We start from the raw sequence: 229,486 nt of genomic DNA, 5'->3' as shown, positions 1-229,486 counted from the left end.
TTGAGTTCAGCGTACGGGGCTATCTCTTTTCTGGAAACTGAATAATATTAAGCAATACATTCACGATTGGAGAATGACTTGGACCTGGTGCAGCTGGAAATCTTCAAGGCCGTTGCCGAGCAAGGCAGCATCAGCGCCGCCGCGCAGTTGATTCATCGGGTGCCGTCGAACCTGACCACGCGCATCAAGCAACTGGAGCAGGACCTGGGCGTGGAATTGTTTATCCGCGAGAAGAGCCGCCTGCGGCTGTCACCGGCGGGGTGGAATTTCCTCGGCTATGCGCGGCGTATTCTTGATTTGGTGCAGGAAGCGCGCGCTACAGTGGCGGGGGAGGAACCTCAGGGCGCCTTTGCCCTGGGCTCGCTGGAAAGCACAGCGGCGGTGCGCATTCCGTCGTTGCTGGCGGCGTATAACCAGAAGCACGCCAAGGTCGAGCTGGACCTGAGCACCGGGCCGTCGGGCACGATGATCGAGGGCGTACTCTCCGGGCGGCTGGCGGCGGCGTTTGTCGATGGGCCGGTGCTGCATGCCACGCTGGAAGGGGTGGCGGTGTTTGAGGAGGAAATGGTGGTGATCGCGCCGCTGCACCACGCGCCGATCACGCGCGGCCAGGATGTGGCGGGGGAGAGCATCTATACCTTTCGCTCGAACTGCTCGTATCGGCATCACTTTGAGCGCTGGTTCTCACAGGATGGCGCGGTGCCGGGGAAGATCTTCGAGATCGAGTCCTACCACGGCATGCTCGCCTGCGTCAGCGCCGGGGCGGGCCTGGCGCTGATGCCGCGCAGCATGCTGGAAAGCATGCCGGGGTTTGCGGCGGTGAGCGTGTGGCCGTTGGCGGACAACTTTCGCATCCTGCACACGTGGCTGATCTGGCGGCGGGGGACGGTGTCGCAGAGTTTGAACAGTTTTGTGAAGTTGCTGGAGGAACGCGGATTAGTAGCTGCCTAGGTCCAGTGTGGGAGCGGGCTTGCTCGCGAATGCGGTATATCCGACACAGATATTGTGGCTGACCCACAGCATTCGCGAGCAAGCCCGCTCCCACATTTTTGATTTTTATCAGCCGCCAAACTGGAGTGTGCCCATCGCCAGTTTGGCCATTATTGCCGTCGCGCCCAGTTGCACCAACCACAACGCCAAACCGCCAAGAAACACACCCAGTGCCACTTGCAGCACCAGGCTTTTCTGGCGCTTGGCTTGCGGGGCGCGCGGGGTGAAGTCATGCAGTTCGTCGCGGTCGGCGCGCAGGTCCAGGTCGTCGTTTCTCATAAGGCTCTCACAGCAAAGGGGCAATCGGGGTCAGTCTAGTGGGTTCGCCAACAAAAAGGGGAAGCCATTGGCTTCCCCTTTTCACAACCGCAAAGGCTTACAGCACCTTGACAATCGCCTCGGTCACAGCGCCGATGTTCGACTGGTTCAACGCCGCCACACAGATACGCCCGGTGTCCAGTGCGTAGATGCCGAACTCGGTGCGCAGGCGGGTGACTTGCTCCACGGTCAGGCCGGAGTAGGAGAACATCCCGCGCTGGCGGCCGACGAAGCTGAAGTCGTGGCCCGGAGCAGCCTTGGCCAGCGTGGCGACCATCTGCTCGCGCATGCCGCGGATGCGCAGGCGCATTTCAGCCAGTTCGGCTTCCCACTGGGCGCGCAGCTCAGGGCTGTTCAGCACGGCAGCCACGATCGCCGCGCCGTGGGTCGGCGGGTTGGAGTAGTTGGTGCGGATCACGCGCTTGACCTGGGACAGGATGCGCGCGCTTTCTTCCTTGGATTCGCCAACGATGGACAGTGCGCCCACACGTTCGCCGTACAGCGAGAACGACTTGGAGAACGAGCTGGACACAAAGAAGGTCAGGCCCGACTCAGCAAACAGGCGCACGGCGGCGGCGTCTTCGTGGATGCCGTCGCCAAAGCCCTGGTAGGCCATGTCGAGGAACGGCACCAGGTTTTTCGCCTTGACCACGTCCAGCACGTTTTGCCAATCGGCCGGGCTCAGGTCGACGCCGGTCGGGTTGTGGCAGCAGGCGTGCAGCACCACGATCGACTGCGGCGGCAGGGCGTTGAGGTCTTCGAGCAGGCCGGCACGGTTTACGTCGTGGGTGGCGGCGTCGTAGTAGCGGTAGTTCTGCACCGGGAAACCGGCGGTTTCGAACAGCGCGCGATGGTTTTCCCAGCTTGGGTCGCTGATGGCAACGACGGCGTCCGGCAGCAGTTGCTTGAGGAAGTCAGCGCCGATTTTCAGTGCGCCGGTGCCGCCAACCGCCTGTACGGTGGTGACGCGGCCAGCCGCCAGCAGCGGCGATTCAGTGCCGAACAGCAGGGTTTGCACGGCTTTGTCGTAGGCTGCGATACCGTCGATCGGCAAGTAGCCACGGGCGGCGTGTTGCGCCACGCGAATGGCTTCCGCTTCGGCAACGGCACGCAAGAGTGGAATCTTCCCCTCCTCGTTGCAATAAACGCCCACGCCAAGGTTGACCTTGGTGGTTCGTGTGTCGGCGTTGAATGCTTCGTTGAGGCCCAGGATTGGATCGCGTGGTGCCATTTCGACAGCGGAGAACAGGCTCATTTTGCGGCAGCTCTATGGGGGGAGTGGAGGGACGTGTCGCGCTCCAGCCGAATGCACTAGAGCGGTGCACAAACGGGGAGCTAGTATAGAGGCCATCAACGCTTGAGGCGACAACCGAAACGGCTTTTCGGCCAAGTTTTTCGGTTTATTTGCCGACCGTTAGTCTTATTGCAACATTGATCGCGGACGGCAGGTAGGACGATGGCCTTGAAACCCGCCACATTCGGCACCACTTCTACAGCTATCATGGTTTTTTCCTGCAACCTGCGATGACAAATCGCGGGTCGCTGAGCTTTTTTCGTCCTGGTGCGGTTCAATCCGGGGTGACTTGAAAGAGGTACGTAATGTCGGATTTCCAGCTCGTCACCCGCTTTGAACCCGCCGGCGATCAACCCGAAGCCATTCGCTTGCTGGTCGAAGGCATCGATGCCGGCCTCGCGCACCAGACGCTGCTTGGGGTGACCGGTTCAGGCAAGACCTTCAGCATCGCCAACGTAATTGCGCAGACCAACCGCCCGACCCTGGTGCTGGCGCCGAACAAGACCCTGGCCGCGCAACTCTATGGCGAGTTCAAGGCGTTTTTCCCGAACAACGCGGTGGAGTACTTCGTTTCCTACTACGACTACTACCAGCCCGAGGCCTATGTGCCGTCCTCCGATACCTTTATCGAGAAGGATGCGTCGATCAACGACCACATCGAGCAGATGCGCTTGTCGGCGACCAAGGCGTTGCTGGAGCGCAAGGATGCGATCATCGTCACCACCGTGTCGTGCATCTACGGCCTGGGCAGCCCGGAAGCCTATTTGAAGATGGTGCTGCACGTTGACCGCGGCGACAAACTCGACCAGCGCGAACTGCTGCGCCGCCTGACGAGCCTGCAATACACCCGTAACGACATGGATTTTGCCCGCGCCACCTTCCGCGTGCGCGGCGACGTGATCGACATCTACCCGGCCGAATCCGACCTGGAGGCCATCCGCATCGAGCTGTTCGACGATGAAGTCGAGAGCCTGTCGGCCTTCGACCCGTTGACCGGTGAGGTGATCCGCAAGCTGCCACGGTTCACCTTCTATCCGAAAAGCCACTACGTAACCCCGCGCGAAACCCTGATGGGTGCCATCGAGGGCATCAAGGGCGAATTGGTGGAGCGCCTGGAATACCTGCGCTCCAACAATAAATTGGTCGAAGCCCAGCGCCTGGAGCAGCGCACGCGCTTCGACCTGGAGATGATTCTGGAGCTGGGTTACTGCAACGGCATCGAAAACTACTCGCGCTACCTGTCGGGCCGTGAGTCCGGGCAGGCGCCGCCTACGCTGTTTGATTACTTGCCGGACGATGCCTTGCTGGTGATCGACGAGTCCCACGTCAGCGTGCCGCAGGTCGGTGCGATGTACAAAGGTGACCGTTCGCGTAAAGAGACCCTGGTGGAATACGGTTTCCGCCTGCCGTCGGCGCTGGATAACCGGCCGATGCGTTTTGACGAGTTCGAGGGGATCAGCCCGCAGACTATTTTTGTCTCGGCCACGCCGGGTAACTATGAAGCTGAGCATGCAGGTCGCGTGGTTGAGCAAGTGGTGCGCCCGACCGGCCTGGTGGACCCGCAGATCGAAATTCGCCCGGCGCTGACCCAGGTCGATGATTTGCTCTCGGAAATCAACAAACGCGTGGCCCTGGAAGAGCGCGTGCTGGTGACCACGCTGACCAAACGCATGTCCGAAGACTTGACCGATTACCTGGCGGACCACGGCGTGCGTGTGCGTTACCTGCACTCGGACATCGACACCGTAGAGCGCGTGGAAATTATCCGCGACCTGCGTCTGGGCACCTTTGATGTGCTGGTGGGGATTAACCTGCTGCGTGAAGGTTTGGACATGCCGGAAGTGTCGCTGGTGGCGATTCTGGATGCTGACAAGGAGGGCTTTTTGCGCTCCGAGCGCTCGTTGATTCAGACCATCGGCCGGGCTGCACGTAACCTCAATGGCCGCGCGATTCTCTATGCGGACCGCATCACCGGCTCCATGGAGCGGGCGATCGGCGAGACCGAGCGTCGTCGCGACAAACAGATTGCCTTCAACCTGGCCAACGGTATTACGCCCAAAGGCGTGTTCAAGGACGTTGCCGACATCATGGAAGGCGCCACTGTGCCCGGCTCGCGGAGCAAGAAGCGCAAGGGCATGGCGAAGGCGGCCGAGGAAAGCGCCAAGTACGAGAACGAATTGCGCTCGCCGAGTGAGATCACCAAGCGCATTCGCCAACTGGAAGAGAAGATGTACCAGCTGGCGCGGGATCTGGAGTTTGAAGCGGCGGCGCAGACGCGTGATGAGATTGGCAAGTTGCGCGAGCGTCTTTTGGCTGTTTGATCTGTAGTGATTGGACTGGCCTCATCGCAGGCAAGCCAGCTCCCACCTTGAACTGTGAACGCAGTCAAAATGTGGGAGCTGGCTTGCCTGCGATGGCAGCGCCTCGGTCCCCCTGAATCACCCAAGCTGGAGCCCAACCACCTGTGGCTGTTACCATTCGCCCCTTGTTTCAATTTTCAGCTCTATCGCCCATTCGAGACCTGCCATGACCACCGTCCGCACGCGCATTGCGCCATCGCCTACTGGGGATCCCCACGTCGGCACTGCCTACATCGCCTTGTTCAACTACTGCTTTGCCAAGCAGCACGGCGGTGAATTCATCCTGCGGATCGAAGACACCGACCAGGTGCGCTCCACCCGTGAGTCGGAACAGCAGATTTTCGACGCCTTGCGCTGGTTGGGCATCACCTGGGCTGAAGGCCCGGACGTGGGTGGCCCGCACGGCCCTTATCGCCAGAGCGAGCGCAGCAACATCTACAAGCAGTACACCCAGCAACTGGTGGACATGGGCCATGCGTTCCCGTGCTTCTGCACCGCGGAAGAACTCGACCAGATGCGCGCCGAGCAACAGGCTCGTGGCGAAACCCCACGCTACGACGGCCGCGCACTGCTGCTGTCGAAAGAAGAAGTGGCTCAGCGCCTGGCGGCCGGCGAACCGCATGTGATCCGCATGAAAGTGCCGAGTGAAGGCGTGTGCGTGGTGCCGGACATGCTGCGCGGCGACGTCGAGATTCCGTGGGACCGCATGGACATGCAGGTGCTGATGAAGACCGACGGCTTGCCGACGTACTTCCTGGCCAACGTGGTCGACGACCATCTGATGGGCATCACCCATGTGTTGCGCGGCGAAGAATGGCTGCCGTCGGCGCCGAAACTGATCCTGCTGTACGAATACTTCGGCTGGGAACAGCCGCAGCTGTGCTATATGCCGCTGCTGCGTAACCCGGACAAGAGCAAACTGTCCAAGCGCAAGAACCCGACGTCGGTGACCTTCTACGAGCGCATGGGCTTCATGCCTGAGGCGATGCTCAACTACCTGGGCCGCATGGGCTGGTCGATGCCGGACGAGCGCGAGAAGTTCTCGCTGCAGGAAATGGTCGACAACTTCGACTTGTCGCGCGTTTCGCTGGGCGGGCCGATCTTCGACATCGAGAAACTGTCGTGGCTCAACGGCCAGTGGCTGCGTGACTTGCCGGTGGAAGAGTTCGCCAGCCGCGTGCAGCAGTGGGCGCTGAACCCTGAATACATGATGAAAATCGCGCCGCTGGTGCAGGGCAGGGTGGAGACGTTCAGCCAGGTTGCGCCGTTGGCCAGCTTCTTCTTTGCCGGTGGCGTGAACCCGGATGCCAAGCTGTTTGAGTCCAAGAAGCTCTCGGGCGATCAGGTTCGCCAGTTGATGCAGTTGATCCTGTGGAAGCTCGAAAGCCTGCGTCAGTGGGAGAAGGACGCGATTACTGCGACGATTCAGGCGGTGGTTGAGTCGCTGGAATTGAAATTGCGCGATGCCATGCCGCTGATGTTTGCCGCGATCACCGGCCAGGCCAGTTCGGTGTCGGTGCTCGATGCGATGGAAATTCTCGGCCCGGACCTCACGCGTTTCCGTCTGCGCCAAGCCCTTGATTTGCTTGGGGGTGTGTCGAAGAAAGAAAACAAAGAGTGGGAAAAGCTGCTGGGCGCGATTGCCTGAGCAAGCCGTTGAAACGGCGAAACCCCGGTTTTCCGGGGTTTCGCTGGTAAGTGATTGTTATCCCGGCAAAAAACTTTGGAAATTGTTGAAAATAAATTTGACACACTTCCAAACCGCCATTAAGATTCGCCCCGTCCTCACCGATGAGGGGCTATAGCTCAGCTGGGAGAGCGCTTGCATGGCATGCAAGAGGTCAACGGTTCGATCCCGTTTAGCTCCACCAATTTACAGGTTCAAGGTCTGGCCACACCGTCCTTGAATTGATCAGAACTCAGCTCTGATCTGTTGTACAGAAGGTTTTGTCCCCTTCGTCTAGTGGCCTAGGACACCGCCCTTTCACGGCGGTAACAGGGGTTCGAGTCCCCTAGGGGACGCCAGTTTCAACAAGCAGCTCGAAAGGTCTGCTGCGTCGCGAGACGAAAAATCCGGGGCTATAGCTCAGCTGGGAGAGCGCTTGCATGGCATGCAAGAGGTCAACGGTTCGATCCCGTTTAGCTCCACCAATTTACAGGTTCAAGGTCTGGCCACACCGTCCTTGAATCGATCAGTTCTCAGCGCTGATCTGTTGTACAGAAGGTTTGTGTCCCCTTCGTCTAGTGGCCTAGGACACCGCCCTTTCACGGCGGTAACAGGGGTTCGAGTCCCCTAGGGGACGCCACGATTACCCGCTCTGCGGGATTTTTAAGGGTCATTCAATTATTGAATGGCCCTTTTGTTTGTCTGGCGTTTGGCCAATCCTCTCCTCATTTGCTGTTTTTGCTCTGACCAGCGGTCATGCCTGTCGCTTGCTAAATATTATTATGGTAATAATATTCAACCCATGAGAACCGGAGGCTGTGATGAGCGATAAAAAAGCGCAAACCCGCGAACGCATTCTGCAGGCTGCCAGTGCGGCGTTGGTCCAGCGCGGCCCGGCCGAGCCCAGCGTCGGTGAAGTCATGGGCGCCGCGGGGCTGACCGTCGGTGGCTTTTACGCGCACTTTGAAAGCAAGGACGCGCTGATGCTGGAGGCCTTCACTCAGTTACTGGCCCGGCGTCGCGCGTCGATTGACGACATGGACGCGCAACTCACCGGTGAAGAGCGCAGGGGGCTGGTGGCGGCGTTTTACCTGTCACGCAAACACCGCGACTCCACCGCACAGGCCTGCCCGATCCCGGCGACTGTCGGTGAGATGAGCCGCCTGCCGGACGTGTTTCGCGACGCGTTGAACGAACACGTCGAACTCATGGCCGCGCAACTGGCGGCGAGCCCGGAAGACACCGACAAGGCCCTGGCAGACATGGCGTTGATGATCGGCGGCCTGGCCCTGGCCCGCGCGCTGGGCCCGGGCGAGTTGTCTGACCGCGTGTTACGCGCCGCCAAGTCGGCAGTGCGCTGAAAAGGAGCCGCATGATGGGCGCATTAACCTGGGTTCGTGGCTTCAATAACACCGTCGGCCGTCTCGCGCCGCACACGGTGGCGAGCAAGTTGCGTCGTACCTTCATGACGCCGCGCAACCTGCCGCCACGCGATTGGGAACTGCCTTTGCTGGCCCAATCCGAGCGCATTACCCTGCGCTTCGGTCTGTCGGCCTTGCGCTGGGGCCAGGGGCCTGCAGTGTTGCTGATGCACGGCTGGGAAGGGCGGCCAACGCAGTTCGCCAGTTTGATCAGCGCATTGGTGGGTGCCGGTTATTCAGTGATCGCGCTGGATGGCCCGGCGCATGGCCGTTCACCGGGGCGCGAGGCCCATGTGTTGCTCTTCGCGCGCGCCATGCTTGAGGCCGCCAATGAGTTGCCGCCGTTGCACGCCGTGGTCGGCCACTCGATGGGTGGCGCCAGTGCGATGCTGGCGGTGCAATTGGGGCTGCGTACCGAAACCCTGGTGAGCATAGCCGCGCCCTCACGCTTTCTGGATGTGCTGCGGGGTTTTACGCGCATGGTTGGCCTGCCGCCGCGTGCGCGCTCGGCGTTCATTCAGGAGGTTGAATTGACCTTTGGCATGCCGCTCAAGCATCTGGATGTCGCGCACTATCAGATGAATATCCCGGGCCTGATCGTACACGCCGAGGACGATACATTCGTGCCGGTCAAAGCCGCCCAAGCGATTCACGAAGCGTGGTTCGACAGCCGCCTGCTGCGCCTGGAGCAGGGCGGCCATCAGAAAGTGCTGGCCGATCCGCGGGTGATCGATGCTGTGCTGGCCCTGCTCGCCGGCCGTCGTTTACAGGAGCGGCAAACCGCCTGATACACTGCCCCGCCGACATTAATCGACTGGAGCAAGGCATGGGCTGGGATTTGGCAACGCCGTTTATCATCGACCTGCAGGTCGCCGCCGACGATATCGACGGCCTGGGGCACGCCAATAACGCGGTGTACGTGGCCTGGCTGGAGCGCTGTGCCTGGCGCCATTCCCAGCGCCTGGGGCTGGACCTCACCGAATACCGTCGGCTGGACCGCGCCATGGCGGTGGTGCGTCACGAGATCGATTACCTGGCTGCCGGTTATGAGGGCGATGAACTGCAACTGGCCACCTGGATCGTCGATTGGGACCAGCGCCTGAAAATGACCCGGCGTTTCCAGCTGTTTCGTCCCCGCGATGGCGCGACCTTGCTGCGCGCGCAAACCACATTCGTCTGCATCGAACTGTCCAGCGGCAAGCCCAAGCGCATGCCTGCCGAGTTTCTCGACGGTTACGGCCCTGCACTGACGGGGGGTTAACGGTTGCTGCAGGAAACCCAGTAAACTGCGCCACGATTTTTGTTGAGTGTTTTCCATGCAAATTGCTTTGGCGCCCATGGAGGGGTTGGTCGACAACATCCTGCGGGACGTGTTGACCCGCGTGGGCGGTATTGACTGGTGCGTGACCGAATTCATCCGCGTCAACGACCGGCTGCTCACCCCCGCTTATTTCCACAAGCTCGCCCCGGAACTGCTGCACGGTGCCCACACCGCTGCGGGCGTGCCGTTGCGTGTGCAACTGCTGGGTTCGGACCCGGTGTGCCTGGCGGAAAACGCCGCACTGGCCTGCGAGTTGGGTTCAGAGGTGATTGACCTCAACTTCGGTTGCCCGGCCAAGACCGTCAACAAGTCCCGAGGCGGCGCGGTGTTGCTCAAAGAGCCGGAGCTGCTCAACAGGATCGTCGAGCATGTACGCCGCGCAGTCCCTGCGCATATCCCGGTGACCGCCAAAATGCGCCTGGGCTTTGACAGCCCGGACGGCGCGCTGGTGTGCGCCACGGCCCTGGCCGAAGGCGGCGCGGCGCACATTGTGGTGCACGCGCGGACTAAAACCGATGGCTACAAGCCGCCGGCGCACTGGGAGTGGATCCCGCGCGTGCAGGATGTGGTCAACGTGCCGGTATTCGCCAATGGCGATATCTGGAGCGTTGAAGACTGGCGACGTTGCCGCGAAATCAGTGGCGCAGAAGACATCATGCTCGGTCGCGGCCTGGTCGCACGGCCTGATCTGGCGCGACAGATTGCTGCGGCAAAGGCGGGTGAAGAGGTGGTGCCGATGACGTGGGCACAGATGCAGCCCATGCTTCAGGAGTTCTGGATTCAGTCGGTGGCACAGCTCACCGAGCGCCAGGCGCCAGGGCGCTTGAAGCAGTGGCTGGCGATGCTGACCCGCAACTACCCTGAGGCGGTTGAGCTGTTTACAGCGATGCGTCGGGAAACCGATCTACAGCAGGTCAGCCGTTTGCTGGGGATGCCTCACCCGACGAATGCTGCAGCGTAAAATATCGGGTTTATATTTATAAAAGTTTCATTCAACTCATAGAGGGCGCCATCGGCGCCTTTTTTATTGGCGCCCTAGCATAGTCGTTAACTTTAGCCGTTGCGTAATGATGTCTGTAAGTTGCGCGTGTCGCGGTTTATTAGCGTGTGTGTCAGGTTTATCGTTTGCGAAGCGCGTGTGCCATGGACTTTTACTCAAGTGGCTGTCAGGAAAAGTCTTAAGATTGAATTTGGTTTCCTTATATGAAGCGCGATTTCTGGAACTCGCTGGACTAAAACTCCACGAACCTAGGGACTGGAACGCGACGCTGATTGCTTCCATGTTTTCAAAGACTCTCTTTGTCGGCTCGTTAATAGAGTCGCGTCTTACTGCCTAAGGAATTCTGTGATGTCTCTATCGATAAACAAACCCGCGTTCGTTAACGTCGACAACGGTCACCTTGATCAAACTTCGCAAATGCCTGCAAAACTTAACGTGCCCTTGCTTGCCAATACGCCTTCGCAGCCTGTTTTCAATTCGCCAAAGGGTGATGTAACGGTTGACGCCGGTACCCTTAACAAGTTGTTTGATATGTTGGAACTTGTGTTCAAGGCGCTGCGCGAAATGTTTGCCGGTAAGCAATCGAAGTCCGGCGTGTTGCCCGACCAGGCGGACTTGCCTGCCGCAAAACCAGAAGCGCTCAAGCCGCAATCGGCACCGGTTACCTCAGTGCTGAACAAGCCTGCGGCCACCGGCACCTCCGATGCCAAGGCAGGCGATATACCTGCACTGGTGCGCGAGGCACTCAAGCAGCAGCCGGGATCGAATGCGCCGCGTGACGCCAAGTCCGACACCGCTGATAACCATGAAGACAAGGCCGCCGATCTGCCCGTGACCACGCGGGGCGCGCTCAGGCCGCAATTGGGCTCGCTGTTGCCACAGGCGCTCAAGCCAGAGGTCAGCGTGACGAATGAAGCAAAGGCCAACGTGCATGTGAATGTAAACATTGACCACTGTTACTGCCCTGATACGTCGCTGGACGGTGGCAGGAGGCCAAAGGTTAACGTTATAGCGACCATTCCTGGTACGCAGACCCCTTCTGAAGCGACATCACTCAAGAAGCCGGACGTTAAGCATCACCTGGAGTCCGGGATAATCCTGGATCCTGAAGTTACAACCACGACACCAGAAAACCAGGAAGTGACGCAGCACTTGGAGTCTGGGGTGAAACTGAACCCTGCACTGACCACGACTTCACCTGACGAAACTGAAAGTACTTTAACAGCTGAGCATGCGGCGACATCAAATCGCCCGCTTGAAAAGGTGTCGGGTTCCGAGCAAAAAATTGTTCCGGGTTCTGCAGTGGAAGGCGGGCAAGATGAGGTTGAGAGCACTAAAGATATAGTTGAAAGCGGTGAAGAAAAAGTAGAAGACAGTAAAGTTGAAGTGGCAGGCAATAAGGATGAAGTGGGAATTGACAATAATGAAGTCGAGGGTGATCAGAAAGTAGATATAACCAGCCCAGGGCCTGCTGCCGACGCCTCTGAGTTTCGTGGATGGAACGTCAGTCAGAGGTCGAACTTCGGCGCCTGACAAAACAACCCTCTTCAATCTGTTTAAGTAGTGCAGAGGCTTCCCCGCTTTAGTCAAGTCGGGGAAGTGTCTGTTCAGGGAGAAGCTATGCGTTGTTACTCTTCAAATCATAATGCTGCGGTGGGCGCTTATCGAGCGGCCTCTGTACCTGATGTGCGCGAGCGAAGTTCAGCACCGTTACCAAGCACTGTTGCAGGTGGCCGCACTGTCGAAAAGTACTTTCAAACTGCCGCCGCGACAGGAAGCCCGCTCAGGCCGGCGACTGGGCCCGGTATGTTTCCCGGCATGCAAGCATTGTTCACGTCCCTGTTTGAGACGTTTGCGAGCCTGTTGGGAAGTCGGCCCATTCGAGAGACAGCACCTGTACCCACGCAGTCTGAATCGGGTCGCCAGGTCATGCCGACGTTGCAACCGGTCGCCCCGAAAGCAGGGCTTGCCGGTTCCATGCCGGGCCTTTCGATGAAGCGCAACGGAGCCAAGCCGGATGATATCTGGCGCGGATTTCGCCAGGGGCCGAGCGGAAACTGCGTGACAGTGTCCGCCATCAAGGCGGCCATGCACCGGTTTGGGCAAAGCCCTACGGATATCTACAAGGCGGTCACAAAAACTGCCGACTGCTTTCGGGTGGTCATGCGCGATGACTTTGTGCTGTCACTGACTGAGCGTGAGCTGAGGCAAGCCGCGTGGGGCTCAAATTTTGTCGGCCGTGATGGAGAACTCCTCAAGGACGCGCACTTTCTGTACGCCGCCAGCGTCAAGCGCGCGCAAATGGAAAACAACGACGGAACGGCTGGCAGGAGTTTTCACGCCGCGATGCGCAGTTTGAACGATAAGGAAGATGAGTTCGGCCCCGGGGAGGGCCTGGAGCGCCTGGGCCTGCGCAAGCATATGCGCACTGTAAAGGCTCGCAAGCTCGGCGACGGCCTGGTCGGTATCTGCAATCGGCGGGGCCATTCGGTGGCTGTCATCGATGGCCTCGAAGAGATGTGGGGGCGCAAGGGGCGGGCGCCTGTACATGGCGACGCAATTGCCCTGGTGTGACACCGCAATTGCAGTTTTCTTATGGCTTAGGATTAACGGTATGCATCTCTTCCCGCTCCATCAACTCAGTGCAGCGCCGGCCCGCACTGCCGGGTTTCCATCGCACGCTGAACCTCAAGAAACGGCGCCGCGCATTCCGGCATTCGAGGTCAGCGAACGGCGTTTTGGCGAAAACTTCGACGGCAGCACCCATGCGGCTGTGATCAAAATGATGATGATGACGTTCGGCGGCTCGCCGACGGATGTGTTCAATGAAGTTCGACCCGTCGCTGGAGGATACGCGGTGACGATGAAGGACGAGTTCAAGATTGACCTGGCCTTTGATGAACTCCAGCAGGCGTCGTCTGCTTCGAGGTTCACCGGGGCGGACAGCGCAGCCGTCAGGAACGCCAATTTCATGTTCGCAGCGTTCGTCAAGCGTAAGCAACTGACGGGCGATTATCCCGACTTTGCCGCTGCGCTGGCGAAAACGCTGGAGGGCGAGACCGCCCTCAGGTGTTTGCAGGGCATGGGGGTGTACGGGCTGGCCCAGTATGTGCCCGCCCAACAGATGGTCGGTGGGGGCGTGGTGGGGGTGCTGGAGACGCACCACCGAGGCAGTGCGCTGGTGCTTGACGGAATCAAGCATCACTACGCTGACAAGTACCGCGTGGATCGTGGTTATGGCTACCGCCTGCTGAACTTCGGCACGGATCGGCAGGCGCGTAACGCCGTTGCCGTCTCCGCCGTACCGGTTGGTGTGAAACCTGCGGATGTCTGGTCAGGGTTCTATCAGGGCGATCAGGGCAACTGTGTCACTGTGTCGGCGATCAAAGCGGCGATGATGCGGTTTGGGCAGAACCCGGCAGGCATCTATAAGCACATTGGCGCGACACCTTGGGGGTATAAGGTGAGTATGCGCGATAGCGTCACGGTTTCTTTGAGCCATGAGGAGCTGGAAGCAGCTCGGCGCGGTTCGAATTTGCGCGGCGATGATCAGGCGCAGCTGGACGACGCTAACTTCCTGTACGCGGTGAGCGTCAAGCGCGCTCAGCTTGAAAACAACGATTTTCGGGGTAATCAGAGTTTTGAGGTTGCGATGCAAACCTTGAATGACGGTGAGCACCCGGGGGAGGCGCTACGCAGGCTCGGGCTGTATGGCTACGTCCGTGACTCCAACGTCAGGGAGCTGGCCGCAGGCGCCATCGGCACCCTGGCCGATAACGACCATTCAATGGGCGTGATCAATGGGGTAATCGACTATTACGGCGGAAAATACCGGCTGAAGCCGTCGCAATGGGAGAACAGCGCCTACCAGGCGCTCAAGCTGGTTTGACCCGGCGCGCGCCTACTCCAGCAGCTGCCTGAACTCCTCAATCGGTAACGGCCTGCTGTGCAAATACCCCTGAAATACATGGCAGCCCAGCTGTTGCAGGAACGCCAGTTGCTCCGGGGTTTCCACGCCTTCGGCGATCACTTGCAGGTTCAGGCTGCGCGCCATCGCCACAATGGCACGGATGATTTCAGCATCGTTAGGGTCATGCGTGGCGTCACGCACGAAGGATTGGTCGATCTTCAGCGCATCTACCGGCAAACGCTTGAGGTAGGTCAGCGATGAGTAGCCGGTGCCGAAGTCGTCCATGGCGAAACTCACGCCGAGTTTTTTCAGGCGGCGCATCTTCAGCACGGTGTCGTCCAGATTCTGGATCACGATGCCCTCGGTGATTTCCAGCTTCAGCAGGCTGAAGGGCAAATGATGCGTCTTGAGGCTACGTTCAACCCGTTCCACAAAATCGTTCTGACGAAACTGCCGGGGGCTGATGTTCACGCACAGGCTGAAATTCAGCGGGTCCACCAGCCCTTCGGCAATCAACTGTGCGAAGGCGCCGCAGGCTTCGTCGAGGATCCAGGTGCCCACCTCGAGGATCAGGCCGCTGTCTTCGAGCACCTTGATAAATTCGGTGGGCGACTGCGCGCCCAACTGAGGGTGCTGCCAGCGCACCAACGCTTCGGCGCCGATGATCTTGTTGCCGCGTGCGTCGACCTGCGGTTGGTAATGCACGCTGAACTCGCCGCGCGACAGGGCCAGGCGCAAGTCGGTTTCCATGCGCAGCCGCTCACTGGCGGTTTTTTGCATGCTGTTGTGGAACATCTGCGTAGTGTTGCGCCCTGAATCCTTGGCCCGATAAAGGGCAATGTCGGCGCGCTTGAGCAGGTCGGCCGGGGTCGAGCCGTGATCGGGAATCAGCGCCACGCCAATACTCGGCGTGACCTGCAAGCGGTGGCCGTCGAGAAACATCGGCTCCGAGAGCAATTCACGCAGGGTGTCGGCCAGCTCCTGCACTTGGTGGCTGACTTGCGTGCGCGAGCCTTCCAACCCGCTGAGCAGCACCACAAATTCATCGCCGCCCAGCCGCGCCACTGTGTCTTCCATGCGCACGCTGGCCTCCAGGCGCGCAGTGACGATTTTCAGCACCGTGTCGCCCACCGGGTGACCGAGGGAATCGTTGATGTGTTTGAAGTGATCCAGGTCGAGAAACAGCAAAGCACCGCGCAGGTTATGGCGCTTGAGCAGGGCGATCTGCTGGCTCAGGCGGTCCATCAACAGTGCGCGGTTGGGCAGGTTGGTCAGCGGGTCGTGGTAGGCCAGGTGACGGATCTGCGCCTGGGCATTTTTCAACAAGCTCACGTCTCGCGCGGTCAGCAGCAGGCATGGGGTTTCATTCAGGGTGATGGGTTCTACCGAGACTTCCACCGCGAGTATTTCACCGCGTTTGTTGTGCCAAAGCATTTCCAGATGATGGATACGGCCCTTGATTTGCAGCTCGGCGAGCAGCGCGGCGCGCTGGTTTTCATCAGCCCAGATGCCGATCTGATACAGCGTCAGGCCGATGGCGTCTTCGGCGCGGTAACCGGTCAGGCGGCAGAAACCGTCGTTGACCTCCACATAGCGGCCCGTATCACGCTCGGTAATGGAAATCGCGTCGGGGCTGGAGTGAAAGGCCTTGGCAAATTTCTCTTCGCTGGCCTTGAGTGCGGCTTCCGAGCGTTGTTGCTGGGTGATATCGCGCAGCGTGGTGACGATGCACGGCTGGTCGCTGACCTTGATCAATCGGCTGGAAATCACGCAAGTCAGCATCTGGCCATTCTTGTGGTGCACCACAATGGCCACGTTGCTCAAGGACTGCTCGCGGATCACCCGTTCAATACGTTGCAGGCGCTTGCTCGAGTCGTCCCACAGGCCAATCTGCTCGGCGCTTTTGTCGATGACTTCGGCGGCGGTCCAGCCAAACGTCTGGGTAAACGCCGAGTTGATCTCGATAAAGGCGCCGCTGTCCAGGCGAGTCACGCAAATCGGGTCGGGGCTGGCCTGAAACAAACTGGCGAATTTTTCTTCGGAGGTGGTCAAGCGTTGCTCGCGCTCCACCTGGTCGGTGATGTCCAGCAAGGTCCCGGCCATACGCAGCGGCTTGCCAGCTTCATCGCGATACAGGCGCGCGCGGCTTTCGAGGAAGCGTGAACTGCCGTCCTCCATCTGCACGCGGTAGGTCAGTTGGTAGTTGCCGTCCGGGCCTTCGCGCAGGCTGCGATAGGCGTTGCGCATGCCTTCGCGTTCTTCATCCGACATGCCCTCGAAAAACGCATCGAAGGGTTCGTGAAAGGGCGCTGGCGGCAGGCCGTGCAATTGCGCCGCGCGCGCCGAGCCGTAGAGCATGCCGCTGGGAATGTGCCAGTCCCAGGTGCCAAGCTGCGCCGAATCCAGGGCCAGGTCGAGGCGTTCCTGGCTGTCCTTGAGGGCTTGCTCGGCGGTTTTGCGCTCGGTGGTGTCCAGAAACGTGCTGATCAGGTAAGCCTCGCCGTCCAGCTCGACCTTTTGCGCGCTGAGGGTGCCGTCGTGGATCTGGCCGTTGCTGGCGCAGAACTGCACTTCCATGCTGATCGGTTCGCCCTTGCGCTGGGTGGCCTTGACCAGCAGGGCGCGCTGCTCGGGGTGGCGCCATAAACCAAGGTCCAGGGTGGTGCGCCCGATGACATCCGCCAGCGGCCAGCCGAACAGCATCTCGAAATACTGGTTGGCTTCACTGATCAAACCGTCGGATTGGCGGGTCAGCAGGACCATGTTCGGGCACAGATGGAACAGCGTGGCGAAGCGTTTTTCAGAGCTGCTGAGGGCGCTTTCGCGGTCGCGCTGGTGGGTGATCTCGCGAATCACCCCGATCATTCGCCGTCGTCCGGTTTTGTCCGGCGTCAGGCTGCCGCTGATTTCCAGCCAGTGCAGGCTGCCATCGGGCCACTGGATACGGTGATGCATCGCCCGCTCGAAGGGTTCGCCCGCCAGTACCGCGTGAAAGCCCCGCACCACCCGGGCGCTGTCTTCGGGCGCCAGCAGGTCGAGGTAATCGAGGTCTTTGGGCAAGGGCTGCCTGGGGTCGAAGCCGAACAGCGCCTGAGTGCCCCGTGACCAGCTGATTTTCCCGGTGTCGATTTCCCAGCACCATGCACCCAGCCGCGCGGCATTCAGCGCTGCCAGCAGTTGCGGGGCACTGTCCCAGCTTTGCTCCGCCTCTTGGGGGTCAAGGGCGTAGATGCGGGGCAGGGGTGGCACGGAATCGACGGGGTTGCGCATTATCAAAGGGCCTTGGCTCAATGGGCGTTCGGCGCGGCTTTTTATACGGGCCTGAGGCCGCACAGCTTCATGCCGGTATCCCTGGCAGATCGACCTGTGCATCCAACAGGCTCATGAAAGCCCGCGCAGCGTTCGACAGCGTCCTTTCTGTGTGCACGATATAGCCTAGCTGGCGACTGAGCTGTATGCCCGGCAAAGCGATACTTGCTACCTGATCATCGAGCATGGTGCGCGGTAATACGCTCCACGCCAGGCCAATCGACACCATCATCTTGATAGTTTCCAGGTAGTTAGTGCTCATCGCGATGTTCGGCGTCAGGCCCTGGGCCTCGAACAGTTTGCTGACAATATGGTGGGTAAAGGTGTTGCCGCCGGGAAACACCGCCGGGTGGCCGGCGATGTCGGCCAGGTTGACCGTGCCGTTGCCGGTGAGGCTATGCTCCGGGGCCACCACGAAATCCAGCGGGTCGTCCCACACGGGTGTGGCGCGCACAAGATGATGAGGGTCGGGCGCTAGAGTGATCACGGCCACTTCTGCACGGCCATGGAGGATTTCTTCGTAGGCTACTTCTGAATCGAGGAACTGAATATCCAGCGCCACGTCTGGGTATTCGCGGGTAAAGGTACGCAGGATCGGTGGCAGGCGGTGCAGGCCGATATGGTGGCTGGTGGCCAATGTCAGCCGACCGCTGACTTCGCCGGTCAGGTTGGTCAGCGCGCGGCGGGTGTCGTCGAGCACGTTGAGAATCTGATAGGCGCGTGGCAACAAAGCGCGACCGGCCTCAGTCAGGCCGACTTCACGGCCCAGACGATCAAACAATCGCACCTTTAATTGCTGCTCCAGCCCGGCGATGCGTTTGCTGATGGCCGGTTGCGTGAGGTGCAGCCGTTCGCCTGCGCCGGAGAAACTGCCGGTCTCGGCGATGGCAATAAAAGCGTTGAGGTTAGCCAGATCCATCGTGGTATTCCAGTTGGTAATCCAAAGCATAAAAAATATGAATTTGAGTTATTTAATGTAGCGCCATACCATCAGCCTCACAAGCCAAAGGGTTATTGAATGTCTCAAGACCCGGGGCATAGAAACACCTGATGAGGACCGCGTGATGGCCGGCAAAACGCTTTACGACAAGCTTTGGGACTCCCATGAAGTGAAACGGCGCGACGATGGCTCGTCGCTGATCTATATCGACCGTCACATCATCCATGAAGTGACCTCGCCCCAAGCGTTCGAAGGCCTGCGACTGGCCGGGCGCAAGCCTTGGCGCGTCGATTCGATCATCGCCACGCCGGACCACAACGTACCGACCACCCCTGAGCGCAAGGGCGGCATCGACGCCATCGTCGACACCGTGTCGCGTTTGCAAGTGCAGACTCTCGACGACTATTGCGACGAATATGGCATCACCGAATTCAAGATGAATGATGTGCGTCAAGGCATCGTTCACGTGATCGGCCCGGAGCAGGGCGCCACTTTGCCGGGCATGACCGTGGTGTGCGGTGACTCCCATACCTCCACCCACGGTGCATTCGGCGCCCTGGCCCATGGCATCGGCACCTCGGAGGTGGAACATGTGTTCGCCACCCAGTGTCTGGTCGCCAAGAAAATGAAGAACATGCTGGTGTCGGTCGAAGGCAAATTGCCATTTGGCGTCACTGCCAAAGACATCGTGCTCGCCGTGATCGGCAAGATCGGCACCGCTGGCGGTAACGGCCATGCCATCGAGTTTGCCGGGAGCGCGATTCGCGACCTCTCCATAGAAGGCCGCATGACCATCTGCAACATGTCCATCGAAGCCGGTGCCCGCGTGGGCATGGTCGCGGCGGACGAAAAGACTGTTGAATACGTCAAGGGCCGTCCATTTGCTCCGGCTGGCGCCGATTGGGACGCCGCCGTAGAAGCCTGGAAAGACCTGGTCTCCGACGCTGATGCCGTGTTCGACACCGTGGTTGAACTCGACGCCGCCCAGATCAAGCCGCAAGTCAGCTGGGGCACTTCGCCGGAAATGGTCCTGGCTGTTGACCAGAACGTGCCGGACCCGGCCAAGGAAGCCGACCTGGTCAAACGCGGCTCCATCGAGCGCGCCTTGAAGTACATGGGTTTGAAAGCCAATCAGGCGATCACCGACATCCAGTTGGACCGCGTGTTTATCGGTTCCTGCACCAACTCGCGGATCGAAGACCTGCGCGCTGCGGCGGTGATCGCCAAGGGCCGCAAAGTCGCCTCGACCATCAAGCAAGCCATCGTGGTGCCGGGCTCGGGCCTGGTCAAAGCGCAAGCCGAAGCCGAAGGCCTGGACAAAATCTTCCTCGAAGCCGGTTTTGAATGGCGTGAGCCGGGCTGCTCGATGTGCCTGGCCATGAACCCGGACCGTTTGGAGTCGGGCGAGCATTGCGCGTCCACCTCCAACCGTAACTTCGAAGGGCGTCAGGGTGCCGGTGGGCGTACTCACCTGGTCAGCCCGGCCATGGCCGCTGCCGCTGCCGTCAACGGTCGTTTCATCGACGTTCGCGAATTGATCTGAGGAATACCCGATGCGTGCTTTTACCCAACACACCGGCCTTGTCGCCCCTTTGGATCGCGCCAACGTCGACACCGACCAGATCATCCCCAAGCAGTTCTTGAAATCGATCAAGCGCACCGGTTTCGGCCCGAACCTGTTCGACGAGTGGCGCTACCTGGACGTGGGCTACGCCTACCAGGACAACTCCAAGCGCCCGTTGAACAAGGACTTCGTGCTCAACGCCGAGCGTTACCAGGGCGCCAGCGTGCTGCTGGCCCGGGAAAACTTCGGTTGCGGCTCCAGCCGTGAACACGCGCCGTGGGCCCTGGAAGAATATGGCTTTCGCAGCATCATCGCGCCGAGCTACGCCGACATCTTCTTCAACAACAGCTTCAAGAACGGCTTGCTGCCGATCATCTTGAGCGATGCCGAAGTGGATGAGCTGTTCAAGCAAGTGGAAGCCGATGTGGGCTACCAACTGACCGTCGACCTGGCCGCGCAAACCGTGACCCGTCCGGATGGCAAGGTGTACCACTTTGAAGTGGATGCCTTCCGCAAGCACTGCCTGATCAATGGCCTGGACGACATCGGCCTGACGTTGCAGGACGGTGATGCGATTGCAGCGTTTGAGGCCAAGCACCGGGCGAGCCAGCCTTGGTTGTTTCGTGATGCCTGATTGGCGGTAGGCCGTGCGGGCCCCATCGCGGGCAAGCCCGGCTCCCACATTGGAATGCATTCCAACTGTGGGAGCTGGCTTGCCTGCGATAGCGGCAGTACAGCCACCCTAAAACCCAAGGAAAGCCACCATGACCAACACCGCCCACACCCAAGTCGTGCAAAAACAATTCGGCGAGCAAGCCTCTGCCTACCTGAGCAGTGCCGTGCACGCCCAAGGCACCGAATTCGCGCTGCTCCAGGCCGAACTGGCCGGGCAGGGCGCTGCACGACTGCTGGATTTGGGTTGCGGTGCCGGTCATGTCAGCTTCCACGTGGCGCCGCTGCTTAAAGAGGTGGTTGCTTACGATCTGTCCCAGCAGATGCTCGACGTCGTCGCGGCGGCTGCAACAGACCGTAACCTGAGCAACATCCGCACTGTCCACGGCGCCGCCGAGCGCCTGCCGTTCGCCGACGGCGAGTTCGACTTCGTGTTCAGCCGTTATTCGGCCCACCACTGGAGTGACCTCGGCGTGGCCCTGCGCGAAGTGCGCCGGGTACTGAAACCGGGTGGTGTGGCGGCCTTTGTTGACGTCTTGTCACCGGGCAGCCCGCTGTTGGACACTTACCTGCAAACCGTTGAAGTGTTGCGCGACACCAGCCACGTGCGCGATTACTCCGCTGGCGAGTGGATGCGTCAGCTCAGCGAAGCCGGTTTGCACGTACGCAACAGCAGCCGCCAGCGCCTGCGCCTGGAATACACCTCCTGGGTCGAGCGCATGCGCACGCCCGAGGTACTGCGCGCCGCCATCCTTGAGCTGCAACAGGCGATGGGCCAGGAAGTGCGTGATTATTACGAGATTCAAGCCGACGGCACCTTCAGCACCGACGTGCTGGTGGTCTTCGCCGAGCGCTGATTAATTTTCCCGACCTGCCCACGGGCGGGTCGCTTGATGAAATGAGGAACCCATGAGCAAGCAGATTCTGATTCTCCCTGGCGACGGTATTGGTCCGGAAATCATGGCCGAAGCGGTCAAAGTCCTCGAATTGGCCAACACCAAGTACAGCCTGGGCTTCGAACTGAACCACGACGTGATCGGCGGCGCAGCCATCGACAAGCACGGAGTGCCGCTGGCTGACGAAACCCTGGAGCGTGCCCGTGCGGCCGACGCCGTGCTGCTGGGCGCCGTGGGCGGCCCGAAATGGGACAAGATCGAGCGTGACATCCGCCCTGAGCGCGGCCTGCTGAAGATCCGCGCGCAACTGGGGCTGTTCGGCAACCTGCGTCCGGCCATCCTCTACCCGCAACTGGCCGATGCGTCGAGCCTGAAGCCGGAAGTGGTGGCGGGCCTGGATATCCTGATCGTGCGCGAGCTGACCGGTGGTATCTACTTCGGCTCGCCACGTGGCGTGCGCGAGTTGGAGAATGGCGAACGCCAGGCTTACGACACCCTGCCGTACAGCGAGAGTGAAATCCGCCGTATCGCCCGTGTCGGTTTCGACATGGCCCGCGTGCGTGGCAAGAAGGTCTGCTCGGTCGACAAGGCCAACGTACTGGCCTCCAGCCAGCTGTGGCGCGAAATCGTCGAAGAAGTCGCCAAGGACTACCCGGACGTTGAGCTGAGCCACATGTACGTCGACAACGCCGCCATGCAACTTGTGCGCGCGCCGAAGCAGTTTGACGTGATCGTTACCGACAACCTGTTCGGCGACATCCTGTCCGACCAGGCCTCGATGCTCACCGGTTCCATCGGCATGCTGCCGTCGGCGTCCCTGGACACCAATAACAAAGGCATGTACGAGCCGTGCCACGGTTCGGCGCCGGACATCGCGGGCCAGGGCATTGCCAACCCGCTGGCGACGATTTTGTCGGTTTCGATGATGCTGCGTTACAGCTTCAGCCTGAGCGACGCGGCAGACGCTATCGAGAAGGCTGTCAGCCTGGTTCTGGACCAGGGTTTGCGCACCGGTGACATTTGGTCACAGGGTTGCACCAAGGTTGGGACGCAAGAAATGGGCGACGCAGTAGTCGCCGCGCTGCGGAATCTGTAATCTCTCGGGCCCCCTTGCAGAAGTTTGCTGCAGGCGGCCCACTTTTTAACAAGGTGTAGTTGCGATGAAACGTGTAGGTCTGATCGGATGGCGCGGTATGGTCGGTTCCGTGCTCATGCAGCGGATGCTGGAAGAGCAGGATTTCGATCTTATTGAGCCGGTGTTTTTCACCACTTCGAACGTTGGTGGCCAAGGGCCGTCCGTGGGCAAGGATATCTCTGCGCTCAAGGATGCCTACAGCATTGAAGAGCTGAAAACCCTCGACGTGATTTTGACCTGCCAGGGTGGCGACTACACCAGCGAAGTCTTCCCCAAGCTGCGCGAAGCCGGCTGGCAGGGTTACTGGATCGACGCCGCTTCCAGCCTGCGCATGCAGGATGACGCGGTCATCGTTCTCGACCCGGTCAACCGCAAGGTCATCGACCAGCAGCTGGATGCCGGGACCAAGAACTACATCGGTGGCAACTGCACCGTCAGCCTGATGCTGATGGGCCTGGGCGGCCTGTTCGAAGCCGGCTTGGTCGAGTGGATGAGCGCCATGACCTATCAGGCCGCCTCCGGTGCCGGCGCGCAGAACATGCGCGAGCTGATCAAGCAAATGGGTGCGACCCACGCGGCCGTTGCCGATCAACTGGCTGACCCTGCCAGCGCGATCCTCGACATCGACCGCCGTGTGGCCGAAGCCATGCGCAGCGATGCGTACCCGACCGAGAACTTCGGCGTGCCATTGGCCGGCAGCCTGATCCCGTGGATCGACAAAGAACTGCCGAACGGCCAGAGCCGTGAAGAGTGGAAGGCCCAGGCCGAAACCAATAAGATCCTCGGTCGTTTCAAGAGCCCGATCCCGGTGGATGGCATCTGCGTGCGCATCGGCGCCATGCGCTGCCACAGCCAGGCGCTGACCATCAAGTTGAACAAAGATGTGCCGATCGCCGATATCGAAGGGTTGATCAGCCAGCACAACCCATGGGTCAAGCTGGTGCCGAACAACCGTGATATCAGCATGCAGGAGCTGAGCCCAACCAAGGTCACCGGCACCCTGAATGTGCCGGTTGGCCGCCTGCGCAAGCTGAACATGGGCACTCAATATCTGGGCGCGTTCACCGTTGGCGACCAGCTGCTGTGGGGCGCGGCCGAGCCGTTGCGTCGGATGCTGCGGATTTTGCTGGAGCGTTGATCGCTTAAGACTGTACGAAAAACCCGCGGCTGGTGACAGGCGCGGGTTTTTTATTGCCTTTGAGTCCCACATCGCAGGCAAGCCAGCTCCCACATTTTGAAGGGTGAACCCAGTCGAATGTGGGAGCTGGCTTGCCTGCGATAGGGCCATCCGCCACACCACAAAATCCTGGTTAATTGCCTCACCCCCGGCCACCCGGTAAAGTGCCGCTCCCCCCGCAATGTCCGAGGCAGCCACCATGACCCAGACTTTTGAAATCGCCGTGATCGGCGCTACCGGCACTGTCGGCGAAACCCTGGTGCAGATCCTCGAAGAACTGAATTTCCCGGTAGGCACCCTGTACCTGCTGGCGGGCAGTAATTCTGCCGGTGCATCGGTACCGTTTCGTGGCAAAAACGTGCGGGTCAAGGAAGTCGATGAGTTCGACTTCAAAAAAGCGCAGTTGGCTTTTTTCGCCGCCGGCCCTGCGGTAACCCTGAGCTTCGCGCCGCGTGCCATCGCCGCCGGCTGCTCAGTGATCGATCTGTCCGGCGCACTGCCAGCGGATCAGGCACCTCAAGTGGTCCCGGAAGCCAACGCGCACATTCTCAAAGGCCTGAAAGCCCCTTTCCAGCTCGGCAGCCCAAGCCCGTCCGCCACCAACCTGGCGGTGGTCCTGGCGCCATTGCGCGGTTTGCTGGATATCCAGCGCGTCAGCGTCACCGCGAACCTGGCTGTTTCTGCGCAGGGCCGTGAAGCCGTCAGCGAACTGGCCCGTCAGACTGCCGAGCTGTTGAATGTGCGTCCGCTGGAGCCCAAGTTCTTTGACCGGCAGATGGCCTTCAACCTGTTGGCACAAGTCGGCACGCCGGACGCGAAAGGTCATACAGCCCTGGAGAAACGTCTCGTACACGAATTGCGCGCGGTGCTGGAAACTCCTTTGCTGAAGATTTCCGCAACCTGCGTTCAAGCCCCGGTGTTTTTTGGCGATAGCCTGACTGTGTCGCTGCAATTGGGCGCACCGGTTGATCTGGCCGCCGTCAACCGCGCACTCGACGCAGCGCCAGGCATCGAGTGGGTGGAGGAGGGTGATTACCCTACCGCTGTGGGCGATGCAGTCGGTCAGGACGTGGTTTATGTAGGAAGAGTCCGCGCAGGGGTGGACGACCCGGCGGAACTAAATCTGTGGCTGACGTCAGATAACGTACGCAAAGGCGCCGCGTTGAACGCCGTTCAACTGGCTCAGTTGTTGATAAAAGGCCTTGTGTAAAAGATACTTGGCGGCAATTTGTAGATTGATTCTAACCAAGCGCTATGCTTGGCCCCAGCAGGAACAGTTGCGCGTCGGTGACCTATCGGCTCGCCATGCCTTATGGCAGCGATTACCAACCTTCTCGCAGGCCGGGGAGTGTTCAGACAAAGGATGAGGCTATGGTTCAAGTTCGCAAACTGGTGTTAGCAATAGCGGCCGCCTCGGCGCTGTCCTCCGGTATGGCGCAAGCGCTGCAGCTGGGGGAGATGACCCTCAAGTCGAAGTTGAATCAGCCCTTGTCGGTGGAAATCGAATTGCTCGATGTCGGTGGCCTCACCGCTTCCGAGATTACGCCTAGCCTGGCGTCCGACCAGGCGTTTGTGGATGCAGGCGTGGATCGCCAGGCGTTTCTCAATGACCTGACGTTCACTCCGGTGGTCAACCCCAGCGGTCGCAGCGTGGTGCGTGTCACCTCCAGCAAACCGCTGCCCGACTCCTACGTACGTTTCCTGTTGCAGGTGCAGTGGCCCAATGGTCGGCTGATGCGCGACTACAGCGTGTTGCTGGACCCGGCCAAGTTCGAGCAGGCAACGCCGACTGCCAACGCACCCGCCGCCGCGCCGCGTTTGAGTGCGCCGACTACTACAGCCCCGGCTGTCAGCAAGGCCGCCCAGCACACCACGACATCTCGCGATACCTTGTGGGAAATTGCCGAGAAGAATCGCCATGGTGCGTCGGTTCAGCAGACTATGCTGGCCATCCAGGCGCTCAACCCGGATGCCTTTGTCGACGGCAATATCAACCGTTTAAAAACCGGCCAGGTCCTGCGCCTGCCAGACCGTGTGCAGGCCACCAGCCTGCCGCAGCCGCAGGCGATTGCTGAAGTGACCGCGCAAAACGCCGCCTGGCGTGAAGGGCGTCGCACGGCCAGCAACCAAGCGCTGGGCAAGCCACAACTGGACGCTACCAAGCGCACCGAGGCGGGCGCTGCGCCGTCGACGACCAATGCCAAGGACAACCTGAGCCTGGTCTCGGCCGAGTCCGCCAAGAAAGGCGCGAAGGGCAAGGCGGGTGACAGCAGAGCGCTGAGCGACAAGCTGGCGATGACCCAGGAGCAACTGGACACCACGCGTCGCGACAACGAAGAGCTGAAAAGCCGTGCTGCGGACCTGCAAAGCCAGTTGGACAAACTGCAAAAGCTGATCCAGCTGAAAAACGATCAACTCGCTCGCCTGCAGGCTGAAAAGGGTGGCCCTGCAACGGCGGCAATGCCTGCTCAGTTGGCCGGTGAACCTGCCGCCACCCCCGCAGAGCCGGCGGTGACGCCAGCCGCCGCAACGCCAGCCGCCGCAACGCCAGCGCCCGAGCCGATCAAGCCGGACGCCGCGCCTGTCAGCACGGAAGGTAAATTCAACGACCTGCTGACCAGCCCGATTGTCCTCGGTGTTATCGGCGGTGCTGCGGGCCTGATTGTGCTGTTGCTCCTGCTGCTGTGGGCGCGCCATCGCAATGCCCGCCGTGAAGAGGAAAAACACCTGCGGATGGCGCGGGCCCTGGCTGAAGAGCCGGTATTCACCGCGAACGTTGATCACGATTTGCCACCCGATAGCTTCGAAGGCCTGGAAGTGCCGCCGCCGAACGTCAAGCTGGCTGCCGCGCCAGCCCCGGCGCCGGTTGTTGATCCAGTGGTGGCACCGACTGTGGCTTCGGTGCTTGCGCCTCTGGCCGTTGCCGTGGCCCCGCAAAATTCCAGTGATGCATTGGCCCAGGCCCAGTCCCACATCGACCGTGGTCATCTGAACCAGGCGGCCGATGTACTGGAGCAGGCGATCAAGCACGAACCCAAGCGCAGCGACCTGCGTTTGAAGTTGCTGGAAGTGTATGGCCTGCAAGGCGACAAGGACGGTTTCGTCACTCAGGAGCGTCAACTGGTGGCCAATGGTGAGAACCATGCCCAGGTTGAGCAGCTGAAGAGCCGTTTCCCGGCCATGGCTGTGCTGGCCGCGGGTGTCAGTGCCGCAGTTGCGGCGGCGGCCCTGGACGCTCAGTACGTGAAGGATCTGCTGGAGGACAAGCCGGCTGCCCCGGCGCCTGAGCCTGAGGCATTCGATTCTGACTTTGACCTGAGCCTGGACGATCTGGAGGCCGCGTCGCCTGCCGTCGTCAGTCCGGAAGACGAACTGAGCTTTGAGTCGGTGCTGCAACAGCAGACCGAAGCCAAGGCCAGCCCGGATGACCTGTCTGACTTCGACCTCGACTTGCAACTGCAAGCCCCGACTTCTCAGACCGATGACGACTTCCTCTCCGGCCTTGAAGAGCAGATGAAGGGTGCCCCGGCGGTCGAGCCGCCGACCCTCACGCCTGCCACGCCTGACGACTTTGACCTGCCGGAAGACTTCGACCTGTCGCTGGCCGACGAGCCTGCGGCTCCGGCCTCGGCCAAGCCGGACGCTTTTGCGTCGGAACTGGATGATGTCAATGCCGAGCTGGATCGTCTGTCACAGAGCCTGGAGCATCCACCGATCGAGCCGACGTTCACCGCTGAAGATGCGGCGTTGGGCGGTGATGAACCGGAGTTTGACTTCCTCTCCGGCGCCGATGAGGTCGCCACCAAGCTGGATCTGGCCCAGGCGTATATCGACATGGGTGATACCGACGGTGCGCGGGATATCCTTTCCGAAGTGCTGACCGAAGGCGATGACGGCCAGCGCAGTGAGGCCAAGGAGATGCTTGGCCGCTTGGCCTGACTGTTTTGCTTTTCTGTGGGAGCTGGCTTGCCTGCGATGCGGGCGACTCGGTCTTTCAGTAGAACCCGGGTGATGCCATCGCAGGCAAGCCAGCTCCCACACAGGCCAGTTCCCACAGAAGTGGGCTCCACAAAATGGCCCTGGTGCAGGTTTGCCGCCTATAATGGCCGCCTTTGCGCAACTCATCAGGCTCTCAGCTCTTGGCAAATATAGATAACGCGGCCGCCGAAATGGCGGCCGCAGGCTTTTACCGCATCGCCCTGGGCGTGGAATACAAAGGCTCGCGCTATCGCGGCTGGCAGCGCCAGGCCTCAGGCGTGCTGACAGTGCAGGAAACCCTCGAGAAGGCGCTGTCCAAAGTCGCCGCCTCGCCCGTCTCCTTGATGTGTGCCGGTCGCACCGATGCCGGTGTACACGCCTGCGGTCAGGTGGTGCATTTCGATACCCAGGCCGAACGCACCATGAAGGCGTGGGTGATGGGCGCCAATATCAATTTGCCCCATGACGTCAGCGTCAGTTGGGCCAAGGTCATGCCTGCGCATTTTCATGCGCGCTTCAAGGCCATCGCCCGGCGTTACCGCTATGTGATCTACAACGATCAGATTCGCCCGGCGCACCTCAACGAGGAAATCACCTGGAACCACCGTCCGCTGGATGCCGAGCGCATGGCCGAGGCCGCGCAGCATTTGGTCGGTGTGCATGACTTCAGCGCCTTTCGGGCTGGCCAGTGCCAGGCCAAGTCGCCGATCAAGGAAGTCCACCACCTGCGCGTGACCCGCCACGGCAAGATGATCGTGCTGGATATTCGCGCCGGGGCGTTCCTGCACCATATGGTGCGCAACATTGCGGGCGTGTTGATGACCATCGGCACCGGCGAGCGCCCGGTTGAGTGGGCGAAGGAAGTGCTGGAAAGCCGTATCCGGCGCACCGGCGGTGTCACGGCGCATCCGTTCGGCCTGTACCTGGTGGACGTGGAGTACCGCGACGAGTTCGAATTGCCACAACGTTTCATCGGGCCACACTTCCTCACAGGTTTCAGCGAACTTGGCGGCTGACGCCCGGAATAGCTTTTGTTACCATCCGGGACTTTCTCGGTCCAACCCTGAGGTTTTCACGACATGCCAGCCGTTCGCAGCAAGATTTGCGGGATTACCCGCATAGAAGACGCGCTGGCGGCAGTCGAGGCGGGGGCGGATGCCATTGGTTTCGTGTTTTACGCCAAGAGCCCGCGTGCGGTGAATGTGTTGCAGGCGCGCGCGATCATCGCCGCGCTGCCGCCGTTCGTTACCACTGTGGGCTTGTTCGTCAACGCCAGCCGCTGCGAACTGAACGAAACCCTGGATGCGGTCCCGTTGGACATGCTGCAGTTTCACGGCGACGAGAGCCCCGATGAGTGCGAAAGCTATCAGCGCCCGTATATCAAGGCGTTGCGCGTCAAGGCCGGGGATGACATCGCTGCCGCATGCGCCTCCTACACAGGCGCTCGCGGGATTCTGCTGGACACCTATGTTGAAGGCGTACCCGGCGGCACCGGCGAAGCATTCGACTGGTCGTTGATCCCCGAGGGCCTGAGCAAGCCGATCATCCTGGCGGGCGGGCTCAACCCTGCGAATGTCGGGGCGGCAATCGAGCAGGTCCGGCCGTACGCCGTGGATGTCAGCGGTGGTGTGGAGCAGGGCAAGGGCATCAAGGATCACAGCAAGATTCGCGCATTCATGAGGGCCGTGCGCAACAGCAGTGGCGGGATGTGACGGCTGGCAGTCTGCCGCCGTCCATAACTACCACTGTGTAAAACAGCCCGGCGCCGCTTGTGGGCGGGCCGGAAATGAAGTGGCAACCCTGCGCTGGCAGGTTGTCTGGAAGGCTGAGGATGCGCGCGGGAAATGGCAGGTCGAACGTCTGACCCCGTCCCGCATGCATCATCGCCACATATGAATTTAGCTCAAGGGCATACACGGGGCTGTGTTCAAGCCACCGGTACTGGAGAAAGAAAGCATGAGCAACTGGTTAGTAGACAAACTGATCCCTTCGATCATGCGTTCCGAGGTGAAAAAAAGCTCGGTTCCTGAAGGTCTGTGGCACAAGTGCCCTTCCTGCGACGCGGTGCTGTACCGCCCGGAGCTGGAAAAGACCCTGGACGTTTGCCCCAAGTGCAACCACCACATGCGTATCGGCGCCCGCGCGCGTATCGACATCTTCCTGGATGCCGACGGCCGTGCCGAGCTGGGTGCTGACCTGGAGCCGGTTGACCGTCTCAAGTTCCGCGATGGCAAGAAGTACAAGGACCGCCTGACCGCTGCACAGAAGCAGACCGGTGAGAAAGACGCGCTGATCTCCGTCAGCGGCAAGCTGCTGGGCATGCCGGTGGTGGTGTCGGCCTTCGAGTTCTCGTTCATGGGCGGCTCCATGGGCGCCATCGTCGGCGAGCGCTTTGTTCGCGCCGCCAACTACGCCCTGGAAAACCGTTGCCCGATGATCTGCTTCGCCGCTTCCGGTGGTGCGCGGATGCAGGAAGCGTTGATCTCCCTGATGCAAATGGCCAAGACCTCTGCGGTGCTGGCGCGTCTGCGTGAAGAAGGCATCCCGTTCATCTCCGTGCTGACCGACCCGGTCTACGGCGGCGTTTCCGCCAGCCTGGCGATGCTGGGTGACGTGATCGTTGGCGAGCCCAAGGCGCTGATCGGTTTCGCCGGCCCGCGCGTGATCGAGCAGACCGTTCGCGAAAAACTGCCGGAAGGCTTCCAGCGCAGCGAGTTCCTGCTGGAACACGGCGCGATCGACCTGATCATTCCGCGCGGTGAGTTGCGCCCACGTCTGGGTAATCTGCTGGCCCAAATGATGGGCCTGCCGACGCCTGTGTACGTCGCGCCTAAAATCGAACCGATCGTCGTTCCGCCGGTGCCTGCAAACCTATGACCCAACGTACCCTGGGCGAATGGCTCGCCTACCTTGAGCAGTTGCATCCGTCAGCCATCGACATGGGCCTGGAGCGCTCGCAACAGGTAGCGGCCCGCCTTGGGTTGGGCCGCCCGGCACCGCGTGTGATCACGGTGACCGGTACCAACGGCAAAGGCTCTACCTGCGCGTTTGTCGCGGCGCTGCTGCAAGCCCAAGGGCTTAAAGTGGGCGTGTACAACTCTCCGCACCTGCTGCGTTACAACGAGCGGGTGCAGCTCAATGGCGTTGAAGCCACCGATGAGCAACTCTGCGAAGCCTTCGCCGCACTCGATGCCGGGCGCGGCGAGATTTCCCTGACTTACTTCGAAATGGGCACCCTGGCGGCTTTCTGGCTGTTCGAGCGTGCGCAGTTGGATGTGGTCGTCCTGGAAGTCGGCTTGGGCGGGCGTCTGGACACGGTCAACGTGGTGGATGCTGACCTTGCGCTGATCACCAGCATTGGCGTGGATCATGCCGATTATCTGGGAGATACCCGCGAGTCCGTGGCGTATGAAAAGGCCGGGATTTTCCGCCAGGGCAAGCCTGCGCTGTGTGGTGACGTTGATCCGCCGCATACGCTGCTCGACAAGGTGCGCGAGTTGGACTGTCCGTTTTACTTGCGCGGCCACGAATTCAATCTGGAAATCGGCACAGAGTACTGGCAGTGGCGCGGGCGTGATGCGCGCGGGCAAGTGGTCGAGTTGCGTGATTTGCCATTGTTGAACCTGCCGATGGAAAACGCGGCGCTGGCGCTGCAGGCCTATCTGCTGCTGGATCTGCCGTGGAATGCCGAGCAGATTGCGGCGACGTTGTTGGCGACGCGTATTGTCGGGCGCCTGGATCGCCGTGCCTTCGAGTGGGAAGGCAAGCGCCTGAACCTGCTGCTGGATGTGGGCCACAACCCGCATGCTGCCGAGTACCTGGCGCAGCGTTTGTCGCGTACGCCGCCAGTCGGTCGCCGTCTGGCGGTGTTCGGGTTGCTGGCCGACAAGGACCTGGAAGGTGTGGTTGCGCCGTTGCTGGGCAATGTCCAGTCCTGGGCAGTGGCGCCGCTGGATACGCCGCGCAGTCGTCCGGCGGCTGAGCTGGAAGTGGCCTTGCAGAACCTTGGCGCGCCGGTGACGTCGTATGCAAGCGTTACCGCAGCGCTTGAAGCGCAATGTGCGGTAGCAGTGGCCGAGGACGAGATTCTGTTGTTCGGATCATTTTATTGTGTTGCCGAGGCGCTTGAGTGGTTGGCCCGGCGCTCCACGGAGGAAGCTGCACATGGCATTACTGGATAGCGCATACAAGCAGCGAATGGTCGGGGCTCTGGTGTTGGTAGCGTTGGCGGTGATTTTTCTGCCGATGCTGTTTTCCCGGCAGGATGAGCAGCGCCAGGTCGTGGTAGAGGCTCCGGCATCCCCTCAGGCGCCGGCAATGCCGCAAGTTCAAGTTGAGCCGGTGGTGGTGCCTGAGCCTCAGGCGTTGCCGGAAGAGCCGGTGCCGGCCGATGAAGAGGTCGCCCAACAACAGGCGCCTACGACGCCGGTGCAGCCGAGTGTGCCAGTGGTCAAGCCGGCGCCTGCGCCGGTTGTAGCCGCCAAGCCTGCAGCGCCCGCACCATCACCTGCGCCCAAGCCGGTAGCGCCACAGCCTGCAGCGCCAGGCAAGCCGGATGTGGGTCAAAGCCGTATCGATCCGAATGGTCTGCCGATCAGTTGGTCGATCCAGTTGGCCAGCCTCGCCAACCGCGAAAGCGCCGAGGCCTTGCAGAAAAAACTGCGTACTCAGGGTTATAACGCCTATATCCGCAGCGCCGACGGCAAGAATCGCGTGTTTATCGGGCCACTGATCGAGCGCGCCGAAGCGGATCGCCTGCGTGACCTGTTGGGTCGCCAGCAGAACCTGAATGGTTTTGTGGTGCGCTTCCAGCCTGAGCGCGGCTGAGTTATTGCAGGCTCTGGTGGGCAATACGGTCTAAATGTAGGAGCAGGCCTGTGTGGGAGCCGGGCTTGCCCGCGATGGAGGCGCCTCGGTGTGTCAGTCACCCCGTGGTGAGGCTATCGCAGGCAAGCCAGCTCCCACATTGGTTTTGTGAGGGTCTTGAGATAGACAACCCATTGATTTGCAAAGCACCCGCAATCACAGCTTACCGATAGCCCGGCGCTCTGCTAAAATGCGCCGCCTTATCCGTACGTAGGCTGCACTGTGCCATTTACCTGGGTTGATTGGGCGATCGTTGCCATCGTCGCCATCTCCGCTTTGATCAGTCTAAGCCGCGGCTTCGTAAAAGAAGCACTGTCGTTGCTGACCTGGATCATCGCAGGAGTCGTAGCCTGGATGTTCGGTGGTTCACTGTCGGTTTACCTGGCCGGGTACATCGAAACACCTTCGGCTCGCGTCATCGCGGGCTGCGCCATCATGTTCATCGCCACGCTGCTGGTGGGGGCAATGGTCAATTATCTTATCGGCGAGTTGATACGTGTCACCGGCCTCTCCGGGACCGATCGATTTCTCGGCATGGCCTTCGGCGCTGCGCGTGGCGCGTTGCTGGTGGTTGTGGCGGTCGGGCTGTTGAGCCTGGGGCCGGTACAGCAGGATTCATGGTGGCAGGAGTCGGTACTCGTGCCAAAATTTCTATTGGTTGCAGATTGGTCCAAAAACCTCATTTTGGGGTGGAGCAGTCAGTGGCTGGCCAGCGGAATCAGCGTACCCGCTGATCTTCCGTTCAAGGAACACCTCTTGCCGGCCAAAACGCCTCAGTAAGTTGTGTTCAGTCAAGATTCATTAAGTAGGGGTTGCGTCGCATGTGTGGCATCGTCGGTATCGTCGGTAAGTCGAACGTGAATCAGGCGCTGTATGACGCGCTAACCGTCCTCCAGCACCGCGGCCAGGATGCTGCCGGTATTGTGACCAGCCACGACGGCCGGTTATTCCTGCGCAAGGACAATGGCCTGGTGCGTGACGTGTTCCATCAGCGTCACATGCAGCGCCTCGTCGGGCACATGGGCATTGGCCATGTGCGTTACCCGACTGCCGGTAGCTCGACCTCGGCCGAAGCTCAGCCGTTTTACGTCAACTCGCCTTACGGCATCACCCTGGCGCACAACGGTAACCTGACCAACGTTGAACAGTTGGCCAAGGAGATTTACGAATCTGACCTGCGCCACGTCAATACCAACTCCGACTCGGAAGTGCTGCTCAACGTGTTCGCCCACGAGCTGGCCCAGCGCGGCAAGCTGCAGCCGACCGAAGAAGACGTGTTCGCCGCCGTCACTGACGTGCACAACCGTTGCGTCGGCGGTTACGCCGTGGTGGCGATGATCACCGGTTACGGCATCGTCGGTTTCCGCGACCCGCACGGCATCCGCCCGATCGTGTTCGGCCAGCGTCACACCGACGAAGGTGTCGAGTACATGATCGCGTCCGAAAGCGTGTCCCTGGACGTGCTGGGCTTCACTCTGATCCGCGACCTCGCGCCGGGCGAAGCGGTGTACATCACCGAAGATGGCAAATTGCACACCCGCCAGTGCGCTGTCGCGCCGAAACTCACTCCGTGCATCTTCGAACACGTGTATCTGGCGCGTCCGGATTCGATCATCGACGGCGTGTCGGTCTACAAGGCCCGTCTGCGCATGGGCGAGAAGCTGGCCGAGAAGATCCTGCGCGAGCGTCCTGAGCACGATATCGACGTGGTCATCCCGATTCCGGACACCAGCCGTACCGCTGCACTGGAACTGGCGAACCACCTGGGCGTCAAGTTCCGCGAAGGCTTCGTGAAAAACCGCTACATCGGTCGTACCTTCATCATGCCCGGCCAGGCCGCACGCAAGAAATCGGTACGCCAGAAGCTCAACGCCATCGAGCTGGAATTTCGCGGCAAGAACGTGATGCTGGTGGACGACTCCATCGTGCGTGGCACCACGTGCAAGCAGATCATCCAGATGGCCCGCGAAGCCGGTGCGAAGAACGTGTACTTCTGTTCTGCAGCGCCAGCCGTGCGTTACCCGAACGTGTACGGTATCGACATGCCGAGCGCGCACGAATTGATCGCCCATAACCGTTCGACCCAGGACGTGGCTGATCTGATCGGCGCTGACTGGCTGATTTATCAGGATCTGCCGGACCTGATCGAAGCGGTCGGCGGTGGCAAGATCAAGATCGACCAGTTTGACTGCGCCGTGTTTGATGGCAAGTACGTGACCGGTGATGTCGACGAGGCCTACCTGAACAAGATCGAGCAGGCGCGTAACGACTCCTCGAAGATCAAGACCCAGGCGGTCAGCGCGATCATTGATCTGTATAACAACTGAGTAACGACCGGCCCTGAGGGGCCGGTTTTGTATCTTAAATAAAGAATTGAGTAAGGAGTCGCAGCATGAGTCAGGAATGGGATGCCGGTCGTTTGGACAGCGACCTCGATGGCGTAGCTTTCGATACCCTGGCTGTGCGCGCCGGCCAGCACCGTACCCCGGAAGGGGAGCACGGTGACCCGATGTTCTTCACCTCCAGCTACGTGTTCCGCACCGCTGCTGACGCCGCTGCACGGTTTGCCGGTGAGGTGCCGGGCAATGTGTATTCGCGCTACACCAACCCGACTGTGCGCGCCTTCGAAGAGCGTATCGCGGCGCTGGAAGGTGCTGAGCAGGCGGTGGCGACGGCGACCGGCATGGCGGCGATCCTGGCGGTGGTGATGAGCCTGTGCAGCGCTGGCGACCATGTGTTGGTGTCGCGCAGCGTGTTCGGTTCGACCATCAGCCTGTTCGAGAAGTACTTCAAGCGCTTTGGCATTGAAGTGGACTACGTACCTTTGGCGGACCTGTCCGGCTGGGACGCGGCGATCAAGGCCAATACCAAACTGCTGTTCGTCGAGTCGCCCTCCAACCCGCTCGCTGAACTGGTGGATATCGCCGCACTGTCCGAAGTGGCGCACGCCAAGGGCACCATGCTGGTAGTGGATAACTGCTTCTGCACGCCTGCGTTGCAGCAGCCGTTGAAGCTGGGCGCGGACATCGTCGTGCACTCGGCCACCAAGTTCATCGACGGCCAGGGCCGTTGCATGGGCGGTGTGGTTGCCGGGCGCAGTGAGCAAATGAAAGAAATCGTCGGCTTCCTGCGCACCGCCGGGCCGACCCTGAGCCCGTTCAACGCCTGGATCTTCCTCAAAGGCCTGGAAACTCTCAGCCTGCGCATGAAGGCGCATTGCGCCAATGCCCAGGCCCTGGCCGAGTGGCTGGAGCAGCAGGACGGTATCGAGAAGGTGCACTACGCCGGCCTCAAGAGCCATCCGCAGCACGCATTGGCCCAGCGCCAGCAGCGTGGTTTCGGTGCGGTGGTGAGCTTTGAAGTGAAGGGTGGCAAAGAAGGGGCGTGGCGCTTTATCGATGCGACGCGCCTTATCTCCATCACTGCCAACCTGGGTGACAGCAAAACTACCATTACCCACCCAAGCACCACGTCCCACGGTCGTTTGGCGCCGCAAGAGCGTGAAGCCGCCGGTATTCGTGACAGCCTGATCCGCATCGCCGTAGGCCTGGAAGACGTGGCTGACTTGCAGGCTGACCTGGCTCGCGGGCTGGCAGCCTTGTGATCGAGTGGTCCATGGACGCTGCAACGGCCAGTAACGGACGTGTCGCGCTGGTGACCGGTGCGGCGCGCGGTATTGGTCTGGGGATTGCCGCGTGGCTGATCAGCGAAGGCTGGCAGGTTGTGTTGACTGACCTGGACCGCGAGCGCGGTTCCAAAGTGTCCAAGGTGCTGGGTGAAAATGCCTGGTTCATCACCATGGACGTGGCCGACGAGAAGCAGGTCGCCCAAGGTGTTGCCGAGGTGCTTGGGCAGTTCGGGCGCCTGGATGCATTGGTGTGCAATGCGGCAGTGGCCGACCCGCGCAATATCACGCTGGAAAGCCTCGATTTGGCCTACTGGAATCGTGTGTTGGCGGTGAACCTCACGGGGGCGATGTTGTTGGCCAAGCATTGCGCGCCGTATTTGCGTGCTCATGCGGGGGCGATCGTCAATCTGGCGTCAACCCGGGCGCGTCAGTCGGAACCGGACACCGAGGCCTACGCAGCGAGCAAGGGTGGCCTGTTGGCGCTGACACACGCTTTGGCGATGAGCCTTGGGCCGGAAGTGCGGGTCAATGCCGTCAGCCCTGGCTGGATCGATGCGCGTGACCCGGCAGCGCGTCGCGCAGAGCCGTTGACCGACGCCGATCATGCCCAGCATCCGGCGGGCAGGGTAGGCACGGTGGAGGATGTGGCGGCGATGGTGGCGTGGTTGCTGTCGCGCCAGGCCGGGTTTGTCACCGGGCAAGAGTTTGTCGTGGACGGTGGCATGAGCAAGAAGATGATTTACAGCGAGTAGGGCGGGTAGCTGTCTTGAAGTCATTTTGTCTTTTTCAGAAAAACTTCAAGCAGGCTATTGACTTAGGTCCGCTACCTGCGTAAATTTCGCGGCCTCAACGAAGCAAAGGGTGATTAGCTCAGCTGGGAGAGCATCTGCCTTACAAGCAGAGGGTCGGCGGTTCGATCCCGTCATCACCCACCACTTCTTGAGAGTTTTGCCTTCGGGCAAGACGCAACGTTAAAGGTTGCACCGACGCGCAGCGGTAGTTCAGTCGGTTAGAATACCGGCCTGTCACGCCGGGGGTCGCGGGTTCGAGTCCCGTCCGCTGCGCCATATTTTCCAGGTCTGATTTTTCGGGCTTGAGATTGAACAGCCAAGGCTGCTTGATCAGATGTTTAAAGACGGTTGAGGGTTTACGCTTAACTGGTCAAGCGATACGCAGCGGTAGTTCAGTCGGTTAGAATACCGGCCTGTCACGCCGGGGGTCGCGGGTTCGAGTCCCGTCCGCTGCGCCATATCTGCCTCAAGGCCCACTGAACGCCTTGAAGCACAAAGAACGCGTTAAGCCTCTTTGATCCGATAGCAAAGACCCTGGTCGAAAGACCGGGGTTTTTTGTGTCTGCGATTTGGCTTCGGGTCGCCTCGGTCAAATAATGTGGGAGCGGGCTTGCTCGCGAATGCGGTGTGTCAGCTACTGAATATGTGTCTGATACACCGCATTCGCGAGCAAGCCCGCTCCCACAGTTTGACCGGGTTAGAACCCCAACTTATCCCGTAGCCCGTAATACCAGGCCCCCAGCGCCGCAAACGGTGTGCGCAACAATTGCCCGCCCGGGAACGGATAGTGCGGCAGGTCGGCAAACGCATCAAAACGCTCCGCCTGGCCTCTCAGCGCTTCCGCCAGTACCTTGCCTGCCAGGTGCGTATACGTGACGCCGTGGCCGCTGCAACCTTGCGAGTAATAGATGTTGTCGCCCAGGCGACCCACTTGCGGTAGCCGCGACAGGGTCAGCAGGAAATTGCCGGTCCAGGCGTAGTCAATCTTCACATCCTTGAGTTGCGGGAAGGCCTTGATCATCTTCGGGCGGATGATCGCTTCGATGTTTGCCGGATCCCGCGCGCCATAGACCACGCCGCCGCCGAAGACCAGGCGCTTGTCGCCTGTGAGGCGGTAGTAGTCGAGCAAGTAGTTGCAGTCTTCGACGCAGTAATCCTGCGGCAGCAACGTCTTGGCCAACTCGTCTCCCAGTGGGGCAGTGGTGATGACTTGCGTCCCGCATGGCATCGATTTGGCTGCCAGCTCCGGCACCAGGTTCCCCAGGTAAGCGTTGCCTGCGACGATGATGAACTTGGCCCTGACCTTGCCTTCTGCGGTGTGCACCACCGGGTTGGCGCCGCGTTCGATGCGCACGGCCGCCGATTGCTCGTAGATCGTGCCGCCCAGTGATTCCACCGCCGCCGCTTCGCCCAACGCAAGGTTGAGCGGGTGAATATGCCCGCCACTCATGTCCAGCAAGCCGCCGACATAGTTGTCACAGGCTACCACTTCACGAATACGGCGCTCGTCAAGCAACTCCAGCTGCGTGTGGCCGTAGCGTTCCCACAGGCGCTTTTGCGACTCCAGGTGGCCCATGTGCTTGCTGTTAAGGGCGGCGAACACACCGCCGTCTTTCAGGTCGCACTGGATCTGATACTTGGCCACTCGCTCGCGGATGATCTTGCCGCCTTCGAACGCCATATTTCCCAGCAGCTGCGCCTGCTGTGGGCCGACGCTGCGCTCAATCACATCGATGTCGCGGCTGTAGCTGTTGACGATCTGCCCGCCATTGCGGCCCGAAGCGCCGAACCCGACCTTGGCGGCTTCCAGGACCGTCACGCGAAAACCGTGTTCCAGAAGAAACAGCGCACTGGAAAGGCCGGTGTAGCCGGCACCGATCACGCACACATCGGTTTCGACGTCGCCTTGCAGCGTCGGGCGAGGCGGGACTGCATTCGCGGACGCGGCGTAATACGACTGGGGGTAGGGGGTGTTCGCCATCCTGGAACCTCTGTTTTATATTTTTTACGAGTGCCGCGATCCTACCTCAGTTGAAAATTGCCTGCCAGCCACCCGAAATTCACGAGCGTGCCTGCCGCAAATAAATAATTCGCATATTCATAGGGTTAGCTGCAAAAAAGATGTTGACACCCCTCCGGAATTCCGTAGAATGCCGCCTCACAGCAGGCACGTAGCTCAGTTGGTTAGAGCACCACCTTGACATGGTGGGGGTCGTTGGTTCGAGTCCAATCGCGCCTACCAAATAAAATCCGCTCTGCTGGGCGGTCTAGAAGGGCTCACCGAAAGGTGGGCCCTTTTTTGTTGTCTGCGATTTGCAAAACTTTTGCGAAACTCCCATCTCAAAACGCCAGTTCGGCGCCAACCTCAAAGTACTCGATCTTCTTTTCGTTGTGCCCCTCTTGATAGTGCTTCGTCATCTTCTCGTCCGCATGACCCATTAGCGCCTGGATGTATTCCTGTGGGAATTTCTGCTGCTCATACAGCCAGGCACCCAAAGCGTGGGTCTCGTGAAAAGTGGGTCGTTCCTCGCCGGTCGGCAAATGGTGCGTAGGGCACGTTTGAGGTCCTGCCACTTTCTTCCCATATTCTGGCTAAAACAGCTCTTTCTGTGGATAATCGCAACGCGATCTTATCGACTGTGAGCCGCTTAAATGCCAGAAAAATCTATAAAAAAATATGACTACATTGATGCTGTTCGAGGATTGGCAATAATTTTAGTTATTCTTGTTCACTCCTCTCAGCACGTGAAGCCGGACACCTCATGGCTATCGGCAATAATGAATGAGGGGGCGAGCGGGGTTCAGTTTTTCTACATTGCCAGTGCCATAACACTGTGCATGTCTTGGGCTGCTCGGAAAAGTAACGAGTTGCACCAGGTTCGTAACTTCTACTTGAGGCGTGTTTTCAGAATCGCGCCGATGTTTTATTTGGCGATTGCTTTATTTCTCATCCTGAATGGCACGAAAGCATCGTATTTTTCGCCCAATGGGATTAGCTGGTGGTTTGTCCCTGCTACCGCATTGTTTCTGCATGGGTTCCATCCTGAGACTATAAACTCTGTAGTCCCGGGTGGCTGGTCTGTTGCCGTCGAGATGACGTTTTATCTGGTGTTTCCTTTTCTAATGTGTATTAAGAAATTTTACTATTTTCTGATACTCCTTATAATGTGTGTTTTCCTGCAGCAATATAATGCCCCGGTATCATCGTATATTTTTTCTTATAATGATAATCAAAAGTATCTTATCGATCGATTTGCGTTCTTTAATTTTTTTAGCCAGCTTCCAGTATTCATAATGGGTATTATGGCTTATATGTTTTTGGCTAAAAACAAGGCTGTCAATTTAAAGGTTGCACTACTGGGTGGGGTCACGTTTCTTGCTTTGTCAGTTGAGTTTTGGAATCCGCACCAGTCCTTTATATTGCATCATGTAATAGCGGGTGGCATGTTTGCCATATTTTCAATTTTTCTGGCCTACCATCCATGGAAGATATTCGTAAATCGTCTCACTGTTTTTCTTGGTAGGCTGAGTTTTAGTATGTACTTGGTGCATATTGCAGTTCTAACATTACTGGCTAATGAAAAGGTAGTCGCTTTTTTCGGTGATGGTGATTTGAATAGCCTCGCATTCTTTTTGCTTGTTGTATCTGTGACGGCCTGTATTTCATGGTTTACCTATAAGCACATTGAGAAGCCCGGCATCGCTGCGGGGCGCAAGCTAATAGATAGGCTGGAAGGTAGTCGCATGACAAAGTCTACGCCGGCAATACCCTCTGATCCTGCCAAATAAAGCGGTTGACGATAGAAAAGCTATGATTCTAAAAATAAACTTAAGGGTGCGGTATGTCACGTATGACTCTGGATCAATCGCAGCAGCTTGATTCCATTAGGGCGTTAGCAGCATTCGCTGTGCTATTTGGGCATACCTATCAGACGCTTCTTCTTCCTACACTTAATTCATGGTTTACCCTGATTGTACTGTTGTCGCAGTTTGCAGTGATGGCTTTTTTCGTGTTGAGCGGTTTTCTAATTGGTAAGTCCGTGTGCAACAACGTCTCAAGAAATTCTGTGTTTAATGTCGGAGAGTATGCGGTGGATCGAGCTCTGCGGCTGTATCCCCCTCTGATTGTCGCGTTAGTTTTAATGGTGCTTCTTGCGTTAATAGCACCGCACTTTTTTCCTTCAGGTACTGGGTCGCTGCTAATAATAGACAATGTGGATTTTGTACGCACTGAATTCGTTACGTCTTGGCGTGATGTATGGGGGGCCTTAACATTCCTTAACGGCTTAATAGTCGAAAATCCATTGGCAAATAGCCCCCTTTGGAGTCTGTCCCTTGAGGCGTGGTATTATGTAATGGCTGCTGGGTTTTTTTTGTGGCCTGGTCGAAAATTTTTGTCAGTTTTCTTGTTAGTGGTAACGGTTTATGTTACGCACAAAAGCAGTTTATTTTATCTGCTTGCTCCAGTCTGGTTTTCCGGGTTTGGTTTAGCCATGATCCACCAGCATAATCCTCGAATGAATAATAAAATATTTGGCTGGGCTTTTGCGGTGTTAAGCATTGCTGTTGCTGCATCTATTGTGTACTCGATGTTTAATCAGCCGTCAGGTAATGAAGTGATTTATGAGAGGATTAATATCTTCAGGCTGGCCTCGGGGTTGTGGTTTGCCTGCTTTCTTGCTCTGATTTTTGGGGGTGAAGTTCGGTTTACAAAGCGTTTGCACACGCACGCTAGTTACTCATATACCCTCTACGTCATTCACTTTCCTGTCATGTTGTTTGTTCTTGGTGTTTCTCAGGAATACATATATTCGTCTCTGTCGAGGTCGTTGGCTGTAAGTGCAGTAACCATCATGGTTTCTATAGTTATTTCTTGGTTGCTGAGTCGATGGGTTGAAAATAAAGTTGTTATGCAGGCTGGTTTGCAGTCTGTGATCAGGCTGGCGAAAAGAGGGGAGGCGGCCTAAATCATCAGCGCCGTATGATGGGCTTAATATCGCGCTTGGTTGTAGATCTGCTCGGGCCCACGCTTGCGACCAAGAACTGGTCGCCTGCCGTCATATCACCCACCTTGCATAGATAGGGTGCGGCTTTTAAAGCTCTTACGGCAGATTATTTAACGCACACCAGGGGTAGCAAGTTGAGAGCGATGTCGTCCGCCGCCTGCGCTCCAGCGGTTGATGTTGACGGGCAGGCGACGCGGATGCGTCAGCAGAACAGCGTAGCCACCGAGAGCAAACAGATGATTTGAACCACCATCTGGCAGCGTATTTCACCATTTGTTGTCGCCATGCCCATTTGTCCGGCGTACATAGTGGCTACCCTCTTTATCGGCAGAAGTGCCGTCAGCGCTGCGCGGGAACGCGCAGTGGCTGTCTTGAGTATAGATGTGGAACAGGATTCTTCACGGTCTCGCCTGTTTAGAGCGGTTGAGCACGCTTTCTCCGGCCCCGGCGGGAAGGCGGTACACGTCGAACAACCCTAAAATACCGAGCAGGGCAACGCCTACAAACGCCACCCGAAAATCCGCAGCACTCGCCTGCACGTCATGACCCTGCGCGGCCATGGAGGCCCGCAACAGCAGCGCCGCAATCGACACCCCCAGGCCCATGGCCAATTGGAATGCCATGCTGAACAACGCCGATGCCTCGCTCATTTGCGCTTTGGGCACATCCGCAAAGCCGATCGAGTTGTAGCAGGTGAACTGCATCGAGCGCGACAACCCTCCCACAAACAGCACTGCCGCAATCACCGTGAACGGCGTTTGGACGGTGAACAACGCGCAGGCCGCCACCAGTGCGATACCCAGTGCGCCATTCACCAGCAATACCGTTCGAAACCCGAAGCGCTGCATGATCGGCGTAGTAAATGGCTTCATCGCCAGGTTGCCGGCAAATACCGCCAGCACCAGTAACCCCGCATCTACCGGCGACAGGCCAAAGCCGACTTGAAACAACAAGGGCAGTAAAAACGGCAGGGCACTGATGGCCAGACGGAAAAGCGATCCGCCCAAAATACTTACCCGGAAGGTATTGATGGACAGCGTCTGAAGTGGCAGCAAGGGGTCGGGATGCCGTCTGCAATGATGCACGGCCCACACTGCCAGTAATGTGCCCGTTGCCACCAACGCAAACCCGGGGATCAGCGTTTCACTGGTCTGATTACCCAGCCACTCTAGCCCGCAGAGCAGGGCCACGCAGGCGCTCGCTAGCAGTACAAAGCCCTGGCCGTCGAATGTGCGCACGCTTGCCTCGCGCCCCTTGGGCACCAGCCACAGGGCGGCAATCAGTGCCAGCGCGCCCAAAGGGAGGTTGATGTAGAAGATCCATGGCCACGACGCATGGGTCACGATCAACCCACCGACCAAGGGCCCCAGAATCGGCGCGACCAGACCGGGCCAGGTGATCACGGCAATCATGTTGACCAGGTCTTTTTTCTCCGTATTACGCAGCACTGCCAGGCGCCCGACGGGCACCATCAGGGCGCCACCAATGCCTTGTAACACCCGGGCAATCACAAAGGTTTCAAGGCTTTGGCTCAGCCCGCAGAGCAACGAGGCCAGGGTGAAAACGCTGATCGCACCGGCAAACACAAGGCGTGCGCCAAAACGGTCGGCCACCCAACTGGACAACGGGATGAAAATCGCCACGGCCAGGATGTAGGCGGTGATGCCTATATTCATGTCGACCGGCGTGACCCCGAAGCCGGCTGCCATAGTCGGCAATGCGGTGGCGATCACTGTGGCGTCGAGGTTCTCCATGAAAAAGGTCACGGCGACCACCAGGGCGATCAAGCGGGTTTGCACTGCGGAATTGGTTGTAGCAAAAGAAGTCACCCGCGCCGCTCCTTGTCCAATAAATGTCGATCAAACTCGACGATACCGGGTCGGCCCTGGACTCGCACGCGCCAATCAGTGGGTCTGGGTCACCTTTTTCAAAAATCTCGGCTGATCCGGGTTACGTCCACGGTTGACGGCCAGTTGCGCTGCGTTCAAGTAGAACCCCTGAATCATGGTGAAAGGCTCCAGCAAGGGGTGTGCCGTCGGCGCGCTTGGCAGCAAGCCTTCGCACGCCGTGCCGCGAGGGGCCACCACCTGTACTCGCGCGCCTCGGGCGCGCATCTCTTCAGCGAAGGCCAGGGTGCCTGGCTGCTCCGGGCCGGAAGGCGCGAAGACCAGCACGGGGTAGCCGTCTTCGATGATTTCCATCGGGCCATGGCGCACTTCTGCGCTGGAAAACGCTTCGGCCTGAATACCGGAGGTTTCTTTTAGTTTCAGGGCCGCTTCCTGTGCAATGGGTAACGCTGCACCACGCCCGACGACGATCATCTTGTCGGCAGTCGCCAACAGGCTGAGCAGCGGCGACCAGTCTTCCGCCGCTGCCTGGTTCAATTGCTCCGGTAACGGCTGCAGGGCGGCGGTCAGTCCGTTATCGATACCGAAGGCTTCTGCCAGATGGGCGACAGCCTGGGCGCTGGCCATCAACATCGCGACATAGCTTTTGGTGGCCGCCACACTCTGCTCAAGGCCAGCGGGTAGCAGGATCTCATGATCACTGGCACCCGCCAGTGGCGAGTTAGGCGTGTTCACCAGCGCCACCGACCGGGCGCCGCGTTGCTGCAGATAGTGGACGCTGTCGATCAGGTCCGGGCTCTTGCCGGATTGGGAAAAGGCTGCGACCCAGGCGTTTTTCAAGCGCAGGGGCGGGTGCTGCAGGCTCACCAGCGACAAGGGGATCGACAGGCTCGGAATGCCGATCTGGCTCATCAGTGCGTAGCTGAACCAGGCAGCGGCATGGTCGGAGCTGCCGCGAGCCACGGTGATCAGCAGTTCGGGCAGTGTGCGCGCCCACTGCTGGCTCAGCCTGCGAACGGCGGTGTCGTCGTCAAGCATGCGTTGCACGATCGTGGGGATCGACAAGGTTTCACTCAGCATTAATGACATGGTTAATCTCCGCAGATGTCGATGCGTTGACCGGCTGCGATCAGTTGTCTGGCGATGGCATTCAGCCCGGCGGATTCCAGGGCCATGCTGAAGGCACCCCACAGCGGTGCGTCGTGGGTAAAGTGCGCGGTGGCGAGCGCGGGCGGGAAGGGCACCACGCGCTGAATCAATTGCTCGATCATCGGCGCCAGCAGGGCGGCCTGACGGTATAGACCGCCGCCCACCGTGATGCGCTCGACATCCAGCGCGACGGCGAGGTTGGCAATGTGCACGGCGCAGGCGGCGATGCGCAATTCAAGGGCCTTGCGCACGCCGGGATCAGTGCTGGCAAACAGGTCCAGCGGTGAGTGCCCATGCCCCAGCATTTCTTCTGCCAACTGGCTCAGGGCGTTCCCGGAGAACAGCTCCTCCAGCGGCGCGTGGCCGTTTTGGTAAGTTGCCCATCGATCAGGCTTCGCCGGGTCAAGGAAGGGCGACAACAGATAGCCGATTTCCATGGCTGCACCATTGTGCCCTCGCACCAGTTTGCCGTTGGCGATGGCTGCCGCCGACAGGCCGGTGCCCAGGTTCAGGTAGATCGCGTTGTCGACGCCTGCCAGCGAGCCCCAGCGCACCTCCGCGAGGGCGCCGGCTTTCACATCGTTATCCAGGCTGACGCTCACGTTGCCAAATGCCTGGGAGATCAGCGCCTGCAAGTCCAGCCCTTCAAACCCGGGCGTGTTCGGCGCCATCAGCAACGTCGGCCCGCGCACCACACCGGGGAACACCGCCGCCACGCTCAGCACTGGCGCGTTGTCGAATTCGGCGACGCAATCGCGCGCGGCATCCAGGATGCGTTGCAACGCCGGCACGCCGGACAATCCATCAGCATGGGTGGCGAGAGTTCGCGTGTTCATGCGCTGGCGAACGGTGTCGTAGCAGGCGACCTGAGTCTTGGTGCCGCCCACGTCAATTGCCAGCAGAAAGCCTTGTCGCGGCGCCGCAGCGCCGGTTGATGCCAGGGGTTCATGCATTGCGTTAATCACTTATTGAAAGGCCACAGCCGTTGAACCCGCGCCCAGAACAGATACGCCACACTGCCCGCCAGCACCCATACCAACGACCACTGGATCGGGTAGGCGCCGGGCGCGTTGTGGTTGGACGCCATATAGATATAGACCCAACCCAGCAGCGCAATGAATGCGGGCACCGGGTAGAGCCACATTTTGTAAGGCCGCGCGAGGTGCGGTTTGGTTTTGCGCAGCACCAGCAGCGAGACGATCTGCGCCACTGACTGCACCAGAATCATCACCGTGGTCAGCAACTGGATCAGCGTGTTCAGGTCAGTCAGCCGCCCGATCATAAAGCCGACCGAGGTCAGCAACCCCATGCTTACGATGCCCCAGGTCGGGAATTCATGCTTGGGGTGGGTTTTGCTGAAAGCGTTGAAGAATACCTTGTCCTTGGCCGCTTCGAAGGGCACACGGGAGCCACCCAGCAAACCGGCGAACACTGAAGCCACGGCGGTGATCAGGATCAGCACGGTGACGATCCCGGCGGCGGTGCTGCCCCAGGTTTCACTGAGTACCACCGACGCCACGGATTTATAGGCGGCAGATTCCGGGTCAAGCATGCGGTGCCAATCCACCACGCCCAACACGCCGACTTGCATCACCAGATAAATCACGAGGATGCCGACGATCGACAGGATGATCGACTTGGGAATCACCCGGCCCGGTTGTTCGACTTCACCCGCCAGGTAGGCCGAGGTGTTGTAACCCAGGTAGTCATAAATGCCGATGGTCAAGCCACCCGCCATGCCGAACCAGAAGCCGCTGTCGGTCAGGTTGAAGGCGCCTTCCGGGAAGGTGAACGCCAGGTCGGCGTGGAAATTGGAGAGTGCAGCCGCAATCAGTGCGCCGATGCTGACCAGCATGATCACCCACAGCACGATGCTCAATTTGGCGATGGATTCGATCTTGCGCCACAGCATGGCGATGATCAGCCAGATCACTACCAGGCCGACCAGGTTGCCGGCGGTCTGGCTCATGTCGGGCCAGAACCAGGTGAGGTACTGCACAAAGCCAATGATGCCGGTGGACATGATCAGCGGGATAAACAGCATCGCCGTCCACACGAACAAAAACGGTAGCAGCTTGCCGGTGCGTTTACCGAAAGCCTCGCGCAGGTACACATAAGTACCGCCGGCACCCGGTAGGGACGCGCCAAGTTCGGCCCAGACCAGCCCGTCACACAGGGCCAGCAGGGCGCCCAGTATCCAGCCCAGGTAAGCCTGAGGGCCCCCCATGATCACGATCATGGCCGGGATAGTGATAAACGGACCCACGCCGCACATCTGGCTCATGTTCAGGGTGATGGCGGGGAATAGGCCGATTTTGCGTTTGCCGTTTGGCAAATCCGGATCGACGGGAGTCAGCGTGCTCATGGGGACGACCTCTTGTTCGAGTGACAGACGCGTGAGGGCAGATTGCAAAAGGGCCTGCTTGCCATCGAGGGTTCTGTCGACCCGTCATTGTTTTTATGGGGCGTAATTGGCGTTCACACGGGGTGCGAGAGGCCGAGGCGCTTAGAAAACCACAGCAGGAGTATTAATTCAACTTGATTTAATTAATCGACGGCGTGGATCATCAGCCCATGAAAAATCCTCAAAACAAACGGTCCGTCACCACCGGCACCAATGCCGAGCACGCTCGCCTGCACAACCGTCGGGTGATTCTTGAAGCCATTCGCCAGAACGGGCGCCTGACGCGTGCCGACCTCACGCGTTTGACCTCGCTGACCGCACAGACCATTTCCAATATCGTCACCGAGTTGCAGGAAGAAGGCGCGCTGCTGGCCCATGCAGCGGAGAAGGGCGGGCGTGGCCAGCCGCCGGTGCCGCTGTCACTCAACCCTGACGGCGGCTATTCAATCGGCATTCATGTCGAGCAGCACCGCATCATCGGCGTGTTGCTCGACTTGCTGGGCCACACCGTGGCTCAGGTCACGTTGACGGTCAGTTACCCAACCTTCGAGCAAGCGCTGCCGTTGATTCTCGACACCGTGAGAAGCTTTCGTGAGCAGCGGCCAAAGGGGCGATTTTTGGGCGTGGGTATTGCGTTGCCCGGTCCATTCAGTGTCGAGGGCATGACCGCTGTTGGCCCTACGGCGATGTCCGGTTGGGACGCGGCGGATATTGCGCAGCGCTTGCAGCAGACGGTCGGCCTGCCGGTGTTGATTGAAAATGACGCCACCGCTGCGGCGATGGGCGAGCGCTTGTATGGCGTTGCGAGCGAGCTGAATAATTTCGTGCACCTGTTTATCGGCAGCGGTCTGGGCGCCGGTTTGTATCTGGACAATCGTCTGTATTCCGGGCACTGGCACAACGCCGGTGAAATCGGCCACATGACAGTGATTCCCGGTGGCAAAGCCTGTGATTGCGGTAATCAAGGCTGCCTGGAGCGCTACATTTCCATTGCCGCGCTGCTGGAACACCTGGGGTTGCCAGCCGAGCATGATCTCGGCGCGTGGGATGCAAACGATGAGGCCCTCAACACGCGCGTCGAGCTGTGGCTGGACGAAGCCGCGCCAGCGTTACGCCAGGCCATCAATATTCTGGAGTCGGTGCTCGACCCGCAAACCATTCTGATCAGCGGTTTTCTGCCCGAAACCTTGCTTGCGCGGCTGATGGCGCGGCTGGAGCCGTTGAGTCGCTCTATCAGTAGCCGTTCCGACCGCAAACATCCGCGGATACAAATGGGCACGGCGGGTCAGGACGCGGTGGCGCTGGGCGCGGCGGCTTTAATGATCCTGGCGGAGATCAGTCCGGATTATGAGGCGCTGCTCAAGCCGGAGTAAGGCGGGCATACTGGTTCGTGATTGAAATCAGACCCGGGAGAAAACAATGGAATTGGCGTTAGACGTGTCGTTCGACGTGACGGCGCAAGAGCGTGAGGCCATCCTCAAACCGCTGCGGGCTTACAACCTTAGCCACACCGGCCAGTTGCCCTTTGCAACTGTGGGTATTTTACTGCGCGACCCCGACAACCAAGAGGTGGTGGGTGGGCTTTTCGGGGAAATCAGCTACGGATGGCTGTTTATCGAGTTATTGAGCATTCCTGACTCTATGCGCAAGCAGGGCACCGGCACGCGCCTGATGCGCGCCGCTGAAAACGTGGCCCGGGAAAAAGGCTGTACGGGGATCTGGCTGGACACCTTCAGCTTTCAGGCGCCAGAGTTTTATCGCAAGCGGGGGTTCAGCGAGTTGGGCCATATCGCTGATTACCCACCGGGTCATCAACGCTATTTCTTTCAAAAGCGTTTGGTTTGAATCACCACGCGGCGCCGGAATATCCGGCGCCCACCCGCCACAAAATTTATTGGTCCGCAGCTACAATTTTTCTTGTTGGACACCCCCGCCCCCAGGCAGCAAAGTTGCCGCCACTGACGCTCGACCTTTCAGGTCAACAATAAAAAAACCGAGCCGACTGCACGCCACTTTCACGCTGTGAGCCCTTTGCTCACATCCTGCTGTAATGGCGCCGCAGCGCGCACTAAAGGACCTCACCGCCATGCAAACTGTTGTGAACCTATGGCCACTGATCGGTGTGCTTGTGATCGTGGTTGGCTTCGTATTGCGCTTCAACCCACTGTTGGTGGTGACCGCCGCCGCTATCGCTACTGGGCTTGCCGCCCACTTTCCGCTTGAAAAAATTCTCTCCAGCATGGGTGAAGGCTTCCTTCAGACCCGTGCGCTGCAACTGATCCTGTTATTGCCCCTGGCGGTCATTGGCTTGCTGGAGCGCCACGGCCTGCGCCTGCATGCGCAGAACTGGATTGCGCGTTTCGAGCGCGCGACAGTCGGGCGTTTGCTGATCATCTATCTGTTTGTACGCGAGTCCACCGCCGCCATGGGGCTGACCAGCCTGGGCGGGCACCCACAGATGGTGCGGCCGCTGCTGGCGCCCATGGCCGAAGGCGCGGCGGAAAAGCGCTACGGCAAGCTGCCGGACAAACTGCGCCACAAAGTGCTGGCCATGTGCGCGGCGACCGATAACGTCGGGCTGTTTTTCGGTGAGGACATCTTTGTGGCCTTTGGCGCGATTGCGTTGATGCACACTTTCCTGTTGGGCTCGGGGATTGATGTGGAGCCGTTGCACATTGCGGTATGGGGCATTCCCACGGCGATTTGCGCCTTTATCATCCACGCCATTCGCCTGCATCGATTTGATCGGCGCCTGACCCGCGAAATGGCAGCCGTTGCTCCGGTGGAGGCTGCGCAATGATCATCTCCATCCAATACCTGTACTGGCTGGCCGGTGTTTTGTTGCTGATTACGGCGGGCATGATCCTGATGGATCGCACTCACCCCAAGCGCTGGTCCACGGCGTTGTTCTGGTTGCTGTTCGCCATTCCGTTCCTGGCAGGCGAGCGTTTGCCCCCAGTGGTTATCGGCGCGGGTGTTGTGGTGATGGCGCTGATCGCCGGGTTTGGCGGTGTGGGCCGCGGTGCCCATGGCCAATTACATGACAAGGCTGCTCGCGCCAGCGCTGGACGGCTGGGCCACAAACTGTTTATTCCGGCGTTGGCAATTCCCCTGACCACGGTGATTGGCTCAGTCCTGCTCAAACACACAGAGATCGGCGGCGTGCCGTTGCTGGATCCGAAAAACACCACCTTTGTGTCCCTGGGCATTGGTTGCCTGATTGCCCTTGGCCTGGCGTGCTGGCTGACCCGCGACACGCCAGTGCAAGCCTTGCGCGAATCCCGACGCCTCACCGAAGCCCTGGGCTGGGCCATGGTCCTGCCGCAAATGCTGGCAATGCTCGGGCTGTTGTTCAATGAAGCTGGCGTCGGTACAGCGGTCGCCCATGTCACCACCACTTACATCAACCTGGATTTCAAGTTGGTGGCGGTGATGGTCTATGTATTGGGCATGGCGCTGTTCACGGTGATCATGGGCAATGGCTTCGCGGCGTTCCCGGTGATGACGGGTGGTGTCGGCGTGCCGGTACTGGTAGGGATCTATGGCGGTAACCCGGCGGTGATGGCGGCGATCGGCATGTTCTCCGGCTATTGCGGTACGCTGATGACGCCTATGGCCGCGAACTTCAATATCGTCCCGGCCGCGTTGCTGGAGTTGCCGGACAAAAACGCGGTGATCAAGGCTCAACTGCCGACCGCGCTGATGATGCTGGTGGTGAATATTGTCCTGCTTTACCTGTTGATGTGAGCCTGCGATGCATACCGTATTGCTGACGGGCTTCGAGCCCTTTGATAGAGACCCGGTCAACCCTTCCTGGGAGGCCGTGCGCCAACTGGACGGCGTGAGACTGGGCGAGGATCTACAGATAGTTGCGCGCCAGCTGCCTTGTGCATTTGCCACGGTGGGGGAGTGTCTGGCGCAGATGATTGTTGAATTGCGTCCGGCCATGGTGATCGCCACCGGCCTTGGGCCTGGGCGCAGCGACATCTGCGTCGAGCGGGTAGCGATCAATGTCAACGATGCACGCATCCCCGATAACCTGGGTGAACAGCCTGTCGACACAGCGGTTGTGGCCGGTGGGCCGGCTGCGTATTTCAGCACGTTGCCGATCAAGGCGATGGTCAAGGCGGTGCGTGAGGCGGGGATAGCCGCGTCGGTTTCACAGACAGCGGGTACATTCGTGTGCAATCAGGTGTTTTATCTGCTGCAACAGGCACTGGTGGGGACAGGCGTGCGCAGTGGTTTTATCCACGTACCGTACCTGCCGGAACAGGTGATTGATTCCGGGCTGCCGTCGATGGCGCTATTGACGATGGTGGAAGGGTTGCGCGTGGCGGTAAGCACTGCGTGGGAAACCCGGGTGGATGCCATTGAGGTGGGCGGGCAGGTCAGTTGACCTGCCGGTGTTGCCCTAACTGCTCAGCAACCGGGTCAGGCCGAAGGTGATGGCGCACGCCAGGCCTGTCATCGCGAACGCCGTGGCGACGTACCATTTGATGAGGTTCAGCTCGGTGGTCGCCAGGTCAGCCCGCGTGGCGAAATGTTTTTCATTGGAGTCTGTCCTGCTCGAAACGGTGAATAGCTTCTCTTTCATTTCAGCCAGCCCCTTTTCCAGTAAACCCAAACGTTTTTCCAGCCCGGAACCTCCGTCGTTGCCTCCACCGCCTCTGCCTTGAGCCGGGATGTTCAGCGCGTTTGCCCCGCTGATTCGATACTGTTTTTTCTCCAAAGCATGACACCTGTTTCAAACAATGTGCGAGAGCGCTTGGGAAGCAAGAATAGTAGGAGTCGGAGCTCTGTGGGACAGGCAAACCTTTGCAAAATAACACCGGGTTTCTGGCACGCGGTTTTCAGTCCTCCTGCCTGGGGAAAAACAACTCGAAACACGTTACGCCCTGTTCACTGGTGACGCTGTACCGACCGTTATGCAGCTGCATGATGGTCGCCACAATCGATAACCCCAGGCCATTGGACTGCGCCGAACGCTCACGGGATTCGTCGACGCGGTAAAACCGTTCGAACAGCCTTGGCAGATGCTGCGCGGGAATCGTCTCTCCGCTGTTACTGACCCTCAGGCTTATACCTTCAGGGCCTGGAGTTGCCTGAATCATCAGATCGGAACCCGGCGCACCATACTTGATGGCATTGGCGCACAGATTGGCCAGCGCCCGGCGTAGCAGCATTGGCTCGGCCCAGATCACGCCTTCACCCGAGGCGAGAATGTGCATCCCCACATCGCTCGCCAGCCCTTCGAAATAGTCAGCCATACGCTCCACCTCATCCGCCGCGCTGAGTGCCTGGCGTTGGCGCAGGGCACTGGCCGGGTCGGTGCGGGCAAGGAACAGCATGTTGTCGAGCATGCGCGCCAGGCGTTCGAGTTCTTCGACGTTGGACGCCAGCAGTTGCTGGTAGCTCTCTATGTTGCGGCTTTGCTGCAGGGCGACCTGGGTTTCCCCCAGCAGGTTGTTGATCGGCGTGCGCAGTTCGTGGGCCATGTCGGTGGACACCTGCCCCAGTTGCACAAAACCCTTGGCGAGGCGTTCGAGCATGGTGTTGAAGGAGTCGATCATCGGCAGCAGCTCTTTCGGCGCACCGTGACTGTCGAGGCGTTCGGCCAGGTTACCCACACCAATGCCCTGAGCGTGTTTGGCCAGGCGCCGTAAGGGCAGCAGCCCACGGTGCACCATGACATAACTCACCACGGCGAGGATGATCGCGGCAATGCTTGCCAGGATAAACACACTCAAGCGATAGCTGGCGAGCATGGCGGTGCGTTCCGTCATCAGGCGCCCGGTGGTCACTTGCAGGCTGCCCATGTCGCCGGAGTCTATGGACGCGGCGATGGTTGCGAAGGGCACACCATTGATACCGGGTAAATGGTGCACGTCAGAAAAACCCAGCTCCCGATTTTTGGGGACGGGCGTCACGGACGGCATTTCAATATTGCCCGGGTTGACCAGCAGCAACGGCTTTTGCCCTGGCGCCGCGATGCTCAGCACTGACTCGCTGTTGCCCAGCATGTTCTGGAAGAGCTCAGGCTTGGTCTTGATCAGGTCCAGGGTGTTGCTGTCGTTGAGCAGGTTGCGCAACTGGTCAGCGCGATAGATCAGCGCCGCATCGTCACGCTTGATCAGTTCGCGCTCCAGCTCGCGGTACAGCGCCACGCCCAGGGTGGCCAGTAGCGCAAAGGCAAGCAGGGCGAAGATCAAGGCCAGGCGCAGGGTCAGCGAGTAGTGGCGGTGATTGCTCATGGCTGCGTATCGAAGCGGTAACCGATACCGCGCACGCTGTGAATCAGCTTGAGCTGAAACGGGTCGTCGATTTTCAGACGCAGGCGTCGCACGGCCACGTCGACCACATTGGTGTCGCTGTCAAAATTCATGTCCCACACCCGCGAGGCAATCATCGAGCGTGACAGCACCTGGTCCTGATGGGTGGCGAACAGGTGCAGCAGTGCGAACTCTTTATTGGTCAGGGTAATGCGTGTGCCGGCGCGGGTGACACGGCGCTTGAGCACGTCGATTTGCAGGTCGGCGATCTGCAATTGTTCTTCTTCGCGGCTGGGGCCACGCCGAGTCAGGGTGCGCAAGCGCGCGACCAGCTCGGCGAAGGAGAACGGTTTGATCAGGTAATCATCGGCGCCCAGTTCCAGCCCCTTGATGCGGTCGGCAATGTCGTCACGTGCGGTGAGAAACAGCACCGGCGTATCAGCCTCTTTACGCAGCCGGCGCAGCACTTCCCAGCCGTCCATTTTCGGCATCATCACATCCAGGACGATGACGTCGAACGGCGTTTCCAGTGCCTGGTGCAAACCGTCCACGCCGTCGCGGGCGAGGCTCACGGAGTAGCCCAGTTCCTGCAGGCCATTGAGCAAGTAGTTGCCGGCCTTGGGTTCGTCTTCGACGACAAGAATGTTCATGGGAAGTGCCCTGATTCAGTACGTGGCGCAAGTGTAGCCCGATCAATTGTCACTGGCGCAACCGATACCCTGTACCTGGTAGTCCAGCACGTGCTCACGGCCCTGGTGGTCGAGGTAGTCGAGGCGGGCGGGCACGATACCGCATTGGCCGTAGGTGTCAGTGCTCGACAGCACTTTATCGACATCCAGGTGGACGAAGAAGCTGGCCTTGTCGTGGATCACGTCGTTGGCGGAGGCGGCATCAGCAGCAAACACGGAGCCGGTGGCAAGCAAAGCGGTAAAGCCGAGGATGAACAGTTTCATGGCGGTATCTCTCTTTAAGGGTTGGCTGCCAGGTCCTGGCAGTGAGTTCACGTTAACCAGTGGTCCCCAACAGCCAACCAACAGGATGATGACAAGTTCGTCATTCAGGGATTAAGGCTGGCGACCGGACGCTTCGAGGATCAGGTCGGTGATTTCCTTGGCGTGGGACACCAGCGACAAGTGGCTCGACGGCAGCTCGATCGTGGTGGCGTTCATGCGTTTGGCGAGAAAGCGTTCCAGGTCCGGGTTGATGGTCTGGTCATTGGTAGACACGGCGTACCAGGAGGGCTTGGTGTGCCAGGCGGCATTCACGGTGCGGCCGCTGAACAGGGTCTTGGTGATCGGTTGCTGCACGGCGTACAGCTCCAGGGCTTTGGCGCGGGGGACGTCGGCGGCGAAGTACTTCAGGAAAGCGTCCTGACTCAAGGTGAGGTAGCCGTCGTGATCTTCCACACCGCTGCGTACGGGCATGGTCGGGTACTTGGCGGAGAGGGCGACGAAGTCTTCGTTGGCATCCGGTGCGCGAGCGGCGACGTAAACCAGAGAGCTGACCTTGGGGTTGACGCCAGCGTCGCTGACCACGGTGCCAGCATAGGAATGGCCGACCAGCACGGTAGGACCGTCCTGTTGATCCAGCACACGGTTGGTCGCGGCGACATCATCGGCGACCGAAGTCAGCGGGTTCTGTACCGCGGTGACGTGCAGGCCGGCGGCCTGAAGGCGGGTGATCACCTCGGACCAGCTCGAACCGTCAGCCCAGGAACCGTGCACCAGCACCACGTTGTTGGCTTTGACCGGGGCGACAGTGCCGGCCATGGCGCTGCCAGTGCCCAGCATCAACAGGCTGGCGGCGATCAGGCAGAGTTTGCTTGCAGGTTTCATGGGGGACCCTTTTTCATCAGTAGGAAGTGGCGTCAACCGGTGTGGCTGACTGACGACTCCACTGTATGAAGTGAGGGTGCTGACAAGACTTACAGCTTCATTACAAGGTTGTAATGCAATGCCACGGGAATCCGCCCGCAGCGTTTACAAGTTGCCAAGTGATCCGTAGATTGCATCCGGGTCAGCCTTTGTTACCGACTAAAAGGAAAGCTTTGCAGTGTCCACCCAAGGCCCCGCCGTATTTACTCAGCGTTACCGCGCCTTTCTGTTCGACATGGACGGGACGTTGCTCAACTCGATTGCCGCCGCCGAGCGTGTATGGAGCCTTTGGGCTGAACGCCACGGCCTGGATGTGGCGGCATTTCTGAAGACTATCCATGGCGCCCGCGCGATCGACACGATCACTCGCCAGGCGCTACCCGGTGTCGACCCAGAGGTTGAAGCGCAGTGGATTACCGAGGCTGAGATCAATGACGTCGAGGGCATTGTGGCGATTCCCGGCGCCGTCGAATTTTTGAGCCATCTGCCCGGTGATCAATGGGCGCTGGTCACGTCCGCACCCAGGGAGCTGGCGTTGCGTCGTCTGCAAGCGGCGGGTATTGCTCCGCCAGCCGTGCTGGTAACGGCTGAGGATGTGGCCAAAGGCAAGCCCGACCCGGCCTGTTACCTGCTCGGCGCGCAGCGTTTGGGCGTGCCGGTGCAGGATTGCCTGGTATTTGAAGATGCAACGGTAGGGATTCAAGCGGGGGAGGCCGCGGGCGCGGACGTGATGGTTGTCACTTCAACGCATGTGCAGCCGATGGCGACAGTACATGCCTGTATTGAGGCCTATGACACGCTGCGGGTACTTCGCGACGGTGATGGCTTGTTGGAATTGAAGTCTTTGACTCGATGACGGGAAGCGGTCGAGGTTTTATTTGCAAGCGGCCGAGTCCGAGGAAACCTGCAACCGGCTGCTTTTCATGCCTTGGCGCGACAGCACCATTTCTCTGAGTATCTCGTTGGCAAGCCGAGCGATTGCCTCTGCACCGCGATAGTGCGCGCGAACAATGCCGGTGATTGCAAAATGATCGGTTTCCGGGCCACTGAGGACGGCAGACAGCGTGCCGTCGGCATGCAGCGTACAGGCGATACTGTAGCTGGGCAGACGGGAAGCCAAGGCAGATTCGATTTCGGATTTACTCAGGGTATCCATCTGCGCTGACGCCTTTCGCTGACCGTGCAAGCCCAAGCATAGGCCTTGCTACGCGACTGTACATACCGATGATCCGATTGCCGAAATATCGGTGTTATCGTGCGATTTTCTGGTGGCTACGGTGACTGGCGCGCTGACACAGTTTGCGCAAGACGGCTTTCTGGATGGGCTTGAGGCAGAACACAAACAGGTAGCCACTCAGAAACAGTGCCAGGTCCAGCCATGAGCGTTTGCTGGGATCACTGACACCTTCAATCTCGAATTTCAAACCATATCCCAGCACCACAAAGGCCAACCCGATCAGCAGGGCGATCAGCCAGGATCTGGACACAAGTGGTTGCCTTATCGCAGGCCTCATCGGCGTACTCCTGAATTCGCTCGGATGGCAGGGCAATAGTCTGATAATTTGGCTACAAATTGTGTAACAAGTTCCAGACATGAAAACAGTTTCATCTTCTGGCGATGCAAGAGGGTGCTGGGAGCGCTGATCACGCGCGGAACGCGGAGCAGGCCAAAAAAGGTTTTCGCCAGCCGTTACAGTGAACGAAAGGGCTGGCTACTGAGGGAGGACTTCAAGGTGTCTGATTTTTGTCCGGAGCAGTCAGGCCTGCCTGGATGCGCTGATAAATCTCCTCGCGATGCACGGCAACATCCTTGGGTGCATTGATGCCGATTCGTACTTGCTGGCCGCTGACGCCCAGGATGGTGATCGTGATGTCATCACCGATGTTTATGCTTTCACCGACTTTGCGGGTGAGTATAAGCATGGACTTCTCCTTGATTACTTTTAAGGACACATGTTTCAGACAGGGCAGATGTCAGATGTGTGTAGCTTACTGCTAAGCGCTTCCCTGTGACTGCCTCTTTTAGGACGCATAGAGGCGACATTAATTCCCATGGCGGCATCATACAGGTCTGCGATACATCATTCGCATTGTTTAAGCCAACGTTTATGACGGCCAGAATAGACAGTGAATGATAAAGTTGCCTCTTTTCCTTTAAGGAGCAGGGCAGTGCGTAAAGTAGCGATGGCAATTGCGGTGTTGGCATTGGCCGGTTGCGGTGAAGGTAAAAGTGTCTCTACCCCCAAGACCCAGCCTGTCGTGACCGAAAGCCAACCACAAACCGGAGCGATTGCCGCCCAGGAGTGGGACGTCTGGGTCGGTCCGCCGGGCCACAAGTTGCAAGCGATCACCGACCTGACTGCCTGGTTGCTGGAACACGGTTTCAATTTTTATATCGTGAAGGTCGACGGCAAGGATGAGGTCTTTTTGGGGCCGTTCGCCAGCAAGGCAGAGGCTGAGGCCAAGCAGGCACAGTTGAACGAGAAGATGGCTAGGGCCAAGAAAAATGACACCGAATCGGAGGTCGTCGAGCACAAAGCGGCGCAATAAGGGCCGAAGGGGCGGCCTTGCCGCCCGCTGTCAGCTGTCAGCTGCAGGCTTTCAGGTTCACCGGGCCGACAAACTCGTTGCCGCGCCCCATTACACAGGCCACGGTCTGGTTTCGCTGGCGCTCCCAGGCTTGCACCGGATAGGTCTTGTTCCAGGCTTCATACAATTGCCGGTCCTGTTTTGACAGGCGCAGACCGTATTGCTTGCTCATATAGAAATACGTGCGGGCGATCATTCCGCGAATTGACGGGCGGGGCATGACCTTCTTGGCTTTGAAGTCCACTTGAGTCAGGCATGAGCCATATTGCCCACGTTGCACCGGCAGCCAGCCAAAACTGAAGTTGTTACGGTCGCCGTTGACCTCGCCGATGCTGGGCACAAGGTTGTGCAAATCGGCCTCGGCACGCTTGAACACGTCATCCTTGCGTGTGCAGTTCTTGCGCCCGCCATCTTGCCAGCACTGGCGTTGATGCCCGATCTGCCAGGCTGGAACGATATGTTCCCATTCAACGCGCGCGGCGCGGCTGGCATTCTTTCGCGCAATGTAGCCGCAGGATTTGAGGTCCACACGGTTACCGGTGTACTTGCAGCCACAGTAAAACTCGGTGGATTGCGGGGCGTAGAGCTTCCAGGCGATTTTCTTGGCCTCGCTGAACGTGCGAGGTGCCTGGGCCTGGGCGGCGGCGGCAAAAAACAGACACAACACAGCAATAAAGCGGGCACTCATTGAATCAATCTTCCTTCGGCACAACCCAGAAAATCTGCACGCCACCATCGTCCCGGTAGGCGAGGGTCACGTTGTCATTCTCGGCAATTTCTTCCAGCAAGCGTGCCCATTCATCCTCCGGCTCATCCGGCAGACGGAAGATCAAAGCCGCCTTGGCTTTCTGGGCATTAGTGGAATTGATGATTTTCTGCACGCGAATGGCGAGACGTTCGTAGGCATCAGGTGCGGTGGTTGCTGCAGAAGAGGACTTTGCCACGGAGTATTCCTTGGTTTGCTGTACGTGCATACAGTATTTAACTGTGAGCCATTTCGCAACTGCTTAAACTTCAAGAAGTTCGTCTGACAGCATTTAAGGAGTATTTGTGTAGGACGGGGAGTTGAATCGTGGGGCGTCGGCGGGAAGTAGAGGCGGGCAGAACCCGCCTCTACAGAGGTGTCACCAGAAATCAGTATTCCCAGAACATCCGTTGCAGCTCTTTGCTGTCCTGGGTCTTGGTCAAGGCAACCATGGCCAGGATCCGCGCTTTCTGCGGGTTCAGGTCGTGTGCGACAACCCAGTCGTACTTGTCGTCAGGCTGCTCGGCATTGCGCAGAACGAAGCCACCGGCATTTACGTGGGAAGAGCGGATGATCTGCACGCCTTGCTTGCGCAGCTCTTGCAGTGCCGGGACCACCTTGGAAGACACCGAGCCATTGCCGGTACCCGCATGGATGATCGCTTTGGCGCCAGCCTGGGCCAGGGCTTTGACGGCCGTGTCGCTCACGTTGCCGTAGCCGTAGGCAATTTCCACGTCCGGCAGGCTCTTGATGGTCTTGATGTCGAATTCCGAGTCCATGGTGTGGCGTTTGGCAGGCAGGCGGAACCAATAGGATTTGCCTTCAACGACCATGCCCAATGGACCCCATGGGCTCTTGAACGCTTCGGTCTTGATGTTGATCATCTTGCTGACGTCGCGACCCGACTGGATCTCGTCGTTCATGGTGACCAGCACGCCCTTGCCGCGAGCATCTTTGCTGCCGGCGACGGCCACGGCGTTGTACAGGTTGAGCATGCCATCTGCCGACATCGCAGTACCCGGGCGCATCGAACCGACGACCACGATTGGCTTGTCGGTTTTTTCCACCAGGTTCAGGAAGTAGGCGGTTTCTTCCAGGGTGTCGGTACCGTGGGTGATCACGATGCCGTCCACGTCTTTGCTGTCGGCCAGTTCGGCCACACGGCGACCCAGTTGCAGCAGGTTTTCATTGTTGATGCTTTCGGATGCAATTTGCATCACTTGCTCGCCGCGCACATTGGCAATCTGGCTAAGCTCAGGAACACCGGCAATCAATTGCTCAATGCCAACCTTGGCCGCCTGGTATGTGGCGCTGTTGGCAGCACTGGCGCCTGCACCGGCAATGGTGCCGCCCGTGGCGAGAATCACCACGTTGGAGAGTTTGGGTTTTGTTTCAACTGCCGACGCCTGGGCGGCGACGGGGAACAGCAGCAGGAGGGCGAGGGCGCCCGGAACAAAGGACTTCAATGCAGATTTCATTATTTTTCTCTCTGGTTTTTGATGAGTGCGGTAGCAGGTTCATCTAGAACACCCGGGCGGTTTGAATGCCACGAGGTGCTGAGAAAGAGCAGGATTTGTACCAACCCCATCGTGGTCGACTATATAAATTAAGGTATTGATTTAAAACGACTTGTGTTGGGTTTATGGATTGGTTGGGCAGGCCGCTGTCCGGCTTTCCGAACGGTCGACAGCGTTGCGTTCGGTTGCCCGAAAACTATGATGGAATGTCGATGGGATGTGTATGACGCAGATGCCACAGCCTGTCGTTTTAGAGAACGATCAAGCGTGGGCAATGTTTAATCGTTTCAGCTGTATGGCCGTGGCGGCTGAAGTTGGAGGGGCTTGATGAAAGGTGTTTTTCTATCGTTGACAAATCCCCGCAAGGTTCTCATAGTTTGGCTAACGCAAACGTTTGCGAGTTGTTTCACGAAACGCTCCTGGCGCTTCGTGAATGCTCGTATCAGCCACCCGGGTGGGAAGGCTGCCGAAGCGTTCTTCGGTGCAAGCGTTGCTCACAATAATCATAAGATCGGAGTGAACCCATGAAGCTGCCATTTGCCGGACGTCTTCTTGCTGTCGCTGTGCTTGCTGCCGCATCCGCTGCCCTGCCTCTCTCCTCTGCATTTGCCGATGACGCTGCCGCCAAACCCAAGGTCGGCCTGGTCATGAAATCCCTCGCCAACGAATTTTTCGTCACCATGCAAGACGGTGCCAAGGCTTATCAGAAAGAACACGCCGCCGATTTCGACATGATCACCAACGGGATCAAGAACGAAACCGATACCAGCGCGCAGATTGATATCGTCAACCAGATGATTTTGGCCAAGGTCAACGCCATCGTGATCGCACCTGCCGACTCCAAGGCGCTGGTTACCGTGCTGAAGAAAGCCTCGGATGCCGGCATCAAAGTCGTCAACATCGACAACCGCCTTGATGTGGATGTGCTGAAAAGCAAAAACCTCGATATTCCGTTTGTAGGCCCGGACAACCGCAAAGGCTCCAAGCTGGTCGGTGACTATCTGGCCAAACAACTGACCTCGGGTGACAAGGTCGGGATCATCGAAGGTGTGCCCACCACCACCAATGCCCAGCAACGCACTGCAGGCTACAAAGATGCGATGGACGCTGCCGGCATGAAGATCGTCTCCACCCAATCCGGGAACTGGGAAATTGACCAGGGCCAGAAAGTGGCTTCCGCGATGCTCAGCGAATACCCGGACATCAAGGCGCTGTTGGCCGGTAACGACAACATGGCTCTTGGCGCAGTTTCCGCCGTACGTGCGGCAGGCAAGGCCGGCAAAGTACTGGTTGTAGGCTACGACAACATCGAGGCCATCAAGCCGATGCTGCAAGACGGCCGCGTGCTGGCCACTGCCGACCAGGCTGCTGCTCAGCAAGCCGTGTTCGGTATCCAGAACGCGCTCAAGCTGGTCAAGGGTGAGAAAGTCGATGCCAAAGATGGCGTGATCGAAACCCCGGTCGAACTCGTCCTCAAGAAGTAATCCTGGCAGCACCCAACAGCGCCCGCTCGTCCTGAGCGGGCGCCTGGAGATTTTCCTATGTCATCTTCCGCCCCGAACGCTGTCCTCTCGGTCAGCGGTATCGGCAAGACCTATGCCCAGCCGGTTCTGTCCGACATCACCCTGACGCTCAATCGCGGGGAAGTGCTGGCGCTGACCGGTGAGAACGGCGCGGGTAAAAGCACCCTGTCGAAAATTATCGGTGGGCTGGTTACGCCGACCACCGGGCACATGCAATTCAATGGTCAGGAATACCGCCCCGGCAGCCGCACCCAGGCTGAAGGGCTGGGCGTGCGCATGGTCATGCAGGAACTTAACCTGCTGCCGACCCTGACCGTGGCTGAAAACCTGTTCCTGGATAACTTGCCCAGCAAATGTGGCTGGATCAGCCGCAAGCAACTGCGCAAAGCCGCGATCGAAGCCATGGCCCACGTCGGCCTGGAGGCGATCGACCCGGACACCCTGGTCGGCAGCCTCGGCATCGGCCATCAACAGATGGTTGAAATTGCCCGCAACCTGATCGGCGATTGCCATGTGCTGATCCTCGACGAACCCACGGCCATGCTCACGGCCCGTGAAGTCGAGATGCTGTTTGAACAAATCACCCGCCTGCAGGCCCGGGGCGTGGCGATCATTTATATTTCTCACCGGCTCGAAGAACTGGCCCGTGTCGCCCAGCGCATTGCGGTGCTGCGCGACGGCAAGCTGGTGTGCGTCGAGCCGATGGCCAACTACAACAGCGAGCAACTGGTCACCTTGATGGTCGGTCGCGAGTTGGGTGAAAAGATTGATCTGGGCCCGCGCAGCATTGGCGGCCCCGCCTTGACGGTGAAAGGGCTGACCCGTTCGGACAAAGTCCGCGACGTTTCCTTTGAAGTGCGGGCCGGCGAGATCTACGGTATTTCCGGCCTGATCGGTGCGGGCCGTACTGAATTGCTGCGCCTGATTTTCGGCGCCGATATTGCCGACAGCGGCACCGTGGCGCTTGGCTCGCCGGCTCAGGTGGTGAGCATTCGTTCGCCGGTTGACGCAGTCGGCCATGGCATTGCCTTGATCACTGAAGACCGCAAAGGCGAAGGCCTGCTGCTGACCCAATCCATCAGCGCCAACATCGCCCTGGGAAACATGCCGAAAATCTCGGGCGGCGGCGTGGTCAACAGCCGCGAAGAAACCGCCCTGGCCAAGCGCCAGGTCGACGCCATGCGTATCCGCAGTTCCAGCCCGGCGCAACTGGTCTCCGAGCTGTCCGGCGGCAACCAGCAGAAAGTCGTGATCGGCCGTTGGCTGGAGCGCGACTGCGCGGTGATGTTGTTTGATGAACCGACCCGGGGCATCGACGTCGGCGCCAAGTTCGACATTTATGCCTTGCTCGGCGAACTGACTCGCCAGGGCAAAGCGCTGGTGGTGGTGTCCAGTGACCTGCGTGAGCTGATGCTGATCTGTGATCGCATCGGCGTGTTGTCCGCCGGTCGCTTGATCGAGACTTTCGAGCGCGACAGCTGGACCCAGGACGAATTGCTCGCCGCCGCGTTTGCCGGCTATCAGAAACGTGATGCGCTGCTCAACGATGCAGTGCTTAGGGAAACCTCATGAAAACCACACATTCCCCCGGTAAAACTGGCGGCAATTTCTACGGCCTGGGCACCTATCTGGGGCTGGCCGGTGCCTTGCTGGCGATGATTGCGCTGTTCTCGGTCTTGAGTGACCACTTCCTGTCGTACGACACCTTCAGCACCCTGGCCAACCAGATCCCGGACCTGATGGTGCTGGCAGTGGGCATGACCTTCATCCTGATCATCGGCGGGATCGACCTGTCGGTGGGCTCGGTGATGGCTTTGGCGGCGTCGGCGGTGAGTGTGGCCATTCTTGGCTGGGGCTGGAGCGTGTTGCCCGCCGCGTTGCTGGGCATGGGCTGTGCGGCATTGGCCGGTACCATCACCGGTTCGATCACCGTGGCGTGGCGCATTCCGTCGTTTATCGTGTCCCTTGGCGTGCTGGAAATGGCCCGCGGCGTGGCGTACCAGATGACCGGTTCGCGCACCGCCTATATCGGCGACTCCTTTGCCTGGCTGTCCAACCCGGTGGCGTTCGGTATTTCGCCATCCTTCATCATTGCCTTGTTGGTGATCATTGCCGCGCAACTGGTGTTGACCCGTACCGTGTTTGGTCGTTACCTGATCGGTATCGGTACCAATGAAGAAGCGGTGCGCCTGGCCGGGATCAACCCCAAGCCCTACAAAATCCTGGTGTTCAGCCTGATGGGCCTGTTGGCTGGTGTGGCGGCGCTGTTCCAGATTTCGCGCCTGGAAGCGGCGGACCCGAATGCCGGCTCCGGGCTGGAGCTGCAGGTAATCGCCGCTGTGGTGATCGGCGGCACCAGCTTGATGGGTGGGCGTGGCTCGGTCATCAGCACCTTCTTTGGCGTGTTGATTATTTCGGTATTGGCCGCCGGCCTTGCGCAGATCGGTGCCACGGAACCCACCAAACGCATCATTACCGGTGCCGTGATCGTAATTGCCGTGGTCCTCGACACCTACCGCAGCCAGCGCGCCAGTCGGCGGGGCTGAACCATGGCAACGATCAAGGATGTGGCCGCGCTTGCAGGCATTTCCTACACCACTGTGTCCCACGTGGTGAACAAGACGCGCCCGGTCAGCGAGCCTGTACGGATCAAGGTTGAAGCCGCGATCAAGCAGTTGGACTACGTGCCGAGCGCGGTTGCGCGCTCGCTCAAGGCCAAGACCACCGCGACCATCGGGCTGCTGGTGCCCAATAGCCTTAACCCGTATTTTGCGGAGCTGGCGCGGGGCATCGAGGATTACTGCGAGCGAAACGGTTACTGCGTGATCCTCTGCAATTCCGATGACAACGCTGAGAAGCAGCGCAGCTACCTGCGTGTGTTGCTGGAGAAGCGCATCGACGGCTTGATCGTTACCTCTGTCGGCGGCGATGACAGTGGCCTTGCCGCAGGGTTGAGCGCGGTGCGCACACCCATGGTTATTGTCGACCGCGCACTGGACGGCATCGATGTCGACCTGGTGCGTATCGATCACGAGGAGGGCGCTTACCTGGCGACCCGCCATTTGCTCGAACTCGGCCACCGGGACATCGCCTGCATTGGCGGCCCTGGCCACACCCGCGTGGCACAAATGCGTCTGGCAGGTTATCAGCGTGCATTGCGTGAAGCGGGCGTTGAGGTGATGGTTAACCGCACCGAAGAGAGCGATTTCACCAGCACCGGCGGGTACGCCGCCGCGGTAAAATTGCTCGCGGACAACCCGCCCAGCGCGATTTTTGCCAGCAACGACATGATTGGTTTCGGCGTGTTACGCGCTGCGGCAGAGCGCAATATCCGTGTCCCTGGTGAACTGTCGGTGATCGGTTTTGATGACATTCAGATGGGCCGTTACGTATACCCCGCACTGACCACGGTCGGGCAATCGATCGTGCAACTGGGTGAAACAGCGGCCGAGCTTTTATTGCGACGAATTGCGACACCCCAACTGCCGATCGATCAACGCATCGTGACGCCGAGCATTGTATTGCGTGAATCCACGGCGCCGTTTGCCGGTGTATTCGCCCAGTACCGCTGAACCGAATTGATGAGTACTGATGTATGCCAGCAAAAGTAGTGGTAGTAGGCAGCTTGAACATGGACCTGGTCACCCGCGCCAGCCGCTTGCCGCGTGCCGGTGAAACCCTGATCGGCCAAACGTTCTCCACCGTTCCCGGTGGCAAGGGCGCCAACCAGGCGGTGGCGTCGGCGCGTCTTGGGGCTGAGGTGGCGATGATCGGTTGCGTCGGCAGCGACGCTTACGGCACTCAATTGCGCGATGCGTTGCTGGTGGAAGGCATCGATTGCCAGGCCGTCAGCAGCGTGGACGGCTCCAGTGGCGTGGCGCTGATCGTCGTGGATGACAGCAGCCAGAATGCGATCGTGATCGTGGCCGGCAGCAACGGCGAATTGACCCCCGCTTCGCTACAGGCGGTCGATGCGGTATTGCAGGCCGCCGACGTGATCATCTGCCAGTTGGAAGTGCCGATGGACACCGTTGGTCATGCCCTCAAGCGCGGTCGCGAACTCGGCAAGACGGTCATCCTGAACCCGGCGCCCGCCAGCGGACCCTTGCCGCCCGAATGGTACGCCTCGGTCGATTACCTGATTCCCAACGAAAGCGAGGCCACGGCCTTGAGCGGTGTGACGGTCGACTCCCTCGACAGTGCCAAGGTTGCTGCGACTCAACTGATCAAGGCCGGTGCAGGCAAGGTCATTATTACTCTGGGCTCACAAGGCGCGTTGTTTGCCGACGGTAAAGGCTTTGAGCATCTGGTCGCACCCAAGGTCAAGGCGGTGGACACCACCGCCGCCGGCGACACCTTTGTCGGCGGCTTTGCCGCAGCACTGGCCAATGGCAAAAGCGAGGGTGAGGCCATCCGGTTTGGTCAGGTCGCAGCCGCATTGTCGGTGACCCGCGCTGGCGCGCAACCCTCTATTCCTACGCTGCACGACGTTCAAGGTTTTGTGCCCTCATGAAAAAGACACCTCTGCTCAATATCGCCCTCTCGCGCGTGATCGCATCCTTGGGTCACGGTGACATCCTGGTTATTGGCGATGCCGGCCTGCCGGTCCCGCCGGGTGTGGAGCTGATCGACCTGGCGCTGACCCAGGGCATCCCGGATTTCATCAGCACTCTGCGCATTGTGCTCAGCGAGATGCAGGTAGAAAGCCACGTGCTGGCGGAAGAAATCCTGCTCAAGCAGCCGCCGGCACTGACAGACCTCAACACCCTGACTGAACAGGCGGCGTTGGGCGAGCGCCGCCTGGTCAGCCACGACGAGTTCAAACAACTGAGCCGCAAGGCTCGTGCTGTTGTTCGTACTGGCGAATGCCAGCCTTACTGCAATATCGCACTGGTATCCGGCGTCACGTTCTAGTGTTTCCCCACGACAAGGAGTGTTACATGCAACATGGTCTTCCAACCCTGAAAAACCTGTTTCGGAGTGTCCTGCTTTTGTCCGCTCTCACCGCAGCCAGCGCCCACGCGGCGGAAAAAATCGATCTGATCATCGACACCGACCCGGGCGCCGATGACGTGGTGGCTTTGCTGTTTGCGATGGCTTCCCCCGAGGAACTGAGCATTCGTGCGCTGACCACCGTCGCCGGTAACGTGCGTCTCGACAAAACCTCCCGCAACGCGCGCCTGGCGCGCGAGTGGGCAGGGCGCGAGGACATCCCGGTATACGCCGGAGCGCCCAAACCGCTGCTGCGCACACCGATCTACGCTGAAAATATTCACGGCAAGGAAGGTATTTCCGGTGTGACCGTGCACGAGCCGAAAAAAGGCCTGGCCGAAGGCAATGCCGTTGACTACCTGATCAAGACCCTGAGCACCGCCAAGCCGCACAGCATCACCATCGCCATGCTCGGCCCGCAAACCAACCTCGCCTTGGCGTTGACCCAAGCACCGGAAATCACCCAGGGCATCAAGGAAGTAGTGGTGATGGGGGGGGCGCACTTCAATGGCGGCAACATCACGCCGGTGGCCGAATTCAACCTGTTTGCCGACCCGGCAGCGGCTGAGATTGTGCTCAAAAGTGGCGTGAAGCTGACGTACCTGCCGCTGGACGTGACTCACAAAGTCCTGACCAGCGAAGCGCGCCTCAAGAAGATCGCTGACCTGAATAACAATGCGAGCAAGGTTGTCAGCAGTATTCTCAACGAATACGTCAAAGGCGATATGGAGCACTACGGCATCCCGGGTGGCCCGGTTCACGACGCCACCGTGGTTGCCTATCTGCTCAAACCCGAGCTGTTCAGCGGCCGCGAAGTAAACGTGGTGGTGGACAGCCGTGAAGGCCCAACCTTCGGCCAGACCATCGTCGATTGGTACGATGGCCTGAAGCAGCCGAAGAATGCATTTTGGGTTGAAAACGGCAACGCTCAGGGCTTCTTCGATCTGCTGACCGAGCGCCTGGCACGTCTGAAGTAATGTGTTTGCCGGTCGGCGCTCGCCGGCCGGATCTTATTCGCGCTCGGGGTTGTGTGCCCCCATGTGGTCGGCCGGGTATTTTTCGAATACCTGGCCGATGAACGCCTGCGCAGCCTTGGTGCCCAGTTCTTTGACCAGCAGGTCGATACCAATGATTGCCAGTTCTTCCGGGCTTCCGGGGCTGTAAGAGCTTTGCCCTTGGGGCCACTTGGCTTTGATGTCGGCTTGCAGGGTTACGGTGGTCATGGGTGTCTCGCGAACTTGGATGACGGGGCAATGCGCTAAAACGCGGTTATTACCCGGGCAGTTAACCATTTCGCGCGGCGTTTGGCACTGCTACTTAGGCATGACGGGAGCGCTGTGCGACACTGTTGTTCTGTCTAATTGCCGGGAAATGCTGCGTGCAGATCGATTTGAACAACCCTGAAAACCTGACCCTTGCTGCAGTGCGTCAGCTCATCGCCAGTGCCAGTGACGATGAGCATACCCAGCTGCGCGTGACAAAAGCCGGCATCGCCTACATTTCCTCCGGCAACGTTGTGGGTGGCGTGGAGATCGACGGGCTGCTGTTTCGCCTGGAAACCTGGGCCAAGGGTTCCGGTTATGTCGGGAACGTAGCGGCGAGCGACGAGGTGTGGGTAACCCAGATTTTCAACGCCCTGAAACAGAACTGGCCACAGCCGCCGTTCGATTACATCGACATCTACTGAGTGCGTTCATATCTGGTCACGATTGACCGGACGAATGCCGCTTGAGAGTCAGGCAGACTTGCCCTGCGCGGTTTACGTCTTGAAACCAATCCTGCATACCGCTGTCGCACGATCTCTGTCCATTTTTTATCATAGGAGGCTTCATGCCTTGGAAGCTCGCATCATTCGGTACTTTGTTGGCAGCACTCGCGTTGGCGGGTTGCAGCACCCCGGGTGCCTCTGTGCCAGCTAAAGACGCCGTCGTGACCGAAGCCGGCAGTGGCCGCTGTGAGTCAAAGGCTGCCGAGTTCGCAGTCGGTCAAACAGCCTCGCCCCAGTTGCTGGAGCAGGCGCGTACCCGTTCTGGTGCGCAGAATGCACGCATTCTAAAGCCCAATGACATGGTCACCCTCGAATACCGATCCGACCGTTTGAACCTGAACACCGACGATAAATTGGTGATAACGCGGGTTAACTGCGGCTAAGCTCCCTCGGCTTTTGCAGCGCCCATAAAAAACCCCGTCACATGGACGGGGTTTTTTTTGGCTCAGCAGAGAATTACTCGCCGCGAACCTGTGCAGCTTGCATACCCTTTTGGCCTTTCTCAGCCACGAAGGAAACGGTTTGGCCTTCTTTCAGGCTTTTGAAACCGTCGCTTTCGATAGCTTTGAAGTGTACGAACAGGTCGTCACCGCCACCTTGAGGAGTGATGAAGCCGAAGCCTTTTTCATCGTTGAACCATTTAACGGTGCCGGTTTGGCGATTAGACATGGTGTATCTCCAAGAAACATATATTTTCAGTAGTGCTGTGCTGCTCAGGCCAACTGGGCACACCGGGCTATCATAGTCGAAATGTTCGGCTTGGGAGCCCCCCCAAGGCATTGTTTGCTAATCAATAGCGTTGCGTTTGGTGCTGTGGTCGGCTGAAAGCCCCGATCTACGGGGCTTTGACTCGAAATATCAGCTGTTAAAAAAAGCCGTAAAAGCTGCGTAATTTGTGAGAAATGGCAGTTTTAGGGGCGTTTTTTCAACAAAACGATCGTCTGAACAGGGTTTGGTCCGACTATTTTTTCACGACCTTGCAGGACGAAATTGCCGCGACCGCCTTGTTTTTGAGGTCTTGGCTGGCGTTCTGATTGGTCATGAGCTCTTTGATTTCGGCGGTGCTCAATTCGGCATTGATCTTGTCTGCGCCACATTCGCAATGATCTTTGGCGGTTTTGGCGTCAACGCTCTGCTGAGCGGCCGAGCTGCAGTCTTTGACGAAGCTGTCGCGAGCACCGGCTGGCCAGTTCGACGGGGCGGCTGCCTGGGCGCCGAGGGACAAGAAAGCCAGGGAAGCGGCGAGAGCGAGGGTCGAGGTAAAACGCATCATGTGGATGCTCCTTTGGGTCGAGGACGAACGGCGATTCTCAGTGGGTTTGAGGCTTGGCGTACAGCCCAAGTTCACTTTTGCAGCCATAAACGCTGGAATTTGTATTTCGTAAGGCGGCGCCGGCGCGATGACCGTTCATCTGTGCTAGCATCGTGCGCTTGGCTATTTCCAGGCGTGCCATTTGCCGCCTTGCCATGTTCTTTTTAGCTCACTCCAGTCACTCTGGTTCGATTATCGGTTGGCCGAAAGGCTCCTGCCGCTGTAAGGCAGGCGTTCATCACTGAACGGCCTGGTATTGGATCTTGTACTGGCTCATCCCAACCCACGTGACCTTTGGTAGGGGTCACCACTAGGAGAGGAGGCGCCATGCCAACTATTACTCTTCCCGACGGCAGTCAACGTTCATTCGATCATTCGGTTTCCGTAGCCGAGGTCGCCGCATCCATTGGTGCCGGCCTGGCCAAAGCCACCGTGGCCGGCAAGGTCGACGGCAAGCTGGTTGACGCCAGCGACCTGATCACCAGCGATGCCAGCCTGCAAATCATCACGCCAAAAGATCAAGAGGGGTTGGAGATCATTCGCCACTCTTGCGCGCATTTGATTGGCCACGCGGTCAAGCAACTGTACCCAACCGCGAAAATGGTGATCGGCCCGGTCATTGACGAAGGCTTCTATTACGATATCGCTTACGAGCGTCCTTTCACTCCGGACGACCTGGCGGCTATCGAACAGCGCATGCACGCGCTGATCGAAAAAGATTACGACGTGATTAAAAAGGTCACGCCGCGTGCCGAAGTGATCGAAGTGTTCACCGCTCGTGGCGAGGACTACAAGCTGCGTCTGGTGGAAGACATGCCGGACGAGCAGGCCATGGGCCTGTACTACCACGAAGAATATGTCGACATGTGCCGTGGCCCGCACGTGCCGAACACACGCTTCCTCAAGTCGTTCAAGCTGACCAAACTGTCCGGTGCCTACTGGCGCGGTGATGCAAAGAACGAGCAACTGCAGCGGATCTACGGCACGGCCTGGGCTGACAAGAAGCAGCTGGCCGCCTACATCCAGCGCATCGAAGAAGCTGAAAAGCGCGACCACCGCAAGATCGGCAAACGCCTGAACCTGTTTCACCTCCAGGAAGAAGCGCCGGGCATGGTGTTCTGGCACCCGAACGGCTGGACCCTGTATCAAGTGCTCGAGCAGTACATGCGCAAGGTTCAGCGCGACAACGGTTACCTGGAGATCAAAACTCCACAAGTCGTTGACCGCAGCCTGTGGGAGAAATCCGGGCACTGGGCCAACTACGCCGACAACATGTTCACCACTCAGTCGGAAAACCGCGACTACGCCATCAAGCCGATGAACTGCCCGTGCCACGTGCAGGTGTTCAATCAGGGCTTGAAGAGCTACCGCGAGTTGCCGCTGCGCCTGGCCGAATTCGGTGCCTGCCACCGTAACGAGCCGTCGGGTGCACTGCACGGCATCATGCGCGTGCGTGGCTTCACTCAAGACGACGCCCACATCTTCTGCACCGAAGAGCAGATGCAGGCTGAATCCGCTGCGTTCATCAAGCTGACCATGGACGTTTATCGCGATTTCGGCTTTACCGAAGTCGAAATGAAGCTGTCCACTCGTCCGGAAAAACGCGTCGGCTCCGACGAGTTGTGGGATCGCGCCGAGTCCGCACTGGCCGCAGCACTCGACAGCGCGGGCCTTGCGTATGATCTGCAGCCGGGGGAGGGCGCGTTCTACGGTCCGAAGATCGAGTTCTCGCTGAAAGATTGCCTTGGCCGCGTCTGGCAGTGTGGTACCCTGCAGCTCGATTTTAACCTGCCGATCCGTTTGGGAGCCGAATACGTCTCCGAAGACAACAGCCGTAAACACCCGGTTATGCTGCACCGGGCGATTCTTGGCTCGTTCGAACGGTTCGTCGGGATCCTGATCGAGCACTACGAGGGTGCGTTCCCTGCGTGGCTGGCTCCGACCCAGGCAGTGATCATGAATATCACTGATAAACAGGCAGATTTTGCCGCTGAAGTTGAAAAAACTCTCAACGAAAGCGGGTTTCGTGCCAAGTCCGACTTGAGAAATGAAAAGATCGGCTTTAAAATCCGCGAGCATACTTTGCTCAAGGTTCCCTATCTTTTGGTTATCGGAGATCGGGAAGTCGAGATGCAGACTGTCGCTGTGCGTACTCGTGAAGGTGCTGACCTGGGCTCGATGCCCGTCGCCCAGTTCGCTGAGTTCCTCGCGCAAGCGGTTTCCCGGCGTGGTCGCCCAGATTCGGAGTAATTATTATTAAGCGTGAAATGAGACAAGATAAACGAGCTGCACCGAAAGCCCCGATCAACGAGAATATCTCGGCACGCGAGGTTCGGTTAATTGGCGCTGACGGCGAGCAGATTGGCATCGTCTCGATTGATGAAGCGCTTCGTATTGCTGAAGAGTCCAAATTGGACCTGGTGGAAATTTCTGCCGATGCAATCCCACCTGTTTGCCGGGTGATGGACTACGGCAAATCGATCTTCGAAAAGAAGAAACAGGTTGCTGCAGCGAAGAAGAACCAGAAGCAGATTCAAGTAAAAGAAATCAAGTTTCGTCCAGGGACGGAGGAAGGGGATTACCAGGTAAAACTGCGCAACCTGGTACGTTTCCTGAGTGATGGGGACAGGGCCAAGGTATCCTTGCGATTCCGCGGCCGTGAGATGGCGCATCAGGAGCTGGGGATGGAACTCCTCAAGCGGGTTGAAGCTGACCTGCTCGAGTACGGTTCGGTCGAACAGCATCCTAAGATGGAAGGACGCCAGCTTATTATGGTCATCGCCCCGAAAAAGAAGAAGTAATCAATAGGGCACGGCAGGCCTTCTGATTATGTTTATCAACTGAATGCGGAGTACCGAACATGCCAAAGATGAAAACTAAAAGTGGTGCTGCTAAGCGGTTTCTGAAAACTGCTAACGGTATCAAGCACAAGCACGCTTTCAAGAGCCACATTCTGACCAAAATGTCGACCAAGCGTAAGCGTCAACTGCGCGGTAGCAGCTTGCTGCATCCGTCTGACGTGGCAAAAGTCGAGCGCATGCTGCGCCTTCGTTAATTTTAGTCAAGAATAGAGGAAGTAACTCATGGCTCGTGTAAAGCGTGGCGTCATTGCCCGTAAACGTCACAAAAAAATTCTGAAACTTGCTAAAGGCTACTACGGCGCGCGTTCACGCGTATTCCGTGTTGCCAAGCAAGCGGTAATCAAGGCTGGCCAATACGCCTACCGCGACCGTCGTCAGAAAAAACGTCAGTTCCGCGCTCTGTGGATCGCTCGTATCAACGCCGGTGCACGTGTTAACGGTCTGTCCTACAGCCGTTTCATCGCTGGCCTGAAAAAAGCGTCCATCGAAATCGACCGTAAGGTCCTGGCTGAACTGGCCGTGAACGAAAAAGCGGTGTTTGCTGCGATTGTCGAGAAAGCTAAAGCCACCTTGGCTTAAGTACCCCCGACAGTCATCTTGAGCTGCTGCAGCCCAAGGTGGTAAACGTCTTAAATAGGGGAAGAGCCTTCAAGCTCTTCCCCTATTTTGTATCTGGAGTCTGTACATGGAAAACCTGGACGCGCTCGTCGCTCAAGCTCTTGAGGCCGTGCAAAGCGCTGAAGATATCAATGCCCTGGAGCAAATCCGGGTTCACTACCTTGGCAAAAAGGGTGAATTGACTCAGGTGATGAAGACCCTGGGGAATTTGCCGGCTGAAGAGCGTCCGCAAGTCGGTGCGCTGATCAACGTCGCCAAGGAGCGTGTCACAGAGGTTCTCAATGCGCGCAAGGCGTCGCTCGAGGAGGCTGATCTTGCGGCCAAGCTCGCCGCCGAGTCCATTGACGTAACCCTGCCTGGCCGTGGCCAGACCTCGGGCGGCCTGCATCCGATAACCCGGACTCTGGAACGCATCGAGCAGTTCTTCACCCATATCGGCTACGGCATCGCCGAAGGCCCTGAGGTTGAAGACGATTACCACAACTTTGAGGCGCTCAACATCCCAGGCCATCACCCGGCCCGGTCGATGCACGACACCTTCTATTTCAACGCGAACATGCTGTTGCGCACCCATACCTCGCCGGTACAGGTCCGCACCATGGAAGCGAACAAGCCGCCGATCCGCATCGTCTGCCCAGGCCGTGTGTACCGTAGCGACTCGGATATCACCCACTCGCCGATGTTCCACCAGGTCGAAGGCCTGCTGGTTGATCGCGACATCAATTTCGCCGACCTCAAGGGCACCATCGAAGAGTTCCTTCGCGTGTTCTTCGAGAAAGAGCTGGCGGTGCGTTTCCGTCCATCGTTCTTCCCGTTCACCGAGCCTTCAGCTGAAGTCGACATGGAATGCGTGATGTGCAGCGGCAAAGGCTGCCGTGTCTGCAAACAGACCGGCTGGCTGGAAGTGATGGGCTGCGGCATGGTTCACCCCAACGTGCTGCGCATGTCCGGGATCGACCCGGAAGAGTTCTCGGGCTTTGCCTTCGGCATGGGCGTTGAGCGTCTGGCCATGCTGCGTTACGGCGTGAACGACTTGCGTCTGTTCTTCGACAACGACTTGCGGTTCCTCGCGCAATTTCGCTAGTCGTAACGAATCTTTAGGAGAGCAGGATGAAATTCAGTGAACAATGGCTGCGCGGCTGGGTAAGCCCGCAGGTAGATCGCGACGAGCTGGTTGCTCGTCTGTCGATGGCCGGCCTTGAGGTCGATAGCGTCACGCCGGCCGCCGGTGTTTTCAGCGGCGTGGTCGTGGGTGAGGTGCTGAGCACCGAGCAGCATCCCGACGCCGACAAGTTGCGTGTATGCCAGGTCAGCAATGGCGCGGAGACTTTTCAGGTCGTGTGCGGAGCGCCAAACGTGCGCCCGGGCCTGAAAATTCCGTTCGCCATGATCGGCGCCGAACTGCCGGGCGACTTCAAAATCAAGAAGGCCAAGCTGCGTGGCGTTGAGTCCAACGGCATGCTCTGCTCTCAGTCGGAGCTGCAGGTAGGCGAGGGCAACGATGGCCTGATGGAACTGCCGGCCGACGCGCCAGTGGGTCAGGACATCCGTGTTTACCTGGAACTGGAAGACGCCAGCATTGAGGTCGACCTGACCCCGAACCGCGGCGACTGCCTGTCCCTCGCGGGCCTGGCTCGTGAAGTGGGCGCGCTGTACAACGCTCCTGTTACCCGCCCGGTGGTCGCCGCTGTGGCCGCTGTGCACGATGAAGTACGCCCGATCGAAGTGCTGGCGCCAAACGCTTGCCCACGTTATCTGGGGCGCGTGATCCGTAACGTTGACCTGTCCCGTCCAACCCCGCTGTGGATGGTTGAGCGTCTGCGTCGCGCCGACGTGCGCAGCATCGACGCCGCCGTCGACATCACCAACTACGTGATGCTCGAGTTGGGCCAACCGTTGCACGCATTCGATCTCGCCGAAATCAATGGCGGCATCCGCGTACGCATGGCTGAAGAGGGCGAGAAGCTGGTATTGCTCGACGGTCAGGAAGTCAGCCTGCGTGCCGACACCCTGGTGATCGCCGACCATTCCCGCGCCCTGGCAATTGCTGGCGTGATGGGTGGCGAGCACAGCGGTGTGTCCGACACGACTCGCGATGTATTCCTCGAAAGCGCGTTCTTCGACCAGATCGCCATCGCTGGCAAGGCCCGTTCCTACGGCCTGCACACCGATGCCTCGCACCGCTACGAGCGTGGCGTGGACTGGAAGCTCGCCCGTGAAGCCATGGAGCGCGCCACCGGCCTGCTGCTGGAAATCACCGGAGGCGAAGCCGGCCCGATCACCGAAACCGTCAACGAACAGTACCTGCCGTCCATCGCACCGATCACCTTGCGCGCCAAGAGTGTCGAGCAAATGCTTGGCCTGGTGATTGCACCTGCTGAAATCGAGCAGTTGCTGTCGGCCCTCGGCCTCGGTATTACCGCAAGCGGGGAAGGGCAGTGGCACGTTGAAGTGCCAAGCCATCGCTTCGATATCAGCCTGGAAGTCGACCTGATCGAAGAGCTGGCCCGTCTGTACGGTTACAACCGCCTGCCGGTTCGTTACCCGCAAGCGCGCCTGGCACCGCAACCCAAGGCTGAGGCGCGTGCGCACCTGCCTGAGCTGCGTCGCCTGCTGGTTGCTCGTGGTTACCAGGAAGCCGTGACCTACAGCTTCATCGATCCCAAGCAGTTCGAACTGTTCAACCCGGGCGTCGAGCCATTGCTGTTGGCCAACCCGATCTCCAATGACATGGCCGCCATGCGTTCGTCGTTGTGGCCGGGCTTGGTAAAAGCCCTGTCCCACAACCTGAACCGTCAGCAAGACCGCGTGCGGATGTTCGAAAGCGGCCTGCGTTTTGTCGGCCAACTCGACGGCTTGAAGCAAGAGCCAATGCTGGCGGGCGTGGTGTGCGGTAGCCGCCTGCCGGAAGGCTGGGCACAAGGTCGCGACACCGTGGACTTCTTCGACGTCAAGGCTGACGTGGAAGCAGTATTGGGCTTTGCTGGTGCACTGAATGACTTCACATTTGTTCCGGGCAGCCATCCTGCGTTACACCCAGGGCAGACCGCGCGTATCGAACGTGAAGGTCGCCTGGTGGGCTTCGTCGGCGCGATTCACCCAGAACTGTCGAAAACCCTGGGCCTTGACCGTCCAGTCTTCGTTTTTGAGCTGGTTCTGGCTGAAGTGGCCTCGGGCAAAATGCCAAAATTCAGTGAGTTGTCGCGCTTCCCTGAAGTGCGCCGCGACCTGGCCCTGATCGCTGATCGTGACGTTGCTGCCACTGCCGTTCTGGATGTAATCCGTGAAAATGCAGGGGAATGGCTGACAGACCTCAGGCTATTTGACGTTTATCAGGGTAAAGGCATTGATCCGCATAGAAAAAGCCTTGCAGTTGGCTTGACCTGGCAGCATCCATCGCGCACTCTTAATGACGATGAGGTGAATACCACGACACAAAATATCCTCACCTCGCTCGAACAAAGGTTGAACGCCACGTTAAGGAAGTGACGTATGGGGGCTTTGACGAAAGCTGAGATGGCGGAACGTCTGTACGAAGAGTTGGGTCTGAACAAACGCGAGGCCAAGGAATTGGTCGAGCTGTTCTTTGAAGAAATTCGGCACGCTCTGGAAGACAACGAACAGGTCAAATTGTCCGGTTTCGGCAATTTTGACCTGCGGGACAAACGCCAGCGGCCTGGCCGCAATCCAAAAACGGGAGAAGAAATCCCGATCACGGCTCGCCGTGTGGTCACCTTTCGTCCAGGGCAGAAGTTGAAGGCCCGAGTTGAGGCTTATGCTGGAACCAAGTCATAACGACGAACTGCCCGTCATCCCAGGCAAACGCTACTTCACCATCGGTGAAGTCAGTGAGCTCTGTGCGGTAAAGCCGCACGTGCTGCGCTATTGGGAGCAGGAGTTTCCTCAACTCAACCCCGTCAAACGCACCGGGAACCGTCGGTATTATCAGCGCCAGGATGTGCTGATGATCCGGCAGATCCGTGCGTTGCTGTACGACCAGGGGTTTACCATCAGTGGCGCGCGTCAGCGTATGTCCGGTGATGAAGCCAAAGACGACACCACCCAATACAAGCAAATGATCCGCCAGATGATCTCCGAACTCGAAGATGTGCTGGTGGTTTTGAAGAAGTGATTCAAGTTTTTAAAATACTTCCACATTTCAAAAGCTTGCGGTATATTCCGGTTCGCTTCGTCAAGAAGCGAACCAAGTAACACGCCTAGTCGGGGCGTAGCGCAGTCCGGTAGCGCACTAGCATGGGGTGCTAGGGGTCGAGTGTTCGAATCACTCCGTCCCGACCATATTTTTCAATGACTTAGCCCAATCTGAAAAGGTTGGGCTTTTTCATGCCGAAAAAATACTCCCACATTTACTCCCACGGATATTCTGGATCTAGGTAGCTTTGGTATCTCAGGGGACCCTTTCATAGTTAAGGGCGCGCGGTGCGCGGTATCTGCTGGTTCACAGATATGAACCGCAGGAAATGATCAGCGAAAATACCCTCAACACCTCCATCAGCCGGATGGGTTACAAGGAAGGTTCACCGGTCATGGCATCAGAGCCACCATATCAACGGCGCTCAACGAGGTTGGCTTTGTCGAAGAGTGGATTGAGGTGCAGCTTTCACACGCTGATGCCAACCAAATTCGGGCTGCATACAATCATGCAGAATACGTCGAGCCGAGACGTAGGATGATGCAATACTGGGCGGACTTATTAGATGCACTAGAGGTCGGCGTTCCGCCGCCTGCGCCTGAGGCTTACATGCCGCAAATCGGGCGACCTTCAACGGATTTTCTGAGCGCGCAGCGGGTACCTGCTGATTAGCAGTACGAAGTCAGGCTATGCGATCAAGGTCGGACAGGATAGATTTGAGGAGACCAAGGAGTGACGCGCTGCGGCATGACTCCTTCGATCACTGATCAGGGAAGAAGGGCTTTGAGAAAGCCAAAGTGAGGAACAACGGTGAGTGCTACTAATTCGATCAACTGGATCGACGAAATCGCAGTTGAATCAGGTAGGCGAGATATTTCTCCGTGGGGGTTTGCTTGACGCCTGAGACAATCACTCGACTACTAGCCTCTATGAACGCCGCCAGCCTCCCAGTGATGTGCAGCGCTGGGCTTTCCATGGATCCTCCTTATTGTCTGCCGTCAGCTAGAGAGGTGGCAAAGCGCTGCTTCTATAAATACAAATACCGTCTTGATTTGGGTGCAAATTGCGACCTCACAGACGCGAAGATCCCTCCTGCGCCGATCAGCGTTCCACGTGTTGTTGCCACTGCATGAAGGGCGAGACTGTGTTAATCAAGTCTTCTGTGCTGGCCGAACGTAGAGCAAACGGCCCTTGGAGCGATCTAGCGCTTCACACCATCGGTTGGCGCGCATTTCAGGATCTATGCTCCCAGGTATGCGAGGTCGTGCTTGGCCGGCCCGTGGAAATCTTCCGCGAAGCTCAAGACGGCGGTCAGGATGCGGTCTTCCTCATTTCTGCAGAAAACGACGCCCTGCTGATCGGAACCGTGCAATGCAAGCATACGTCCGATGCCGCAAAGGCGTTGAAGCTCAGTGATCTCACCGCCGAGATTGCTCATGTCGAGGAACTGGTCAAAGCCGGTCAAGCAGAGACCTACGCCTTCATGACGAACATGAGCGTAGATGCGCCCGTCGCATCCGCAATGCGTGCCAAACTCCGCGCGCTTGGCGTGCGTAAGCCGCACATTCTCGGTCGCCAGTATATCGTCCGTGTTATCAGGAGCAGCGCGCGCCTCCGGGCCCTCGTTCCGCAGGTCTACGGCCTAGGCGACCTCACATCGATCGTAGATGAGCGGCTCAGCGAGCAGAGCCGGGCGTTGCTTGACAGCTGGATTCCAAAGCTTCGCACCTATGTACCTACGCAGGCTCATCGCGATGCAGTCAACGCGATCGCTGAGCACGGCGTAGTGTTGCTACTCGGTAATCCCTCTAGCGGTAAATCGGCGATTGGCGCCATCGTGTCGACCATAGCGTCGGAGAATCCAGACAACACGGTACTTGCTTTGACCAGCCCGCGCGACTTTGAGGCGGGTTGGAATCCTAATGATCCGGGACGCTTCTTCTGGATCGACGATGCCTTCGGCTCCAATGTGCTACGCGACGACTACGTGCAGGATTGGACGTCTGCCTTCTCCAAGCTGCGGGCCGCGATCAAACATGGCAATCGATTTCTTCTAACTTCTCGAAAACATATCTATGAAGCGGCGCGGCGCCGGCTCGGGCAGCGCAACCTTGCCCAATTCGCAGACGGTAGCGCGGTGGTGGATGTCGGCGAGTTGACGTTCGAAGAGAAGACGCAGATTCTCTATAATCATGTGAATTTCGGTGAGCAGAGCCAGAGCTGGCGATCGAGCATCAAACCGCATCTAACCGCTGTCGCTGCGGTTCGCGATTTTCTCCCAGGGATCGCCGAACGTCTCGGGGACCCAAACTTCACCAAGGGCCTAGCGCCCCGCGAAAGCTCACTTGTACGCTTTATGGAGGAGCCGACAGAGCATCTGATTGATACCGTCAACGCCTTAGATGATCAACTGCAGGCCGCGCTCATCCTCGTGTATGTCCATCAGGCCGGATTCGATCCTAGCGATCATGACGCTTCGGCCGCACAGGCGGTCGCCGAGCTGACTGGGTACACTCTCAGTAAGATTCAGGATTGTTTCGCTGAGCTGAAGGGCTCGTTCCTGAAGCTTTCCGGATCAAAATGGACCTTCGCCCATCCGACGATCTCCGACGCCCTAACGGAGATTCTGCGCCAGAAGCCCCATATGATGGCGGCGCTCATACGAGGCGCGACTATCGACACCATTCTCAGCAGTTTCACGTGCGAGGGCTCGCCGCTCATTCGAGATGCGCTTGTCATCCAGACAGCCCTCGACGACGCTCTGGTCGCACGACTTGGCCGCACGCCCGACGAATTGCACCGCAATTGGATGCTGTTCCACTTCCTCTCCTATCGTTCGAGCGAGGCCGTGTTCGTCAAAGCCGTCGAGCAATTTCCCCATCTACTTCGACGGTCCTGCTGGCAATCTGATCTAACTAGCAACGATCCCCGGATCGCCACCTATGCACGTGCTCATCACCTCAGCGTCTTGCCTAACGATCTGCGCTCTGAGGTAGCCGACAGGCTGGAATCTGCCGTGCTCAACGGTCTCGACGTATCCTTCTTCGACGAGCCACAGATGCTAGCGGTCATACCGCCGCTAAGGCTTATCGGTGTGGGCTTGGCGCTGCGGACAACTGTGCTGCCGTCGCTCGAAGAGAGGATCGATGAGATCTCCGCCGACGCTGACTTGGACGAAGAGCCTGACAGCCATTTTAAAAAGCTTCTCGGCGTGCTTGATCGCATTGAGACGATTGGTGTCGACGCGGACGCCACGGCTTTGATCGACGACGCGCGAGATCACGTGAAACGCTCAGTCGAGGCGCTTGAAGAGCGCAAGCGCCAGCATGATGAAAGCTCTGAAGACGAAGCGGATTGGACGCACATCGTGACGCAAAAGAAGGAGGAAGCTCCGCCTTCCACCCCCGTAGTGACAAAGCGCTCGGTGTTCGACGATGTCGATAAATAATAGTCGAGACATCAAGCAATCGCAGTCCGACGCGTCGGACACATCCTTCTCCTATAGCGCGGATGCAAGGCGTCCCCTGCGGGGCGCGGCCGCCGCTCAAGCCGGCTTCGACTATCAGCTAGACGTCTCGATCCTCGCAGCCCTGCAACTCCTCCTCATTTCCAAAGCGCGTCTGGAGCATGTACCGTTTCCTCTCTCTACATCTGCCGGTCAATGGCAACGACATCGCCGCCCGCATGCAGATCGAGCACTACCCCGTCTTGATCACCGCCATCTCACTAGAACAGTGTGCTCTTCATTTCCATTTTAACTTTTTCAGTTTCACATTTGGCTGGTGATCCTGCGAGTGCCATTGCAGGGAGGGAGGCGAGCGCTGAAGATATTGCTAAGGTGCGTCAATTCTATGGGTTCGATAGGCCTATAGCAATTCAGTACCTTGATTGGGCCGTCGATGCATTGCACGGAGATTTTGGGCAATCGTACCACTACCGTCAGCCCGTTTCCTTTTTAATCTCCGAGCGTGTACCCATCACCCTGATTTTGGGGGTTTCCGGGCTCCTAATTGCACTATTAGTGGGAGTTCCTTTAGGCGTGCTTGGTGCAGTTTGGCAGGATTCTGTCATTGATCGATTCGTTGTTTTGCTTGCGGCAATTGGTCAAGCCTTGCCGTCGTTTTGGCTCGCGCTTGTTGGAATGGTGATTTTCGGCGTAACCCTTCGATGGGTCCCGATATCCGGCAGTGGCGGTGTTATGAATTTTGTCCTACCGTCTTTAGTTCTAGGGATCTTCGCTATGCCCGCGATCCTCCGGCTGACGCGCTCTGAGCTGATCGAGGCTCTTCGCTCCGATTATGTGCGTACAGCCCGTGCGAAAGGCCTTCGCCCAGCTCGAATTGTAATACGCCATTCTCTGCGAAACGTTGTACCAGCAATCATTTCCATTTCAAGCATTCAGTTGGGCTCACTGCTGGGGGGGTCAATTGTGATCGAGCAAGTGTTCGCACTCCAGGGCATCGGTTGGTTGGGATACGACGCGACCGTAAGGTCCGACCTCCCAGTGCTGCAGGCTTTGACCATACTTGTCTCTGCTTTTTATGTAGCACTGACTTTAATCGCAGATGTTATGAAAGCCTTTTTTGATCCTCGCATAGGAATCAAATAATGAAAGCAGTAAACGAAACTTTGTCTGCACCGCAACACAAAAGTTTTTTTACAGAACTGAGAAAGCTGCGCACGAACTCGAAAATCATGATCAGTGGGATCTTATTAATTTTATTCTGTGTCGTCGCAATATTTGCTCCATGGATCGCTCCGCACGACCCTAACGTTCAGGACTTAGCTCATCGCTTATACGAACCGTGGGGGTATGCAAAGCATGATGGCGCTCATTTTTTAGGGACAGATGGATTTGGCCGAGATTATTTATCCCGTATGATTTATGGTGCTCGTATCGCGCTCCTGATCGGCTTACTGGTGATGGTTATTGCGGGGCTAATCGGAGTAACTATAGGAATGACCGCTGGGTACTTCGGTGGGGCGGTAGATCATGTGCTGATGTTTGTGATCAACAGTCGACTTTGTTTGCCAGTCTTCCTTGTAGTTATGGCAGTTGTCGTCGTTTTTGGACCTTCTCTGTCAGGGACAGTTTTAATTTTGGGTCTTTTACAGTGGGAGAGATTTGCTATCGTGTCTCGATCAGCTACTCAGCAAATAGCTGGATCCGATTATATACTGGCAGCAAAAATGTTAGGATTCTCTCATTGGCGGATAATATTTTCAGAAATGCTGCCTAATATCGCAAGTTCCCTAATAGTTGTCGCAACTTTGGAAATGTCTTGGGCAATAATTTTGGAGTCTTCGTTGTCATTCATTGGTTTCGGTGTACAGGAGCCTACACCGTCGTGGGGGCTTATGTTGGCTCAGGCGAAGCAGTATATATTTTTCGAACCATGGCTTCTTTACTTGCCTGGAGTAGCACTGGTAGTGCTGGTGTTAACCATCAACACTTTCGGTGATGGCTTCAGTCAGGTCACGGAAGGAGGTCTCGTTAAATGACCGACGTACTTACAGTCAATGACATTAGCATCGATATACCGCTTGGGGATGCAACCTTAAGGCCCGTGCGAAACGTGACGTTTAGTGTTAAGAAAGGGGAGACGCTCTGTATAGTCGGAGAATCAGGATGTGGTAAGTCGCTTACTTCCCTTTCTATTATGGGGCTCCTGCCGAGCGGAGCTAAGATTTCAAGTGGTAATATCATCCTGGCTGGCCAAAATTTGAATGCTTTAAGTGAGCGTGAATGGAGCGACGTCAGAGGCGCCCGGATATCGATGGTATTTCAAGAACCCATGTCATCGCTGAATCCAGTTCTTACTATTGGTGAGCAACTGACGGAGGGGTTCGTTCGGCATGGGCGCGGAACTTTAGCAGAAGCGGAAGAGCGAGCTATCAGCTTGCTAACAACTGTAAGAGTGGTTACTCCTGAGGCGAGGATGAAGCAGTATCCTCACCATTTGTCCGGAGGTTTGCGGCAACGTGTGATGATCGCTATGGCGCTTATGTGCAAGCCAGACGTGATTATCGCCGATGAGCCGACTACCGCATTGGACGTTACAGTCCAAGTGCAAGTTCTAAAACTGCTTAAGACTTTGCAGGCAGAGCTTGGAGTTTCAGTGGTATTCGTTACGCACGATCTTGGCGTTGTGGCGCACATTGCCGACCGCGTCATGGTTATGTACGGCGGAGAGGTGGTGGAAACTGGTACGGTAGAACATATTTTCGGAAATCCTGCACACCCCTACACCCAAGGCCTGCTGAACTGCCTTCCGAAGCCTTTCCAACGTGTCGAGCTCGGATCGCTTCCCGGCTCAGTACCCGCTGTGTACGGGGAGGTGGCGTCTTGCATTTTTTCGAACCGCTGTCCAAACGTGGTTTCAACTTGCACTGAACGGAAGGTGGATTTGATGCCAGTGGAAACTGGACATCAAAGCCGATGCATTCTATCCGTTGAACAGATACACGAGCACTCGGAGCGACGCGCATGAACACCGTGATCGAAATCAATAACGTATTTAGGACATATCAGTCGAAGGCCTCTTTCTTCGCCAAACCGGAGAACGTCCATGTTCTTAAGGGCGTGAGTCTGACAGTTGATCGCGGGCAGGTTCACGGGCTGATTGGGGAATCCGGCTGCGGGAAATCAACCCTCGCGCGTCTCATTCTAGGACTTGATAACCCTACTGGCGGGTTAATAAAGATCGAAGGCAGGGATTTATCGACTCTTTCACGGAAGGAACGCGCAAAAACTATCCAAATGATATTGCAAGATCCTAATTCATCGCTGAACCCAAAAAAAACGGTAGAGGAAATTCTGATAGACCCGCAGAAGGTATTAGCGCTAGGGGATCCTCAGAACTGGCGAAAGAACGCTTCTGAGATTCTTGACCTCGTGGGATTACCGAGGCGTGTACTTTACGCGTCACCAAGAGAATTATCGGGTGGGCAAAAACAACGAGTCGCAATTGGTCGTGCGCTGGTGGTGCGTCCCAGAGTATTGGTCTGCGACGAGCCGACGTCTGCTCTTGACGTATCAATCCAGTCGCAAATTTTGAATTTGCTGCAACGGCTACAGAAAGAATTGGACCTCACGTGTCTGATGATTTCCCATAATCTGGCTGTCGTTGAGCACATGTCGGATAGGGTGGCCGTTATGCGTTATGGGCAGATTGTGGAAGTAGGGCCAACTGAATCGGTAATGCGAGCGCCCAAGCATGCCTATACGCGGCTTTTGTTAGCTTCGGTTCTTTCCCCTGAGCCGGGGCGTGAACTTCCAGAAATTCCGCTAGAGGAGTGAACGTGATGAAAACTTCTTTTCTTGCAAAGAACGACACTGGCAAGTCGCGATTTCCCTTATTATGGGATGCTCATGCGTGTCTTCCGTTATTACCTGGTCAAGACATGAGCTCGCTTGAACGGTATAGAAATGCTGGGTTCCATCATGTGTCGATTAACGTGGGTATGGATATGACATCGACAGTCCAGGTTATTCGCGTTCTTGCTGGATTTCGAGATTGGATTACTCACAACAGCGACCGGTTCGTTCTAGCAAGATCACTGGCGGATATCGATGTAGCTGTGCAGGAGGGGAGGATGGCAATAACATTTGACCTTGAAGGTTCTAATATGCTTGAGTCTGATCCTGCGATGGTAGCGCTCTATGCAGATTTAGGGGTGCGCCAAATGCTGCTGGCGTATAATAGAGATAACGCATGCGCTGGCGGGATTCATGGAGCTGGAAACGGGCTTACTAAGTTGGGTAAGACGATGGTCAGCGAGATGAATCGGTGCGGCATTATCGTGGATTGTGCCCACGCCAGCAAGACAAGTAGCTTAGACATTATGAAATGTACGGAGAAACCGGCCGTATTTTCCCATGCCAATATTAAGGCGCTGTACGATCACCCTCGCAACGTTGATAACGAGCAAATTAAAGCATGTGCTGAAAGTGGGGGCGTTATTGGCATCACTGGGCTTGAAGTTTTCCTTGGAGATTCAAGTTTATCTACTAGTTCTTATATCCGTCAAATCCAATACGTCGCTGAGGCTGTGGGGCCAGAATACGTGGGCATTGGACTGGATACGGTTTTAATCCCCGGGCACAGTGACCTTCCAGAAGGTGATGACGAAGAGAGATGGTGGCCTAATAGGTTTTATGGCGGAATCACTAACCTTCGCAGTATTCAGCCAGAGCGGGTTGGGGAAATACTAGAGGAGCTGGGACGTGCCGGTTTTTCTTGGTTGGAAATTGCAGGAATAGCAGGCGGAAATTTTCGTAGAGTGGCTGGAACTACCTGGTTGTAGACGACGCTGCCTTAGCGAGCACTTCTATTTATCAGAAATATCTAATACAAACCTTTAATTTTGCCCAAGCAGACCACTGTAAAATGTTTGCTTGATAAGTGTGCGTTTTTCAGGATCGTTTACATCCTCGCACTTACACTCGGGAGTTCGCATGCTGGAATCTCGTATTGCCCCAAAACAATGCCCGCATATAACGGCTCCACTTCCAGGTGAAGTAGATGTTACCGTCGTTGGCGGTGGCGTTATAGGAGTCTTTACCGCTTGGGCACTTCAGAACGAAGGTTTAAAGGTGCTGCTTTTGGAAAAAGGGAGGATAGCGGCTGAGCAATCCAGTCGCAATTGGGGGTGGATTAGACAGCAAGGACGAGATTTTGCTGAACTACCAATAATGATTGACTCAATTCCTATGTGGAACGGTTTAAGCTCAGGGATAAAAGAAAAAATCGGCTACTCCCAAAATGGCATAACGTACTTGGCAAGAGATCAAGCCGCCATGCACAAGCACGAACAGTGGTTAGACGGGGCGAAGGGCTCGGGTGTTGATTCTCGAATGCTTTCAAAGCGTGAAATTAAAAAACTTTTTCCAGATTCCTATGGATGGATAGGCGCGCTGACGACTCCTTCTGACGCAACGGCAGAGCCCGTTTCTGCTGTACCAGTAATCGCGAAGGCCGCTGCGGTTGATGGCGTGATCTTCCGCGAACACTGCGCTGTACGCGCACTAGATATTAGGAGTGGTGCAATCGAAGGAGTATTCACTGAACACGGTAGAGTCAAGTGCGATCGCGTTATAATTGCTGCTGGCGCTTGGAGTTCCCTGCTCCTTCGCCAGCACGGCATGCTAATTCCTCAGCTATCGGTTCGAGCATCGGTATTCAGTACGCACCCGATGCGCAATTTTTATAATTCTGCGGCTGCTGATGACAGGTTGGCATTTCGCCGGCGGATGGATGGAAGTTACGTGCTTGCTACATGGGCAACACGTGATTTTTTTATAGGACCTGACGCCTTTAAGCATTTTAGGGCTTATATTCCACAAATTCGCAATGAGCTTGCTAGTACACGTTTGAAAATTGCAGCCCCAACTGGTTTTCCTGATGCATGGACTACTCCGCGACGCTGGAATTCTGAAGATAAGTCGCCTTTCGAGAATTGTCGAATTCTCGACCCGTCCCCAAACTCCACAGATTTAAAATACATAAAACGACTGTTTGCTCTTTCTTTCCCGCACCAAGGGGAGCTTGGCATCAAAAAATCTTGGGCGGGCATGATCGATACCATGCCCGACGCTCTGCCGATCGTAGGTGCTGGGCCTATCGCAGGCGTTACAATCGTCACAGGTATGAGTGGACATGGCTTCGGGATTGCTCCGGGCATCGCAGCGGCCGTTGCGGATATCGCCCAGCTGCGAATTTCTAAATACGATCTCCGCGCATTCTCATATTCACGTTTTCAATGATCCTGGTTTACCGCAAAGCAAGAGTGTGTCCAAGGTTAGGTATATAGCTATCCCATGGTGGTCGAGTAGTGCGCGCCGATTTTCGAGATCCACAGTACTGCTCGACCAATCAGGCGTTTTAGCTTCAAACACTGCAAAACGCCGCCACAGAGCTGGCGCGTGGCGACACACTGGAGCAGCAGTTAATGCAACTGCGCTTATCGCCGGTCAGCTAGCACAAGACACATGCAAGGAAAAAGCCCGAGCCTCAGCCAGCGAAGTGGGTACGCCAGGCTAAAGCCTCAGTATACGGCGCCTAGGCTTCAACAGTTGGGCATGACACGACACAGGTAGGAAAGGTTCAGAAGGCACGGAATCTTGCGGGGGCGCTGAATTGAGGTTAGCTGTTTAGTGTACGTGGCACCAAAAGGTCAATGTTTCCTTTCACGACTCAAGAGACAACATATCGACTCGGGGCGGCATCCATTCTGTGTAATTGATCCTCACCATTCGTTTAGTCGAGACCAATACGACCAGCGGCTTTGCGCTTCTGGCCAGTATCTCGCAATAGGCGAGCATAATATAAAGCTCCGCGGCCACAACGGCGTTGATCCCGCCGGTTGGAATCAGGTCCTGCCGGTGCGCGAGGTGATTGACGCCGTCCGAGGCAGCGGCCCCCTCCATGAGCCGTCGAGGTCCGCGAGGTTGCCGCGACTTACCTTGACGCCGAGCGCAGTTGCCACCGCCGCGCCCTTGTCGGACCGAGCCAGGGCAGTGACCTCATGGCCAGCGGCGATAAGATCGGAGATGATGTACGGACCGGAATGGCCGATGCCACCGGTAACAAAAACGTGTATATACGTGCTCCTCATGGGTGATGGGGGTTCGGAAAATAGGCGGACGCAGTTGCGACCCAGCGCCCCGCCGTTAACTCAAGTCAGTCGGCGCAAAGTAATGGCCGTTGTCGACGTTCTCGTTCAGACCGGGCTGAACTGGGTTCCCGCCAAAAGCCTGGCGGGTGATGGCGTTCGATGTGAGGAAGGCTAGCGTGGCCACTGCCGCCAAAAACCCAAAGTAGCCCGGCAGCCTCAATTCGTCCGCGGGGATGCTCACGACGGGTATTCCCAGGCGAGCGGCTATAACCTCGGCGATCTTGCGGAAAGGGATTCTCTCGTCGCCGATCGCGTGCCAAGTTTTGTCTGCGGGCCCCTTCCCGAACGCCCGTCGTAGCAGAGATGCACGATCGCGGAGTTGCGCAGCGGGCCAGCGGTTCTTGCCGTCTCCAGGATAGCCGCGGGCACGGCACCCGAGCCGATGATGCTGATAGTGTTCATATGCTGAACTTTCATGGGCATAGCGTCGAGCAACTCGACGACTGCGCTCGGTGTGGACGTCGTGCCAAGCTTTTCACTTGCTAAATACAAGTTAAAGGCCGATTTTTTACTCGTTTTGCAAATAATGCTAAAATTCGGCCATGAAAACGACACGTAGAGAGGTCTTTCGGTCTAGCTGCGTATTGAATTATAGCGTGGAGGTATTCGGCGATCGGTGGTCTCTGCTGATCATCCGCGACATCGTATGTACTGGAAAAAGACCTACGGCCAATTCCTTAAATTGGAAGAGGGAATCGTAACCAACGTCCTGGCTTCTCGCCTTGCCTCTCTCGAGGAGCAAGGAACTCTTTCGAAGGAGCCCAACCCCGATGACCGGCGCAAGGACTTTTATCGGTTGACAATGGCATAGACCTCATTCCGATGCTGCTACACATCGTCTTGTGGAGCGCCAAGCACGATTCGCAATCGCAAGTGCGCCCGGGGCTCGAAGCTCTTTGAGCAGTTGAGCCAAAGTTCATGCAGTTGATCGTAGGGGTGAAAGCACTATTGCGTGCGGGCGGATGTATCTTCCCAATGGGTAACGAATGAGCAGACTGAAACAGGGGATACACCGTGTGCATTGGTCACATCGGTGATGGTCTTTCCCTTCCAGGTTGCCCACTAGATAACTGTGCCATCCTGCTGTTTGATCCCTCGCCGGTCAATGCTGAGTTTTTGCCGAAGGTCAGATAGGGGTGCTACTTTTTCAACAGCATCGGCCGAACGCTGCCGGACAGCTGGCGTTAAAATAGAGGTCAGACCACCAACCGCCAGTTACACCCCAAAAATAGCTTCAATTTCGATATTCAGCTCCGGGGAAAACAACTTCGAAACCTCGACCAGGGAGCTGGCAGGAAAATGCCCATTATAGTGCTGTACGAGCACTTTGCACAGTTCGCCAGCCTCTCTAAAATCGGTAATAAATATAGTCACTTTTTCAAGAGTGAAGACATGTCGATGCCTTCCTCAACGGCAACGGTTTTAATTTGCTCAAAAATAGCATTGGTCTGTTTTTCAAGGCTCTGCCCTTGGGCCTCAGTCCCGAATGCCGTGAAGCCTGACAGATATAACGCATTGCCATTTCTCACTGAATGCGAGTAGGGCCCTACGGTAGGAGGAAGTGCTGTGTAAGTTTTACGTTCGATATTATTACTCGGCATATTAGTGCGTCCAACTTTATCAGTGAATGAGTAATCCTGAAGCATCTGAAATCAAGTGCTTAGTCAGGAGTCGCCCGAGCTGGCTATACTCTCAGAAGCTGCCAAAAGACAATAGTCATGTTTCTATATGGTTGCTGCCTGATTCTCTACGCGTTGAATATTTCCAATATTCTGCGTTTGCCGCGTGTATCATAATTTGCTCTGGCAGCGTGTAAGTGTCGGCCATACCCCAACATTCAGGCACGGGAGGTAATAGTTGGTGAAGAACTATCGTTTTGCAGTTGAAGATGGTCGTGTGGCGCTCAGGGACATACTGCTTGGCCTTCTCCCTGAGGCGGGCCGGTTTTCCACGTCTATAGAGGGTTTTACGCTGCACCGCTATGACCATTCAGACACGGCAAATCTGCACTTCTACAATCCCATACTCATCGTCGCAGTACAGGGAAAGAAGTGGGTTCGTATTGGAATCAAGGATTTTTCATTCGGGGAGTACACGTGTTTTATCTCCGGTGTGAACATGCCCGTCACCAGCTGTCTCTTGGAAGCGACCCCGGAAACACCTTACTTGTCAATTTCCCTGGACTTGGACAGACGCTTGATAGCTGCGTTGGCGGCGAAAACTCCACAGTCCGTGGAGTATAATCTTGACACGGCAGTTGGAGCTGCGGTGCAAGAGCTCAGCCCGGAATTGCTTGATGCCGTTTTACGGATGCTTGAACTACTCGATAAACCAGAGCAGGCGGAGGCGCTGGGCGCTTTGATATATCAAGAAATACACTTCCGACTGCTGACAACACCCTTTGGACATCAGCTTCGATTTTTGAATACGGTGGGTTCGCAAGGTTATAACATCAACCAGGCGATTATGTGGCTGCGGGAAAATTATCGGGAAACGCTGCAGGTAGACAAATTAGCCGCAAAGCTTAATATGGCACCTTCTACTTTGTATAAATACTTTAAGAAAATAACAACACTCAGCCCCCTGCAGTATCAAAAGCGTCTGCGGTTAGATGAGGCTCAACGCCTGATGCTCGTTGAAAATTATGATGTCATCCAAGCTGCCTTAATGGTCGGTTATGAAAGTGCCAATCAATTTGGTCGAGAATACAAACGGCTGTTTGGCGAGCCGCCTAGGAAAAATGTTATGAACATCAAGGCCGGTAGGCAGTAGCAGCACGAAACTTGGATTTTGTCCATCCTCGCGTTCATATATAAGGAAATAGGCGGTTATTTTTTGCTTGCTCACTCCCTTAATCGAGGTGGCACACGGGAGTTACGCTACAGCGCCCGCACTGGAATGTAGATGTCGCAGCTAAACTCTCCGGTGTGGACGTCAAGTGCTGTGGTCGCAGAAAAAATCTCAAAGCAAGGCCGGTCGTCGCATTGCATTCCGCTGGACGGCATCCATTCACGAGCCAGCCACATCCAGGCGTTAGCTAAACCCTCAACTTTCCCTTTGAAACTTGCTACGGCATAACGGCCGCGCGGCAGAGTTTGAGTATCCGCCTAGTCGCTAGCAACAAAAGGCGCGGGTAGTTCGACGCAACCGTCATAGCGGCACTTGCTGGCGTGAGAGAGGGATCGTCATAACCTATGCCGTACCACGTTTGATCACTGAGGCCATTTGAGTGCATCCACCGCGTAATGGTACCGCACCGCAATTCGCCGATGGCTGGCCCATATGGACCGATCAAAAGTTGATATGCGACACGTGATTTTGGTAAATCAATAATGCATACATCCATGGCAATTTCTTTCGTTAGCCGATGAGAACCATCAGGTTCCCTGAACGCGTGCTCGTCTTCCTGATGGATATTGCCGAAGACCTGATCAGGTTTGCTCTCTTGGTTGCCTGGTTGCGGCCCGATCGCGGCCGCCTGAGTTTTTAGCCGCTCAAGAGTCGTGGAGCGCCAGGCCGATAGCGTGCAGCCGAACTTGGGGTTGAAGGCTCGCGCAAACGCTTCGCCCGAATGGAAGCCGGCGGCCAACGCGAGTTCAAGCTCTGTTTCATTGCTACCACAGGACAGCCGGAACGCCGCCGTCTCGAGCCGTGGACTCTGCTCATAGCTGCCAAGCGTTTCGCGTTTCTTCCATCTATGCGGCGAAAATTCGATGAAAATGGAAACGCGAGAAATTGGCGTTGGCGGCCCAAATGCCCGTCATCTAAAGGTTGATCAAGGTGAGCGTCGATGTAGTTGAGCACACGATTTATCTGTCTTGTGTACTGAGCGCGGGATGCTTGCGCAAACTTTCGGTGGTCATCTTAGGTATTCTAAAAAACACCGTTCATGTGGTTATTGAGCCGTTAACCCCCGCGCGTTGGTACCCTCCGTGATCGGCTGCACCGGGTGTATTGCTGCCTGATATAACGGGCAGTTCGCTGTTCCTATTTACCAGCCCGACAATTGACGCGGGAAAAGGTCGCCATCGATCGGTAGCGTTCGCAGCATAGGCAGCGAGTGACAACGCCGTTCGCCTCTGAACAAGAAGCTTAACGCAGGCACACGCAATAAAATTGACAATACGTCGTAAGCGCCCTGATCTCTGAGCTCCATAGTGCCTCCGCATCGAGAAATCGGGACGGAGGGTCAGTTTTACCTATGTAACGGTCTTCCAGCTCAGAATCCGGTACATGCACAAGGGGGGGGCATAGTCAGTAACAACTGCGATTTTCGTATGTTGGAGGTGTGGCAACTACTGCTGAGAACTCTCGTGCGTGTTTTTCCATCGCTGGGAGCCATGGAGGGGTGGGATCGTTAGTCGATTGTGCAGACAGGATGCCACCAATACTTGCCAGAATCCTAAATGGACAATCACGCAGCGATGACTGCTTCCACGGGGCGTAGGGGCACCGTCGCTTATTTTGTTTGCCGCTTGATACGCAGGAGCTTGGCGCGTCATGGCGCAACACCTTCGTCATTATGGGTTCAGCTGTTGACTGTTTGGCAGAACTGTACCTTCCTTTCGGGCCATATATAAGGCAGTTTGAACAAATCCAATAATAATTGACTCCTTTAGGAGCGCTTGATGCTCATCGATTTATGTTTTCTGAACTTTCACAACCCGTCTCCCATTCGGCTCCTTGCGGACCTTAATCATCATGAGCTTGGATTAAATTTGGAATATAAAGCGTCATTACTTCGCACCGATCGCTGGGTTGCCGTATTGTACTTCGTCCCTTTTAGGGGGCATCTTGCACTGAAGACTAATTAGTTCGTCACTCTAAAATCAAAACTCTTTCTCTAGCGATACTCGTTTGTCCGCGTTGGGAAGCTGTTTTATATAAAAGGAATAATAAAAATGAAGATCCTTTGCCGTTCCAATTCTGTCTTGCTCACCTACCTGGTTTTTACTGCCAGCAGCAGCTATGCCGAAGGCTTTCTCAATGACAGCACGGCGTCGCTGAACCTGCGCAACTTCTATCTAAACCGCAACTTCGTCCACGTCAACTACCCGCAAGCTAAGGCTGAGGAGTGGACGCAAAGTTTTATCCTCGATGCCCGGTCAGGCTTCACGCAAGGTGTCATGGGTATCGGCGTTGACGTACTGGGCTTGTACTCGGTGAAGCTTGACGGCGGTAAAGGCACGGCCAATACCCAGTTACTTCCGGTGCACAGTGATGGCCGTCCGGCAGATGACTTCGGGAGACTTGGGATTGCGTTGAAGGCCAAGGTGTCGGATACGGAAATCAAGGCAGGGGAGTGGGCGCCCATCTTACCAGTGCTACGCTCCGATGACGGCCGTTCTCTTACCCAAACTTTTCGTGGCGCGCAAGTGACTTCTAGGGAGTTCAGCGGCCTGGCGTTGTACGGTGGCCAGTTTCGCGCCAACAGCCCGCGCAATGATGCGAGCATGGAAGACATGTTCATGAGTGGCCGCCCCGATGCGACCTCGGACCGTTTCAACTTTGGTGGCGCTGAATACCAGTTCAATGACAAGAAAACCCAGGTGGGTGTGTGGTACTCGGAGCTGGCGGATATTTACCAGCAACGCTACTTCAACGTGAACCATAGTCAATCCTTGGCCGGCTGGATGCTGGGTGCCAATTTCGGCTACTTCAGCGGTGAGGAAAATGGCAAGGCCTTGGCCGGCGACCTGGAAAATCGGGCCTTGTCGGCGATGCTTTCGGCGAAGATCGGCGCCCACACCTTCTACCTGGGTGGTCAGCGTATGTCGGGCGATAACGGCTGGATGCGTGTCAACGGCACCGCCGGCACCAGCTTGGCCAACGACAGCTACAACTCCAGTTATGACGCCGCCAAAGAGCGATCCTGGCAAGTGCGCTACGACTATGATTTTGCTGCTCAGGGTGTCCCAGGGCTGACATTGATGACGCGTTATATCAGTGGTGACAACGCCCATGTCGGTACGGCCACTGATGGCAAAGAATGGGGGCGAGAATCAGAATTGGCCTATGTTGTGCAAAGCGGTGTTGCGAAGAATCTCAATGTGAAGTGGCGCAACTCCACGTTGCGGCGGGATTTCAGTACCAACGAGTTTGATGAGAACCGGCTGATTATCAGCTATCCAATTTCACTGCTATAGCGACGGATCGAATATAGCGCATTGACGATTTTTGTTGAGGCCTAAATGAGCGAAATTACCACTGCACCGGTTCATTTAACCTCCTGCTACTTACGGGTACCGTCCGCAGCAGGTGTCAGGTCATACGAGAACGACCGTGTCTTCGAGCTTCGTATCTGCTCTTGCCGAACTTCGCCAACACCGCTCCAGTTGCTAATGAAGAATACTAATTCACTCTAATTATCTTACGCAGCAGATGGGATTAGTTATGAACCCTTGGAGCAGAATCTAGTATGCCCAACTAATCGAGGTGAGTAGTACGAGCATTGGCGTACTTAAAAACGTTGAGTATTGATAGGATATTGCTTAGCAGATCTCGACTGTCTGTAGCCAATGCTGCGTCTGTTAGCTGGAGCCCCGATTGGTGTCTGGACTTGATTGCGCAGACGCTAGCTGGCCATGTGGATCATGGTATTTATGTGATCGAATAGCTAGTCGTGCAACGATGTCACCTTTTATTCCCTACTGAGGCTGCCATCGTTTACCTGATAACGCGGCGCGGCACGCGAGATCGACACAGGAGTCGCCACAAAGATTTTATTGGATCAATTGAGTCAAACCAGCGATTACTGTGAAAGAGCGGCCGATGACCGGCTCGTAACTCGCGCATGATCACACTTTCACAAGAAAGGTTATCGCTGAAACGCACCAGTCCATCGAGAGCGCCGAATAATTCGGGCGTCTCTTGCCATTTTTCGAGATAGCGGGCCTATTGGTCATTTTTGCGCATTGATGAAGTCGATAAAGGCCCTCAAAGGCGCAGGCACCAAGCGATTGCCATAGTAGTACAAGAACGGTCCGGAAAAATCCTGCCACCATTGTTCGAGAACGGGCTCCAGCACTCCACTATCAAAATGGGGTCGCAGCCAATCCTCAAAGAGGTAAATGATTCCCGTTCCCGCTATCGCGGCATCAACCGCGAGATCGATGGTGGTGCCAGCGCGCACTATCAGTGGCCCGGCGGGAGTGATCTTGACCACTTCACCTTTGCGCTCGAACTCCCAGATTTCCAACGCGCCGCCTGCAAAGCGGCTGCTCAGACAGGCGTGGGACAGCAACTCACCAGGATGCCGAGGTCGCCCGTACCGTGCTAGATAGTCGGGAGCCGCCGCCGTTGCAAAGCGCTGTTTGCTTGGACCTATCGGCACCGCAATCATGTCCTGTTCGAGCCGTTCATCGTATCGAATGCCAGCGTCGTAGCCCGCCTCCAGCACATCGATGACGCTGCTCTCGGCGGTGACTTCCATCCGAACGCCAGGATTCGCGGCAAGAAAGTGTGGAATTATTTTCGGCAGTATTAGCCGCGCTGCATAGACCGGGACGTTGAGTCGCAAGGTGCCGGTGAGGCTGCGACCAGCGCTGTTGACAGCGTCAAGCGAGGCCTCGACCTCTATCAAGGCCGGGCCAAGTCGTTCGAGCAAACGTCGCCCTGATTCGGTGAGTACCACACTACGTGTAGTCCGGTGCAGCAGCCGCACTCCGAGTTGCGTTTCGAGCCGGCGAACGGCTTCGCTGAGTTTGGAGGCGCTGACGCCGCTAGCGCGCGCGCCATCGCGAAAGCCCATGGCGCGAGCGACCACGACGAAGTCGCTCAAGTCTTTAAGATTGATGGGCATTGTTCGTATTTCCGCACGACCTGTACGCAATTTTGGTGATTATTGTTGAGTTCAGATCAGTCTACCATGCGTCCGGTGGAACTTAAGGAAGGGAAAAGATTAAGCAACTGGTCGCGACAATTCTTGGTCTGTTGCTGCTAGGGGAGTACCGCGCACACCCAGGACAATTACGAGGCGGCCAGCAGGAGCGACGAGAAATTCATCGCGCTAACGTTCGACGATGGCCCCGACGAGCAAACAACGCCTGCGATGCTCAATGTTCTTAAGCAACACGATGCGAAAGCGAGGTTTTTCGTCATGGGTAACAGCATCGAACCCAATGCATCAATTCTGAAATGCATGGTCAACGAGGGGCACGCCATCGGCAACCACACGATGACGCATGCGCGATTCAGTGATGTGAACAACGGCGTACTGCGTTCGGAAATTGAAGGTGCGAGTCACATGATTGAACGCACGAGTAGTGTCGTGCCATATGTGTTGCGAACGCCGTTCGGCGTAATTAACGCTGAAGCCGCAAACGCCTCGCGCGCTAATGGGCTGGGAATTGTGCTTTGGAGCATCTATCCCGATGAGTCCAGCTATTTCGCCAGTGCCGCAAGTATTACCGAGCGCATCGTGTCGAGCGCCATGTATGGCGACATCCTGTTCCCGCACGACACCTCGCAGTGCTCGGTCGAGATGGCTCAGTTTGAGCTTCTCGGCCCGTCTATAAAGGGCTTTCGCTTCGTCACCATATCGGAGTTGATCAAGCGTCACGGGGAGCTGGTGCCGGGCGCGACCTACGAAACTGCTTACACCGCCGAATGATTCGGCCTGCGCTAACTCAACATGAAAACGATTCGGAGCAAACATATGAGTGAGAACAAGCCAAACACGCAGTCAATCGCCGTCGGCTTTGTAGGGCTCGGCGATCAGGGGCTATTGATGGCCGCCGCAATAGCAAGGGCTGGGCATGATCTGCACGTATGGGCGCGAAATCCCGAGCATTATACCGGCCTCAAAGGCGCGGCGTTCACGCGTCACGACAGTATTGAGTCACTGGCGGCGGCGAGTGAAGTCGTCGGTCTTTGCATCAGCAGCGACGACGATGTAATTCAACTCTTGCGGAACGGATTACTGCAACATTTGCGTAAAGGAGCCATTGTCATCAATCACGGCACGGGTACGCCAGCGAAGGCCAAGGAAATAGCCGAAATCTGCGCCAAGGGCGGCGTCGAGGCGCTCGATGCCCCCGTCAGCGGCGGTAGGCCGGCTGCGGAAGAATGCCGGCTGACGACGTACGTCGGAGGGGCGAAGGCAGTCGCGAAGCAATGCTTGCCGGTGTTCCAAAGTTTTTCGCGCCATGTCCAATACATGGGCGCAACGGGAGCGGGGCAATACGCGAAGCTGTTCAACAACACGCTGATGATCATGAATCAGGCCGCGATCGCTGATGTACTCGACCTCGCTAGCCGCTGTGGGCTTGATCCGCGCAAGACCGTTGAAGCGCTGAAACTCGGCAGCGCGTTCAGCAATTCGTTGACCTACTTCAACACAATGATCACCGAGCAAACCGTTGGCCATCTCTCGCGCCTAGAGGAGGAGGACATGGATCTGTTCGCGGTGGCGATGGCCGATGTCGGTATCGACGGCAGTATCGTCTATGAGCGGGGTATCGCCGGTGCACGCGGCATCGCAAAAACGATTCAGTTGCTCAACAGTTAACTACCATTTGAGAAAACATTTTATGTCCGAAAACATTAGTGAGGTAACACAAGCGGTTCTCGGTGAGCGTCAGAACCGCGATCGTGGCTGGTGGGAGCATTGGGCTGACGGCTTCACTGACGATGCTTTCATTAACATGAGTTGGATTGACGACAGCGCGAAAGAATTCGTGCGCCGCACTAAGGAGCAGTCCGCACAAACGGCTTGGGGACATCATCGCCTTTCTCCGCCGACTGTGCACGTCTGCAGTGGGCGAGCAATTGCAGAACTTCCCCTCGGCATCGAATTCCGCATTGATGTCGATGGCGTTGAAGCCGATCTCACCTCCTATTGCCGCTCGCAATATCGTCTGCGACACGAACAAGGCAAGTGGAAGATTGCCGGTATCACGTCCATTTACGAACGCGACATTGTCACCGCGGCGATTCCGGGCGTGCAACTGTCAATCGATCCGGCGCAGCTAATGCAATTTCGGGCGTCGTATCGTTGTCTTGCTTGGTATCACGATCGTGCTGGAAGAACGATCCAGCGCGAGCTGCCGGGCGACGACAGGCCGGACCTCGTGAAGGCAGTCTACGACGCCGAATGGGCTTGGTTAAAGCATGCCGGTTAACAAACGAATTAATATGTATGTCGCGTATATTTTCATTGTCACGCTAGAGGATATAAAAGTATGAACACGTCGCTCATCGTAAATCGAAACTCCAAGCGTTTGGCGCTTGTCACGGGCGCTTCCTCGGGCATAGGCAGAGCATTCGCGTTGCGTCTCGGCGCTGAAGGTTATGACCTGATCGCAGTAGGTCGTCGTCTTGACCGACTCAATGAACTGGTCACTCTATTGCCCAACGTTAATGTTCGTCCGCTTGTTGTCGATCTTGATACCAGCGAAGGCGTGAAAACTGTCGCTGACGTGTGCGCGAGTGAAGAACTCACGTTGCTCGTCAATAATGCTGGTGTCGCACACTACATGCCGTTTACCGACTTGCCGGTCGAGAAGGCGCAGGAAATTCTTCAAGTGAAAGTAATTGCACCGACGCTGCTCTCACATGCCGCAGTAACTGGCATGGTCAAGCGCGGCGGAGGCACCATCATCAACGTCGCTGGCATGATCGCCTTCAGCGGCCCCGCGTCCATTGAAAAGGTGCCCGTGCGCCGTGTCGTCTACTGCGGCTCACTGGCCTATCTCGTTGCGTTTTCGCAAACGTTGCACGAGGAGCAGAAATCAAATGGTCTGCAAGTGCAAGTGTTGTGTCCGGGAATCGTTGCTACGGAATTCCACACCCGCCAGGGACAGGATTTGAGTGCGGTTCCCCGCATGTCGGCCGAAGATGTGGTTAACGCAAGCTTGCTTGGTCTCTCGTTTGGCGAAGTTGTTTGTGCGCCAGGTGTAGAGAAGGGCGAGCTGCTCGACGCTGTGTTTCAAGCCGACCTAATCGCATTTGGCGCTCAGTCACCACAGCCCGCTACGCGCTACCGTGCGCCATAAATAGCAATTCCACCTGTTACGAAGTAACGGCGATCCTATGTGGTAGAAGCTTCAGTTCAGACAGTGGATCGGCAAAGCCTGTCGAAGCTAAAGCCGCTCCCACATTAGTAAGCCTTCCGAAGTAGGTTCCTCTCCGGCGTAGATGGTCGATACTAAAAATACGTCTGGAAGCCAAATAGGTTTGGAAGGAACCAGTTCACGGGGATTCTAGAAGCAAGGGCGAGCGAAGCGCCGTCGCAGAAACCAAGTCGATGATGCAGATGTATCCACCCCAAAAACAAAGCATAGCGATCGGCTGGTCGTTCTGCGACAACCTTGGGCTACGCTGTACTTGAGTTCGCTACTGCCAAGCGCCACTGGCCTAGCCGGAAAGTAGCTTGTGCACGCGACGGCCAAAATATGTCCTAACCTATTACTCTGTAGGATTCTTGAGGTGGCTGTACGCTTTGCGGAAGACCCAGGATGGGGAGTTCCTGTGAACTGTATCTCTCCGCACGGTGTTTTCTGAAGAAACTACGTAGAAAATAGTGCAGTTTGACTACCGTTTTACATCTATTAAATGGTTAATGCGCGATCCGCGCACGGAGAAAAAATGACGACTCAAATTGGCTCGAAAATTGCTCTCGTTACTGGCGGCAGCCGTGGTCTCGGCCGCAGCACTGTCCTTGCCCTCGCGAGCCGCGGCGTTCATAGCATCTTCACCTACAACTCCAGCAAAGACGAAGCCGACAAGGTCGTTAAAGCCGCCCGCCAAGCTGGCGCTACCGCCATCGCACTGCAACTAGATACAGGCAACATCGGCTCCTTTACCAGCTTCGTCGAACGCGTCACTACGGCCCTGGCCGATCTCGGTGCCGAACGCTTGGACTTCTTGGTCAACAACGCAGGCATCTCTCATCACAAGAGCATCGAGCAAACCACTGAGTCTGAACTTGATCTTCTGTACGACGTCAACTTCAAGGGAGTGTTCTTTCTGACCCAGCAGCTGCTTCCGCATATCAATGACGGTGGTCGGATCATCAATATCTCTACTGGTCTGACACGTTTTTGCGTCCCTGAAAGCGGCCCTTACGCTGCATTGAAAGGTGCAATTGAAGTGTTAACTCGTTATCAGGCGAAAGAGCTCGGGCCGCGCCGGATCACTGTCAACGCTGTAGCGCCGGGTGCGATTCAGACCGACTTCAGTGGCGGAGCTGTACGTGACAACCCCGAAGCCAACAAATTTGTTTCCAGCGTTACTGCGCTGGGTCGCCCAGGTTTACCAGACGACATTGGCCCGTTGGTTGCTTCACTGCTGTCCGAGGACACCCGTTGGGTCAACGCCCAGCGTATTGAGGCTTCGGGCGGCATGTTCCTATAAACCACGTGTTCAAGGCTTTCTTTCTTCGTGAAGGTAGGCCTGGAGGAATGTGATGACAAATCTAAAGGGTAAGGTCGCATTGATCACCGGCTCTGGCCGTGGATTGGGCAGAGCCATTGCTGAGCGATACGCTCAACTAGGTGCGGATATTGTTGTGAATTATGCCGGCAGTGAAAAAGCTGCGTTGGACACTGTTAAGCGTATTGAAGAGATCGGCGCGCGCGCCCTGGCTATCAAGGCTGACGTATCGAAGCAAAGCGAGATCGATCGTCTTTTCGATATGGCGCTGGAGCATTTCGGTCATTTGGATATCGTCGTCGCCAACGCTGGCCTTGAGTTGGTCGGGCGCTCAGCTATCGCATTTGATGAAGATGACTTTGATCGGCTGTTTGCAGTCAACACCAAGGGCGCGATCCTGACCATGCAGCGCGCCGCGCGGGATATAGGTGACGGAGGGCGGATTATCTACGTCGGCTCAAGCACCACCGCTTTTCCTATGCCTGGTCACGCGCTGTATGGCAGTAGCAAGATGGCGCCACGCTTCTTTGTTGAGGTATTGGCCAAGGAAATTGGAGTGCGCGGCGTTACCGTCAACTCGATCCTGCCTACAGCCACCGAAGGGGCAGGGGTGTCCACCAACGGTGCGCGGGAAGAAGTGAAGAACTTCATTTCATCCAGTAACCCTATGGGCCGAATGGGCAACCTTGATGACACGGCGAACGCAGCTGAGTACTTGGCGGGAGACCTTGCGAGTTATATCAGTGGTCAACATTTATTGATCAGCGGCGGTGCGCCGGCGTGAGTAGAGAGTATTAGCATCACTTACCAATCATGAATGCAGTAGTAACGCTATGAAACTAACTAGCAATAACTTAGAGTGGCGTAGTATAAGGGGCGCCGTATGTAACTGCACGTTACAGTTGTTGGGGTGCGCGATCTAATTATAAGCCGAACCCCGTGCCTGAATTTTTAATAATCGCCGTTTGTGTCGCGCTGGAACAACGTGCAGATAATTTGTATTGTGGCGGAGTGTTTTTGAGATGCTGGCGCACTTTGGTTTGGCTTCATTCAGCGTCGTTTATAGCGCCTCGAGTTTGGCTTTGATAGCCGTGAAGTCGAGGATAATTAGGCTGAGAGTGCCCGACTAGAGCAGCTTACCTGCTCTTTACGTTTGGCAGCATTGAAGCGTATAAGTGGTGCGATCACGGGGTATATACTCCTAAGCGATCGCTTCGCGTAATATAATCAAGGAAGGAGTGTTAGCTTCGTACATGCGGGGCGGTACAGTTGGCAACTGACTATAATCGCTATCATCACCCAATAAGCGTTATATCGATTCATGCCGTTAGCTTATACCGTCGGGGATGCTAAACCTCACATACCCCCCCCCCGCGCGATTATTAACTCGATGGCAATTGGGGAGAGGCCGTCCCCTGAATCTCAACGTCGATTCCAGCGGCTCTCAAAATACCTCCAATAAAACATCTTTCATGGGCGCTCGAAAAAACCACACTGGCTCTATGCAATTGTTCCTCCGTAGCGTCCGCGGATAAGAGTGCGTGTGCAGTATGGATGATTACCATTTTAGACTCTCTTGATTTTCTAATTTCCGAATCGATGTCTAACCCAATCACCGGTAGTTTTTCTGCCTCGAGCATCGCTATCAATGTGAATGTATAGCATGTTGCTGCTGAGGCAATTAATAATTCTTTCGGATCTGTACCAGTGCCGCTGCCTCCAAGCTCTATTGGTATGCCGATGTCAGTGTGTAATGATCGACCCTTAATAGCTCCGCGGCCCTTCATGGCACCTGTCCAAACGGTTTTTAGAATAGGAACTTCTTTAGTCATGAGCTATGTCTCCGGTAATTTTATGATTTCACGCATGGCGCACGTGAGTTATCATGGGTGTAACTAACGCTAGAAAATATTGGGGCTACCCGAAGGGTGCATAGTATTTTTATATCTCAACTCATTCCAAGACGTGAGTTTCCTAGCTGAGAGTCACAAAGGTTTACGAAAAGATCAAGTGAAAATTTTACTTACTTTACCCTGCGCCCCGCGCACGATAACAATCGGCACCACAAAAATCAGGCACGTGGCAAAGGATAGAATTTTAAATCATCTTGACCTATCTAGAAGACCTGACACCCTTTTACACTTACTGCCACCGAGTCGTCCGTACTGACGAGCCTCGCGGCTTGGGGCGGTTAGCTCGGTGGTGTCATACTTAAGTATTACGCGGGGTAACGGGCTGCTTCTGAGATAAATCTTCATCGCGTTACCGAGAGTATTGGAAAATAGTCGCGCTCAGCACTTGTGCGCGAACCAAAGCGACACTGGTTAGACTTAATATATTCTTAAAATATTTTATTTAAAGTACGCTCATTCAACGTACTAGTGAGGATCTCGTGTACCTATTGCTGGTTGAAGACGATGCCATGCTTGCAGAGGCCATTTGCGATGGTGCCCGACAAAACACCTGGTGCATCGACCACGTCAAGGACGCCTCCCAAGCGCGAATGGCACTGGTTGAACATACCTATAACGCAGTGTTGCTTGATCTCGGTCTGCCGGGCGAGTCCGGTTTGACGGTGCTGAAGGCCATGCGTGGGCAGCATGATCCTACCCCAGTGGTAATCCTAACGGCCCGCGGTCAGCTCAGTGAGCGCATCGTCGGGCTGGACGCCGGTGCGGATGATTACCTCGTTAAACCGTTCCAGTTCGATGAGCTTTGGGCTCGCTTGAGGGCGGTAAGTCGGCGCAGCGAAGGGCGGGTGATCTCGCGTCTAACGCTGGGAGATATCGAAGTGGACCGCAGTCGCAACGTGGTGCGGCGAGCGGGTCTGCGCGTGGCTCTGAGCGCCAACGAGTACCGCACACTGCTGGCGCTGTGGGAGCGGCCTGGGCACGTAGTTGCTCGTGATCACTTGCAAGCGCTGGTATACGGCCATTCCAGCAATGTCGAAAGCAACACAATCGCCGTGTACATCCATCAGTTGCGCCGAAAGTTGGGCGACGACATCATCACAACGGTGCATGGTCAGGGCTACATGATCACCGGTTCCAAAGGATGAACTCCCTGCGCCGACGCATGATGCGCGTCCTTTGCCTGACAATCGGTATTTGCTGGGCGCTAACGCTGGCGCTATTGCTCTACACCCAGGCCAGCTCCCGAAGTAGTTGGGACAGCAAGCTGCAAACCATCGCCACCAAGCTGCTGCTCTCGATCCCGCAAAGTAACCAATTGCCCCAAATGAATGGCCCCAGCTTGCAACTGCGCAACACAGAGTTGGCCGACACCGGCGAGTTGACTTTCCAGGTCTGGGCGGGACGCGACCGTATGGCTGTGCGGGCGCCAGGAGCTCCGGCGACTGCCTTGCAAGTGGACTTCCAAGACGGTTTTTCAAGTCCTGTGGTGGAGGGCCGGAAGTGGCGGGTCTATTCGATTTCCGATAGCACCGGACATATATTCGTCCAGGTCGGCAACTTGCACAGCGTGATAGATGCCGAAATGCGCCGTAAAGCCTTCTTGGCACTTGGTATTACCACCACCCTTCTAGCGCTGCTCGGGCTGTTGATGTGGCAAGTATTAGGGCGTGCGTTGTTGCCAGTATTGGAAATTGAAAATGTGCTTCGAGGGCGGCGTAGCCTCGATCTCACGCCATTGCCGGTGGTGGCCTTACCCAGAGAGCTACAACCGCTGGTGGAAGCCTTCAACCATTTGCTCGGCCAACTCGATCAAGCGCTCGAAGGTGAGCGTCGTTTTATCGGCAACGCTGCCCATGAACTGCGCACTCCATTGGCGGCCTTGCAGGCCCATGCACAGATTGCACTGCGCGCCACTACCTTGGCAGAGAAGGACACAACCCTGCTGAAGTTACAGGCCGTGGCACAGCGCAGTACGCGTTTGTCTGAGCAATTGCTTGACCTTGCACGGCTGGATGCTTCCAATCCCGGACTGCATCGCGTCCGAGCCGACCTAAACGAATTGATCGGCTACGTGGCCGATGAGTTTGAAGTTCAGGCGGTCCAGCAACAACGGATCATGCAGCTGTGCGTCGAACCTTGCCTTATCGATTGTGATATCGATGAGATAGGCATTTTGCTGCGCAACCTGATTGACAACGCGTTGCGTTACACCGAGCCTGGTGGACGTGTGAATATAAGCTGTGGAGAATCAACGCAAGGCGTGTACCTGCACGTAGCCGATGATGGGCCTGGCGTACCGGTTGTCGAACAAGAGATGATCTTCGATCGCTTCCACCGGGTATCCGGTACCGGAGGGCGTGGCAGTGGAATTGGCCTCTCGCTAGTCAAGAGTATTGCCAAGGGACATGACGCAAGGATCCTGGTGGGGGAGGGGCTCGATGGCAAGGGGTTGGCTATTACCGTGTATTTTCCGCCCCTGAATGTGTTTGAGCCCCTGCCTCCAATACCTGCGCCATGATCTGCGCTTGCCAAGCGAAATATGGATTGTAGGTCAGCCGAGCATGGACTCTGCCGGGCTCACGATAACCCCAGTCCGAATACCACACAGGCCCACCTGTCTGGCATTGCTGGTACGCGATATCGCTCTGGCCGTTCCAGCACAGGCGCTGGTTACCTTGACGCCCGTATTGTGGATTGTCGGGCGAGAACAATACGCCCATATGGGAAAACTGACTGATGTGTTCGGCCGGCAACTGGTCGCTGCGAACCAGCATACGTGGACTTTGCAGTTCGCTGGAGAGATTCCCGTACCAGATCATTCGCGACGCCGGGTTAGGGAAGCGCTGGTTGAAGGTGTCTCGCACGTACGCCACATCCACTACCGAGTCATGGGCAGCACTGACCACCAGTACCGGGCGGTTGAATCCGTGCACTGCTAGCTTGCTGCGCACCGCTGTGCTGCTAAGGTAGAATTGGGCGAAGCCATTGGTCGGTACGTTTTGGTAACGCAGTGACGTCTGCTGCGGGGCTGCACTTGTCGGCTGGCGCAGCCACGGCTTGACTCTGGCCAACCATGGCAACACCCAATCAAACGGAACGTTGGACTTGAACGCAGGGGAAAACAGTAGCAACCCTGCGATCGACTGATCGTCTATGGCGTAATCTACTACCAGGTTGGCGCCGGTTGAGAAACCGCCCAGATAGACGTGCTCGACATCTTTGCGTAGCAGCGCCACCTGTTGTTCAACAGTCCGGCGCCAATCGTTGATGTCGACATCGAGCATATCCGCTGGCTGGGTGCCGTGGCCTGGCAGCAGCACGGTGCGTACCCGATAACCATCGCTAGCCAGCTGTGTTGCAATATCAACGAATGAGCCGGGTGAATCACCAAGGCCGTGAACCAGCAGAACGCCTCTGCCGTTAGGCTGCGTGGGCACCCATTCCCGGGGGGCGTTCCAAGCTAGCTCCAGGGTGTGATCCGGGTTCTGGAAGTGCCGATTGCGCTCAATCTGCGCCAACGTTTGCAGTCGGTAGTCTGTGAAGCTGGCCGGAACTGACTGAACGACCTCTATCGGAGGGCGGGCACAGCCGGTGAGACTCATAATAAAGAGCGCATAGAGTGCTTTCATCGATTTTCCTGAGTGTTCATGTTGATAGGCCGTCAAAAACGATAGATGTGCCACGTTGGCGCCACGTCCAGAATTCCATGATCTACGATGGGTTGGTCCTGGTCATCGTTGCTCAAGTGGGTTGTGCTCAAATCTGGATGTGGGCGTGACCGTGGCTTGTCGATTCCGCTGAACCTACTGTTTTCCTGGAGAACTGCTGCGACCTCACTGGGGATATCCTGCAGGCCTCGGGGTTGTTGTTTTTCGTCCAAGGGTGCAGCCTCGGCAGGTGGCCCCGCCAACATGGACAGGCTGGCCAGAAACAGCAAGGCAATGATCGATACCACTGGGTGCGGCGATTCAGATTTGAGCGGTAACATGGGCATATCCTCAGGGGCGGGAGACGGCTGCGTGGGCCTTCTGGCCGACGAGTCGAGAGAGGCGATGCAGCCAGCGTTCGGCGTCATCGACATAGCTGAACACCACGGGCACCACTAGCAAGCTGAGGGCGGTGGAGGTGACCAGGCCACCGATGACGGCAATCGCCATGGGTTGGCGAAAGCTAGCGTCGGCACCCAGTCCGAGGGCGATGGGCAACATACCGGCGATCATTGCCAGGCTGGTCATGACAATGGGCCGTGCGCGTTTGTGGCAGGCTTCGAGTATCGCTTCGTGCACCGCCAGTTGGCGCTCGCGCATGCCTACCACGGCGTACTCGACCAGCAGAATCGAGTTCTTCACAACGATTCCCATCAGCATGATCAGGCCGATCATTGAGGGCACGTCCAGCTCGCTGCCTGATAGCACCAAGGCTATAAAGGCCCCTCCCAGGGACAGCGGAATGGCGCACAATATAGTCAGCGGTTGCAGGAAATCCTTGAACAGCAATATCAGCACGCAGAACACACAGAGCAGTCCCGCGATCATGGCGGTGCCAAAGCTTGACGCTAGTTCTGCTGCCGCTTCGCCGTCGCCACTCTGGATAATTTTGATCCCCGCCGGCAGTGCGCGAGCGGCAGGCAGCGCAAGGGCTTCTGCCACAGCTTGGCCCATAGGCATGCCGCTAAGGTCGGCGCTGATCTCGACATAACGGCGACGGTCGTAGCGGTCTATCTGTACCGGGCCACTGCCTACAGTTAGGCTGGCAACGCTGGACAGCGGTACCAGGCCGTTGACTGTGCTGACGCGCAGGTTATTAAGTGCCTCCAGGTCGTTGCGCTGGGTGTCGCCCATGCGTACGCGAATAGCCACTTGACGATTGTCCAGCGTGAGCTTGGGTAACTGCGCATCAAAGTCACCCACAGTGGCAATGCGGATGGTCTGCGCAATGGCGGCGCTTGAGACGCCACGTTCGGCCGCCTTGGAGTAGTCGGGGCGAATGCTGATTTCAGGTTGCTCGAGACTGGCGTTGGAACTGATGTTGCTCAGCGAGCCAACACCGCGTAGCTCCCGCACCAGGGCCTGAGCGCTCAATTTCAGGGCTTGAGAGTCTTCGCCCGTGAGGATCAGGGTAATTTTTTCCCCTGGGCTCCCGGCACCCACGCTAAAGCGCGCGCCAGGGATGTAAGCCAATACTTGACGTACCTTGTGCTCAATTTTGGCTTGGCTGTCGCGTTCATCCCGTGGACCTAGGGTCAGTGTCAGACTGCCTTTGCGCACTTGCGCGATGCCCTGACCATTTTGGCCGGCCTCGGGCACCCCAGCGGTACTGAAGACATGTTCGATGCTTGGGATCAACCATAGAGCGACGCGCACGTTCTGCCCAACCGCGAGTGTGTCTTCCAGCGTGCTGCCGGGAGGCAATTCAAAGTTGACGACGGTGTAACCGCGATCAGAGGGCGGGATCAACCCCTTCGGTATCAGCGGAACCAATGCCAGGGAGGCAGCGAAGAACACCAGTGCGGCCACGAACGTCAGCAGTCTATGGTTTAGCGCGATGCGCGCCAGGCGCAGATACAGGGTCATCCACCGTGAGTCGGGCCGCGGCTTTGGGACGTGGTTGTGCAGGAATTTAACGGCGAGAATCGGCGTCAGTAGGCGCGCTACCAGCAGGGATGACAGGACGGCGATCACGGTGGTCCAGCCGAATTGCTGGAAAAACAAGCCGGGAATGCCGCTCATCAGAGCTGTGGGTACGAATACCACAACCAAAGTCAGGGTAGTGGCGATCACCGCCAGGGCAATCTCGTTCACTGCATCGCCTGTGGCCTCCAGCAGCGGTTTTCCCAGACCTCGATGACGCTCGATATTCTCGATTTCGACGATGGCATCGTCCACCAGAATGCCTACCACCACCGCCAGGGCCAGTAACGTCAGGGTGTTCAGCGAGTAGCCCAGCCACCACATGGCCGCAAACGCGGGTAGGATCGACAGGGGCAATGTTACCGCCGCCAACAACGTCGCACGCCAGTCCCGCAGGAACCACCACACCACCAGAATCGCCAGCAGGGCGCCTTCATAGAGCATTTGCATCGATCCCCGATACTGCTCGCGGGTGTAATCCACGGTGCTCGAAACCACGCTGAACTTCAGCCCTGATTGCTCGGCCTGGAGAGCTTTCAGCGTCTTGTCGACGGCTTCGGCTATGCGTGTTTCATCGCTGCCTTTGGCCCGATATAGGTTGAAGCCAACTACCGGAAGACCGTCCAGTTCGGCAAATTGGGTGCGTTCGGCAGTGCCGTCGGTTACCTGCGCGACCTGATCGAGGCGTAACGCTCGACCGTTGTCCTGGCTGATCGGCAGCGCTGCCAGGTCTTGGGCTTGGCGCACGTTACCCAAGGTGCGAATACCTTGTTCGCTCATTCCCAGTTCGCTGCGCCCGCCCGAGGCATCCTGTTGGGTCAGGCGCAAAGTGCGGCTGACATCGGCAGCGGTCAGGCCGTTGGCGATCAGTTGCACCGGATCAACCTCGACCCGTACCTCGCGCTGCACGCCACCGATACGTTCGACACGGCTAACACCCTGCTGTTCCAGAAGGGCTTTGGTCACGGTGTTATCAACCAACCAGGACAGCGCCTCTTCACTCATGTTGTGCGCGACGACGGCATACGTCAGGATCGGCTGCCGCGCCATGGTGACTGCGGTAACCGACGGTTGCAGCATGTCATCCGGTAAGTCCGAGCGGATGCGGTCCACGGCGTCCTTGGTCTCGATCAGTGCATCGGACAATTGCTTTTCCAGCACAAATTCGACCCTCAACTGCACTTGGCCGTCGCTGATGGCCGTGCGTATGTGCTTGAGCCCGGAAATGCTCGCCAGAGAGTCCTCAACCTTGCGCGCAACCTCGCTTTCCAGTTGCGAGGGCGCAGCGCCCGGTTGGGTGAGCTGCACGTTAATCGTGGGCAAGTCGAGGTCGGGCAGATTCTGGATCGACAACCGCTCGAAGCCATGCAGACCCGCCAGTGACAACAGCAGAAACAGCAGGATTGAGGGAATTGGGTTGCGCAACGACCACGTAGCGAAGTTCATTGCTGAGTCTCCTTGGGCGCGTCCTGCACACGTACCAGATCGCCGTCGTCGAGCAAGCCTGCGCCCATGACGGCGATTCGCTCGCCAATGGCCAGGCCGTTGATAATCTGTACTTCGTTTTCCTGTCGCCGCCCGGTGGTAACCGACTGCAGACGCACCTTGGGTGTAGTCGGTTGCTCGTCAACCTTGAATACATAGCTGTGTCCGTCACGGATCACCACGCTAGCGGCCGGGACGGCGGTTACAACGCCGTAGCCACTGAGGATTAGGCCATTGACGTACATCCCCGCCATGGCAGGGCTGCCCTGGTCCAGATCAGCGATGACAAGCAGCATGCGGCTCTGGCTGTCGAGAGCGGGGGCAAGTTGGCGGACCTGCGCACTGGCACTGCGACCATCGGGCAGGCTCAATATCACGTGTTGTCCGGGCATGACCTCGGATCGACGGCTGGCAGGCAGCTCCCCATGCCACTCCAGGCGTTCCTGGCAAATCAGTCGGAACAGCTCCTCACCGCTATTTTTCACCGACCCCAGCGTTGCCGACCGAGAGCTGATGACGCCGTCGTCCGGCGCCAGGATTTCAGCGTAATTCTGTTGCAGACGGTTGGCCGCCAACTGTGCACGCAAAGCGTCCACTTGTGCGCGGCTGGTCTCGGCCGACGTGACGTAGCTCAGAATATCCATTTGGCTCATGCCGCCCTCGCTCTTGAGCATCAGAGCGCGTTGCCGGTTAGCGGCGGCCTGGGAGGCGGTCGCTTGTGCTTCTTCGTAGCGCGCCTGCAGTTCGGCTTCTTGGACGCGTAATGTCGCGGTATCAAAACGCGCTAACACTTGGCCCTGTGTGACCCGGTCACCGACCTGTGCCAGTACTTCCACCAACCGCAACCCCGACACTTGCGTGCCGATACTGGCTTCTTGCCATGGTACGATGCTGCCTGACGCGGTCATGATCAGTGGCCATCGGGTACGTAGTACGGCGCTGGTGGTGATGGTCAGCGCAGGGACTAACACCAGGGGCGCCATTGTGGCCTTACGCCATTTGTTCAGCCCTAGCAGGCCGAGGCTTGCAAGCAACAGCAGTCCAAAAGCAGCGAACGTCATGGCGAGCCAGCGCAGGCGGCGAGGTTGTTGCTGGAAACGAAGGTAAAACATTCTGTACGCCAACGCCGTCATTCCTAGTGGGAAGTTATGGGGTGGACTATGGCGAAGAATATTTAAGAAAGTCTTAGAGGGATTAGCCACTTATTAAGCAGCTGGTTTTGGATGTGCTGCGTGTGATGCACATCCCCCCTTCAAGCAATGGAAGATCCTCGATCTGCCAATGCGGAGTAGGGGAGCATATCCTAGTGACGCTCTCCCTATGTAAATAGCGTGTAGTGCGTAAACCAACGTTGCTGCGCCCAGCTAGTTTTTAAATAGCCAGGCGCCGTAGCAAGTTACTCTTCTGAAATAAAATGAACTGCTTTAGAGTAGGCTGGCTATATTACCTAAGATGGATTATTTGAGGCGTTATCGGTTTCTTCCTTTGCCTTGGCTACCTCGCCAGCCCAACCATTTATGGTCTTATCCAGGTCATTAGCATTGCGCTGCATCGCGTCCGCAAATTGATCACGGAAGATCTTTCCGATGTTGATGCCGTCGATGATCACGTTGCGTAACTTCCATTCTCCGTTGACTATCTCAAGGGTGTAGGACATCGGGTATTTCAAACCGTTATTTCCATTGACAGTCATACCGACGTTAGTGCGATCACCCGTTACATCTGTTGGTGGGTCGACGGTGATTCCCTGATTGTTGTACTCCAGCAGCGCATTACCATAGAACTGAAACAATCCACGTTTGAAGTTTTCCTGAAAGCGCGTCATCTGCTCGGGCGTGGCCCTGCGCGAGTATTTGACCGTCATGATGCTGCGGGAAATACCCTCGACATCAACCATTGGCCCGACGATCGCGTTCAGGGCCGCGTAGAACTGTTGCGGATTTTGCTTATACTGTTCTTTGTTGGTAGCTAGGTCTGCCAGCATCCTGTTGGTCGTATCCTGAACCAGGTCGTGTGCACTATTGGCCGCATTGACAGCCCACGGCAGCGCAGTTACCAGGAGTATCAGCAGCCCGCGTCGCAAGGTAGAGATCATGAGCACACCCTTATTTGGCGTCATTATTGACTGTGTTAAACAGGAATTTGCCGATCACGTCCTCAAGCACCAGCGAAGACTGTGTGTCGTGAATGGTCGAGTCGGCGCTGAGTAAGCTCTTGTCTGCGCCCATGCTGACACCGATGTACTTCCTGCCCATCAGACCCTCCGTGAGAATCGATGCTTTGGAGTCATTGGGCAGATCATCCATGTCCTTGTTCATTTGCATCGTTACACGGGCGCTGAAATCATCGCGATCCAGATCGATAGCCGTGACTCTGCCAATGACGACACCGGCCATCGTTACCTTTGCGTTGACAGTCAAACCCGCAATACTTTCGAAATTCGCATAAAGTCTGTAAGTGCCAGCCGTATTGCTGTTCGACGAGCCACTGACTTTCAGGCCAAGAAACAATAAAGCCAGAAGACCTGCTAGCAAAAAAAGACCAACACTGATTCCCTCAGTGTGTTTTTTCATCAGTAATCTCCGAACACGACAACGATTATGTACGGGAGGGTCCGATCGAACACGTTATACACCAATGCCGTCATTACCGGCGCGAGTTCCGAGATATAGTATGGGGGATAATTGTTAAGAAAGTATTAGAGAAATTAGCCATTTATGAAGCTGCTGAGATTGGATCTGCTGGCCCAGGTTGCTACTATACCGGTAAATTATTGTCCAGTGACAGCCTGTAACTATTTTTCCTCACCATTTGCTTGACTAGATACGGAAGGAAAGTGCCATCATGCTCTGGATGAGAAAACTTATTTTCACATGTCAAACATGAACCTTTGATTCGCCGAGCAAATACGGATTTCAGGCGAAGATGTGTACCTTTTCCGTCACGAAAAGCACGTCTACTCTTTAACTTGCGTAATCTTGCGAAAACAATCAGATGCAACGCTTCGCAGTTGATGCTTACCTGCGTCCTTCCTTAATTCCCTGCCCAAAAAAATGCCCGCCAATACGAGAGTTAAGGTATGAAAATAATTAACACTCACAGTATGGGTATTACTCTGTTGCTCAGCGCAGTCGCTCACTCGCAAGGAAAATCAGCCACTAAGAAACCGAGCGCTGTCGATAAAATTCATCGCTTTGACGCTTGATGACGGACCTTGAGAACCTCCTACGCCGGCGCTCCTTGACCTGCTGAAAAAATAGGATGCCAAAGCTACGCTCTTAGTTTTAGGCAGCGCAATGGACGCCAATGCGCCACTCCTGCAGTTATCGTATTGTAGCTGGCGCGCAAGATAGCGATATTGTCTTTCTGCACGATACTTCTCAGCGCTCGATGGAGGCGACGGAAATGACTAGGCGCAATCTCTCCGAGAAAGGCTTCATTTTCGTTGCGGTAGAGAGCCTAATCAAGCGTCATGGGCCGCTGGTTGCGGGTCAAATCTACAAGACTGGAAACGCTGATTGTGCTCGATTAAGTACAAGGGGTCGAGATGATTGCAGGCAAGCTCATCACTGCCCGAAATGTGCCCATCCCGGCAAAAGTCACGGCACAAAGAACCTAGTGCTGAATCGCTGAGCGCATAAATTACCTGTTCGCTTTATCTTTCTATAACATTTCAACGGTAGTGTCCGGAGGTGCAATTCCCAGCGTCCGGTTGATTTCCACCCAACGAAGTGCGACGTCTGTTTTTGCCTGCACCTGACTGCGCTGCACATCGAAAAGGCTGCGCTCTGCATCCAGTACTTCCAGCATCGACACTGTGCCTGCTGCATATTGCTGTTTTGCCAAGTCGACGGCTCGAACTGCTGAGGCGGTAGCGTTGTCGAGATTGCCCTGGCGTTCAATGCCTTGATTGTATGACAGGAACGCGGTATGAACCTCTCGCAACGCCTGGAGCAGGCTCGACTTGTAGGCGAGCCTGGCTTGTTCGCGGCGCGCATCGCCAGCCTCGATGCGTGAACTGGTACGGCCGAAATCAAACAGCGGCATAACCAGTTGGCTACTAAGCGCCCAGGTCGGAGCGCTGGTCCCTTGCTCGAAGCCTGACAACAGTCCCAGCGTCAATTGCGGATACCGCGCAGCTTTTTCGGCCGTCAAGAATTCCCCCGCCGCTTGCAGTCGTTGTTCGGTAGCACGAACGTCCGGGCGTTCACGGAGCACTTCCACCGGTACCGAGGACAGTGAAATCAAGGTCGGCGACGGCATTGCTGCCATACCTCGCGCTCCAAGCAATCGATCGACACCAGACTGGTCACTGGCCAATAGGTAGGCCAGGTTGTAGCGAGCAGTTTCTGCCTGTTGTCGGGCTACCGGCACTTCAGCCTGAGTGATCGCTACCTGAGACTCAATGCGTTCCAGATCCAGGCGGTTGACCGTACCCTGCTCCAGTCGCGCCCGGGTGACCTCCGCTGTTTGCATCTGCGTATTGCTGGCCTCGGTCGCGATTTGTTCCACCCGTAAGGCTTGTCTGTATTGAAGATAATTGGTGGCGACTTCGGCCATCACGCTGATCCGCAGGCTCAGATAATCCTGTTGACTGGCCTTCAACTGCGCATCGGCTTCGTTACGAAGAGCTTTGAGGCGACCGAACAGGTCCAGCTCCCAGCTCAAATCCAGTCCATAGAGGTAATCTTCGCTGGTGCCGTTCAACGCCGTGCGCGAGCGATCATAGTTCGCCGCCAGTCCAATGTTGGGGTAGCGCTGGGCCGAGGCCAGACGACGCTGGGCCCGTACCTCGCGAACCCTTTCGATGGCCGTGGTCAAGTCCAAGTTATTGCGTAGTGCTGACTCCATGAGGCCATTGAGCGCAGGATCATTGAACCCCTCCCACCAACGTGTCGCCAAGGTAGAAAGGGTTGACACTCGCTCTTGGGGTTTCGCTTTGGGAGCCGGCAACGAAGATGTGTCCTGTGCAGGGCTGCTGCAACCTAAGAGAACAGGCAACAGGGCCAGTGACACGAGTGACAGTCTTTTCATCATGCGTCGGGCTCCAGAGCGGCGACAGGTTGACCTTTTTTTCGGTGAAACAGGTTATCGAGCGCCAGGAACACCACTGGCGTGGTTAATAGTGATAACACCTGGCTGAGCATCAAGCCGCCCACGATGGCCACCCCAAGCGGTTCCCGCAGTTCTGCTCCTGTGCCGAATGCCATCATCAACGGGACGGCACCGAGCAGTGCGGCAAGGGTGGTCATCAGAATGGGGCGGAACCTTGCCAGGCAGGCCTTATGGATGGCGTCACGGGCAGAGAGATTGTGCTCGCGTTGGGCGTGAATGGCGAAGTCGATCAGCAAAATGCCATTTTTTTTGACGATACCGATCAGCAGGATCAGGCCGATCAATGCCATGATCGAAAAGTCTAGTTGCCAAACCCACAACAACAGAATCGCGCCGATACCCGCCGAGGGCAATGTGGAGAGAATCGTCAGCGGATGCACCAAGCTTTCATAAAGCACGCCAAGGATAATGTAGACCGCCACTAACGCGGCCAAGATCAAAAATGGCTGGCTGGCCAGTGAAGATTGAAACGCCTGGGCGGTGCCCTGGAATGTGCCACTCACAGAGGCCGGCATGTTGATCTCGCGTTCTATATTCTGAAGCGCCGTGACGGCCTGACCGAGTGCCACGCCGGGCGCGAGGTTGAAGGAGAGGTTCGCGGCCGGCAGCATGCCATTGTGGTTGATCACCACCGGGCCGCTAGCGGGCTGTTCAATCCGCGCAAAGGTGAGGAGCGGAACCATCTCACCGGTTAGCGGTGAACGTAGATGGAAGTAGCTCAGGCTTTCAACATTCCCACGTTGTGCCGTGCTCAGCTCGAGCACAACCTGATATTGATTGACCTCGGTCTGGTACTCCGAGATCTGGCGCTGGCCGAACGCATCGTAAAGGGCATTGTCTAGGTGCAGAGCCGTGAAGCCATAGCGCGCCGCCTCGTCGCGATCCAGGGTGATACGGGTAATATTGGCATCCAGTTGCAGGTCATGGGATACGTCTTGGAATAGCGAATTAGCTTGCAACCGATCAGTTAGAGAGGTGGCCCAGGTAGCCAGCTCTGTACTGCTCTGCGCACGGAGCACATATTGATACTGGGCCCGAGGTTGGCCTGCACTCAAGTTGATATCCTGAACGGCGCGCAGGAATACCTGGATACCGGGCACCTCAGCCAGTTGCGGACGTAGTCGGTCGATGACTTGGCTTACGGTCGCGTCACGGTCACCGGGGTCGTTCAATACTAGCCAGACTCGACCGTTGCCGATAGCGTCGGAGGTGCTACCACCGATGGCGTGGTTATAGCTGATAACCGCGGGATCTTTGCTGAATATTGCTTCCAATCGCTTGTGTTTCTCGACCATTTCCTCATAAGAAATATCGGCGGATGCCTTGGTGAACCCCTGTATGAAGGCTGTGTCTTGTAACGGGAAAAATCCTTTGGGGATCATGGTGAAACTGGCCACGCTTAGGGCCACTGTGCCGAAGAACACGCATAGCATGATTCGCTGGTGTCCGAGTGCCCAGGTCAATGAGCGATCATAGATTTTGAGCAATCGATCGGAAAAATGCTTGCCTGACTCACCCTGATGGCCGGGCGCTTTCATGAAGAGTGAGGCCAGCGTTGGGGCCAGGGTCAGGCAGACCACCATCGAAATCACAATAGCGGCCGCAGCGGTCAGGGCAAACTCCCGGAACAGTCGTCCGATCACGCCCCCCATAAAAAGCAAGGGAATAAACGCGGCAATCAGCGAGACGCTGATGGACACCACAGTAAAGCCAATTTCACTGATGCCTTTGAGTGCCGCTGTACGTTTGTCCTCGCCCAGTTCCAGGTGACGGTGGATGTTTTCGATTACCACAATGGCGTCATCCACGATAAAGCCAACCGCGATGACGATCGCCACAAGTGTCAGGTTATTCAGGCTGAATCCCGCGAGGTACATCACAGCACATGTCGAAACCAGAGAAACACCCAGTACTGTGGTGACGATGAGCGTGGCCGACCACTGGCGCAGGAACAGGGCCATTACGCCGATGACTAGAATAATCGCGATGCCTAACGTCAACTCCACTTCATGTAAGGAGGAGCGAATGGTGCGTGTCCGATCATTCAGCACTTCGACCGCCATATCTGCTGGCAAGGAAGCCTTCAGATGGGGAAGTGCTGCCTGAATTCGATCAGCGGTGGCGACAATGTTTGCCCCTGGCTGTCGCCGTATTACCAATACCACACCGGCTTCGCCATTGGGCCAGCTTTGGGTGTAGTCGTTTTCGGAACCCAGCGTGACCTGGGCTAGGTCCTTTATTCGAACGGCCGAGCCGTTGCGGTAGGTCACAATTACGTCGTCATATTCCTGCGGTTCGAAAAGTTGATCGTTGACCTCCAGATAGGATACTCGGTGTCCGCCGAACAGCGCGCCTTTGGGGAGGTTGACGCTTGCACTTTGCACGGCGGTGCGAATGTCCGCAAGCGTGACACCGGCTGCCGCAAGGACCTCCGGACGGGCCTGGATACGGATTGCCGGGCGGCGTTCGCCCACCACATTGATTAGGCCGACCCCATCGATTTGACTGAGCTGGCGCGCGAGTACAGTGTTAGCCAAGTCACTGACCTCAATCAGCGAAAGGTTGGCTGAGTGGGCGCTGAGGATCAGGATCGGGCTGTCGGCTGGATTGACCTTGCGCCATACTGGCAGACTCGGCATATCGCTAGGCAAACGCGCCGACGCGGTATTGATCGCCGCCTGAACTTCCTGGGCGGCGGCATCAATGTTTTTATCCAGCGTGAACTGCAGCGTCAGCGTCAACATGTTCAAAGAACTGGCCGAAGTCATCTCTGTAATACCGGGTATTGAACTCAGTTCGACTTCCAGGGGCGTTGCCACGGAAGACGCCATGGTCTGCGCGCTGGCTCCGGGTAATGACGCGGTGATCTGGATCGTCGGAAAGTCGGCTTCCGGCAGCGGTGCGATGGACAGGCGAGGGTACGCGAGCACGCCGAGTAGCACTAGAGCAAAACTCAGCAGAATGGTGCCGATGGGATGATCCATGCACCAAGTGTAGATATTACGCCCGGCCATTATAAAAGGTCCCCGTTGGCGACAGACGAGCGAGCAAAATCCTTGGCATTTAGAATTCGTACTTGAGCCCCCGGACTCAGTCGTGAGTAGCCGTCGTCAACTATCTGATCACCAATTTCAATTCCTTTGACCACCGCGATATCGGCGTCGGCGTAGGTGACCTGTACCGATTGAGGGGAGGCCTTGCCGTCTCTAATTCGCCAGACGAAGGTATTTTGCGCTCCTTGTCGCAGTGCTCTTTGTGGCACCACGAGCGCTTCGTTCAACGTGGCAGCCTGGACGCTGACCACCACCGATTGATCCGGCCATAGCTGTCCTTGGGCGTTGGCAAAATCGCCTTTGATCCGAACTGTTCCAGTATCATTGGAAATCCGATTATCGATCAGGTTAAGACGACCCTCACTCAAAAGTGCACCGCCGTCACCCGAATACGCGCGCAGGATCACTGGCGATTGCCCTGAGCCTGCGACCAGTGCGCGCAACTTGGGCAGAAGTGCCTGGGGAAAGGCCGCTTCGATGCTGATTGGGTCTAACTGAACAACGGTGAACAACGGTAATATGTCGCTGGATCGGACATAGCTGCCTTCATGGAAGTTGCGGATACCGACCCTACCATCGGTTGGGGACAGGATTCGGGTATAGGACAGTTGGACTTGGCTAGCGGCGACAGTCGCTTGTTGGCTTTGAACCGTCGCGCGCAACTGAGTGACCAATGCTTGCTGCTGGTCGAGGGTTTGCGTTGAAATAGCCTGTGTCGTGGCCAGGGCCTGGTAGCGCTTGAGGTCAAGGCTCGCTGAAGCTAATTGGGCCTGAGCAACGGCCTTTTGAGCCTTGGCTTGTTCCAACGTGGCAACGATGGCGCGATCATCTACACGTGCCAGTAGATCACCTCGCTTGACAAGTTGCCCCTCTTTGACCGGCAACTCGAGCAACAAACCGTCGACTTGGGAACGAATTTCGACACTGTGCAGCGAGCGCACGTTGCCTATAGCGTGGATAAGCACGGGAACGTCGCGGTATTGCACCTCTATCGCACTGACGGGTACTGAAGGAGTGACGGCGGACGCGACAGGCACAGGCTCGCGCGACAAAAGCCACCCAGCAGTCCCAGCCACGATCAACAAGCTTGCAAGTGTCAGCGAAATGCTGAGAAGGGTTGTGGACTTCGATTGCAACATGACGGCAACTCCCCTGAAGGTTTAAAAGCTCATGGTGAATACAGCGGCTCTGCGAGTGGCGACCGACTTCTCTGAGGACGATGTAGATGAAAAGTCGCTATAGGCAATCGCGATCGTTGCACCGTTTAGATATAGGCTTTGACCTCCATCAGCGGCACCACCGTTCACCACATGTTGAACAGCTTCCAGATGGCGGATAAATCTGCGAAGCCGTCTTTACTCGACCTCACATAAAAAACGGCATTGAGCAACGCAAACACTGCAAACCTGCGCGCACGCTTCTGTGTTTTAGAGGTTAACCAGTACCTGTATGGAAACTTTGCCAAGAGGAGGGATATTTGTCGCAAAGTGTCAGACGAAGAGGAAGAGTTACGAGTTAACGTGTAACCGGCAGACTGATTCGAACGCGCAGACCCACTTCCAGATTGTTCAGGCTGACATCGCCACCATGGTGCCGAACGATCGCCCGCGCGATGGACAAGCCCAATCCGATACCTCCAGTGTCGCGACTGCGAGAGTCCTCTAGTCTAAAAAATGGGGCAAACACTCGTTCTTGAGCGTTGTCGGGAATTCCAGGTCCGTCATCCTCGACCATAATGTCAATCCCTTCCACGGTGTGATGAATGTTGACCCGAGCCTGCTCACCGTACCTGACGGCATTTTCGATGACGTTGCGCAACGCCCTGCGTAACGCATCGGGACGGCAGCGGTAGATGATCTTCGATCCCTCTATGTAGCTGACCCGCATACCCAGCTCCGCGAGGTCATCGCAGAGACTTTCAACTAACGCCGAAAGGTCGGTAGCGCGTGTCGCCTCCACTGTGGCTTCCTCACGGGCATAAGCGATTGCAGCTTCGGTCATGCTGCGAATCTCTTCGATGGCCCCTAGCATTTTCTCCTGAATGTCAGGATCGGTGACAAACTCCGCACGCAAGCGTAACGAAGTGATAGGCGTGCGTAGATCGTGTCCAATGGCAGCCAGCATTAGGGTCCGGTCGTCGTTGAATTTCTGGATTCGAGCCTGCATGCGGTTGAAAGCCTCGACCATTTGACGAATGTCGTCGGGGCCTGACTCCGGCAAATTCGGTACTGACTCGCCGCGACCTAGCAGCTCGGCCGCCGCCGCCAGATGCCGCATCGGACGTGTAATGCTGCGGGTGACGATAATAGCTATCACCGACAACGCGATCGCGGTGATCAGCAGAGAAAACAATGACTGCAGAGTCAGCGGTGAGTTGCGCATAGGTTTGGCATACACGGCGTTCAGCCATTGGTCATTGCTCAGTTGTATCGTCAGGCCTGATCCGTTCATTGTCTCCAGAGACAGATAACGTGCAGGCCGGGGAAATGACCCGCTGGTGTAGGGAAGGTCAGTCCAGGCCGATTCCTTCTTGATCGTCTTCGGCGGTGTAGATATGAACTGTGCAGGCGCGTCATTCTCAGCGTCGTCCAACTCTGTTGTTCGGTTGGGTAATGGCTTGACCAGTTGCGTACGAGCATCACTCCACCATGACGGGACGTCTTGAGGTGGGGAGGGCGAGATCCAGAACCGACTGTAGTTGGTCCCGCTCACCTTCAGGATGTCGTTGTGAAGTGTTGACGGCGTGCTCTCCAGTAGAAGTGTCAGCGAGGCGGTACGGCTGAAAAATTCGCTTTTTGCTGCACTACGAAGGGCTTGACCACGCTCGTCCCATGAGATTATGAAGCCGGCACCCTGGGACAATACGAGCGCCAACAGTAACAACAAAATGAATCGCGCAGCGAGGCTGCGTTGCCAGATGCGCATCATGCTCGCTCTATCTGGGCAGTGAAGCTGTAGCCGCCGCCCCAATGTGTCTTTATAAGCATGGGGTTTCTGGGATCGATTTCGATTTTCTTCCGCAAGCGGCTGACTTGGTTATCAATGCTCCGGTCAAAATATTCAAACTTGCGACCGACGGTTAGGTCCAGTAGTTGGTCGCGACTGAGCACTAGGTCCGAGTGATCAAGAAACACATTCAACAGTCGGAACTCCGCCGTGCTTAACGGGATGGCGACGCCGTCAATGCCGACCAATTCCCGGCGTCCTACGTTAAGAACCCAATGATCGAAACGAAGCACCTTCGAATTGGACAACCCGCGTTGAGGCGGTAGGCTGTGAAACCTCCGCAGCACGGCTTTAATCCGCGCCAGTAACTCCCGAGGGTTGAAAGGCTTGGACATGTAATCGTCTGCGCCCAATTCCAAGCCGATGATGCGGTCAAGCTCCTCGGTCATCGCGGTAAGAAAGATAATCGGGATGTTTGTGCGGCTACGCAGTTGGCGGCAGACGGTCAGCCCATCTTCACCGGGCATCATGACATCGAGAATGATGAGGTCCGGCGCGCTGTGGTCCATTAGTCGACGTAGTGACGAGGAGTTTTCGGCCGTGCTGATCCGGTACCCGTGTTGCCCAAGGTACTTGCCCACCAGATCGCGGATATCACGGTGATCATCAACAACAATGATGTGCGGGGAAGATTCCATCAGAAACTCCATATGCCATTAAAAGTGCGTGCCGGATAGATGCAGAGTCTCGATTATTCTGCTTACATGCGATAGCCCCCAATCCAGCGGGTTTCAAACTATTTATTATCAATTTGTACCAAAAAAGCTTTTCGTAATATTTCGCGACAAGTTGTGTCGAAATCAGGACCCTGAAGGTTAAAAGTATGGCAGAGTTGTTTGCCCCCTACCGGGCCAAATCGAATTGCACACCAGTGGGCGACTTATGGAGCAACCTGGTGGCCAAGTCGCTCACGGCAAGGTTTTCACGGGTCTGTCTGAATCTGTGATGGATACCGCACTGAGCCTCTTGAGGAGGGCAGAACTCTGTTGCAGGATGATGCCAGCGAAAGCTGGCTCTTGCGCAACGCCAAGACGAATTGAATGACCATTTGTAACTATTTTAGCTTTCGATTTATTGATGGAATTCTGATAGCCAATGCCTTGATACTGCGCTCGCCGGTCCGCGCGCCAACTAGTGTGAGGAATCTATGCATAGGACTGGGGATGGTTTGGTAGGTTTGTGTTGGAAAATTTGGCCTGGTCTAGTTACTTATGCGTCAGACGATGTAAGTACTTTTTCCCGTGGAAGCCGAAGCTGACATTTCAACTCGAATTTACGAAAGCGTTCAGTCGAAACGTGGCGTAGGCGGTCTGTGTCTGCTCTCTTCATTGACGTCCAATCCCATCAAAAAATAGTCAACCGAGTAATGAAAACATGAAAGTAATTAACACTTTTATTGTTGGCTCTCTGCTGTTGAGCAGCACAACGGCTTATTCACAGGAGCAACCAGGCTCTATAAAACTGGGCGCAGTCAATCAAAAACACATTGAGCTGACGTTTCATAGTGGTCCCCAGGATCCTGTTACGCCAGCACTATGCATAATGGCTCGGCGAAGTCACAAGGAGAACTGCTAGTGCGCTTGTCCGAACTGAACGATGCTGGCCGCACGCCGAGCCTGCCCCTGAGCATCGAACTGGCCGACGCTGCCGGCCCCGGCACCTTGAAACTGTTGAGCTTGTTGCGAGTATTGCCGGGCCAGCGCTATGTCGGCACCGCCGTGTGGCGCGGGCGTACGGTCTTTGCCAAGCTGCTGGTAGGCAACAAGGCAGCGCGACATTTCAAGCGTGAACTCAACGATGTACGTGTGCTCGTCGGGCAAGGCCTGGCCACGCCGCTGTTGTTGGGGAATGGGTTGCAGGAAGGCGAGGGTGGCTGGCTGTTGTTCGAGTATATGGAAGGCGCAAGCAGCCTGGCTAATGCCTGGCAAGCCTTCGAGGCCTTGCTGCCGCTCGCGAATGAGCAAAACGCAATACTCGCCGAAGCGCTCGGTGCGATTGCACAGATGCACGCCAAGGGCCTGTGGCAGGAAGACCCTTGCTTGTGCAGCCTGCTGCGTCACGGCGGAAAGCTGTATTTTACCAACGGTGCCGGAATCAGAGTCGAACAGGTAGGCAAGCCGCTGTCATTAAAACGAGTGCTAGAAAACCTCGCGATATTTTTCGCCCAATTGCCAAAATATCTCGAACCGTTTACCGAAGAATTGCTGAGGCACTACTTGCTGAGCAACGGAGAGTACAAGCTACCACTGGAAGGCTTGGGGAAGCAGATCCGCAAGGTCAGCGCCTTGCGCACGAAAGAATTTCTGAACAAGGTCGGCCGCGAATCCACGCTCTTCAGCGTGGTTCGTGGGGCTTTTGATTTGCGTGCGATTCGTCGCGAGGATGAGTCCGCGATGTTGCCGGTGTTGAAACAAGTCGATGCGCTGCTTGATCAGGGCGATCTGTATAAGAATGGCGGCACGGCAACGGTTGCTAAGGTTGAGGTGGCAGGCCGGTCAGTGATTATCAAGCGCTACAACATCAAGGGCTTCGCCCATTGGCTCAAACGCTTCTGGCGCCCTAGTCGCGCTTGGCATTCTTGGCGCGAAGGTAATCGCCTGACTTTTCTTGGCATCGCCACTCCCAAGCCGCTGGCGGTGTTAGAAAAGCGTTTCTTTGGTCTGCGCGGTCGCGCCTATCTGATTGCCGAGTTTTTGCCAGGTCCGGACATCATTGAGCGCTTTGCGCCCTATGTTAAGTGCGGTGACGTGCCGGAAAACGAATTGCTGGCGCTGGACTACCTGTTCGCCGAGTTGATCCGCGGGCATATCAGCCATGGTGATTTCAAGGGGCATAATCTGCTCTGGGATGAGGGTCGCTGGTCGGTGATCGATCTAGACGCGATGTGTCAGCACCGTTCCCTTGCCAGCTTCACGCCAGCCTTTGCCAAGGATCGTGCGCGTTTCATGCGCAACTGGCCGGCAGACAGCGCGCTATATCAACTGATCGACCACCGCTTGCCTAAAGCTCCGCTGTAGGAAATGGCTTGCGAGCATAGTCGCTGAAGGGCGCCAGCACTGGGGGTGGTATTTCCACTACTGTATGAACTATAAGGTCCATATTGAATCATCTAACATCTGCTGCGATCGTATTGGATGTTGACTCACTGATCAGTATCGCATATCCCAAAATAGCTCCGCCGAAATCCATATCAGTCCTGTTCCTGAAGGTGAATTATATTGTGAACCATGTATGGTGATAGACCAACATCTGCGAACCGACAAAAATTACAATAACGTCCAGTCTAATATAGTTTCTCATATGCAAAGGGGAGGGGCGCCGGTCATTTGCATGATGTTTTTGTATATAAGAGTTTATGGGTAGGGGCGCAGCAAAGCGGTGCGTTGAACTAGCGCTTTATAAATAGCAGCCTGTTAAGGCGCTGCCTCAATTTGTTGTAAGTGGCGGATATAGAAAAAATAAATACCGCATAAAAACACAGAGCCATTAGTATGATAACGAAAAGTACAGAAAGTTTTAGTTTTCGATGACTCATGATACCTCCAGTCAATTAAGGTGCAGGTGGATCTTATGTTTCCTTAAAATATAAATCCGCTGCAAGTCAAGTCGCGGTAGTCTCACGATATATTGTTGTATTATAAAGCCTGCAAGTCGGAACTCAGATTCTATTTCCGCTGGAGGCGTCAAAATCCGATGGTCTCCATTTTTTTCTTGCTCCGGTGGTGATTGCTGATTCGAACATAAATGAGGGTTGCGCTCGACCTCAATTGAGATAATCAAACAGTCACGCGTAATTCGATGAAACTCTCGCAATAAATTTAGGCGAGCAGAGCTTTCACCGACGAGCCGAAACGGCCGCATCGAGAAAATGCAGTCTACCGATTCACCCGAAAGGTCTATGGTAAAAGCTGAAGTGCGCAGCAAGCGCACTCGTTTGATCACCTTCGAAGTGTTGATATTCCAAGCGGTTACCAACTTATTGGGAGATTCATCTGCTGCAATTATCCTTCGATCGCTTTTTTCTGCCAGCAATGACCAGAACCGGCCATCACCGCAAGGTGAATCTAGTACGGTTCTTGGCTCATCAGCCAGTAAAAGAGCTCTACGAGCGATCAGTCGGTCCCAAAAGTCTGACACCTTTCGCAATAAGCCGAACGCTAGCTTATAAAACATTCCCATATCGACCATGATAGTTCCTGCCTTTTTTGTTTATGATTTCTAAACGATGCTCTAGGAATGCCCGCGTCTCAGGTCTAACATCTCGTCACCTTAAATCATATCGGCCGTCACTCGTATTTATTTTGCGGCTTCCTTAGGATGTAAATTCGCCACATATGAATAAATGGTAAAAAATCGATATAGTTTTGGATCTCGAAACCAGCAGCTTTAAATTCGCTTTCAATTAAATTAACTGAAATCACAAAGCGATTTTGATAGGCGCTTGTTTTTCTGCGCAACTCCACTCGCTTTCGTCGATATGCCTTGATATTGCCATCGACCCATAGAGATATAATGACGCTATCACGAGAAACACGATAAAATTCTTGAAGAATTTTTTGTCGATCTTTTTGCCCCCCTATGTGATGAAGCAATCGCATGCAAAAAATGCTGTCCACGAAATCATTTGGGAGAGAGATGTCAAACGCTGAGGTTTTAAATATTTGTATGTTTTTTCCTATTCGGTGCGACTGTGCTTCTTTTGCGACCGCCAACATATCTTCGGAGTTATCTGCGGCGAAAATAATTCGGTTTTTATTTTCCATGAGCATCGGCCAAAATCGGCCAGTACCGCAGGGCAGATCCAGTACAGTATGCGGTTCATCTGCGAATTCCAATGCCTGCCTAGCAATCTGATTTTCGCGCCAGTTAGACACGCGTCGACTTAAGCCTGCCTGATGTTTGGCTAAGTATCGTTCAGCATGATTTCGATTGTATTTTTTTGAAAACTCAAGCTCTTTAGTCATGTTATATCCTACATTCAGTAAAAGTACTGTAAGGGTTGCTGAGTTCAGCGTGACTGATGGCCGAATCAAGAACGATGTGCACGGAGGACCCTATCGACCCAGCAACGTCATTACGACACTTGAGCTCTACCGTCGATTATGGCGGGCATTTTTTAAGAAAGTATTAGGGTAATTAGGGATTTATTAAGGCGCGAATTGGATCCGTCGACTGGCTGCTACTTCGTGGTTAAATCACCGCGCGGTGACAACCTGTAACTCTTTTCCTCACTGCTTGCTTGACTGCATACGGAAGAACAGTACCATTACGGACTGAGCGAGGAGCCCTATTTTCACTTGCTCGACCCTAAAGCTGAAACTCTGATTCTTCGCGCAAATATGGATTTCAAGCGAAGATGCGTACCTTTTACGTGCACAAAATTGCAGTCTACTCTTTAATTGACGTATTTTTTCGAAAGTAATTAGATACAAAGTGCCGCTGGTGATCCTCGCCAGCGTCCATCCTTAATTCCCCGCCCGAAAAACGCGCGGTCATACGAGAATGAAGTTATGAAAATAATTAACGCTCTTAGTATGGGCATTATATTGTTGCTCAGCGCAACCGCTCATTCTCAAGACCAATCAAACATTAGTAAACCGAGCGCTATCGATAAAAAGTACATCGCTTTGACGTTTGATGACGGACCTCAAGCACCAGCTACCCCGGCACTGCTCGATGTGCTGAAAAAATACGACGCCAAAGCAACGTTCTTCGTTCTGGGCAGCGCCATTGTGGGCAATGCACCCATCTTGCGGCGCATGATGGCTGAAGGTCACACGATCGGTAATCACACACTGACCCATTCGCGGCTGACCGACCTTGAAGCTGAAAAGGTGCGATCTGAAATCACTACCGTTAATGCCCTCATGCTCAAGGCCACCGGTAAGGTGCCTGAAGTGTTCCGGCCGCCCTATGGCGTTCATAATGACAATGTCGTGGACGCGGCACGCGCTAATGGCCTTGCGATAATTTTGTGGAATAAAAATCCTGACGACTCGAACTTCTTTTCCACAGCTTCGGTCATCAGTGACCGTATTATCGCAGGGGCGCAAGATGGCGATATTGTCTTTCTGCACGATACCTCTCAGCGCTCTGTAGAGGCGACAGAAATGACTATCCGCAATCTCTCCGAGAAAGGTTTCGTTTTCGTGACCGTCGAGAACCTGATCAAGCGTCGTGGGTCGCTGGTCGCGGGTCAAATCTACAAGACTGGGAACACTGACTGAGCTCGATTAAGTGTGAGGGGGCGAGCTGGACCAGTACGAAATTTAGTTCAGGCACGCGCCCCCCCCCCGGATGACGTCTATAGTGTTGACTCACCATCCGCATAGGGAGAAAGGAAGTGACCACTCAATCCACGCCTAAAATTGCACTTGTCACCGGTGGTAGTCGCGGTCTCGGACGCAGCACTGTTCTTGCTTTGGCACGTCGGAATGTACAAAGTATTTTTACTTACAACTCAAATGAGGCAGAGGCGGAAAAGGTCGTCGCTGCGGTTCGAGAGGCCGGTTCAACGGCCATCGCCTTGCAACTCGATACAGGAAAAATAAGCGCTCTTGCGAGTTTTGTAGAAAGCGTGCGAAAGGCATTGACGATGCTCGGTGCAGAACGCCTGGACTATCTAGTCAACAACGCGGGTATCTCTCATCATAAGGCACTCGAAAACACCACTGAGGCGGAACTTGATCAACTGTATGAGGTGAACTTTAAGGGTGTTTTCTTCCTGACTCAGCAACTGCTTCCTCATATCAATGACGGCGGTCGGATCATCAATATTTCCACCGGTCTGACGCGTTTCTGTGTGCCGGACAGTGGTCCTTACGCCGCCTTGAAAGGCGCCATTGAAGTATTGACCCGCTACCAGGCCAAGGAACTGGGCCCGCGCCGTATTACGGTAAACTCTGTCGCGCCGGGGGCAATCCAGACCGACTTCAGCGGCGGCGCCGTTCGCGATAACCCCGAAGCCAACAAGTTTGTCTCAAGCGTCACAGCGCTGGGCCGTCCAGGGTTGCCCGATGATATCGGTCCGCTGGTTGCTTCGCTGCTATCGGAGGACAGCCGCTGGGTCAATGCCCAGCGTATCGAGGCTTCTGGAGGGATGTTTCTCTAAGTCTTCGTTTACCCCACCCTCTATTCAGAGGGGGGGATTTGTAGATATCAACGGAAAGGTCGCGGCTGTATTCGGGTCGGCATGTGGGCGCGTGGATAGTTAAGCTGGCTGTTCGCGGATCGCTGCGCTGCGGTAAACGCGTAGCGGCTACCTATGACGGAGACGATTAATCCGACGCTTAATAGACTTCTATCTCTCTTGCCTTCGTGTCCGTGCTACGCCGCAGTCTCTCGATATCACGCCGGGGCGGTGCGCCGAACATGCGTGCGTACTCGCGACTGAATTGTGACGCACTGGCATAGCCCACCTCAAAAGCCGCGGTTTCCGCAGACATATCCTCGGCGATCATCAGGCGGCGGGCCTCGACCATGCGGATCTTCTTCTGGAAATCGAGGGGGGTCATGTCGGTCAGTATCTTAAAATGCCGGTGAAAGGCCTAGGAGCTCAGGCCGGCGATTTCGGCCAGCTCATCAAGGCGCACACTCTTGTTGAAACACTCCCTGAGCATACGAATCGCTTGTATGACCTTGCGGTTTAGATCATGCCCTACTACTCGACTAGCCAATGCCTCTCCATGAGGGCTTGAAAGCAGCCAGTAACACAGTTCTCGCATTACCACGGGGTAAAGGATCGACGCCGCTTGTGGACGATCGAGCAATTCCAATATGCGCATGGCACAGTTGATCAGCTGCGCATTCAGGTCAATCACAAACGCGCCCGGCTGCTTGGGCGCCCCGAGCTGGGGCTCCGTGGCGAGAGCCTCGTAGACTTCGCGTATGATCGCCAGATCAAACTCAACCACCATGCCCAGATAAGGCAAATCGTCGCACTCGACCACCTGGATGCCGCCGGGCATCTCAACGCTCACAACCATTGCCTGACCAGCTTGATATTCAAGACGCCGATCGCCAAATGTGGTCCATTTCGCACCTTGTACCACAATGCACAAGGCGGGCTTGTGAACGATGTATGTAGGGTGCCGCTCAGCCTTGGCCTTGAGCAGGATTACACCCTCTAACTGGGTGCAAAACGGACTCTTGATGCCTTTGTCTTCGAACTGGCGTAAGAGCGATATTCGTAAAAGGTCGAGATCTGACATGATAAGTCTCCATAGCGATCGCATAGCGTCACCCAGCTAGAAGATTAGGCAAGAGTTTGTTGTGTTCGGGCATTTCGGTCTTGACGAGTTATCTCTACACTTGCGTCTCTTAACAGCAGCGGCGCGTGGGGAGAAGTGAAAAATTTCATTTCATCCAGCAATCCTATGGGGCGTATGGGTAGCCTGATGACAGGGCGAATGCCGCTGAGTATTTAGCAGGAGATCTTGCGAATTATATCAGCGGGCAGCACTTGTTGATCGGCGGCGGTGCGCCTGCCTGAAAAGGAGTGACGCCATGACACTTGAACATGAGCAACGTCTGCAACGACTCGAGGACGAATCAGCCATCGGCGCTTTGATGCACGGTTGGTAGTACCGGGACATGAACGATTGGGCGCAGTTAGACGGGTTGTTCCATGAAGACGGTACCTTGAGCCTAAGGTGGTTCGAAGGTCTCTTTACAGATTTTGTCGATGTGTCGATCAAAATGGGCCGTAGCCACTTTGTCAGTCGGCAGGCAATTGGCGCGCCGTTGATTCAATGGAACGGCTGCCGCGCACTCGCACTAACGCCCATATCAATCATTGGAGAGGATGACGGACACGATTTGGGCGTCATTACCCATGGACGATTTGTTGACTGTGTCGAACCTGCAGCACCATCCCCGTTAGTATGCAGCTCTAGCCTATGTGTTGGACCAGTGTGGTTTCGCTGTGCAGCGTCGCTACACTACTCGAGGGAGTGAGGAAGAAGAGCGGATCCAGTAGGGAGCAATCACTTGGCTAGGCAGTGTATGTGGTTTATGTCGCGTTTAAAGTCTGAGGCCCGCGCTGTGAAGCTTTGATCGTTGTGTGCGTAGTCTGCCTTTCGCAGCTGTCTGTTTACACCGGAACCGCAGCTTATTGAGCTGCGGTTCTATGCGCAGATGAAGTTTAGTGGCCCCGCGGGAGGAAAGTCGAGCTACGGTTTGCTTCAGGCACTGGACCTCCATTGTGCGGTAGTAATTGGTTAGCAAGGGGGGGGCGCATTGGCACGGAACGCGGCACCTATCGATGTTTTGTTCGATAAGCAAAACGATCCCTCCTCATTGCGGAACTTGATCTTAAGGCCCAATACAACCACTGCGGTGGTTAAACGGGCAGTTGCGACTTTCAAGAGGATTTGATGAACGCTGATCTGATTTTATTTAATGGTCAATTTCATACCATTGACCGTGAGCATCCGCGCGCCACGGCAGTCGCCATCCACCAGTGACGCTTTGTTTCAGTGGGCACCGACGGCGAAGCCGTGGCCCTGCGGGGCAGTGGCACCCTGGTCATCGACCTTAAGGGCCGCACCGTCATGGCCGGCCTCAACGACTCGCACCTGCACCTGATCCGTGGCGGCCTGAACTACAAACTCAAACTGCGCTGGGAAGGAGTGTTATCCCTGGCCGAGGCCCGGCGCATGCTCAAGGGTTATGCCGATTGCACCGATTACTTGCTTGGTTAGTTAGTTAGTTAGCATAACTATATATTCCGGGTGTGGAAAGTTGTGGGCGTGAAGTGATGTTTTTAATCAAGGCGAGTAGTAAAATAAAATGTTAAAGGTGTAAGTCATATTATTTAATTATGCGCTTTTTTTTGAGTTTCCGGTCACGGAGGTTCATCTTTTAGGTTTTTCATTGGTTTTTGACTTTGGTGTGGATTTCGATTTTTCGGTTGTCCACTGCCGTGCGTCAAAAGGATGGGTATATGAATAGGTTTTATCGTATCGTTTGGTGCGTTAGCCGCTGTAGTTGGGTAGTTGCGTCCGAACTAGCATCTTCTTCAGGGAAGTCATGCAGCGTTAAAAAGGCTGGTCTTTGGTTTGCAACAAGTATCGCTATGGCGCTAGGCAGTGGTCAGCCTGTTTGGGCTAGCATAATTAGTACAGACTCAACTTGTGCCTCATTACCGAACAACGTTACGGCTGGCCGAATTACTACCGGTCCAACCACAGCAGGGCCCACCGGTGACGGTGGAACATATTCGACACTTGCGGGATGCAACGTTAACGGTAGCTCCGTAGGTGCTGCCACCGCATACGGTGCGTTATCCACTGTGAGTGGCCGAGGCGGTTCGGCCTTTGGTTTTAATAGTAGTGTGGCCCAATGGGGTAGCGCCTTTGGCCTTGAGACAATCGCAACGGGTATTGGTTCTACTGCATTGGGCTTTGGCAGCAACGCAACGGCATTGAACTCTGTTGCAATTGGCGGAGCCGGTGGTAATGGAGCGACAGCTCTGTCCGTCGCCAACTCCACAACGGCTTCAGGTACAGGCTCTGTCGCGATCGGAAGCAATAGCGTTAGGGGTGCACAAGCAACTGGTACTGATTCGATAGCAATTGGCGCTCAGAGCGGTACCGGGGCCAGCTCTGCAACAGCGTTAGGAGCACGAGCTAGCGCCACGCAAATCAATGCAGTTGCGCTGGGAAACAATGCTTCTGCATCGGGTGCCAGCAGCACGGCGATAGGTAATAGCGCGTCAGCGAGCCAGTCCAGCTCTATCGCCATTGGTAATGGATCAATCGCGTCTGCTACCAATGCCATTAGCATCGGTCGCGGGAATACCGTTAGCGGGGCAAATTCGGGAGCCATTGGCGACCCAACATCGATCATGGGTACAGCGTCTTACTCGCTGGGCAACAACAACAACATCAATGCCAACAATGCATTGACTTTAGGCAATAACATCAGTATTGCTGCAGATCTTGACGGTGCTGTTGTGTTGGGCAATAACTCAACCGTGGGCGCTGCTAATCCGACGGCCAGCGCTAATATCAGCGGCACAACCTACAACTTTGCCGGCGCCACTCCAGCTGCAGGTGGTGTGCTAAGCATCGGCAATGCAGGCAGCGAACGTCAGATTACCAATGTGGCGGCAGGCCGAGTCACAGGTACCAGCACCGATGCGGTTAACGGCAGCCAGTTGTTTGCGACGAATACTGCCGTCGACGGTCTGGGCACCTCGGTCAACAACATCGTCAACAACGGTACGGGAATCAAGTATTTCCATTCCAATTCGACCTTGGCTGATAGCTCCGCGACGGGCGTCGACAGCGTGGCTGTCGGTCCGGCTGCTAGTGCTACAGCGAGCAACGCCATGGCCCTGGGCAATGGTTCCGCGGCGGGAACCGCCAACTCGGTGGCCTTGGGCAGTGGCGCCATCACTGCCGCAGCTAACGCCAACGCAGGTGGTACGGTCAACGGTACGGCCTACACCTATGCTGGCGCTGCGCCGATTGGCGTGTTGAGCTTGGGATCGGCGGGCAATGAACGTCAGATTACCAATGTGGCGGCAGGCCGAGTCACAGGTACCAGCACCGATGCGGTTAACGGCAGCCAGTTGTTTGCGACGAATACTGCCGTCGACGGTCTGGGCACCTCGGTCAACAACATCGTCAACAACGGTACGGGAATCAAGTATTTCCATTCCAATTCGACCTTGGCTGATAGCTCCGCGACGGGCGTCGACAGCGTAGCCATTGGTCCGCAATCGGTAGCGGGTGGCGCGCAATCCTTCGCCGCAGGCGCCGGGGCAGTGGCAACGACGACGGGCGGCGTTGCCTTGGGTAACCTGAGCAGCGTGCAAGTGCTGGGCGGTGTGGCGCTGGGCCAAGGCTCGGTCTCGGACCGTGCCATCGCACCCTCAACCGGTTTGATTCCAGTGGGCAATGGTGCCATTCGCTACGACACCTCCGACGCGACCTTACTGGGTGCCGTGTCACTGGGTAAAACCGGCCAGTACCGCCAACTCACCAACGTGGCGGACGGTACCAGCTCCCAGGATGCCGTGACGTTGCGTCAACTGACCGGTGCGATTGGCTCGATCAGCGCTACCGGTACCATGTACTTCCACGCCAACTCGACCAATCCACAAGACTCCCTGTCCGTAGGGCAAGAGTCGATTGCCGTCGGCCCGGCCACCGTAGTCAATGGTGATAACGGTATCGGTATCGGCAACCAGGCCACCGTCGGGCAGGCTGCCGCTGGCGGTATCGCGATTGGTCGCAATACCCAGGTCCTGCTGGCCTCCGGCATTGCCATCGGCACCCAGGCGGAGGCCCAGGGTGAGCAATCGCTGGCACTCGGCGCCGGTGCCGTGGCCAGTCAGGCCACCAGCATTGCGCTGGGTTCAAGCTCGGTCACCACGGTCGGTGCCCAGAATGGCTACACCGCTTATGGCCTGACCGCGCCGCAGACTTCGGTCGGCGAATTGGGGATTGGGACCGCGCTGGGTGATCGCAAGATCACTGGCGTGGCTGGCGGCTCGGCACCGAACGATGCGGTAAACGTGGCACAACTGACCTCCGTCGGAGACCGGGTGACACAGAACACCACCAGCATCACCAACCTCGGCGGCCGAGTGACCACCATTGAGGGCGACATCACCAACATCACCAACGGTGCGGGCATCAAGTACTTCCACGCCAATTCGACCAGCGCGGACTCCCAGGCGGTAGGTCTGGAAGCCGTCGCCGTAGGCGGCGGTACCGTGGTCAGTGGTGACAACGGTATCGGCATCGGTAACCAGGCCACCGTTGACCAGGCGGCGCCGGACGGTATTGCAGTAGGTCGCAATAGCAAAGTGTTGGCGACTTCCGGTATTGCTATCGGCGTCGATGCCCAGGCTCAGGGCGTGCAGTCCCTGGCACTCGGCGCCGGTGCGGTGGCCAGTCAAGCCACCAGCATCGCGCTGGGTTCCAATTCGGTCACTACGGTCGGCGCCCAGAGCGGCTACACCGCTTATGGCCTGACCGCGCCGCAGACTTCGGTCGGCGAATTGGGCATTGGCACCGCGTCGGGTAATCGCAAGATCACTGGCGTAGCTGCCGGCTCGGCGCCGAACGATGCAGTGAACGTAGAGCAACTGACGGCGGTGGGTGACCAGGTGGCGCAAAACACCACCAGCATCACCAACCTCGGCGGGCGCGTTACCACCATTGAGGGCAATATCAACAACATCACCAACGGTGGCGGCGTGAAGTACTTCCACGCCAACTCTACCCAGGCTGACTCGGTGGCCAGCGGCGCGGACTCGGTGGCGATCGGCGGCAACGCCAGTGCCTCCGGGAATGGCGCGGTAGCCTCGGGCAACGGCGCGCAGGCTTCGGGCACAGGCTCGGTGGCCTCCGGCAACGGTGCGCAAGCAACCGGCGCAGGAGCTGTGGCGGTGGGCAATGGCGCCACGGCGAGTGCCAATGGCAGCGTAGCCGTGGGTCAAGGCTCAAGCGACAATGGCCGCGGTGCCGAGAACTACACCGGCAAATACTCCAACGCCAGCAACGCCAGCGTGGGCACTGTTTCGGTGGGCAATGCCGCCACGGGCCAGACCCGCACGATCAGCAACGTTGCCGATGGCCGCCAGGCCACTGATGCAGTCAACGTACGCCAGCTCGATGGCGCGGTGGCCGAGTCCAAGCAGTACACCGATAACTCACTGAGCACCGTCAACAACAACATCAGCAACATCACTGGCAGCATTACGGCCGTGGACAACCGTGTCACCCAGATCGAAGGCAATGTTTCCAAGGTGCAGAATGGCACCGACGGCATGTTCCAAGTAAACAACACCAGCACCGAAGCCAAACCCTCCGCTACAGGTACCAATGCTGTGGCCGGTGGTGCAGGCTCGGTGGCTTCCGGCAACAACAGCGCAGCAGTCGGCACCAATGCAAAGGCTTCCGGAGCTAATTCGGTGGCCATGGGTAACGGTGCCAGCGCCACGGGGAGCCACAGCACGGCGCTGGGGGCCAACTCGGTGGCGAGTCGTGATAACAGCGTCTCGGTGGGCGTCGTGGGCAGCGAACGGCAGATCACCAATGTAGCGGCCGCGACCCAAGGCACTGACGCGGTGAACTTCGATCAGCTCAATAAAAGCGTTTCGAACATCACCAACGACGTTAACGCCTACACTGACCAGCGTTACTCCGAACTCAAGCGCGACCTGAAGAAGCAGGACGACACCTTGAGCGCGGGCATCGCCGGTGCCATGGCCATGGCAAGCCTGCCACAGCCCTACTCTCCTGGAGCCAGTATGACGTCAATCGCAGCAGCCAACTATCGCGGGCAATCGGCGCTTTCGTTTGGCGTATCGAGAATCTCCGATAACGGTCGCTGGGTCAGCAAGCTGCAAGCCACTACCAATACGCAAGGGGACGCGGGGATTGGTGTCGGTATGGGCTATCAGTGGTAGGTAACTGAAGCATTCGAGCCATCGCGAACATTGTTTAGACCTGACAACCAGGCTGTACCCGTGCAGCCTGGTTTTACACGTACTCACCCGAGACAAGAGCATGTCCTTATTCAAGATTCCAAGCTGGATTCTGCCGCTGATCCTTCTGGCTGGCTGTGATGATATGTCCCACCACCGGGCTGACAACATCGTCTCACACAGCGTGGCGTTGCCTGCACTGCCAATCATTCAGGGGGCGGTAATGGCCCTGGTGCCGACCGTAGCAGGACAGCGGAATGATCTGATGATGCGCCAGGTCTGTGAACTGGCCCGTGGCGAAAGCTCACAGGAACAGGTTAGTCAGACGCTGCGTCAACAAGGCATTGAGCTCAACAACATCCCACAACAAGGTCACCCGCTTTCACTGCTGGTAAATCCGGACCGGCCCCAAAGAGTGACCGCCTGTGCCGCCTATATAGCGACTTCCGTCATGACCTTGCCGAAAACCAGCGAGTTTATGGTAGAAGCCAAAGCCGAAGCGGCCGGGACTATAAAAACCACAGCACTCGTTGTTGATCCACAAAAACTCAATCGTTTTCTAGACGTGCAACTGGCCGTTGCCAAAGCTGACGCTGAACTTTTTGCGCTGATCGCCACGGAACTGGAAAAATCCCTCGGTCTGACGCTGGAGCAATACAACCAGAATGCTCAAAGTCTTTTTGCCGCAATAGCTCCGGCTTATCTGCAGCGGGTCAAGGAACTCTACGCCAGCGGTCAGGGTACGGACTTCACACTGCTTGAGTATTCCGACAGTGACTTCAAGTTCCGCAGCAACAGCGGTTATCTTTTTGAGTATGGCTACGACGGGCTGAACCTGAGCATGAATCGGACGCCTTGGTATGGTGAAGGTAAGCTCTTGGGCAAGATATATTTGCTTGATACCGCCTATCTTGCACCTGAGTTGATAAAAAACGCCGTTTCGACAAACTCTGCATTAAGAACCTGGTCGAATAATTAGCTTTAAACATTCAATCGTTCGTAGAGCGTCATTCACTCAGACTGGCAGCGGCATACTAGCTACCCATACTTTATTAGTTTGGAGTTTTGCGCCGGTATTGAAATCGAAGTTTGTGCCATAAACTAACTATCTGCGGTGAATTATGTAGAGGCGGGCGGTATCGTTGTTTTTTAGGTTGCTGGTCTGAAGCAATGTTTTGTCAAGGACAAGCGCATTGCTAGATGCAAATTGTCGTGCGTCGAAAAGTTCAGTTTTTAACGAGCATCCCTTGCGTTAATGCAAACTTATCTCATGAAAGTTAGCTATGAAACCCGGGAAATTGATTTTTCCTCTACATTTTGAGTTATCCACTACCATGCCCAAACCCTTTCCTCTGCGTATATTGGTGATTGCAAGTAACGCTTTTCAACGCACTATCGCCGTAACTCAATTGTTTCAACTCGGATGCCATGAGGTTCTTGGCGCCTCTGACGGCCAGGAGGCGTGGAAAATATTACAGGAAAAAGGGAGAGTGGATGTGGCAATGTTTGACTTAAGTATGAAAAGTCTAAAGTTTATTAAGGATGTTGGGCAGGCAGGGTTAGCGAATTCGGTGATTATCAGTGGTTCGTTACAAGGCGATCTACGGGGGGTAATGCGTCAGATCACATCGTTGCAAGGCTTGAGGTTTTTAGGAGATATTAGTTATCCTCTTCAGTCGGCAGCATTGGAGCAAATGCTGCACGATTACATGAAAAAAACTTCGTATGCGCTTTTACCAGCCTCTTCTGTCGAGCTGGCTAGCGATGAAGATATGCGAGTCGCGCTCTTGCAGAATCAAGTGGTACCTTATTTTCAACCAAAATTTAATCTGGTAACAGGGCATGTGAGCAGTTTTGAGGTTTTAGCTCGTTGGCATCACCCAGTGAAAGGAATTCTTCCGCCATCCATATTCATCCCTGTACTCAAGCGTCTCGGGCTAATGAAGGAATTACTATATTCCCAGCTTCAGCTAGGTCTAAGTCTTCAAAAGCAAGCATGGGAGCGTGGTCATGCAATAAGCCTAGCGTTCAATTTGGAAACCGAATTATTGACGCACGAAGAGTTAATTTCGCGTGTTATGCGTATTTTGAAAGATCGTAGTATGCCTGGCTCGGGCCTGACCTTTGAACTTACGGAAACTGATTTGCTTGAGATATCTCCTACTACTCTAGAGAGTTTAGTTTGCCTGCGCATTATGGGTTGTGGACTGTCGATTGATGATTTTGGTGCAGGCTTCTCGGCCCTCCAACGCCTCTGCCAATTGCCGTTCAATGAGATAAAGCTTGATTCTCTATTCACCCGTGGACTTGAGTACGAACCTCGTTGTCGCGCAGTTGTCAGCAGCACCTTGGCTCTGGGGCGAACTCTGGGCATGTCGGTGGTTGTAGAGGGCGTTGAGACCGAGGTGCAACGTCGAGTTCTAGTTGATCTTGGATGCAGTAATGGGCAAGGCTATTTGTGCGCGAAGCCCATGCCTGCGGCACAAACGCTGGACTGGTTGGAAAAGCGTACACAGCTGGCCGACACATTTCCAATCGTTAGCTGAACATTCTTGGGTGTCCTATTGCCTACGGCAACTCTGCATTGAATCGTCCACTGAAAGGAGTCTACGATGATAAATAAGTCCACACGAATACTTATTGTTGATCAACAACATGCTCGTCGTCTTTACGTCGAAAAAATTTTAAATAAACTAGGTTGCTATCGTATTGCGCCTATGAATTCGTTTGAAGAGTTTGTGGCAGTTACACGTTATGGTAAGCAGGCTTTTGACCTGCTTATCATTAATCGTCAGGAGGCAAAAGCAGAGGAGCTTGATGGCTTTTGTAAAAATCATCCAATGGTTCGTAATACGCTCGTGTATGAAAGTCAAAGCTTATGCTACATGCCGCCGAAAACTCAGCACTATTCTAGTTTGCGTGTTGACTTGCAAAATTTGCCTGATGGCGAGTCGCTTTATAGTATGATGCGCGCCATAGACCATCTGCAAAATGTCAAAAGGCTCATCAAGGCATTGTAAGAAATGCAAGTAATCAGATGAAGAGCTCAGATATTTCCAATGATCACCACTGACTAAACGCTAATGCAGATACTCGCGCCGGGCGAAAAGAAACCCACTATGCTTAGGCCTGGGCCTACTGTATCACGTCGTTTTCGGCAATTAAATCGATGGTAATTCAAATGCTGCGTCTGGCGGTCAAGAAGCGAATGCGGGTATGACTCACCCACATGGGTTAAAAATCAGTTCACGCAAATAGGTAACAGTTTTTAACTGGCAAGGTCGATTTTGCGAGGATCAGGCCATGACCTGGAGAAAGCTGAAACCTATGGACCTCAAAGTGATGTTCATCGCTGCCTATCTGGCAGACAAACAAACCTTTAGCAAGCTATGCCGCGACTACGAAATCAGTCTAAAGACTGGTTATAAATGGGTCGAGCGTTACGAAACCGAAGGCGCTAGCAGGCTTAAGGGGCGCAGCCGTTGTCGGCATAACCAGAGCTATGTGGTGCCTGTCGCTGTTAGGCAGGCAATTGTCGAGCTTCGATCTATTGGACAAACAACTCCAGGGCCCAAGAAAATCTAGAATGACTTGCTAAAGCGTTTTCCGGATCAGGATCCGCTGTCCAAAACGACGATCTACAACATCCTCAAAGCAGCTGACCTGATCACGCCTCAGCGAGTACAGCGGCGTGTAGCTGTCTACCCCAAACATGCGCGGCGCAAGTTCTTCGAGCTGCACGCCACCAACAAGAGTGCTCGCCGAGCAGGCCCTGCGTTATATCCAATTACTGTACGAAATCGAAATTGAAACCCGCGACCTGGAGCCGGATTTGCGCCGCCAAATACGGCAAGAAAAAGCCATGCTGGTGATGGAGATGCTGCATGCCTGGATGATCGCCCAGCGTGACCTCGTGCCCGAAGGTTCGGCTATCAGCAGAGCACTCGATTACAGCCTCAAACGCTGGGCTGCGCTGTCGCGCTACCTCGATGACGGGGCCGTACCCATTGATAACAATTGGTGCGAGAGCCAGATCCGACTTGGGCTCGCAAGAACTGGCTCTTCGCAGGGCCGCTACGCAGCGGAAAACGGGCAGCGGCGATCATGAGTTTGATCCAGTCTGCGCGGCTTAACGGGCATGATCCGTATGCCTATTTGAAAGATGTCCTCACGTGCCTGCCGACACAGTGGGCGAGTGAAATCGATCAGTTGCTGCCGCATAAGTTGCAACCGGTCTAATCACGCAAGGCTTGATGCCCAGACGCATGCGTGAGTTCGTCGAAACCAAAGGTGGCAATCACAATACGTTGACAGAGTGGAAAGCTGAGTACGGTTCCGACACTGTTGAGTCCTGGCTGAAGAAGTGAATTTAAGCTGTAAGCGGATGGCGAACACACCTTCCGAGCTCCAGCATTAAGGGCAATTCTGTCTACCTATTTTTGAGCAGACGCAATTGCCCTAATGCCAGCATCCCCATGCGCCAACGATGCTCTGTTCCCAAACCCTTCAAGGCCCAGGTCGTGCAGGAGTGCCCGCAACCAGGTGCCACAGTGTCGAGTGTCGCCATCAGCCACTGCATTAACGCCAACGTCATCCGCAAGTGGCTGAGTATTTACCGCCAAAAGCCCGCGGCATCGCTGCCAGCATTCGTGCCACTGTAACCGATGCCCAAGTCACGCTGTTGAAGTGGTAGTTATTACGCTGCCGCAGGGCGACTAATCCATTACGGCCGAATGGCCCGTCTGCGACCCGGACGGCTGCGCCCGCTTCATTCGAAGCCTCTCGCAATGATCCGCATCGACGCCATCTGGCTCGCCACCGAACGCATGGACATGCGTGCTGGTACCGACTCTGCGCTGGCCAGCGTGGTCGCGGTACTTGGTGCGGCAAAGCCGCACTGCGCACATCTGTTTATCAACCGACGCGCCAACCGGATAAAGATGCTAGTGCACGATGGCGTGGGCATCTGGCTTACATCACGGAGATTGAACCAAGGGAAATTCCATTGCCCCGGCACTCATCGCAGCCTGGACGTGGAACTCGACGCTGTACAACTGCAAACGCTGGTGCTCGGTTTGCCATGGCAGCGGGTTGGTTCTAACGGCGCAATTACATTGATTAAGCCTCGCCTGTGAACAGAGGCAGGTGGGCTGCTTTTGTAGTTAAGCTGGCTGTTCGCGGATTGCTGCGCTGCGGTAAACGCGCATCGGCTGTCTGTAACGGAGAGCGATTAATCCGACGTTTAAGAGACTTCTATCTCTCTTGCCTTCGTGTCCGTGCTACGCCGCAGTCTCTCGATATCACGCCGGGGCGGTGCGCCGAACATGCGTGCGTACTCGCGACTGAATTGCGACGCACTGGCATAGCCCACCTCAAAAGCAGCGGTTTCTGCAGACATATCCTCGGCGATCATCAGACGGCGGGCCTCGACCATACGGATCTTCTTCTGGAAATCGAGGGGGGTCATGTCGGTCAATATCTTGAAATGCCGGTGAAAGGCCGAGGGGCTCAGACCGGCGATGTCGGCCAGCTCGTCAAGGCGCACACTCTTGTTGAAACACTCCCTGAGCATTCGAATCGCTTGTATGACCTTACGGTTTAGGTCATTCCCTACTACTCGACTAGCCAATGCCTCCCCATGAGGACTTGAAAGCAGCCAGTAACACAGTTCGCGCATCACCACGGGGTAAAGGATCGACACCGCTTGTGGGCGATCTAGCAATTCCAATATGCGCACGGCACAGTTGATCAGCTGCGTATTCAGGTCAATCACAAACGCGCCCGGCTGCTTGGGCGTCCCGAGCTGGGGCTCTGTGGCGAGAGCCTCGTAGACTTCGCGCATGATCGCCAGATCAAACTCAACCACCATGCCCAGATAAGGCAGATCGTCGCCCTCGACCACCTGGCTGCCGCCGGGCATCTCAACGCTCACAACCATTGCCTGGCCGGCTTGATATTCAAGACGCCGATCGCCAAATGTGGTCCATTTCGCACCCTGCACTACAATGCACAAGGCAGGGTTGTGAACGATATATGTAGGATGCCGCTCAGCCTTGGCCTTGAGCAGAATTACGCCCTCTAGCGGGGTGTAAAAGGGACTCTTGATACCTCTGTCTTCGAACTGGCGTAAGAGCGCTATTCGTAAAAGGTCGAGATCTGGCATGATTAAGTCTCCATAGCGATGGCATAGCGTCACCCATCAAGCAAGATTAGGCAAGAACTGGCTGTGTTCGGGCATGTTGGTCTTGACGGCTTATCTCTATATTTGTGTCTCTCAACACACTCTGGAGAACGAACATGACAACCCCATCCCATCCCAAGACAGCTCTGGTTACTGGCGGTAGTCGCGGCCTCGGCCGCAGTACCGTTCTGGCCCTGGCTAGCCGGGGAGTTCAAAGTATCTTCACTTACAACTCCAGCAAAGATGAAGCCGACAAGGTCGTTGAAGCCGCCCGCCAAGCCGGCGCTGCAGCCATCGCACTGCAACTGGACACCGGCAAAATCGGCACCTTTGCCGATTTTGTCAATCGCGTCACCATGGCTCTGACCGACCTGGGTGCCGAGCGCCTGGACTTCCTAGTTAACAACGCGGGCATCTCCCATCACAACAGCATCGAGCACACCACGGAAGCGGAGCTGGACCTGCTGTACGACGTCAACTTCAAGGGCGTGTTCTTCCTGACTCAGCAACTGGTCCCGCATATCAATGACGGCGGCCGAATCATCAACATCTCCACCGGTCTCACGCGTTTTTGCGTCCCGGAGAGCGGTCCTTATGCGGCATTGAAAGGCGCGATCGAAGTACTGACGCGCTATCAGGCCAAGGAGCTCGGACCGCGCCGAATCACCGTTAACGCCGTAGCGCCGGGTGCGATCCAGACCGACTTCAGTGGCGGCACCGTCCGAGATAACCCGGACGTTAACAAGTTTGTTTCCAGTGTCACTGCGCTAGGTCGCCCCGGTCTGCCGGATGACATTGGGCACCTAGTTGCGTCGCTGCTTTCCGAAGACAGTCGTTGGGTCAACGCCCAGCGTATCGAGGCCTCGGGCGGCATGTTCCTATAAACCTTGTGTTCACGGCCTGCCTTCCTTGCGAAGGCGGGCCCGGAGGGATGTCATGACAAATCTTAAAGGTAAGGTTGCGTTGATCACTGGATCCGGCCGCGGTTTGGGCAAAGCTATTGCCGAACGCTACGCCCAACTGGGGGCCGACATTGTGGTCAATTATGCAGGCAGCGAAAAAGCGGCGATGGATACGGTCAAGCGTATAGAAGAGATCGGTGCCCGCGCCGTGGCCATCAAGGCAGATGTGTCCAAGCAGCGAGAGATTGATCGTCTTTTCGACATGGCGCTGGAGTACTACGGTCGCTTGGATATTGTCGTCGCCAACGCCGGTATTGAGTTGGTCGGGCGCTCTGCCACCGCATTTGATGAAGACGACTTTGACCGGCTGTTCGCAGTCAACACTAAAGGCGCGATCCTGACCATGCAGCGCGCAGCTCGGGATATAAGCGACGGAGGGCGGATTATCTATGTCGGCTCCAGCACCACCGCCTTTCCCATGCCGGGTCACGCGCTGTATGGCAGCAGTAAGATGGCACCACGCTTTTTTGTCGAGGTGCTGGCCAAGGAAATTGGCGTGCGCGGCGTCACCGTAAACTCGATCCTGCCCACCGCAACCGAAGGGGCTGGCGTGTCCACCAACGGCGCACGCGAAGAAGTGAAAAACTTCATTTCATCCAGCAACCCTATGGGGCGAATGGGCAGCCTGGACGACACTGCGAACGCCGCTGAGTATTTGGCTGGAGAGCTCGCGAGTTATATCAGCGGGCAGCATTTGTTGATCAGCGGCGGCGCGCCAGCCTGAAACGGAGTGACGCCATGAACCTTAAAAGCGAGCAACGCCTGCAACGACTTGAGGATGAATCAGCCATCGGCGGTTTGATGCAAGGTTGGTTGTATCGGGACATGAACGACTGGACGCAGTTACGCGGGTTGTTCCATGAGGACGGTACTTTGAGCCTAAGCTGGTTCGAAGGTCTCTTTACTGATTTTGTCGATGCGTCGATCAAAATGGGCCGTAGCCACTTTGTCAGTAGGCACGCAATTGGCGCGCCGTTGATTCAATGGAACGGCTGCCGCGCACTGGCACTAACGCCCATGTCTATCATTGGGGAGGATGACGCACACGATTTGGGCTTCATTACCCATGGACGATTTGTTGACTGTGTCGAACAGCGAGGCGGGGAGTGGAGGATTGCACGTCGCGACGTGGTTTACGACATGAGTTTCTTTACGTTCCCCGCAGGCCCGGTCGACATCGACAGAAATCGTCTGCAGCACCATCCCCGGGAGTACGCAGCTCTAGCCTATGTGTTGGACCAGTGTGGTTTCGCTGTGCAGCGTCGCTACGCCACTCGAGGGAGTGAGGAAGAAGAGCGGATCCAGCAGGAGGCCATCACTTGGCTAGGCAGTGTGAGCGGTGAGTTGCGCTGAATCGCATTAAATAATGCTTATTCCTAGAGTCACCTGTGAAACACGGGCGGCTACTTATACGGAGAAAGTCATGGATAAAATATTGGGCACTAGTGAGACAGTAGTGCGAAATGAATATAGCGCGGAAACAGATCCGCGCGAGATTCTCCGAACCGCTCCGATGTCCCGAAATCAGATATACGGGATCATCATTACAGGTCTGCTTTCCGCCCTCGACGGGTATGACCTGCTCGCCACGGCGTTTGTCGCGCCAGCTTTGGCAGCGCAGTTCGGTGTCGGGCCTGGGGGGCTGGGCATCCTCCTGTCTTCGGGGTTGGCCGGCACGCTCTTCGGTGCCTTTCTTCTTGCACCGCTTGCAGACAGCGTAGGTCGCAAACCCATTGTCCTTATTAGCCTGTTAATCCTGATTTTGGGGATGGCGGCATCGGCTGTGTGCGACTCATTGACACAGCTGGCAATCGTTCGGCTTTTCACGGGCATCGGCATTGGTGCGATGATGGTGATCGTCAATCCGATCTCCGCGGAACTTTCCAATGCACGCAACAGAGCCTTCGTTATTGCAATAAAGGCGATTGGATTTCCTATTGGTGGTGCGATCGCCGGAGGATTGGCTGCGCTGCTGGTCGCTCCATTGGGCTGGCAATCAATCTTTATCATAGGCGCCGTGTCTGGGATTGCGCTTGTTCCGCTGGTCATTTGGAAGTTGCCCGAGTCGATTTCCTATCTTTACGAGCGCCGTCCGGCTGGAGCATTGCACAAGATTAACGTCGTGCTGCGTCAGTTTGGTCACAAGCCGTTGAAAGAGTTACCCGCGGCTCCGTCCAATTCGAGCGTTCCGTACCTAGCCATTTTCGATGCTCGACATTTTGTCGGCACATTGAGTGCTTCACTGTTTTGCTTGCTCTCTTGGATTGCGATCTTTTTCTTCCTGAGTTGGCAAACCAAAATGCTGGTGGATGCGGGGTTAAGCATGGCTCAAGCCGCCGCGATATCAGGAACTAGCAGCCTCTCAGGTGCTGCCGGGGTATTGTTCTTCGCTTTTGCCGCCAGGCGCTTTAATGAGCGACTTCTATCGGTTGCATCTGTCTTCGGCCTTGGCATCGCAATCATCGCCTTCGGACTGATGCCTGCAAGCGTTTGGGCGCTTGGGGCGACGGCCATAGTTGTGGGCGGGTTTATTACGGGAGCTACGGTCGCGTTGTATGTTGTGACTACCGGCGTATTTGAAGCACGCATGCTCGCTACGGGTTCAGGGTTCGTGATTGGCATCGGACGCATTGGGAGCGCCATCGCGCCTTGGCTCGCGGGCGTGTTATTCACGCTGGAGTTAGAGCGCGCATCGGTTACGGCAATAATGGGCGCGTTTGCGATCGCTGCAGGCTTGATCATGTGGTTTATGCCACGTCTAAAGTCTGAAGCCAGCGCTGTGAAGCTCTGATCGTTGTGTGCGTAGTCTGCCTTTCGCAGTCGTCTGTTTACACCGGAACCGCAGCTCATTGAGCTGCGGTTCTTCGCATTGGCACAGAACGCGGCAACTATCGATGTTTTGTTCGGTGAACAAAACGATGCTTCCTCATTGCGAAATTTGATCTTAAGGTCCATTACAACCACTGCGGTGTTTAACGGGCAGTTGCGACTTTCAAGGGGATTCGATGAACGCTGATCTGATTTTATTTAATGGTCAATTTCATACTATTGACCGTGAACATCCGCGCGCAACCGCTGTCGCCATCAGTGGCGGCCGCTTCGTCGCCGTCGGTACCGATGGCGAGGCCATGGCGTTGCGCGGCAGTGGTACGCAGGTCATTGATCTCAAGGGCCGTACCGTGATTCCCGGGCTGAACGACTCGCACCTGCACCTGATCCGTGGCGGGCTGAATTACAACCTCGAATTGCGTTGGGAAGGCGTGCCGTCGCTGGCTGACGCGTTGCGCATGCTCAAAGAGCAGGCCGACCGCACACCCACCCCGCAATGGGTACGCGTGGTCGGCGGCTGGAATGAATTCCAGTTTGCCGAAAAGCGCATGCCTAGCCTCGAAGAACTCAACCAGGCCGCACCGGACACACCGGTGTTCGTGCTGCACCTGTACGACCGCGCCTTGCTTAACCGTGCTGCCTTGCGCGTGGCCGGTTACACCAAGGACACGCCCAACCCGCCGGGCGGCGAGATCGTGCGCGACAGCAACGGCAACCCCACCGGCATGCTGGTGGCGCGGCCGAACGCGATGATCCTGTATTCGACGTTGGCCAAAGGCCCCAAATTGCCGCTGGAATACCAGGTCAACTCGACCCGACAGTTCATGCGTGAACTCAACCGCCTCGGCCTCACCAGCGCCATCGATGCGGGCGGCGGTTTTCAGAATTACCCGGACGACTACGCCGTGATCGAGCAACTGGCCAAGGACGAGCAGTTGACCGTGCGCATTGCCTACAACCTGTTTACCCAGAAGCCCAAGGGCGATGACTACCTGCGCCACAACGGCGCGGGCGAGATGCTGGTGTTCTCGGCGGCGGACTTCGAAGACTTCCTGGAACCGCGCCCCGACCTGCCGCTGACCATGGAGCAGGAGTTGGAGCCGGTGGTGCGCCACTTGGTGGAGCAGCGCTGGCCGTTCCGCCTGCACGCCACGTATGACGAATCCATCTCGCGCATGCTCGACGTGTTCGAGAAGGTCAACCGCGACATCCCGTTCAATGGCCTGCCGTGGTTCTTCGACCACGCCGAAACCATCACGCCGAAAAACATCGAGCGCGTGCGCGCTTTGGGCGGCGGTATTGCGATCCAGGACCGCATGGCGTTCCAGGGCGAATACTTTGTGGAACGCTACGGTGCCAAGGCCGCTGAGGCCACGCCGCCGATCAAGCGCATGCTCGCCGAAGGCGTGCCGGTGGGGGCGGGCACTGATGCCACGCGGGTGTCGAGTTACAACCCGTGGACCTCGCTGTACTGGATGGTCAGCGGCCGCACCGTGGGCGGCCTGGAGCTGCACGCCGAGGGCCTGCCACGCCTCACCGCGCTGGAACTGTTTACCCATGGCAGTGCCTGGTTTTCGTCCGAGCAGGGCAAAAAGGGCCAGATCAAGGTCGGCCAGTTGGCGGATGTCGCCGCGTTGTCAGCGGACTTTTTCAGTGTCGATGAAGAAGCCATCAAGTGGATCGAGTCGGTACTGACCGTGGTCGGCGGCAAGGTGGTGTACGGCGCCGGCGATTTTGAAGATTTCGCACCGCCACGCGTGCCGGTGCTGCCGGACTGGTCGCCGGTGGTCAAGGTGCCGGGCCACTGGCGCCCGACCTCGCCGTTGCAGGCTCAGGTTCATCAGTGCAGCGGCCCGTGTGGCGTGCATAGCCACAGCCATGAAAAAGCGCGGCTTTCCAATGCGCCGGTCAGTGACTTCCAGGGTTTCTGGGGTGCGTTTGGCTGCTCGTGCTTTGCTTTTTAAGCCTCTTACACTCTATTGGTGAGCCTGCAGTAGAGGATTTCGTCTCAATCTGTATTACTTACCAAGCAAAATGCTATGGCTGGGTGTGGGTGATCAGACAGAGTCTTGGCGCATTCAAGTATCAAAAACCGATTTCAGCTACCTCGCCTGCTAAGCAGGCACTCCACTACCATCGAGGGTAATATCTTGCCACTTATCAAAATTGACATTATCGAAGGTCGTTCTGAAACAGAGATCAGGGCGCTGCTCGACACTACTCATCGCGCCATGGTGGACGCTTTCCAAGTACCTGAGAGAGATCGCTATCAGATTCTCAGCGAGCACCGCGAAAATCGTATGATCGTTGAGGACACAGGTTTGGGAATTGCCCGAACCAATAAAGTCGTCGTGATTAGCGTTACAAGTAGGCCACGGACTGAGGCGGATAAGGTGAAGTTTTACCAATTACTAGCGCAATCGCTGGAGGAAAACTGCGGAATCAAGCCGACAGACCTGATTGTATCAATTGCCACCAACACCGACTCCGATTGGAGTTTTGGACACGGCAGAGCCCAATTTTTGACGGGAGAGCTTTGATAGTCGGATTGAGCTCCCGCCGAACACTACCTCGTGGCGCCATCGCTGTTCACTACTGATGCGAATAGAGTTTTAATGCCTTGGCAAAACCTTGGGCTTTGAAAATCGCGCTCCCCTCACCAAGCTTGCCGTCGTTGGTGACAAGGTAGAGTTCGTTGGTTTCAGGCTTGATGGCCAGGCTCGTCGACCTGAGGAAGTGGCCGTTTTCGCGACCTGGAAGAAGGACCTGGCCAATAGGTGTTCCATTGGGGTTCAGTACCAACACGCGGCCCTGGCTATACATGGCCACATAGAGATTGCCGTCCTGATCTACACGCATTGAGTCAGGCGATGGGCCGTTGAACCGATAAATCACGGCTTCGCCGAACGGTGCAACGGTCGTGGCGTTCTCCAACTCGATCCGGTGCAGCAGGCCCTTGGCGAACTCGGTAACCCATAACGTTTTGCCATCGGGGGACAACGCTATACCGTTGGCGATGGCCATGTTTGGCAAAATCGGCACGATGGTTTTGCCGTCGGCGGGCACATAAAACACACCTCCCGTTGGTTCGGTGGAGGTCCCTCGAAAGTCGGTGAAGTAGAAGCCGCCGGTGTTATCGAACACCAGGTCATCCACCAGGTAATGTCGGCTCCCGGGGATGATCACCTGCTTGCCCGAGCCGTCCGGTTTGTAAGCCGTAAGATTGCCGGTGTTCTTGAAGTTACCCAGTCCTGCCACGAACAGCCGGCCATCTTTGTGAATCGCCAGACCGGCTCCGCCCAGCGGGTTTTTTTTTACTACAACGCTCAGTTTTCCGTGGGTGTCGACTTTGAGCACCTGGCCGCCGAAGACCTCCACAAACAGCAAATTACCTTCCCGGTCAAACGATGGGCCTTCCAGTTGCAGCCCCTGATCTGACACTTTCATCCAAAGCGCTGCGGTGACGGTTGGCAGGTCCTTTTCCGGGGCGGGAATCGCCTGCAGCTGGCGGCCCTCAGGCGGGTAACTCAGCGTGGATGCAGCGTCCGTGGCGTGGGCCGTGATCGAACCGGCACTGAGCAAAAACAGCAGGGAGGCCAGAAGATTTTTTTGCATGATGGCGACCTTCGTTTGTTGTTATTTTTGAATGGCTCATGAGCCGAGCAAGGTAACGAGTGCCGGCACGGTTAAGACGGCCGTGTAGTACCCCATGAACTGCACGCCGATGTTGAATCCCAGAAAACGCGAGAGGAAACCGCCCAACAGTCCCACAGTGATAATCACCAGCAGCCCAAGCGTGCCGCCTTCCCAGATGCCGATCACTAGAATCAGACCTACAAAGGTTGAGATCACAGCTTCGTGGCTGATATTGCGTGATACGTAGGAGGCTGCCCGGTGCGCATAATTCATGGTGAAGGGGTATGCGATCAGGATCGCAACCACCACCGCGAGCAGGCCGTAACCCAGAAACTCCCACGTGTTGAGCAGTGAGTGCAGATTGTTGACTTGGCCGCTGGCGGCATCGACGCTGAAGCGGGGCGGGGCATTGAATAATGGCGCAGCCGGACCGGCGGCAACCGGACTCAGTGGTAAGCCAAATGCAATCAGCGGGATCAGTGCTTCGGCGATGTAAGTCGCCTCAGTTACGCCGTTACGGGCAGTGATTACGGTGGTCAGGCGGTGGTAGACATGCTTGACCCGCGAGCCGACAAGCTCGCCCAAGATGACGGTCATGGCGACGGGACTGAATACAAAGGTCGCGCTGGAGATCACGGCGGTTATCGCGGTCCACAGGCTTTGTTTACTGTCTAGAACCTTGAGTGGGTTTGGGAAGAATCCGCCCCAGCTTTTGACATCGGGAGACAAGGAAAACGTACCCATCTCCTGACGCCGCATGCTTTCCCGTTCGGCAGGCGCGAGCATGGAAAACAGGGCCGCGATCAGCGGGCCGATGGCAATACCAAGGAAGTAGCTAACACTGAGTTTTACTCCGTACTGTGCGGTAATGCTTTGCAGGCCCACGACAACCATCACAAAAGGAATCAGTGTCAGCACCGCCGCCAGACGGCCTTTTGAGAACCACGCAATGGCCATTGCCGCCAGCAGGAACACCCAAGGTGCAGCATGCTTGATTGCGTCGCCAAATGGCGCGAGCATCACCGCAAACAGAACAGCCATTGGCACAGCGATCAACGCAGCAATCACGGCCCCCGAGATCATCTTGCGCAGCGCTACATGCGGCACACCCAGGTTGCGCAGGAAATTCGCTTCACGCATCAGCGGTGTCGCCAGGGTGTCACCCGGAATACCGAGCAGCGCCGTCGGCACGGCGTGGGTCATGTGCTTGGCCACGGCGCCGGCGAGAAAAAATGTCAGTACCCCAGGCGCCGGGATACCCAGCAGCACGACAAGTAAAGTGAGCGGGGCGAGCGTAGTGGTTTCATCGCTGCCTGAAATAAGCCCGATTCCGGCAAAAATCACAGCACCCAAAACGCCCATGCCCAAAGCGATCAGGATCTGCTCCAATAGTGGCGCCATCATGAGCGCGCTCCATTGGGATTCGTCGATGCATCAGCCGCAGTAGCGTTCTCGTGGTCGGCGAATAGATCGTAGAGGTCCATTTCTTTCAGCTCGGCAATCGTCGCCGGGGGGAGGGTGGACATATTGCCCAGGTCGCCAAACTCATTCTGTAATTCAATCAACACCTGTGAGCGCCAGGCAGGGTCAGCCTGATGTTCAATTACATGCCGCTTGGGCTTGAACAGCTTTGCGCTGATCGCTCCGCCTGCGAGGCAACCGACGATGCCCACCAGCATTGCGTAAGCGTGGGCCATCTGCACGTTGCTCACCCAGGCCGTAAAAAGGAATTGCGCAAGGAAAAACGCGCCTAGGCTGACCACCGCGCCTATTGTAATGGCATAGATCAGGTGACGACCGTCTACAGTGTCACCCCAGACTTCATATAGATCAGGTTTCAAGGAATTCTCCCACTGCTCTTGCGAGCTTTTATTGTTGTTTGGCGAGTAAAGCCCGAGCGACTTTGGATGCAGTTTCGCGGCCCAGGTGAGCATTGATGAATTCGCCTGTCTCGATCAATCCATCAAGGTCGACCCCGTGTTCAATACCCAGGCCGTCGAGCAGGTACAGCACATCTTCTGTTGCCACATTCCCCGTTGCGCCCGGGGAGTAGGGGCAGCCGCCCAAACCTGCGACGGAGCTGTCAAAGACGCGCACACCAGTCTCCAGCGCCGCGCATATATTCGCGATGGCCATGCCATAGGTGTCATGAAAATGCCCTGCCAGAGCGTTGACCGGAATGACCTGCCTACAGGCCTCGATCAACGCCTTGGTGGCTGCTGGGGTGCCGGTGCCAATGGTGTCGCCCAGACTGATTTCATAACAGCCCATCTTATAGAGGGAGGCACTGACGGCAGCGACTGCTTCAGGTTTGACGGAGCCCGTGAAGGGGCAGCCCATGACGCAGGAAACGTAGCCCCTGACCCTGACGCCCGCCTCGCGGGCACGCACCATGACGGCTTCAAACCGTTGAAGGCTTTGCGCGATCGAACAGTTGATGTTCTTTTGCGAGAACGCCTCGGAAGCGGCGGCAAATACCGCCACTTCGCGGCACCCGGCGGTCATCGCTGCTTCCAGTCCCTGAATATTGGGTACCAGGGCAGTCCATGTCACATCAGCGCGAACAGGCAAGGCTTTGAAGACCTCATCAGAGCCTGCCATTTGCGGTACCCAGCGTGGAGACACGAACGCCCCGGCCTCGATGGTTCGTAACCCTGCGCGGGCCAGCCGTTCGAGCAACTGAACCCGCACGCCTGGATCGAGTATCAGATGCTCATTCTGCAAGCCGTCACGAGCGCCGACTTCAACCAGCCGGACGTGCTGTGTGCTGCTCATGCTCATTACTCGGCCCGCTTGTGCTTGAGCAGCTCGGCTGCCTTGTCGGCCCGCACGTCGCGCGCTTCTACCATCTGTTTGACCAGCCAACTGACCTCATCACCCTTGGCGCCTGCAGACAGCGCAATATTGCGCGCATGCAAGGCCATGTGACCGCGCTGTATGCCTTCGGTCGAAAGCGCCCTTAATGCGCCCAGGTTTTGTGCCAGGCCCACGGCAACCGCGATCTCCGCAAGCTCCTGTGCGGTGTTCACGCCCAGGATGCGTAGGGACAGTTGTGCCAGTGGGTGGGTCTTGGTGGCGCCGCCGACCAGCCCCACCGGCATGGGCATTTCTAGCGTTCCGACCAAGTGGCCTTTGCTGTCTTTTTCCCAGGTTGTCAGCGAGCCGTAATGGCCGTTGCGACAGGCATAAGCGTGCGCCCCGGCTTCCACCGCCCGCCAGTCATTGCCTGTGGCTACGATCAGCGGGTCGATCCCATTCATGATGCCCTTGTTATGAGTGGCGGCCCGATAGGGGTCTATAACGGCGAAGTTGTAGGCATCGAGGATGCCCTCAATAACATCCTCACCCTTGAATGCGGTAGTTGTCAGGAGTTCAGGCGCGATGCGGATTTGCGCACGGGCAAGGCGCAAATCCGCGAGGTTAGATAGAATGCGCAGGCGAACTTTACCTCCCGTGATTTCCTCCATAAGCGGCGCCACTGCTTCAGCCATGGTGTTGACGGTATTGGCGCCCATGGCATCGCGCACATCCACAATCAGATGTGCCACCAACATCGGGCCACGCGGACTCTGGGCGAAGGTATGAATTTCGATGTCTCGGCAGCCACCACCCAGTTTGATGAGCAGTTGATCCTTACTATTGGCAAGCTCAATGATTTCTTCTTTGCAACGTAAGAGGCTCAACCGGGCATTGAAGGGGTCGTCAATTTCGACGATCTGCACTTGGGCGCGCATCAATGGCTGAGTACTGGACGTCTGGAAACCACCAGCCTCGCGTGCCAGTTTAGCCATGAAAGAGGCCGCCGCGACAACCGATGGTTCTTCAACAACTAGCGGCACGATGACGTCACGGCCGTTGATTTGGAAATTGCTCGCCACGGCGTAGGGCAGTTCAAATTTGCCGATCACGTTCTCGATCATTCCATCGGCGATTTCGAGCGAGAGCGCCCCGACGTCACTCAACAGGGCAATATCGGTGGAAGGTAGCTCTAGCAATTCTTGCAAATGATTGAGGCGTTCGGCAGGAGTCATGCTGCGGAACATGGGAAGGCGAGAGTCAATGCTCATCAGGCGTCCTGTTGTGGTTATTGTTTTGAGTGGTTCGTAAACGTATTCCGCTCTGCCCTGCCAAAGAAGGTACAGTTTTGAAAGACAGTACCTAAGCTGTACCCTTTGTATTCATTTCTTCTGGATTTCAACCATGGCGCGGCTGACATTGGCCCAGCAACTGACGGCATCCTTGTCAGCGCAGATCGTCGACGGGACATACCGGATTGGCGACCGGCTGCCATCCTTGCGCGAATGCATGCGATTGTTGGGCCACTCAAAGAATACGGTGATTACCGCTTATGAGTCGCTTGCCTCTCAAGGCTTGGTCGAGGCCAGGCATGGGCAGGGCTTTTTCGTTAAACAGGGCACTCCAAACCACAGTGAGCCCGAAGAGCCCTTGCCGTATGCACGAGCGATGGACACTATCTGGCTGATGCGTCAGCAGTTCGTACGTGAGCCTGGGCATTCGCCGCTTGGCGAGGGTTTTCCACCGGTGGAGTGGTTGATGGATCTGCGTCTGGACAAATTCACCCGGCAGATCATGCGCACGGGCGTTACCACATTGTTCAGGTATGGCAATCGCTTGGGGAACGCTGGTTTGCGCCAGCACCTTGCCCAGAAGTTGGCAACTTACGCTATTGCCGTCACCCCCCGGCAGATTGTTACCACCCTTGGGGCCAATCACGCACTGGACCTGATCATCCGTCGTTTCATTGCACAGGGTGACGCCGTGCTGGTGGAGGACCCGGGTTATTACCCTCTTTTCGGCAAGCTTCAATTGCAGGGGGCGCGTATGTTATCCGTACCGCGTCTGCCGGATGGACCCGACATGGAAGTACTGGAGCAGCATCTGCGCGTGCACCAGCCAAAGTTGTTTTTCATTCAGTCGGTTGGCCACAATCCCACAGGATCGGACATCTCTCCCAGCAAGGCGCACCGACTAGTTCAGTTGGCGCAGCAGCATGATTTCATTCTGGTGGACGACGACGCATTGGCAGACTTCAAGCCGGCATCAGCCATCAAGGTGTCAGCCCTGGACCAGTTGAAGCGGTCGTTGTATGTAGGAAGCTTCTCCAAATCGGTTTCTGCGGCCTTGAGAGTAGGCTTCATCGCGGGCAGCAAAGACATCATTGACGAATTGGGCGATTTGAAGATGCTGTTGCATACCAGCTCTTCGGAGTTTTGTGAGCGTATAGTCGATGTTATCCTTATGGAAGGCCACTTCCTGCGGCATCTGATCCGCCTTCAAGAGCGATTGAAAGAGGCTACTGCCACCGGGCTCAGCATGCTCGACGAGATCGGCGCCGAGGTTTTTTGTCGTCCTGAACAAAGTCTTTATCTATGGGCCAGGTTTGCGCATATCGAAGATGCGAGGGAACTGACGAAAAATCTGCTTCCGAAGGGTTTCATGATTGCGCCTGGGCACATTTTTTCACCGGAGCAGTCGCGTGTTAATCCTTGGACCAGACTCAACGTTGCCTATCTAAACGATCCAATCCTCAAAGCTGTGTTGAGGAGTTGACTTCGCCGAGGGGGGCGAGACCTCAGAAGAATTTTCAGGCCTCACTACCTAAAAACGAGCTGGAACGATCCACTCAGGAATGCTATTGGCGTAGAGTTGAGGACCGGGCCCGCCGCGAGATTGATCACGCCCGGGAGGAGGGCAACACGACTTCATCGGCAGCGGTATGAATGGACAGGTCAAGGAAACGATTGGTGCAAGCAGCAGTTCCCGGATATGGAACAATCAGCGCCTCTCGATCCTTGATTTCTTTGAGTGAGTGCAAACCCTCAACGGACGCCTCTCCGGTAATGCACCTTTTAGCGCAACCCAGTTAGACATCGTGCGCTCTAGTAAGCTTTTGAGTCGGTTACCAGATGTGGTCATAGCGGCGAACTGGCCTAAAAGCGGATTCAAAAACAACCCGAAAGTCCGCTTTCGGGCTGCCGCCCAGCAGCGCGTTCAATATTCGAGATTGGTTGAGTGGGAAATCCAGAACTTTCAGTGCGATCTACAGGCGGGACAATTAGCCTTTTCGCTGGTTAGCGCCTTCGGCGTGGTGCCAATGCGATTTCACTTGGCAAACGCACGGATGGTGACGTGTCTGGATCCTGACGTCTCCATCGAAATCGAATCTGCCCACGATTCCTGGGTTGCAATGGCGGACTGGCTCTGTGAACACAGTCCAGTGTTCTATGCCGCCGACAAATCATCCTTTGAGGGAATGAATTTGATGGCTGCACCGCTGCTGCAAACCGAACGTTTGGCTCCTGGCGATGCAGAGATCATCGATTGGAGGGGCTGTGGCATACACATCGAATTTCTACCCCAGAATCAATCCCCCGAGACGTTGCGAAAGCGAGCCTTGCTCGCAGGAAACCTGACCGTGCAGGAGCACCTGGAACGACACTTGGTCAACCTGCCGGATGTTCAAGGACTCTTCTACGACCACAGGGCGGGGGAGGCCGCGGATTATATCTGCGTCACCAAGAATGCTGAGGATTAAGTCGACGTCAGCTTCTACCACTGCAAAGGTGCTGGTGGGCCGCCAAGTGGAGGCCGTGTGGGTGATGTCTACGAGGTTGCAGGACAGTTGGTCAAGTCGGTCTATTACTGCAACGTGCCGACGATTGTTCAGCACATGGAAGATAGGATGCTTCCAAGGCACACATCACCATCCTACTTTGTTCGTGGCAACAGAGCCGACGTTACTCAGCTGTTGAAAACTACACCGGCCACCAAGCTCACGTTTTCCGTGATCGGCGTTCAGCCTGGCATTCGCCGCTCGGCGATCAATGCTCACCTGAGTGATCTTATGGCGTTCTGTATCAGTTACGCGAGGCAGGGAGGGGCAGCGAAGGCTTACTGGCTGGTCAACGAACCAGAGAATTGACTCCACGAAGCAGCTGAGGAGTACGCCTGGCCGATTCTTGTATTTCGCCATCATGGATGACATAGATTTGCCTAGCGTTTAGTTCCACGGGCGGACTTTCGGTTCTTCGCATTTCCAGATTGCAGTATTTAAGAACAGTCTGTAACCAGCGTTTTTTACGTGCTACCAGCGTGTAGATCAATGCGGGATTTTGACTAGGCCGATCACAACGCTTTTCGCTCCACCAGCCCAAGTACGAGAAGAATTCAGCGAAGTTAGCCGGCGACGGTGACGCTATGTACTTGACTGTATAAAGCGCATTGCGTGCTCCGACAACGGTTGGCAATATGCTGCATTCGTCTTCCCGTTAGATGATCATGGACCGTTTTATTGAGAGCAACACACTTGCTGAGCTCTACAGTATCCTCAGTGAGCATAGACGCTCGCTATCCAGCAGCCACTCGATGACACGCTTTGAGCGTCAGCACATGGTCAATCGAGTCACGGCATTTGTAGAGTTTGGCGACTATCTGATCTTGACTGAGCGCCGCCACTACAGCGCGATCGAACGGCTATTCAAGGCATTGATTTATCCGCTTTCGATTCCTAGGCAGACCGTCTACTACAAGCCGGAATATCCTGAAGATGAAGTGAGTGGATACGAGGGTCTAACGGCAGTGGATACGGTAGGGCTGCTGATCGACATGGAGCATCTTGGCCTGCAGGTAGACCCGAGCAGGTTGGTCGCCGCCCTGACCCCGGAACTCAACGAGAAGAAGCTGCTGACGAACAGTGAACTTTCAGTCCTCATGTACCGACACTACCGGGGAAAGCAGTGCTTTGTGCTCAAAGCTGATCCAAGTGCAGGGGAAGGGGATATCTTTGTAACCCACCACAAGGACGCTTCGGGATATCAGTTCGCAATGACCTGGAGGGGAAAAGCTGCGATTCGGCTGGAAGTGCGTGGGCCCAACTACAGCGAACCTAAACCACAGGAGTTCGTCATTTGCGACTACTGCAAGCATCGCTACCTTACCAACAGCTCTGCAGACGAACGCATCCACCAAGCAGAGCATGAGTGGACTCGCCAGCTCTACGAGCCCTTCCCGAACTCTCTGTTCGCGCAGCGGCTTGCGGTCGTCCCTAGGGGGGAGCTCGTTGATTCGTCAAGCCCGCTTTGGATGCATGAGGAAGTCTTGCAGCGAGCCAGGGCGTTCAGGCGCGAATTTGGCTATGACCGGGTTCAGTGGGATGGATCTGCGACTAGTCCAGCCTCAGAGGGCTGGCACGGTTATCTTTTCGCTGGAGACGGTGAAGGCACGATCGCTGGCGCTTGTGGATTTTTACCTGAATCATCGGGCCCGCACAAAGGTCAGTGGGCGCTGCACTGGATATGGTTCGCGCCGAAGTATCGACGGATGGGTCTGTTACTGGCGCGCTGGGCCGATTTCCTTAAGTGCTACGGGGACTTCCATATTGAGCGACCTGTCTCGGATGCAATGCAGTCATTTCTCCGTAAACATGGCACTGCTGAGCAGAGGGCTTGGCTGCCACCGCAGTAGCTCAAAGCCCTAGGGTTGTCCGTTCAAGGCTTTAAACTGTGCTCTGAAGGTTGGCACCGACACTTAGCAGAAGGTCGGTATGCGTGGCCTGCCCTGGCCTAGGATAATCAATGAGAAGCGATTGGTGGCTGACCTTCTTGGCGAGATTGCCATCTATAAGCGATTACTGGATCTGGGCATTCGAGCCGAGCTGGAAGCGGGCGCGGGCGATTGGCATGCTTACATCTTGGTTGGCAATTCAAAGTTTGGCTCACGTTTGGCGAGCCAACTCTCACAGAGTAATTTGCGCATGCGCTCACCGGGCAATTGCTATTCACGCATGACAGTGAAACGGACACCCTGCTGATGACTTTCCCGGAATAGCCGACTTGCACCTAGGGAGTATGGATTAGGCAGCTCATAAACTGCGACGTTAGGACCTCGTACGTTCGCGACATAGAGAATACGCCAGCGGTTGGTTCCGTCATGGCGCATCGTTACCGCCGCAGTTACCTGAGAGCGCTCTAAGTCGATGTGTCCTGGATCTGCGACATGCGCCTTAACCTCGTAATGAATGAAGCCTTTCGCGTCCGATACTTTGAAGTCGAATCCTTGATCACTTTCTGGCGGAAGCCCTAGATACCTGCGGCCCATCGAAGATACCCAGTATTCGGGCCGCATATTTCGATGTTTATTGCGTAAATATTGATAGGCGGCGAGCTCCCCGGCGAAACCGATGAGGTCGCGTTGTTCTTGACTCAAATACTGTGGATCATCACCTCGATTGCTTGTGCCGCGCTTAGTCGGTCTAGGGGCAGTTCGAGGGCCAAAGACTTGCAATGCCGCAGGACCGGACCGCGTTTTGAATCCTCCACTCGCAAGCGTCTCTTGCATGGCTTGCGCAACTGCATCATGCCAACCCTGAGTACCACCATCGATTTCTAATTCCCCAAACTGCAGACTACGACGTTCTTTCTGTCTGCGCGTTTCGCGTTCACGCTCCTCTGATGCTTCGAATGCCAGATCACTATCGGAAAGACCAAGCGCAACAGTGTCCAGGCTTTCCGGCATTTGATTTGGCCAGAGGCTCGCTCGGTGAAGTGCGGAGGGGACGGATCTCTCGTTGAGGGACTCGAAGTCAAGCGTACCGGATGACAGTGCAGCTCGAATCAGGCGTTCAGGTCCTTGCAACCAGAGTTCATCAAGTGGCGTCGAATTGCACTTCGCCCAAGCTCTTACCAAACGTTGCAAATGTTCCGCAATCCGCGTGAGTAGTTGGCGGTTGTGCTGGCGGACGCCGTCGATGGGACTGCCATTGGGAAAAGGGCCTGCACCAAGGCGGAGTGTTACCTGCCTATCGATTTCCTCATCTACCTGCTGTGTATCAATATCATCGAATCGTTCCACCCAATCATCTGGCAGGTGGAGCCATTTCAAAGCGACTGCTTCGCGATAGGCCTGAAGGGCTCCGTCCGCTTCAATGGTTTGGGTGTACGCATCCCGTACGGCTCGCTCAACTTCAGCACGCCGATGCTCAACGCGGGAGGAGAAACGCTCCGTTAACCTTTTCTTGAACTCCAGCGGAGACCGACCCAGCGCAACTAGGCTCGCGTTCAGTACGTTGAACTCAAGCCCTAGCTCATGCCGTAGGCCGCTAAGTGTGTCGGCGTCTCGGCAGGCGCTGACGATTCTTTCGGCTTGGTCGGAGGGTATACCGTAACCAGAAATAACGGCCATCACGTCGGAATCATCTCTGAATTCGTCGGTCCGCTCGATCAATATTGCAGCCAGGTCGGTATGCCCCATGGCGTGGACGGACGGGATCAAATACTCCAATAAACGCGGCGTGGTCGCACGAAGCGATCGCCTCAGCTCGGTGATCCGAGAGACGGGTCGTCCAAGTGCTCGAGCGAGTTGCAAATCCGAGGGTGCTTTCAGCTCATGACCGTCCCGCGACATCTCGTTTCCAAACGCAGAAAATGTTAGGCGAAAAGCGTCCGTTAATCCCGGTCTGCCTATCGCCGCGGGCACGGCCGCCGCGATCATGGACAGCGTGGACCAATTCAAAAACTGCCCCTCGCACAGGACCGACGGATACTCTTCGTTGGCAACCGGAAGTATGCCGTCAAGCTCCTCTGGCAGGGGGCTTGAGTTCCCATCTATCGAGACAGTGATTTCTCGGACAAAACGCAACCGTACTCGGCGGATAGCGCCTCCCAACGCCTGCCGCGCGCGTAGGGTGTTCTGGTTGCTTAGATTTGAGCTCACTTCGAGTACGAGAACAGCGAGGTCAGCGATCCATTCACAATCTTTGCTTACGAGCAGCTCATCCGCTGCACTCGGAAAGAAAGGAACGCCGTCTGTGGTGACGGATATCGAGTCCTCATGAATTGGCTGGGCCTTACAACCCAGATACGTTGCTAGCGCTCTGATACAGCTTGCAGTCGCTGTACCGCCCACATCAATGGTGATGCGACCAAAAGAAGCCAGAATTTGTTGAAAAGTGGGCCGCGAACCATCGTCAATGTAGATCGTTTCAACGAGTGGAGCGCTTTTGTGAAGCGTCACGGCCGTCAAGCCATCAATAGTGTCTTTAGGGATTACGAGTGTCGGAGGCAGAGCCGGGCGCAAGTCGAGCTGAGCGTACTCTGTCCATGCTTCGCGATAGGCTTTTCGAAAGTCATCAAGAAAGGCCTCTGATATACCGCGCTCCAGTAGCTCGCCAAGTGCGGCAATGCGTCGGGGTGCACTTTTTGGGTCCGACCAAGCGGGTACATTCAATTTGCCGGACAACATCTCTTGAAGGTAGCGGTTGCTTTCTATCAGCTCTCGTACCATGCGCTCCGGCCGCGGTACGAAACGAGGTATGTCACTCCTGCTGCCTAACCAGCATTGATCTAAAGTTAACCCTTCGAAATCGTCGCCCGCCGACGCAGGAATCCAAGCAGTCGACTTCAGAAATGCGGCGATGGCGCTAGGCCAGTGAATGTGGTCGTAACGGGCACCGCTGCGGGAGAGTGTTGTCACCATAGCTTCGGCGGGAATCTTTGTGAGCGCGTGGATAACTAGCCGCCCGTAAGCTAAGCGGGCCGCGCCGTTCATTGTGTCGTAGCTCGCTTGGCCGTATAGGTACAGCACCATGGGCAGCACCAGATAGCTCAACAGCAGGTCTCGTTCCCTAGGTTCGGAATGGGCGAAGAAGTTGTGGATCACCGGTGCCAGTGCGATGGGGGAACGCTGAAGCGTGAAAAGGTGTTCAATGGGTTTTGCACTCATTTCCAGAGCCTCCAGTGAAACTCCTTCGCTGAGCTTGCGGGCACTGAATCTGCGAGCATGTGGTAGATGCCATTGCGGAACTCAACGGGCGTGTCTTCGTAGTTTCGAAAGCCCACGACATCCAATTCACAGCGCGCGTAGTAGAACTTGAGGGATTCCTGCTTCAGTTTCGAAACCGACCAGGTTTCGTCGCAACCGATCATCAGTTTTGCCCTGCTGGCACTATGAGTGCGCATATGGTTCTTGCTGTAGCTTTCCACGTCGCTCTGTGACGTGGTGCAGTCCTTGATCAGCTCGGCAATGTATTCGTGGGCATGAAGCAGATCGGCAGTTGCCTCAAGAATAAGCTCCTCCTCGCCGCCGATCTCATCTAGCTTTTGGGCGTAAATACGGTCACGCACATTCATCTCAGCAGCTTCCCGCTCGATCTCCTCAGTGTTGACACGGGGAAACTTCACCGAGCCAATCAGGTAGCGGGCGGTGAGCTCTGTGAATTTGCTGTCGAATTCCGCGGTGGTGAACCGCCATCCTTCTGTGACCTTAACGGCGCTGGTCATGAAGCCAAAGAGGTCATTCAAGAAGTCGTCCATGCGATGCTCATGGATGCTTTTAAGATGGGCCCTCTTGTACCTGGCGATCAAGCCAAGCAGGTCAGGTTGCTCGGTGATGATCTTGACCTTGGGCAGAGCCTCCATCAGCGACTCACGCATTGCTTTTGCCATCACCTTGCGCTGCAGGGTCAGCGCCTTAGAAGGCCCTGGAGTTTTTCCTCCTGTACCACCTTCCTCGCTTTGGTCAGCAGTTACCTCTTTCTCCTGCTTGGCCTTTTCGAAGCGAGCCTCCGCATCCTGGAGGATACTTTCCAGCGCAGCCAGACGCTGATCAGTATTCCACTGATACCAATCTTTGATAGCTGCTCGCTCACCATAGGCCTGAGTCGTCAGCAGGATCAGGTTGGCGTATTGCTGATGATTGAAATCAGGCTTTAGCCAGTTATTGAGGGTGTTCCAGAGGTTTTCATGGCTGTCGGTCAGGCTGTCGCTGTACTCCTTAACCTCAACCTGATCACGGCCTTCGACGGTGACATCGCCAAACACCTCGATCCAAAGGACATCGTCCTTATCAAGGGTATGGCAGTAGTCGATCGCTACATGGATTTGGTACTTCAGGGCTTCGTAGAGCTTTGATGCGTCAAAATCGAGCTTCGCGTTCACAGCAACTCCAATCTTGGAAAACAAGATTGGCCAGTGAGTAGCTAACTTCGCCATCCTGGCCAGGAAAATCCACGATACTGTATTGATATACAGGTTAAATGTATTCAGAGCGCAATCTTATCAACCCAAACTGGCTAAACGCCATCTGATTGAGTCATACCGTTATTTTTTTAATCGAAAAGGTTAGAAAGACTCCTCGATCAATATGCCTCTGCGACCGTCAACTAACTTTTCCGTCGCCATAGCAGGTCAAGGGATGCAGAGCGGAGAACGTCTTTCAGATCCCGTGTGCTCGCTTCGCAGCATATTGCGTCACGCCATTGAGCGACCACCGGTGGCGTACCTAGCGAGCTAGATTGTCATTATCAGATTGGTGTGGTTTCAGCGCGTCGGGCTCAATTGAAAGGGGGGCAATCGTACGCCGGGTTATTGGTGAGTTCGAATCAGTGCCAGTCTTGCCGGGCGGGGTGTAACGGTCGAGAACCTGGAACGTGAGTAGGCTCGGGTTTGGGTTGTCGCTGCTTTTTCGATCTTAACCAGTGGTCACGGCGAGGGAGAGCGATGCCGGCTTTGCGGCAAGCTTTGGTGGCGGCGACGTCGGAAACACCAATGTCGTGGGTCAATTTGACCATGGGCGTTTGCCATACTTTGTCGAACAGTTCCGCAACGGTGAAGCTCACGAATATGTACATGCAGTCTGTCACTTTTGCTCACCGCGAATTTTGGGTCACAACACGCGGACGTTAAATTCCGGTGAACGCAGGGTGCAACAGCCCTATGAGGGTGCCAGCGTCTCTGTCGCCGTGTACGCTGGAAAAGACAACATCGACTCGTTTGGCGTGTGCTCGTAGGTCGAAGACAGCACCGCACTGAGTCGATCGCCCAACAGATTCCAGGCACGTTTCTTCTCTTCGGCATAGTCGTGATGCAGGTAATGGCGCCTCACCCGAGAGCCGGCCAGTACATGATTTTGGCAGCGATCAATGACGTCCAGGCTAACGCCTAAGGCTTGCATCATGGTCGCCCCCGTACGGCGCAGGTCATGCGGCGTCCAGTCGCCGTTTTGGCCGTCGGCCAGGACCAGGGTATCGTCATGGCACCGTCTGGAGAGGGCCTTGCGGTTTTTGAACCGGGCCTGGCGATCGCCCACCTGTTTGCTCACCACTTTCACATCCACATGCCCATCATCCAGCTTGTTCGGAAAGCACCATTGCGAGTCGCCCGTCAGGATTTTAAGTTCCTCAAAGAAATGCAGGGCGAAGGGGGAGAGGAAGACATGGTGGTCTTGTTTTTTGCCACGGGTGCCTTTGACATTTTCGCTGGGGAGGAACCAGGTCTGCTGGTCTAGATCGACATTTTTCCATTCGGCCTGCAGCAACTCGCCAATCCGGCATAGCGTGCCCAGGCTGATCCAGAGCGCAAGCTGTGTTTCCTTCTTTAGCGGTCGAATGCCGTCGTATTTTTGGCCCGCGGGCAGGGCGTCGTAATCGGCAGTCATGTGCTGGAAGCGGGTGTGCAGTTCCAACAGCTCAGCCGGGGAAAGGATCCGGCTTCTTTCCGCTTCGTAGTCGGCAGGGATCAGGGGGGAGATGTCGACCAGCTCAGTCGGATCACCCTCAACCAGTAACGCCCGCCAAGGTTGGCGCTTTCTGGCCCAGCTGAACATCTGGGTGAGGTCGGCGAAGAAACTGATGGCTTGCCGGTGAGCACCGCGGCTGACCACGGTGCGGATCAGCGCCCGAACATCGTGTTCGGAAACATTGTTCACCGCGGTCTTGCCGAGTGCCGGAAAAAGGTCCTTGTTAAAGCGTCGTTGCAATTCAGCATTGCCATCTTTGCGCGCCACGCCATCCAACAGCCACGCCTTGGCCAGATCCTGGACGGTCAGCGTTTTCACCTTTGTCGTTTTTACTTGTTCTGCCTCTACGTTAGCAGCGGCGTATGCCTGTGCCTTGGCGGTTTTCTTATGCTCGTTGGGATTGATTTGCTCATCAATGAGCGCCCGGGCCTGATTGCGGGCCTTGCGGATGTCCGTCAGGGATTTGCGTGGCCAGGACCCGCAGGCGTATTCTTTGTTCTGGTCGCCCCACCGATAGCGATAGAAAAAACTGACCGACACGCCGTCCTTACGCAGGGAAATTCGACCCGCGAGATTGCCATCTTCCCGGAGGATTCGGCCTGCATCGTTGGCGGTCAGCGACTCGAGTTCTTTGATGGTGATTTTAGCCATAAAATGGGTTCCCCCTACTTTTACCCCCACAAAAACGTCGGCTCTTGATGGACGTTACTGGACTCTCGTAGAGCAGAACATCGCTGGAGCTCAAGTAAATACTAGCTTAGAAAAATCCAGAGTAAAATTTTGGAAGCTTTCTAGAAGTATGAAAAAGGAGATGGGGTGCTAGGGGTCGAGTGTTCGAATCACTCCGTCCCGACCATATAAATCAAGGGGTTGCGAGATTTTATCTCGCGACCCCTTTTTATTTTTGATTGTTTTACCCCTACAAAACGGCCGGCTTTCGGTGGAATCCTCACCTCTTGGGGAGGAGATGGGCGCAAGATTTCGGTGCGCCAATGCTCCCCCGAGGAAGTTTGGTGATGGAGGGCGGAGATGGACCTAGTTGGCGGCTCATCAGGCAGTCGGAGGGAGTCTGGTGGTGGAAGCCAGTCGCAGCGCCGCCATGTTGGCCAACGTGCTCGACGGACTGGAGCATGCCAATTCTGGGTTGCGGCGCTGGTCATCTATTAGGGCTTTAAAATTTACAGCTCCCACCTTCGGGCAAGGTTCGCACGCCTGCACGAGAGAGAGATGCGGGCATACGCCACCGAACCTGTACGTTGCTCAGGAAGCCCAACTGAGAAAGCGTGCAGAGCATAGCCGTTGGGATTATGTGGCGTTGCATCCTGATCTCATGGTCGGCGATATCTACGGCGACCCGATGAATATTGCGATGGTTATCAGTGTCTTAGCCGAGTTGTTCCATGCGCAAGTACCCCAAGCGATTCCCCTGCACCGATTAGGCCTATGGCCAGCTACTGCAATGTAAGCGGATGGCGAACACACCTACCACCGACCTGTATTCGCCAGGAGCGCTTGCGCATGGTTAATGATTGACGGCATTGGCATTGAGCAATGGCTGTCCACTCATCTCGAATGGTCAGACGTCGCAAGGCTTGGTCTTTCTCTGATCTGGCTTATCGACGAAGACGAACACGCTCTTGCGAACCGTCGCATCATCCCGGCGGCGGATGGAAGCTCTACAATCGTGCCGTTGCTGGTCTGTAGCGATGACATGAACTTTAACTGTATCGTCTTGGCCGCAGAGCAGGTAATCGATGCTGACACCTTACATTGGCGGCGCTTCGGTCGAAGTATTTCGGACAAACTGGAAGTTGGAATCTCGACAAAATGGATCGCCGAGAGCAAGCCGGTAAGCTTTGCATCGGAGGACTTCCAAAACGCGTTGGAGCAGTTCACTCAGTTGTCGAAGACGAAGCTATACAACCATTGTGATGAACCCCTAAGCCCTCAATAGCCTAGCTAACGCTGTATCATTTTTATCGCTATGAGACCCATTACCACGCTGAAATGTTGCGCGCATGTAACCCGAACTCACAGTGGTCATAAACGCTTCCAGAGGACACGCTGGAGCAGCAATCCTAGTAGAATCGTCGAACTGACTACCGCCCCCTTTGAGATGTTCTATGAACGCTGAATTAACTGAAGAAGAAATGCGTCGTGCCCTGTTCGGTGCGACTCAGCCCCAAGAGCAGATATCTGCTCCTCTAGTAAAGGAGCCTGTGGAAGAGGTTGTGCTCGCAAAACCGGTGGTCGCTCCAGCAGCCAAGAAGAAAGTGGCGAAAGCATTTACGCCTAGGCTGAGGGTCACGCTACGCGTTGGGAACGAGTTTGAGGGAAAAATGATCGAGTTGATTCACGAGGCTGATACGTTGAGCTCGTTGCTTGCTGAGCAGGAGGCTGTGAAGACTGCCAGGAAGAAATACAAGTACGTGGAATTGGTATCGGTTAAATCAATGTAGAAAGCGCAGCTGGGCCGATGAGTTGAAACGTCGTGCGCCTACTCTAAAGAGCAAACCTTCTTGGCTCTGCTCTCTATCTGCGTCAACTCAGTGGAGTTGTCAACGAACAGCCCGTCACTTTTGGGTAAGTCTGGCAAACCAGCATAATTTTGTTTTTGGGCTCAAAACCATTATCAATCATGCAGCGCTGCACTTCTGCAGTGCGCCCGATGCTGGCGACGTCCAGATTCGACCCAAGTGGTTTCGCATAGCCGCACGAATACATTACCGGCAGGGATTCACTATCATTGGCTAACTCGAATGAGAAATGGAGTGATGCTCCCGCTTTACGCCATGAGATTTGCATACGTTCATCCCGGCCTGAATTAGGCTTGATTGGATGAAATGCTTCATCTTCGACAAACGGCAACGCTTCGAGCTGGAACAAGCTGAGCGGACGGCCCTGCCGTTCTTCGACGCAGGCTGGCATATTCTTCATTATTGCACAGTATTCAAAGCCGTCTTTGCGAGTAAAAACGAGGCGCTTCATGCATTGAAAGTGAAGCACCTGTTCGTTATAGGATAATGGTTTTGTGGCCCTGCCACAGGGTCTCCACACTGTGCCATTGCTGCTCTGAAACCATCGACAGGGGTAGAAATGCGTTTCCATTGGGTGAAAGATGCTGGTGGCGGGCAGCCGGTGAGTAAAAGTACCTATGAGATCAAGACTGGGACGGTAATAATTTGAGATTTGGTAAACACATTTTGTCCTTAATTTATGTCAGACCACGCCAATGGTGTCCGAATCTTTGTTTCCTGGGCTCGATCAATCGCCTTCTGATCATACATTCTAGGGTAACGTTGAATGACCCGCAGGGCTCAAGCGAGTAAGCTGCCCGGCTATCCGACAACTACTCAGGAAGAGGTCAAGTGTGTTCGATCATCCGGTCTGTCCCGAAATCGCCGAATGGTTCTCTCGATTCGACATAGCTGAGGTGTCATACAGCGTTTGCTCTATAGATTTGATGACCGAACCACCTGAGCATTGGTTTTTCAAACGCAACAAATTGCGGCCTGACAGCCTTAAGCTCGATCTGTGTATCCCATCCAACGGTAACTGGCGCGTCGATTTGTCACGTCATGACGACCTATTCAATGTCCAGTGGCGCCCGAATGATGATCTGCGTATTGAGTCTCAGCAACTACGCTACCGTAAGCTCGTCAGGTGGCCGCGCATGCAGAGGCTTATGGACTTTCCACTGCTGGCAGAGCAGTTGGAACAGAGTCTTGAGATTCAATTCCTTCGCCACGTCGATTTTGGCGCACGCTTACTGAAGCCCAATGAGCTAGCGCACAATGCAAAAATCCAGCAGTGGTTGGCACCCTGTGCTGACACCTTTGGCTGGGACAGGAGAATGCATTCTGAATAAAGCTACGCGGGTTAGCCCTCCTCATTATTGCGCTCAAACGTAGATGACTTGGCCGGACGCATACACTGTAATCACTGTGGGCTTTTCGTCCTCGTTAATCAAACCATCTGCTCATTGCCTACCATATGGCCGAGCAGATCGATACCGTGCATGCTCGGACTGCATCGCCACGCTATCCAGCGTTTGAGACTGCAAGATGTGCCTCTAGGGAACGCTGCTGAACTTGTCCAAAAACCGGAGCTCTAAAAAGCGTACTTGACGCAAAGGGATACGACCATGAGCCGCCGCTCGGCCGATCAGATAGCTATTATCTTCCAGCAATTGGGGACGATTCGAACTGCCGTGAGTGCCCTTCAACTTACTGAAGAAAACCATCTGGCTACTCTCCGAGGAAGACAGACAGTAGACGACGATGAAGCGCTGCACATGTCATTCAAAAGGCTTGCGGAAGATATAACGGATATGGAGGAAGTCTTGGCTGGGATTGGTGAGGCGGCGGGAGACATAGCGAAGCTGTAACGTCTTGCTTTTCTAGGAGCGCCTGCGGTTATTGGCGTCTGATCAGCACTCGCATGACGGTCAGTGCGGTAACCGGCTGCCGCTCATCGTGGCAGACTGAATTTTTTTCAAAATTTGGCGCTTCGCACTTTCAGATAACCAAGGGAGCGGCTTTAGCACGGCGAGCCATTTCATATATTCATTCGTGCAAGCGGGAAAGGTTGCTGCCTGACCTTTTGTCGTCAGCATGAGCAGTGCAGTTAGCTACGACATGCTTCGCACCAAGGGCGGACGGCCACTATGTTCTGGTTCTTCAACCTGGCGTTGGTCTTTTTGCTCTTGGGCCAGCGGTTGTAGTGCGCTGGTGGGCCCCCGCAGGGCTCAGCGACTTTGCCGCGATGGCCAGTTGCGTTGATCGCGATGTGCTGTGAGATGTTGCTAATCGCAGATAGGCCGCTGGGTTGGGATTCGCTGCTGTGATGATGCTCGCCGCGAGTTTCGGTTCACTGATATTCCCGAGTATCGAGGCTGCCCTGAATATCAGCGATAATCAATTGATCGCTGCATGTATCGTCGTGGCAATAAGCATTTCGATTGGGCCGTGTGGGTTGGTATACACCTGTAAAGCGCTGCAGTAGCTGCAGTACAGGTGGCGCTACCGCTGGAAATCTATGGTCAACTTAGCGCCCAAGCCGCCATCGGTCCGTTGGAGCACTGCATTTGGTGAGGAACTAGATCCGACCCACAGAACTTGGAAGGCTGTACTATTTCGCTAGGCTTTATAAGCGTTCACAAGCCCAGCCGGCGCGAGGAATGACCTGTCCGCATTGCAACTGGGGTGTTGTATCACTGTGAAAATTCACGGTAGCGGAAGTGTCCGTGAAATATCCCTGACTCCCTGTTCTGCCAGCGTGACTATCGTGGCGTGCGTATTGGCACGGGTTGTGGCGAAGAGCATAACCGGATCACTGGGAGGGGTTGGCGCAATCCAGTAGGCCGCGTTGTTGGGCGGTGCAGCGCGGTAAACCAGTATTAGGCTGTGGCCGATGCAGCCGGTTCGTTTGTGATGTTTTCGCCCTCAAGGGCGTCTTCCAGTTTCTGTAGGTATCGAGCCAAAATGTGTATTGATCCCGCCATATTCGCGGGATCGAACGGGATTTTTCCGCTGGCAATCAGGGCCATCGCTAGCGCCCAGGCTTGGGATTTACTATCCATCATCAGGCAGTTTCCTTTAGATCTTCATGTACGGTCGTTCGTTCAGCCGTCGCGAACGTAAAGGACTGTGGAAAAACCTCGTTGAGCAATTTGAGGTGGACAATTGCTTCTCGGAACAGCGCATTGGCTTTGAGTCGCACGTGTAAGTATTCATCGAATATTTCGCAGTCAAGGTCTGGACGATCCAGAAGCGCCCATGCGCTGCAGTTGATTGCGTTTGCTTCATGGAAAATCCGTTGATTTTGCTCAAACGCAAGGCGGCGGCGAGCCATTAGTTTTGTATCTTTATGGTTAAGTTGCATAAAAGTCACCTAATCAACTGGTTGTACGTGTTCGCGCTTTCATAGGTGTTTGACCGAAGCTATTCGACTTGGTATCCAAAGGATTTGACCTGAAAATTTGATAGCTTTAACGATTGTTGTCGCCATGACTTATCTTATTTTTTGATCTGGTCTATGCCTAGCAGTAGTTACCTAATAGGGCGCTTTTATTAGACGACGGCGTTCGCCCCGCTTTTCCTTAACTCAAGAAACGATATTTGTGATCGGCGACTGGCGTTCGGGATGAGCTGTACTTTCCAAATATCCGGTAGCGATTCATCGCAATTTTGTCGTAAAGCCAGTCCCGGAATGGCCCAGGAATTAGGCGCGCTACCAATGCCCAGCGCCAATACCAGGGCAGACGCGTGACTATTTGGAACATGGCCTCAGATCGCACATAAAATCGATCACCAGCGACTAATACAATTGTGTTGAATGCGTGCTGTGGTAGTCCTGCCCATGCTAATAACGCTTGCCCCTGTTCTGACTGGACCGTGGCCAGCCTGATGCGATGTGCTACGTCATGCTGGATGATAAGCCACGCCCAGCCGTTACAGAGTTTGCAGGTGCCATCGAAGAGTACGACTGTCTCGGCGGGCTTCAGCGTGATCAAGGATGCGCTACCGACTGTGGCTGCAGATATCTCGACAACAGTCCGTTAAACCAGATCATGATGTCGGGTAGTGCTATACGAATAGCTTTAGCATATCGGAATGCGCTGCTCATCCATCTGTCTCCAAGCTGACCTTGATCCTAACTCGTGTCCGGCTACCAAACTTTTATAGGCGCTGATGGCATCGGTCAAGGGCTCATGTTGGTTAAAGCTGCGAGTACTCAACGTAGACTACGAGGTTAATTTCGACGAAATCGAGATCCATCTGGAATAAAGTCTCGGTTCCCTAGTTGTGAATTAATGCTCCTAATGTCTACTCGGACCAATATGTTTTAATTTCACTTAAAAAATTAATGAAAAGAAGATGAACGGTAAAAACAAAACGTAAATATATTAAAGGCTCGCTGAAGAACGCCCCGTCGTGCAACGTTTTGAGTGTGGATGATGTTGAATTAGTGGCGTTGTCGAGGCCGTGCTTACCGCTTGGATCTTGCACATAAAAATAATGAACCCTGCATGTGCATTCGAAACCTAAAGATGCATAACCCGGAGGTGAATCATGCAAACCACGTACTTTTGGATAGGCTTGGCCGTTGTTCTCATACTGATCGACTTGTGGATCATCAATAGTGTCTGGCGAAGCGATAGCGCATCGGGTAGCAAGGCCTGTTGGACCGCCGTGGTCGTGCTATTGCCATTTCTAGGCGCCGCGATATGGGCCGTCGCCGGCCCGCGCGGCGTAACTAAGGGGCCGTCCTCGCCCGAGCACAGCAAGGGTTGAATGCGGGCCTGATATGAACGCTCCTGAATCTGACGATCTGCAAAGCCGCAACGCTCCGGTGAGAGAGGACATGGTCTTGCAACGCAAGGTCTGGCGCTTTGAGCGGCTGGGCTGGTATGCGCTGGTCGTTCTGATAGGGCTGACGTTGGCCGGGCTGTTTTCCAAGGGGCCGCTGAGCCAAGGCGAGGTGCGCAGTGCTGACGGACGAGTGCGTGTGGAATACCAGCGGTTCCTGCGCAACGGTTCCTCCGGCGGGCTGGTCATTCACCTGCAGGGGCGGGCGCGCGAGCCCCTTGAAGTCGAGATCAATGGCGAGCTGCTACGCGGTTTCAATATCGAAATGTTGCAGCCGCAGCCGCTCAAAGCCAGCGCCGCCGATGAGGGCGTGAAGCTTTGGGTACTGAGCGATAGCGACGGCCAGGCGACGTTGTACATGACCCTGCGCAGCGACGGCGTAGGCAAATTCGCGACCCGAGTGTCGCGAACCAGTGGCGCCTCCGTGCGCTTCTCTCAATTCATTTATCCCTAGGGACTCTCATGGATTCGGTCCTGCGCGCAGCCGCGATTTACTTAGTGCTGATGGTGCTGTTCAAGATCGCTGGCCGGCGCTCCCTGGCGGAACTCACCACGTTCGACTTGGTGCTGTTGATGGTGATTGGCGAGGCCACACAACAGGCGTTGTTGGGCGATGATTTCTCGTTGGTCAATGCGGTGCTGGTGATCGTTACGCTGATTGCAATCGACATCGGTTTTTCATTGGTCAAGCAGCGTTCGCGATGGTTTTCGCGCCTGCTCGACGGCGGCCCGACAATTTTGGTTGAGCAAGGCCGCGCCCTGCACCAACGCTTGAAGCACGCGCGGCTGGACGAAGAAGACATCCTTGAAGCGTCGCGGTCCGCACAGGGCATTACAGATATGAGTCAGATTAAATTCGCGATTCTTGAGCGCAACGGAAAAATTTCAATCATTCCCTATGATTCAGCAGAGGAGGCTATGCCGATGAACACGCCATCTACCACCACCCAACCTGACGCCGACGCGCCTGACCAGCTTCCGGAAAAGGACCTCGGCCAAGGGCTCAGTGACGATGAGCGCGTGTCCAGGGAAGGCGAGCGCAATCCGGATTCAAACGGTAAGGGCGCGCGGGTTACCCCAGGCCCTGAAGATGAAAAGCGTTTGAAGCCTTGAACTCACTGGACGCTCCGCGGGCGGCCCCATCACTTGGTCCGGCGCTGGCGCACGCCGATGGAATTTTTTGCGCAGTGTGCGGCTCTTTCGTAATAGAGGCGAAAAAACGCCCCGTAATAGGTGTCGGCAGTCGCCGAGGCCCGAATAAAAATATGCGGATGGAGCCTGCCATGCCTGCATTGCCCGGTTACATAGCTTTCCTGTTTTGTCCCGTTGCGCTCGGCGTGTACTTGCCTGTCGGTGGCCGCTGGCAGATGTGCCGGGTAAGCCACCCAAGGAGCTTTTCATGACTGTCTTTCAAACCCTGAAAAATGCATCCAGCCAGTGGCAGCGGGAGGGCGCTTTGCGTAACCAGTACCAATATTTGCTTGCCGAATGGGATGCCGAATCTTCGCAGCGGGCAGCGGATTTCCTGCAGGCGCAGCTGGGACTTGTCGGGCCCGTTGAGGGCGCGCCGTTGCCCGCGTCGCTTGACCAACTGATGAAGTGGGTCGAACACAATTGCACGGCGGTTGCCCAGGAGTACGCGCAGTACCTGCACGGTCGGCAGCAAGGCGAAGACCGCCGCTATTTTCAAAATAAAGCGCACGCCCTGTATTTCCTGCAGTGCGTGGCGCCGACCAAACACGTCGATGGGGCCTGGCTTTACGGCGTACTTGCGCACTGGCGCGATTATCGCTACGACGGGCTTTTGACCACCTACCTAGAAGAACTCGGTGATGGCGAACCGGCACAGAACCATGTCGCGATTTACCAACGCCTGTTGGCCGAGCAAGGCTGCGACGGCGATTTTGACTGGCAGGATCAGCACTTCCACCAAGGCGCCATCCAGTTGGCGCTTGGCCACAGCGCCCAGGCGCACATGCCGGAAATCCTCGGCTATAACCTCGGCTATGAGCAACTGCCGCTGCACCTGCTCATCTGCGCTTACGAGCTCACGGAGCTGGGAATCGACCCCTATTATTTCAGTCTTCATGTGACCATCGACAACGCCAGCAGCGGCCATGCCCGGCGCGCGGTTCAAGCGGTTCTGGCGTTGATGCCCGAGGGTATGGATGCGACCGAATATTGGCAACGGGTATGTCGCGGTTACCAGCTGAACGATCTGGGCGTGGGATCCACGGCAGTGATCCAGGCGTTTGACCTGGAGCAGGAGTTGGTCGCAATGCTTGAGCGCAAGCGTCCATTCGGCCAGCACATGCATTCCGATTACTGCCGCTTTGAAGGCAAGACTGTCAATCAATGGTTGGCGCAGCCGGGGCAGGTTCGCAATTTCTTGCAGGCCTTGCAGAACAAGGGCTGGATTAAGCGGAACCAGCCCCCTGAAGACAGTCGTTTCTGGCAACTGATTGACGGCGCGGGGGCTGCCATGTTCGGCGTGTTCAGTGGCTATGAAAAACAATTGCTGCGCGACTGGATCGCCGGGGATTGGTGCGATGCAAAACGTAGTGCGCGCCCACGCCCGGCGATGCCCGTGTCGTCAAGCGCGTACGCGCCCGACGACCCCGAGGCTCATGCACTCCAAGAGGCACTGGCGCTGCGCAGCGGCGAGCAGCAGTTAACTCTGTTGCTACCATGGCTGCGCCCTGACCGGCATCATCGCCCCGCTGGTTTGTTTGCCACCCGGCGTTTTATTCAATTGCGCGCAGGCCTGCGCTGACTGACAAAGGAATGCACTCATGGTCGATCCGCTGCTGTATTCGTCGTCTCCCATTTCATCGGCCCAATCACGCGCCGACCGCGCGCTGCTGCATTTGGGCCGACGCCTGCAGGCGGATGACTATCGCTTCATCACGCCCACGCCGTTGACCCACACAGGGGTGATTACCCGTTTAGATAACGCGCCGGCCAGCGACATGCGCGGGATTTTCGGCTGGTCGCGACCCTTTGATGCGCAGGTGTTCGAGCCCGCCGAATGGCGGGAGCTGCAAGAAGCTGGCATTGTCGTCAAGGCGCACGGGCGCTGGTACAGCACGGTACGCTGGTCGACCCTGGGCCCTTTGCTGTTGGCGCATTCGGCGTTTCCAACCGAGGACGCAGACTCGGTGTTTTTCGGCCCCGACACCTACCGTTTTGCCGGCGTCATTGATGACTGTCTGCGCGAGCGCTTTGCGCCGATCCGCCGCGCCGTGGACATCGGCTGTGGCTCGGGCGCCGGTGCCTTGCTGGTGGCGCGCGCACGGCATGACGCTGAGGTGCTGGCGGTGGACATCAACCCCAGGGCGCTGCGCCTGAGCGCGGTCAATGCCGAACTAGCCGAGACGCCGAACGTCAGCGTGTACCACAGCGACGTACTCGACAGCGTCGACGGCTGCTTTGATCTGATCCTCGCCAACCCGCCCTACATGAAGGACGGTCAACAGCGGGCCTACCGCCACGGCGGCGGCGAACTGGGTGAAGCGCTGTCGTTGCGCATCTTGCGTGAAGCGCTGCCGCGCCTGGCGCGCGACGGCACCTTGTTGCTCTACACCGGCGTGGCGATGGTCGACGGTCGCGATGCGTTTCTTGAGGCCGCCCGTGCCGTGTTGACCAGCGACGCCTTTGGCTGGATCTACCGCGAACTGGACCCCGACGTATTCGGCGAAGAGTTGGAAAAGCCCGGCTACGAGCGGGTCGAGCGCATTGCCGCAGTGGCGCTGACCGTTACCCGCCTGAGCTGAGTGGCCATGGACCGCGGACAGCGCTTTGGCATTGAAGAAGAATATTTCATCATCGATCTGCGCAGCCGACGCCTGCTTGCCGAACCGTCGGCGGGGGTGTTGGCAGCCTGTCGCGAGGCAATTGGCGAGGGCTTTTCCTATGAGATGTTCCAGGGCCAGGTCGAAGTGGCATCGCCGGTGTTTGACGATGCCGTATACGCTGCCACCTACCTGGGCCGCGTGCGCCGAGAACTGAACCAGGCATTGGCCGAACACGGGCTGGGGTTTATCAGCAGCGGCGCGCACCCAATGGCCGGTTGGCAGGCGCAACGGGCTACCCCGCAGGCGCATTTCCAGCGGTTGTTCGATGAGTTCCGAATCGTCGCGCAGCGTAGCGTGCTCAGCGGTCTGCACGTTCACGCAGAGATCCCGGCAGGTGTCGATCGCATCGCGGTTATGAACGAGGTATTGCCCTGGTTGCCGATGCTGCTGGCCCTGAGCGTTTCATCGCCGTTGTGGCAGGGCCAACTCAGTGGCTATTGCAGCTACCGGCAAGTGGTGTGTGACGAGTGGCCGCGTATGGGCATCCCCGAATACCTGCTGGATGAGCCCGGTTTCCAGCACTACTTGGGCTTACTCAAACGGACCGGCGCGGTGGCCAGCGACGCAAATATCTGGTGGGGTTGTCGCCCCTCTTTGAGCTACCCGACGCTGGAGTTGCGCATGACCGACGCATGCCCGCGTTTGAGCGACGCGCTGGCCTTGGCCGGGCTGTTCCGGGTGATGGTCAAATATGCCTGCCTGTTACCGACGCCTGGCAGTCAATACAGTGTCGAGTGCCACTGGCTGCTCAAGGAAAACCGGAATCAAGCCAGGCGCTGGGGGCACCAGGGGCGCTTTGTGCTTGCGCCCGAGACGCCGGCGCTGTCGCTTGAACAATGGCTGACGCTGGCAGAGCGACGCTTTGGCGCCATTGCCTGCGCGTTGGGTGAGGAGGGCGTGTTTACCCAAGCCCGGAGGATACTCAGCGATGGCACCAGCGCTCAGCGGCAGTCAGGTTGGTATGAGGCAAGCGCGGCGCCTGCCAAGGAGCGCTGGCAGGCCGTGGTAGATGGGCTGGCGGAAGAGAGTCGAGAGGGGCAAATCGTTCTGGCGAGTTGACCTGCGTGCCATTCGTCTTTTACGTTGCACTTCGACACCGCTAGCGACTCGAAACAGATCCATACGCTGTTAGCTATTAATTGGAGAGTTTCGCCATGACAAACGACCCGTCCAATACCGAGTCCGCCCCAGTAGAAAATCCTCAAGAGCCGAATGATGATGGCTTCGTCGTCGGCACTGCCGGGCGGGATGAAGATCCGAACGCCACGACCGACTGGGATCATCCCGATGACCCGCAACACCGCAAAGGCACGGACGAAGACTCGCAGCCTCCACCTAACGGCACCCCCGGCATCGACATCGTGCCCAGGCCGGATAACGACGGCGCGGATTGAGCCGTGTGCTGGCAGGATTTCAGGTAGCGGCACAGTGAAATCAAGTAAGCGCTTGTTTGAAGATTTTTGAGGATGTGGCTTGAAACTCGGCAGGCTTATTGATATCGCTTGTTAATGATGCGAACTAGACGTCAAGGGATGGAGTGTGTATGTCTCATCAACAAGTGGGAAAAAACTGTGTGGCCTGTCAGGTGGAGTATTTTCCCTCGCTTGAAAGCCAAGCGCATACGGCATTCATTGGGCATGATCCGTGCTGCCCCATCTGCCGAAAAATCAATCTTGATCAACGCGTCGAAGATGCGTTACAAGAAAGTGTCAATAAATTGTATGCATTGCTGGCGCGACGCCAGCAACGATAATGTGGATTATCTGTCCTTAATTGCCCGCGCTGCGCAAACTATTGATCAGTTCAATCAGCGACTCATGAGCCACCGGCTTGCTGACATGATGGTTAAAGCCTGACTCTGCGGTTTTTTTCTGATCGCCCACGGCGCCATAGCCCGTGAGTGCAATGGATGGCGTCGTGTATAAGTGATCCAGCTTACGAAGGTTTTTCATCAATTCATGGCCGTCCATGCCCGGCATCCCGATGTCTGAAATGATCAGGTCGTACCGATCGGTGTTCGCGGCTTCAAGTGCCAATTGCGGATCGCCGAAGGCCTTTACGTCGGCACCTTCCATTTCAAGCAGCATCTGTAGCACGAGCAGCACGTCTTGGGAGTCATCGACCAGCAGGACTTTCAACCCGCCCAGGCGGTTATCCTCATCTGAGGTTTCAGGGATGAGTAGCAGGTCATCATGCTGCTCGCTCAGGGGCAACAGCATCGAGAACGCGCAGCCGAAGCCCAGGCCTTTGGAGTGAACTCTCACTTGTCCGCCATGGGCCTCAACCAATTGGCGTACCAGCGACAAGCCGATCCCGAGACCCTCACGCTGATGCGTCTGGTGCTGGTTTTCCGCCTGGCTGAACAGGTCGAAAATCTTATCCAGGCTTTCCTCGGCGAGCCCGATGCCGCTGTCGATGACGTCCAGTTGCGCATGCCCATCCACGCGGCTCAGTACCAACTGGACGCGGCCATCGTCCGGGGTGAATTTCAGTGCGTTGTTGACCAGGTTCCAAATCACCTGCTCAAGCCGCGTAGGGTCGGCATCGACGACCAGCGTGGTCTGCGGCGCCAGGGAAATATCCAGTGTCACTTGGCAACGGTGGCCATCGTTGAGCACCACGTTGTAGACGTCCTGAAGCGTCTTGGCCAGATCGACCGGCTGTTTCTTAAGCTTGAGCTTGCCGGTCCGCACCCTTGCCACGTCAAGCAGGTCGTCAATAATTCGTGCCTGGCTGCAGACGGCCTCGCAGATCGTATCAACGGCCTTGATGGCCGGGACCGCTGACTTGGTGGCCGGCAGGCGGCGCAGCAATTCGGCGTTGAGCTGGATCAGGTTCAACGGGTGTTTGAGCTCGTGAGACATCACCGCGAAAAACTCGTCCTTGAGATGGCTGTTGGTCTGGGTTTCCATCAGCCGTTTGTGTTGCTCATCATGCATGCGTTTATGGCCAGTGAGGTCGCGGGCGATCTTGACGTAGCCGCGCAGGCTGTCGCTCTTGAGCTGAGTGACTTCACCACTGCAATAGAACCGGCTGCCGTCCTTGCGCACATGCCAGCGCTCGTCTTCACCCCGGCCATGCTCGCGGGCAGCGCGCAGTTCATTTTCCGGCACGCCGTCGGTGCGGTCCTCCGGGGAGAAGATCAGGTCGTAGTAAGCACCCAGCACTTCTTCTTTGGTGTAGCCGAAGATCAATTCCGCGCCGGTATTCCAGTCGGTGATAGCCCCATGGTCGTCTAGAATGATGATGGCGAAGTCATGGGTGCTTTCGGCCACGAGGCGCATGCGCTCTTCTCCCAACCTGAGTTCCTCCTCGGCCAGGCGACGTTTGGTGATGTCGATAAAGGTCAACACGGTGCCGTCAATATGGTCTTCGCTGGAGCGGTAAGGCAGTAGACGCGCGATGTACCAACGCTCATCCTTACTGCTGATCTCGCGCTCGATCATGCTCAATGATTCGAAGACATTCGTCGCGTCACTTGCCATTTCGGGGTAGTTGAGGCGGTGGGTGATGTCCATCAAAGAGCGCCCGGTATCCACCGGCAGCATGCTGAAGATGTCCGTGGCGCGCGGGGTAAACCAGCGGATGCGCATATTGCGGTCGACAAACACGGTAGCGATGTCGGTTGACGCAATCAGGTTGGTCAGGTAGTCGTTGACCTTGTCGGTTTCTTCAACCTTGGTCTTGAGTTCATAGTTGACGGTGAGCAGCTCTTCGTTGATCGACTGCAACTCTTCCTTGCTGGTCTCCAATTCTTCAGTGGCCGAACGCAATTCTTCGTTGACCGCCTGCATCTCCTCGTTGGAGGCCTTGAGTTCCTCGCTGGAGACTTCCGATTGTTCGATGGTGTCCTGCAGGTGCAGCTTTGTACGCTGTAGTTCACGTTCCAGATTGCTCATCATCTGGTTTTCGACGAAGTTGACGCTCGACTCGCCCGATTGCTGCGAGTCGACCTGGGTCTCTTTGAACGTCACTAGGACAAAATCGCTTTCGGTGGCGTCATCCCGGTAGGGAAGGGCAGTGATGTCCACCATGAACAATTCCTGGCCGCGCTCCAGTTGCACCTTGCGTGACGTGACCGGCAGACCGGATTGCTGGACCTGAAACAGCGTCGTGCGAATATCCAGGCGCAGGTCGGGGTGTACCAGCGCGAGCAAATTACGCGTCATTTCCCCTGCTACGTAACGCAGGAAGCGCCCGGCACCTTCGCTGATGTGCAAGATATCGGCGTGTACATCGACGATGACACTCGGCGGCGCGGCTTTTTCCAGGGCGCGCAGGTGAATTTCAGCAAACGAGACTTTCGTCGGCATCTTGGTTTCAGTGATGGCTGGCAGGATGTTGGGGCGCAAGTAGCCGCCGCGCGGCATGGTGGGCGCGCGGCGCACCGAGGTCGAGCCAGCGCGCACACGAAAGATGCGGTTGCGCTTGTCCACCGGCACAAACAGGTCAAGGCAGCTATCAGCCGATTCCGACGAACCAAGGAACAGATAGCCGCCGGGTCGCAAGGCGAAATGGAACATCTGCAGGATGTCCCGTTGTACTTCCCGGTCCAGGTAGATCAGCAGGTTGCGGCACACAATCAGGTCGATCTGCGAGAACGGCGGGTCGGCCATCAGGCTGTGCTTGGCAAACAACACCTTTTCGCGAATTTCCTTGCGCACGCGATAGTGCTGGTTTTTCTCCTTGGAGAAATACTGGCGCAGGCGCGTGGGCGGCACGTCGGTGATGATCGCTTCGGGGTACACGCCATTGCGGCCATGGCTGATCGCGCGCTCGTCGATATCGGTGGCGAACACCTGCATTTTTGCCCCGCTGGCGTCCAGCACCAGTTGCTCGGCGACCAGCATCGCCAAGCTGTAGGCTTCTTCGCCGGTCGAACAACCGGCCGACCAGATACGCACTTCCTCGCGATGCGGGACGCTGTCTTCCAGAGTCTTGACCAAGTTGGGAATCACGTCACGCTCAAGCGCTTCGAAAGCCTCGCGGTCGCGAAAGAAGTTCGTAACGCCGATCAGCATGTCGCCGAGTAACGCCTTGGTTTCTTCGGGGTGTGCCTGCAGAAAATTGTAATAACTGGCCAGGTCAGGTTGGGCGGTCACCTGCAGGCGCCGCTCAATGCGGCGCAACACCGTGGCCCTCTTGTAGTGCTTGAAGTCATGGCCGGTGCTGGCGCGGAGCTGGATGAGGATGTCCAGCAACAGTTGTTCGGCCACGGCAACATCCCGTTCGGTCGCGGGCGGTGTCGTGTGAATCTCTGGGTCATCGGCCGTGGGCAGGATGATCGATTGAGCATTACGCCACAGTTCGAGTAGTTTCTGAGGCATTTCCACCACTGGAAGCGACAGGTCGACCATCTGCGTCTCGATGGCGGCCAGCGGCATGCCGTCGAATTCGGCATCTTCCGGCGTTTGTACCAAGGTGACTCCGCCTTGCTCCTTGATACGCGACAACCCAACTGCGCCGTCGGAGCCGGTGCCGGAAAGGATCACGCAAAAGGCGCGCTCCTTATGCGTGTCTGCCAGGTCGCGGAAAAATAGGTCGATTGCAATGTGCGAACCGCCTTCGCGTACCGAAGGCGAAACCGCCAGATAGCCATCATTCATCGCCAAATGTTGTGCGGGGGAGATGACGTAGACGTGGTTTTTTTCGATGGGTGTGGTGTCGGTGACTTGCAGCACCGGCATCCGCGTCGACTCCTGGATGATTTTGTCGGCCACACTTTGATGGTCGGGCGACAGATGCAGAATCACCACGAAGGCCATGCCGCAGTCTTTGGGCATGTGTTCGAAAAATGCCTTCACCGCTTGCAGCCCGCCCGCCGACGCACCGATACCTACGACCGGAAATTTCAGGTTACTGGGCGTCAGGTCCGTGCGTTGCGGAACATTCGGGGACCGTGGTGGGGCAGACTTCATGAGGTAAACCTTGGTTAACAGCGCGCTGAAAGTCCGTTATCACACGGCCTCGATTCAGACGGATAAGGATTGATAAAGAAGTGCGAAATATAGCCTAAAAACTGGCCAGCAAAGACGTTTTTAGATCGCACGATAATCCCTGTTATTCGGTTGAGGCGCAAACCTTGCGGAAGGTTTATTCAGATCGACGGGTGGTATCGCGCCACCGCAACGCTAATCCGGATTTTGCAATTTCGTCTGAACTATTGCCTGCGGTGAGTCCTCGCAAGAATAGGCAGACGAAGGAGGACCTCCGATGAGCAACTACCCAAAACCACCGTTCAAACCCCAACAGCAAGCGGTGCCCGGCGACCAATACCGGATGGACCCGCAACCCGATTGTGGTGAAAAAACCTATAAGGGTTCAGGCCGTCTGGCGAACAAAATAGCCTTGATCACCGGCGCCGACAGCGGCATCGGCCGAGCCGTCGCCATTGCCTTCGCACGTGAGGGTGCGGACGTGGCGATCTCTTATCTTGACGAGCACGAGGACGCCAAGGAAACCGCGCGCTGGGTCGAAGCGGCCGGCCGCCAGTGCGTGCTTTTGCCGGGTGATTTGAGCCGCCAGCCGCACTGCGCGGCCATCGTGAATGACACGGTGAAGGCCTTTGGGCGTATCGATATTTTGGTTAACAACGCAGCCTTTCAGATGACCCATGAAACGTTGGAAGAAATTGCTGACGAGGAATGGGTGAAGACATTCGACGTCAATGTCACCGCCATGTTTCGGATCTGCAAGGCCGCGCTGCCCAATATGGCCGCAGGCAGCTCGATCATTAACACCAGCTCCGTCAACTCCGATGCGCCCAACCCGACACTCCTGTGTTATGCGGCCACCAAAGGCGCCATCGCCAATTTTACCGCAGGCCTGGCGCAGTTGCTCGGTAAGCGCGGTATTCGTGTTAACAGCGTCGCGCCAGGGCCTATCTGGACACCTCTGATCGTGTCGACGATGCCTGAAGAGTCAGTGAGGAATTTCGGTGGCAATACGCCCCTGGGTCGCCCAGGCCAACCGGTCGAAGTGGCGCCGATTTATGTACTGCTGGCATCCGATGAGGGCAGTTACATCTCCGGCGAACGCTACGGCGTGACGGGCGGTAAGCCGATTCTCTGACGCATGGCCGGCGCAACGTGTTGCGCCGGTTTTCATTCGACCTGCTTTAAGCGAGGGTTCCAATGACAACGATAGTAGGTGACTTTCTGGTTGAACGGCTTGCCCAGTGGGGCGTCACGCGGATTTTTGGTTATCCGGGTGACGGCATCAACGGCGTGTTTGGTGCCTTGAGTCGCGCTAACGGCAAGATCGAGTTCATCCAGGCCCGTCACGAAGAAATGGCCGCCTTCATGGCTTCGGCCCACGCTAAATTTACCGGCGAACTGGGCGTGTGTATTGCCACCTCCGGGCCGGGTGCGTCGCATTTGATCACTGGACTGTATGACGCGCGTATGGACCACATGCCGGTACTGGCGATTGTCGGGCAACAAGCCCGGGCGGCGCTGGGCGGCCATTACCAGCAAGAGCTGGACCTGGTCTCGATGTTCAAGGATGTGGCCGGCGCCTTTGTGCAACAGGCCTTGGTGCCGTCGCAGGTGCGCCACCTGATTGACCGCGCGGTGCGTACCGCTGTTGGCGAGCGCCGGGTCACCGCGATTATATTGCCTAACGACTTGCAGGAAACTGCCTACGAGCTGCCCGCCAGGGCCCATGGCACGGTGCATTCCGGTGTGGGCTACAGCAAACCCAAGGTCGTACCCTATGACGCCGACCTGCAACGCGCGGCTGACGTACTCAATGCTGGCAAAAAAGTTGCGATTCTGGTCGGCGCCGGGGCACTGGCGGCGACTGACCAGGTGATCGCCGTGGCCGAAGCATTGGGTGCAGGCGCCGCCAAGGCGTTGCTCGGCAAGGCGGTGTTGCCCGATGACCTGTCGTGGGTCACCGGCAGCATCGGCCTGCTCGGCACCGAGCCCAGCTACAAGTTGATGACCGAATGTGACACCTTGTTGATGATCGGTTCGGGTTTTCCCTATTCCGAGTTCCTGCCCAAGGAAAGCCAAGCCCGCGGCGTACAGATTGACCTGCAACCCGACATGCTGAGCCTGCGTTACCCTATGGAGGTGAACCTGCTCGGCGATGCGGCCGAAACCCTCGCCGCACTGCTGCCGCTGCTGGAACACAAAACCACGCGCACGTGGCGCAAAAAGGTCGAAGGCTGGCGCGCAAGCTGGGAGAAAACCCTGGAGAAACGCGCCCTGGCCAAGGCCAAGCCGATCAACCCACAGCGCGTGGTATACGAACTTTCGCCGCGCTTGCCCGACCACGCGATTATCACCAGCGACTCCGGCTCCTGCGCCAACTGGTATGCGCGTGACCTGAAGATCCGCCGAGGCATGCAGTGTTCGCTGTCCGGCGGCCTGGCGTCGATGGGCGCCGCCGTGCCCTATGCGATTGCGGCCAAATTCGCCCATCCGCAGCAGACGGTGATCGCGCTGGTAGGCGATGGCGCGATGCAAATGAACAACATGGCCGAGTTGATCACCGTCGCCAAATACTGGCGGCAGTGGCAGAGCCCGAAATGGATCTGCGCAGTCTTCAATAACGAGGACTTGAACCAGGTCACCTGGGAGCAACGGGTGATGGAAGGCGATCCCAAGTTCGAGGCTTCGCAGAACATCCCCGACGTGCCGTACCACCTGTTTGCGATCTCGCTGGGGCTCAAGGGTATCTTCGTCGAGCGCGAAGAAGACGTCGCGTCGGCCTGGGAGCAAGCGCTCGCCTCGGATGTGCCGGTGTTGATCGAGTTCAAGACCGACCCCAACGTGCCGCCGCTGCCACCGCATTTCAAGCTGGAACAAGCGAAGAAATTTGCTTCCACGCTGCTCCAGGGCGATCCGGATGAGGCCGGGGTGATTGTGCAAACTGCCAAGCAAGTGCTGGCGAGTGTCTTGCCGGGGCGCGCGAAGCCATAGACAGCCCGCGCCGATAACAAAAATAACGAACTCCTGCGCACCCGCGCAGCCATAGTTGTAAGGACATGGACATGGACATGAGAATCCGGCGATGACGCAGATTTTCAGGCGCTCGGCCGACACTTGGTTGCGCGTGGGACTGCTGCTGCTGATCGTCGGCCTCTCGGGAGGCTTGCTTGTGGCATTGACCCTGGAGGGCACCGACTACCGCACCGGGCGTAATTGGGTGGTCGAACAGCCCTTGCCCTTCAGTCATGCCCACCACGCGGGCGAGCTGAAGATTGACTGTCGCTACTGCCACAGCGCGGTGCAGTCCTCGGCTATCGCCAGCCTGCCGCCCACCGAAACCTGTATGAGCTGTCATTCCCAGGTCTGGAAAAACGCCGACGTGCTGGCGCCGTTGCGCAAGAGCCTGCGCGAGCATGAGCCGATGCACTGGCAGCGCGTGGTCGAGTTGCCGGACTACGTATACTTCCATCACGGCGTGCATGTAAACGCCGGTGTTGGCTGTAGCGAATGCCACGGCCAGGTCGACCGTATGCAACTGACGTTCAAGGCCCAGCCGCTGAATATGGGCCAGTGCCTGGCCTGTCACCGCGACCCGGCACCGCACCTGCGGCCGGTGGATCAGGTGACCAATATGCAATGGCGTACCGATGAGGATCGCCGCGCGCTGGGTGAGCGGCTTATGAAGGCGCACCCTATTGATATCCGAGGTCTGGCCGACTGCGGGACGTGCCACCGATGAGCGCGCCACTGGATTTCGCCGCCTTGCGCGACCAACTGGCCGGGCTCAAGGGCCAGGCCTATTGGCGCGGGCTTGAGGCGCTGGCGGCGTCCCCCGAGACCCAAGCGCTGATGGAAGCGGAGTTTCCGGGAGCGGCACCGTTGATGGACCGCCGCAGCTTCCTGCAACTGATGGCGGCCAGCCTCGCCATGGCCGGGCTGGCCGCGTGCGGCAAAACCCCGGAACAGGCCGTTACGGCGGTTAACCAGCCGGTTTCACTGACACCGGGTGTCGCCGCCTGGTATGCCACCGCCATACCCTTTTGCGGCGTCGCTCAGCCGGTGTTGGGCAAGACTGTCGCCGGACGCCCGATCAAGCTGGAAGGCAACCCCGAACACCCGATGTCCGGCGGCACCTGTGACGCGTTCACCCAGGCGGCGATCCTGCAACTCTATGACCCCGACCGCTCCCAGGCGCCGCGCTTGAAAGGCCGCGAAACCAGTTGGTCGCACGTGCTTGCGGCACTGTCGGGCATGCAACAGGCGCTGGATGGCGTCCACGGCAAAGGCCTGCACATTGCCTGCGGCGCCAGCAGTTCGCCGACCCTCGGGCGACAGCTCGATCAACTGCAAGAACGCTGGCCCGAGGCGAGGCTGTACCACGCTGAGGCATTCAACGAGACCGTCGCCCTGCACAGCAGCGAACGGGTGTTCGGCCAGCCGCTGAGCCCGCGCGTGCACTTGGAACAGGCTGACGTGCTGGTGTGTCTGGAATACGATCCGTTGGGCAGCGGTCCCCGCCAGACGGCGTTGCAGCGCGGCTGGGCCGAGCGGCGGCGGCGGGCGGCCAAAGGCGAGGGCGGCGCATTGGCGTTCGTGGCTGAAAGCATTCCAACCCTCACTGGCGCCGCCGCCACGGCACGCCTGCCGATTGCGCCATCACGCCTGCCGGACCTGTTGCTGGCCTTGAGCCAAGCCTTGGGCGAAACGCTTTCGGCCACGCCGCGCATGACGACAGCGCAGCAGCATTGGGTTGACGCGGCCGCCGCCGCGCTCAAGGCGCATCCAGGCCGAGGGTTCATCGGCGTCAGCCCTCAGGCGCCCGAGGCGCTGCAGGCGCAGGTCATGCACCTGAACCAGCGTCTCGGCCATCCGGACTGGCAGGTGCCGAGCCTGCTGGGTTATGCGCTGCAACGCCGTTGGGATTCGCTGGATCAACTGAATCGCGCGCTGACAGCGGGGCGCGTGACTCACTTGCTCATGCTGGATTGCAACCCGCTGCAGACTTCACAGCTTGCGCGCGAGCTGCAGCAGGTGCCGTTCCGCCTGCACGCCGGGCTCTATTACGACGAAAGCGCTGCCGAATGCCACTGGCACCTGCCCCTCAACCATGCGCTGGATGGCTGGAGTGACGCCCGCGCGGCGGATGGCAGCGCCTGCATTGTGCAGCCGCTGATCGAACCGATGTACGCGACCCGTACGCTGCATCAGGTGGTCGACATGCTGCTCAACGCCGCCGAGGTTGATGCCCTGCAATTAGTGCGCGCCACGTGGGTGCCTATCCCCGAGGCTCAATGGCGCCAGGCCTTGGCGGACGGCTGGATCGAACCGGCGGCGCCGCCCATAGAGGTCGCAGACGCGCCCGCGGCAACGCCCGCGTTGACCGATATCGACGGCCTGCAGGCGGTCATCCGCCCAGACCCGACGGTGTGGGACGGGCGTTTCGCCAATTGCGGATGGCTGCAGGAATTGCCCAAGCCGATCAGTACCCTCACCTGGAGCAACGTGATCGGGCTTTCGCCGCGCCAAGCGGAGCAGTTGGGCCTTGGCAATGGTGACGGTGTTGAAGCAACCCTGGCCGACCAGGTCGTGCGCGGGCCCGTGTGGATCGAGCCGGGGCAGGCCGACGAGGTCATCGCCCTGTACACCGGTTATGGCCGAACCCGCGCCGGGCGTGTCGGTAACCACCTCGGCTACGCCGTCAGGCCGCTCGAACAGCTTTGCGTCGGCGCGACCCTGCGTGCCACGGGCGAGCGTTATCGGTTGGCCGCCACGCAGGTCCATCACCACCTTCCCGGCGATGAAGACCCACCCATCCGCGTGGTCGCGCGCGATGCGCCGCAACTGCCCACCCAATCGATTCCGGTGTCGCTCTACAGCCCGGCCGCCGACGGCGGCCCGCAATGGGGCATGGTCATTGACCTGGACCTGTGCACCGGTTGCAACGCCTGTGTCGTCGCCTGCCAGGCCGAGAACAACATCGCCGTGGTCGGCGCCGACCAGGTTGCCCAAGGCCGCAGCCTGCACTGGCTGCGCATCGATCACTACTACCAGGGCCCGCTGGAGGCACCGCGCTCACGCTTCCAGCCGTTGCCGTGCATGCATTGCGAACAGGCGCCCTGCGAAACCGGCTGCCCGGTCAATGCCACGGTACACAGTCGCGATGGTTTGAATCAGATGGTCTACAACCGCTGCATCGGCACGCGCACGTGTGCCTCCTATTGCCCGTACAAAGTCCGTCGCTTCAATTGGCTCGACTACAGCGCCGATGCGGCGCCGTCACTCCAGGCCCAGCGCAACCCCGAGGTGACGGTGCGCGCCCGAGGCGTCATGGAAAAATGTACCTACTGCATCCAGCGCATCAGCAGTGCGCGAGTCGACGACAGGCAGCAAGGTGCCGACTTCGACACCTCCGGCGTGGTCACCGCCTGCCAGCAGACGTGCCCCAGCCAGGCCATCCGTTTCGGCGACATTGCCGACCCGGCGAGCGCCGTCAGCCAGGCGCGCCGGGACCCACGCCACTACCGCCTGCTCGAAGCCCTCGGCACGCGACCGCGCACCAGCTACCTGGCGCGGATCGAAGAGGAGGGCGCGGCCGATGAGCACTGAGCCATTGCTGCACGACACCGCGCATTTTTTGCCGCAGGCCTTGAGTGACCAGCAGGTGTCGCGGCAAGTGTTCGGGCCGCTGCAACAGTTCCCGCGGCGCGTGGCCTGGCGCTGGATGTTCGGCGCCGGCATCTTGCTGTTGCTGATATACCTCGGGTCAGTTGCGGTGTTGTTGGCCAAGGGCGTGGGCATGTGGGGCAATAACCAGCCGGTGCAGTGGGGCTTTGGCATTCTCAATTACATTTGGTGGTTGGGCATCGGCCACGCCGGCACGTTTATTTCAGCGTTGCTGCTGCTGATCGAACGGCCCTGGCGGCATACCCTCAATCGCCTGGCCGAATTGATGACGCTGATGGCGGTGATCTGCGCCGCGCTGTACCCGATCCTGCACCTGGGCCGTCCCTGGCTGTTCTACTGGACCATGCCGTACCCGAATGAAATGGGGCTGTGGCCGCAATTCAAGAGCCCCACCGCGTGGGACATGTTTGCGATCCTGTCGTACCTGACGGTGTCGGTGTTGTTCCTGCTGGTGGGCGCCATACCGGATTTTGCTACCGCCCGTGACCGCGCCAGGACGCCGCTGCGGCAAGTTCTGTATGGCCTGCTCGCGCTCGGTTGGCACGGTTCGCAACGGCACTGGGCGATATGGCGACGCACCACGCGGGTGCTGGCGATCCTGGCGATACCGCTGGTGTTTGCGGTCTCCAGCGGTTACTCGTTCCTGATGACCATGGGCCCCCAGAGTGGCTGGCATTCAACGTTGTTCCCGGCGTATTTCGTCGCCGGCGCGGTGTTTTCCGGGTTTGCGCTGGTGGCGTTGCTGGCGATTGGCGTGCGCTGGATGCTGTGCATCGAAAGCCTGATTACCGCGCGCCATCTGGACATGCTCGGCCGCTTGCTGCTGGCCACCGGTTGGCTGACGGCCTACGGTTACCTGGCGGATCTGTTCATGCCGTTCTACAGCGGCGATGCGCATGAAATCGAAGTGCTGCTCACGCGCATCAGTGGCCCGCATGCCTGGAGTTTCTGGCTGGCCATTGTCTGCAATGTCGGCGTGCTCCAAGCATTGTGGTGGCCCCAAGTGCGACAGCAACCGAGACGCCTGGCCCTGGTCGCGTTGGCGGTGCTGGTGGGCATGTGGGCCGAACGTTTCATGTTGCTAATCCCGCCCCAGACCCGCGACCTGCTGGTGTCGAGTTGGGGCGACTATTCGCCGACGCTGTGGGACTGGTCGCTGTTTATCGGCAGCTTTGGCGTGTTCCTGGTGCCCTACAGCCTGTTCCTGCGCTATCTGCCGATGGTCTCGGCGTTCGAGGTCAAGCAGGCGCTGCATCAGGAGCGTGGCGATGGCTGACTGCCTGGGGCTGCTCGCGCGTTTTTCCGCACCCCAACCGCTGGTAGAGGCGGGGTTGCGCGCCAGGGACCTTGGCTATCGACGCATGGACGCGTTTGCGCCGTTTGCGCTGGAAGCCTTGGAGCCGGTATTGGCGCCCAGGGCCAACCGCGTGCCGCGCATGGCGTGTGTTGGCGCTGCGGTCGGCGCCGGGCTGGCACTGTTGATGCAGATTGGCTCGGTGTGGGCCTATCCACTGAACGTTGGCGGGCGTCCGTTGATTGCGTTGCCGCAGCTGTGGGTGGTGACGTTCTTGTTCGCGGTGGTGTTTGCTGGCGTGGCGGCGGTGCTGACTTGGTTGATGTGCATCCGCCTGCCACGCCTGCACCATCCGTTATTTGCTGCAGAAGGGTTCGACGCCGCCAGTGATGACGGGTTCTTCCTGTTTATCGACGCGCGTGACCCACTGTTCGACCTTGAAAACACCCGTGCCTGGCTGGCCGAACACGCGCTCAGCGTGCAGGCGGTGCAACCGTGAGTCGCTGGCCGTGGGCGCTGTGCCTGGCGTTGCTGTGCAGTGGCTGCGATGACATGTCACGCCAGGCCAAAGTGCTGGAGCAGCGTGCGGGTGCGCTGTTCGCCGACGGCCTCAGCAGCCGTCAGCCGCCAGCGGGCAGCGTGGCGCGCGGGCAGTTGCAGCGCGAGGCAAGCGTGCAGCAGCGCCCGGCGCTGAATGCGGCTTTGCTTGCCCGGGGCGAGGCGGCCTATCAAATCTTTTGTACGCCCTGCCATGGCCTGGGCGGGCTCGGCGATGGCTTGGTGGTCGGTCGCGGTTTTCCGGCGCCGCCGTCATTCATCGAGCCTCGGCTGTTGAACGCAACCGATGACCAACTGATGCAGGTCATCGCCCATGGGCAAGGCTTGATGTATGGCTACGAATCGCGCATCCAGCCGCAGGAACGCTGGGCCATTGTCGCCCATCTGCGCGTGTTGCAATTGAGTCAGCATGCCGACCTCGACAGCCTGCCGGCGCCGCTGCGCCAGGCGTTCGAGGCGCGAGCGCAATGAAACGCCTACCACTGCTGGTCGCCAGCGCAGCCCTCGGGCTCGCGCTGTTTGCCCTGTGGCAGCCAGCCTGGGTCGGCGCGGGCGCACTGGCGGCGGCAGTGAATGGCACCAGCATCGTGCTCGGCTGCGTGCTGCTCGCCGTGCTGACGCCCTTGGTCAGCGGGCGCTGGCAACCGCTGCTGGAACCGGGCAGCCGCCTGGGCGCGAGTGCGGTGATCCTGATGGTGCCGATGCTGCTGCCGGTGCTGCTGGCAATGGCGTGGATGTACCCGTGGTACAGCCAGGAGACCCCGGGTTTTCGCGGACTCTGGTTGTCACCGTGGTTTTTTGTGCTGCGCACCTTGCTGTATGCCGGGCTGGCTTGGCGGGTGCTGCGCTGGGCCGGTCGGCACAACGCCGCGGGGCTGATCCTCTACGGGTTGACGGCCAGCCTGGCGGCGGTGGACTGGCTGATGTCGCTGCAGCCGGGGTTTGTCTCCAGCATTTTCGGCCTGTTGTTGATTGCCCGGCACTTACTCGATGGCCTGGCGTTTGCCGGGCTTTGTGTGATGTGCTGGAACGTGGTGGTGTTGCCGGCCCGGCAGTGCGTGATATTGCGTGGTTTGCTGGTGAGTGCCCTGGGATTTTGGGTGTATGTGCACTTCATGCAGTACCTGATTATCTGGTCGGTGAACCTGGAGCATGAAACGCTCTGGTATCGCCTGCGGGAAGCCGGGTTGTGGGGCGTAGTGACTGCGTTGTTGATGCTTGGGCAACTGGCGAGTCTGCTGGTGCTCGCGTCGCCGTGGGGCGCGCGGATGTGGGTGTTGATGGGAGGCTGCGTGGCGATCCTGCTGTTGGGGGCGCTGGAGTCCATCTGGATCAGCCTGCCGTCGATATTCCCTGAAGCAGGCGCCGGCGCCGTGCTGACCGCCGCGCTTTGCCAGGGTGTCTACGCGGCGGGCCTGTTCATGTGGTGGCGTCGGCAATGGCAAAGGAGGCGCCATGACACCTGATTACCAACCCAACAATTTTGACGGCAAAAAAGCCTGGCGCGTGATCCTGCTGTTGTTCATGGCGGTTGCGCTGGCATTGGGTGGCGTGGCCTGGCTGTTGAGTGGCTATCGCCAGCATGCGCAACAGGCGCCCTTGAGCGAACTGGAAAGCCAGCGTCTGCTGCCGCCCGAGCCGCGCTTGCAAGCCAACCCCAGGCTGGCCGGCGAAGCACAACTCGCCCGCCAGCGTGTGCACCTGGACAGCTTTGGCTGGGTCGACCGCGAGCATCACATCGTGCATCTGCCCTTGGCGCACGCTCGGCAGTTGATGCTGGAGCGAGGCTGGCCCGCACCAGAGGACGATGGCCGTGGGCATTAAACCCGTACTGGCGCTGCTGGCGTGCCTGGTGTTGCAACCGGTCATGGCCCAGGGCTTCGACCCGTTTACCGCCGCTGGCATCGACAGCAGCCGCGTGGGCAGCCACCTAGCCCTGGACACGCGCTTTACCGATCAGCACGGTAGCTCGGTGCGCCTGGGCGATTTGCTCAACGGCCGGCCGACGCTGCTGGTGCCGTTGTACTTCCGCTGCCCGAATGTGTGTGGTGCGGCGCTCTCGACCTTGTTCAGCCAACTGGCGAGCCAGCCTTACCGCCTGGGACGGGACTTCCAGGTCATCGCCTTCAGCTTCGACCCGCGTGAGGACGTGAGCGCCGCCCGCGAAGAACTGGCCAAGCTCAGCCAGCACTGGCCGGCATTGGCCAACGCGCCCGGCCTGCACCTAATGACCGGCGACGCGGCTGCCAGCCAGGCTTTGGCCGACTCGATCGGGTTCGGTTACCGCTTCGATCCGCAGCAACAACAATACGCCCACAGTTCGGCGGTGGCTGTGGTCACCGCTGACGGACGTTTGTCGCGCTGGCTTTATGGCCTGGGCTACCAGGCCAGCGACCTGCGCCTGGCACTCACCGAAGCCGGGCAGGGTAAGCTCGGCGCAATCAAGGAGCAACTGTTGTTGCTGTGCTACCACTACGACCCCCAAAGCGGCACCTACAGCAGCCGGATTATCTTGTTGCTGCAAGTGGCCGGCGTCGCCACCGTGTTGGTGCTGGGCCTGTTTATCGGCGTTGCCGTGCGCCGCGAACGTCGGAGGGCGCCATGAACGAACATTTCCTGCGCCTGTGGCCGGCGCAAGCCTCGGATTATGCGGTGTCGGTGGATTGGCTGGTGATTGGCTTCACCGCCATGATGGCGCTGTTTGTGGTGCCGGTCTTCGTGGCGTTGTGGGTGTTTATCTGGCGCTATCGACGCGGCCGCGTGGCAGACCGCGACCACCGTCCACAAAGCAATCTGCCCATTGAACTGGCCTGGATCATCCTGCCGTTCATTGGCTCGCTGGTGGTCTTCCTGTTTTCCGCGCGGTTGTTTTTCATCGCGCGTACGCCGCCGGATGACGCGTTGGAAGTGCAGGTCACCGCCCGGCAATGGATGTGGAAATTCCAGCACCAGGGCGGCCAGCGCGAGATCAACACCTTGCATGTGCCGGCCCGGCGCCCGGTGAAGTTGACGATGATTTCCGAGGACGTGATCCACAGTCTGTTTTTCCCCAGCCTGCGCATCAAGCAGGACGTGCTGCCAGGACGCTACAGCATGCTGTGGTTCCAGGCCGAGCACAGCGGCACCTACGAGGTGTACTGCGCCGAATACTGCGGCACCGACCATGCGGCCATGCTGGCACGCCTGGTGGTGCTGGACCCCGCCGACTACGAGCACTGGCTGACTGAAAACGGCAGCGCCGCCGACCTCGCCAGCCAGGGCGAAACCCTGTACCGCCAATACGGCTGCGGCAGTTGCCACGATTCGGGCAACGCGCCGCCGCTGGCCGGGGTGTTCAATCGCACGGTACAGCTGGCCGATGGGAGCCAGGTGAAGGCTGATGAAGCCTACCTGCGCGACAGTATCCTGTTGCCGCAAAAACAACTGGTGGCCGGCTACCTGCCGATCATGCCGACCTACAGCAACCTGCTGGACGAAGAGGCCGTGCAGCGCCTGGTGGCCTATCTGCGCACACTGCCTGGAGATCCCAAATGAGCCAACCCAGCTACCTGCATAAACAAGGTCTGCGCTCGTGGTTCCTGACCCGCGACCACAAGCGCATCGCGGTGCTGTACATGCTCACCGTGACCTTCTTTTTCTTTGCCGGCGGACTGGCGGCGAGCCTGATCCGTATTGAACTGGTGACCCCGGAAGGCGACTTGCTCACCGCCGATGGTTACAACCGCGCGTTTACCCTGCACGGGGTGATCATGGTCTGGTTTTTCCTGATTCCCTCGATTCCCAGCGTGTTCGGCAATTTTCTGGTGCCGATCATGATCGGGGCCAAAGACATGGCGTTTCCGCGCCTGAACCTGTTCAGTTGGTACCTGTTGCTGGGCGGTGGTTTGTTCACCCTGCTCGCGCTGCTGTTGGGTGGGGTCGACACTGGCTGGACCTTCTACACGCCGTTGTCGACGATGTTCAGCAACGGTCATGTGGTCGCGGTGATTTGCGGGGTGTTTATCGCGGGGTTTTCGTCGATCTTCACCGGTATCAACATCATCGCCACCGTGCATACCTTGCGCGCGCCGGGCATGACCTGGATGCGCCTGCCGCTGTTCATCTGGTCGATGTACGCGACCTCAATCATCCTGGTACTGGCCACGCCGGTGCTGGCGATCACGCTGGTGCTGGTGGCCGCCGAGCACCTGTTCAATATTGGCGTGTTCGACCCGAAACTGGGCGGCGACCCGCTGCTCTTCCAGCACCTGTTCTGGTTCTACAGCCACCCGGCGGTGTACATCATGATTTTGCCGGCCATGGGCGTGGTCAGCGAACTGATCACGGCGGCAGGGCACAAGCGTATTTTCGGTTATCGCTTTGTCGCCTCGTCGAGCGTGGCGATTGCTGTCATTGGCTTTCTGGTATGGGGCCATCACATGTTTGTGGCCGGGCAGTCGATGTACGCCAGCCTGGTGTTCTCGCTGTTGAGTTTTCTGGTGTCGATTCCGTCGGCGATCAAAGCGTACAACTGGAGCGCCACGCTGTACAAAAGTGACCTGACGCTGCACGCGCCGTTCCTGTTCGCCCTGACCTTTATCGGCTTGTTCATCATCGGTGGCGTCACCGGGTTGTTTCTCGCGCTGCTGGCGGCGGATTTGCATGCCCACGACACGTATTTCGTGGTCGCGCATTTTCACTACATCATGGTCGGTGCGGCGGTGGCCGGTTACTTTGGCGCGCTGCATTTCTGGTGGCCGAAAATCACTGGTCGGCTGTACTCGCAGCTGTGGGGCAAGATCACCGCGATCCTGATTTTCTGCGGCTTCAACCTGACGTTTTTCCCGCAGTTTTTGCTCGGCTACCTGGGCATGCCCAGGCGTTATCACAGCTATGACCCTGACTTTCAGTTCCTCAATGTGTTGTCCTCCGCCGGCGCGTCGATCCTGGCCGTGGCCTACGTGCTGCCGTTCTTTTACTTGCTGGGCTCGCTGCGTTGGGGCGAGCGGGCGCCGATCAATCCCTGGGAGGCTGCCGGGCTTGAGTGGCGCGTGGCATCGCCGCCGCCGGTGCATAATTTCGAAGCACCGGTGACGGTGGATTTCGAAGCGTACGACTATTCACCCGAGGCGCGTCGTGATCCGCTCTGACGAGAAACCGGCCGAGCCGTTCGTGGCCTGGGCCCAGCAGCGCGACGCCGCACGCCTGGGCATGTGGCTGTTCCTGGCCAGCGAAGCAATGATGTTCGGCAGTCTGATCATGGTCGCCTGGTTGCTGCGGTTGCAGCACCCGGACGGGGTGGCGGAGGCGGTGGCAGGGCTGCATTACTGGCTGGCGGCCGGCAATACGTTCCTGCTGTTGACCAGCAGCTTGCTGATGACTCTGGCGATGGCCGCCGGTGAGCCGCGCCGGGTGCGTCACTGGCTGCTCGGCGCTGCACTGTTGGGCGTGCTGTTCCTGGGCTGCAAGGGCATTGAGTATGGCCTGGAGATTCAAGAGGGCGTGTTGCCTGGTTTCGCCCAGGCATCGCATTGGCAAGTGCCCTCGGCGCAGTTGTTCATGAACCTGTATTTCATCGCCACGGCGCTGCACGGCGTGCATGTGCTGGTCGCCGTCGGCCTGGCGCTGTGGCTGTACCGTTCGCTGGGACGCGGCACGCTGGCGGTGCATCAGGCCGACACGCGGCTGGAAATGATCAGCCTGTATTGGCACTTGGTCGACGGGATCTGGATTGTGTTGTTCCCCACCCTCTACTTGGTAGGGCGTTGAGATGAGCAAGGCGGGCGCACTGAAGGTCTACGCCGGATTGCTGCTGCTGTTGGCGCTGCAGTCGCTGTGTGCAACGTTCTGGCCCCGACAGGGCGGTGTGGTCATGCTCGCCGCCGGTGCGCAGTTCCTGCTGTTGTTGCTGTTCTACCTGGGGCTTTACCGTCACCGCGGTTGGGCGCGCCTGTTTGGCTGGGTGTACCTGCTGTGGCTGCTGGTGATGGTGGTGTTTATCCTCGGTGAATCAGCCACCCGCTGAACTCAGGCGCACCGGCACCGACTTGGCCGCCGGCACTTTACTGCGTTCGGCGTGGTGCCAGAGCGGCACCAGCGGGTTGCACTCCGGGTAGTAGGCGGCGGCGCAGCCTTCGGGAATATCGTAGGCAATGATTTCGAACGGGCCGACCTGACGCTTTACCTCCGGCTCGATGGCGGTGGTCAACAGCACCTGCTCGCCGACCTTGAACCCCAGGCGCACGATGTCGTTGCAATGCATGAAAATCACTTCGCGCGTGCCGCTGACCCCGCGAAAACGGTCGTCATACCCATAGATGGTGGTGTTGAACTGGTCATTGCTGCGCAGCGTCATCAGTTGCAGCACGTCGCGCGCCGGTTCGGCGAGGTTGACGTCATCGTCTTCGGCCAGCGTCACGGGGGTGATGAACTGCGCCTTGCCCGTCGGGGTCAGCCATTCGCGTTGCGCGGCGGCAATCGGCCTGTGGAAACCGCCGGGCTCAGCCATGCGGGTTTCCATGTCATGAAAAATCTGCGGGTAGATCGTGCCGATGGCGGTCCTGACCGTCGAGTAATCGTCGCTCCAGGCTTGCCAGTCGATGCGGTTACCGGGCGCCAAGGCGGCCATGGCCAGGCCGGCGACGATGCTGGCTTCGGCGCGCACCTGCGGGCCGACCGGTTCGGCGCTGCCGTGCCAGCCGTGGATGCAACCGGTGCTGTCCTCGGTGGTGTAGGTTTGCGCCACGCCTTTTTGCCGGTCAATTTCTATGCGCCCCAGGCACGGCAGCAGCCACATATTTCGGGCGGGCAGCAGGTGGGTGCGATTGAGTTTGGTGGCGACCTGCACATTCAGTTCCAGCCCTTGCCACGCCGGCTCCATACGCGAGGTGTCGGGTATCGCCCGCAGGAAATTGCCGCCCAGCCCGATGAACCCGCGCACCTGTCCCTGCAGAATGCCTTCGCAGGCGTCCACGGTGCACAGGCCCTTTTGCGCCGGGACCTTGAAGCCGAAGTGCCGCTCGATCAGGTCCGCCGGGACCTTTTTCGGGTCTTCGGTGATACCCACGGTGCGCTGGCCCTGCACATTGGAATGGCCGCGCACCGGGCAGATGCCGGCGCCGGGTTTGCCGATATTGCCGCGCATCAGCATCAGGTTCACCAGCATCTGCACATTCGCCACCCCGTGCCGGTGCTGGGTCAGGCCCATGCCATAGACGAACATCACCCGTTGGCTGCTGGCGTACACCGTGGCGGCGGCTTCGAGTGCGCCGCGCGTGAGCCCGCTTTTGTGCTCCAGTTGCGCCCACGTGCAGTCACGCACGTAGGTGGTGAACGCCTCGAAACCTTCGGTGTGGGTGGCGATGAAGTCGTAGTCGAGCACGGCCGGTGTGCCGCGTTCAGTGGCGCAGTCATCCATTTCCAGCAGCGCCTTGGCGATGCCGGTGATGGCGGCCGTGTCCCCGCCGATCGCCACCTGGTGGTATTGGGTACTGATCAGGGTCGACTCGGGCGTGAGCATTTCGCTGGGCGATTGCGGATTGACGAAGCGCTCCAGCCCGCGCTCGCGCAAAGGGTTGAAGGTGATGATCGGCACGTCGCGCCGGCGCACGTCCTGCAATTGATGCAGCATGCGCGGGCTGTTACTGCCGACGTTCTGGCCGAAGAAAAACAGGCAGTCGGTGTGCTCGAAGTCGTCCAGGGTTACCGTGCCGACCGGCACGCCGATGCTTTCCTGCAAGCCGACTGAGGTGCTCTCGTGGCACATGTTGGAACTGTCGGGCAGGTTGTTGGTGCCGTAGGCCCGGGCGAATAACTGGTACATGAACGAGGTTTCCAGCGAGGCGCGCCCGGAGGCATAGAACACCACGCTGTCGGGCTCCATCGCCTTGAGCTGCACGCCAATTGCCTGATAGGCCTCGTCCCACGACGTCTCACGGTAGCGGTCGCTCTGCGGGTCATAACGCAACGGATGGGTCAGGCGGCCCTGTTGCTCAAGCGCATAGTCGGGCCAGTCGCGTAATTCACTGAGGGTGTGTGCGGCAAAAAACGCCGGGTCGGTCTTCATTGAGGTCAGCTCCCAGGCAGTGGCCTTGGCGCCGTTCTCGCAGAACTCCAACGCATGCGGGCGACCGGGTTTGGCCCAGGCGCAGCTGACGCAAGCGAACCCGTCGGGCTTGTTTTGCTTGAGCAGCGCAACGGGGGCCTTGATCAGGGCCTGTTCGCGCCACAGGATCTGCATCACCGATTTGGCCGAGCCCCAGCCTCCGCTCGCGTGGGTGTAGGGCTGGAAATGGGTCTTGGGATGAATGAGCATCGTGGCACTCCCGGGCGCTGGCTGGATAACCTTGGGACGGGCCGTCAGGGCAAAGGTTCGAGCGGAATGCCGGACGGGAGGTGCCGTTTGTCTGCGCTGCGCAACACCGAGTGAACCCATGGCCGCCGAGCGTCCTCCACACCCCTGTGTGTTCTGAAAAGACGAAGAGGTAAGTGGCATGAAAGCAATCAGGATTGAGCAATTTGGCGGCCCCGAGGTCATGCACGTACGCGAGGTCGAGGTGCCGGAACCCAAGGCGGGTGAGTTGCTGGTCAGGAATGTCTTTGTGGGTATCAACCCCGTGGACTACAAGATTCGCGAGGGTCAGTACCCTGAGGTCAAGCAGGACAAATTGCCGCTGACGTTGGGCCGGGAAGTCGCCGGGGTGATTGAAAAGGTTGGGCAAGGCGTCAGTGGTTTCAAGCCGGGCGACCGCGTGTTTGCCATGATCGGTGCCGACGGCGGTTATGCCGAGTACTCGCGGGTGCCTGCCGAGCATCTGGCGCTGATCCCTGAAGGCCTCGATTGGCCGTCCGCTGCCGGCGTGCCGCTGGCCGGGCACACTGCCTGGCAGGCCTTGGTCGAGCACGGTCAGCTCGAGCAAGGGCAAAAGGTGTTGATCCATGGAGGCACCGGTGGCGTCGGCCATTTCGCGGTGCAATTTGCCAAGGTCAAGGGCGCCGAAGTGTATGCCACCGCATCCACTGACAGCCTGCCGTTCCTGCGAGAGCTGGGCGTCGAACGCGCCATTGATTACAAGACCGAACGGTTCGAGGACATCTGCAAGGACTTCGACCTGGTTATCGATTTGATCGGCGGCGACACCCAAGCGCGTTCATGGCAGGTGCTTGGCGAGGGCGGGCGATTGGTCTCGACCCTGACCATGCCCGATGCGCACCATCCCCAGGCGGCAGGCAAGACCGGCACACGGTTCACCGCCGACCCGCGCGGTGAGGAACTGACCGAGATCGCCGGGCTGATCGCGGCGGGCAATGTGCAGGTGTATGTGGCCAAGACATTTGAACTGGAAGAGGCCAAGCAAGCATTGGACTTCCTTGCTAACGGACACGTGCACGGCAAAGTTGTATTGCACGTCAGCGATTGAGGAGGTGGTATGAGCGAGCATTCAAAACCCAGCCCAGGCACCCATGCCGGGCAAAAAGTACACCCTGAAACGGCCAAACGAAACGACAAATCGGAAAACCCGAATGTCGACCGCCCTTGGGAAGTCGAGGCCGAGCAGGGCGGCGTTGCCCCTGGCGGGCCTTCGAAAGACCCAGAGTCAGGGGCGTGACACCACGCTGGCGCGCCAGCCCTGTTTTCGGCAGGGCTGGCCGTTCATTTGCGCTTCGCGCGGTTAATACGCATCCACTCTTGGTACGCGGCGGTACGTTGCGCGTCCGCAATCTTCTTGGCCTCGATAAAGCGTGCCCAGGTGTGCGCATCACCTTGGTAGGTCCCGATAATTTTGTAGGCTATTGCATCCAGCCTATCGGCCTCGAAAAACATTTGGTGGGTGCGCGCCATTTCGTCATTCCAGGCCTGCCGGGATGTGTAACTGAGTAGTTGACCGCTCATTGCGATACACCCTCCGTCCACCGGATCGCTGCCGCGCCGCGCCAGTGCACGTCAGTGATGCCGTATTTTTCGGCCATCGGTTTGGAGACACGTTTGGGTTTTTGTTGGCCAAACTTAGGTATGACCGCGACGCCGGCATCGCAACTGGCCCAATGCCAGGCTTCGCCGTTGTCCATGCCCTGCGCCCGCACGATGAACGACTTGCGCTCACCGTGCAGTTGATAGCTGATCGTAAATAATTCGTTGTGGTTCATGAGGCCTCCTTATGCTCATGAACTACAGATTTTTGGCGTCAAAAAAAATTCAAAGAAATTGTTCGACAATTCGATGAGCGACACGACCTGCGAAAACCATCAGTCGTCCACCGTGAACGTCACCCAGCCCGGGCCAGTGTTCGGTCGTTCAATTTCGGCAATTACACCGCTCACGGAAGAGCCGTCGGGCAAGTTGACCGTGACAAAGTTGGGGTTGCCGGGCCAGTCGAGCGGGATCTCGAAGCTCAACCGCGCAAGCGTGGGTTTGCCGCTGCTGGTCAGGTGGATCGAGACGGACGCGTTCAGGCGTTCATCCGATTGTGTTCCCAGGTGCCGTGAGGCGGTAATCACACTGGCACTACCTTGGTAATCGTAAGGCATTAGGGCTACCTCATTTAACGAGAGCGGTCATTGTTGATGTTTGTTAGTTGATTGATAGCTGCGCGCAATCGCAACGCCGCCCAGTAACAACGCAGCGCCAACTGCTATGAGCAGAAAGGGCGCGGGTCGGTTGGCTTGGCGCCATCCCCCCTCTACCCGGCGTTGCCCCGCGGAAGCGCTAAACAGGTTGCCCGACGAGGTATCGGCTTGGGGGCTACGACCCAGCGCGAAGCGCGTCAGCCAGCCGGAAAGCTGTGCGAAGCCCGGCACCAGGAAGTGTGCAACCCGAGCGGCTATTGCAGCGCCGCCCACGGTGGTGCTTTTGCGAGGCTGGAGCGCACAGGCAACCATCGCCTCTGCCACCTGCTGAGGGTCATACACTGGGGATGGCGACTTCAGTGCATGACCAGTGAAGTTGGCGCCATCCCGAAAGCCTGGCGTGTCCATCACGGCCGGGTAAATGTCGCACACGTGAATATTCGACAGCCCTGTCAACTCTGCGCGCAGCGCTTCGCTGAGGCCACGCAGGCCGTATTTACTCGCCGAATAGGCGACGGCGTAGGGCTGGGCAACCCAACTACCGAGTGACAGTGTGTTGATCAGGATGCCGGCCTTTTGTGCCTTGAAATACGGCCATGCCACGTAGGCACCGCGCAGGTAACCCAGCAAGTCTGTCTGCAGCACCTGTTCGTGGGCTGCCAGGGGCGTGTCTTCAAAGCTGCCTACGGCGCCCACGCCGGGGTTGTTGATCCAGATATCGATACGGCCATGACCGAACGCAGCGGCCTTGGAGGCCAGGGCCCTCATCTCATCGCTGTGGATCACGTCGGTCTTGACCGCAACCGCCTCGGCGCCGCGTGCGGCACATTCTTCGACGACGTTGGCCAGCGCGCTGTCGTCCCGGGCGGCAAGCACCAGACGTGCGCCTTGCTCGGCGAAGGCGTGCGCGGCGGCACGGCCAATCCCGCTGGAGGCACCCGTAATCACTACGGTCTTACCGAGCAGTTGCCCGCTTATTTTAGCCGGGGAGGGTGAGAGTTCGGGCTGATCGCTGGGAGGCTGCACATGCACCTGCGCGGTATGCAACTTCAGCCGCGCGCCATCGTTCATTAACAGGGTCAGGTCATCGATAACGCCTGTGACCCGGTCTGGAAAAACCTGTTCTCCCGACGCATCGAGTTCGTCGTACAAAAACGTCTGGCCTTCCAGCCACCCGACCGCCGTCATCAGTTCCGGGCCGAGGTAGTATTTTCCATCGAGGAAAAACCCGCCGAAATTGTGGGTTCGCTCCAGGTTGTGCACAGCATACCGTTCGCCGGGCTTCATGCCGGTTGCTGAGTCGATCATCACGACATCCTCCATTCACGTGTTTTGCGATAGAGAAGGCGGCGTAAATGATCGTTCCATCGGAATGACCGAAAGGCACTGTCAGTGGGCGTGCGGCGGCGCGGTCGGGTCGACGATCTGAATGATGTTGCCCTGACGCCAGGCATCTGCGCCTGGCGTCAGGGCGGTGCGACGATGTCTGTGCGTGCCTGTTTTTTCCGGGCGCTGTCGATCCCCATCCGCTGGTCCCGCTCAGCGACCATGTGTGCGTCCGCCTGCCCATCGGCGGTGAAGCCCATCATCAGTTGAGGCATGCCCAAGGGCAGGCGTTTGTTGAGGTCGGTATGCCAGGTGTGCCAGGTTTTGCCGTAGGTATGCACCAGCTTTTCCATCAGGGCATGCTCGGCTACCGCAGGGATCCCTGGTGCGACCAGTTGACCCGATTTCACTTCATGCACATGGCTGTGCCACAACGCTTTCTCCGGCGTGGGCAGGCCTTTGAACAGCGCTTCACTGATGATGTATTCCACACCCATCAGCTTGGCGTCCTTGCGATTGCCGTCATAGATCACACACTGGATCACCTCCTCGTTGAGAATCGCGCAGTAATGATGGGCTTCCATCTGCACATCGGGATGCCCGTTGTAGAAGTGGAAACCATCCAGGTAGGCGTTCAGTGCGTCTATCGGCGGACGCGACTGCAACAGGGCGCCGCCGGCCTCCAGCGTTTGTGTGCTTGGGGTTTCAGGCTTGCCGGGTGCTTCGACGTTTGAGGGTGAAGTGTTGCCGGCGCATGCGCTGAGCAGGGCAAGGAGCGCGGCCAGGCAAAGTGAGGCGGCAGCCCGCGGCGTTCCAGTGTCAAGCCTCATAGGTTCCATCCTGTTGCGTGCGTTCAAATTGAAAGGTTAAAGCCGGCCCTAACCGCCTACTGTTCGCGCAGCTTGGGTGCGCAGGGTTAGCCGGTACGTCGACCTATCCAAAGGCCGCGATACGTCTCGTCATCACCCTTTACGGGACTTTGATCAGGAAACGGCAGCTGTTTGATCCTCGCCAACTGCGCCTGGCTGGGCGCTTCGCGACAGATGTCCGCATGCTGGCCCGGCGGGTAAGCGCCTACCACCAGGAAGTTTTCGCTGGCGCTGATATTGCGGTGCCCGGTCCCGACGGGCAGCAGCAGGACATCTCCAGCGCGCACCTCCAGAACATGCCCGTTAAGGCCACCAAGCATCAGTTGGGCATGGCCTGTCGCGATACCAAGCACCTCATGCCCTTCGGTATGGTAGTGGTGATAGTCATAAACCCGACTGCGCCACTTGGGCGGCCAGCCCTGAGTGGTGAACATTTCCTCAAAGCGCGTGGCCAGGTCGACGAGCTGTGGTGATAGCACTTGGGTGTACACGAGCACCGGGAGGTCAGAGTTGTTCGGCACGGGGTGATTGGGCTCGAACATCAGGGACGTTGGCGTCGGTGAATCAGTCTTAGAAACAGTCATCTAAAAACTCCGATTGAGCGTGTGACGGCTATTGGGCTGACTGCCATGTCCACTGCCCGCCGTCTTTTTCACAATCGACTTTGGCCTGTTTGAGATCCTGAGCGGCATAGTGGTAAGTCACCACCCGGGCATTGTTGGGGAGCATAGCCCCGGCATGACCGGGAGCTTTGGACGTTGCATGAGGATTGGCAAGCGCCTCCTGGGTCAACGTGGCCTTGCAACTGGCGGAAAAGTCGCCGGGACATTGGGCAACCCTGGTTTTTTGCGTGGCCAACATGTCAGTGTGTTCGTTGCTACACGACCAATCGATGTCATCTGCCGGCACACCTTCGTAGGCGTAACAGGTGTGTTGTTCAACCATGGGTACCTTGTCACTTTGAGGGCGCGTAACCACATCGCAGCCGGCAGCCAGGGCCGAAGAGGTGGCCAAAACGAACATTAAAGCCATCGATGCCTTCAGCGCAGTGACGGATGACGTTTTCATCGATACTTTCCTCGCAGTTAAGACCGGTTATCCGGCTTGCTGGAGCCTCTCGCTTGCTTGCGGTTGAGCCGGTATGCCGCATAACGTCAATGCGTTGCTGCGGGACATTTTTGCTTTCACGGCTGTATTTCAATTGCCACTAGCAGTTCACCTGGGGGCAATGGTTGCACGTCCTTGATGAGGCCATGGCAGGCAACACCGTCCCATTCGAACGCAATCGTATGGGCATCCTTTAACCGCGAGGGCCATGGCGGAGTCAGCCGCAACTGCCACCCGGAAGCAGTACGCGCGACATGTGCCATGCACTCACAGGTAAGCGCATTCACACCGAACAGTGTGTCTTGAAGGTAGTCGATCTTGATGACCCGCGCGGTGGCTTCAATAAAATCAGACATAAAAAGACCTCGCATTTCTACCCTGTGGACGACAGTCGGGAAGACTGTCTGGACATCACCATTTCTTCCAATATTTCACGGATGAGCCTGGTGACTCCCTGTTCTCCGTGATACCGGGCGCGATCGATGTTGGCGATGGTGAATTGGTCAGCGCCATGTGCCAACACGGTGATGGACAAGGTGCCATCCGGATTGATTTTGCACTTCACCCCGCAATTAGGCAGGCGGGTCGAAAGGGCTATCTCAATTTCCATTTTGGTCAGTGTGTCCATTTGATCACCGTGCTTGAAGATTTGGACACCCCAAGGCTAGCTCAGAATATATTTACGTAAATACTGGCGCGGTGGTGGCACTGGAGTGCGGGCGCCCCTTGTCGAGATCGGGTTAAGTCCGAATATCCAGCTGACTTAAACCTTTCGCGTTCGCGCAGTGTCGATTGCTGAAGACACTTGGCAAGGTGGAGGGATATCAATGATAGGGGGGTGTGATTTCTGCCCAAAACGTACCTGGCTTCCCTATGCCTACCATGCCCCCCACGGAGTTGAACCTTCCATGAGTTCAGCTCTCAGCCCCGGAAGGGGTGATGTGTGGATCTGATTGACTGGGTGCAATGGCCAGCCATGGTCGTGACGGTCATCTCGGCCTGGTTTATCGGATCTCAACGACCGCGCCGACGCATGATTGCTTTCTGGGGCTTCATCCTCAGCAATGCGCTGTGGGTTGTTTGGGGATGGCACGCAAATGCTTTCGGTCTGATTACGCTCGAGTGCATTTTGCTGGGCATGAACGCTCGCGGGTTCAGGAAAAATCAACGCGGCAACCGGGCCTCCGGTTGAATCGCGATTACTGACTCTGAAAATTCTTCTTAAACCCGCGCAGGTTCATCGAACAGAGGCAGATCTGCAGCACGATCAATGCATAGGCCCCAGCGTAAGCACCCCATATAACCCAAAGAATATTGCTCAATATGAAGCAGAAGAACCCCGCCATTCTTCTCGCCGGGCGTTGAGAGCCGATAAGCCACGCCGCGACCACTGTTACTGCCATGGCAGGCCACTGAACCCAGTCCAGATAACTCAAGACAACTCCTCCAATCAATCTCCTAACGGTTTAGATGAGAGAGGGACGTACGGGCGAATAATTCAGACTTTTTTGATCGGATCTGAGAATTACCGCTCGTCAGGCTGCAGGTGGATTTCTTGAACATACGATTTCCTCTTCCGGACAGATAAACATGCGCTGACGAAAATTCCCTTTCGTCTTGCCTCTGGGAGAACGCAATGAAAGCTATTGTTTACAACGGCCCTCGTGACGTCAGTGTGCAAAATGTACCGGACGCTAAGATCGAAAAGCCTACCGATGTTTTGGTGCGCGTAACCGCCACCAACATCTGCGGATCTGATCTGCACATGTACGAAGGCCGAACCTCGTTTGAAGCTGGAAGAGTTTTTGGGCATGAGAATTTGGGCGAGGTGATTGAAGTTGGTGTAGGGGTTGATCGGGTCAAGATAGGCGACCGAGTTTGCTTGCCGTTCAACATCGGCTGCGGTTTTTGCGAAAATTGTGAGAAGGGCCTGACCGGTTTTTGCCTGACGGCTAACCCAGGGAGTGCCGGTGCGGCCTATGGGTTTGCCGACATGGGACCCTATCAAGGCGGGCAGGCTGAGCTGCTTCGAGTGCCGTACGCCGACTTCAACTGTCTGGTGTTGCCCGATGACGCACAAGAGCGTGAAGAGGACTACGTCATGCTATCTGACATTTTCCCTACGGGTTGGCATGCGACCGAGTTGGCCGGCCTGCTTCCTGGAGAAAGCATCGCCATCTACGGCGCCGGACCGGTGGGATTGATGGCAGCCCATTCAGCCATGATCAAGGGCGCCTCCCAAGTCTTTGTGGTCGATAACCATCCTGACCGTTTGAAGCTGGCCGCTCAGATTGGCGCCACGCCCATCAACTCGCTCGAAAAGGAAGCAGTGGATCAAATATTGAATCTGACCCATGGCAAAGGCACGGATCGCGGCTGTGAGTGTGTGGGTTACCAATGCTGCGATCGCAACGGTCATGAAGTAAATCACCTGACCATGAATAACCTTGTCGCTTCAACCAAAGCCACCGGCGGGATCGGCGTTGTAGGCGTATTCGTTCCGCAGGATCTAGGTGCAAAAAATGAGCTGGCAAAGGCGGGAAAGATGGCCTTCGACTTCGGTGCCTTTTGGTTTAAGGGCCAGCAGATTCGAACCGGCCAGGCCAATGTCAAGGTCTACAACCGCCGCCTTGCCGAGCTCATTCACCATGGACGTGCTAAACCTTCTCAGATCATTTCTCACCGTCTCAAGCTCGCTGAGGGCCCAGATGCTTATAAGCATTTCGACGCACGTGACGATGGCTGGACGAAGGTCGTGCTCAAACCAGCAGTGTGAGCTGATTAGCCAATTCTTTGCCGGCTGGTATCGGAATGGTTTTTTGTGAAGATAAATCTCTTTGCTTACTGAAGTGTATTGAGCGCTTAGAGTCAAGGCAGTTTGAGGGGGGATGTTCAAAAGCCGTCATAAGTTCGCCATTGCGCTCTCGACAATCGGGGGGGCAGTGTTTATTGGAAGATCCACTCGTGAGCCGGACAAACTTTCTGTTTCTCCGCTCGCCTTGAGTGGCACAAAGAGGATGTTACGTACTTTTTACCGAGATGCAGAAGGTGCTGAATAAGCTTGCTGGTTTTGATGGCTACTAGCCATTCAAAAATTATTCCGGCTGAGGTGCGTCAACGACCAACGATGGCTGATGCCGTTAAAGGCGCAGGTATGAGTGGAGAACAAGCTGTACCTAGGTGCGACGCGCGAGCGTTCGGCACCTCAGTAGTGGAAAAAAGCACAGCACGCCTAAGTTTATGGTGGCTCCCGCTTAAAGTCGGACTTTGAAAAGTAAGCTAAATGGGGTGCGATGATCGGTCTGAAATCTCGTGCCTTTTATGAACCACTTGCTGGAAGGTGAACGATCATGAAAAGGTTATCTATTTGTTTAGCTTTGTGCAGCGCCTTCATGCTTCATGGATGTTTTGACAACGCCGATAAGGCAACGAAAGGCAATTCGAGTGGCACGAAGTCTTCTGTACAGATGCAAGAGGGCAGGGCCGATGATAATGAGTAGTGATTGATGGTCCGGGCGGTCGTTAATCGCTTAGGCCAAAGACATATACATCAATTAATGGTGATTGAGATGAATTGCCTGATTTGGTTAGGCGCTGCTAAACGAGTGATGTGCCCATATTAATGATGAGGCTTTCTAGCCCGAAGGCAGTTGACATTGGCAATGGTGTTCGAGAAACCTTTTATCGGTTGGCCTGAACCCGGTTTCGTTTCGGCGCTCTACAGTTTTAGGCGGATTGCTTAGCAACTAGGAGGATGGAACTATGCCACGTGGGAATAAAGATAAGTACACCGACAAGCAAAAACGTAAAGCAGAACATATTGAAGATAGCTACGAGGCAAAAGGGGTGTCCAAAGATCAGGCCGAAAGCCGTGCTTGGGGAACAGTAAATAAACAATCAGGTGGCGGTAACCGGAAGGGTGGCTCTGGCCAGAAGACAAGCGGAGCTACAAAAGCTAAAGCCCGAGAATCATCAGTCCTGCGAGCTGCAGCGACACGACGAGCGGTCCCGCGTCCTGATCAGCTATTAGAGGACATGAGCAAAAATGAGCTGATGGACCGAGCTCGTAAACACCGGATAGCAGGACGCTCGACTATGCGTAAAAGTGAACTGATTGACGCACTGAATGATGTGCGTTAGGGGGGAGGGGAGCGATGCATTGGAAACGATTTGCAAGTCGACGGACCAGTCTAGGCAGACACAGATATTAACCGTGTCGACGGCAGTCCAGGCAATATAAAGGTGTCTCCAGATCTGGGGAAGTTATCTTGGAATTTTGGTGTTCTCTTGTGAAGAAGCCAGTTCAAACATGCGCTTTTCAAATGCGACTCGGAACACAATACATAAATTATCCGCGTCGAGTCGGCTTAACTTTCCATGAGCTTCCGAACCCCACAACAGAGCATGCATAGAAAAATCAAGCTTGATTGCCTCTAATCGGCTGGTTGCCGTAGCGATCTTGGAAAGTAACTCGAAGGCTTCTAGGCTGTTTGAATGCAGCTCATTTTTCTCGTCGTTCATGGCTTACTTTCCCTGCATCATGATGCATACGATTGAATGACGAGTGTACGCCCATTTGCACAACACAGTACCAGCCCTTTTTAGCAGGGTGGATGGCGCCCATTCAGACCTGTTGGGAACGTCTCCCAGTCAACACATACACAAGATCACTTCAATTTTAGCTAATAGAGCAAGATACAAAGCGCTCGACTTCGCTTACTCTCCTCATACTTATATTGCGTATTTACCAAAACACCGCCCACCTTAGCCAAAGCAGCCTGCGTGTATTCCAATCGCACACGCTCTTCCCTAAGTCGCTTACTAGTATCGCTCATAAACGTCTCTTTTCTAATCGGAAATGCGTCGAACGCTGATCGCTCGTATTCTGATTAATGCCGGTCAGGCGATTTTCAAACTGGGTCCTCAAGCACACTATTTTTTCCGTATATAAATAAAAAACCGCGAAGCCCAGTATTTGTTTAGAAAAATCATGATGTTGCGTTTTCGTAATTCAGCGATGAAGGAGAAGTTCCAGCACTCCGTAGTATCTAGAAACTCAGTACTGTACTGAGTGTTCGCAATGACTTGCGACTCTCCAGACGACGTCACTCCGGCGCCATCAGCACCGCGAGTGTCATTTTGATGAACTCTTCGTTTTTGCTGATTGTGTCAAGTGCACCGCGAACATTCTCGGCTACTTCAGCAGACCCGCGATGCTCGACCCAAAGTGTTAGCTCCATGATGGCAGCTTCGAGGGCGAGTTGGTTTTGATTGATCTTGAAAAGCAGGGAAGGGAGCAGGTCTGAATTGGTCATTGGTTATTCTCCGTGTGAGGACAGCGTAGCAGTAGGGAAATTTGCGATGACCAATTCTCTAAACGTTGCGATTAGGGCCCATTCAAAGTCGTGTTTCCTGAGGTCTACATCGTTGCCGACTACTCAGACCACCAACCTTTCTCCGCCTGTCCGTAGTGTGAGCCACTGAACCAGCTTTCTAGCTCTACCTCCAACGTGGTAATGAATGCCAGATTCCCCTTCAAAGGATCCAAGAGATCAGCCTGCTTGCGAGCCCAGTCGATCCAAGGATTTACCATTTCTTGATCTGCGATCGGGGCAATTTTCAGCCGATCTTCCACCGCTTTTATGAAGGCTCGTAAGCGCTCGGCTCGTTCCCATCGCTCAGTATGTTTAACGACGCTCAGTCTGAGGCGACGTTGAGTCTCTGTTGTACGGGCTCGTTCAAGACGTCGTCTTTCATCTTCAGCCCATTCACGATTTCTTGCCTCCTCTTTCTCTCTGAGGACCTTGATAGAAACTGATGCGGAATTTAAGCCCGCCAGGATGCTAGAAAGTTTTTTCTCGAGCGGCGCGGTCTTGGTGTCCTTCCAGTTTTTCCGTTCTCCGTAATCCATCCGCGCTTCGATCTGAAACGTCAGTTCGCCCGTTGAGGCCCATTCAAACTGTGGGCGTCGCAGGGACATGAAATTAGGCTCCCATGGAGCACCTGGGCGGCGTTTTGGGGGCGGTGGCGGTGGGATCGGATGTTTGTCTAATCGCTCCACGAGTCGCACAGATATGGGCTCATCGTTGACCGTGATGACTGTTTTTCCTTCAGCGTTGATCTTCCATGAACAACCTTCAGCCTGACCCTCTTTGATCAATGCATCAAAAAGGATTGCGCAGCGTTCTATCAATGTCGATGAAATCATCACATTCAAGACGCGCTTGCCTGCGTAATTGAGGTAGCCGTCCTTGACCTTCGACGTTTTTGCACTCTTTAGCCATTGACTCACTAGCGCGTGAGGCTCGGATAATTGATAGGGGGCTTCAATCGTTCGCCGGACTATAGGTGAGTTCAAATCAGTGCCAGTCGCGATGAGCGAGTTGTCACGGTTGAGCACTTGGAATCGGACATTGCCTTCGACCTGAGGAGGTTTGGGTTTGCGTTGTCGCTGCTTTTCCGATTTGGCCCAATGGCCACGCCCAGGGAGAGGGATGCCGGCTTTGCGACAAGCTTTGGCGACGGCGACGTCGGAAACACCAATTTCGTGGGCCAGTTTGACCATGGGTGTTTGCCATACTTTTTCGAACAGTTCCTTGACGGTAAAACTCACGAATGTGTACATGCAATCTGCCACCTTTGCTCATCGCCAATTATGGATCACAGCAGGGGGACGTTAAATTCCGGTGAACGCAGGGTGAAACAGCCCTATGAGGATGTCCGGGGCTCTTTCGTCGTGTACGCTGGAAAAGACAACTTCGACTCGTTTGGCGTGTGCTCGTAGGTCGAGGACAGCACCGCACTGAGTCGATCGCCCAGCAGGTTCCAGGCGTTTTTCTTCTCGTCGGCATAGTCGTGATGCAAGTAGTGGCGTCTCACCCGAGAGCCGGCCAGTACATGATTTTGGCAGCGATCAATGACGTCCAGGCTAACGCCTAAGGCTTGCATCATGGTCGCCCCCGTGCGGCGCAAGTCATGCGGCGTCCAGTCGCCGTTTTGGCCGTCGGCAAGGACCAGGGTATCGTCATGGCACCGTCTGGAGAGGGCCTTGCGGTTTTTGAACCGGGCTTGACGGTCACCCACCTGCTTGCTCACCACTTTCACGTCCACATGTCCGTCATCCTGCTTGTTCGGAAAGCACCACTGGGAGTCTCCCGTCAGGGTTTTGAGCTCTTGAAAGAAATGCAAGGCGAAGGGGGAGAGGAAGACATGGTGGTCCTGTTTCTTGCCCCGGGTGCCTTTGACGTTTTCGCTGGGGAGGAACCAGGTCTGCCGGTCCAGATCGACATTCTTCCATTCGGCCTGGAGCAACTCACCAATCCGGCACAGCGTGCCCAGGCTAATCCAGAGCGCGAGTTGCGTTTCCTTCTTTAGCGGTCGAATGCCGTCGTATTTTTGGCCCGCGGGGAGGGCGTCGTAATCGGCAGTCATTTGCTGGAAGCGGGTGTGCAGTTCCAACAGCTCAGCCGGGGAAAGGATCCGGCTTCTTTCCGCTTCGTAGTCGGCAGGGATCAGGGGGGAGATGTCGACCAGTTCCGTCGGATCCCCCTCCACCAGTAACGCCCGCCAAGGTTGGCGCTTTCTAGCCCAGCTGAACATCTGGGTGAGGTCGGCGAAGAAGCTGATGGCTTGACGGTGAGCGCCGCGGTTGACCACGGTGCGGATCAGCGCCCGAATATCGTGTTCCGAAACATTGTTCACCGCGGTCTTGCCGAGTGCTGGGTAAAGGTCCTTACTAAAGCGCCGTTGCAACTCGGCATTGCCATCTTTGCGCGCCACGCCGTCCAACAGCCAGGCTTTGGCCAGATCCTGGACGGTCAGCGTTTGCACCTTCGCCGTTTTTACCTGCTCGGCTTCTGCGTTCGTTGCGGCATGCGCCTGTGCCTTGGCGGTTTTCTTGTGTTCGTTGGGATTGATCTGCTCATCGATGAGCGCACGTGCCTGGTTGCGGGCCTTGCGTATGTCCGTCAGGGATTTGCGCGGCCAGGTTCCGCAGGCGTACTCTTTGTTCTGGTCGCCCCAGCGATACCGATAGAAAAAGCTGACCGACACACCGTCCTTACGCACGGAAATTCGACCGGCGAGATTGCCATCCTCCCTGACGATGCGGCCGGCATCATTGGCGGTCAGCGACTCGAGTTCTTTGATGGTAATTTTGGCCATGAAACGGACTCCCCCTACTTTTACCCCCACAAAAACGTCGGCTCTTGATGGACGTTACTGGACTCTCGTAGAGCAGAACACCGCTGGAGCTCAAGTAAATACTAGCTTAGAAAAATCCAGAGTAAAATTTTGGAAGCTTTCAAGAAGTATGAAAAAGGAGATGGGGTGCTAGGGGTCGAGTGTTCGAATCACTCCGTCCCGACCATTATTCCTGAATTAAATCAAACACTTAAGTCGATCATATAGATCGGCTTTTTTGTGCCTGCGCAAAACTACTGGGTGATTTCATTGATACCCTGTTCGGGAACTGCCTCGGGCCAAACGATTTCTTCATCGTCTCGCTTGTAGTCATTGGTCACGCCCTCGCTCACATGGCCCACAAAGCTTCTCTCAGCCCTCTTGCGTAAGCGCCGGCACGTCTGTTCATAAATTAAATGTTATTCGACAAACGTCTAGTAGAACCACAGGATGAAAAGTGCTTCAGGCGATCAACTGCCGGCACATTACCCCGCCCATCCTGAGAGCATTTTCATGAAAAAACTCGCTTCAGTTGTAGCCGCTTCCCTCTGCCTGATCGCTGGCGCCAGCCATGCGGCGGAAGCAAAAACCACCTTCAAGCCGTTTTCTGGCGTTGATATCAGTGGTGTGTATGAATGTGTGGGCACGGACGTGCACGATGGCGAAGGCAAAAGTGAGATGACACTGACACTCGACAGCAAGTACAGCTCGGGTAAATTCGGTGGTTATAAAGCCAAGGTCGAAGCCGATGGAGCGCTTGTCTACAACGGTTCCGTCGTCGCTGACCGTGATCATTTAGCGATGAACTTCGTCAACGTCGATCCTTCCAAAAAGGACTTTGGCGTGGCGTTGGCGAAAGTCAGCAGCCCGTCCAAAGGAAAGTTCAAGATCGAAAAGACCTACTACGAGCCTGAATACATGGGCGGTGGCAACGGTGTTGAGACCTGCACCTCGAAATAATACGGTGATGCGCGGTGTTCAGGATGAGTCGCTGCTGTACTGAATTGATCGATAACCCAGCCAGATAGTTATCTGCCTGGGTTTTTTCATGCCCGGCTTTAGATACGCTTCACTTGCGCGGACGTTGCTTTACGTACTCCACAAACGGCGCAAGATCCGTACTGCACAGTAAATGCGCGACCCTCAACACTTCCTCCTGCGGCCAGTCCCACCACGCTGACTGTTCCAGCATCACGCGGGTCGGCTCATCAAAACGCCAGCGGATATGCTTGGCTGGGTTGCCGCCGACGATGGAGTAGGGCGCGACATCCTTGGTCACCAGTGCGCCTGCTGCCACGACCGCGCCATTGCCAATCGAAACGCCCGACAAAATCTTCGCGTGCGAGCTGATCCAGCAGTCGTTGCCGATGGTCACGTCGCCTTTGCTGCCACCAAAGTCCGTAATGTGCGCGACGCTGTCGACCTTGGCCGGAAAGGGGTAGCAGCTGAGCCAATCGGTACGGTGGTGGCCACCCAGAAACACTTCGACATTGCCAGCAATGGAGGTGTAGGCGCCCACGCGCAGGGTTGTGCCTTCATGCCAGTCGTGAACTTTCAGGTCGCCGTAGGTGCCGACGCCAAAACTGTACGCGGGATAACGGTTGCGCAGTTTTTGCGTAGCGCGCTCCAGGGGGGGGAGTGCGCGCAACGCTTTGCGCGCTTGGTGTTCGCGCCATTTACGCAATAGCTTCATGCGTCGAGCCTTCTTGCAGGGATTGAAATCAGGCCGCCATCCTGAGCAATGGGGGCCCTCTATGCAAGACGAAAAAAATTGGCGAAAGCCTGTCCCCTTTTTTCACCTCGCCGGTCATTTCAGGCAAGTGAACACATCGAGAGCTTCCTCCAATGCCCGCAGTCCCACCCTTGCGCTTGCGCCCTCTGCTCAATCTGAGCCTGCTGCTGAGCCTCAGTACCAGCCCGTTATTCGTCGCCGTCAGCTACGCCGAAGACGCCGCCACCCGCCGCAGTTACCAGGTGCCGGCCGGTAGCCTGAGTGCCGCCTTGACCCGTTTTGCCGGGTTGGCAGGGGTGAACCTGTCGGTGGACCCGGCGCTCGTCAGCGGGCGCAGCAGCAGTGGTTTGTCCGGTGAATATGGCGTGGAGGAGGGCTTCACCCGTTTGCTCCAGGGCTCGGGCTTGCGACTGCAACCGATGGGGGAGCAGGCCTACAGGCTGGTTCCTGCGCCGGAGGATGGCAGTGTGCAACTGGCGCCGACGTCCATTCTCGGCGCTACCGACGTCGCCGACGGCGATACCTACGCCGGTGGGCAGGTCGCGCGGCGTGGCTCCCAAGGCCTGCTGGGCTCGCGGGATTTCATGGAAACGCCGTTCAGCATGACCACCTACACCGAGGCCGCGGTCAAGAACCAGCAAGCGCGCACCCTCGGTGACCTGGTGGCCAGCGACCCCTCGGTACGCGCCACCAACCCGGCCGGCGGGCGCTACGAGCAGTTCACCATTCGCGGCTTCAGCCTGTTCAACAGTGATGTGGCCTATAACGGCCTGTACGGCGTGTTGCCGACTTACACCATCGACATGGAAATGGCCGACCGCGTCGATATCCTCAAAGGCCCGAGCCAGTTGATCAACGGCATTTCACCGCGCGGCAGCGTCGGCGGTGGCATCAACGTGGTACCCAAGCGCGCCACCGATAAGGACATCAACTCGTTTACCGGCACCTGGGCCTCGGGCAGCCAGGCCGGTGGCGCGGTGGATGTGGGGCGGCGCTTTGGTGAGGATAATAAATTCGGCATCCGCTTCAACGGCGTCAAACAGTCGGGCGATACGGAATGGGATCATCAGAGCGTCGACCGCGAAATGGCGGTGCTCGGGCTGGATTTTCGCGGCGAGCGCCTGCGCCTTTCCACCGATATCGGCCACACCGAGCGAGATACCGATGCGCCGCAGGAACGTGTGCAAGTTGGCCCCAATGCCAGGGTGCCGAGTGCCAATGAGGTGCATCGCAACTATGCGCAGTCCTGGAGCAACGCCAGCACCAACGACACCTTCGGTACGCTCAACGGCGAGTTCGACCTCAGCGACAGCGTGATGCTCTACGGCGGCGTCGGCGCGCGTAAAAGTAACCACGACTTCCTGAGGCACGCGGTGGCTGTCACCAATAACGCCGGGGACTTCAGCGTGCTGCCGCGGGATTTCACCCGCGACGAAAATGTGCGCACCGCCACGGCGGGCGTGCGCAGTTGGTTTCACACCGGGCCGGTCAGCCATGAGCTGAACCTGGCGGCCAGCTACTTCTACATGGACTTCGAAAACGGCGGCGCGCGCTATGCCGCCGCACCAAGCAATCTGTACGATCCGCTGCAAACCCCGACACCGTCACGGCCGACGCGCCTGGACGCCAAGGTTTACACCGAGAACCGCTTCAGCGGCTTGGCACTCTCCGACACCCTGGGCTTTTTCGACGACCGTCTGTTACTCACCCTCGGCGCGCGCTGGCAGCGGGTGAAGGTCGATGACTGGACCGACAACGTCAAAGGCGACACCGCCTACGACGAAGAAAAAATCTCGCCCTCGGGCGGCCTCCTGTTCAAGGCCACCGACAAACTGTCGCTGTACGCCAACTACATGGAAGGTTTGAGCCAAGGCAAGATCGCGCCGTCTACGTCGGTCAACGAAGATGAAATCTTTCCGCCATTTGTCAGCCGTCAGGTCGAAGTCGGCGCCAAATACGATGCCGGCGCCTTCGCCGTGACCGCTGCCGTGTTTCGCATCAAACAGCCTGCCTACGAGACGAACGCCACGACTCGCGTGTTCGGCCCCAACGGCAAGCGCCAGAACGACGGCGTGGAGCTAACTGTGTTCGGCGAGCCGCTCAAGGGCTTTCGCTTGCTCGGTGGGGTCATGGTAATCGACAGTGAGCTGACACACACCACCAACGGCACTTTCGACGGCAACCGCGCACCGGCCACGCCCAAGTACAACGTCAACCTTGGCGCCGAATGGGATGTGCCAACGCTGGAAGGGCTGACCCTGACCAGCCGTGGCATCTATTCCAGCTCGCAGTACCTGGACCAGTCCAACGTCAAGCAGATTGACGCGTGGAACCGCATCGATGTGGGCGCGCGCTATGCCTTCAAGGTGGATGACAAACACATCACCTTGCGCGCGAATGTCGAGAACGTCGCCGATAAACGTTACTGGAGCTCGGCCGGTGCTTCGGATGACAGCGAGCCGGGCTTGACCTTATCAACCCCCCGAACCTACCTGCTGTCCGCCACAGTCGATTTCTAAGCGCAGGACTAATGTGGGAGCTGGCTTGCCTGCGATAGCGGTGTATCAGTGTCTATATTTGATCCCGACCCACCGCGATCGCAGGCAAGCCAGCTCCCACAGGGAATTACAGTGTTAATAAGAATGTTTTTTGATTGCAACGCGCCGATATGGAATAGTACCCGCCGTTTTCCCCAGCCTGTCTAGCCGGGGTGTTTTAACGCCGAGGTACTCTCCATGCGAATGCTGCGCTCCATCCCGACCCTTGCGGCCTGCCTCCTGGCGTTGTCTTCCAGCGTACTCAGCGCCGCCCCCATCGACCTCAACGATGGCCAGCACGTCGTGCATTTGCCGGACGCGCCCAAGCGCGTGGTGGTACTGGAGTTTTCCTTTCTCGACAGCCTGGCCGCGGTTGACGTCACGCCCGTAGGCGCCGCCGACGATGGCGACGCCAACCGCGTCTTGCCCCGCGTGCGCCAGGCCATCGGCCAGTGGAAGTCCGTAGGCCTGCGTTCGCAGCCGAGCATCGAAGAGATCGCCCGCCTCAAGCCGGACCTGATCATCGCCGACCTGAACCGCCATCAAGCGCTGTACAGCGACCTGTCGAGTCTCGCGCCAACGCTGTTGTTGCCGTCGCGCGGTGAGGATTATCAGGGCAGTCTGAAATCCGCCGAGCTGATCGGCAAAGCCCTTGGCAAGAGCCCGCAGATGGAAGCGCGTATCGCGCAGAACCGTGAACACCTGAAAGCGATTGCGCAGCAGATCCCCTCCGGTGCCAGCGTGTTGTTCGGCGTTGCCCGTGAAGACAGTTTTTCCGTACACGGCCCGGACTCCTACGCTGGCAGCGTACTGGAAGCCATCGGCTTGAAGGTCCCGTCGGTACGCGCCAAGGCCGCCCCCACCGAATTCGTCAGCCTGGAGCAACTGCTTGCACTGGACCCGGGTTGGCTGCTGGTCGGCCATTACCGTCGCCCGAGCATCGTCGACACCTGGAGCAAGCAGCCGCTGTGGCAAGTGCTTGGCGCGGTGCGTAATCATCACGTTGCCGAAGTGGATGGCGACAGTTGGGCGCGCAACCGTGGCGTACTCGCTTCCGAGCAAATCGCCGAAGACGCCCTGGCCATTCTTAAAGGCGGCAAAGCCGTACTGAGCCAATAAGCGTGCAACGCAGTGTCGCCGCCGTGGGCATCGTGTTGCTCGGTGCCGGGTTGTTCTGGTTTTCGTTGTACCTCGGATCACCGTTCACCATCACCGCGACAGACGCCTGGAACGGCCTGGCTCATCAGGGCCGCGTGGGCGGCAATATGGCCTATATCGTCGCCCAGTTGCGCGTGCCGCGCGCGGTCTGCGCCGCGCTGGTGGGCGCCTGCCTGGGCCTGGCCGGTGCACTGATGCAGGGCATCACGCGCAACCGTCTGGCGTCGCCTTCATTGTTCGGCGTCACGGCGGGGGCGGCGTTGGGGCTGGCGCTGTTTTCGACCGGCTTGGTCGCGCCACCCTTTGCCGGCGGTGCGTTGTTGATGACATGTGTGGGCGGCGCGCTGGCCTGGATCACCGTGTTCAGCCTGGGCGGTGCGTGGTCGCCCACCACGGCGCAGGGGCGGTTGGTGCTGGCCGGTGTCGCCGTCGCTGCGTTGTGCGCAGCGTTGACCCGGCTCACGGTGATTCTGGTCGAGGCCCAGGCGCAAAGCGTGTTGAACTGGTTGGCCGGCTCGTTGGCCAACGTCGGCGCCGCGCAAGTGCAATTGCTCTGGCCGTGCACCTTGATCGGTGGTCTGTGGGCCCTGTGGTGCGCGCCGCGTTTGAACCTGATCAACCTTGGCGAAGACGCTGCGCGCTCCCTCGGCGTGGGTATCGCCAGCCTGCGCTTGCAAGTGTTTGTCGCCAGCCTGCTGCTGGTGGGCGCCAGTGTTTGCGCGGTCGGCCCCATCGGTTTTGTCGGGCTGATCGCGCCGAACATCATTCGTCAGTTTTTGGGTAATGATTACCGCTGGCTGATTCCGCTGAGCGCGGCATTGGGCGCGGTGATCGTATTGGGTGCCGACTTGCTTAGCCGCGCCGTGGCCTTTCCGGTGGAAACCCCGGCAGGCGTGGTCACGGCACTGATCGGCGCACCGTTCTTCCTCTTTCTCGCCAGGCGCACCCTATGATCCGGCCACGCTTGCGCCTCTGGCTGCTGGTCGGCCTGTTATTGGCGGCGACCTTTGTCAGCCTCAGCGCGGGCACGTCGTGGCTCACACCCGACACCGTGCTGCAACACCTGTTGGCCCACAACGCCCTCGACTTCGAAGTGTGGAACCACCGCCTGCCACGCAGCCTGATCGCGGTCCTCGCAGGCTGTGCTTTTGGCCTGGCGGGGGCGATTGTGCAGGGCGTGATCCGCAACCCGCTGGCCTCGCCGGAAATCCTCGGCGTGACCCAAGGCGCGGGGCTGGCGCTGACGGTTGCGATCATCAGCTGGCCGCAGTTGCCGATCGCCTGGCTGCCGCTGGTGGCTTGCCTGGGCGGTGCCGGCGGCGCCTTGCTGCTGGCGCTCTACAACACGGGTGTGAGCTTTTCCGGGGTGCGTTTTGCGCTGTCGGGGGTGGCCATTGCCGTGACCTTGTCGAGCGTCACCGAATTTCTGATCCTGTCCCACCCATTGGATATCAACACCGCGTTGCTTGCCCTCACCGGCAGTTTGTGGAGCCGCAACTGGCACCACGTGGCGCTGGTGTTGCCGTTTCTAGTGCTGATTCCGCTGGGCCTGTGCCTGGCCAAACCGCTGAACCTGATCGCCCTCGGCGACGAGGCGGCGCACAGCCTGGGTACGGCGCTGAACCGCACACGCTGGCTGGCGATGGCCTGCGCGGTGCTGCTCACCAGCCTGGGCGTGGGGGTGATCGGGCCGATTGGATTTATCGGCCTGGTTGCGCCGCACATGGCGCGGCGGCTGGTCGGCGGGCATCACCTGTTCTTGCTGCCGGCGGCGATGTTGATTGGCGCGCTGTTGCTGGTGCTCGCCGACACCCTCGGACGCACGCTGATCGCGCCCAGCGAAATCCCGGCGGGGGTACTCACGGCGGTGATTGGCGCGCCGTATTTTCTTTGGTTGCTGGCACGGTTCAAGGGCTGATGACATGAGCATTCTCCAGGCACATCAACTCGACATCGGCTACGACGCCACGCGTATCGTGCAGGGCCTTTCATTTGCGCCGCCGGCGGGGAAGGTCACGGCGCTGATCGGCCCGAACGGTTGTGGCAAGTCGACGTTGCTCAAGACCTTCGCGCGCATTCTCAAACCGACCAGGGGCGAACTGACGCTGGATGGCCAGGCCTATGCAAGCCTTTCCGCTCGCCAATTGGCCCAGCACATTGCGTTTTTACCCCAGGTGTTGCCGGTGCCGGAAGGCGTCAGCGTGCGCCAGTTGGTCGCCTATGGCCGCAGCCCGCATAACTCGCTGTGGGGGCGCCTGAGTGGCAGTGACCAAACGCAGGTAACGCAGGCCATGCAACGACTGGAACTGGACAGCCTGGCCGACCGCGCATTGGCGGACTTGTCCGGCGGCCAACGCCAGCGGGCCTGGCTGGCCATGGTGTTGGCGCAAAATGCAGCGGTGGTATTGCTGGATGAGCCGACCACTTACCTCGACATCAGCCACCAGGTCGAATTGCTGGACTTGATGGGCGAGCTGGCCGCAGAAGGCAAGACCGTGATCACCGTGCTGCACGACATCAACCAGGCCTGCCGGTATGCCGACCATCTGGCGGTGATGCACGGCGGCCAGCTGGTTGCCGATGGGACGCCCGCCGCGGTGATCAGCGTCGAGTTGATGCGTCAGGTATTTGATGTGCAAGTGCAGGTCATCAATGAACCCGTGTCCGGCACGCCGATGTGCATAGTCGAAAAAAGCACCCGACTTCACGCCTGACCCGGTTCAACTGTGAGAGATGAAGTGCAACGCTTGAATCTTTTGGATTGCCACCCCATTGAGCGCGAGAACGCCTGAGCAACTAACGAAGTGGCTCATTGCAATTAGCTAAACCCGAGACCTTCGCTGCGCACCCTCTAAAACAAGGGTTGTACCGGAAATCCGGGACAGCCCGTGGCTATTCATTTCAGTTTGTTTCCCCGCCTCAGGAACTAGCGTTGGAACTTCCAGTCGATTAACCCTGCTAACTCTTTCTTCGGGCGTGGCTAACTAATGGCACTTCTCGGTAGTTCCAAATAGCCATACTTTCTCGCAACTAGAACTTAATATTATGTCGTCAGCCCTTATCGATGCCTGCCATATGCAGATACCGCACACTGATCAAGTGTGCGCGTGGCTGACGCAGCATGCCGGGTTGAAAACCGTTGATCTGGAGCGAGCCCGGCGTTTGTCCACCGACGCCAGTGACCTGCTCGGCGTGCTCACGCGCCTGGGGCTGGTTTCTGAAGTCGAACTGGCCCGCGCGTGGGCCGATTTGCTCGATGCCCCCCTGTTGCTGGCAGACGCCGCACCACCGCTGCTGGACCCTTTGCCGGTGCTCACCGAGCGCTTTATGCGCCACTACCAAATCGTGCCCATGGGCTGGACCCAGGGCGGCCTGCGTGTACTGGCGGCCAATCCAGCGCAGGGTTATCCGTTTCAGGCACTGGCCTACGCCTGTCAGGTGCCGGTGTGGCTGGCCATCGGCCCGCGCAATGAGGTCGATACGCTGATCGAGCGCTATTACGGCCAAGGCCGTTCCGCCATGGGTACGCTGATCGAAAACCTCGATGAGCAGGGCGGCGCGCTGGAGGATATCGAACACCTCAAGGACATGGCCTCCGAAGCGCCGGTGATTCGCCTGGTCAACCTGATCCTGCAGCGCGCCGTGGAGCAACGCGCCTCGGACATCCACATCGAACCCTTCGAAACTCAGCTCAAAGTGCGTTACCGCATTGACGGCGTGCTGCACGACGCCGAAGCGCCGCCCGCCAGTTCGTCGGCGGCAGTGATTTCGCGGGTGAAGATCATGGCGCGGCTGGACATCGCCGAGCGCAGGCTGCCGCAGGACGGGCGCATCATGCTGCGTATCCAGGGCAAGGAACTCGACTTGCGCGTGTCCAGCGTGCCCACCAGCTTTGGCGAGTCGGTGGTGATGCGCCTGCTGGACCGGCAAACCGTCAGGTTCGATTTTCAGAGCCTGGGCTTTGATGGCGAGCGGCTGGCGACCTTCCTCGATTTACTGGCGCGCCCCCACGGCATTTTGCTGGTGACCGGGCCCACCGGCTCCGGCAAAACCACCACGCTCTACACCGCGTTGTCGCGGCTCAACACCAGCGAGCGCAAAATCATCACCGTCGAAGACCCGGTGGAATACCAGCTCGAAGGCATCAACCAGATCCAGGTCAAGCCCGCCATCGGCCTGGACTTCGCCGGTGCGCTGCGCTCCATCGTGCGTCAGGACCCGGACGTGATCATGATCGGCGAAATCCGCGACCTGGAAACCTGTCGCATCGCGATTCAGTCGTCTCTCACCGGGCACCTTGTGCTCTCGACCCTGCACACCAACAGCGCCGCCGCGAGCATCACGCGCCTGCTGGACATGGGCGTGGAGAGCTACCTGATTGCGTCGACGGTCAGCGGCATTCTTGCGCAGCGGCTAGTCAGGCGCCTCGACCCCGCCACGCGCGTTGCTTTTGAAGCGTCGCCACAATTGATCGCCGAACACGGTCTGGATCGCTTGACCGAGCAACGCCCGATTCGGCTCTACAACGGCGCTTATCACGGCCGCAGCGCGCTCACCGAATTGCTCGTGATGAACGATGAACTGCGTGGTCTGCTGATGCGCCACGCTGATGCCGCCACCCTCGAACAGGCCGCCCGCCGCGCCGGTTTGCGCACCCTGTATGAAGACGGATTGCGCCAGGCGCTGGCGGGTATCACGTCGCTGGAAGAAGTGCTGCGAGTCACCCTTGGAGAGGGCGCGTGAGCCTGTTCAAGTTTCGCGCGCTGGACGGCCAGGGCGCGGCTCACAACGGCACACTACAAGCCCGCGACAGAGCCGCCGCCGTCGCCGCGTTGCAAAAGCGTGGCCTGCTGTTATTGCACATCGACGCGGCGCGCAGCCCATTGCTGCGCCGCGCGCGCGGGCAACTGAAGGGCGCGGCGCTGGTGAGTTTCACCCAGCAATTGGCGACGCTGCTGGGCGCCGGTCAACCGCTTGAGCGCGCCCTTGGGCTATTACTCAGGCAACCCGGCCAACCCCAGGTGCGCGCGCTGATCGAGCGCATCCGCGATCACGTCAAGGCCGGCAAACCGTTATCCGCCGCGCTGGAAGAAGAGGGCGGTACGTTTTCCCCGCTGTACCTGAGCATGGTGCGTGCCGGCGAGGCGGGCGGTGCGTTGGAAAGCACCTTGCGCCAGCTCAGCGATTACCTGGAACGCAGCCAGTTGCTGCGCGGCGAGGTAATCAACGCGCTGATCTACCCGGCGTTCCTGGTGGTCGGCGTGCTCGGGTCACTGGCGCTGTTGCTGGCGTATGTGGTGCCGCAATTTGTACCGATTTTTCAGGATTTGGGCGTGCCGATTCCGTTGATCACCGAGGTGATTCTCGCGCTCGGGCAATTCCTCGGCGACTACGGCCTGATGGTGCTGGCCGCGCTGATCGTGACCACATGGGGGGTGTTTGCGCGTCTGCGTGACCCGCAACGCCGAGCGAACTACGACCGCCGCCTGCTCGGTATGCGCGTAATCGGCCCCCTGTTGCAGCGTGTCGAAGCAGCGCGCCTGACGCGCACCCTCGGTACTTTGCTCAGCAACGGCGTGGCGCTGCTGCCCGCGTTGGTGATTGCCCGGCAGGTCTGCAGCAATCGCGCCTTGCAGGTGCAAGTGGAGGACGCGGCGGAATCAGTAAAAGGCGGCGGCACCCTGGCCAGTGCTTTCGGCGTTCAGCCGCTGCTGCCGGACCTGGCCTTGCAAATGATTGAAGTCGGCGAGCAGGCCGGTGAACTGGACAGCATGCTGCTCAAGGTCGCCGACGTGTTCGACGTCGAAGCCAAACGCGGCATCGAGCGCTTGCTCGCAGCGTTGGTGCCGTCCCTGACCGTGATCATGGCCGTACTCGTGGCGGTGATCATGCTCGCGATCATGCTGCCGCTGATGAGCCTGACGAGCACTATTTGAAGGAGAACACCCGATGAGAACTTCACGCCGCCAAGGCGGTTTCACCCTGCTGGAAATGCTCGCGGTGATCGTGCTGCTGGGCATTGTCGCAACCATTGTGGTGCGCCAGGTCGGCGGCAACGTGGACAAGGGCAAATACGGCGCGGGCAAGGCGCAGTTGGCCGGGCTGAGCATGAAGGTCGACAGCTACGCACTCGACATTGGTTCACCGCCCAACAACCTGCAACAGCTGCTCGACAAGCCCGCCAACGCGTCAGGCTGGGCCGGGCCGTATGCCAAACCGTCGGACCTCAAGGACCCGTTCGGCCATGCCTTCGGCTATCGCTTCCCGGGTGAGCATGGCGCCTTTGACCTGATTTTCTACGGCCAGGACGGCCAACCGGGCGGCGATGGCTATAGCGCCGACCTGGGCAATTGGGAATAACGGCGCCATGCACCAGCGCGGCTTCACACTCCTGGAAATGCTCGTGGTCATCCTGCTGATCGGCCTCGCTGCGGGCGTGTTGGGGCTGGGTATACGCCAGGGTGTGCAGGCAGCGAAAGAGCGGCGCGTGGTCGGCGAAATGGTCGATGCGCTGCGCGCCACACGGGCTGCAGCCGTTATCGGTGGCAAGGCTGCGCGGACTGAATTTGATGTACAGGGCCAGACGTTTCAGGCGCCAGGCCGTACCCTTCAACGCTGGCCGGACGAACTAAACGTGACGTTGCACACCGCCGAACACGTTGGGCCTGCCATCGAGTTCTACCCCGACGGCAGTTCCACCGGCGGCAATCTGCTGGTGGCCAACGGCAGCCGGCGTTGGCGCATCGACATCGGCTGGCTGACCGGCAGCGTTGCGTCCAAGGCATTGCCATGAAGCACCAGGCCGGTTTCACCTTGCTTGAAATGCTTGCCGCCCTGACGCTGATGGCGGTGGGCAGCACGGTTTTGTTGGTCGCGTTCGGCCAGAGTGCGCGTTCGCTGGCGCAAGTCGCTCACAGCGATCGCCTGACCCACGCAGCGCTCAGCGTGCTCGATCAGGAAACGGCCGGCACGCTGACGGAGGGCGTCAGCCGGGGCGAACTCGACGGCATGCAGTGGCAGTTGACGCGCACCCGTCAGCAGGACGTGTTTCGTCTCGACCTGACGGTCAGCGAAGGTCGGCATCACGCCCGCTTCAGCACCTTGAAGGCGCGTCTGTGAGGCGCCGTCAGCAGGGCTTCACCTTGCTGGAAGTCCTCGTGGTGTTGAGTTTGCTGAGCGTGTTGTTGGTGCTGGTTGGTGGCGCGTTACTGGGCGCCAATCGTGCGGTGGCCAAGGCCCAGCACTACACCGCCAGCCTGGATGAAATGCGCGCCGCCCAGCAGTTTTTGCGCACCTCGATCAGCGAGGCGCTGCCGCTGAATATCAATCATGGCGAGGATTTTTTCACGGGCACGCCCGAACGTCTGGAGTGTGTGACGACCTTGCCCGGTGTGCTCGGTGGCGGCATTCAACGGATGACCCTGCAACGCGCCGAACGGGCGTTGCAGGTGGGTTTTCCGCAACGTGAGCCACAAGTGCTGCTGAACACTGTCGACAGCCTGCAATTCAGCTATCGCGGCCTGTCGCCTCTGGGTCAGCCCACCGGTTGGCTGAATCAATGGCCGTGGCCCAAGCGCCTGCCCGACGCAGTGCGTATCGCCGCCCACGTCAACGGACCGGTGCCATGGGTGACCGAAGTGATTGCCCTGCGCCTGAACCTGTCCAGCGGAGCCTCGGCCGAATGAAGCGCCAACGCGGTGCGGCCCTGTTGCTGGTGCTATGGGTCCTGGCGTTGCTCAGCGTGCTGCTCGGCGGCCTGGCCGGTTGGGTGCAGTTGCAAAGTCGCCAGGCGCTGTGGCTGCGCGAGCATGTACAAACGGTGTTGGCGGCCGAGGCAGGTATCGCCATGGTCATGGCCGGGCGGCAGTGGGTGGCTGACGGTCGCGACATCCCCCTCACGTTCGACGACGCCAGCGTGCACGTCAGCCTGCGCAGCGAGCGCGGCAAGCTCTACCTGACCAACGCCGAAGCGGATGACTTCACGCGTTTGGCCCGGGCCTGCGGCGCCACCAGTGCCCAGGCCGTGCAATTGATGAAGGCCCTCGACGCGCGGCGCGCCCAGGGCCTGGCGCCGTTTCGGGTGCTGGAAGAGCTGCGTCCATTGCCCGGTATGACCCAGGCGCTCTACAACCAGTTACTGCCGGAGCTCACTTTGTGGAGTGACCTTGATCGCCCCGACCCCGCCTTTGCCAGCCCGCTGATGCGCGAGGCGCTGAACCTGCCGCACCCAGACGCCGAGGGGGCCGACCCAGGCGAAATGCTGGCGATCGACAGCCGCGCCGAACGCCCCGGCGGTTATCAGGCGCGGCTGCACCTCACGGTTTTATTGAGCCCAACGGAGGACAGCGGGCAACCCTACCGGGTGCTGCGCTGGCAAGAATGAATCGACTGGAACCCATTGCCCGACACTGGCGCGGCAGCCTGCTACAACAAGGCTGGCGCCTGTGGCTCGCCGAGCTGCGCGGCTGTGTGCCGAGCTGGCTGGTGTTGCGGGAGCCGCCGGAGCACATTAATCATTGGCCCCTGACGGAGCCGCTTGCGCCTGGCACCTCTCGCCAGGTGTTGATGCTCGGCCCGGACGCGGTGCTGCTGCAAACCGTGCAACTGCCGCTGGCCGCCGCGCGCAACCTCAACGACGTGGTCGGCTATGAACTGGACCGCTACACGCCCTTTGAGGCGGACCAGCTGTACTTCGTCGCGCATCTGCAGCAACGCACGCCGACTCATCTTCAGGTGATGCTGGTGGCGATCCTGCGCGAACACCTCGACCACATCCTCACCGGCTGCGCTGCGCTTGGCCTGCGCCCGCATCGTGTGGACGTGGCAGGCCTGGGAATCAACTTGCTCCCCGCGCCACTGCGCCCACGCACGCCGCCACGCGGCAAAGGTTTGCAACGCAGCCTGCCGTGGCTGTGTGGCGCATTGCTGATTGCCGCGATGGTGCTGTGGCTCAACGACCGCCAGCGTGTGGTCGATGCCATGCGGGCCAGTGTCGAGCTGCAAAAAGCCCAGGTCGCCGAGGTCCACGCTTTGCGCCAGCAACTGCTCACTACCCGGGGCGCGGCGCAGTACCTGATTCGCCGCAAGCTGGCGCAGCCACCGCTTGCCGCACTGCTCAATGACCTCACCACTTGCCTGCCTGCCGACACCTGGCTTGACCAGCTGGACGTCAAGGACGGCGAAATTTCCCTCTCCGGACAAAGTGCCAAGGCCAGCGGCCTGATCACCCGTATCAAGGGTTGCAAACGCCTGGAAAACGCCCAGTTCGAAGGCGTGATTCAACCCGATGCCCGCACCGGCAAAGACCGCTTTGCCCTGCGTGCCCACCTTCGCCCGGAGGCCGCCGATGCGCCGACCCCTCACACCCCGTGAACGCCGTGGTGCCGCCTTGCTGATGCTGGCGGCGGTTGTCGGCGCCGCCTATTGGCTGTTGATCGACAGCTGGTTCGCCGGCCCTTTGCGCGCCATGGGCGAGCAGGCCGAGCAATTGCGCGAACAGCAGCAACGCTATGCGGGTGTGTTGCGCCACCGCGATGCGCTGCGCCAGCAGCTTGAGCGCGCGCAGCAAGACCCCGCCAGCACCACCAGCCTGTTGCCGGGCGATGACCCCGATGTGGTCGCTGCGGACCTGATGCAACGCCTCGCCGATTTGATCAGCAGCCACGCCAACCTCGGCGGCGGTTGCAGCCTGACCCAGCGCAAGCCCATCACCCCGGAGCAGGACAGCGGCGAGCCGTATCGCCAGGTCCAGGTCAGCCTCACACTCAACTGCGCTATCGAGCCCTTGGAGGCGCTGTTGCATGAGCTGGAATATCAGCCGCCGTTTCTGTTTGTGGATGAGCTGCGCATCCGCCGCAGTCGCGAGGCGCCGGCGAGTGGCGGCGCGGGCAAACTGGTGGTGCACCTGCTGGTTCGCGGCTATCTGCAACCGCAGGTGTCGCGATGATCGGCGTACTGCGCCCCCTGGAATGGGGCTTGCTCGGCTTGGCCGGCGTACTCGGCGTGTTGATGGCGGTGATCCTCAGCAGCGTCGGTGATGAACCGCAGTGGCTGCCCGAACCCGACACCCGCGCCCAGCCTTCGGCCCGCGTACAAAGTGCGCCGAACGTGCCGCTGGAAAACCTCTCCGCCACGTGGCAGGCCCCGCTGTTCAGCCCAGAGCGCAGCCCCGACCGCGTGGTAGGTAAAGCCCAAGTGTCGAGCCTGGCCGACCTGACCCTGAGCGGCATCATGATCACCGGCAACCTGCAAATGGCCATGCTCAAGCGGGCGAACGGCCCGGCCCTGACCGTGCGCCTCGGCCAAACCCTGCCCAACGGCTGGCGCCTGGAACACCTCACCCCGCAATACGCCCGATTCGCTCTGGACGGCCGCACCCAAACCTTGAGCCTGTACGCCAAGCGCTTGCCTCCGCCGTCCACCCGCCCACCTGTGACTTTGCCCCGCGAGCCCCTCCCTTGATCGACATGCGCACCTCCCTGTTTTGCCTGGCCACCGCCGTCTCTTTGGGCGGCTGTGGATCCTTCCCCGACCGCCCCGGCGCGGACGACGAACTGCTCCACGAAGCCCTGCAAGGCACCGGTGCGCAACGCCCGCCGACTGAGGCGCCTGCACCCGAAAGCCCGCAGCCCGAAGCGTTGCCTGTGCCGCAGCGCCAGCTGATTCGCGGCAACCAGCAATTCGTGCGCCCGCCGGCGGCGACAGCGGAGGCGAAAGAGGAGGGCGGCGACATTGTGTTCAACTTTGCCGACCAGCCGATCGAGGCGGTGATCAACAGCGTGATGGGCGACCTGCTGCACGAAAACTACAGCATCGCCCAGGGTGTGAAAGGCAGCGTGAGCTTTTCCACCTCTAAACCGGTCGACAAACAACAGGCGTTGTCGATCCTTGAAACCCTGCTGTCCTGGACGGGCAACGCGATGATCCGCCAAGGCCAGCGCTACGTGATTCTGCCCGCAGACCAGGCCGTGGCGGGCAAGCTGGTGCCGCAGATGAAGGTGGCCGCGCCCTCCAGCGGCCTTTCGGCGCGGCTGTTTCCCTTGCGTTACATCTCCGCCACCGAGATGCAGAAGCTGCTCAAACCGTTCGCCCGCGAGAATGCGTTTTTGCTGGTGGATCCGGCGCGCAACGTATTGAGCCTGGCCGGCACGCCGGATGAACTGGCCAACTATCAGGACACCATCGACACCTTTGATGTGGACTGGCTCAAAGGCATGTCGGTAGGCGTGTTCGGCCTGCAACGCGCCTCGGTGGCCGAGTTGATGCCCGAGCTGCAAGCGATGTTCGGCGCCGACAGCGGCAGCCCCTTGGGGGGCATGCTGCGGTTTTTGCCGATTGAGCGCACCAATTCGGTGGTGGTGATCTCCTCCCAGCCGCAGTACCTCAGCGAGGTCGGTGACTGGGTTCGCACGATTGACGAAGGCGGCGGGAACGAGCCGCAGATGTATGTCTACGATGTGCGCAACATGAAGGCCGCCGACCTGGCCAAATACCTGCGGCAGATCTACGGCACGGGCGCAATCAAGGACGATACGCCGGCGAAGGTTGCTCCGGGGTTGCGCACCGCGACCTTGTCCTCGCCCAACAACAGCGTGCAGAACCCTGCACCCGTTACTGAGGAGCTGGAGCCGGAGCCGGACACTGCTGAAGCGACGCCCGTCAGCCGACTCGAAGCAGGTACCCGCATCACCGCCCAGCACAGCAGCAACCAGTTGCTGGTGCGGACCCGTCCGGCGCAATGGAAGGAGATCGAGGCTGCGATCAAACGCCTCGACAACCCGCCGCTGCAAGTGCAGATCGAGACGCGCATTCTTGAGGTCAAGCTCAGTGGTGAACTGGACTTGGGTGTGCAGTGGTATTTGGGGCGTCTGGCGGGGAATTCCACGAGTACTACGGTGGCCAACGAGTCCGGCAGCCAAGGCGCGCTGGGCGGTGGCGGGGCAGGGTTGGGGGCGGCGGATTCGTTGTTTTATTCGTTTGTCAGTTCGAACCTGCAAGTGGCGTTGCACGCGCTGGAGAAGAACGGCCGGACCCAGGTGTTGTCGGCGCCGTCGCTTGTGGTGATGAATAACCAGCCGGCGCAGATTCAGGTGGGGGATAACATTCCCATCAGCCAGACCACGGTCAATACCGGCACCTCGGATACCACGTTGAGCAGTGTGGAATATGTGCAGACGGGGGTGATTCTGGATGTGGTGCCGCGGATTAATCCGGGGGGGTTGGTATATATGGATATTCAGCAGCAGGTCAGTGATGCGCAAAGTCAGAGTGGCACGGGTGATACGCCGGTGAATCCGCGCATTTCGACGCGTTCGGTGTCGACGCAGGTGGCGGTGCAGAGTGGGCAGACGGTGTTGCTTGGGGGGTTGATCAAGCAGGACAACGCTGAGGGGGTCAGCTCGGTGCCGTATCTGGGGAAGATTCCGGGGTTGCGGTGGTTGTTTGGCAACACCAGTAAGTCTCGGGAGCGTACGGAGTTAATTGTGTTGATTACGCCTCGGGTGGTGACCAATAGCGGGCAGGCGCGGCAGGTGACGGATGATTATCGGCAGCAGATGCAGCTTTTGAGGGGTGGGGGAGGTCGATAGTGTGCATATCCGTTGCTGCGGTAACGGCCACTTATGGTTCCGCTCTTACAG

Annotated in this window: 209 protein-coding genes, 9 tRNA genes and 10 pseudogenes; 153 read left to right on the top strand and 75 right to left on the bottom strand. The window is 57.3% G+C overall.

All coding sequences use genetic code 11. From position 1 onward, the window contains the following. The first annotated feature begins 78 nt into the window (after positions 1 to 78). A complete protein-coding gene (ptrR, locus tag BFW87_RS01110) occupies positions 79 to 951 on the top strand; it encodes a putrescine utilization regulator PtrR (RefSeq protein WP_078738149.1) in 873 nt (290 codons plus the stop codon). Between the two features lie 108 nt (positions 952 to 1,059). Here ptrR and BFW87_RS01105 read toward each other — a convergent pair whose 3' ends face one another. Next, positions 1,060 to 1,269 carry a hypothetical protein gene (locus BFW87_RS01105; protein ID WP_078738148.1) on the bottom strand — a complete coding sequence of 70 codons (210 nt, stop codon included), beginning with the start codon at positions 1,267 to 1,269 and terminating at the stop codon, positions 1,060 to 1,062. A 97-nt stretch (positions 1,270 to 1,366) separates the two neighbouring features. Next, positions 1,367 to 2,563, bottom strand: coding sequence for an amino acid aminotransferase (locus BFW87_RS01100; protein WP_078738147.1), 1,197 nt, complete (start codon positions 2,561 to 2,563; stop codon positions 1,367 to 1,369). 344 nt (positions 2,564 to 2,907) lie between these two features. On the opposite strand from BFW87_RS01100, the gene uvrB reads away from it, so the two are divergent. From uvrB to BFW87_RS01035, 13 genes are all read left to right on the top strand, one after another. Continuing rightward, the gene (gene uvrB / locus BFW87_RS01095; protein ID WP_078738146.1) at positions 2,908 to 4,923 is read left to right on the top strand and encodes an excinuclease ABC subunit UvrB; all 2,016 of its coding nucleotides are present in this window, start codon (positions 2,908 to 2,910) and stop codon (positions 4,921 to 4,923) included. 205 nt (positions 4,924 to 5,128) lie between these two features. Continuing rightward, positions 5,129 to 6,610, top strand: a complete 1,482-nt coding sequence (gene gltX, locus BFW87_RS01090; protein WP_078738145.1) for a glutamate--tRNA ligase — start codon at positions 5,129 to 5,131, stop codon at positions 6,608 to 6,610. 147 nt (positions 6,611 to 6,757) lie between these two features. Beyond that, a tRNA-Ala gene (locus tag BFW87_RS01085) sits at positions 6,758 to 6,833 on the top strand. A gap of 78 nt (positions 6,834 to 6,911) precedes the next feature. Further along, positions 6,912 to 6,987 (top strand) — tRNA-Glu (locus tag BFW87_RS01080). 50 nt (positions 6,988 to 7,037) lie between these two features. Next, positions 7,038 to 7,113: transfer RNA gene (locus BFW87_RS01075), tRNA-Ala, on the top strand. Between the two features lie 79 nt (positions 7,114 to 7,192). Beyond that, a tRNA-Glu gene (locus BFW87_RS01070) sits at positions 7,193 to 7,268 on the top strand. Between the two features lie 181 nt (positions 7,269 to 7,449). Continuing rightward, positions 7,450 to 7,989, top strand: a complete 540-nt coding sequence (locus tag BFW87_RS01065) for a TetR/AcrR family transcriptional regulator (protein ID WP_078738144.1) — start codon at positions 7,450 to 7,452, stop codon at positions 7,987 to 7,989. A gap of 14 nt (positions 7,990 to 8,003) precedes the next feature. Beyond that, positions 8,004 to 8,837, top strand: coding sequence for an alpha/beta fold hydrolase (locus tag BFW87_RS01060; protein ID WP_078738143.1), 834 nt, complete (start codon positions 8,004 to 8,006; stop codon positions 8,835 to 8,837). Between the two features lie 38 nt (positions 8,838 to 8,875). Further along, a complete protein-coding gene (locus BFW87_RS01055; RefSeq protein WP_078738142.1) occupies positions 8,876 to 9,310 on the top strand; it encodes an acyl-CoA thioesterase in 435 nt (144 codons plus the stop codon). A gap of 55 nt (positions 9,311 to 9,365) precedes the next feature. After that, complete coding sequence (locus tag BFW87_RS01050) at positions 9,366 to 10,331, top strand: tRNA dihydrouridine synthase (protein ID WP_078738141.1); 966 nt, start codon at positions 9,366 to 9,368, stop codon at positions 10,329 to 10,331. 387 nt (positions 10,332 to 10,718) lie between these two features. Continuing rightward, the gene (locus BFW87_RS01045; protein WP_078738140.1) at positions 10,719 to 11,903 is read left to right on the top strand and encodes a hypothetical protein; all 1,185 of its coding nucleotides are present in this window, start codon (positions 10,719 to 10,721) and stop codon (positions 11,901 to 11,903) included. A 396-nt stretch (positions 11,904 to 12,299) separates the two neighbouring features. Continuing rightward, a complete protein-coding gene (locus tag BFW87_RS01040) occupies positions 12,300 to 12,944 on the top strand; it encodes a hypothetical protein (protein ID WP_176159693.1) in 645 nt (214 codons plus the stop codon). Positions 12,945 to 12,984: 40 nt separating this feature from the next. Then, positions 12,985 to 14,259, top strand: coding sequence for a hypothetical protein (locus BFW87_RS01035; RefSeq protein WP_176159692.1), 1,275 nt, complete (start codon positions 12,985 to 12,987; stop codon positions 14,257 to 14,259). Positions 14,260 to 14,271: 12 nt separating this feature from the next. On the opposite strand, the gene BFW87_RS01030 is transcribed toward BFW87_RS01035, so the two are convergent. Both BFW87_RS01030 and BFW87_RS01025 read right to left on the bottom strand, forming a co-directional pair. Continuing rightward, positions 14,272 to 17,550, bottom strand: a complete 3,279-nt coding sequence (locus BFW87_RS01030; RefSeq protein ID WP_078738138.1) for an EAL domain-containing protein — start codon at positions 17,548 to 17,550, stop codon at positions 14,272 to 14,274. Between the two features lie 67 nt (positions 17,551 to 17,617). Further along, positions 17,618 to 18,508, bottom strand: coding sequence for a LysR family transcriptional regulator (locus BFW87_RS01025; RefSeq protein WP_078738137.1), 891 nt, complete (start codon positions 18,506 to 18,508; stop codon positions 17,618 to 17,620). A 145-nt stretch (positions 18,509 to 18,653) separates the two neighbouring features. On the opposite strand from BFW87_RS01025, the gene leuC reads away from it, so the two are divergent. From leuC to BFW87_RS00930, 19 genes are all read left to right on the top strand, one after another. After that, on the top strand, positions 18,654 to 20,072 hold the full coding sequence (gene leuC / locus BFW87_RS01020; protein WP_078738136.1) for a 3-isopropylmalate dehydratase large subunit: 1,419 nt from the start codon (positions 18,654 to 18,656) through the stop codon (positions 20,070 to 20,072). 10 nt (positions 20,073 to 20,082) lie between these two features. Next, positions 20,083 to 20,727: a 3-isopropylmalate dehydratase small subunit gene (gene leuD / locus BFW87_RS01015; protein WP_003234333.1), complete on the top strand. Its 645-nt coding sequence runs from the start codon at positions 20,083 to 20,085 to the stop codon at positions 20,725 to 20,727. Positions 20,728 to 20,857: 130 nt separating this feature from the next. Continuing rightward, entirely contained in the window at positions 20,858 to 21,622 is a 765-nt protein-coding gene (locus BFW87_RS01010; protein WP_078738135.1) for a class I SAM-dependent methyltransferase, read from the top strand. 52 nt (positions 21,623 to 21,674) lie between these two features. Continuing rightward, positions 21,675 to 22,757 (top strand): 3-isopropylmalate dehydrogenase, encoded by a 1,083-nt coding sequence (leuB, locus tag BFW87_RS01005; RefSeq protein ID WP_078738134.1) that lies wholly within the window; start codon positions 21,675 to 21,677, stop codon positions 22,755 to 22,757. Positions 22,758 to 22,821: 64 nt separating this feature from the next. Next, complete coding sequence (gene asd / locus BFW87_RS01000; protein WP_078738133.1) at positions 22,822 to 23,934, top strand: aspartate-semialdehyde dehydrogenase; 1,113 nt, start codon at positions 22,822 to 22,824, stop codon at positions 23,932 to 23,934. A 238-nt stretch (positions 23,935 to 24,172) separates the two neighbouring features. Continuing rightward, on the top strand, positions 24,173 to 25,183 hold the full coding sequence (locus BFW87_RS00995) for an aspartate-semialdehyde dehydrogenase (protein ID WP_078738132.1): 1,011 nt from the start codon (positions 24,173 to 24,175) through the stop codon (positions 25,181 to 25,183). Between the two features lie 161 nt (positions 25,184 to 25,344). After that, positions 25,345 to 27,912, top strand: a complete 2,568-nt coding sequence (locus BFW87_RS00990; RefSeq protein ID WP_078738131.1) for a FimV/HubP family polar landmark protein — start codon at positions 25,345 to 25,347, stop codon at positions 27,910 to 27,912. A gap of 230 nt (positions 27,913 to 28,142) precedes the next feature. Next, positions 28,143 to 28,967, top strand: a complete 825-nt coding sequence (gene truA, locus BFW87_RS00985; RefSeq protein ID WP_078738130.1) for a tRNA pseudouridine(38-40) synthase TruA — start codon at positions 28,143 to 28,145, stop codon at positions 28,965 to 28,967. Between the two features lie 63 nt (positions 28,968 to 29,030). Continuing rightward, positions 29,031 to 29,663 carry a phosphoribosylanthranilate isomerase gene (locus BFW87_RS00980; protein WP_078738129.1) on the top strand — a complete coding sequence of 211 codons (633 nt, stop codon included), beginning with the start codon at positions 29,031 to 29,033 and terminating at the stop codon, positions 29,661 to 29,663. A gap of 244 nt (positions 29,664 to 29,907) precedes the next feature. Next, on the top strand, positions 29,908 to 30,828 hold the full coding sequence (gene accD / locus BFW87_RS00975; RefSeq protein WP_078738128.1) for an acetyl-CoA carboxylase, carboxyltransferase subunit beta: 921 nt from the start codon (positions 29,908 to 29,910) through the stop codon (positions 30,826 to 30,828). Beyond that, on the top strand, positions 30,825 to 32,132 hold the full coding sequence (gene folC / locus BFW87_RS00970; protein WP_078738127.1) for a bifunctional tetrahydrofolate synthase/dihydrofolate synthase: 1,308 nt from the start codon (positions 30,825 to 30,827) through the stop codon (positions 32,130 to 32,132). The genes accD and folC overlap by 4 nt, the downstream gene beginning before the upstream one ends. Continuing rightward, positions 32,116 to 32,778 carry an SPOR domain-containing protein gene (locus BFW87_RS00965; protein ID WP_078738126.1) on the top strand — a complete coding sequence of 221 codons (663 nt, stop codon included), beginning with the start codon at positions 32,116 to 32,118 and terminating at the stop codon, positions 32,776 to 32,778. The genes folC and BFW87_RS00965 overlap by 17 nt, the downstream gene beginning before the upstream one ends. A 261-nt stretch (positions 32,779 to 33,039) precedes the next feature. Then, a complete protein-coding gene (locus BFW87_RS00960; RefSeq protein ID WP_003192538.1) occupies positions 33,040 to 33,597 on the top strand; it encodes a CvpA family protein in 558 nt (185 codons plus the stop codon). A 41-nt stretch (positions 33,598 to 33,638) separates the two neighbouring features. Continuing rightward, complete coding sequence (purF, locus tag BFW87_RS00955) at positions 33,639 to 35,144, top strand: amidophosphoribosyltransferase (protein ID WP_049712337.1); 1,506 nt, start codon at positions 33,639 to 33,641, stop codon at positions 35,142 to 35,144. A gap of 65 nt (positions 35,145 to 35,209) precedes the next feature. Beyond that, positions 35,210 to 36,421 carry an O-succinylhomoserine sulfhydrylase gene (locus BFW87_RS00950; protein ID WP_078738125.1) on the top strand — a complete coding sequence of 404 codons (1,212 nt, stop codon included), beginning with the start codon at positions 35,210 to 35,212 and terminating at the stop codon, positions 36,419 to 36,421. Positions 36,422 to 36,432: 11 nt separating this feature from the next. Beyond that, positions 36,433 to 37,197 (top strand): SDR family oxidoreductase, encoded by a 765-nt coding sequence (locus BFW87_RS00945; RefSeq protein ID WP_078738124.1) that lies wholly within the window; start codon positions 36,433 to 36,435, stop codon positions 37,195 to 37,197. 107 nt (positions 37,198 to 37,304) lie between these two features. Next, positions 37,305 to 37,380: transfer RNA gene (locus BFW87_RS00940), tRNA-Val, on the top strand. A gap of 55 nt (positions 37,381 to 37,435) precedes the next feature. Continuing rightward, a tRNA-Asp gene (locus BFW87_RS00935) sits at positions 37,436 to 37,512 on the top strand. Positions 37,513 to 37,617: 105 nt separating this feature from the next. After that, positions 37,618 to 37,694 (top strand) — tRNA-Asp (locus BFW87_RS00930). Positions 37,695 to 37,933: 239 nt separating this feature from the next. On the opposite strand, the gene BFW87_RS00925 is transcribed toward BFW87_RS00930, so the two are convergent. After that, positions 37,934 to 39,217, bottom strand: a complete 1,284-nt coding sequence (locus BFW87_RS00925; RefSeq protein ID WP_078738123.1) for an NAD(P)/FAD-dependent oxidoreductase — start codon at positions 39,215 to 39,217, stop codon at positions 37,934 to 37,936. A 184-nt stretch (positions 39,218 to 39,401) separates the two neighbouring features. Here BFW87_RS00925 and BFW87_RS00920 point away from each other — a divergent pair. Beyond that, a tRNA-Val gene (locus tag BFW87_RS00920) sits at positions 39,402 to 39,478 on the top strand. A 98-nt stretch (positions 39,479 to 39,576) separates the two neighbouring features. Here the strand turns inward: BFW87_RS00920 and BFW87_RS00915 are convergent. After that, positions 39,577 to 39,732, bottom strand: coding sequence for a hypothetical protein (locus BFW87_RS00915; RefSeq protein ID WP_254865841.1), 156 nt, complete (start codon positions 39,730 to 39,732; stop codon positions 39,577 to 39,579). Between the two features lie 156 nt (positions 39,733 to 39,888). Between BFW87_RS00915 and BFW87_RS00910 the strand changes: the two genes are divergently transcribed. Together BFW87_RS00910 and BFW87_RS00905 are read left to right on the top strand one after the other, a co-directional pair. Then, positions 39,889 to 41,025: an acyltransferase family protein gene (locus tag BFW87_RS00910; protein WP_078738121.1), complete on the top strand. Its 1,137-nt coding sequence runs from the start codon at positions 39,889 to 39,891 to the stop codon at positions 41,023 to 41,025. 53 nt (positions 41,026 to 41,078) lie between these two features. Continuing rightward, on the top strand, positions 41,079 to 42,203 hold the full coding sequence (locus BFW87_RS00905; protein ID WP_078738120.1) for an acyltransferase family protein: 1,125 nt from the start codon (positions 41,079 to 41,081) through the stop codon (positions 42,201 to 42,203). Between the two features lie 437 nt (positions 42,204 to 42,640). Here the strand turns inward: BFW87_RS00905 and BFW87_RS00900 are convergent, their stop codons facing one another. The 4 genes from BFW87_RS00900 to BFW87_RS00885 form a co-directional block, all read right to left on the bottom strand. Next, positions 42,641 to 44,071: a DHA2 family efflux MFS transporter permease subunit gene (locus BFW87_RS00900; RefSeq protein ID WP_078738119.1), complete on the bottom strand. Its 1,431-nt coding sequence runs from the start codon at positions 44,069 to 44,071 to the stop codon at positions 42,641 to 42,643. 75 nt (positions 44,072 to 44,146) lie between these two features. Then, entirely contained in the window at positions 44,147 to 45,178 is a 1,032-nt protein-coding gene (locus tag BFW87_RS00895) for an SIS domain-containing protein (RefSeq protein ID WP_078738118.1), read from the bottom strand. A gap of 2 nt (positions 45,179 to 45,180) precedes the next feature. Further along, the gene (locus tag BFW87_RS00890; RefSeq protein ID WP_078738117.1) at positions 45,181 to 46,191 is read right to left on the bottom strand and encodes an ROK family protein; all 1,011 of its coding nucleotides are present in this window, start codon (positions 46,189 to 46,191) and stop codon (positions 45,181 to 45,183) included. A gap of 8 nt (positions 46,192 to 46,199) precedes the next feature. Beyond that, complete coding sequence (locus BFW87_RS00885) at positions 46,200 to 47,603, bottom strand: APC family permease (RefSeq protein ID WP_078738116.1); 1,404 nt, start codon at positions 47,601 to 47,603, stop codon at positions 46,200 to 46,202. A gap of 209 nt (positions 47,604 to 47,812) precedes the next feature. Here BFW87_RS00885 and BFW87_RS00880 point away from each other — a divergent pair, with 209 nt between their 5' ends. From BFW87_RS00880 to pcp, 5 genes are all read left to right on the top strand, one after another. Beyond that, a complete protein-coding gene (locus tag BFW87_RS00880) occupies positions 47,813 to 49,015 on the top strand; it encodes an ROK family transcriptional regulator (protein ID WP_078738115.1) in 1,203 nt (400 codons plus the stop codon). Between the two features lie 46 nt (positions 49,016 to 49,061). Further along, positions 49,062 to 49,487 (top strand): GNAT family N-acetyltransferase, encoded by a 426-nt coding sequence (locus tag BFW87_RS00875; RefSeq protein ID WP_078738114.1) that lies wholly within the window; start codon positions 49,062 to 49,064, stop codon positions 49,485 to 49,487. 241 nt (positions 49,488 to 49,728) lie between these two features. Continuing rightward, positions 49,729 to 50,442, top strand: a complete 714-nt coding sequence (locus BFW87_RS00870; protein ID WP_078738113.1) for a DUF969 domain-containing protein — start codon at positions 49,729 to 49,731, stop codon at positions 50,440 to 50,442. Continuing rightward, positions 50,439 to 51,389 carry a DUF979 domain-containing protein gene (locus BFW87_RS00865; protein ID WP_078738112.1) on the top strand — a complete coding sequence of 317 codons (951 nt, stop codon included), beginning with the start codon at positions 50,439 to 50,441 and terminating at the stop codon, positions 51,387 to 51,389. Before BFW87_RS00870 ends, BFW87_RS00865 begins: the two co-directional genes overlap by 4 nt. A gap of 7 nt (positions 51,390 to 51,396) precedes the next feature. Beyond that, on the top strand, positions 51,397 to 52,038 hold the full coding sequence (gene pcp, locus BFW87_RS00860; RefSeq protein WP_078738111.1) for a pyroglutamyl-peptidase I: 642 nt from the start codon (positions 51,397 to 51,399) through the stop codon (positions 52,036 to 52,038). A gap of 15 nt (positions 52,039 to 52,053) precedes the next feature. Here the strand turns inward: pcp and BFW87_RS00855 are convergent, their stop codons facing one another. From BFW87_RS00855 to BFW87_RS00835, 5 genes are all read right to left on the bottom strand, one after another. Next, on the bottom strand, positions 52,054 to 52,371 hold the full coding sequence (locus BFW87_RS00855) for a hypothetical protein (RefSeq protein ID WP_254865840.1): 318 nt from the start codon (positions 52,369 to 52,371) through the stop codon (positions 52,054 to 52,056). Between the two features lie 121 nt (positions 52,372 to 52,492). After that, entirely contained in the window at positions 52,493 to 53,893 is a 1,401-nt protein-coding gene (locus BFW87_RS00850) for a heavy metal sensor histidine kinase (protein ID WP_078738110.1), read from the bottom strand. Continuing rightward, a complete protein-coding gene (locus tag BFW87_RS00845; protein ID WP_016970977.1) occupies positions 53,890 to 54,561 on the bottom strand; it encodes a heavy metal response regulator transcription factor in 672 nt (223 codons plus the stop codon). The genes BFW87_RS00850 and BFW87_RS00845 overlap by 4 nt, the downstream gene beginning before the upstream one ends. A gap of 42 nt (positions 54,562 to 54,603) precedes the next feature. Further along, on the bottom strand, positions 54,604 to 54,864 hold the full coding sequence (locus BFW87_RS00840) for a DUF2790 domain-containing protein (protein WP_078738109.1): 261 nt from the start codon (positions 54,862 to 54,864) through the stop codon (positions 54,604 to 54,606). 111 nt (positions 54,865 to 54,975) lie between these two features. Further along, on the bottom strand, positions 54,976 to 55,746 hold the full coding sequence (locus tag BFW87_RS00835) for an alpha/beta fold hydrolase (protein WP_078738108.1): 771 nt from the start codon (positions 55,744 to 55,746) through the stop codon (positions 54,976 to 54,978). A 217-nt stretch (positions 55,747 to 55,963) separates the two neighbouring features. Between BFW87_RS00835 and BFW87_RS00830 the strand changes: the two genes are divergently transcribed. Then, positions 55,964 to 56,641 (top strand): HAD family hydrolase, encoded by a 678-nt coding sequence (locus tag BFW87_RS00830; RefSeq protein WP_078738107.1) that lies wholly within the window; start codon positions 55,964 to 55,966, stop codon positions 56,639 to 56,641. Positions 56,642 to 56,659: 18 nt separating this feature from the next. Here BFW87_RS00830 and BFW87_RS00825 read toward each other — a convergent pair whose 3' ends face one another. From BFW87_RS00825 to csrA, 3 genes are all read right to left on the bottom strand, one after another. After that, positions 56,660 to 56,941: a hypothetical protein gene (locus BFW87_RS00825; RefSeq protein ID WP_078738106.1), complete on the bottom strand. Its 282-nt coding sequence runs from the start codon at positions 56,939 to 56,941 to the stop codon at positions 56,660 to 56,662. Between the two features lie 94 nt (positions 56,942 to 57,035). Beyond that, complete coding sequence (locus BFW87_RS00820; protein WP_078738105.1) at positions 57,036 to 57,299, bottom strand: hypothetical protein; 264 nt, start codon at positions 57,297 to 57,299, stop codon at positions 57,036 to 57,038. 214 nt (positions 57,300 to 57,513) lie between these two features. Next, positions 57,514 to 57,708 carry a carbon storage regulator CsrA gene (csrA, locus tag BFW87_RS00815; protein ID WP_003192511.1) on the bottom strand — a complete coding sequence of 65 codons (195 nt, stop codon included), beginning with the start codon at positions 57,706 to 57,708 and terminating at the stop codon, positions 57,514 to 57,516. 261 nt (positions 57,709 to 57,969) lie between these two features. Here csrA and BFW87_RS00810 point away from each other — a divergent pair, with 261 nt between their 5' ends. Further along, positions 57,970 to 58,335 carry an SPOR domain-containing protein gene (locus BFW87_RS00810; RefSeq protein ID WP_078738104.1) on the top strand — a complete coding sequence of 122 codons (366 nt, stop codon included), beginning with the start codon at positions 57,970 to 57,972 and terminating at the stop codon, positions 58,333 to 58,335. 37 nt (positions 58,336 to 58,372) lie between these two features. Here BFW87_RS00810 and BFW87_RS00805 read toward each other — a convergent pair whose 3' ends face one another. The 3 genes from BFW87_RS00805 to BFW87_RS00795 form a co-directional block, all read right to left on the bottom strand. Next, complete coding sequence (locus BFW87_RS00805) at positions 58,373 to 59,062, bottom strand: endonuclease (protein WP_078738103.1); 690 nt, start codon at positions 59,060 to 59,062, stop codon at positions 58,373 to 58,375. 4 nt (positions 59,063 to 59,066) lie between these two features. Further along, a complete protein-coding gene (locus BFW87_RS00800; protein ID WP_176159691.1) occupies positions 59,067 to 59,318 on the bottom strand; it encodes a DUF1654 domain-containing protein in 252 nt (83 codons plus the stop codon). Positions 59,319 to 59,508: 190 nt separating this feature from the next. Further along, positions 59,509 to 60,597, bottom strand: coding sequence for an asparaginase (locus tag BFW87_RS00795; RefSeq protein WP_078738101.1), 1,089 nt, complete (start codon positions 60,595 to 60,597; stop codon positions 59,509 to 59,511). A 563-nt stretch (positions 60,598 to 61,160) separates the two neighbouring features. Between BFW87_RS00795 and BFW87_RS00790 the strand changes: the two genes are divergently transcribed. From BFW87_RS00790 to BFW87_RS00760, 7 genes are read left to right on the top strand one after another with little or no spacing between them, the layout of a single operon-like run. Beyond that, positions 61,161 to 62,120 carry a sugar ABC transporter substrate-binding protein gene (locus BFW87_RS00790; RefSeq protein WP_078738100.1) on the top strand — a complete coding sequence of 320 codons (960 nt, stop codon included), beginning with the start codon at positions 61,161 to 61,163 and terminating at the stop codon, positions 62,118 to 62,120. 57 nt (positions 62,121 to 62,177) lie between these two features. Continuing rightward, positions 62,178 to 63,731 carry a sugar ABC transporter ATP-binding protein gene (locus tag BFW87_RS00785; RefSeq protein ID WP_078738099.1) on the top strand — a complete coding sequence of 518 codons (1,554 nt, stop codon included), beginning with the start codon at positions 62,178 to 62,180 and terminating at the stop codon, positions 63,729 to 63,731. Further along, positions 63,728 to 64,705 (top strand): ABC transporter permease, encoded by a 978-nt coding sequence (locus tag BFW87_RS00780; RefSeq protein WP_078738098.1) that lies wholly within the window; start codon positions 63,728 to 63,730, stop codon positions 64,703 to 64,705. The genes BFW87_RS00785 and BFW87_RS00780 overlap by 4 nt, the downstream gene beginning before the upstream one ends. Positions 64,706 to 64,708: 3 nt before the next feature. Beyond that, a complete protein-coding gene (locus tag BFW87_RS00775; RefSeq protein ID WP_078738097.1) occupies positions 64,709 to 65,731 on the top strand; it encodes a LacI family DNA-binding transcriptional regulator in 1,023 nt (340 codons plus the stop codon). 23 nt (positions 65,732 to 65,754) lie between these two features. Then, a complete protein-coding gene (rbsK, locus tag BFW87_RS00770; protein WP_078738096.1) occupies positions 65,755 to 66,672 on the top strand; it encodes a ribokinase in 918 nt (305 codons plus the stop codon). Then, positions 66,669 to 67,073 (top strand): D-ribose pyranase, encoded by a 405-nt coding sequence (rbsD, locus tag BFW87_RS00765; protein ID WP_078738095.1) that lies wholly within the window; start codon positions 66,669 to 66,671, stop codon positions 67,071 to 67,073. The genes rbsK and rbsD overlap by 4 nt, the downstream gene beginning before the upstream one ends. 26 nt (positions 67,074 to 67,099) lie before the next feature. After that, positions 67,100 to 68,128 (top strand): nucleoside hydrolase, encoded by a 1,029-nt coding sequence (locus BFW87_RS00760; protein WP_078738094.1) that lies wholly within the window; start codon positions 67,100 to 67,102, stop codon positions 68,126 to 68,128. A 33-nt stretch (positions 68,129 to 68,161) separates the two neighbouring features. On the opposite strand, the gene BFW87_RS00755 is transcribed toward BFW87_RS00760, so the two are convergent. Beyond that, complete coding sequence (locus BFW87_RS00755; RefSeq protein ID WP_078738093.1) at positions 68,162 to 68,374, bottom strand: hypothetical protein; 213 nt, start codon at positions 68,372 to 68,374, stop codon at positions 68,162 to 68,164. A 155-nt stretch (positions 68,375 to 68,529) separates the two neighbouring features. On the opposite strand from BFW87_RS00755, the gene BFW87_RS00750 reads away from it, so the two are divergent. Both BFW87_RS00750 and BFW87_RS00745 read left to right on the top strand, forming a co-directional pair. After that, positions 68,530 to 68,838, top strand: coding sequence for a hypothetical protein (locus BFW87_RS00750; protein WP_078738092.1), 309 nt, complete (start codon positions 68,530 to 68,532; stop codon positions 68,836 to 68,838). A gap of 143 nt (positions 68,839 to 68,981) precedes the next feature. Beyond that, a complete protein-coding gene (locus BFW87_RS00745; RefSeq protein ID WP_078738091.1) occupies positions 68,982 to 69,302 on the top strand; it encodes an I78 family peptidase inhibitor in 321 nt (106 codons plus the stop codon). A 73-nt stretch (positions 69,303 to 69,375) separates the two neighbouring features. On the opposite strand, the gene BFW87_RS00740 is transcribed toward BFW87_RS00745, so the two are convergent. Both BFW87_RS00740 and BFW87_RS00735 read right to left on the bottom strand, forming a co-directional pair. Beyond that, a complete protein-coding gene (locus tag BFW87_RS00740; RefSeq protein ID WP_003234260.1) occupies positions 69,376 to 69,588 on the bottom strand; it encodes a cold-shock protein in 213 nt (70 codons plus the stop codon). 292 nt (positions 69,589 to 69,880) lie between these two features. Further along, entirely contained in the window at positions 69,881 to 70,192 is a 312-nt protein-coding gene (locus tag BFW87_RS00735; RefSeq protein WP_078738090.1) for a hypothetical protein, read from the bottom strand. A 366-nt stretch (positions 70,193 to 70,558) separates the two neighbouring features. Here BFW87_RS00735 and thrS point away from each other — a divergent pair, with 366 nt between their 5' ends. The 18 genes and pseudogenes from thrS to BFW87_RS00650 all read left to right on the top strand — a co-directional run bounded on the left by thrS (position 70,559) and on the right by BFW87_RS00650 (position 87,629). Next, complete coding sequence (gene thrS, locus BFW87_RS00730; protein ID WP_078738089.1) at positions 70,559 to 72,481, top strand: threonine--tRNA ligase; 1,923 nt, start codon at positions 70,559 to 70,561, stop codon at positions 72,479 to 72,481. After that, positions 72,481 to 73,032 carry a translation initiation factor IF-3 gene (infC, locus tag BFW87_RS00725; RefSeq protein WP_015884933.1) on the top strand — a complete coding sequence of 184 codons (552 nt, stop codon included), beginning with the start codon at positions 72,481 to 72,483 and terminating at the stop codon, positions 73,030 to 73,032. Before thrS ends, infC begins: the two co-directional genes overlap by 1 nt. A gap of 59 nt (positions 73,033 to 73,091) precedes the next feature. Beyond that, positions 73,092 to 73,286: a 50S ribosomal protein L35 gene (gene rpmI, locus BFW87_RS00720; protein ID WP_002553160.1), complete on the top strand. Its 195-nt coding sequence runs from the start codon at positions 73,092 to 73,094 to the stop codon at positions 73,284 to 73,286. A gap of 28 nt (positions 73,287 to 73,314) precedes the next feature. Further along, complete coding sequence (gene rplT / locus BFW87_RS00715; protein ID WP_003174975.1) at positions 73,315 to 73,671, top strand: 50S ribosomal protein L20; 357 nt, start codon at positions 73,315 to 73,317, stop codon at positions 73,669 to 73,671. A 106-nt stretch (positions 73,672 to 73,777) separates the two neighbouring features. Continuing rightward, positions 73,778 to 74,794, top strand: coding sequence for a phenylalanine--tRNA ligase subunit alpha (pheS, locus tag BFW87_RS00710; protein ID WP_065874065.1), 1,017 nt, complete (start codon positions 73,778 to 73,780; stop codon positions 74,792 to 74,794). 26 nt (positions 74,795 to 74,820) lie between these two features. Further along, positions 74,821 to 77,199 carry a phenylalanine--tRNA ligase subunit beta gene (gene pheT, locus BFW87_RS00705; protein ID WP_078738088.1) on the top strand — a complete coding sequence of 793 codons (2,379 nt, stop codon included), beginning with the start codon at positions 74,821 to 74,823 and terminating at the stop codon, positions 77,197 to 77,199. A gap of 3 nt (positions 77,200 to 77,202) precedes the next feature. After that, the gene (gene ihfA, locus BFW87_RS00700) at positions 77,203 to 77,505 is read left to right on the top strand and encodes an integration host factor subunit alpha (RefSeq protein ID WP_002553164.1); all 303 of its coding nucleotides are present in this window, start codon (positions 77,203 to 77,205) and stop codon (positions 77,503 to 77,505) included. Continuing rightward, positions 77,486 to 77,842 carry a MerR family transcriptional regulator gene (locus BFW87_RS00695; RefSeq protein WP_003219935.1) on the top strand — a complete coding sequence of 119 codons (357 nt, stop codon included), beginning with the start codon at positions 77,486 to 77,488 and terminating at the stop codon, positions 77,840 to 77,842. The genes ihfA and BFW87_RS00695 overlap by 20 nt, the downstream gene beginning before the upstream one ends. A 90-nt stretch (positions 77,843 to 77,932) precedes the next feature. Continuing rightward, positions 77,933 to 78,009 (top strand) — tRNA-Pro (locus BFW87_RS00690). Positions 78,010 to 78,137: 128 nt separating this feature from the next. Continuing rightward, a pseudogene (locus BFW87_RS32200) lies at positions 78,138 to 78,535 on the top strand (tyrosine-type recombinase/integrase); the annotation flags it as partial. Positions 78,536 to 79,142: 607 nt separating this feature from the next. Continuing rightward, positions 79,143 to 81,311: a hypothetical protein gene (locus BFW87_RS00680; protein ID WP_217699403.1), complete on the top strand. Its 2,169-nt coding sequence runs from the start codon at positions 79,143 to 79,145 to the stop codon at positions 81,309 to 81,311. A 203-nt stretch (positions 81,312 to 81,514) separates the two neighbouring features. Further along, positions 81,515 to 81,649 (top strand): annotated as a pseudogene (locus tag BFW87_RS31330) (DUF2859 domain-containing protein); the annotation flags it as partial. Next, positions 81,600 to 82,472, top strand: a complete 873-nt coding sequence (locus tag BFW87_RS00675) for an ABC transporter permease (RefSeq protein ID WP_078738086.1) — start codon at positions 81,600 to 81,602, stop codon at positions 82,470 to 82,472. The pseudogene BFW87_RS31330 and the gene BFW87_RS00675, both read left to right, overlap by 50 nt. Then, entirely contained in the window at positions 82,472 to 83,365 is an 894-nt protein-coding gene (locus BFW87_RS00670; RefSeq protein ID WP_078738085.1) for an ABC transporter permease, read from the top strand. The genes BFW87_RS00675 and BFW87_RS00670 overlap by 1 nt, the downstream gene beginning before the upstream one ends. Next, positions 83,362 to 84,354: an ABC transporter ATP-binding protein gene (locus BFW87_RS00665; protein WP_078738084.1), complete on the top strand. Its 993-nt coding sequence runs from the start codon at positions 83,362 to 83,364 to the stop codon at positions 84,352 to 84,354. The genes BFW87_RS00670 and BFW87_RS00665 overlap by 4 nt, the downstream gene beginning before the upstream one ends. Beyond that, positions 84,351 to 85,163, top strand: a complete 813-nt coding sequence (locus BFW87_RS00660) for an ABC transporter ATP-binding protein (RefSeq protein WP_078738083.1) — start codon at positions 84,351 to 84,353, stop codon at positions 85,161 to 85,163. The genes BFW87_RS00665 and BFW87_RS00660 overlap by 4 nt, the downstream gene beginning before the upstream one ends. A 5-nt stretch (positions 85,164 to 85,168) precedes the next feature. Next, complete coding sequence (locus tag BFW87_RS00655) at positions 85,169 to 86,170, top strand: dipeptidase (protein ID WP_078738082.1); 1,002 nt, start codon at positions 85,169 to 85,171, stop codon at positions 86,168 to 86,170. A 151-nt stretch (positions 86,171 to 86,321) separates the two neighbouring features. Beyond that, positions 86,322 to 87,629, top strand: coding sequence for an NAD(P)/FAD-dependent oxidoreductase (locus BFW87_RS00650; protein WP_078738081.1), 1,308 nt, complete (start codon positions 86,322 to 86,324; stop codon positions 87,627 to 87,629). Between the two features lie 2,126 nt (positions 87,630 to 89,755). Here the strand turns inward: BFW87_RS00650 and BFW87_RS32500 are convergent. Then, on the bottom strand, positions 89,756 to 89,866 hold the full coding sequence (locus BFW87_RS32500; RefSeq protein WP_368483939.1) for a hypothetical protein: 111 nt from the start codon (positions 89,864 to 89,866) through the stop codon (positions 89,756 to 89,758). A 44-nt stretch (positions 89,867 to 89,910) separates the two neighbouring features. Next, the gene (locus tag BFW87_RS32195) at positions 89,911 to 90,186 is read right to left on the bottom strand and encodes a RidA family protein (protein ID WP_254865839.1); all 276 of its coding nucleotides are present in this window, start codon (positions 90,184 to 90,186) and stop codon (positions 89,911 to 89,913) included. A 214-nt stretch (positions 90,187 to 90,400) separates the two neighbouring features. Between BFW87_RS32195 and BFW87_RS00625 the strand changes: the two genes are divergently transcribed. Next, positions 90,401 to 91,312, top strand: coding sequence for an AraC family transcriptional regulator (locus tag BFW87_RS00625; protein WP_217699402.1), 912 nt, complete (start codon positions 90,401 to 90,403; stop codon positions 91,310 to 91,312). 107 nt (positions 91,313 to 91,419) lie between these two features. Here the strand turns inward: BFW87_RS00625 and BFW87_RS32495 are convergent, their stop codons facing one another. After that, positions 91,420 to 91,632 (bottom strand): GyrI-like domain-containing protein, encoded by a 213-nt coding sequence (locus BFW87_RS32495; RefSeq protein ID WP_217699407.1) that lies wholly within the window; start codon positions 91,630 to 91,632, stop codon positions 91,420 to 91,422. Next, positions 91,608 to 92,129 carry a hypothetical protein gene (locus BFW87_RS32135; protein ID WP_217699401.1) on the bottom strand — a complete coding sequence of 174 codons (522 nt, stop codon included), beginning with the start codon at positions 92,127 to 92,129 and terminating at the stop codon, positions 91,608 to 91,610. Before BFW87_RS32135 ends, BFW87_RS32495 begins: the two co-directional genes overlap by 25 nt. Positions 92,130 to 93,441: 1,312 nt before the next feature. Between BFW87_RS32135 and BFW87_RS00615 the strand changes: the two genes are divergently transcribed. After that, positions 93,442 to 94,686 carry an OprD family porin gene (locus BFW87_RS00615; RefSeq protein WP_078738078.1) on the top strand — a complete coding sequence of 415 codons (1,245 nt, stop codon included), beginning with the start codon at positions 93,442 to 93,444 and terminating at the stop codon, positions 94,684 to 94,686. Between the two features lie 755 nt (positions 94,687 to 95,441). Here the strand turns inward: BFW87_RS00615 and BFW87_RS00610 are convergent. Continuing rightward, positions 95,442 to 96,341, bottom strand: coding sequence for a LysR family transcriptional regulator (locus tag BFW87_RS00610; protein WP_078738077.1), 900 nt, complete (start codon positions 96,339 to 96,341; stop codon positions 95,442 to 95,444). A gap of 195 nt (positions 96,342 to 96,536) precedes the next feature. On the opposite strand from BFW87_RS00610, the pseudogene BFW87_RS00605 reads away from it, so the two are divergent. The 6 genes and pseudogenes from BFW87_RS00605 to BFW87_RS00580 all read left to right on the top strand — a co-directional run. Beyond that, positions 96,537 to 97,151, top strand: a pseudogene (locus BFW87_RS00605) (polysaccharide deacetylase family protein); the annotation flags it as partial. A gap of 45 nt (positions 97,152 to 97,196) precedes the next feature. Further along, positions 97,197 to 98,048: an NAD(P)-dependent oxidoreductase gene (locus BFW87_RS00600; protein ID WP_139372373.1), complete on the top strand. Its 852-nt coding sequence runs from the start codon at positions 97,197 to 97,199 to the stop codon at positions 98,046 to 98,048. Between the two features lie 22 nt (positions 98,049 to 98,070). Then, a complete protein-coding gene (locus BFW87_RS00595; protein WP_078738074.1) occupies positions 98,071 to 98,661 on the top strand; it encodes a nuclear transport factor 2 family protein in 591 nt (196 codons plus the stop codon). Between the two features lie 60 nt (positions 98,662 to 98,721). Continuing rightward, positions 98,722 to 99,534 (top strand): SDR family NAD(P)-dependent oxidoreductase, encoded by an 813-nt coding sequence (locus tag BFW87_RS00590; protein ID WP_078738073.1) that lies wholly within the window; start codon positions 98,722 to 98,724, stop codon positions 99,532 to 99,534. Between the two features lie 604 nt (positions 99,535 to 100,138). Continuing rightward, entirely contained in the window at positions 100,139 to 100,894 is a 756-nt protein-coding gene (locus tag BFW87_RS00585) for an SDR family oxidoreductase (RefSeq protein ID WP_217699406.1), read from the top strand. A gap of 52 nt (positions 100,895 to 100,946) precedes the next feature. Next, complete coding sequence (locus tag BFW87_RS00580; protein WP_078738071.1) at positions 100,947 to 101,696, top strand: SDR family oxidoreductase; 750 nt, start codon at positions 100,947 to 100,949, stop codon at positions 101,694 to 101,696. A gap of 598 nt (positions 101,697 to 102,294) precedes the next feature. On the opposite strand, the gene BFW87_RS00575 is transcribed toward BFW87_RS00580, so the two are convergent. Further along, positions 102,295 to 102,744, bottom strand: coding sequence for an OsmC family protein (locus tag BFW87_RS00575; RefSeq protein ID WP_078738070.1), 450 nt, complete (start codon positions 102,742 to 102,744; stop codon positions 102,295 to 102,297). Positions 102,745 to 103,304: 560 nt separating this feature from the next. Between BFW87_RS00575 and BFW87_RS00570 the strand changes: the two genes are divergently transcribed. Together BFW87_RS00570 and BFW87_RS00565 are read left to right on the top strand one after the other, a co-directional pair. After that, on the top strand, positions 103,305 to 103,970 hold the full coding sequence (locus BFW87_RS00570; RefSeq protein ID WP_078738069.1) for a response regulator transcription factor: 666 nt from the start codon (positions 103,305 to 103,307) through the stop codon (positions 103,968 to 103,970). Continuing rightward, positions 103,967 to 105,343 carry a sensor histidine kinase gene (locus BFW87_RS00565; protein ID WP_078738068.1) on the top strand — a complete coding sequence of 459 codons (1,377 nt, stop codon included), beginning with the start codon at positions 103,967 to 103,969 and terminating at the stop codon, positions 105,341 to 105,343. Before BFW87_RS00570 ends, BFW87_RS00565 begins: the two co-directional genes overlap by 4 nt. On the opposite strand, the gene BFW87_RS00560 is transcribed toward BFW87_RS00565, so the two are convergent. From BFW87_RS00560 to BFW87_RS00510, 11 genes are all read right to left on the bottom strand, one after another. Then, positions 105,282 to 106,427 (bottom strand): alpha/beta hydrolase, encoded by a 1,146-nt coding sequence (locus tag BFW87_RS00560; protein ID WP_254865844.1) that lies wholly within the window; start codon positions 106,425 to 106,427, stop codon positions 105,282 to 105,284. The two genes, BFW87_RS00565 and BFW87_RS00560, sit on opposite strands and share 62 nt — an antisense overlap. 59 nt (positions 106,428 to 106,486) lie before the next feature. Beyond that, a complete protein-coding gene (locus BFW87_RS00555) occupies positions 106,487 to 106,813 on the bottom strand; it encodes a hypothetical protein (protein WP_078738066.1) in 327 nt (108 codons plus the stop codon). A gap of 10 nt (positions 106,814 to 106,823) precedes the next feature. Beyond that, a complete protein-coding gene (locus BFW87_RS00550; protein ID WP_078738065.1) occupies positions 106,824 to 109,901 on the bottom strand; it encodes an efflux RND transporter permease subunit in 3,078 nt (1,025 codons plus the stop codon). Next, complete coding sequence (locus BFW87_RS00545; protein WP_217699400.1) at positions 109,898 to 111,052, bottom strand: efflux RND transporter periplasmic adaptor subunit; 1,155 nt, start codon at positions 111,050 to 111,052, stop codon at positions 109,898 to 109,900. The genes BFW87_RS00550 and BFW87_RS00545 overlap by 4 nt, the downstream gene beginning before the upstream one ends. A gap of 335 nt (positions 111,053 to 111,387) precedes the next feature. Further along, on the bottom strand, positions 111,388 to 112,035 hold the full coding sequence (locus tag BFW87_RS00540; RefSeq protein WP_078738064.1) for an MlaC/ttg2D family ABC transporter substrate-binding protein: 648 nt from the start codon (positions 112,033 to 112,035) through the stop codon (positions 111,388 to 111,390). 10 nt (positions 112,036 to 112,045) lie between these two features. Beyond that, on the bottom strand, positions 112,046 to 112,513 hold the full coding sequence (gene mlaD, locus BFW87_RS00535) for an outer membrane lipid asymmetry maintenance protein MlaD (protein ID WP_078738063.1): 468 nt from the start codon (positions 112,511 to 112,513) through the stop codon (positions 112,046 to 112,048). A gap of 1,090 nt (positions 112,514 to 113,603) precedes the next feature. After that, the gene (locus BFW87_RS00530) at positions 113,604 to 114,977 is read right to left on the bottom strand and encodes an efflux transporter outer membrane subunit (protein ID WP_078738062.1); all 1,374 of its coding nucleotides are present in this window, start codon (positions 114,975 to 114,977) and stop codon (positions 113,604 to 113,606) included. Beyond that, positions 114,974 to 118,069: an efflux RND transporter permease subunit gene (locus tag BFW87_RS00525; RefSeq protein WP_078738061.1), complete on the bottom strand. Its 3,096-nt coding sequence runs from the start codon at positions 118,067 to 118,069 to the stop codon at positions 114,974 to 114,976. The genes BFW87_RS00530 and BFW87_RS00525 overlap by 4 nt, the downstream gene beginning before the upstream one ends. Next, complete coding sequence (locus BFW87_RS00520) at positions 118,069 to 119,247, bottom strand: efflux RND transporter periplasmic adaptor subunit (protein WP_078738060.1); 1,179 nt, start codon at positions 119,245 to 119,247, stop codon at positions 118,069 to 118,071. The genes BFW87_RS00525 and BFW87_RS00520 overlap by 1 nt, the downstream gene beginning before the upstream one ends. A 376-nt stretch (positions 119,248 to 119,623) precedes the next feature. Then, entirely contained in the window at positions 119,624 to 121,036 is a 1,413-nt protein-coding gene (locus tag BFW87_RS00515) for an ATP-binding protein (RefSeq protein WP_176159690.1), read from the bottom strand. Continuing rightward, positions 121,033 to 121,752 carry a response regulator gene (locus BFW87_RS00510; RefSeq protein ID WP_078738059.1) on the bottom strand — a complete coding sequence of 240 codons (720 nt, stop codon included), beginning with the start codon at positions 121,750 to 121,752 and terminating at the stop codon, positions 121,033 to 121,035. Before BFW87_RS00510 ends, BFW87_RS00515 begins: the two co-directional genes overlap by 4 nt. Before the next feature lie 936 nt (positions 121,753 to 122,688). Here BFW87_RS00510 and BFW87_RS00505 point away from each other — a divergent pair. Beyond that, the gene (locus BFW87_RS00505) at positions 122,689 to 124,131 is read left to right on the top strand and encodes a lipopolysaccharide kinase InaA family protein (protein WP_078738058.1); all 1,443 of its coding nucleotides are present in this window, start codon (positions 122,689 to 122,691) and stop codon (positions 124,129 to 124,131) included. A 529-nt stretch (positions 124,132 to 124,660) separates the two neighbouring features. Here BFW87_RS00505 and BFW87_RS00500 read toward each other — a convergent pair. Together BFW87_RS00500 and BFW87_RS00495 are read right to left on the bottom strand one after the other, a co-directional pair. After that, positions 124,661 to 125,302: a class I SAM-dependent methyltransferase gene (locus BFW87_RS00500; RefSeq protein ID WP_078738057.1), complete on the bottom strand. Its 642-nt coding sequence runs from the start codon at positions 125,300 to 125,302 to the stop codon at positions 124,661 to 124,663. A 98-nt stretch (positions 125,303 to 125,400) separates the two neighbouring features. Beyond that, the gene (locus BFW87_RS00495) at positions 125,401 to 126,078 is read right to left on the bottom strand and encodes a class I SAM-dependent methyltransferase (protein WP_078738056.1); all 678 of its coding nucleotides are present in this window, start codon (positions 126,076 to 126,078) and stop codon (positions 125,401 to 125,403) included. A 546-nt stretch (positions 126,079 to 126,624) separates the two neighbouring features. Between BFW87_RS00495 and BFW87_RS00490 the strand changes: the two genes are divergently transcribed. Then, positions 126,625 to 127,341: a polysaccharide deacetylase family protein gene (locus BFW87_RS00490; protein ID WP_078738055.1), complete on the top strand. Its 717-nt coding sequence runs from the start codon at positions 126,625 to 126,627 to the stop codon at positions 127,339 to 127,341. A gap of 116 nt (positions 127,342 to 127,457) precedes the next feature. Next, positions 127,458 to 128,225 (top strand): SDR family oxidoreductase, encoded by a 768-nt coding sequence (locus BFW87_RS00485; RefSeq protein ID WP_078738054.1) that lies wholly within the window; start codon positions 127,458 to 127,460, stop codon positions 128,223 to 128,225. A 178-nt stretch (positions 128,226 to 128,403) separates the two neighbouring features. Here the strand turns inward: BFW87_RS00485 and BFW87_RS32130 are convergent. Together BFW87_RS32130 and BFW87_RS00480 are read right to left on the bottom strand one after the other, a co-directional pair. Beyond that, positions 128,404 to 128,646, bottom strand: a pseudogene (locus tag BFW87_RS32130) (helix-turn-helix domain-containing protein); the annotation flags it as partial. Positions 128,647 to 128,661: 15 nt separating this feature from the next. After that, the gene (locus BFW87_RS00480; protein ID WP_217699398.1) at positions 128,662 to 129,324 is read right to left on the bottom strand and encodes an AraC family transcriptional regulator; all 663 of its coding nucleotides are present in this window, start codon (positions 129,322 to 129,324) and stop codon (positions 128,662 to 128,664) included. 1,164 nt (positions 129,325 to 130,488) lie between these two features. On the opposite strand from BFW87_RS00480, the pseudogene BFW87_RS00475 reads away from it, so the two are divergent. The 11 genes and pseudogenes from BFW87_RS00475 to tnpB all read left to right on the top strand — a co-directional run. Continuing rightward, positions 130,489 to 130,797 (top strand): annotated as a pseudogene (locus tag BFW87_RS00475) (amidohydrolase family protein); the annotation flags it as partial. Positions 130,798 to 131,057: 260 nt separating this feature from the next. After that, positions 131,058 to 131,858: pseudogene (locus tag BFW87_RS32490) on the top strand (ESPR-type extended signal peptide-containing protein); the annotation flags it as partial. 102 nt (positions 131,859 to 131,960) lie between these two features. Continuing rightward, complete coding sequence (locus BFW87_RS00470) at positions 131,961 to 135,539, top strand: YadA family autotransporter adhesin (RefSeq protein ID WP_254865838.1); 3,579 nt, start codon at positions 131,961 to 131,963, stop codon at positions 135,537 to 135,539. 100 nt (positions 135,540 to 135,639) lie between these two features. Further along, entirely contained in the window at positions 135,640 to 136,536 is an 897-nt protein-coding gene (locus BFW87_RS00465) for a hypothetical protein (protein WP_078738052.1), read from the top strand. A 304-nt stretch (positions 136,537 to 136,840) separates the two neighbouring features. Beyond that, positions 136,841 to 138,103 carry an EAL domain-containing response regulator gene (locus tag BFW87_RS00460; RefSeq protein ID WP_254865837.1) on the top strand — a complete coding sequence of 421 codons (1,263 nt, stop codon included), beginning with the start codon at positions 136,841 to 136,843 and terminating at the stop codon, positions 138,101 to 138,103. A 66-nt stretch (positions 138,104 to 138,169) separates the two neighbouring features. Then, positions 138,170 to 138,577 carry a hypothetical protein gene (locus BFW87_RS00455; protein ID WP_078738051.1) on the top strand — a complete coding sequence of 136 codons (408 nt, stop codon included), beginning with the start codon at positions 138,170 to 138,172 and terminating at the stop codon, positions 138,575 to 138,577. Positions 138,578 to 138,860: 283 nt separating this feature from the next. After that, a pseudogene (locus BFW87_RS31935) lies at positions 138,861 to 139,268 on the top strand (helix-turn-helix domain-containing protein); the annotation flags it as partial. Next, positions 139,269 to 139,796: pseudogene (locus tag BFW87_RS00450) on the top strand (IS66 family transposase); the annotation flags it as partial. A gap of 32 nt (positions 139,797 to 139,828) precedes the next feature. Then, positions 139,829 to 139,924, top strand: a pseudogene (locus BFW87_RS32190) (transcriptional regulator); the annotation flags it as partial. 108 nt (positions 139,925 to 140,032) lie between these two features. Then, on the top strand, positions 140,033 to 140,218 hold the full coding sequence (locus BFW87_RS32485) for a transposase (RefSeq protein WP_078738050.1): 186 nt from the start codon (positions 140,033 to 140,035) through the stop codon (positions 140,216 to 140,218). A 126-nt stretch (positions 140,219 to 140,344) separates the two neighbouring features. Next, positions 140,345 to 140,692, top strand: coding sequence for an IS66 family insertion sequence element accessory protein TnpB (gene tnpB / locus BFW87_RS00435; RefSeq protein ID WP_176159689.1), 348 nt, complete (start codon positions 140,345 to 140,347; stop codon positions 140,690 to 140,692). A gap of 107 nt (positions 140,693 to 140,799) precedes the next feature. On the opposite strand, the gene BFW87_RS00430 is transcribed toward tnpB, so the two are convergent. After that, positions 140,800 to 141,720, bottom strand: coding sequence for an AraC family transcriptional regulator (locus BFW87_RS00430; RefSeq protein WP_078738047.1), 921 nt, complete (start codon positions 141,718 to 141,720; stop codon positions 140,800 to 140,802). 134 nt (positions 141,721 to 141,854) lie between these two features. On the opposite strand from BFW87_RS00430, the gene BFW87_RS00425 reads away from it, so the two are divergent. The 6 genes from BFW87_RS00425 to BFW87_RS00400 all read left to right on the top strand — a co-directional run bounded on the left by BFW87_RS00425 (position 141,855) and on the right by BFW87_RS00400 (position 148,069). Beyond that, the gene (locus tag BFW87_RS00425) at positions 141,855 to 142,622 is read left to right on the top strand and encodes an SDR family NAD(P)-dependent oxidoreductase (RefSeq protein WP_078738045.1); all 768 of its coding nucleotides are present in this window, start codon (positions 141,855 to 141,857) and stop codon (positions 142,620 to 142,622) included. A gap of 52 nt (positions 142,623 to 142,674) precedes the next feature. Then, complete coding sequence (locus tag BFW87_RS00420; protein ID WP_078738044.1) at positions 142,675 to 143,424, top strand: SDR family NAD(P)-dependent oxidoreductase; 750 nt, start codon at positions 142,675 to 142,677, stop codon at positions 143,422 to 143,424. A 14-nt stretch (positions 143,425 to 143,438) separates the two neighbouring features. Continuing rightward, on the top strand, positions 143,439 to 144,053 hold the full coding sequence (locus tag BFW87_RS00415; RefSeq protein WP_078738042.1) for a nuclear transport factor 2 family protein: 615 nt from the start codon (positions 143,439 to 143,441) through the stop codon (positions 144,051 to 144,053). A gap of 70 nt (positions 144,054 to 144,123) precedes the next feature. Further along, a complete protein-coding gene (locus BFW87_RS00410) occupies positions 144,124 to 145,491 on the top strand; it encodes an MFS transporter (protein WP_176159688.1) in 1,368 nt (455 codons plus the stop codon). Positions 145,492 to 145,705: 214 nt separating this feature from the next. Then, the gene (locus tag BFW87_RS00405; protein ID WP_078738040.1) at positions 145,706 to 147,493 is read left to right on the top strand and encodes an amidohydrolase; all 1,788 of its coding nucleotides are present in this window, start codon (positions 145,706 to 145,708) and stop codon (positions 147,491 to 147,493) included. Between the two features lie 186 nt (positions 147,494 to 147,679). Further along, positions 147,680 to 148,069, top strand: coding sequence for a tautomerase family protein (locus tag BFW87_RS00400; RefSeq protein WP_078738038.1), 390 nt, complete (start codon positions 147,680 to 147,682; stop codon positions 148,067 to 148,069). Between the two features lie 52 nt (positions 148,070 to 148,121). Here the strand turns inward: BFW87_RS00400 and BFW87_RS00395 are convergent, their stop codons facing one another. From BFW87_RS00395 to BFW87_RS00375, 5 genes are read right to left on the bottom strand one after another with little or no spacing between them, the layout of a single operon-like run. Next, positions 148,122 to 149,144 (bottom strand): SMP-30/gluconolactonase/LRE family protein, encoded by a 1,023-nt coding sequence (locus BFW87_RS00395; RefSeq protein ID WP_078738037.1) that lies wholly within the window; start codon positions 149,142 to 149,144, stop codon positions 148,122 to 148,124. A gap of 36 nt (positions 149,145 to 149,180) precedes the next feature. Then, positions 149,181 to 150,569, bottom strand: coding sequence for a tripartite tricarboxylate transporter permease (locus BFW87_RS00390; protein WP_217699397.1), 1,389 nt, complete (start codon positions 150,567 to 150,569; stop codon positions 149,181 to 149,183). Further along, positions 150,566 to 151,006 carry a hypothetical protein gene (locus BFW87_RS00385; protein ID WP_078738036.1) on the bottom strand — a complete coding sequence of 147 codons (441 nt, stop codon included), beginning with the start codon at positions 151,004 to 151,006 and terminating at the stop codon, positions 150,566 to 150,568. Before BFW87_RS00385 ends, BFW87_RS00390 begins: the two co-directional genes overlap by 4 nt. Before the next feature lie 28 nt (positions 151,007 to 151,034). Continuing rightward, entirely contained in the window at positions 151,035 to 151,940 is a 906-nt protein-coding gene (locus tag BFW87_RS00380; RefSeq protein WP_217699396.1) for a hydroxymethylglutaryl-CoA lyase, read from the bottom strand. Between the two features lie 5 nt (positions 151,941 to 151,945). Then, positions 151,946 to 153,232 (bottom strand): hydroxymethylglutaryl-CoA reductase, degradative, encoded by a 1,287-nt coding sequence (locus BFW87_RS00375; RefSeq protein ID WP_078738034.1) that lies wholly within the window; start codon positions 153,230 to 153,232, stop codon positions 151,946 to 151,948. A 133-nt stretch (positions 153,233 to 153,365) separates the two neighbouring features. On the opposite strand from BFW87_RS00375, the gene BFW87_RS00370 reads away from it, so the two are divergent. From BFW87_RS00370 to BFW87_RS00360, 4 genes are all read left to right on the top strand, one after another. After that, positions 153,366 to 154,736 (top strand): PLP-dependent aminotransferase family protein, encoded by a 1,371-nt coding sequence (locus BFW87_RS00370; protein ID WP_078738033.1) that lies wholly within the window; start codon positions 153,366 to 153,368, stop codon positions 154,734 to 154,736. Positions 154,737 to 154,995: 259 nt separating this feature from the next. Continuing rightward, the gene (locus BFW87_RS31930; RefSeq protein ID WP_176159687.1) at positions 154,996 to 155,721 is read left to right on the top strand and encodes a hypothetical protein; all 726 of its coding nucleotides are present in this window, start codon (positions 154,996 to 154,998) and stop codon (positions 155,719 to 155,721) included. 57 nt (positions 155,722 to 155,778) lie between these two features. Next, the gene (locus tag BFW87_RS31925) at positions 155,779 to 156,108 is read left to right on the top strand and encodes a hypothetical protein (RefSeq protein ID WP_176159686.1); all 330 of its coding nucleotides are present in this window, start codon (positions 155,779 to 155,781) and stop codon (positions 156,106 to 156,108) included. A gap of 356 nt (positions 156,109 to 156,464) precedes the next feature. Further along, a complete protein-coding gene (locus BFW87_RS00360) occupies positions 156,465 to 157,649 on the top strand; it encodes a hypothetical protein (RefSeq protein ID WP_139372372.1) in 1,185 nt (394 codons plus the stop codon). A 309-nt stretch (positions 157,650 to 157,958) separates the two neighbouring features. On the opposite strand, the gene BFW87_RS00355 is transcribed toward BFW87_RS00360, so the two are convergent. From BFW87_RS00355 to BFW87_RS00345, 3 genes are all read right to left on the bottom strand, one after another. After that, positions 157,959 to 160,904, bottom strand: coding sequence for a hypothetical protein (locus tag BFW87_RS00355; protein ID WP_078738030.1), 2,946 nt, complete (start codon positions 160,902 to 160,904; stop codon positions 157,959 to 157,961). Continuing rightward, positions 160,901 to 162,118 (bottom strand): hypothetical protein, encoded by a 1,218-nt coding sequence (locus BFW87_RS00350; RefSeq protein WP_078738185.1) that lies wholly within the window; start codon positions 162,116 to 162,118, stop codon positions 160,901 to 160,903. The genes BFW87_RS00355 and BFW87_RS00350 overlap by 4 nt, the downstream gene beginning before the upstream one ends. A 775-nt stretch (positions 162,119 to 162,893) precedes the next feature. Next, on the bottom strand, positions 162,894 to 164,348 hold the full coding sequence (locus tag BFW87_RS00345; RefSeq protein ID WP_078738028.1) for a tyrosine-type recombinase/integrase: 1,455 nt from the start codon (positions 164,346 to 164,348) through the stop codon (positions 162,894 to 162,896). A 424-nt stretch (positions 164,349 to 164,772) separates the two neighbouring features. Between BFW87_RS00345 and BFW87_RS00340 the strand changes: the two genes are divergently transcribed. From BFW87_RS00340 to BFW87_RS00330, 3 genes are all read left to right on the top strand, one after another. Next, positions 164,773 to 165,162: a hypothetical protein gene (locus BFW87_RS00340; protein ID WP_078738027.1), complete on the top strand. Its 390-nt coding sequence runs from the start codon at positions 164,773 to 164,775 to the stop codon at positions 165,160 to 165,162. 60 nt (positions 165,163 to 165,222) lie between these two features. Next, complete coding sequence (locus BFW87_RS00335; protein WP_078738026.1) at positions 165,223 to 165,651, top strand: hypothetical protein; 429 nt, start codon at positions 165,223 to 165,225, stop codon at positions 165,649 to 165,651. Between the two features lie 169 nt (positions 165,652 to 165,820). Next, positions 165,821 to 166,156, top strand: a complete 336-nt coding sequence (locus BFW87_RS00330) for a hypothetical protein (RefSeq protein ID WP_078738025.1) — start codon at positions 165,821 to 165,823, stop codon at positions 166,154 to 166,156. Positions 166,157 to 166,238: 82 nt separating this feature from the next. Here BFW87_RS00330 and BFW87_RS00325 read toward each other — a convergent pair whose 3' ends face one another. Continuing rightward, a complete protein-coding gene (locus BFW87_RS00325) occupies positions 166,239 to 166,685 on the bottom strand; it encodes a hypothetical protein (protein ID WP_254865835.1) in 447 nt (148 codons plus the stop codon). A 382-nt stretch (positions 166,686 to 167,067) separates the two neighbouring features. On the opposite strand from BFW87_RS00325, the gene BFW87_RS00320 reads away from it, so the two are divergent. Further along, positions 167,068 to 167,565, top strand: a complete 498-nt coding sequence (locus BFW87_RS00320; RefSeq protein WP_008438683.1) for a hypothetical protein — start codon at positions 167,068 to 167,070, stop codon at positions 167,563 to 167,565. 276 nt (positions 167,566 to 167,841) lie between these two features. Then, a complete protein-coding gene (locus BFW87_RS00315; protein WP_078738024.1) occupies positions 167,842 to 168,084 on the top strand; it encodes a hypothetical protein in 243 nt (80 codons plus the stop codon). 1,011 nt (positions 168,085 to 169,095) lie between these two features. Here BFW87_RS00315 and BFW87_RS00310 read toward each other — a convergent pair. The 3 genes from BFW87_RS00310 to BFW87_RS00300 all read right to left on the bottom strand — a co-directional run bounded on the left by BFW87_RS00310 (position 169,096) and on the right by BFW87_RS00300 (position 170,211). Further along, on the bottom strand, positions 169,096 to 169,281 hold the full coding sequence (locus tag BFW87_RS00310; protein WP_078738023.1) for a hypothetical protein: 186 nt from the start codon (positions 169,279 to 169,281) through the stop codon (positions 169,096 to 169,098). Continuing rightward, the gene (locus tag BFW87_RS00305) at positions 169,281 to 169,580 is read right to left on the bottom strand and encodes a hypothetical protein (protein WP_078738022.1); all 300 of its coding nucleotides are present in this window, start codon (positions 169,578 to 169,580) and stop codon (positions 169,281 to 169,283) included. The genes BFW87_RS00310 and BFW87_RS00305 overlap by 1 nt, the downstream gene beginning before the upstream one ends. Positions 169,581 to 169,797: 217 nt before the next feature. Beyond that, a complete protein-coding gene (locus BFW87_RS00300; RefSeq protein ID WP_078738021.1) occupies positions 169,798 to 170,211 on the bottom strand; it encodes a thiol-disulfide oxidoreductase DCC family protein in 414 nt (137 codons plus the stop codon). Positions 170,212 to 170,770: 559 nt separating this feature from the next. Between BFW87_RS00300 and BFW87_RS00295 the strand changes: the two genes are divergently transcribed. From BFW87_RS00295 to BFW87_RS31315, 8 genes are all read left to right on the top strand, one after another. After that, a complete protein-coding gene (locus tag BFW87_RS00295; RefSeq protein WP_008438675.1) occupies positions 170,771 to 170,992 on the top strand; it encodes a PLD nuclease N-terminal domain-containing protein in 222 nt (73 codons plus the stop codon). A gap of 13 nt (positions 170,993 to 171,005) precedes the next feature. Then, positions 171,006 to 171,521 (top strand): hypothetical protein, encoded by a 516-nt coding sequence (locus BFW87_RS00290; protein WP_078738020.1) that lies wholly within the window; start codon positions 171,006 to 171,008, stop codon positions 171,519 to 171,521. Between the two features lie 8 nt (positions 171,522 to 171,529). Beyond that, positions 171,530 to 172,180 carry a DUF421 domain-containing protein gene (locus BFW87_RS00285; protein ID WP_303047295.1) on the top strand — a complete coding sequence of 217 codons (651 nt, stop codon included), beginning with the start codon at positions 171,530 to 171,532 and terminating at the stop codon, positions 172,178 to 172,180. Between the two features lie 286 nt (positions 172,181 to 172,466). Continuing rightward, the gene (locus tag BFW87_RS00280) at positions 172,467 to 173,840 is read left to right on the top strand and encodes an iron-containing redox enzyme family protein (RefSeq protein WP_078738019.1); all 1,374 of its coding nucleotides are present in this window, start codon (positions 172,467 to 172,469) and stop codon (positions 173,838 to 173,840) included. A gap of 19 nt (positions 173,841 to 173,859) precedes the next feature. Beyond that, a complete protein-coding gene (locus tag BFW87_RS00275) occupies positions 173,860 to 174,840 on the top strand; it encodes a methyltransferase (protein ID WP_078738018.1) in 981 nt (326 codons plus the stop codon). 6 nt (positions 174,841 to 174,846) lie between these two features. Continuing rightward, positions 174,847 to 175,980, top strand: a complete 1,134-nt coding sequence (locus tag BFW87_RS00270; RefSeq protein ID WP_254865834.1) for a carboxylate-amine ligase — start codon at positions 174,847 to 174,849, stop codon at positions 175,978 to 175,980. A gap of 95 nt (positions 175,981 to 176,075) precedes the next feature. Next, entirely contained in the window at positions 176,076 to 176,315 is a 240-nt protein-coding gene (locus tag BFW87_RS00265) for a hypothetical protein (RefSeq protein ID WP_078738016.1), read from the top strand. Positions 176,316 to 176,464: 149 nt separating this feature from the next. Continuing rightward, entirely contained in the window at positions 176,465 to 176,674 is a 210-nt protein-coding gene (locus BFW87_RS31315) for a hypothetical protein (protein WP_139372371.1), read from the top strand. A 16-nt stretch (positions 176,675 to 176,690) separates the two neighbouring features. On the opposite strand, the gene BFW87_RS00260 is transcribed toward BFW87_RS31315, so the two are convergent. Continuing rightward, entirely contained in the window at positions 176,691 to 180,839 is a 4,149-nt protein-coding gene (locus BFW87_RS00260) for a CheR family methyltransferase (protein WP_078738015.1), read from the bottom strand. A gap of 295 nt (positions 180,840 to 181,134) precedes the next feature. On the opposite strand from BFW87_RS00260, the gene BFW87_RS00255 reads away from it, so the two are divergent. From BFW87_RS00255 to BFW87_RS00190, 14 genes are all read left to right on the top strand, one after another. Further along, complete coding sequence (locus BFW87_RS00255) at positions 181,135 to 181,992, top strand: SDR family oxidoreductase (RefSeq protein ID WP_078738014.1); 858 nt, start codon at positions 181,135 to 181,137, stop codon at positions 181,990 to 181,992. A 62-nt stretch (positions 181,993 to 182,054) separates the two neighbouring features. Next, positions 182,055 to 183,848: a thiamine pyrophosphate-requiring protein gene (locus BFW87_RS00250; RefSeq protein ID WP_078738013.1), complete on the top strand. Its 1,794-nt coding sequence runs from the start codon at positions 182,055 to 182,057 to the stop codon at positions 183,846 to 183,848. A 91-nt stretch (positions 183,849 to 183,939) separates the two neighbouring features. After that, positions 183,940 to 184,596 (top strand): cytochrome c3 family protein, encoded by a 657-nt coding sequence (locus tag BFW87_RS00245; RefSeq protein ID WP_078738012.1) that lies wholly within the window; start codon positions 183,940 to 183,942, stop codon positions 184,594 to 184,596. Continuing rightward, positions 184,593 to 187,463 carry a TAT-variant-translocated molybdopterin oxidoreductase gene (locus BFW87_RS00240; protein ID WP_078738011.1) on the top strand — a complete coding sequence of 957 codons (2,871 nt, stop codon included), beginning with the start codon at positions 184,593 to 184,595 and terminating at the stop codon, positions 187,461 to 187,463. The genes BFW87_RS00245 and BFW87_RS00240 overlap by 4 nt, the downstream gene beginning before the upstream one ends. Then, on the top strand, positions 187,453 to 188,817 hold the full coding sequence (nrfD, locus tag BFW87_RS00235) for an NrfD/PsrC family molybdoenzyme membrane anchor subunit (RefSeq protein ID WP_078738010.1): 1,365 nt from the start codon (positions 187,453 to 187,455) through the stop codon (positions 188,815 to 188,817). Before BFW87_RS00240 ends, nrfD begins: the two co-directional genes overlap by 11 nt. Beyond that, on the top strand, positions 188,810 to 189,334 hold the full coding sequence (locus BFW87_RS00230; protein ID WP_078738009.1) for a DUF3341 domain-containing protein: 525 nt from the start codon (positions 188,810 to 188,812) through the stop codon (positions 189,332 to 189,334). Before nrfD ends, BFW87_RS00230 begins: the two co-directional genes overlap by 8 nt. After that, positions 189,331 to 189,864, top strand: a complete 534-nt coding sequence (locus BFW87_RS00225) for a c-type cytochrome (protein WP_078738008.1) — start codon at positions 189,331 to 189,333, stop codon at positions 189,862 to 189,864. The genes BFW87_RS00230 and BFW87_RS00225 overlap by 4 nt, the downstream gene beginning before the upstream one ends. Next, a complete protein-coding gene (locus BFW87_RS00220; protein ID WP_078738007.1) occupies positions 189,861 to 190,859 on the top strand; it encodes a hypothetical protein in 999 nt (332 codons plus the stop codon). The genes BFW87_RS00225 and BFW87_RS00220 overlap by 4 nt, the downstream gene beginning before the upstream one ends. Then, positions 190,849 to 191,217 (top strand): hypothetical protein, encoded by a 369-nt coding sequence (locus BFW87_RS00215; RefSeq protein WP_078738006.1) that lies wholly within the window; start codon positions 190,849 to 190,851, stop codon positions 191,215 to 191,217. Before BFW87_RS00220 ends, BFW87_RS00215 begins: the two co-directional genes overlap by 11 nt. Next, on the top strand, positions 191,207 to 191,998 hold the full coding sequence (locus BFW87_RS00210; protein ID WP_078738184.1) for an SCO family protein: 792 nt from the start codon (positions 191,207 to 191,209) through the stop codon (positions 191,996 to 191,998). Before BFW87_RS00215 ends, BFW87_RS00210 begins: the two co-directional genes overlap by 11 nt. Continuing rightward, a complete protein-coding gene (gene coxB / locus BFW87_RS00205; protein WP_078738005.1) occupies positions 191,995 to 192,927 on the top strand; it encodes a cytochrome c oxidase subunit II in 933 nt (310 codons plus the stop codon). Before BFW87_RS00210 ends, coxB begins: the two co-directional genes overlap by 4 nt. Further along, positions 192,924 to 194,522: a cytochrome c oxidase subunit I gene (locus tag BFW87_RS00200; protein WP_078738004.1), complete on the top strand. Its 1,599-nt coding sequence runs from the start codon at positions 192,924 to 192,926 to the stop codon at positions 194,520 to 194,522. Before coxB ends, BFW87_RS00200 begins: the two co-directional genes overlap by 4 nt. Beyond that, positions 194,509 to 195,141, top strand: a complete 633-nt coding sequence (locus BFW87_RS00195; RefSeq protein ID WP_078738003.1) for a cytochrome c oxidase subunit 3 — start codon at positions 194,509 to 194,511, stop codon at positions 195,139 to 195,141. Before BFW87_RS00200 ends, BFW87_RS00195 begins: the two co-directional genes overlap by 14 nt. Before the next feature lies 1 nt (position 195,142). Continuing rightward, on the top strand, positions 195,143 to 195,397 hold the full coding sequence (locus BFW87_RS00190; protein WP_078738002.1) for a hypothetical protein: 255 nt from the start codon (positions 195,143 to 195,145) through the stop codon (positions 195,395 to 195,397). Here the strand turns inward: BFW87_RS00190 and BFW87_RS00185 are convergent. Next, complete coding sequence (locus BFW87_RS00185; RefSeq protein ID WP_078738001.1) at positions 195,383 to 197,686, bottom strand: FdhF/YdeP family oxidoreductase; 2,304 nt, start codon at positions 197,684 to 197,686, stop codon at positions 195,383 to 195,385. The genes BFW87_RS00190 and BFW87_RS00185 overlap by 15 nt on opposite strands. 178 nt (positions 197,687 to 197,864) lie before the next feature. On the opposite strand from BFW87_RS00185, the gene BFW87_RS00180 reads away from it, so the two are divergent. Together BFW87_RS00180 and BFW87_RS31310 are read left to right on the top strand one after the other, a co-directional pair. Next, positions 197,865 to 198,791: an NADP-dependent oxidoreductase gene (locus BFW87_RS00180; RefSeq protein ID WP_008438639.1), complete on the top strand. Its 927-nt coding sequence runs from the start codon at positions 197,865 to 197,867 to the stop codon at positions 198,789 to 198,791. A 9-nt stretch (positions 198,792 to 198,800) separates the two neighbouring features. Next, on the top strand, positions 198,801 to 198,980 hold the full coding sequence (locus tag BFW87_RS31310) for a hypothetical protein (RefSeq protein WP_139372370.1): 180 nt from the start codon (positions 198,801 to 198,803) through the stop codon (positions 198,978 to 198,980). 44 nt (positions 198,981 to 199,024) lie between these two features. On the opposite strand, the gene BFW87_RS00175 is transcribed toward BFW87_RS31310, so the two are convergent. From BFW87_RS00175 to BFW87_RS00135, 9 genes and pseudogenes are all read right to left on the bottom strand, one after another. Continuing rightward, positions 199,025 to 199,264, bottom strand: a complete 240-nt coding sequence (locus tag BFW87_RS00175) for a hypothetical protein (protein ID WP_008438629.1) — start codon at positions 199,262 to 199,264, stop codon at positions 199,025 to 199,027. Continuing rightward, a complete protein-coding gene (locus tag BFW87_RS00170; RefSeq protein ID WP_078738000.1) occupies positions 199,261 to 199,518 on the bottom strand; it encodes a DUF6555 family protein in 258 nt (85 codons plus the stop codon). Before BFW87_RS00170 ends, BFW87_RS00175 begins: the two co-directional genes overlap by 4 nt. Before the next feature lie 99 nt (positions 199,519 to 199,617). Continuing rightward, positions 199,618 to 199,899 (bottom strand): hypothetical protein, encoded by a 282-nt coding sequence (locus BFW87_RS00165; protein WP_008438627.1) that lies wholly within the window; start codon positions 199,897 to 199,899, stop codon positions 199,618 to 199,620. A 27-nt stretch (positions 199,900 to 199,926) separates the two neighbouring features. Beyond that, positions 199,927 to 201,246 carry an SDR family oxidoreductase gene (locus BFW87_RS00160; protein ID WP_078737999.1) on the bottom strand — a complete coding sequence of 440 codons (1,320 nt, stop codon included), beginning with the start codon at positions 201,244 to 201,246 and terminating at the stop codon, positions 199,927 to 199,929. Between the two features lie 81 nt (positions 201,247 to 201,327). Further along, positions 201,328 to 202,094: pseudogene (locus BFW87_RS00155) on the bottom strand (OBAP family protein). Between the two features lie 86 nt (positions 202,095 to 202,180). Beyond that, positions 202,181 to 202,717 (bottom strand): cupin, encoded by a 537-nt coding sequence (locus BFW87_RS00150; protein WP_217699395.1) that lies wholly within the window; start codon positions 202,715 to 202,717, stop codon positions 202,181 to 202,183. Between the two features lie 28 nt (positions 202,718 to 202,745). Then, positions 202,746 to 203,201: a hypothetical protein gene (locus BFW87_RS00145; RefSeq protein ID WP_008438623.1), complete on the bottom strand. Its 456-nt coding sequence runs from the start codon at positions 203,199 to 203,201 to the stop codon at positions 202,746 to 202,748. 116 nt (positions 203,202 to 203,317) lie between these two features. Then, the gene (locus BFW87_RS00140) at positions 203,318 to 203,596 is read right to left on the bottom strand and encodes a hypothetical protein (protein ID WP_008438622.1); all 279 of its coding nucleotides are present in this window, start codon (positions 203,594 to 203,596) and stop codon (positions 203,318 to 203,320) included. A 17-nt stretch (positions 203,597 to 203,613) separates the two neighbouring features. Next, positions 203,614 to 203,868 (bottom strand): hypothetical protein, encoded by a 255-nt coding sequence (locus tag BFW87_RS00135; RefSeq protein ID WP_008438621.1) that lies wholly within the window; start codon positions 203,866 to 203,868, stop codon positions 203,614 to 203,616. A gap of 315 nt (positions 203,869 to 204,183) precedes the next feature. Here BFW87_RS00135 and BFW87_RS00130 point away from each other — a divergent pair, with 315 nt between their 5' ends. After that, positions 204,184 to 204,432, top strand: coding sequence for a hypothetical protein (locus BFW87_RS00130; protein ID WP_008438620.1), 249 nt, complete (start codon positions 204,184 to 204,186; stop codon positions 204,430 to 204,432). 7 nt (positions 204,433 to 204,439) lie between these two features. On the opposite strand, the gene BFW87_RS00125 is transcribed toward BFW87_RS00130, so the two are convergent. After that, positions 204,440 to 204,676: a hypothetical protein gene (locus BFW87_RS00125; protein WP_176159685.1), complete on the bottom strand. Its 237-nt coding sequence runs from the start codon at positions 204,674 to 204,676 to the stop codon at positions 204,440 to 204,442. Positions 204,677 to 204,876: 200 nt separating this feature from the next. Between BFW87_RS00125 and BFW87_RS00120 the strand changes: the two genes are divergently transcribed. Both BFW87_RS00120 and BFW87_RS00115 read left to right on the top strand, forming a co-directional pair. Beyond that, positions 204,877 to 206,016: a glutathione-independent formaldehyde dehydrogenase gene (locus BFW87_RS00120; RefSeq protein ID WP_078737997.1), complete on the top strand. Its 1,140-nt coding sequence runs from the start codon at positions 204,877 to 204,879 to the stop codon at positions 206,014 to 206,016. A gap of 986 nt (positions 206,017 to 207,002) precedes the next feature. Further along, positions 207,003 to 207,380, top strand: coding sequence for a Rho termination factor N-terminal domain-containing protein (locus BFW87_RS00115; RefSeq protein ID WP_078737996.1), 378 nt, complete (start codon positions 207,003 to 207,005; stop codon positions 207,378 to 207,380). Between the two features lie 123 nt (positions 207,381 to 207,503). Here BFW87_RS00115 and BFW87_RS00110 read toward each other — a convergent pair whose 3' ends face one another. From BFW87_RS00110 to BFW87_RS00095, 4 genes are all read right to left on the bottom strand, one after another. After that, complete coding sequence (locus tag BFW87_RS00110) at positions 207,504 to 207,761, bottom strand: hypothetical protein (RefSeq protein WP_008438611.1); 258 nt, start codon at positions 207,759 to 207,761, stop codon at positions 207,504 to 207,506. Between the two features lie 584 nt (positions 207,762 to 208,345). Then, the gene (locus tag BFW87_RS00105) at positions 208,346 to 208,555 is read right to left on the bottom strand and encodes a hypothetical protein (protein WP_071495989.1); all 210 of its coding nucleotides are present in this window, start codon (positions 208,553 to 208,555) and stop codon (positions 208,346 to 208,348) included. Positions 208,556 to 208,674: 119 nt separating this feature from the next. Further along, entirely contained in the window at positions 208,675 to 209,865 is a 1,191-nt protein-coding gene (locus BFW87_RS00100) for a hypothetical protein (protein WP_078737995.1), read from the bottom strand. Between the two features lie 83 nt (positions 209,866 to 209,948). Beyond that, positions 209,949 to 211,403, bottom strand: a complete 1,455-nt coding sequence (locus BFW87_RS00095; RefSeq protein ID WP_078737994.1) for a tyrosine-type recombinase/integrase — start codon at positions 211,401 to 211,403, stop codon at positions 209,949 to 209,951. Positions 211,404 to 211,871: 468 nt separating this feature from the next. Here BFW87_RS00095 and BFW87_RS00090 point away from each other — a divergent pair, with 468 nt between their 5' ends. Then, positions 211,872 to 212,381, top strand: coding sequence for a hypothetical protein (locus BFW87_RS00090; protein ID WP_078737993.1), 510 nt, complete (start codon positions 211,872 to 211,874; stop codon positions 212,379 to 212,381). Positions 212,382 to 212,490: 109 nt separating this feature from the next. Here the strand turns inward: BFW87_RS00090 and BFW87_RS00085 are convergent, their stop codons facing one another. Further along, positions 212,491 to 213,114 carry a CatB-related O-acetyltransferase gene (locus BFW87_RS00085; RefSeq protein WP_078737992.1) on the bottom strand — a complete coding sequence of 208 codons (624 nt, stop codon included), beginning with the start codon at positions 213,112 to 213,114 and terminating at the stop codon, positions 212,491 to 212,493. Positions 213,115 to 213,266: 152 nt separating this feature from the next. On the opposite strand from BFW87_RS00085, the gene BFW87_RS00080 reads away from it, so the two are divergent. The 16 genes from BFW87_RS00080 to gspD all read left to right on the top strand — a co-directional run bounded on the left by BFW87_RS00080 (position 213,267) and on the right by gspD (position 229,435). Continuing rightward, positions 213,267 to 215,672 carry a TonB-dependent receptor gene (locus BFW87_RS00080; RefSeq protein ID WP_078737991.1) on the top strand — a complete coding sequence of 802 codons (2,406 nt, stop codon included), beginning with the start codon at positions 213,267 to 213,269 and terminating at the stop codon, positions 215,670 to 215,672. A gap of 222 nt (positions 215,673 to 215,894) precedes the next feature. Then, positions 215,895 to 216,809 (top strand): Fe(3+) dicitrate ABC transporter substrate-binding protein, encoded by a 915-nt coding sequence (locus BFW87_RS00075; RefSeq protein ID WP_439848370.1) that lies wholly within the window; start codon positions 215,895 to 215,897, stop codon positions 216,807 to 216,809. Between the two features lie 2 nt (positions 216,810 to 216,811). After that, positions 216,812 to 217,801: an iron-dicitrate ABC transporter permease FecC gene (gene fecC, locus BFW87_RS00070; protein WP_078737989.1), complete on the top strand. Its 990-nt coding sequence runs from the start codon at positions 216,812 to 216,814 to the stop codon at positions 217,799 to 217,801. Continuing rightward, positions 217,798 to 218,766: a FecCD family ABC transporter permease gene (locus tag BFW87_RS00065; RefSeq protein ID WP_078737988.1), complete on the top strand. Its 969-nt coding sequence runs from the start codon at positions 217,798 to 217,800 to the stop codon at positions 218,764 to 218,766. Before fecC ends, BFW87_RS00065 begins: the two co-directional genes overlap by 4 nt. A 4-nt stretch (positions 218,767 to 218,770) precedes the next feature. Next, complete coding sequence (gene fecE / locus BFW87_RS00060; RefSeq protein WP_078737987.1) at positions 218,771 to 219,562, top strand: Fe(3+) dicitrate ABC transporter ATP-binding protein FecE; 792 nt, start codon at positions 218,771 to 218,773, stop codon at positions 219,560 to 219,562. Positions 219,563 to 219,923: 361 nt separating this feature from the next. Then, positions 219,924 to 221,591 (top strand): type II secretion system ATPase GspE, encoded by a 1,668-nt coding sequence (gspE, locus tag BFW87_RS00055; protein ID WP_439848369.1) that lies wholly within the window; start codon positions 219,924 to 219,926, stop codon positions 221,589 to 221,591. Next, positions 221,588 to 222,784: a type II secretion system inner membrane protein GspF gene (gene gspF, locus BFW87_RS00050; protein ID WP_078737985.1), complete on the top strand. Its 1,197-nt coding sequence runs from the start codon at positions 221,588 to 221,590 to the stop codon at positions 222,782 to 222,784. The genes gspE and gspF overlap by 4 nt, the downstream gene beginning before the upstream one ends. A gap of 13 nt (positions 222,785 to 222,797) precedes the next feature. Continuing rightward, complete coding sequence (gspG, locus tag BFW87_RS00045) at positions 222,798 to 223,208, top strand: type II secretion system major pseudopilin GspG (protein WP_078737984.1); 411 nt, start codon at positions 222,798 to 222,800, stop codon at positions 223,206 to 223,208. Between the two features lie 7 nt (positions 223,209 to 223,215). Next, a complete protein-coding gene (locus tag BFW87_RS00040) occupies positions 223,216 to 223,641 on the top strand; it encodes a type II secretion system protein (protein ID WP_078737983.1) in 426 nt (141 codons plus the stop codon). Then, positions 223,638 to 223,967 (top strand): prepilin-type N-terminal cleavage/methylation domain-containing protein, encoded by a 330-nt coding sequence (locus BFW87_RS00035; RefSeq protein WP_078737982.1) that lies wholly within the window; start codon positions 223,638 to 223,640, stop codon positions 223,965 to 223,967. Before BFW87_RS00040 ends, BFW87_RS00035 begins: the two co-directional genes overlap by 4 nt. Beyond that, positions 223,964 to 224,533, top strand: a complete 570-nt coding sequence (locus tag BFW87_RS00030; RefSeq protein WP_078737981.1) for a prepilin-type N-terminal cleavage/methylation domain-containing protein — start codon at positions 223,964 to 223,966, stop codon at positions 224,531 to 224,533. The genes BFW87_RS00035 and BFW87_RS00030 overlap by 4 nt, the downstream gene beginning before the upstream one ends. After that, complete coding sequence (locus tag BFW87_RS00025) at positions 224,530 to 225,231, top strand: general secretion pathway protein GspK (protein ID WP_078737980.1); 702 nt, start codon at positions 224,530 to 224,532, stop codon at positions 225,229 to 225,231. Before BFW87_RS00030 ends, BFW87_RS00025 begins: the two co-directional genes overlap by 4 nt. Next, entirely contained in the window at positions 225,228 to 226,220 is a 993-nt protein-coding gene (locus tag BFW87_RS00020) for a PilN domain-containing protein (RefSeq protein ID WP_078737979.1), read from the top strand. The genes BFW87_RS00025 and BFW87_RS00020 overlap by 4 nt, the downstream gene beginning before the upstream one ends. Then, positions 226,195 to 226,794, top strand: a complete 600-nt coding sequence (gene gspM, locus BFW87_RS00015; protein WP_078737978.1) for a type II secretion system protein GspM — start codon at positions 226,195 to 226,197, stop codon at positions 226,792 to 226,794. Before BFW87_RS00020 ends, gspM begins: the two co-directional genes overlap by 26 nt. After that, positions 226,791 to 227,309 (top strand): general secretion pathway protein GspN, encoded by a 519-nt coding sequence (locus BFW87_RS00010; RefSeq protein WP_078737977.1) that lies wholly within the window; start codon positions 226,791 to 226,793, stop codon positions 227,307 to 227,309. Before gspM ends, BFW87_RS00010 begins: the two co-directional genes overlap by 4 nt. Positions 227,310 to 227,314: 5 nt before the next feature. Then, positions 227,315 to 229,435 carry a type II secretion system secretin GspD gene (gene gspD / locus BFW87_RS00005; protein ID WP_078737976.1) on the top strand — a complete coding sequence of 707 codons (2,121 nt, stop codon included), beginning with the start codon at positions 227,315 to 227,317 and terminating at the stop codon, positions 229,433 to 229,435. The last annotated feature ends 51 nt before the right edge of the window (positions 229,436 to 229,486 follow it).

Origin of the sequence: Pseudomonas fluorescens (assembly GCF_002022275.1) — a bacterium.
Lineage (GTDB): Bacteria > Pseudomonadota > Gammaproteobacteria > Pseudomonadales > Pseudomonadaceae > Aquipseudomonas > Aquipseudomonas fluorescens_AJ.
This window is presented reverse-complemented; position numbering and strand designations above follow the sequence as displayed.

Bases quoted from the DNA above. Each gene is read 5' to 3' on its own strand.
- BFW87_RS00950 (WP_078738125.1), top strand. From the start codon at position 35,210: ATGAGTCAGGAATGGGATGCCGGTCGTTTGGACAGCGACCTCGATGGC.
- BFW87_RS00490 (WP_078738055.1), top strand. From the start codon at position 126,625: ATGAAAATAATTAACGCTCTTAGTATGGGCATTATATTGTTGCTCAGC.
- gspE (WP_439848369.1), top strand. From the start codon at position 219,924: ATGCAGATACCGCACACTGATCAAGTGTGCGCGTGGCTGACGCAGCAT.
- BFW87_RS00090 (WP_078737993.1), top strand. From the start codon at position 211,872: ATGAAAAGTGCTTCAGGCGATCAACTGCCGGCACATTACCCCGCCCAT.
- BFW87_RS00530 (WP_078738062.1), bottom strand. From the start codon at position 114,977: ATGATGAAAAGACTGTCACTCGTGTCACTGGCCCTGTTGCCTGTTCTC.
- truA (WP_078738130.1), top strand. From the start codon at position 28,143: ATGGCGGCCGCAGGCTTTTACCGCATCGCCCTGGGCGTGGAATACAAA.
- BFW87_RS00895 (WP_078738118.1), bottom strand. From the start codon at position 45,178: ATGTCATTAATGCTGAGTGAAACCTTGTCGATCCCCACGATCGTGCAA.
- BFW87_RS00995 (WP_078738132.1), top strand. From the start codon at position 24,173: ATGACCCAGACTTTTGAAATCGCCGTGATCGGCGCTACCGGCACTGTC.
- BFW87_RS00820 (WP_078738105.1), bottom strand. From the start codon at position 57,299: ATGAGGCCTGCGATAAGGCAACCACTTGTGTCCAGATCCTGGCTGATC.
- BFW87_RS00430 (WP_078738047.1), bottom strand. From the start codon at position 141,720: ATGCCAGATCTCGACCTTTTACGAATAGCGCTCTTACGCCAGTTCGAA.
- BFW87_RS00120 (WP_078737997.1), top strand. From the start codon at position 204,877: ATGAAAGCTATTGTTTACAACGGCCCTCGTGACGTCAGTGTGCAAAAT.
- BFW87_RS00260 (WP_078738015.1), bottom strand. From the start codon at position 180,839: ATGAAGTCTGCCCCACCACGGTCCCCGAATGTTCCGCAACGCACGGAC.
- BFW87_RS00740 (WP_003234260.1), bottom strand. From the start codon at position 69,588: ATGTCTAATCGCCAAACCGGCACCGTTAAATGGTTCAACGATGAAAAA.
- BFW87_RS00615 (WP_078738078.1), top strand. From the start codon at position 93,442: ATGAAGATCCTTTGCCGTTCCAATTCTGTCTTGCTCACCTACCTGGTT.
- mlaD (WP_078738063.1), bottom strand. From the start codon at position 112,513: ATGAAAAAACACACTGAGGGAATCAGTGTTGGTCTTTTTTTGCTAGCA.
- BFW87_RS00510 (WP_078738059.1), bottom strand. From the start codon at position 121,752: ATGGAATCTTCCCCGCACATCATTGTTGTTGATGATCACCGTGATATC.
- gspD (WP_078737976.1), top strand. From the start codon at position 227,315: ATGCGCACCTCCCTGTTTTGCCTGGCCACCGCCGTCTCTTTGGGCGGC.
- BFW87_RS00515 (WP_176159690.1), bottom strand. From the start codon at position 121,036: ATGATGCGCATCTGGCAACGCAGCCTCGCTGCGCGATTCATTTTGTTG.
- BFW87_RS00520 (WP_078738060.1), bottom strand. From the start codon at position 119,247: ATGTTGCAATCGAAGTCCACAACCCTTCTCAGCATTTCGCTGACACTT.
- pcp (WP_078738111.1), top strand. From the start codon at position 51,397: ATGCATACCGTATTGCTGACGGGCTTCGAGCCCTTTGATAGAGACCCG.
- tnpB (WP_176159689.1), top strand. From the start codon at position 140,345: ATGATCCGCATCGACGCCATCTGGCTCGCCACCGAACGCATGGACATG.
- BFW87_RS00760 (WP_078738094.1), top strand. From the start codon at position 67,100: ATGCAACATGGTCTTCCAACCCTGAAAAACCTGTTTCGGAGTGTCCTG.
- BFW87_RS00370 (WP_078738033.1), top strand. From the start codon at position 153,366: ATGGCGCGGCTGACATTGGCCCAGCAACTGACGGCATCCTTGTCAGCG.
- BFW87_RS01065 (WP_078738144.1), top strand. From the start codon at position 7,450: ATGAGCGATAAAAAAGCGCAAACCCGCGAACGCATTCTGCAGGCTGCC.
- BFW87_RS00105 (WP_071495989.1), bottom strand. From the start codon at position 208,555: ATGACCAATTCAGACCTGCTCCCTTCCCTGCTTTTCAAGATCAATCAA.
- BFW87_RS00190 (WP_078738002.1), top strand. From the start codon at position 195,143: ATGAGCAAGGCGGGCGCACTGAAGGTCTACGCCGGATTGCTGCTGCTG.
- BFW87_RS00035 (WP_078737982.1), top strand. From the start codon at position 223,638: ATGAAGCACCAGGCCGGTTTCACCTTGCTTGAAATGCTTGCCGCCCTG.
- BFW87_RS00610 (WP_078738077.1), bottom strand. From the start codon at position 96,341: ATGCCCATCAATCTTAAAGACTTGAGCGACTTCGTCGTGGTCGCTCGC.
- BFW87_RS00295 (WP_008438675.1), top strand. From the start codon at position 170,771: ATGCAAACCACGTACTTTTGGATAGGCTTGGCCGTTGTTCTCATACTG.
- BFW87_RS00880 (WP_078738115.1), top strand. From the start codon at position 47,813: ATGAAAAATCCTCAAAACAAACGGTCCGTCACCACCGGCACCAATGCC.
- BFW87_RS00580 (WP_078738071.1), top strand. From the start codon at position 100,947: ATGACAAATCTAAAGGGTAAGGTCGCATTGATCACCGGCTCTGGCCGT.
- BFW87_RS00655 (WP_078738082.1), top strand. From the start codon at position 85,169: ATGAAAACTTCTTTTCTTGCAAAGAACGACACTGGCAAGTCGCGATTT.
- BFW87_RS00390 (WP_217699397.1), bottom strand. From the start codon at position 150,569: ATGATGGCGCCACTATTGGAGCAGATCCTGATCGCTTTGGGCATGGGC.
- BFW87_RS00220 (WP_078738007.1), top strand. From the start codon at position 189,861: ATGAAACGCCTACCACTGCTGGTCGCCAGCGCAGCCCTCGGGCTCGCG.
- BFW87_RS32195 (WP_254865839.1), bottom strand. From the start codon at position 90,186: ATGCTTCAGGATTACTCATTCACTGATAAAGTTGGACGCACTAATATG.
- rplT (WP_003174975.1), top strand. From the start codon at position 73,315: ATGGCTCGTGTAAAGCGTGGCGTCATTGCCCGTAAACGTCACAAAAAA.
- BFW87_RS00795 (WP_078738101.1), bottom strand. From the start codon at position 60,597: ATGAAATCTGCATTGAAGTCCTTTGTTCCGGGCGCCCTCGCCCTCCTG.
- BFW87_RS00165 (WP_008438627.1), bottom strand. From the start codon at position 199,899: ATGCCTTACGATTACCAAGGTAGTGCCAGTGTGATTACCGCCTCACGG.
- BFW87_RS00280 (WP_078738019.1), top strand. From the start codon at position 172,467: ATGACTGTCTTTCAAACCCTGAAAAATGCATCCAGCCAGTGGCAGCGG.
- BFW87_RS00560 (WP_254865844.1), bottom strand. From the start codon at position 106,427: ATGAGTCTCACCGGCTGTGCCCGCCCTCCGATAGAGGTCGTTCAGTCA.
- BFW87_RS00890 (WP_078738117.1), bottom strand. From the start codon at position 46,191: ATGCATGAACCCCTGGCATCAACCGGCGCTGCGGCGCCGCGACAAGGC.
- BFW87_RS00755 (WP_078738093.1), bottom strand. From the start codon at position 68,374: ATGACCACCGTAACCCTGCAAGCCGACATCAAAGCCAAGTGGCCCCAA.
- BFW87_RS00135 (WP_008438621.1), bottom strand. From the start codon at position 203,868: ATGGACACACTGACCAAAATGGAAATTGAGATAGCCCTTTCGACCCGC.
- BFW87_RS00380 (WP_217699396.1), bottom strand. From the start codon at position 151,940: ATGAGCAGCACACAGCACGTCCGGCTGGTTGAAGTCGGCGCTCGTGAC.
- BFW87_RS01010 (WP_078738135.1), top strand. From the start codon at position 20,858: ATGACCAACACCGCCCACACCCAAGTCGTGCAAAAACAATTCGGCGAG.
- BFW87_RS00565 (WP_078738068.1), top strand. From the start codon at position 103,967: ATGAACTCCCTGCGCCGACGCATGATGCGCGTCCTTTGCCTGACAATC.
- gspG (WP_078737984.1), top strand. From the start codon at position 222,798: ATGAGAACTTCACGCCGCCAAGGCGGTTTCACCCTGCTGGAAATGCTC.
- BFW87_RS32485 (WP_078738050.1), top strand. From the start codon at position 140,033: ATGCGCCAACGATGCTCTGTTCCCAAACCCTTCAAGGCCCAGGTCGTG.
- BFW87_RS00965 (WP_078738126.1), top strand. From the start codon at position 32,116: ATGGCATTACTGGATAGCGCATACAAGCAGCGAATGGTCGGGGCTCTG.
- BFW87_RS00735 (WP_078738090.1), bottom strand. From the start codon at position 70,192: ATGATGCGTTTTACCTCGACCCTCGCTCTCGCCGCTTCCCTGGCTTTC.
- BFW87_RS00395 (WP_078738037.1), bottom strand. From the start codon at position 149,144: ATGCAAAAAAATCTTCTGGCCTCCCTGCTGTTTTTGCTCAGTGCCGGT.
- BFW87_RS00290 (WP_078738020.1), top strand. From the start codon at position 171,006: ATGAACGCTCCTGAATCTGACGATCTGCAAAGCCGCAACGCTCCGGTG.
- BFW87_RS00085 (WP_078737992.1), bottom strand. From the start codon at position 213,114: ATGAAGCTATTGCGTAAATGGCGCGAACACCAAGCGCGCAAAGCGTTG.
- leuC (WP_078738136.1), top strand. From the start codon at position 18,654: ATGGCCGGCAAAACGCTTTACGACAAGCTTTGGGACTCCCATGAAGTG.
- accD (WP_078738128.1), top strand. From the start codon at position 29,908: ATGAGCAACTGGTTAGTAGACAAACTGATCCCTTCGATCATGCGTTCC.
- BFW87_RS00315 (WP_078738024.1), top strand. From the start codon at position 167,842: ATGAGCCGCCGCTCGGCCGATCAGATAGCTATTATCTTCCAGCAATTG.
- BFW87_RS00025 (WP_078737980.1), top strand. From the start codon at position 224,530: ATGAAGCGCCAACGCGGTGCGGCCCTGTTGCTGGTGCTATGGGTCCTG.
- BFW87_RS00230 (WP_078738009.1), top strand. From the start codon at position 188,810: ATGGCTGACTGCCTGGGGCTGCTCGCGCGTTTTTCCGCACCCCAACCG.
- asd (WP_078738133.1), top strand. From the start codon at position 22,822: ATGAAACGTGTAGGTCTGATCGGATGGCGCGGTATGGTCGGTTCCGTG.
- BFW87_RS00345 (WP_078738028.1), bottom strand. From the start codon at position 164,348: ATGGCTAAAATCACCATCAAAGAACTCGAGTCGCTGACCGCCAACGAT.
- pheT (WP_078738088.1), top strand. From the start codon at position 74,821: ATGAAATTCAGTGAACAATGGCTGCGCGGCTGGGTAAGCCCGCAGGTA.
- BFW87_RS00980 (WP_078738129.1), top strand. From the start codon at position 29,031: ATGCCAGCCGTTCGCAGCAAGATTTGCGGGATTACCCGCATAGAAGAC.
- BFW87_RS00865 (WP_078738112.1), top strand. From the start codon at position 50,439: ATGATCATCTCCATCCAATACCTGTACTGGCTGGCCGGTGTTTTGTTG.
- pheS (WP_065874065.1), top strand. From the start codon at position 73,778: ATGGAAAACCTGGACGCGCTCGTCGCTCAAGCTCTTGAGGCCGTGCAA.
- BFW87_RS00885 (WP_078738116.1), bottom strand. From the start codon at position 47,603: ATGAGCACGCTGACTCCCGTCGATCCGGATTTGCCAAACGGCAAACGC.
- BFW87_RS00180 (WP_008438639.1), top strand. From the start codon at position 197,865: ATGAAAGCAATCAGGATTGAGCAATTTGGCGGCCCCGAGGTCATGCAC.
- BFW87_RS00875 (WP_078738114.1), top strand. From the start codon at position 49,062: ATGGAATTGGCGTTAGACGTGTCGTTCGACGTGACGGCGCAAGAGCGT.
- BFW87_RS00200 (WP_078738004.1), top strand. From the start codon at position 192,924: ATGAGCCAACCCAGCTACCTGCATAAACAAGGTCTGCGCTCGTGGTTC.
- BFW87_RS00840 (WP_078738109.1), bottom strand. From the start codon at position 54,864: ATGAAACTGTTCATCCTCGGCTTTACCGCTTTGCTTGCCACCGGCTCC.
- BFW87_RS00140 (WP_008438622.1), bottom strand. From the start codon at position 203,596: ATGTCTGATTTTATTGAAGCCACCGCGCGGGTCATCAAGATCGACTAC.
- BFW87_RS00695 (WP_003219935.1), top strand. From the start codon at position 77,486: ATGCTGGAACCAAGTCATAACGACGAACTGCCCGTCATCCCAGGCAAA.
- BFW87_RS00305 (WP_078738022.1), bottom strand. From the start codon at position 169,580: ATGCAACTTAACCATAAAGATACAAAACTAATGGCTCGCCGCCGCCTT.
- BFW87_RS00805 (WP_078738103.1), bottom strand. From the start codon at position 59,062: ATGAGTGCCCGCTTTATTGCTGTGTTGTGTCTGTTTTTTGCCGCCGCC.
- thrS (WP_078738089.1), top strand. From the start codon at position 70,559: ATGCCAACTATTACTCTTCCCGACGGCAGTCAACGTTCATTCGATCAT.
- gltX (WP_078738145.1), top strand. From the start codon at position 5,129: ATGACCACCGTCCGCACGCGCATTGCGCCATCGCCTACTGGGGATCCC.
- BFW87_RS00745 (WP_078738091.1), top strand. From the start codon at position 68,982: ATGCCTTGGAAGCTCGCATCATTCGGTACTTTGTTGGCAGCACTCGCG.
- BFW87_RS00905 (WP_078738120.1), top strand. From the start codon at position 41,079: ATGTCACGTATGACTCTGGATCAATCGCAGCAGCTTGATTCCATTAGG.
- BFW87_RS01050 (WP_078738141.1), top strand. From the start codon at position 9,366: ATGCAAATTGCTTTGGCGCCCATGGAGGGGTTGGTCGACAACATCCTG.
- BFW87_RS01100 (WP_078738147.1), bottom strand. From the start codon at position 2,563: ATGAGCCTGTTCTCCGCTGTCGAAATGGCACCACGCGATCCAATCCTG.
- BFW87_RS00465 (WP_078738052.1), top strand. From the start codon at position 135,640: ATGTCCTTATTCAAGATTCCAAGCTGGATTCTGCCGCTGATCCTTCTG.
- BFW87_RS00150 (WP_217699395.1), bottom strand. From the start codon at position 202,717: ATGACTGTTTCTAAGACTGATTCACCGACGCCAACGTCCCTGATGTTC.
- BFW87_RS00600 (WP_139372373.1), top strand. From the start codon at position 97,197: ATGAGTGAGAACAAGCCAAACACGCAGTCAATCGCCGTCGGCTTTGTA.
- BFW87_RS00325 (WP_254865835.1), bottom strand. From the start codon at position 166,685: ATGAAGCGCCTCGTTTTTACTCGCAAAGACGGCTTTGAATACTGTGCA.
- BFW87_RS00550 (WP_078738065.1), bottom strand. From the start codon at position 109,901: ATGAACTTCGCTACGTGGTCGTTGCGCAACCCAATTCCCTCAATCCTG.
- BFW87_RS00780 (WP_078738098.1), top strand. From the start codon at position 63,728: ATGAAAACCACACATTCCCCCGGTAAAACTGGCGGCAATTTCTACGGC.
- BFW87_RS00775 (WP_078738097.1), top strand. From the start codon at position 64,709: ATGGCAACGATCAAGGATGTGGCCGCGCTTGCAGGCATTTCCTACACC.
- leuB (WP_078738134.1), top strand. From the start codon at position 21,675: ATGAGCAAGCAGATTCTGATTCTCCCTGGCGACGGTATTGGTCCGGAA.
- rbsK (WP_078738096.1), top strand. From the start codon at position 65,755: ATGCCAGCAAAAGTAGTGGTAGTAGGCAGCTTGAACATGGACCTGGTC.
- BFW87_RS00660 (WP_078738083.1), top strand. From the start codon at position 84,351: ATGAACACCGTGATCGAAATCAATAACGTATTTAGGACATATCAGTCG.
- BFW87_RS00250 (WP_078738013.1), top strand. From the start codon at position 182,055: ATGACAACGATAGTAGGTGACTTTCTGGTTGAACGGCTTGCCCAGTGG.
- BFW87_RS01035 (WP_176159692.1), top strand. From the start codon at position 12,985: ATGCATCTCTTCCCGCTCCATCAACTCAGTGCAGCGCCGGCCCGCACT.
- BFW87_RS00270 (WP_254865834.1), top strand. From the start codon at position 174,847: ATGGACCGCGGACAGCGCTTTGGCATTGAAGAAGAATATTTCATCATC.
- BFW87_RS00110 (WP_008438611.1), bottom strand. From the start codon at position 207,761: ATGAACGACGAGAAAAATGAGCTGCATTCAAACAGCCTAGAAGCCTTC.
- rbsD (WP_078738095.1), top strand. From the start codon at position 66,669: ATGAAAAAGACACCTCTGCTCAATATCGCCCTCTCGCGCGTGATCGCA.
- BFW87_RS01060 (WP_078738143.1), top strand. From the start codon at position 8,004: ATGGGCGCATTAACCTGGGTTCGTGGCTTCAATAACACCGTCGGCCGT.
- BFW87_RS00160 (WP_078737999.1), bottom strand. From the start codon at position 201,246: ATGATCGACTCAGCAACCGGCATGAAGCCCGGCGAACGGTATGCTGTG.
- BFW87_RS00170 (WP_078738000.1), bottom strand. From the start codon at position 199,518: ATGAACCACAACGAATTATTTACGATCAGCTATCAACTGCACGGTGAG.
- BFW87_RS00020 (WP_078737979.1), top strand. From the start codon at position 225,228: ATGAATCGACTGGAACCCATTGCCCGACACTGGCGCGGCAGCCTGCTA.
- BFW87_RS01045 (WP_078738140.1), top strand. From the start codon at position 10,719: ATGTCTCTATCGATAAACAAACCCGCGTTCGTTAACGTCGACAACGGT.
- leuD (WP_003234333.1), top strand. From the start codon at position 20,083: ATGCGTGCTTTTACCCAACACACCGGCCTTGTCGCCCCTTTGGATCGC.
- BFW87_RS00470 (WP_254865838.1), top strand. From the start codon at position 131,961: ATGGGTACAGCGTCTTACTCGCTGGGCAACAACAACAACATCAATGCC.
- BFW87_RS00545 (WP_217699400.1), bottom strand. From the start codon at position 111,052: ATGTTTTACCTTCGTTTCCAGCAACAACCTCGCCGCCTGCGCTGGCTC.
- BFW87_RS00525 (WP_078738061.1), bottom strand. From the start codon at position 118,069: ATGGCCGGGCGTAATATCTACACTTGGTGCATGGATCATCCCATCGGC.
- BFW87_RS00595 (WP_078738074.1), top strand. From the start codon at position 98,071: ATGTCCGAAAACATTAGTGAGGTAACACAAGCGGTTCTCGGTGAGCGT.
- BFW87_RS00115 (WP_078737996.1), top strand. From the start codon at position 207,003: ATGCCACGTGGGAATAAAGATAAGTACACCGACAAGCAAAAACGTAAA.
- BFW87_RS00910 (WP_078738121.1), top strand. From the start codon at position 39,889: ATGCCAGAAAAATCTATAAAAAAATATGACTACATTGATGCTGTTCGA.
- BFW87_RS00265 (WP_078738016.1), top strand. From the start codon at position 176,076: ATGACAAACGACCCGTCCAATACCGAGTCCGCCCCAGTAGAAAATCCT.
- BFW87_RS00495 (WP_078738056.1), bottom strand. From the start codon at position 126,078: ATGACTAAAGAGCTTGAGTTTTCAAAAAAATACAATCGAAATCATGCT.
- rpmI (WP_002553160.1), top strand. From the start codon at position 73,092: ATGCCAAAGATGAAAACTAAAAGTGGTGCTGCTAAGCGGTTTCTGAAA.
- BFW87_RS31315 (WP_139372371.1), top strand. From the start codon at position 176,465: ATGTCTCATCAACAAGTGGGAAAAAACTGTGTGGCCTGTCAGGTGGAG.
- BFW87_RS01040 (WP_176159693.1), top strand. From the start codon at position 12,300: ATGCCGACGTTGCAACCGGTCGCCCCGAAAGCAGGGCTTGCCGGTTCC.
- BFW87_RS00330 (WP_078738025.1), top strand. From the start codon at position 165,821: ATGAACGCTGAATTAACTGAAGAAGAAATGCGTCGTGCCCTGTTCGGT.
- BFW87_RS00405 (WP_078738040.1), top strand. From the start codon at position 145,706: ATGAACGCTGATCTGATTTTATTTAATGGTCAATTTCATACTATTGAC.
- BFW87_RS00240 (WP_078738011.1), top strand. From the start codon at position 184,593: ATGAGCGCGCCACTGGATTTCGCCGCCTTGCGCGACCAACTGGCCGGG.
- BFW87_RS00945 (WP_078738124.1), top strand. From the start codon at position 36,433: ATGGACGCTGCAACGGCCAGTAACGGACGTGTCGCGCTGGTGACCGGT.
- BFW87_RS00245 (WP_078738012.1), top strand. From the start codon at position 183,940: ATGACGCAGATTTTCAGGCGCTCGGCCGACACTTGGTTGCGCGTGGGA.
- BFW87_RS00455 (WP_078738051.1), top strand. From the start codon at position 138,170: ATGATAAATAAGTCCACACGAATACTTATTGTTGATCAACAACATGCT.
- ihfA (WP_002553164.1), top strand. From the start codon at position 77,203: ATGGGGGCTTTGACGAAAGCTGAGATGGCGGAACGTCTGTACGAAGAG.
- purF (WP_049712337.1), top strand. From the start codon at position 33,639: ATGTGTGGCATCGTCGGTATCGTCGGTAAGTCGAACGTGAATCAGGCG.
- BFW87_RS00275 (WP_078738018.1), top strand. From the start codon at position 173,860: ATGGTCGATCCGCTGCTGTATTCGTCGTCTCCCATTTCATCGGCCCAA.
- BFW87_RS00375 (WP_078738034.1), bottom strand. From the start codon at position 153,232: ATGAGCATTGACTCTCGCCTTCCCATGTTCCGCAGCATGACTCCTGCC.
- BFW87_RS00810 (WP_078738104.1), top strand. From the start codon at position 57,970: ATGGCAATTGCGGTGTTGGCATTGGCCGGTTGCGGTGAAGGTAAAAGT.
- uvrB (WP_078738146.1), top strand. From the start codon at position 2,908: ATGTCGGATTTCCAGCTCGTCACCCGCTTTGAACCCGCCGGCGATCAA.
- BFW87_RS00540 (WP_078738064.1), bottom strand. From the start codon at position 112,035: ATGATCTCTACCTTGCGACGCGGGCTGCTGATACTCCTGGTAACTGCG.
- BFW87_RS00310 (WP_078738023.1), bottom strand. From the start codon at position 169,281: ATGATGGATAGTAAATCCCAAGCCTGGGCGCTAGCGATGGCCCTGATT.
- fecE (WP_078737987.1), top strand. From the start codon at position 218,771: ATGAGCATTCTCCAGGCACATCAACTCGACATCGGCTACGACGCCACG.
- BFW87_RS00075 (WP_439848370.1), top strand. From the start codon at position 215,895: ATGCTGCGCTCCATCCCGACCCTTGCGGCCTGCCTCCTGGCGTTGTCT.
- BFW87_RS00215 (WP_078738006.1), top strand. From the start codon at position 190,849: ATGACACCTGATTACCAACCCAACAATTTTGACGGCAAAAAAGCCTGG.
- BFW87_RS00145 (WP_008438623.1), bottom strand. From the start codon at position 203,201: ATGAAAACGTCATCCGTCACTGCGCTGAAGGCATCGATGGCTTTAATG.
- BFW87_RS00410 (WP_176159688.1), top strand. From the start codon at position 144,124: ATGGATAAAATATTGGGCACTAGTGAGACAGTAGTGCGAAATGAATAT.
- nrfD (WP_078738010.1), top strand. From the start codon at position 187,453: ATGAGCACTGAGCCATTGCTGCACGACACCGCGCATTTTTTGCCGCAG.
- BFW87_RS00095 (WP_078737994.1), bottom strand. From the start codon at position 211,403: ATGGCCAAAATTACCATCAAAGAACTCGAGTCGCTGACCGCCAATGAT.
- coxB (WP_078738005.1), top strand. From the start codon at position 191,995: ATGAACGAACATTTCCTGCGCCTGTGGCCGGCGCAAGCCTCGGATTAT.
- BFW87_RS00785 (WP_078738099.1), top strand. From the start codon at position 62,178: ATGTCATCTTCCGCCCCGAACGCTGTCCTCTCGGTCAGCGGTATCGGC.
- BFW87_RS00460 (WP_254865837.1), top strand. From the start codon at position 136,841: ATGAAACCCGGGAAATTGATTTTTCCTCTACATTTTGAGTTATCCACT.
- BFW87_RS00065 (WP_078737988.1), top strand. From the start codon at position 217,798: ATGATCCGGCCACGCTTGCGCCTCTGGCTGCTGGTCGGCCTGTTATTG.
- BFW87_RS00670 (WP_078738085.1), top strand. From the start codon at position 82,472: ATGAAAGCAGTAAACGAAACTTTGTCTGCACCGCAACACAAAAGTTTT.
- BFW87_RS00990 (WP_078738131.1), top strand. From the start codon at position 25,345: ATGGTTCAAGTTCGCAAACTGGTGTTAGCAATAGCGGCCGCCTCGGCG.
- BFW87_RS00040 (WP_078737983.1), top strand. From the start codon at position 223,216: ATGCACCAGCGCGGCTTCACACTCCTGGAAATGCTCGTGGTCATCCTG.
- BFW87_RS00360 (WP_139372372.1), top strand. From the start codon at position 156,465: ATGGACCGTTTTATTGAGAGCAACACACTTGCTGAGCTCTACAGTATC.
- folC (WP_078738127.1), top strand. From the start codon at position 30,825: ATGACCCAACGTACCCTGGGCGAATGGCTCGCCTACCTTGAGCAGTTG.
- BFW87_RS00665 (WP_078738084.1), top strand. From the start codon at position 83,362: ATGACCGACGTACTTACAGTCAATGACATTAGCATCGATATACCGCTT.
- BFW87_RS00500 (WP_078738057.1), bottom strand. From the start codon at position 125,302: ATGGTCGATATGGGAATGTTTTATAAGCTAGCGTTCGGCTTATTGCGA.
- BFW87_RS00870 (WP_078738113.1), top strand. From the start codon at position 49,729: ATGCAAACTGTTGTGAACCTATGGCCACTGATCGGTGTGCTTGTGATC.
- BFW87_RS00185 (WP_078738001.1), bottom strand. From the start codon at position 197,686: ATGCTCATTCATCCCAAGACCCATTTCCAGCCCTACACCCACGCGAGC.
- BFW87_RS00925 (WP_078738123.1), bottom strand. From the start codon at position 39,217: ATGGCGAACACCCCCTACCCCCAGTCGTATTACGCCGCGTCCGCGAAT.
- BFW87_RS00010 (WP_078737977.1), top strand. From the start codon at position 226,791: ATGATCGGCGTACTGCGCCCCCTGGAATGGGGCTTGCTCGGCTTGGCC.
- BFW87_RS00825 (WP_078738106.1), bottom strand. From the start codon at position 56,941: ATGGATACCCTGAGTAAATCCGAAATCGAATCTGCCTTGGCTTCCCGT.
- BFW87_RS00650 (WP_078738081.1), top strand. From the start codon at position 86,322: ATGCTGGAATCTCGTATTGCCCCAAAACAATGCCCGCATATAACGGCT.
- csrA (WP_003192511.1), bottom strand. From the start codon at position 57,708: ATGCTTATACTCACCCGCAAAGTCGGTGAAAGCATAAACATCGGTGAT.
- BFW87_RS00850 (WP_078738110.1), bottom strand. From the start codon at position 53,893: ATGAGCAATCACCGCCACTACTCGCTGACCCTGCGCCTGGCCTTGATC.
- BFW87_RS00555 (WP_078738066.1), bottom strand. From the start codon at position 106,813: ATGTTACCGCTCAAATCTGAATCGCCGCACCCAGTGGTATCGATCATT.
- gspM (WP_078737978.1), top strand. From the start codon at position 226,195: ATGCGCCGACCCCTCACACCCCGTGAACGCCGTGGTGCCGCCTTGCTG.
- BFW87_RS01030 (WP_078738138.1), bottom strand. From the start codon at position 17,550: ATGCGCAACCCCGTCGATTCCGTGCCACCCCTGCCCCGCATCTACGCC.
- BFW87_RS00480 (WP_217699398.1), bottom strand. From the start codon at position 129,324: ATGTCAGATCTCGACCTTTTACGAATATCGCTCTTACGCCAGTTCGAA.
- BFW87_RS00175 (WP_008438629.1), bottom strand. From the start codon at position 199,264: ATGAGCGGTCAACTACTCAGTTACACATCCCGGCAGGCCTGGAATGAC.
- BFW87_RS00425 (WP_078738045.1), top strand. From the start codon at position 141,855: ATGACAACCCCATCCCATCCCAAGACAGCTCTGGTTACTGGCGGTAGT.
- BFW87_RS00590 (WP_078738073.1), top strand. From the start codon at position 98,722: ATGAACACGTCGCTCATCGTAAATCGAAACTCCAAGCGTTTGGCGCTT.
- BFW87_RS01055 (WP_078738142.1), top strand. From the start codon at position 8,876: ATGGGCTGGGATTTGGCAACGCCGTTTATCATCGACCTGCAGGTCGCC.
- BFW87_RS00335 (WP_078738026.1), top strand. From the start codon at position 165,223: ATGATTGACGGCATTGGCATTGAGCAATGGCTGTCCACTCATCTCGAA.
- BFW87_RS00835 (WP_078738108.1), bottom strand. From the start codon at position 55,746: ATGAAACCTGCAAGCAAACTCTGCCTGATCGCCGCCAGCCTGTTGATG.
- BFW87_RS00285 (WP_303047295.1), top strand. From the start codon at position 171,530: ATGGATTCGGTCCTGCGCGCAGCCGCGATTTACTTAGTGCTGATGGTG.
- BFW87_RS00575 (WP_078738070.1), bottom strand. From the start codon at position 102,744: ATGACTAAAGAAGTTCCTATTCTAAAAACCGTTTGGACAGGTGCCATG.
- BFW87_RS00420 (WP_078738044.1), top strand. From the start codon at position 142,675: ATGACAAATCTTAAAGGTAAGGTTGCGTTGATCACTGGATCCGGCCGC.
- BFW87_RS00790 (WP_078738100.1), top strand. From the start codon at position 61,161: ATGAAGCTGCCATTTGCCGGACGTCTTCTTGCTGTCGCTGTGCTTGCT.
- BFW87_RS00355 (WP_078738030.1), bottom strand. From the start codon at position 160,904: ATGAGTGCAAAACCCATTGAACACCTTTTCACGCTTCAGCGTTCCCCC.
- BFW87_RS00845 (WP_016970977.1), bottom strand. From the start codon at position 54,561: ATGAACATTCTTGTCGTCGAAGACGAACCCAAGGCCGGCAACTACTTG.
- BFW87_RS00100 (WP_078737995.1), bottom strand. From the start codon at position 209,865: ATGTACACATTCGTGAGTTTTACCGTCAAGGAACTGTTCGAAAAAGTA.
- BFW87_RS00080 (WP_078737991.1), top strand. From the start codon at position 213,267: ATGCCCGCAGTCCCACCCTTGCGCTTGCGCCCTCTGCTCAATCTGAGC.
- BFW87_RS00255 (WP_078738014.1), top strand. From the start codon at position 181,135: ATGAGCAACTACCCAAAACCACCGTTCAAACCCCAACAGCAAGCGGTG.
- BFW87_RS01025 (WP_078738137.1), bottom strand. From the start codon at position 18,508: ATGGATCTGGCTAACCTCAACGCTTTTATTGCCATCGCCGAGACCGGC.
- BFW87_RS00415 (WP_078738042.1), top strand. From the start codon at position 143,439: ATGAACCTTAAAAGCGAGCAACGCCTGCAACGACTTGAGGATGAATCA.
- BFW87_RS01105 (WP_078738148.1), bottom strand. From the start codon at position 1,269: ATGAGAAACGACGACCTGGACCTGCGCGCCGACCGCGACGAACTGCAT.
- BFW87_RS31310 (WP_139372370.1), top strand. From the start codon at position 198,801: ATGAGCGAGCATTCAAAACCCAGCCCAGGCACCCATGCCGGGCAAAAA.